We start from the raw sequence: 228,392 nt of genomic DNA on the forward strand, positions 1-228,392 counted from the left end.
GAACCGACGACCTCATGCTTGCAAAGCACGCGCTCTCCCAGCTGAGCTATGGCCCCGTACCAGAAGACGAATGCTCCGCACTCGATCAAAATGGTGGGCCTGGGAAGACTTGAACTTCCGACCTCACGCTTATCAAGCGCGCGCTCTAACCAACTGAGCTACAAGCCCCTAACACGAGGGACATGCCGGCGCGCACCCGACTTATCGCCGGTGCGTCGCACAGCGCTCAGCCCTGGCGCGTGTTCGTCCGCGAAGAAAGAGAAACGAAGACGGCGAAATCCCGCCAATGGAGCTCAACAATCCTGAAACTGTTGGCCCCTGAATGTTTCTAAAACGGTTCGATAGTGAGCGTGAGCTCGCTGAAGAACCATCCTTAGAAAGGAGGTGATCCAGCCGCAGGTTCCCCTACGGCTACCTTGTTACGACTTCACCCCAGTCGCTGACCCTACCGTGGCCGGCTGCCTCCCTTGCGGGTTAGCGCACCGTCTTCAGGTAAAACCAACTCCCATGGTGTGACGGGCGGTGTGTACAAGGCCCGGGAACGTATTCACCGTGGCGTGCTGATCCACGATTACTAGCGATTCCAACTTCATGGGCTCGAGTTGCAGAGCCCAATCCGAACTGAGACGGCTTTTTGAGATTTGCGAAGGGTCGCCCCTTAGCATCCCATTGTCACCGCCATTGTAGCACGTGTGTAGCCCAGCCCGTAAGGGCCATGAGGACTTGACGTCATCCCCACCTTCCTCGCGGCTTATCACCGGCAGTCTCCTTAGAGTGCTCAACTAAATGGTAGCAACTAAGGACGGGGGTTGCGCTCGTTGCGGGACTTAACCCAACATCTCACGACACGAGCTGACGACAGCCATGCAGCACCTGTCTCCGGTCCAGCCGAACTGAAGAACTCCGTCTCTGGAGTCCGCGACCGGGATGTCAAGGGCTGGTAAGGTTCTGCGCGTTGCGTCGAATTAAACCACATGCTCCACCGCTTGTGCGGGCCCCCGTCAATTCCTTTGAGTTTTAATCTTGCGACCGTACTCCCCAGGCGGAATGCTTAAAGCGTTAGCTGCGCCACTAGTGAGTAAACCCACTAACGGCTGGCATTCATCGTTTACGGCGTGGACTACCAGGGTATCTAATCCTGTTTGCTCCCCACGCTTTCGTGCCTCAGCGTCAGTATCGGGCCAGTGAGCCGCCTTCGCCACTGGTGTTCTTGCGAATATCTACGAATTTCACCTCTACACTCGCAGTTCCACTCACCTCTCCCGAACTCAAGATCTTCAGTATCAAAGGCAGTTCTGGAGTTGAGCTCCAGGATTTCACCCCTGACTTAAAGACCCGCCTACGCACCCTTTACGCCCAGTGATTCCGAGCAACGCTAGCCCCCTTCGTATTACCGCGGCTGCTGGCACGAAGTTAGCCGGGGCTTATTCTTGCGGTACCGTCATTATCTTCCCGCACAAAAGAGCTTTACAACCCTAGGGCCTTCATCACTCACGCGGCATGGCTGGATCAGGCTTGCGCCCATTGTCCAATATTCCCCACTGCTGCCTCCCGTAGGAGTTTGGGCCGTGTCTCAGTCCCAATGTGGCTGATCATCCTCTCAGACCAGCTACTGATCGTCGCCTTGGTGAGCCATTACCTCACCAACTAGCTAATCAGACGCGGGCCGATCTTTCGGCGATAAATCTTTCCCCGTAAGGGCTTATCCGGTATTAGCACAAGTTTCCCTGTGTTGTTCCGAACCAAAAGGTACGTTCCCACGCGTTACTCACCCGTCTGCCGCTGACATATTGCTATGCCCGCTCGACTTGCATGTGTTAAGCCTGCCGCCAGCGTTCGCTCTGAGCCAGGATCAAACTCTCAAGTTGGACTTGAACTTTGAACCGGCTGATCACAACGTTTGACGAGGTCCCACCATTCTTCGCCGACCGAAGTCTGCGAGCTGCCTACGATTCACATCGCTGGCAACGATGGTGTAACCTTTAAACGTGTACCGCCGAAGTCTTTCGTCCACCCTCAGAAAGTCAAAAGCCGAAGCCTTCAAGTATTCCGAGAGACGCAAGGACTCCGCCGTCCACGTTTCTCTTTCTTCATCTTCACTTGTCAAACAGCCCGGGATCCGATGACCCCACACCCTTAGAGGGTGGTTCTACCCTTCAGCGACGAACAGTGAACCTCAACCGATTTATGTCGGCTGCTGTGTCACTCATCGAAGTGAGGAGCATCAGTGGCGCGTTCGCTCGCCTTGGTCAGTGACCCGGCGGCGCCGCGCTCAGTGGTTGGTTTATAGTCCCCACCCCTCGGGATTGTCAACGACCATTGTCAACAAATCGTCGCACGCCGAAATCGCGTGTGCAGTGCGGAAAAATTCTCGTATTTTCTGTGGCTTAGGTCGGAGGTAAAAATTCGCAACCCAACCCGCGTTGCAAAAAACTTCAAAAAAAGTTTGTCGCCGAAGGGCTCGTGAGGCCCTCCGGAACGGGTTCCCCAGCCCTCCTGAACGGATTCCCCGGCGCTCCGGACCGGGCGGCGGCATGGACCTGCTTCAGGAAACTTTTCCATCTCAAATGCCGCACTTGAGCCACAATCCTGCGACGATCTGGCTATATGACATGCATTGAACCGCTCGAAACCTGTGGGGGCTCGGGTGGTTTTTCTGGGGGACCAGGCGATTTTCTCCAAGAACCCGTCGCCTTCTTCCCTTCGCGGCCGAGCAACATCGAGAGATCTGCACACCGTTGACGTTCGAGAGTGCGGCTAGCTAATGGCCTTCGTCTTCTCGACTTCGATGCGTGTGGCTCGCCACACTGCCGAGATTCCTCTTCAGGGGATCGAGGTGGGGACGAGGACGAGCAGAGGTCGATCGCAGTTGCTGGATTTTGGGGGGATATCGGGTTGAGCCAACGGGCGTCACGCGGAAGCGGCATTGGGCGCGAGACCGGGATGATCGATCTCGGTCACGAACCGCCGCTTTCAGTCGACGGCACCGAGGCTGCGGTGATCGATCGCCGCCGTGTCTCCGTACAATGGTTCAGCGGCACCATTCTGACTGGACTATGTGGCGCGGCCCTGATCGGCGGCGCCGTTTTTGCGTCGCTCGATGGCGAGATGACGTTTGCCAAGGTGCCGGAGCGCGTCGAAGGCGCGCTGCGCGGCGCCTTCACCGGCAATGATCGCGTCGTCAGCCTGCACAAGGGCGACCGCCTGCCGCCGCCGAGCGAATCCTCCGCCTCCCGCAGCCTGGTGCGCGTGTCGACCGTGACCCGCGTCGGCAATCGCGACGTGATGCGGGTGCGGCCCTTCATCCGGATTTCCGGCAATCTCTCGATGACCACGAGCGATCTGTCGTCCAAGATTCCAGCGTTCAACGCGCAGCGTCTGTTAACCGACGTCGGCTCCGACACGCCGGCGGCGGCCGAGGATCCGAATGCGGCCGACGCCGCCGAGCCCGACGCCGAGGTCTCGTTCGTCACCAAGGATCTCGGATCCGTGCTGCCGAAGGCCAAGCTCGCCGCCGTTGTCGCACTCGACGACGTGCTGATGCGGGTCCGCGACGCCGCCAACTGGCGCGGCTCCGGCGGTTCGGTGCGCTACGCGTCACTCGCCAATGCCGCGGCCGATGCCACCGGCGCCGGCCCCGATATCAGGATGGCCTACGCCACCGAGGGCAACACCTCCGACCCCTATGCAGGCTTCGAGACCCGCGTGGTGCCGGAGAACGTCACCCTGCTGCCGAAGACCAAGGAGCAGGTCACCGGCGGCAATCCGGTCGGTGAACGGGTTCACCTCGTCAAGAAGGGCGACAGCATCACCTCGATCCTGCGCGATCAGGGCGCAACGCCCGACGAGGCCAAGGCGATTGCGGCAACGCTCGGCCCGCGCGGCCGCGACGGCGGCCTGAAGGAAGGCCAGAAGGTGCGAATCCTGATGGCGCCGTCAGCACCGGGCGCCCGGCTGCAACCCTATCGGGTGATCGTCGCCAACGACTCCGTCGTCGAAGCCGTCGCCGCACTGTCCGATATCGGCAGATACGTTGCCGTCGACGTGCAGAGCATGAACACCACGACCGATACCGCCGACAATTCCAGCGACGATGAAGAGGATGATGGCAGCGGCGTGCGGCTCTATCAGAGCATTTACGAGACCGCCCTGCGCAACAAGGTGCCGCCGACCGTCATCGACGACATGGTCAAGATCTACTCCTATGACGTCGATTTCCAGCGCAAGGTCCAACCCGGCGACTCGTTCGACGTGTTCTATGCCGGCGAGGACGAGGGCGTCACCAGCACCGAAAAGACCGAAGTGCTCTACGCCGCGCTGACTGTCGGCGGCGAAACCAAGAAATACTACCGCTTCCAGAGCTCCGACGACGGCGTCGTCGACTACTATGACGAGACCGGCAAGAGCGCGAAGAAGTTCCTGGTCCGCAAGCCGGTCAACAACGCGATCATGCGTTCGGGCTTCGGCGGCCGCCGCCATCCGATCCTCGGCTACGTGAAGATGCACACCGGCGTCGACTGGGCCACCGCCTACGGCACGCCGATCTTCGCCTCCGGCAACGGCATGCTCGAGAAGGTCGGGTACGAGGGCGGTTACGGCAAATATATCCGCATCAAGCACTCCAATGGCTACGAGACGGCCTACGGCCATATGTCGGCCTTCGCCAAGGGCATGGAGATCGGCAAGAAGGTGCGGCAGGGCCAGGTGATCGGCTTTGTCGGCTCGACCGGCCAGTCGACCGGCCCGCACGTCCACTACGAAATCCTGGTCAACGGTCGATTCGTCGACCCGATGCGCGTGAAGCTGCCGCGCGGCCGGTCACTCGAAGGCCCGATGCTGGCGGGCTTCGAGAAGGAGCGCGACCGGATCGAAGCCCAGATGTCCAGCCGCGGCAGCTCGCGCATCGTTTCGGATGCCACCGGCAGCGCGCCGATGACGCGGTCCATCAGCAACCGCTGATGATGCAAAAGGCCGGCCCGTCCGGCCGCGCAGATCCCAGGAAACGCTGCAGGCGTAGATCAGATGCGATGCCGTTTGCAGGCCATGACGCCGCCAGTTTCAGCAAATTTCGCGCCGTGAGATGGGAACCTGAACGGCGATCATCCAGTTGATTCAGCAGTAAAACCTCCAATGGAGGGTGTCATGGAGAACTGGACGAACGCAAAGTTGTGCGACGTCGCAAACCTGATCCTCGGCACGATTCTCTTCCTCTCGCCGTGGCTGTTCAAGTTCGACGCCGGAATGGTTTCCACCAACGCCCACATCGTCGGCCTCGTGATGGCGATCCTTGCGATCGCCGCGCTCGCGGCATTCGCGGTCTGGGAGGAGTGGCTGAACCTCATCGTCGGGCTTTGGGCGATGGTCTCGCCCTGGGTCCTCGGGTTCCAGGCAATGACCACCGCGACGACCGTGCACGTGGTGATCGGCGTCGCCGTCGCGGTCCTTGCCGCGATCGAACTCTGGGCGATGTCCCAGCATCCGCCTCGGCTCACAACACACAGCTGAGGCCTTGAAACGATGCATCCCTACCCGCTGGCGCGGATCGCCGGCGGGCGGGGGTTTGGTCGTGCTCAACGAAGATATGCACAAGGATTTGCGCCATGACCCAGCTCACCCGCGACGATGTGCTGAAGGCCGTCGGCCACGCCGACGATGTCACCATCGCCAGGATCATCGCATCCGGCGCCACGATCACCGAGCTTGCCGAAGCCCAGGCCTGGCTTGCCAATGACGAGCCGCTGATGAACGCCGGCAGGCCGCTGGCCACAGGCCGCACCCGCGAGCTGGTCGATATCCTGTCCGAACTCGAACCCGCCGATGACGACGAGCCCGGTCAGCTCGGTCCACCGATCGTCCCGCAGGACTAGCCTGGACAACGAAGCCCTCCCCGCGACCGCGGGGAGGGCTTTTGCATGCGCATCAGTTCAGCTTGCGCTTCGAGACCGGGGCATCGAACTGCACGATCTCGGCGGTGTTGGGCACCTGACCGTTGAAGGTCAGCACGTTGCCCTTCTCCGAAATCACCACGCGATCGCCGTCCTTGACCTCGCCGGCGAGGATCATCTCGGCCAGCGGGTCCTGCACGCTGCGCTGGATCACCCGCTTCAGCGGGCGGGCGCCGTAAGCCGGATCCCAGCCCTTTTCCGCGAGCCAGTTCCGCGCCTTCGCGTCGAGCGTGAGCTCGATCTTGCGATCCTCGAGCAGCTTGGTCAGCCGCGCGAACTGGATCTCGACGATGCGGCCCATCTCGTTCCGCTGCAGCCGGTGGAACAGGATGATCTCGTCGATGCGGTTCAGGAATTCCGGCCTGAAATGCGCCCGCACGACGCCCATCACCTGATCGCGGACCGCCGCGGTGTCCTCGCCTTCCGGCTGATTCACCAGGAATTCCGAACCGAGGTTCGAGGTCATGATGATCAGCGTGTTGCGGAAGTCGACGGTGCGGCCCTGACCATCGGTCAGGCGGCCGTCATCGAGCACCTGCAACAACACGTTGAAGACGTCGGGATGCGCCTTCTCGATCTCGTCGAACAACACGACCTGGTAGGGCCGGCGCCGCACGGCTTCGGTCAGTGCACCACCCTCGTCGTAGCCGACATAGCCGGGAGGCGCGCCGATCAGCCGCGAGACCGAGTGCTTCTCCATGTATTCGGACATGTCGAGGCGAACCATCGCGGTCTCGTCGTTGAACAGGTCAGCGGCGAGCGCCTTGGTCAGCTCGGTCTTGCCGACGCCGGTGGGACCCAAGAACATGAACGAGCCGGTCGGCCGGTTCGGATCCTGCAGGCCCGCACGGGCACGGCGCACCGCGGTTGCCACCGCACGCACCGCTTCGGCCTGGCCGACGACGCGCTTGGCAAGTGCGTCCTCCATTTTCAGGAGCTTGTCCTTTTCGCCCTCGAGCATCTTGTCGACCGGCACGCCGGTCCAGCGCGAGACGACCTGCGCGATGTGGTTAGCGGTGACTGCCTCCTCCATCATCTCGCCGCCGTTCGGCTTGCTGCTCTCCTGCGCTTCGATATCAGCGAGCTTCCTTTCCAGCTCGGGGATCCGGCCATAGGCCAGCTCGCCCGCCTTCTGGAATTCGCCGCGACGTTGCGCATTGGCAAGCTCGACGCGGAGCGCATCGAGTTCGCTCTTCAGCTTCTGGGCGTTGGAGAGCTTGTTCTTCTCCGCGCTCCAGCGCGCCGTCAGCGCCGCCGATCTCTCCTCGAGCCCGGCGAGCTCCTTCTCCAGGGTCTGCAAGCGGCTCTTCGAGCCGGCATCGTTCTCCTTCTTCAGCGCCTCCTGCTCGATCTTCAGCCGGATGATGTCGCGATCCAGCGAATCGAGCTCTTCAGGCTTGGAATCGACCTGCATCTTCAGCCGCGCCGCCGCCTCGTCCATCAGATCGATGGCCTTGTCGGGCAGGAAGCGGTCGGTGATGTAGCGATTCGACAGCGTGGTCGCGGCCACCAACGCGGAGTCGGTGATGCGTACGCCGTGATGCTGCTCGTACTTGTCCTTCAGGCCGCGCAGGATCGAGATGGTGTCCTCGACCGTCGGTTCGCTGACATAGATCGGCTGGAACCGGCGGGCCAGCGCGGCATCCTTCTCGACATGCTTGCGGTACTCGTCGAGCGTGGTCGCACCGATACAGTGCAGCTCACCGCGCGCGAGCGCAGGCTTCAGGAGGTTGGACGCGTCCATCGCGCCGTCGGTCTTGCCGGCGCCGATCAGGGTGTGCATCTCGTCGATGAACAGGATGATGCCGCCCTCGGCGGACGAGACCTCCTGCAGGACGGACTTCAGCCGCTCCTCGAACTCGCCGCGATATTTCGCGCCGGCGATCAAGGCGCCCATGTCGAGCGACAGCAGCTTCTTATCCTTCAGGCTCTCCGGCACGTCGCCGTTGAGGATGCGTAGCGCCAAGCCCTCGACGATCGCGGTCTTGCCGACACCGGGCTCACCGATCAGGACGGGATTGTTCTTCGTCCGCCGCGACAGCACCTGGATGGTGCGGCGGATCTCCTCGTCGCGGCCGATCACCGGGTCGAGCTTGCCGTCCCGCGCGGCCTGAGTCAGGTCGCGGGCATATTTCTTCAGCGCGTCGTAGGCGTTCTCGGCGGTCGCGCTGTCAGCGGTGCGGCCCTTGCGCAGCGCTTCGATCGCCGCATTCAGGTTCTGCGCCGTGACGCCGCCCTTGCTCAGGATGGAGGCCGCCTCGCTGCCTTTCTCGAGCGTGAGCCCGAGCAGCAGCCGCTCGACGGTGACATAACTGTCGCCGGTCTTGTCGGCGGCCTTTTCCGCCGCGTCGAAGGCGCGCGCCAGCTCCGGCGACAGGTAAACCTGTCCGGCACCATTGCCCGAAACCTTCGGCAGCTTGTTCAGCGCCTCTTCGGTCGCTTTCAGGATCGCTCTGGAATTGCCGCCCGCACGGTCGATCAGACCGCCGGCGAGCCCCTCATTGTCGTCCAGCAGCACCTTCAACAGATGCAAGGGCGAGAACTGCTGGTGACCGTCGCGCATGGCGAGCGATTGGGCAGACTGGATGAATCCGCGCGAGCGCTCGGTGTACTTCTCAATGTTCATTCGTTTTCCCTCGGCCTGCCATCGTCACCCATTCAGGCATGACAACGGCATCTTCATTGGGTTTTCCGCGGGCCGCGTTGACGTTCCTCAACCAGCCTCTGGTCGTCGCCATCATTTTTCAGGCTTGCCGCAGATGTGGGCACTTGGTTCCGAAACGGAAGAGCCACGGTCTGCGATTTCACCCGATGGAGCTCAGCGCCGCACGATGGCGACAAGGTAGCGGCAGGGCTGAGCAGTTTCGTTACGGAAGACGATGTCCGATGGCGGCCCGAGCTCGACGCGGTCACCCGCAGCGAGCTCATGGCGCTCCGCCCCTTCCATCAAGGTGAGGCGGCCGCTGATGACCCAGACCACCTGACGGATCAGGTGATAGGCGCTGGCGGGAAAACCGGCTTCCTGCCCGGCAGGCAGCTCGACCTCCACCAGCTCCAGCGGATTGGCCGGATGCAGAAACACCTGCCGCCGCAGATAGGCCGCCTTCGGATCGCGCCACACCGGCTGATCCTTGGCCCGCTGCAGGCGGGAACTGTGTGAGGCAACCTCAAAAAGTGCGGCCATGGTCAGGCCATAGGCCGTGGCAATCCGCGACAGCGTCGCCGCCGTCGGGCTGGCCTCCGCCCGCTCGATCTTGCTCAGCATGGCCTTGGACACGCCGGCCCGCCCGGCGAGTTCCGCCAGCGACCAGCCGCGGCCCTCCCGTTCAGCGCGAACCCGCCGCCCGAGAGCCTCATCAGACCCGTCTTCTATAATTGACATGACGTCTTATATAGTAGACGATAGGGTCCGTTCAAGAGGTTTATCGAGGAACGACCAATGATGATCCGCCCCGCCACCGAGCAGGATATTCCTGCGATCACCGCGATCTTCAACGAGGCGGTCGCCAACTCGAACGCGATCTGGACCGAGAAGCAGGATTCCGACGCCGAGCGGCTGGCCTGGATGAAGGCCCGGCTGGCACTGGGCTACCCGGTGCTGGTCGCGGCCGAAGGGCCGGTGGTGCTCGGGTACGGCACGTTCGGCGATTTCCGGGCCTTCCCGGGTTACCGCTACAGCGTCGAGCACAGCGTCTATATCCACGCCGATCATCGCGGCCGCGGCCTTGGCCGCGTCATCGTCGACGCGCTCGTGGCCGCCGCGACGGCGCTGGGCAAGCACGTCATGATCGCCGGCATCGACGGCGGCAATCCCGCCTCGCTGCGGCTGCACGCGCAGGCCGGCTTTGTCGAGGTCGCGCGGATGCCGGAGGTCGGACGCAAGTTCGGCCGCTGGCTCGACCTCGTCTTCATGCAGCGCGTGCTGGATGCCGCAGGCGCGGCGCGGCCCGACTAGCTGCCTTCGCATCGGCGGCGGTTCTCCTCGCGCGCCAAACAGGCTAGAGCGGACGCATGGACAGCACGCACACCTCTTCCGCCCGGATCACCGGCATCTACCGCTATCCCGTCAAGGGTCTGACGCCCGAGCCCCTGCCCCGCGCCGAGCTCAAGGTCGGCGAGACGCTCCGCTCCGATCGCCGCTACGCGATCGAGAACGGCCCGAGCGGTTTCGATCCCGCGGCGCCGAAGTGGCTGGCGAAGCCGCATTTCCTGATGCTGCAACGGGACGAGTGGCTGGCGCCGCTGCGTGCCCATTTCGACGACGACAGCCACGTGCTGACCTTGCGCCGGGACGGCGCGATGGTGGCGCAGGGCGATCTCGAAACGGAAGCAGGGCGCGCGGCGATCGAGCGCTATTTCGCCGATCGTCACGCCGGCCAGATCAAGGGACCGCCCAAGGTGCTGGTGAGCCCCGGGCACAGTTTTTCCGACGTGCCGCGCAAGGTGGTCTCGATCATCAATCTGGCGAGCCTGCGGGCGATCGAGGAGATGGTGCAGGCGCCGGTCCATCCGCTGCGCTTCCGCGCCAACCTCTATGTCGAGGGCTGGCCGGCCTGGCATGAGGCCAGGCTGCTCGACCAGACCATTGCGATCGGCAGCGCACGGGCAAAAGTTGTGAAGCGGATCACACGTTGTGCAGCGGTCAATGTCGATCCCGATACCGGCGCGCGCGACCTCTCGGTCCCGAACACGCTGATGCAGCGCTTCGGCAACAACGAATGCGGCATCTACGCCGAGATCATCAGCGACGGCGGCGCGGCCGTCGGCGACACGATTGCCGCGGAACCGCACTAGGTCACGCCAGGTTCCGTATTCCTTGAAGACGGCATAAACGTGCATCGCATTGCAATGTTCGGTTGCGTGCAATAGACTTCACTCGACATTTTGAATTGCAGCAAATTTGTCGAAATTGATTGTACGGGGTTGCCATGAGCATGATCATGGTTTCGTACCGGCGGGTCGATCAGGACACAGCGGGCCGCATCGCCGACCATCTGATCGAGAAGTACGGTGAGAAATCCGTCTTCTTCGACGTCAACAGCATTCGCACCGGCGCCAACTTCGTCGACCGGATCGCCAAGGCCATCGTCGCCTGCGACATCGTCATCGCGGTGATCGGTCCGCATTGGATCGGCAAGACCGACGATGGGAAACCTGCGCGTCTGGAGGATCCCGCAGATTCCGTGCGCTTCGAGATCGAAACGGCGCTGAAGCACAACAAGACGCTGCTGCCGCTGCTGGTGAACGGCGCAACCATGCCGGAGGCCGCCGAGCTGCCGGAATCGCTTCGCTTCCTGCACTTCTGCAACGCCGCCCGGGTCGACTCGGGTCAGGATTTTCGCGTGCACATGACCCGCCTGATCGATACGATCAACGAGGTCCTGAGTGAGGCCGGGCGATCGCCGCTGCGTGAAGTTTCGCCGATCAAGCGCTACTGGAAGTACGGCGCAGGCCTCGCCGCCGCGGCATTGACGCTGGCCGTCTGGACCGTCGGGCCCGCGTTCGAACATACCGTGGCGAAGTCAGGCGGGCAGGACGATCAGACCACCGTCGGACGCGCGACGCCGCCCGCCGTTCCGGCCTCCGTCACGCAGCGCGCCAAGGCGCATGACGGCTTTCTCTTTCCTGATTCCGATCGACGATTTCTGAGTGAGGCCGATCTCAAGGACATGTCGGCGATCGAGCTGCGGATCGCACGAAACGAGATTTTCGCGCGGCATGGCCGGTTCTTCAAGGATCAGGTGCTCGCGAACTACTTCTCGCAATTCGCCTGGTATCAACCCGCTGCGGTCGAAGTCCCCCTGAGCAACCTCGAGACGACCAACGTCGACACGATCGAGGCGAAGGAGCACGAGAAGTGAGGCCAGCCGGCAGTATCGGTTGATCTCGCACCGCGTATGACCACCTCCCCCATTCTCAGGGGAGAGGTGGCCAGTCCCTGATCAATTCGTCGGCATCACATAGGCGTAGATCCGGCCGCGCGAGACCGGCACCTCGCGGACGCGGTGGCTGCTGTTGCCCGAGATCATGATCGGATTGCCCTTGGCATCGACGCCGGTGATGATCCCGACATGACCGCCGCCACGGCGGCCCATCACGGCGATGGCGCCGACCTGCGGCCCGGAGACGCGCTGGCCGTATTTGGCGAACGAGCTCGCCATGTCGGAGCCGGTGCCGCGATGGCCGGTCTGCTGCAGCACCATGTTCATGAAGCGCGCGCACCACAGGCTGGAGCGGCCGGTCGGATTGCCGCCGAGATAGCGGCGCGCCGTGTCGACGATGCCGGATGAGCCGAAGCCACCTGTCGCGCTCACGTCGGAGTTGGACGCGGCCTCAGCGCTGCCCGGTAACACGGCTGCATTGGCCTCGCCAAAGCCGCCCGCCTGCATCTGGGCGCGACGCTCGGCACGCGACAGCCGCGCTGTGTGCCGGTAGTGATGATGAGCGGAATGCCGCGTGTGATGGCCGGCATGAGCCGAATGCGCGTGACGCGAATGGTGCGGACGGGCGGACGCCGGAACGGCGGAGATCACGGCGAGCGTGAGCGAACACAGAGCCAGCGCCAAAACTCGAAGCGACCGGCGATACGCAAGCAACTGAACCATACTTCACGAGACCCTCTGAAACGCCCCCCAACTCCCCGTCGCATTCCCAAGGGAATGCGGTGGTGGTTTTGAAGATCGGGATGTGGCGAGAGGAAGATTTCATGCGGCGTTGCGAAAACGATTTCGGGGTCATTCCGCGCAAATTCCATGACGAAAATAGCCAGAACTGCCGCATTGCAGCCGCGGAAATTAATTGCAAATCTGGGGGCGGCCAACGAGAGGAGAATTTCAATGCCCCATGCCATCACGAAAGATCATGTCCGCCTGCATTTCGAAGAGGCAGGCAGTGGGACCCCGATCATCTTCCTGCACGAGTTCGCAGCTGACCACACCAACTGGGAACCGCAGATGCGCTACTTCTCGCGCGGTCACCGCTGCATCGCCTATTCCGCGCGCGGCTACACGCCGTCGGACGTGCCGCCGAGCGCCGACGTCTACACCTACGCGCATTTCTACACCGACGCGCTCGCGGTGCTCGACCATCTCGGCATCGCGAAGGCCCATTTCATCGGCCTCTCGATGGGCTCCTATTCGTCGCTGCAGGTCGCGCTCAACGCACCGGAGCGTGCGCTGTCGATGACGCTGGCCGCGGTCGGCTCGGGCTCCAGCCTCGAGAATCTCGCTGCCTTCCGCGCGCAGTGCCGCGCCAATGCCGAGCAGCTCGAGTCCATCGGCTCCGCCGAAGTCGCCAAGGTGACCCGCGAGGCACCGAGCCGGATTCCGTTCCTGGTCAAGGACCCGCGCGGCCACGCCGATTTCTACGCCGCGCTCGCGCGCCACGACGCCAAGGGCTCAGCCAACACGATGCGCAGCTTCCAGGGCGGCAGGCCCTCGATCTACACCATGACCGCGGCCATCAAGCGCGCAGCGACGCCGGCGCTGATCCTGTGCGGCGACGAGGACGACAATTGCATCGCGCCGAGCATGTTCCTGAAGCAGCATCTGCCGGCCGCCGGCCTTTCCTTCTTCCCGAAGTCCGGCCATGTGCTCAACCTCGAGGAGCCGGCGCTGTTCAACGAGATGGTCGAACGCTTCATCGCACTAGTCGAGGCCGGCCGCTGGCCGGTGCGCGATCCGCGGTCGCTGGTGGCGGCGCCGGTGTGATCGATCGCCATTGCGAGCGAAGCGAAGCAATCCATCTTCCCACACGCGGAAGCATGGATTGCTTCGTCGCTATCGCTCCTCGCAATGACGGCAACTATTTCCCTTTCTCACCCCGGCTGAGCAGGAACACGCCCTGCTCGCCGAACATGTTCCACACCCACCAGGGCAGGTTGAGCGGCACCGGGCGGCCGTAGAGATCGAGCGCCACCGCGCGCTCCATCTTGACATTGATCTGCTCGCAGAGCTCCACGAAGTCCTTGATGGTACAGAAATGGATGTTCGAGGTGTCGTACCAGCTCGCGGGCAGATTCTCGGTGCGCGGCATGTGGCCACCGATCAGGAGCTGCAGCCGCATCTTCCAGAACCCGAAATTCGGGAACGAGACGATCGCGCGATGGCCGATCCGCAGCAGATTCTCCAGCACCACCTTGGGCTGCCGCGTCGCCTGCAAGGTCTGCGACAGGATGACATAGTCGAACGCATCGTCGGGATAGTTGACGAGGTCGGTGTCGGCATCGCCCTGCACCACCGCGAGGCCCTTGGCAACGCAGCCATTGACGCCCTCGCGCGACAGCTCGATGCCGCGGCCGTCGATGCCGCGGCTCTCCAGCAGCTGCAGCAATTCGCCGTCGCCGCAGCCGACGTCGAGCACGCGCGAACCCGGCCGCACCATGTCGGCGACCAGCAGATGATCGGTACGATAGCCGCCGGTCCGCTCCGGCGCGACGCCCGGCAAGGGCAAGGTTTGCTGCATGCTCATGACTGGCCGTCGTCCTTCAGTCGGCGCGCCTTGCCCGCGGCCTGCAGGAAGGCACGGGAAATTTCGAGGAATTCCGGCACGTCGAGCAGGAATGCGTCATGGCCGCGATCGGTCTCGATCTCGGCGAACGACACCCGTGCGCTCGACGCGTTCAGCGCATGCACCAGCGCGCGCGATTCCGAGGTCGGAAACAGCCAGTCGCTGGTGAACGAAACCACGCAGAACCGCGTCTTGATGCCGGTGAACGCCTTTGCGAGCACACCATTATGGTCGGCAGCGATGTCGAAATAGTCCATCGCGCGCGTGAGGTACAGATAGCTGTTGGCGTCGAAGCGCTCGACAAAGGACGAGCCCTGGTAGCGCAGATAGCTCTCGACCTGGAAATCCGCATCGAACGAGAAGGTCGGCAGCTCGCGATCCTGCATCCGCCGTCCGAACTTGCGGTGCAGCGCGGCGTCCGAGAGATAGGTGATGTGCGCCGCCATCCGCGCCACCGCCAGTCCACGATGCGGATGGGTGTCCTCGTCGACATAGCGGCCACCGCGCCAGTCCGGATCGGCCATCACCGCCTGACGGCCGAGCTCGTGGAACGCGATGTTCTGCGCCGAGTGGCGCGTCGAGCAGGCGATCGCGAGCGTCGAGAACACGCGCTCGGGATAGGCCGCGGTCCATTGCAGCACCTGCATGCCGCCCATCGAGCCGCCGACCACGCAGAACAGCGTCGCAATGCCGAGGCGATCGATCAGCATCGCCTGCGCGCGCACCATGTCGGGGATCGTGATGATCGGGAAATCGAGCCCCCACACCTTGCCGGTCGCAGGGTTCAGCGACGCCGGCCCGGTCGAGCCCATGCAGCCGCCGATCACGTTGGAGCAGATGATGAAGTATTGTTCGGGATCGATCGGCTTGCCGGCGCCGACCATGGTGTCCCACCAGCCGGGCTTGCCGGTGACGGGATGGGTGTTGTTGACGTGCTGATCGCCGGTCAGCGCGTGGCAGATCAGGATTGCGTTGGACCTGTCAGCATTGAGCTGGCCATAGGTCTGATAGGCGATCTGGAACGGCGCGAGATCGACGCCGCAATCCAGCTTCAGCGGCTGATCCATGCCGAACTTCGCCACCAATGACGACGGATGATCCGCCTCATGGGCGCGATCATCGCTGGACATCGGCGGGCTCGGTATCGGACGCACGTTGCTCATCTAGGCGACCCTGCCTCCGCGTGGGAGGGCTCGAACAGAAATCAGGCCATAAAAAACCCGGCCTGAACAAGGTTCGGCCGGGAGCTGATCTGTCCCCGGCCTGTTTAGCGAGTTGTTTAACGTGGCTGCAAGCCGGCCGGCTCAAATGACCACGGAGTAACGCGAACCTAGTCCTCAGGCCCCCCGTCGTCAAGGCGGCCAGTGAACCTCCCCTTGCCGGGCGCCGATGGTTAACCGAATGCGCAAGGCACGCCTGCGACGTTTCTCTTTGCTTTCGCTGGCCGTCTTTCCTAATCAGGGACCCTGTCTGGCACGGCATCGGGCCGCCCGGACGACAAGGTTTGAGAGCATGTCCAACCCACCCCCGTCGCCGCCCTCGCTGCAGGAGCTGCGCAAGGAGATCGATGCGATCGACGAGCAGGTTCACCGCCTGCTGATGGCGCGCGGCGACATCATCGACCGCCTGATCCAGGTCAAGAAGACCCAGGAGGTCGGCTCGGCGTTCCGCCCGGCGCGCGAGGCCAGCATGATGCGCGAGCTGGTGCGGCGCCATCGCGGCATCCTGCCGCTCGACACCATCGAGAGCATCTGGCGCGTCATCATCTCGACCTTCACCTATGTGCAGGCGCCGTTCGCGGTGCATGCCGATGTCTCGGTCGGCGAGTCCGCGATGCGCGACTCGGCGCGGTTTCACTTCGGCTTCGTGGTGCCTTACGTGTCGCATTTCAGCGCCCAGGCCGCGGTCGAGGCGGCGGCGAAATCGAAGGGCGACCTCGCGCTGGTCTCCGCGATCGCGAGCCGCACACCGTGGTGGAATGCGCTCGAGGCCGATGGCGCGCCGAAGATCATCGCGCGGCTGCCGTTCCTCGAACGCGCCGACCATCCCGCCGCGCTGCCGGTGTTCCTGATCTCGCGGGTCGCCGACGACGCTATGGTCACGGAGGTGCAGATCTGGAGCGTGCGTGTCTCCGGCTGGAACGCCGATGTCGCCCGCGCGCTGGCCCCGCTCGCCGAGATCGTCGCGGTCCCCGACACCGCGTTCGACGGCGCGGCCTTGCTGGTCTCGGTCACCGGGCACGATTTCGAGAAGATCAAGCTCGCCTTGATCGAGGCCGGCGCCTCGGTGCGCTCTTCGGCCCTCGTCGGCAGCCACGCAACGCGCTATACGGTGCCCTCTAACGGATCGGCCAAGAGCTAGCCGTCTGTATATCCGGAGTTGATGATGTCCCGCCCCGTGCCGAATCCCGGCATCCTCGATATTGCGCCCTACACGCCCGGCAAGAGCCCGGTGCCGGAACCGGGCCGCAAGGTGTTCAAGCTGTCCGCCAACGAGACGCCATTCGGTCCGTCTCCGAAGGCGATCGCGGCCTACAAGGGCGCGGCTGACCATCTCGAGGACTATCCGGAAGGCACCTCGCGGGTGCTGCGCGAGGCCATCGGCCGTGCCTACGGGCTCGATCCCGACCGCATCATCTGCGGCGCCGGCTCCGACGAGATCCTCAATCTCCTGGCGCACACCTATCTCGCCCCCGGCGACGAGGCGATCTCGACCACCCACGGCTTCCTGGTCTACCCGATCGCCACCATGGCGAATGGCGCCAAGAACGTGATCGCGGCCGAGACCAATTTCACCGCTGACGTCGACGCCATCCTCAAGGTGGTGACGCCGCGCACGAAACTGGTCTGGCTCGCCAACCCGAACAATCCGACCGGCACCTATATCCCGTTCGACGAGGTTAAGCGACTGCGCGCCGAACTTCCGTCGCACGTGCTGCTGGTGCTCGACGCCGCCTATGCCGACTACGTCTCGCGCAACGACTACGAGCTCGGCATCGAGCTGGTCGCGACCACCGACAACACGGTGGTGACGCACACCTTCTCGAAGATCCACGGCCTTGCCGCGCTGCGGGTCGGCTGGATGTTCGGCCCGGCGCATATCGTCGATGCCTGCAACCGCATCCGCGGTCCGTTCAACGTCACGACGCCGGCGATGCTGGCGGCGGTGGCGGCGATCGAGGACTCTGCCCATGTGCAGATGTCGCGGACCCACACCGAACAGTGGCGCAACTGGCTGACCGAGGAGATCGGCAAGCTCGGGCTCAAGGTGACGCCGAGCGTCGCCAATTTCGTGCTGATCCACTTCCCGGCCGACACGGGCAGGACCGCGGCGGAAGCCGACGCCTATCTCACGCGGCGCGGCCTCGTGCTGCGCGCGCTCAACAATTACAAGCTGCCGCATGCGCTGCGCATGACCATTGGCACCGAGGAAGCCAACCGCCTCGTGGTCGAGGGCTTGCGCGACTTCCTGGCCGGAAAGTGAACACCGACGTGACCACGGCTCCGCTCTTCAACCGCATCGCCCTGATCGGCTTCGGCCTGATCGGCGGCTCGATCGCGCGCGGCGCGCGCGCGCAAGGCCTCGTCGGCGAGATCGTGACCACCGCGCGCTCTTCGAAGACGCGCGCCCGCGTCGCCGAGCTCGGCATCGTCGATCGTGTCGTCGAGACCAATATCGAGGCGGTGAAGGATGCCGATCTCGTCATTCTCTGCATTCCCGTCGGCGCCTGCGGCCCGGTCGCGGCCGAGATCGCAGCCCACCTCAAGCCCGGCGCTGTTATCTCCGACGTCGGCTCGGTGAAGGGCGCTGTCGTCAAGGACATGGCGCCGCATCTGCCTGACGGCGTGCACTTCGTGCCGGCGCATCCGGTGGCCGGCACCGAGCATTCGGGACCGGATTCCGGCTTCGCCGAGCTCTTCATCAACCGCTGGTGCATCCTGACGCCGCCCGAAGGCACCGATCCCGCGGCGACCGACCGGCTGCGCGCGTTCTGGGCCGCGCTCGGCGCCAAGGTCGAGATCATGACGCCGGATCATCATGACCTCGTGCTTGCGATCACCAGCCATCTGCCGCATCTGATCGCCTACACCATCGTCGGCACCGCCGACGAGCTGGCGCAGGTGACCGAATCCGAGGTCATCAAGTTCTCCGCCGGCGGCTTCCGCGACTTCACCCGCATCGCAGCGTCCGACCCGACGATGTGGCGCGACGTGTTCCTCGCCAACAAGGACGCCGTGCTCGAGATGCTCGGCACCTTCACCGAGGATCTGTCGAAGCTGACCCGCGCGATCCGGCGCGGCGACGGCGACGCGCTGTTCGACCACTTCACCCGCACCCGCGCCATCCGCCGCGGCATCGTCGAGATCGGCCAGGATTCGGCCGCGCCCGATTTCGGCCGGCCGCATGCGAATTTGAAGAAGTAGGCAAGCCCGCAGCTTTCTCCACTTGGTCGTCCTGGCGAAAGCCAGGACCCATTGCCACCGCATTGGGTTGTGAACGGGACCGCAGCCCAGCGTCGCACGACAACTGACACTTGGGGTAATGGGTCCTGGCTTTCGCCAGGACGACGATGAGGATGGTTCTCGCGCGATACGACGCACCGTCATTGCGCACTTCATCTCGGTGTCATCACCCGCCCGAGTCGAAGGGCTGACAGGTTTTGCTGTGTTGCCCGTCGGGTTGATGTTGTCGCACCCGATTCCTGCCGAACAGCTTCAGCGCCGCTTCTTCGCTTCTGCTCAAGGCAACGACCGAAGCAGCACTCCATCGATCTTTCCGTCGGATGCCAAGATGATCCGCCACTCCATGTCGACATTGGCGAAGCTGACGTCATAGACATCCCAACCGTCTCGCCCGACGCCCTTGAAGCGAATCGTTTGCATGCCCCCGGCCAGGTCCAGCGCGGCGATGATCGCCGGAGCCTGCTCGCGGGCCACCGCCGCCATGACGTCGCTCATGCCGGCATAGTCGACGGCACCTTGCTGGTGCTGGATGATCAGGCGGCGGATCGCCTCCTCGGTTCCCGGCGACGGCGTCTTGTCATCGATCCTCTTTGCCAGCGCGGTCGCCGCATCTTGGGCCTGCCCGTCGTCGATCCGGGTCGCGTTGTGCGTCAACCCGCCTTGATGAAGCGTCAGGGCGTTCGCGATTCCATCCGGCTCGACGGCGAAGGCAATCTGCGCCGCCGTGACCTTGAGAAAAAACGTGTGCTCGCTTTCGGGATGTATTTCCGAGGCGAACTGTCCGAGCGGCTTCGCGAACAGATGACCGCCATCGCGTGTGATCGTGACCACCTGCCCGCCGGTCTGAAACCGAAAATGACCGACGTAGCGCTCCATCACGCCGGGATCGATTTGAATCGCAGCGCGGGGCCGGGCCTGTTCGTAGCGCCGTTGCGCAACGGCATCGAAGGATGCTTCGGCCATGTTGGTCTCTTTGGCCAGCGCAATGAGGTCGGCGATCGAGAGCGACCCGCCCGCAGAAAGCTTCAAACGCGCCACATTCACCAGCGCAAGGCCCTCATCGGCGCGGTTGCGCAGTTCAAGGATCGACGATTGTTGCATGGCCAGGATTCGGTCGAGATCGATCGCGCCGCCGTCGAGAAGCTTGGCGATTTGCGCTAGGCTGAGCCCCATTCGCTTTAGCGCGAGGATCTCGTGCAGCCGGCGGATCTCCGCAGCCCCATAGAGCCGCCAACTCTTCGCCGTGCGGCGCGGCGAAATCAGGCCGCGGCTCTCATAGAGCCGAAGTCCGCGTACCGTGAGACCGATGCGAGCGGCGCACTCTGCCGCAGTCAGCAAAACGTCCCTGTCGGCTTTGTCTCTCGGCTCGTTCATCGACGGAGGCCCCTTCGCCCGTACCTTACGATGTGACCTTAGGTCCGGCTCAAGGCCTTTTTCGGCGCGGCAGGCGATAAACCGCTTGAGCCGACCCCAAGGTCATAGGTCAGAAGCGGGGCAGGAAGACCCTTCAATGCGCAAGTCGCCACAACACACGCGCGCATCAACGACGGTTCTCCAGCCTCGCCACACAACCACAACAACGGGAAACCAATCTCATGAAAAAGCTTCTGCTCGGTGCGGTCGCTGGTATCGCCTGCGCGGCTCCCGCGTTCGCGGCCGATCTTCCGGCGCGAACCTATCCGAAGGCGCCGGCCTATACGGCACCGGAGGCGGTCTATAACTGGACTGGCTTCTATATCGGCGGCCACGTTGGTGGTGCCTTCGCGGGCAACAGCAGCCTCGGCGGGGACAAGGCCCGATTCCTGGGCGGCTTGCAGGGTGGCTTCGACTACCAGTTCTCGAACTGGGTGATCGGTGCCGAGGTTCAGTTTAGCGGGCTCACCGGTAACGGTGGCAAAGGCTCGACCCTCCCGGCAGGCACCCTGGTAACAAGCAATCAGCTTGGCTCGATCACCGGCCGGCTCGGCTACGCCTGGGGCCCCGCGCTTCTCTACGCCAAGGGCGGTTACGCCGTCCGCGACAACCTCAATATCAGCGCCAGCTCCGGCGGAATTCCGGTGGTCGTTGCGACCAATGGCAGTCACCGGGGCGGCTTTACCCTCGGCGGCGGTCTCGAATACATGTTCGCGCGGAACTGGTCCGCGAAGGCCGAGTATCAGTACTACAACTTCGGCAACACCAGCTTCGCCGGCGGCCCCGCCACGATCGTCGGCGTCCGGTTCAGGGACGACGAGCATACCGTCAAGGTAGGCTTCAACTACCGCTTCGGCTGGGGTAGCTAGAGCGCTTTCGATGCCTGGCCGTCATGGCCGGGCTTAGCCGTTCGAAGAACGGCGTCGCTTCCGCTCGCCTATGCCCGGCCATCCACGTCTTTCTTCACGTTGGAAACCCAAGACGTGGATGCCGGGACAAGCCCGGGCGCATGACGATTAAGCTACCACCGCGCCGAACCTCACCGTCGCAACCGTTGATCCCGGATCGGCCCCGCCGCCGATATCGGCGCAACCTTCTGGGTCAGCCGCTGGCGGCCGACGAGGCCGGCGGTTGCCAGCATGACGTCGCCGCCGAACCACCAGGAGCCGATCACGAACTCCCAGGCGCGCGGCGGAATCTCGTCGAATACGATGCCATAGACCGACACCAGCGCAGCCAGCGCGGCGAGGAAGATGCCGCCCGCGCTCATGAGCTCGACGGCATCGATGCGCCCCGTGGCGCGCAAGGCGGGCCTTGGAATATCGATGCCGAGATAGAAGCCGACGGCACCGATCACGATCGTCGTCACGATGAAGGCAAGCGTACCGAAGAAAGCGATGTGCCCCTTCGCGAGCTGGGCGGCGACGAAGGTGCCGGCCATGGCACCGGCCATCGCCAGGCCGGTTCGCTGCAGCACATGCGCGGCGCGGCTGACCATCATCAGTTCGCGGGCGATCACGGCCCTCCCCTTGCTGCTCACGATCCTCATCTGCATGTTCCTTTCCAGCTCTACGCTCCCTCTCCCCGTTCTTACGGGGGGAGGGTTGGGGTGAGGGGCCGTCTCCGCAACAATGCTGGCTAGCGAACTCGCGGAGACTCCCCTCACCCAGATCGCATCTTCGATGCGTCGTAGCCGAAGCTCTGCTTCGGCGTTCTTAAGGACGGCCGCCGAAGGCGGCCTGCGCCTCTCCCCGCACGCGGGGCGAGGTAACCGGAGTCCTAGAACGGGTAGTAGCGGACCTGGGTCATGACGATGTGGTCGTCGGTCTTCGGCGCGCCGCCGACACCTTGGAAGGCGAAGCGCTGGTTATAGGAATACTGCACGCCGGCCTTGATCGCCCCGTAATCGCCCTTGAAGATCGTGTCGTAGAAACCGACCGTGTATTGCCTGACCTCCGAGGTGTTGCCGTTGCAGGTCGCCGCCGGCGAGTTCTCGATGTTGCATCCGAGATTGTTGTAGAGCGGATTGCCGTAGCCGAACGGCACCGTGCCGACATTGGAGAACGTCGCCTTGGTCTTCTCGAGGCCGGCATAGGCATAGAGATCGAGCGACGGCGTCGTGTGCCAGACCGTGCCGAGCAGGAACGCCGTGATCGGCAGCGGCTGGATCGAGCCGTCCTGGCGCACCGTCGCATCCGGGAACGGCGTCGCCGTGAAGCGGCCGAGCGCGCCGTGCGACGCCGAGCCCTGCAGCTCCAAGAGCTGCGGCACGATCTCCGCCGAGAAATGCCCGCCGAAGCTCACCGTGTTGACGTCGTGATTTGCGAAGTTGAAGCGATCGTAGAAATCGCGATACATCGCCCAGCCCTCGACATGCAGCTTGTAGGGCCCAAGCCGCGGATCCCACGCACCCTTCACGGTGAAATCAGGCACGTGATTGAGGCTGACATTGTTGGCGTTGTTGAAGAAGCTGCCGCCCGGCCCGGTGAGGTTGACCAGGAGGTTCGGGTTGAGCACGCCCTGTGGCCCAACCGCCGGCGTGCCGACCAGCGGGGTGTTGCCGCCGAAGAACGACGTCTGCGGATTTTCCGCCGAGACCGCGAGCTTGAACTCGGGCCCGATGTCCTGCCAGACGCGAATGCCGGGCTGCCGCGCCGCAAGGAAGCCGGGCACCGATTCGAAATCGATCACGCCGGGCGCATCGACCCCGCGCGGATCGATGCCGGACTTGCTCGGCGCATTCAGCGACCAGCTCTGACCGGCAAGCACGTGCAGGCCGAGATCGGTGCGGCTGACCTCGACGCTGGCCTGACGCAGCCGCGGGTTGAACGAGTTGGTGGCGACCGAGTTCGCGGTCTGCGCCGCGCCTTCGAAATCCATTTCGCCGTAGCCGGCGACGCGGGTGTTGGCGAAGATTTCGGCTTCCGCGAGCACCGAGAAGCGGGTCTGCCGCGCCGAGAAGCGCGACTCGCCGGTGTTGAAGTTCTTGCTCTGCGGGAACGGAATGAAGGCGTAGACCGAGCCGGTGTCGGAAGCGAGATTGCGGGTGCGATAGATGCCGGTGAGATCGACCCAGCCGCCGAAGGTGAAGGTGACGCCCTTGTAGCAGAGCTTGCCCGATGCGCAGGGATCGAACGGCACCGGCGCCTTGGCCGCCATACGCGTGTTCTGCATTGCGCTCTGTCTTGCCGCCAGCGCCTCCTCCTTGCGCGCCTGCACTTCCATTTTCTGTTCGAGCTGCTTGAGCCGCGTCTTCAGCGCCTTCAGCTCGGACGCATCGTCTTCCGCAAACGCAGAACCAGTCGACAGCAGCATGCTGCCGAGCAGAATTCCCCCGAGAATTCGCATCGCTTCTCTCCCACGCGAGGTTGTTTCCTCAGGCCAGAGAGAGCGGTATTCGAGGACTGATATTCGCGGCGGCCCGCAATATTCCGGTCACGTTTTTCTCATCGCGGCCGCGGGAATGTTTTGCCGCGACGGACGATATCGCGCGCGAGGGGTTAAGGTGTCGATGCACTGCGGAGGGTGGATTTTGCGCAGCACAATCCGCCTCTCAGCCTGCGGAGAGCGACGGCGGACATGTAACAACACCGGTCGCGAGATCGAATTGTCGTTCGGCGCCTGCTTCAGGCTGCCATGGACATTCGAAGGACGAAGGACAGCAACATGATCGGTGAAGTCATTGTGGTCGGTGACCTGAAGTTGCGGGATGACGCCTCGCTCGACGAATACAGCCGGCTGGGCGAACGCATGTACGACATCGTCAGCCGCCTTCCGGGATTCCTGTCGGTGAAATCGTTCAAGGCGGCGGATGGCGAGGAGCTCACCCTGTTTCGCTTTGCCTCGGAAGAGGCGCTTGAGACCTGGCGCCATCATCCGGAACATGTCGAAACCATGCAGCGCGGACATGCCGAATTCTACGCCAGCGGCTTCCTGCAGATCTGCAAGGTGATCCGCGAAGTCGGCCCGTTTGAGCATGCGTAACGGTGCGTAGTGCGTAGGGCGGATTAGCGTAGCGTAATCCGCCATGTTTGGTTGGCTTGCTCGGCGGGTTACGGCTTCGCCAAACCCGCCCTTCTCGGGCTGCGCCGCTCAGAACAGCGGCGGAATCTGCGCGACTTTCAGCGGTCCCAAAAACACCGCGCCATCGGCGAAGCGCAGCGGGAAGCTGCGCGCCTTCTTGCCTTCGAGCGTGGCCTCGGTGCCGAGCGAATTGATGCCGGCGGAGATGCCTGCATTGGCGTTCTGCTTGATCACCTTGCCGAGGCCGGGGATCGCGCGGTCCAGCGCGCCGAACAGATTGCTGAGGTCCTGGCTCTTCACACCAGGCGCGACGCGATCGAGCGTCGCCTGCGGCACGCCGTCCTCCAGCATCTTGTCGATGCCGAGCGCGGGAATGACGCGCTCGAGGCCGGCGACCGTCATCTGCAGTTCGCCCTCGATGCGGCCTTGCGCGTTGAGGCGGAGCGTGCCGGCCGCGACCGACAGCACGTCGCCCTGCTCGATCCGCGACTGCTGGATCTCGACGCTGCCGCCGGCCGCCTGGATCTCGCGGAAACGATCCGGCCATGGCTTCGGCGAAAAATCCTTCAGGCCGTTCAGCCGCGCATGGATGTCGGCGTTGAACGGCTGGGTGAGCAGCGGATGCACGTCCTGCAGGGTGCCGCCGGCAATCTGCAGCACGGTCTCGATCGCGGGGCTGTCCGGGGCCGAGCCGTCGACCTGCCTGCCGTGCAGCTCGATGTGATTGACGCGCATCAGCGGCGTCGGCGCGGGACCGCCGGTGCGGTCGATGGCGAGATTGTCGAACACCAGCGAGGCGCGCTGCGGCACTGCCGGCAGGCCGACCACGCTGGAGCGTCCCAGGCTCCAGTTGACTTGTAGCGTCGGCTGCGCGTTGCGCTCGGCGATCGTGGCCGGTCCCTTGAACTCGGCGATCACGAGCTTGGGATCGTAGACCTGTGCCACGACCAGGATTTCGGCCAGCCGCGCCACGAACGCCATCTGCGGCGAGGCGGTCTGCGACACCAGCATCACGCTCGGATCGGTGCAACGGACCTCGAATCGAAACGGGTACCCCGCCACCGAGCGCTTGTCGCAATCATAGACCCGGCCGGCCGTCGCCTCCTGCGCGCGCCAGGCATCGGCCTGCACGCCGACCTGCGAGGCGGCGAAGAACCAGAAGCCGCTCCACAGCACCGCGGCGATCAGGACCACGACAGGGACGGCATAGAGGCCGAAGCGCGAGCGACGGCGGGGGGCTGAGTTCAAATCGGACATGCGGCGTCCTTTGGCGGGCGAATTTGTCAAAATCGAAGCGGCAGCAGGCCGCGGGCAACCCTTACGCACCTGTTGTGCAATCCTCGCGCAACCTTTGCGTAACCCTTACGTAACCCTTGGAAACATCACGGAATCTGCTTCGCTTCGACGGCGTGTTCTGCTAGCCCATCTGCGCGATGTCAGCAATTCCTCCCCATTCCGAAACCGACGGCGACCTCTGGGTGTTCGGCTACGGCTCGCTGATGTGGAAGCCGGACTTCGAGTTCCTGGAGCAGGTGCCGGCACGGCTGATCGGCGAGCATCGCGCGCTCTGCGTCTATTCGTTCGACCACCGCGGCACGCCGGAGAAGCCGGGCCTGGTGCTCGGCCTCGACCGCGGCGGCGCCTGCCGCGGCATCGCGTTCCGCGTCGCCGCCCGCCTGCGCCACGACACCGTCGCCTATTTGCGGGCGCGCGAGCAGACCACCAACGTCTACCGCGAGGTGATGCGCTCGGTGTGGCTGGAGAATGCAGCGCGCGACCGCGTCAGTGCGCTGGCCTATGTGGTCGATCGCGGCCATGTGCAATATGCCGGGCGGCTGTCGCTTTCCGAGCAACTGCGCCTGGTGCAGCAGGGCCACGGTCGCTCCGGCAACAACCGCGATTATGTGCTCTCGACGGTCGCCGCGATCGAGAAGCAGGGCTTTCGCGATCAGCCGCTGCACCAGCTGGCGGTGATGCTGCATGACGCGGGCACGACGCTGCATCGCGATGCACGTGCGGCGGACGGGCTCGACCAGGCCTGAGTGCGGCAGCGCCATTGGCGTCGATCGCGTGCATTGAGGAACCGGTTCGCGGAATTTTGCCACGGCGCGAACAATATTGTGGTTTCAATTTCCGATCGCTGGAATGGAACGACTGGAATGCGCCCCTCATTGCTGAAGCTCGCCGCACTCGGCCTGCTGTTGCTGCTGAACACCCCGTCTTATGCCGGGCTGAGAGAGGATGGCGCGGCATGCGACGCCAAGGAGCCGCACCCGGAGCTCGCGATCCCCGCCTGCACCCGCCTGATCGCGGCCAATCCCAGGGGACGCGACCTCGCGATCACCTATTACAACCGGGCGCTCGCCTGGCATAACAAGGGCGATCTGGCGAAAGCCAAATCGGACTACGATCAGTCGATCGCGATCAATCCGTCGTTTGCGCCCTCCTACGGCCAGCGGGCCAAGGTCTATCTGCAAAACCAAGACTATGACCGCGCGCTGAGCGACTTCGATCAGGCCATCCGGCTCAAGCCTGCCGGTCCGTTCAGCGCCGGCTGGTTCAACAATCGCGCCGAGCTGTTCGTCGCCACCGGGGACTATGATCGCGCGCTGGCCGATTACGGCAAGTCCATCGAGCTCGATCCCAACTCGTGGTACGCCTATGTCAATCGCGCGCTGGTCTATGATTTCAGCGGCAAAGATCGGCTCGCGGCGCTGCATTGCCAGGATGCGATCAAGCTCGCGCCGCGCGCAGCCGGCCCCTATTATTGCCGGGCCGTGGTCGAGATCAGCGCCGGCGATCTCGACCATGCCGCACGCGATATCGAACGCGCGATCGGCATCCAGGATGGGCAAGCCGAATTCTACTCGCTGCGCGGCCTGACGCTCGCCAGCAAGGGCGAGCTCGACCAGGCGATGCGCGACTACGACCACGCCACGCAACTCAATGCACAGGGCGCGCTGAATTACGCACGCCGCGGTCTCGCCGACGAGAAGAAGGGCGATATCGACGCTGCGCGCACCGACTTCCGCCACGCGCTCGACGTCATCGGCCTCGATCAGCTCGACCGCACGCAGGGCCAGCGCATCGCCAGGGAAGGCCTGCAACGGCTGGATCAGGTCGCCACTACGGAGAAGAGCGTCGTCGCCGATCACGTCGCGACCAAACCTGACACGGTCAAGCCCGCCCCCGCGCTCGCCGCGGCCGTTCCGCTCGCGCCGATCGGCGCGGGCCCGAAGGCAACAACGACCGAACGGCGCATCGCCCTGGTCGTCGGCAACTCGAAATACCGCTCCGTCCCGGTGCTGCCGAACCCCGGCCAGGACGCCGCGGCGATCGCCGACACGTTGCGCGCGGTGGGCTTTCAGGATGTCCGCCTCGTCACCGACGCGACGCGGGACAGCCTGGTCGAGGCCCTCAAATCATTCGCCAGCGCGGCGGACGGCGCCGACTGGGCGGTGATCTACTATGCCGGCCACGGCATGGAGATGGCGGGCGAGAACTATCTGGTGCCGGTCGACGCCAAACTCGCCACCGACCGCGACGTGTCGTTCGAGGCCGTCGCCCTGACCCAGGTGATGGGCGCCACCGAAGGCGCCCGCAAGCTGCACCTCGTCATTCTCGATGCCTGCCGCGACAATCCGTTTGCCAACCAGATCAAGCGCACCGTCGCATCACGCTCGATCGGCAGGGGATTGGCCCAGGTCGAACCCGACAGCGGCACGCTGGTCGTCTACGCCGCCAAGCACGGCCAGGTCGCGCTCGACGGCGACGGCGGTCACAGCCCGTTCGTGACCGCCCTGATCAGGCGCATGCAGACCCCGCGGATCGAGATCCGCAAGCTGTTCGACCTCGTGCGCGACGACGTCATGGCGGCGACGGATCGGCGCCAGCAGCCCTTCAGCTACGGTTCGGTGCCGGGAGCTGAGGATTTCTACTTTGTCAGCGCGAGCCAGAATGCGGCGAAGTAATCCGTGTCCGCGCGGCCGAGAACGATGCGATCGAGAGTACGACCGCCGTCCGGCATTTGTTGCGGCTAGACAAATCGCGGCGGCTGTATGGCGGCGGCCTGTGACATTTAGGCTTTTGCATCGCGGCACGGACGGATAGAAGCTCATCCGCGAACATCGACACTGATGCAATGAACCTCTCCGCCCCATTCATCCGCCGGCCGGTCGGCACCACGCTGCTGTCTCTTGGACTGGTGGTGGCGGGCATCATTGCGTTCTTCAAGCTGCCGGTGTCGCCGCTGCCCGACGTCGACATCCCGACCATCATGGTGCAGGCGACCCTGCCCGGCGCCAGCCCGGCGGATGTCGCGTCCACCGTGGCGAGCCCGCTCGAGCGCCACCTCGGCCAGATCGCCAGCGTCACCGAGATGACGTCGACGTCTTCGCTCGGCTCCGCCCGCGTCACGCTGCAATTCGACATCGACCGTGACATCAACGGCGCCGCGCGCGACGTGCAGGCGGCGATCAACGCCGCGCGCGCCGACCTGCCGACCAACCTCCGCGCCAACCCCACCTACCGCAAGTTCAACCCGGCCTCGGCGCCGATCCTGATCTACACCCTGACCTCGGACACACTGACGCCGGCCGAGCTCTATGACGCCGCCTCGACCGTGCTGGCCCAGAAGCTGTCGCAGGTCGAGGGCGTCGGCGAAGTCTCGGTCGGCGGCGGCTCGCTGCCCGCGGTGCGCGTCGAGCTGATCCCGCCGGCGCTCTACAAATACGGCATCGGGCTCGAGGACGTCCGCGCAGCGCTGTCGAGCGCCAACGCGCACAGCCCGAAGGGCGGCATCGACGTCGGCGACCAGCGCTACCAGATCTACGCCAACGACCAGGCGCGGAAGGCCGCCGACTACAAGCCGCTCGTCGTCGCCTACCGCAACGGCGCGGCGGTGCGCCTGACCGATGTCGGCGACGTCATCGATTCCGTGGAGAATGTACGCACGCTCGGCCTTTCCAATGGCAAGCCGGCCGTCGTGATGATCGTGTACCGGCAATCGGGCGCCAACATCATCAAGATGGTCGATAGCGTAAAAGGGCTGATGCCGCAGCTCAGGGCCTCGGTTTCGCCCGCGATCGACATCACGCTGGCGATGGACCGCTCGAAGACGATCCGGGCCTCGCTGCACGATGTCGAGATCACGCTCCTGATCGCCGTCGCGCTGGTGATCCTGGTCGTGTTCGCCTTCCTGCGCAATGCGCGGGCGACACTGGTGCCTGTCGTGGCGGTCGGCGTGTCGCTGATCGCCACCTTTGCCGTGATGTATTTGCTGGGCTACACGCTCGACATCTTCTCGCTGATGGCGCTGACGGTGGCGACCGGCTTCGTGGTCGACGACGCCATCGTGGTGCTGGAGAACATCGCCCGTCACTTGGATGCCGGGATGTCGCGGCTGGAGGCGACGCTGGTCGGCACCCGCGAGGTCGGCTTCACCGTGCTGTCGATGAGCGTGTCGCTGATCGCGGTGTTCGTGCCGATCCTGCTGATGGGCGGCCTGGTCGGCCGCCTGTTCCGCGAATTCGCCATGACCATCACCATCGCGATCGTGATCTCGCTGGTGGTCTCGCTGACGACGACGCCGATGATGTGCGCGGTGCTGCTGCGCAAGGAGGAAGGCCAGCCGCATGGCTGGATCTACCGGATCAACGAGCGCGCCTTCGAACTGATGCTGAGCGGCTACCGTGCCACGCTCGGCCTCGCGCTGCGCCATCCGCTGCTGGTGATGCTGATCCTGGGCTGCACGCTCTATCTGAACGTCCATCTCTACACGGTGGTGCCCAAGGGCTTCGTTCCGCAACAGGATACCGGGCTGTTGATCGGCTCGATCCAGGCCGACCAGAGCACCTCGTTCCAGCTGATGCAGCAGAAGCTGACGCAGTTCATCGACATCGTGAAGTCAGATCCGGCGGTCGATACCGCGGTCGGCTTCACCGGCGGCGGCGGCGTGGGTCCGGGCGGCACCAACACCGGCACCGTGTTCGCCTCGCTGAAGCCGATGAACGAACGCAAGCTGCGCGCCGACAAGGTGATCGAGCGGCTGCGCGATCCCTTGGCAAAGGTGGCGGGCGCCACCCTGTTCCTGCAATCGATCGGCGATCTCGGCGCCGGCGGCCGCTCGGGCAACGCGGCGTATCAATACACGCTGAAGGGCTCGACCTTCGAGGAGCTGAACGAGTGGACGCCCAAGCTCGTCGCCGCACTGCAGAAGGAGCCGACGCTCGCCGACGTCAACACCGACCAGCAGAACAAGGCGCTGCAAGCCAATCTGGTCATCGACCGCGACGCCGCCTCGCGGCTCGGGATCACGGTCAGCCAGCTCGACAACACGCTCTATGACGCATTCGGGCAGCGCCAGGTCTCGACCATCTTCGTCGCGCGCAACCAGTATCACGTGATCATGGAGGTCGCGCCGCGCTTCTCGCAGGACCCGCAGACCCTGAAGGAGGTCTATATCTCGACCTCGGGCGGATCGGCGACCGGCACGCAGAGCACCAATGCGGTGGCCGGCACGGTGGCCTCGTCGTCGCAGAAGAGCTCGATCAGCTCGGTCGCCGCCAATGTGGTGCGCAATCAGGCGACCAACTCGATCGGCGCCACGGGCAAGGGCGTCGCCTCGACCGGAACCGCGGTCTCGACCAGCGCGGAGACGATGATCCCGCTGTCGAGCGTCGCCCGCTTCGAGCACGGCGAGACGCCGCTTGCGGTCAACCACCAGGATTTGCTGGTCGCCAGCACCATCTCGTTCAATTTGCCGCCGGGCGTCTCGCTCAGCACCGCGACCACCACGATCGAGAACGCGATGCACACGCTCGGCATGCCGGCGGGCATTTCCGGCGGGTTCGCGGGCTCCGCAAAGATCTTCCAGCAGGCGCTGGCGAACGAGCTGTTTCTGATTCTCGCAGCACTCGCGACGATCTACATCTCGCTAGGCATGCTCTACGAGAGCTACGTCCACCCGCTGACCATCCTCTCCACCCTGCCCTCGGCCGGCGTCGGCGCGGTGGCGGCGCTGATGCTGTCGCACACCGATTTCGACATCATCGGCATGATCGGGGTGATCCTCCTGGTCGGCATCGTCAAGAAGAACGCGATCATGATGATCGACTTTGCGCTCGACGCCGAGCGCCAGCGCGGGCTGTCGTCGCGCGATGCGATCTACGAGGCCTGCCTGATGCGCTTCCGCCCGATCATGATGACGACGCTCGCCGCGCTGTTCGGCGCGGTGCCGCTGATGATCGGCCTCGGCGAAGGCAGCGAGCTGCGCCAGCCGCTCGGCATCGCGATCTTCGGCGGACTGATCCTGAGCCAGATCCTGACGCTCTACACCACGCCGGTGGTCTATCTCTATCTCGACCGCGCCAGGCTGTGGGTCCAGCGCCGCCGCGCCGCCCGACGGGCACGGCGGGCCACGGCACGCGCGTCCTGACCAGAGCGCGCGCTCACAAATCCGAAGCGCGCGCAGAGCAGCGAGATCCGCGTTAGCCTTGCACAGCAAGCGTCGGCGATGCCTGAGCGAATGTCCGCCAAGGGCCAATAGCAGTCGTGAGCAGATGCAGCAAAACTGGCACCAAGGCTATTTCGGTGCGGACAGTCTATCAACTTCCTGTTGGAATTTCTGCAGGTCATAGCCCGCGCCTTGTAGCATCGTGCTGTTGAAACGGACCAGCGCGGCGGTTGCAATGGCCTCCTTTATCTGAGCATCGGTCGCACCAGCAGCTTTTGCCAATTTGGTGTGACCGTAAACGCAATAGACACAGGGAATCTGTGCTGCCACACCGAGGGCAATGAGTTGCTTGGTCTTCGCGTCCAAAGCCCCCTTGGGATTCATCAAGGCCAGCTGTAGGTCCCAATGCTGCTTCAGTGCCTGGTCAGGAAGTGTCTGCTTGAAATAATCAGGGGCCTCCTGCGCGCTGACGCCTGGTCCCGTTGCCAAGGCCAACAACAGCGCTAAACCAGCACTCGCTAGTAAGGTTCTCATGACTGATCTCCCTTGAGGGGACGCCGACAAAATAATCGGCGCGCAACCATGGTCTCCTGCAATGAAAGTCGCCGCATCGCCTCCCTGTGGCTCGACCACACCAGCGGCTTGCAGCTGCCTTGATTACAGCAGGGAAATGCTACCGGCGAAATATGCTCAATGGTCTATTTTGCGCAGCAGCAATTGGGCGCCGCCAATGTCTCTTGCAGGTCACAAGAGGACATCTCGGCGACCGCCTGTCAGCCTTACCTCCCAAGGCGGACGTCCCGGATTTATGAGATCAGGTTGAAGCGTCATCGTGCTTTGGCTTCTTGTCTGAGCGTGTTCTCCGCGCAGAACGCGACCAGCATCCTGATCGGCCGCGACGGCAACATCGTGCATCACGGCTTTGGGCAGCAGAGCGACATGGCACTCGGCGCCATCATCGCAGCCGAGCTGGCCGCACCGCACGGGTGATGCCGGCCCACACTGCCTGCAACCCATTCCCGCGGCTGCGTTATGACGGCGTCGCGGAATGCGTGATAGCGTTTCGCCAACCAGACCCATCGCCTTGCGGGAGGATGTCATGAAGACCTATCAGCTCTACATCGACGGCCAGTATGTCGACCCCGCCAATGGCGAATGGTTCGACAGCATCGATCCCTATCGCGGCGAGGCCTGGGCCAAAATTCCGCGCGGCTCGGCGGCCGATGCCGACAAGGCAGTGAAAGCCGCCAATGAGGCGATGTGGCGCGGCCCGTGGGCGAAGATGACGGCGTCCGCGCGCGGCAAGGTGATGCGCAAGCTCGGCGACCTCGTCGCGGCCAACGCGGAGCGTCTCGCCGAGATCGAAGTGCGCGACAACGGCAAGCTGATGGCCGAGATGCTGGGCCAGCTGCGCTACCATCCGGAATGGTGGTGGTATTTCGGCGGCCTCGTCGACAAGCTCGAGGGCGGCCTGGTACCGATCGACAAGGCGGATACCTTCGCCTACACGACGCATGAGCCGGTCGGCGTCGTCGCGGCGCTGACCGCCTGGAATTCGCCGCTGCTGTTCGTCGCCTGGAAATGCGCCGCCGCGCTCGCCGCCGGTTGCGCCGTGGTCGTGAAGCCCTCGGAATTCACCTCGGCCAGCACGCTGGAGTTCGCGGCGCTGACCAAGGAGGCCGGAATTCCCGACGGTATCTTCAACGTGGTGACCGGCTTCGGGCCCGAGGCAGGCTCCGCATTGATCTCGCACCCCGGCGTCGCAAAAATCACCTTCACGGGATCGGACGCCACCGGCGCAAAGGTCTATGAGACCGCGGCCAAGAGCCTGAAGCGGGTCTCGCTCGAGCTCGGCGGCAAGTCCCCCAACATCGTATTCGAGGATGCCGACCTGACGGCGGCTGCGGCCGGCGCGATCTCCGGCATCTTCGCCGCCACCGGCCAGACCTGCATCGCCGGATCGCGCCTGCTGGTGCAGAGCTCGATCAAGGAGACGTTCGTCGCGCGCGTGCTGGAGCTGGCGAAGTCCGCCAAGATCGGCGATCCCATGCAAGCCGACACCAATGTCGGCCCGATCACGACGCCGGCGCAGTACAAGAAGGTGCTCGACTACATCGATATCGCGAAGGCCGAAGGCGCGCGCTGCCTGCTCGGCGGCAAGCCGGCCTCCGGCGACGGCATCAAGGGCGGCCAGTTCGTCGAACCGACCATCTTCACCGACGTCGACAACACCATGCGGATCGCGCGCGAGGAGGTGTTCGGCCCGGTGCTGTCGATCATCTCCTTCGACACCGAGGAAGACGCCATCCGCATCGCCAACGACACGATCTACGGCCTTGCCGCCGGCATCTGGACCAAGGATCTGGCGCGCGCCATCCGCGTGCCGAAGCAGCTCCGCGCCGGCACCGTGTGGGTCAACACCTACCGCGCCATCAGCTACATGATGCCGTTCGGCGGCATGAAGTTCTCCGGCGTCGGTCGCGAGAGCGGCATCGACGCGGTGCGCGAATATCAGGAGACCAAGAGCGTCTGGATCTCGACCGCGACGGACGTGCCGGCGAATCCGTTCGTGATGCGGTGAAGAAGGTCCGGTATGCACCTCTCCCCGGTGGGGAGAGGCGCATCAAGCCCGCAGACTCACAAGACTGCCCACGTCACGGCGCAACCAGCGAAAGTGCCAGTAACGCCAAGATCAGGGCCGGAGGCGTTACAAGGATTCCCAGCCGGAAGAACTGCAGCGCGCTGACGTGTTCGCCTTCGCGGCGCAGCGCGATCAACCACAGGATGGTCGCAAGCGAGCCCGTGACCGACAGATTGGGTCCGAGATCGACGCCGATCAGGACGGCGCCCGTGACGTGATGCGACACCTGTGCGGCTTGCGTCGTCGTCGCCGCGATCAGCCCCATCGGCAGGTTGTTGATGAGGTTCGAGGCGATCGCCGTGATGATGCCGGCCCCCCATGCGGCTGTGTGCGGCGACAGCGCGGCGGTTCGCTTGAGCTCTTCGGCGAGCGCCGGCAGGACGCCGGTCCGGTTGAGCCCTTCGGCCAGAATGAACAACCCGGCGACGAGAGGCAGCACCGACCAGGAGATATCGCGGGCGACAGAAAGCGGCGATTTGCGGCCGAGCAGGAGAACGATCGCGGTTACTACGGCACCGCAGGCGAAGGTCGGGATTCCGAGATCAAGACCGAGAGCCGATGCGGCGAGCAGCACCACGGCTGTCGCGCCGATGCCGGCCGCCACGATCGCAGCGCTCCTCGTCAGAATGGCCGGCTCTCCGTCGCGCTCATCGACGTCGCCCAGCAGGCTCTTGCGCAAGCTGATCCGGAGCATGATGAAGGTCACTGCGATCGCCACGATCGACGGCAGCAGGAAGTAGTGCAGCCACTCCGGCAGCGTCGGCATCCGCGCGCCGAACAGGACGAGGTTGGCCGGGTTCGAGATCGGCAGCACAAAGCTGGCAGCATTGGCGATGAACGCGCAAACGAACAGATACGGCAACGGCTCGACCTTCGCGGTACGGGTCGCGGCATAGACCGCGGGCGTCAGCACGACCGCAGTGGCGTCGTTCGACAGGAAGATCGTGACCAGCGTACCGACCGCGTAGACGATCGAGAACAGCCGGGACGCCGAATTGTGCGCTTGCCTGACGGCCTGTTCGGCAAGCCAGTCGAACAGGCCCTCCTTCCGTGCGACCTCGGCCAGCAGCATCATGCCGATCAGAAAAAAATAGACGTCCGTGCCTTTCCCTGCGGCTGCGACGGCATCCCGCCATGGCAGCAGATCGAAGGCGATCAGCAAGACGGCGCCGGTCACCGCCCAGATGTATTCCGGCAGATTCCACGGACGGGCGATGACGCCCAGGGTCGCAAGACCCGCGATGCCCCAGGTCGCGGCATTGTTGGCGAACATCAGGCGACACCTGCGACGTGTGAGGCCGTCGCGCCTGATGCCCGCCCGGGCTTCGTCGCACAGGCGGGTTTCAGCAACGGAGCGAAGACACTCCACAGCGCGACCGAGACCGCGGCGAAGCCGCCGAGGATGAGAAACATCGGCCCGTAGCCGAACTCCTGCGCGATCCAGCCGCCGATCGCCGGACTGAGCGAGGCGCCGATTCCCTGCACCGTCATGACCGCGCCCTGACCGGCGTTGATCCGCCCGGTGCCGTCCAGGATCCGCGCGACGAGGCCCGGCACCGCGACGCTTTGAAGGCCCGCCCCAACCCCATCGAGAATCTGCACCGGATAGACACCCCATCTGTTCAAGAGCCAGGCCGCGATGCTACCCCGGATCGGCAAAGCCATGAACGACACCAGCAAGACCAGCCAGTAGCCTTCCTTTTCGGCCATCCGCATCGCAGCCAGCGAGGTCAGGATCATGGTGCCCTGGGCGATGACGATGGTCATGGCGACAAAGCTCGCGGGGTCGGCCTGCTTGTCGGCAACGACGGCCAATCCGTAGAGCGGAAGCATCGCGGCATTGCCGAGGTGGAAGAACAGCAGCGCTGCGGCGAGGACCAGCAGTGGCTTCGACTCGAACAGCACCTGCAGCCCGCTGGCGGGCCTGTTGTCACCGGCCTCGTGTTCGAGCCCGCGCGCTGCGTCGTCGTCGATGGACGCGCTCGGGATCAGCAGCACGGAAATGATGGAGAGGACGCCAAAGACCGCGGCGAGCCAGAACACCGCCGTGAAGCCGTACATCCAGCCGGCGAATCCGGACAGCCCGGCGCCCACCATGTTACCGGCGTGGTTGAAGGCCTGGTTGCGGCCGTTCTGCCGATTGAAGCCGGCCTGGCGGACGATGCCCAGCGTGATACCGGCGACGGCCGGGCCGATCGCGGCGCCCGCGATCGCGGTCGCGACCTGGGAGGCGGCCACCAGCCAGAACTCCTGCGACAGCAGCACGATGCCGGACGCAATGACGGTGCAGATGCCGGGGATGATGACGAACAGCTTCTTGCTGCGCGTGGCGTCGATCAGGGCCCCTGCCGGCGTCGTCATCAGCATCCCGGCGATGCCGCCCGCCGTCATCACCGTTCCGATCCAGCCGCTCTGCCAGCCATGCGCGAGCAGAAACACGCCCAGGAACGGGCCGATGCCGGCCTGCATGTCTGCCATGAAGAAGTTCAGCGCGAGCAGCGGACGCAGCGCGCCATCTCGTTTTGCGTTGTGTGTGGTCACCGGCGCTGCTCCTCAGAAACGCGAAATGAGGAAGATGCCGGCCATCATCAGAACCGCGCCGGCCGCGCGGCCTGGCGTGAGCGCGTGAACCGTCATGCCGAACCAGCCGTATTTGTCGACGAGCAGAGACATCAGGATGTTCGCGGTGATGGTGAGGCCGCCGAACGTTCCTGCACCGACCTGTCCGACGAAGAGAAGACCGGCCACGACGGCGAACGCACCGATGAGGCCGCCGAGGGGCGCCCACCAGGGCATCGCCGCGATGCTTTCGCGGGTCGGGAACGGATGCGGCTGACACATCCAGATGACAGACAGGAACGCGACCACCGGCAGGAACGAGACGATGCTCGACAGCCACGGGTTCTCCATCGAGTTGCGCAAGGCGTTGTTCATGGGTGGACCCCAGGCCTGCAGCGCGCCCGCGACGAGGATGATCGGATAAAGCCAGACGGCACCGAGATTCTGCATCGTCACCACTTCCGCCCGTTACGGTTCGGCCCCAGTTGCGTTGCGAAGAGATGGCGTTCCGGCCATGCGCCGATCGAGCCGGCATCACTTCCCGTGGAGCTGCGACCAACGCCGCTCGCGTCGCATTCGATGACGTCGCTGTCCGTTGCGCCGTTCTCGTCTGTCACGCGCACTTCGAGGCGGAACATTCCACGGCCGGCAAGGATCGGTGCCGTGAAGATGCCGCGATCGCCAGGAGACATCGGACTCCACGGACCGTCGTCGACGCGAAACGCGCCGGACGTAACAGTTGCAGCACCCCAGGCGCAGGCACGGATGAGACGCGTCGGTGCGGCCTCGGCCTCACGGAGATCGAGCCGCCGGTCCGCGGGCGACGTGATCATGACGAAGGGCCAGGGCGAATCGAGCGGCTTGAAGCGCCAGCTCACGACATCGCCGTCGAGCGCGGCGAAGCTGAAGCCGACGGGTCCCTCTTCGATCTGTCCCGTCGATCGCGTCGCGGCATAGATGGTGCGTCCGTCGTGAGCGATCTCGTTATAATGCGTGTGGCCCATGGCGACGAGACGGGCACAGCTCAGGTCGAGCAGCTGTGACAGTCGCTCGGCTTCTTCACCGAGATCGGCCGGATAGGCGTGCATGAAGACGACACAGGCTTTCCCATCGCGCTGCGCTTCGGCAAGCCGATCCTTCAGCCAGTCGAACTGTTCGGCGCCCAACCTGAAATCCGGACCGCCGGCGCCCTGCGAGACGACGTCCAGGAACAGACATAGGTGCCCTCGAATCTCCTCGGCAAAAGGCAGTTGCGGGACACCAAGTCCGCGATAGAAGCTGTCAAGCGATCGCGGCTTGAAGTCGTGATCGCCCGGAATCGCGCGCCATGGAAGACGGAGTTCGTCGAGTCCACCGCGCACCAGGCCGAACTGATCGTCGGTGCCGTCGTCGGCATTGTCGCCAGGCAGATAAACGAAATCGACGTCACCAGCGACGCTCCGGTTGAGTTCGCGCACGATGCGGATGAAGTCCTGATGGTTTTGCAATCGCTGCTCGGTCAGATGCAGGTCGCCCATCTGCACGAACCGCAACGGAATCTCTTCGCGTAAATTGGACACAACATCTCCCAATGTGTGATTGATCCGTCCGCTTGCCGGCTCCTCAATGGAGCCAGAGCCGGTTGAGTTCCGGCTCCGGCCGCCATTTCTGACGTCGGGTCGCTGCCGGGGCGAAGCCCCAAGCCTCAGGCAGCCTCGTGTCCGTTGCCGACCAGCTTGGCCTTCCGAATCCGGCCGCCCAATTCAACGTGCAGTTCGTAGGTCTCACCGTTTCGCCGGCCCTCGATTTCGAAGTGCTTGGGCTTGCGACGCGGCGCGCCGACCGGCTCGAACCCGGCCGCGCGCGCGGCCTCGATCGCCGCGGCGGGGTCCGCAGGCTCGTGATGACCATGATCGGGCTTCCTCTTGTGCTGGATCATCACGTTCTCACGGCCGCAGGCGAAACGCGTCACCTTGAGCTCGGAGGGCTTCTGTTCGCCTTCCAGCTCGACGTCGGCTCCGATCCGAAGCTTGACGAGGTCCGCTCCGTGCGGCGTGAGATCGGCAAGTACTGCACCATTCGCAGTTTGAACCACGAAGCGGTGTGCGAACACGTGCACGATCTTCCCGGATAATTTGATCTGGTCTTCGGACATTCTGGTCTCCTGATTTTCATTCATTCGTCATTCGTTCACAGCGCTTTGGGCCCCGGAGGTGGCGGCGGGGGCGGTACATCGGCCCGCGGGGGCGGAGGAGCCCCAGGCGGCGGTGGCGGTGGTGCATCCGCGCGCGGCGGCGGCGCTCCAGGAGGCGGTGGCGGCGGCGCGTCCGCCCGCGGCGGCGGAGGTGGCGCCCCTCGAGGCGGATGCGGCGGGGGACCGAAGGCTTCCGCCCTGCCGTCGGCATGCGAAACGATCTGGGCGTGGACGATCCCGCGCTCGAATATGCCCTCGACCGTCACGGTCTCGCCTTTGGTCGCCAAGCCGGCACGTTCTCCGCGCGGTCCGAGGTCGACCAGCGCCCGACCGCTGCCGTCGTCGATGATGAACTTGTTGCCGAAAATCTCGGCGACGCTGCCGCGCACCGCGGATGGACTTCCAGGCTGCAGCGCATTGATGGCGGTCGGCTGCAGCAGCATGACGCTGCGCGGTTGCCAATTCTGGGCGAGTCTCACCCCACCCGCGCCGCCGGCAGCACCGACGGCGAGTACGGCGAGTGCTGCACCTGCCAGCAGGGCTCGATGCCGCGGCTGTCGGCGCGCCGGGGGCGATGGGGCGGCATCTGGATGTGAATGGCTCTCGGTCATCGGGTGGTCCCTTTCGATTGCGATGACCGAAGCCTAGGACACCGCCCCCAATCCAGCCTGAACCGTTTCGTTCAGGTTGGGTTAAGCTCCCGGGCATAGGTCCCGTCCGAGGTGGAAGCGGCATGAAAATCCTTCTGGTGGAAGATGATCGCCTGCTCGCGCAAGAGATTGCCCGCGCCTTGCGTGAGGAAAACTTCGCGGTCGATGTGGCGGCGAACGGCGAGGACGGACAGCATCTCGGCGAGACGGAATCCTACGACGTCGCGGTGCTCGATCTGGGATTGCCCAGGGTGCCCGGGGTCGAGGTGCTACGTCGATGGCGAAAGCACGACCGGCATTTGCCGGTGCTGATCCTGACCGCGCGCGACGGCTGGACTGAAAAGGTCGAGGGCTTCAAGGCAGGAGCCGACGACTATCTGACGAAGCCGTTTCGGACCGAGGAATTGGTCATGCGCCTTCGTGCGCTGGTCCGTCGTGCCTCCGGGCATGCCGCGCCGCGCATCTCCTGCGGCCCTCTGACGTTCGAAACACAGACCGGGGTGTTCGAGTTCAACGGCCTTCCGTTGAAGCTGACTGCGCTGGAATGGCGCGTTCTGGAGTGCCTTGTCCTGCGCAAGGATACCGTGGTCGAGCGCGGCCTGTTGACGGAGAAGGTCTACGAAGGGGATATCGGGACGGACTCGAATTCGATCGAAGTGATCGTCGCCAGACTGCGCCGCAAGGTCGGGAAGACGCTGATCGAGACCGAAAGAGGCCGCGGCTACAAGCTCAACTCGGGATCTTGATGATGAGCCAGAGCACGTCGCTCGGCCGACGCCTCATGATCGGGGCCGGCATATTCATCACCGCCGCGCTCGTCGTGGCCGCGGTCCTGATCTCGTTCGTTCTGCATCGTTTCGTGCAAGGGCAGATCGATCAGAGGCTCGATGCCCAGATCCAGTTTCTGTCTTCGATGCTCGACGTCGATGGTAGCGACAATCTGCGCCTGGCAGGATCCGCCGACGGCCCGCCTTTCGATCGGCGCCGACACGGCTGGTACTGGAAGATCTCCGGACCAAAAAACGTGCTGCGGTCCCGGTCACTCGATGGCGCGGACCTGTCGCCTCCCGACATCCGTGACAGGCCCCCGCCGCCTCCGCCCCCGCCTCGTCGGGCCGACGATCCGCCTTCACGAAGCCGCCCGGCTCCGGCCGATGGCGTGGGTCCGGACGACCGCAGGCTCCACTTCCGCATCCTGAACGTGTCCGCATCCGGCGTTCCGGCTACGATCGTCGCGTCCGCGCCCAGGGATGCGGTGCTCGGACCATTGTGGGAAGCGATGCGCACATTGGCGCTGTCGCTTGCGGTGCTCGGCATCGCGTTGATCGGCGCCATGCTGATCCAGGTTCGCCTCGGACTGCGACCGCTCGAGCGACTTCGTCGCGCGGTCGCCGACGTACGATCAGGGCTTCGCGAACGTGTGCCGGATGCTCAGCCGAGCGAGGTACAGCCGCTGGCGACCGAACTCAATGCGCTGCTGGTCCAAAATGCCGCAAACCTCGATCGGGCGCGCAAGCACGTCTCCAATCTGGCGCACGGCCTGAAGACGCCTCTCGCTACGCTGGCCATTGCGCTGCAGAAGCAGACGCCGGGGTCCGATGATCTTCACGATCTCGTCGTGCTGATGGACCGCCGCATCCGCCATCATCTGGGGCGCGCCCGGTCGGCCGCACTCGGCGGTCCGGTCCGCACCAGAACGGCGGTCGCATCACGCGTCGCCGATCTTGCCCTGGTCCTCGGCAAGGTGAACGCCGATAAGTCGACAACCTTCGTCAACACCATTCCGCCCGGGCTGTCGGTGGCGTGCGAGCAGCAGGACATCGACGAGATGCTCGGAAACGTTCTGGAGAATGCGTTCTCCTGGTGCCGAAGCAAGGTTCTGGTCAGATCGAGCGAGGACGGCAGGAGCGCGGTCATCGTCGTGGAGGACGACGGACCGGGACTTTCGCCGGAGCAGATGTCGGCGGCGACACAGGCCGGCCGACGGCTCGACGAGAGCTCTCCCGGATTCGGCTTCGGGCTGTCGATCACGCGAGAGCTCGCCGAGCTTTATGCCGGCTCCCTCGCTCTGGACCGGTCCTCGCTCGGCGGGCTCCAGGTCGCGATACGCCTGCCTTCCGCCGGCATCGATTGACCAACCTCGGATATGCCCGCCGGCGCGGAGCGTCGCAGCGCGCGCCCTACCCCTTCGCCGAACCCGGCACGCCGCCGAACAATTTCGCCTGCTCGGCGCGGCCGGCGTCGACGATGCGGGTGGTGGCGGTTTCGATCGCCTCGCGCAGGCGGGTCATGAACTCCTCGCGCGGCAGGCCCGGCGGCAATGGATCGAGGAATTCGACCACCAGCGTGCCGGGATAGCGCATGAAGGTGCGGCGCGGCCAGAACAGGCCGGAATTGAGCGCGACCGGCAGGCACGGCACGCCGCTCTCGGCATAGATCTGCGCGACGCCGGCCTTGTAGTTCGGCGCGGCGCCGGGCGCGGTGCGGGTGCCTTCCGGAAAGATCACGAGCTGCCGGCCGAGCTTCACCTCGGCCGCCGCACGCTTCAGCGTCTTGATCAGCGAGCGCGGGCCGCCGCCGCGCTCGACGGAGATCATGCCGACCTTCTTGAGGTACCAACCGAACACCGGGATCATCATCAGCTCGCGCTTGAGGATGAACAGCGGATGCTCGAAGAAGCGCACCAGCGCGAACGTCTCCCAGAACGACTGGTGCTTGGAGGCGACGATCAGCGGGCCTTTTGGAATCTTCTCGACGCCGCGGAACTCGATCCGGATGTTGCAGATCACGCGCATCAGGAACAGGCTGATGTTGGCCCATGCGGCCTCGATCGCCATCATCGCGCCGCGCGGCAGCAGCAGCGCCGGCAGCGCGACGATGCAGAGCAGCACCAGCACCAGGTAGAACAGCGCGTTGAAGATCAGCGAGCGCAGGAAAATCATTTCAGTCCTTGTTTGAGCATGATCTCCGCGCAAACGCGTTCCGCGCTTGTCGCGAAGGAAAACCGCTCCGCACTCTTCCGGATCATGCCTAGTCCCTATTCGCCTGCGCCGTCGCCGGGCGGCGTGGCACGGCTGCCGGCTCGGCGAGATCGGAGGTCAGGTCGAGGCCGATATCGGCCAGCCGCACCCGCATCTCCGCGGCGACATATTTGGCGTATTCCGATAGCAAGAGGCGGAACGTTCCGCCACTCGTCCACCACGGCTCGTCGCGCCATTTGTCGCCGACCACCGCGAACGGGATCAGCGTGATATCGGGCATCGCATGTGACAGTTCCACGATCGCGCGCGGCATGTGGTAGTTCGACGTCACCACGATCAGCGACTTGAAGCCGCGCTCGTGCGCCCAGCGCCGCGTCTCCGCCGCATTGCTGCGGGTGTTCACCGCCGAGCGGTCGAGATCGACGCAGCACCGCATCAGCCCCTGGCTGTCCGGAACCGAGCGCGAAATGTCATTGGCGTCGTTGGTCGGATGCACGCCGGAAATCAGCAGGCGCTTGCCGTAGCCCGCCGCCAACAGCTCCATGGCGTCGGACACCCGCGACGAGCCGCCGGTCAGCACCACGATGCCGTCGGCATTGTGCGGCGGATCGGTCTCGACACCGCGCAATTGCGACAGGAAGCCGATGAAACCGACCGCGGCGGCAACGAAGGCAAGCGCCAGCGGCACGACGATGACGACGCGCAGCCAGCCGCGCGCCTGCGCGGCATGGCCTTTCGGCGACGTATCGTCGGGCTGCAAACTCATGTGATGCTGATATCCTTCCCCCCGCCGATTTTAGAGCATGATCCGGAAAAGTGGAAACCGGTTTTGCCCGGCCAGGGCCGTGCGGATGCGGGCGAAATCACACTCTGGCGACGACCGCGATCACGAAACCGGCCCCATGATTGCGACGCCGCGGGCCGTCAGTCGATGTCGTCGAGCGTGGCAAACAGGGTGCGCCGCGACGCCCATGCGGTGATCGCCGCGATCAGCACCGCCTGCAACGCCAGGACGAGGTAACCCGACGGACGCAGCGAGAACGTGCCGAGCAGCGCCGCGAACTGGTCGCCCACCGGCGTGCCGGAGAACCAGTTGGCGATCGACTCGGAGAAGCCGAACGCCAGCATCGCCGCGCCGCCGCCGATCAGCCCGCCCTCGAGACCGAGCCGGAGGAAATGCCGCAGGAAGCGGTTGGCGATGAAGCTGTCGCCGGCGCCGACGAAATGCAGCACCTCGACGATCGGACGGTTGGACGCCATCGCGCCGCGGGTCGCGAACGACACCGAGATGATGGTGGCGATGATCACTAGGATCAGGATGCCGACGCCGGCAAACACCGTGGCGCCGGTCATCGAGCGCATGCGCTCGATCCAGGCGCGGTGATCGTCAACGCTCGCGGTCGGCGCCACCTGCGTCACCCGCGCGCGCAACGCGGCGAGATCGAGCGTGGTGCCGGGCTGCACCCGCGCCACGATCACGCGCGGCACCGGCAGCTCGTCGATCGAAAGCCCGCTGCCGAGCCAGGGCTCCAGCAGCTTGGCGGATTCCTCCTTGCTGAACGGACGGACCTCGAGAATGCCGGACTGCGCCCGCATCGCCTCCACGGCGGCCTGCGCATCGCGATCGAGATCGCGGCCCGGCGCGGGGCGCACCTGGATGGTGATCTCGCTCGACACTTCGGACTGCCATTCGGCCGCCGACGCGCTGACCAGCAGCACGGTGCCGGTCGTCAGCGAGGCGAGGAAGGTCATGATCGCGACCACCGCGACCAGCGCGCGGCCCGAGATCGAGGCGCGCGGCACGATCGGCGACATGTTGCGCGCGGTGGCCGGGACCTGCGGGCGCTCGCGCCCGAGATCGACCAACGACACTTTCTCGTCGCCGCTCCTACTCATAGATGTGCAGCCGTCCCTGATGCAGCACCAGCCGCCGCGCCTCGTATTGATCCATCAATGTGATGTCGTGGGTCGCGATGATAACCGCGGTGCCGGATTTGTTGAGCTCGATGAACAGCCGCAACAGACGGCGCCCGAGCGTCGGGTCGACGCTGCCGGTCGGCTCGTCCGCCAACAGCAATTGCGGCCGCGAGATCACCGCGCGCGCGATCGCCGCGCGCTGCTTCTCGCCGCCCGACAGGATCGGCGGCAAGGCATCCATGCGCTCGCCGAGGCCGACCCACTTCAGGAGGTCGATCACCTCGCGGCGATAGGTCGATTCCTCGCGGCCCATCACCCGGAACGGCAGCGCGACGTTCTCGTAGGTCGTCATATGGTCGAGCAGGCGGAAATCCTGCAGCACGATGCCGATCCGCTTGCGCAGGTCGGCGACCTGGTCCTTGCTCAGCAGGGAGACGTCCTTGCCGAACAAATTGACCAGCCCGCGGGTCGGCCGCAGCGACAGGAACAGCAGCCGCAGCAGCGAGGTCTTGCCGGCGCCGGACGGCCCGGTGAGGAACTGGAACGAGTGCGCCGGGATCATGAAGGAGAGGTCGCGCAAAATCTCCGGGCCGAGCCCGTAACGCAGACCGACATTTTCGAACCGAACCAATGCGCTAGCTCCGTTCGAGAGGGCCTGTGGCCCAATACCCAGCTCCAGAGCCTTTTCCGTTCCGATGAAATCGGAACGAGGCTCTGGATTCTTGTTTGGACGCGTTTTCTTCACGCGAACCGGTACCCACTTCGCTCGAAAACGCTTTCGCGGCCCGAACACCCGCCGAGCGGCCGCGAACCGCACAGAAAGCTTGTGCGTCGATTATGGTTTCCGATTCGTTAACGGTCGCTCGGTACCATCCGGGCATACCACACGGTGGAGATTCGGCTCCATATGCATATCGTTTGCCCGCATTGTACAACATCTTACGCCATCAATCCGGCCACCCTCGGCGAGGCCGGACGCACGGTCCGTTGTTCCCGCTGCCGCGAGGTCTGGCTGGCCCGGCCGGAGGACGCGATCGGGGCGACCGCACCCAGTTTGGCCTACGAGGCCGCGGGCTCCAATCTCGCCGCCGAATGGGACGCGATGGGCCGCGAGGAGGCTGACACGACCCCGATGGTCGACAGCCCCTCGATTTCGGCCGATTTGCCCGCCGACGGGGACGCCGCCACGGAATGGCCGGCGGTGGCCGAGGCGGATGCCGCCGCCCATGCCGGTACCCAGGACGCCGCCGGAAAGCGCCGCTTCCGCCTGCCGCGGCTGCCCCGCCTGTTCCGGCTGCCCTCGCTGCCCCGGATTCCCTTCATGCCCGTGATCGGCGCCCTGCCGACCACCTGCGCCGCGATGGGCGCGCTGATCATTGCGCTGTTCGTCTGGCGCAACGACGTGGTGCGGCTGCTGCCGCAGACGGCGCTGTTCTACAAGATGGTCGGGCTCGACGTGAATTTGCGCGGCCTCGCCTTCAAGGACCTCAAGATCACCAACGAGACCGTGGACGGCAAGCCGGTGCTGGTGATCGAGGGCATGATCGTCGGCCAGACCAGGAAGCCGGTCGAACTGCCGCGGCTGCGCTTCTCGGTCCGCGACGCGCAGGGCGCCGAAATCTATGCCTGGAACGCGGTGCTGGAGCAGCCGGTGCTCAATCCCGGCGAACGCGCCTTCTTCAAGTCGCGCCTCGCCTCGCCGCCGCCCGAAGGCCGCAATATCGACGTACGCTTCTTCAACAAGCATGATCTCACCGGCGGCCGCGCCTGAGGCTAGCGGCCACCACTTTCGGAAACCGACCAATCACCATGACGCGTGTTCTGATCGCCGACGACGAAGACTCGATGCGCTCCCTGGTGGCGCGCGCCATCGCCATGGACGGCCACGAGACCGTGACCGCGCAGGACGGCGCCGAGGCGCTGGAGATGCTGACGCGCGACGAAGGCGCGTTCGACCTCCTGCTCACCGACATCCAGATGCCTGTGATGGACGGCATCGCGCTGGCGCTGACCGCGGCCCGCGACTTTCCCGCATTGAAGATCCTGCTGATGACCGGCTTCGCTCACCAGCGCGAGCGCGCCTCCGGCCTCGAGGCGATCGTGCACGACGTGGTGACCAAGCCGTTCTCGGTGGCGGATATCCGCACTGCCGTGGCGGATGCGCTGGCGGCAAGGAAGACGAGCTAGCCGTCATTGCGGGGCGGAGCAACTCGCCTCACATTCCGTGTCATGCCCCGCGAAAGCGGGGCATCCAGTACGCCGCGGCCTCTCGATTCCATCGCTGGCGCCTCTGGAATACCGGGTCGCCCGGTCGAGCCGGGCGATGACAGCGGAGGGGAATGGCGGGCTCAATAATCCTTCAGCAGCCGCTCGATGTAGTCGAGCTCGAGCTGCGGGCGTGACGGATCGGCGAGGCGGCGGCGCAGCTCTTCGAGGATGCGGCGGACGCGCTGGACGTCGATCTCGCCGGGGATCTTCACCGTGTAGTCGTCGCCGAATTCGCGGCCGTGCAGCGGCCGGCCGAGCGGGTCGGTCTGGTTGCCGCCGCTCTGCTGGCGGCCGGCACGGTTGCCGGGGCCATCGCCGGGCTGGTCGCCGTCGCCCTGCTGCATCGCGTCGGCAAGGCTCTGCGCGCCCTTGCGCAACGCATCCAGCGCGCGGCCTTGCGAATCCACCGCACCGTCGGCATTGCCCTCGCCGAGCCGTCCGGAGGCATCGCCCATCGCGGAATCGGCCTGGTCGAGCCCGTCGCCGTCGTCATCACCCTGGTCGCCGCCCTGGTCGCCCTGCTGCGCCTGATCGCCCTTCTGGCCTTGCCCCTTCTGGCCCTTCTGGCCGCGCTGCTCCGGACCCATGCCGCGCTTGGCGAGCTCCTCCTGCAGCTTCTTCAGCCGGTCGCGCAGCGCCTGCTGATCCTGCTGCAGGTCGCCCATCGACTGATCGCCCTGCTTGCCGCGCATGCGGTCGCGGCGGGAATCCTGGCCCTGCTTGAAGGTCTTGTCGCGCAACTGCTGCTGCTTGCGGATCATGTCGCCGAGCTCGTTGAGCGACTGCTGCATGTCGTCGTCGCCCTGGTTGGGCTGCGCCATCTGCAGGTTTTCTAGCATCTGCTGCATCTGTTCCAGCAACTGCCGCGCCGCATCCTTGTCGCCGGAGCGCGACAGCCGCTCCATGCGATCGAGCATGTTCTTGAGATCCTGCTGGCTCAGGACCTTGGCATTGGGATCGAGCGGGCGCGCGAGCTGCTGCGGATTGTTGCGGAACTGCTCGACCATCTGGCGCAGGAAATTGTCCAGCGCCGCACGCAGATTGTCGGTGAGCTTCTTGATCTCCTCGTCGCTCGCACCGCGCTCCAGCGCCTGCTTCAGCGCGTCCTGCGCCGCGCGCAGCGCCTTGTCGACATCACTGATGTTGCCGTCCTCGATGGTGACGGCGAGCGCCCACAGGCTGGCGACGACATCGCGCAGTTGGTCGTCGGTGCGCGCCGCCTCGAGCTGGCGGCTCACGGTGTGGAGGCCGAGGTAATAGCCGGTTTCCGGCATGAACATTTCCGGCGCGATCATCAGCGCGTCGAGCGCGGCGTAGACCTGGCCGTTCTGGTTGGCATCGAGCGCCAGGATGCGGCGCTGCTCGATCAGCGCGCGCGCCAGCGGCTTGGTGAACAGCCGCTCCGGCAGCCGCATGTTGAAGGGCTCGCTCTTGCCCTCATTGCCGGCCTCGTCCTTCGCGGTCAGCGTCAGCGTCACATCGGCGCCGGCGTAAGGGTCCTCGCTGAGGTCCTTGACGGTCTGGCCGACGCCGTTGCGGGTGCGCGCATTCGGCAGCACCAGCGGAAATTGCGGCGGCTCGAACAGCGGACGCGGCTGCGCGGCCTTGCCGTCGGCATCCTTGGCCGCATCCTTGGGCGCATCGCCCGGCCGCGCCGCGAACTGCGCGCGCGCTTCGGTCACGCCGTAATCGTCCTCGAGCCTGTAGGACATCTGCAGGGCGCCACGCGCCTGCCGCTCCGGATCCTTGGCGAGCGCAATCGACGGCGGACGGTCCGGCGTCGCGGTGAACTTCCACTGCGGCTGGCCGGCCGGGGCGCGGACATGCGCGGTGCCGTCGCCGGTAATCTTGAAATGCCGCTCATTGGTGCCCTTCGGCGCCTGCCCCTCCGGCGCGACCTCGGCGACGCCGCCGCCGACCACGACGTCGATGGTGCCGCCGCTGGAGCGCACCAAAAGCGTGCTGCCGGCCGGAACCGCAAGCGGGGTGCTGTCGGCCGCGTTGGCGTCCTTGTTGGCGTTGGACAGGATGATCGGCGGCTTGCCGGTGTAGTTCGGCGGCGTCACCCAGGCGTCGACCCGGACATTGGCCGGCGCCATGATGCCGTTCCAGTCGAACGCGGAGGCGACCCGCAGGCCACGCTCGTCACCGGCGGCGACATAGGTCGCGACCAGCATCACGATGACCAGCGCGCGCAGCGCCCAGGGGTCGTGCAGCGAGACGCGCGGCCGCGGCAGGCCGGCGCGGATGCGCTTGATCGAGGCCAGTGTGCGCTCGCGCTGCGCCTGCCACAGCGCCAGCGCGAACGGATCCTTGTTGGTGAGCGTGTCGGAGAGCGTGGTCGCGGGGCGATGGCGGACGCCGGCGCCGCGGTCGAGCCGGCCCAGGCCCTCCTCGCGGCTCGGCCAGCGGAAGCGCAGCAGCGGCGCCAGCACCGCGAGCGCGGCAATGCCGAACAGGGCGGCGCCGGCCACGCGTGCGGCAAACGGCAGCAGCAGCCACAGCCCGGCCCAGGACGCGACCAGGAACAGACCGGCGACCGTCAGGAACCGCGCCAGATGCGGCCACGCCCGCTCCCACGCAATCGCGAATTTCGCCCGCTGCAGAGCCTCGGTCAGCTTCAGTTGCGTCAGCTTCAGCCGCGCGTCCGCATCGCTGTCGTTGACGGCGCGTGACGGGTTCTCAGACGGGTCGATGTTGGCTCCGCTCAATAAGAATCTCCGGGGTAGCCGGCAGGTCAGCCTAGCACAGCGGCGGCTTTGAGGCACCCGTTCCGGGACGTAACCCACACCGGGAAATACGCATAACACGAAGGCGTGACTGCGGCGGTTCGACCCCGTAACGTCCCGGCCGAACCAACGCCTTACGCATGAGGAAACGACATGGACCAAAAAACACACGACAAGGGGCTCGAAATCCGCAAGGCGGTGCTCGGCGAGGCCTATGTCAACAATGCGCTGAAGAATTCGGACAGCTTCAACAAGCCGTTCCAGGAACTCGTCACGGAATATTGCTGGGGCGCGGTCTGGGGCCGCGAGGAATTGCCGCGCAAGACGCGCAGCATGCTCAACCTCGCCATCATCTCGATCCTGAACCGGCCGCACGAGCTGAAGGCGCACATCAAGGGCGCGCTGACCAACGGCGTGTCGCGCGACGAGATCCGCGAGATCTTCATGCAGGTCTCGATCTATGCCGGCATTCCCGCCGGCGTCGACAGCTTCCGCATCGCGCGCGAGGTGTTCGCCGAGCTCGACAACAAGGCGTGAGGCGCGGCTGCCTCCGCATCGTCGTCCCGGCGAAAGCCAGGACGACGATGAATGTGGGGCGCACGGCCCGGCACATAACGACATAGAGGACACGACCCATGGAAATCGGATTCATCGGCCTCGGGAAGATGGGCTTCCCGATGGCGCGCCGGCTGATCGAGGCCGGCCACAGGCTCACCGTGTTCGACACGAGCAAGGACGCACTCGACAGGCTGGTTGCGCTCGGCGCCGCAACGGCAACCTCACCGAAGGACATCGCCGACCGCGTCGAGACCGTGATGGCGAGCCTGCCCTCGCTGCAGGCCTCGCTCGAGGTCGCGACCGGCGCAGGCGGCGTGATCGAGGGCAAGCGCGTCAAGCGCTTCATCGATCTCTCCACCGTCGGCTCGCAGATGGCGGTGAAGATCCACGACCTGCTAGCCAAGAAGAACATCGTGCAGATCGACAGCCCGGTCTCCGGCGGCGTCTCCGGCGCCGAGAAGGGCACGCTGGCGGTGATGGTGTCGGGCCCGCGCGCCGATTTCGAGCTGGTGAAATCCGCGCTCGACGTCATCGGCAAGGTGTTCTTCATCGGCACCAAGCCGGGCTCCGGCCAGACCATGAAGCTCGCCAACAACTTCCTGTCGGCGACCGCGATGGTCGCGACCTCGGAAGCTGTCGTGATGGGCGTCAAGTCCGGGCTCGATCCGGCGGTGATGATCGACGTTATCAATGCGGGCTCGGGGCTGAACACCGCGAGCCGCGACAAGTTTCCGCGTTCGGTGCTGCCGCGCAGCTTCGACTTCGGCTTCGCCACCGGCCTGATGGTGAAGGACGTGCGGCTCGCGGTCGAGGAGATGCGCTCGCTCGGGTTGTCGATGGAAGTCGCCGAGGCGGTTGGTCGGCTCTGGGAAGTCATCATCCGCGACGAGGGACCGGAGTCGGACTTCACCGCGGCGATCAAGCCGATCGAGAAGGCCGCGGGCGTGATCGTGGGTGGTGCTAAGGGCGGCAGTCACGCCGCGAAGTAAGCGCCGTCGACAAAATAACGCTGTCGTCCCGGGCAAGCGAAGCGCGACCCGGGACCCATAACCACAGGCGTTTGTGGTTTAAGGGGCTGTGGCCCCAGATAACTGCAACGACAACAAGCGGTGGTTATGGGTCCCTGCTTTCGCAGCGACGACACCGTTAGTGAGGCGCGACACCGCCATCACAACCAGGGCGCGGGCTTGTCCATCGCGATCAGCGCGTCGACGTCGATGCGCGGGCGGACCACGGCGTACTGGTCGTCCTTGACCAGCACTTCCGGCACCAGTGCCCGCGTGTTGTAGGTGCCGGCCTGCACCGCGCCATAGGCACCGGCGGTCATGATCGCCAGGAGATCGCCGGCCTTCGGCTGCGGCAGCGAACGGTCGAGCGCGAGATAGTCGCCGGTCTCGCAGACCGGGCCGACCACGTCGGCGACCATGGTCGGTGTGCCCTGCGCAGGCTGGCGCACCGGCAGGATGTCGTGATGCGCCTCATACAGCGTCGGCCGGATCAGGTCGTTCATCGCGGCGTCGATGATCACGAAGTTCTTGGCGTCGCCCGGCTTCACATGGATCACGCGGGTGACGAGGATGCCGGCATTGCCGACGATCAGCCGGCCCGGCTCGAACATCAGCGTGCAGCCGAGATTATGCGTGACGCGCTTGACCATTGCGGCATAGGCGGCCGGCGCCGGCGGCGCGGCGCGATCCATGTAGTAGGGAATGCCGAGGCCGCCGCCGAAATCGACATGCGAGATGTCGTGGCCGTCGGCGCGCAGCGTCTGCACGAATTCGGCGAGCAGCCGAAACGCGGCCTCCAGCGGACCGAGATCGGTGATCTGGCTGCCGATATGCACATCGGTGCCGGTGACCTTGATGCCCGGCAGCTTCGCCGCGCGGGCATAGACCTCGCGGGCGCGCGCGATCGGAATGCCGAACTTGTTCTCCGACTTGCCGGTCGAGATCTTGGCGTGGGTGCCGGCATCGACGTCGGGATTGACCCGCACCGAGATGCGCGCGGTCGTCTTCATCTCGACCGCAAGGCGCGACAGCATCTCGAGCTCGGGCTCGGACTCGATATTGATGCAGAGGATGTCGGCGGCGAGCGCGGCGCGCAGCTCGCCCTCGGTCTTGCCGACGCCGGAGAACAGGATCTTCGACGGTGGGATGCCGGCCGCGAGCGCCCGCTTCAACTCACCGCCGGACACCACGTCGGCGCCGGCGCCGAGCTTGGCCAGCGTGCGCAGCACCGACTGGTTGGAGTTCGCCTTCATCGCGTAGCAGACCAGCGCCTTCTCGCCGGCAAACGCCTCGGTGAAGACGCGGTAATGCCGCTCCAGCGTCGCGGTCGAATAGCAATAGAACGGCGTGCCGACGGCCTCCGCCAGCTCAATGAGATTGACCGCCTCGGCATGCAGCACGCCGTTGCGATAGTCGAAATGGTTCATGACACGCTTTTAGATGCTAATTGCCGAGCAAGGGATCGAGCACGAACGACCGTTTATTGCCTTTCGACGCGGCCGGCGCGGCATCCGAGCCATAGGTCGGATTGAACACGCTGGGCTGTGCCGCGCGCTCGCTCTCGGTGTCGCCCGGTGCTGTGGCCGGCGCGCCGTTCGCGGTCGGCGGCAGGTCGAGCGGTCCCTTGCGGCCGCAGCCGCCGAGCGCAAGCGTTGCAGCGCCCAGCACAATGATGGCCCATCCCGAGGGGGTCAGGCGGTTCTTGCTAATCACGACGAATTCCCCAATTCGGGCGGCACCATACAAACATTGGCGTGCTCTGGCGAGAGGCGGAGCGCCATGAAATCACGGCCAAATTTTCCGGATCAGCCCAATTTTCGCTCTTTTTCCAGCCGCTTGGCCCAGGCTTTGGCCTGCGCCATCACATTCTTCGGCGCCGTGCCGCCAAACGAGGTGCGGCTCTTGACCGAGGATTCGACGCTGAGCACCTTGAGCGCCTCTGCCGTAATCTTCGGCTCGACCTCCTGCATGGCCTTCAGTGGCAGCTCGTGCAGCGCCACGCCCTGTGCCGAGGCCAGGCCGACGATGCGTCCGGTCACGTGGTGGGCCTCGCGGAACGGCATTTTCAGGGTGCGCACCAGCCAGTCGGCCAGATCGGTCGCGGTGGCATAGCCCTCGCCGGCCGCGGCCTTCATCTTGGCTTCGTCCGGCACCAGGTCCTCGACCATGCCGGTCATGGCGCGGATCGCGAGCGACAGCGCCTTGAACGCCTCCATGGCGCCCTGCTTGTCCTCCTGCATGTCCTTTTGATAGGCGAGCGGCAGGCCCTTCATCACGATCAGCAGCGCGGTCAGCGCACCGATCACGCGGCCGGTCTTGGCGCGCACGAGTTCGGCCGCGTCCGGGTTGCGCTTCTGCGGCATGATTGACGAGCCGGTGGTGAACTTGTCGCTGAGCTTGACGAGACCGACCAGCGGCGAGGTCCAGATCACGATCTCCTCGGCGAAGCGTGACATATGCACCGCGCAGATCGCCGCCGCCGACAGCGTTTCCAGCACGAAATCGCGGTCGGACACCGCGTCGAGCGAATTGGCCATCGGCCGGTCGAAGCCGAGCGCCCTGGCGGTCGCCGTGCGGTCGATCGGAAACGAGGTGCCGGCGAGCGCAGCGGCGCCGAGCGGCGATTCGTTCAGCCGCTTGCGCGCGTCGATAAAGCGGCCGCGGTCGCGGCCGGCCATCTCGACATAGGCCAGGAGGTGATGACCGAAGGTCACGGGCTGCGCGGTCTGCAGATGGGTGAAGCCCGGCATCACGGTTCCGGCATGCTCGAGCGCGCGGGCGACCAGCGCCTGCTGGAACGCGGCCAGCGCGGCTTCGGTCTCGTCGATCGTGTCGCGGACATAGAGCCGGAAATCGGTCGCGACCTGGTCGTTGCGCGAGCGCGCGGTGTGCAGCCGGCCCGCCGCGGGCCCGATCAATTCGGACAGCCGCGACTCGACATTCATATGGATGTCCTCAAGCGCGCGCTTGAAATCGAAATCACCCTTGCCGATTTCTGACAAAATCGTGTCTAGACCTTTGCCGATATTTTTCGCATCAGCTGAGGTGATGATGCCCTGCGCGGCGAGCATCGCGGCGTGGGCCTTGGACGCGGCAATGTCCTGGGCGTAAAGGTGACGGTCGACGTCGATGGAGACGTTGATTTCCTCCATGATGGCGTCGGGACGCTCCGAGAACCGGCCGCCCCACATCTTGTTGCTCATGACATCTCGCTCACGAATTTGTATTTCAGGCCGTGCTGTTTCTTTGGCCGTAGTGGCGAAACAGCATGGCGGTTCCGGACGTATTCCCGGCACTGCATAGCCATATCTGACCCAGGATGACAAACGATATGCCCGAGACGACCCCATCCGAACCGACCGCCAAGCCGACGGCCAAATGGCGCATCCCGCTGGTGATCGGCGCCGTGCTGGCCGGGGCCGTGATCGGCTATGTCGGCGTCTCCGGCCTCAGGCATCCCGCCGGCGGCGATATCGCCTGCAACAGCGCGGTGGATCTGGCCAAGAAGATCGCCCCGCTCGCCCATGGCGAGGTCGCGGCGCTGACCATGGCGACTACGCCGCTCCGGCTTCCCGACCTGACCTTCGAGGACGCCAACGGCCAGCCGAAGAAACTCTCTGACTGGCGCGGCAAGACGGTGCTGGTCAATCTGTGGGCGACCTGGTGCGTGCCCTGCCGCAAGGAAATGCCGGCGCTCGACAGCCTGCAGACCAAGCTCGGCGGCAAGGATTTCGAGGTGGTCGCGATCAATATCGACACGCGCGACCCGGACAAGCCGAAGAACTTCCTGAAGGAAGCCAATCTGACCAATCTCGGCTATTTCAGCGATCAGAAAGCCAAGGTCTTTCAGGACCTTAAGAACATAGGCAAGGCGCTGGGCATGCCGACGTCGGTGCTGATCGACGGCAAGGGCTGCGAAATCGCCAATATCGCCGGTCCCGCCGAATGGGCGAGCGACGATGCGATCAAGCTGGTGAAGGCGGCGCTAGCCCCAGCCGCGGCAGGGTTCTGATCAGGCGACGGCGTTGAGGTTGCCGCCGACGCCGGGACCGAGATTGGCGGTCGACGGCGTGCCGAGCAGGGTCTGAACCGCGAACTTTTCCGCGTCGAGGTTCTGCTTGGTCACGCGGGTCGCGATCTGACCCTGCAGGTTGCCTTGCTGCATCGACAGGATGCTCGACACCATGCTCATCATGTCCATACGCGGCACTCCCAAACTCGGCTCTTGCGTAGCGTGCGAAAGTTAATGCTTGGGTAATGGATGGCCGCGTCAGGCTGACGCATCGTCGTCCTCATGGCGCAGCAAGTCGCCGGGCTGGCACTTCAGATAGGTGCAGATCCGTTCCAGCGTATCGAACCTGACGCCCTTAACCTTGCCCTGCTTGAGCAGGGACAGATTGGCCTCGGTGATCCCGACATATTCGGCGAGCTCCTTCGATTTCACGTTGCGCTCGGCGAGCATCACGTTGAGCCGGACCCGGATCGGCATTGCAAAGGCCTCAGACGAATTGTGCGTGCTCGTCGGCGATCGCATTGGCTTCGGCCATCACCCAGGCCGTCACCGCAACCAGACCCGCGAACAGCAGCGCCAGCAGCGTGTCGGAGCCGAGCACGATGACGACGGACTTGCCCTGCGCGTAGGTTTGCCAGCTCAGCAGGATCGAGAGCAGCGCGCCGATCACCGGCTTCAGCAAGGTCGAGACCAGCATCGCGATCGCGAGGTCACGCAACCCGGCGACGTTTGCGGCCGTGAAGAAGCGGCCTGCCGCGAACGACGTGAAAGCGCGGCGCACGCGCGACAAGCCCCAGATCAGACAGGCGAGCGGCAACGCTGAGACCACGAGACCCATCAGGCGGACGAGCCAGCCGATCGGATGGAACGCAATGCCGGTCAGCCCAGCATCGCGCAGGATCGCCTCATCCGGGCTCGCCAGCCAATAGGCCAGCAATCCGACCGCGAGCACGAACGAGATGCCGGTGCACGCATAGGCGAGCACGCGGCTGACCGCGCGGATGCGTTCGAGGCGGGCCGGCCGCGCGGATGGGGAAAGCTCTGACGAGAGGGACGCGGACATGACTCAACCTCGGGATTGCTGATCTGATATTATTGTTCTACGATAATTAATATCTGCAAGTCAACATGCCTCAGGAGATGAAGTTATGCTCGTCCGTCCTGCGCACGCCATCTGCGCCGTCCTTCTCTTGACGACGGCGGCTCACGCGCAGCCCTCGACATCGCGCGGGCAGATCTCGGTCGCGCAGGTCAGGGCCATGCTGGACCAGGCCGCGGCCAATCCGACCGCGCGGCAGACGCTGACGGCCTATCTGGCCGGTACCGGCGAAACCGCCGGCTGGCTGCTCGATGCGGCACGCGGCCTGCCGCCCTGCGCGCGGCGGCTGACACTCGACGCGCAGCAGGCCCGTGAGGCGATCGCAAGCGCGGCGGCCACCGCCGCAACCGAGACACCGGCCACGCCGCTGATCATCCGCGACATGCTCAAGCGCGCGGGATGCCGCCTGACAGAATGAGGAACGGCCAATGCTTGCGCGGTCAGGCCGCGTTCGCCGCGAAGGCCGCGCCGAGGGTACGCAGCGCCTGCCGTGTCCGCGCGTCCGACAGCTTTGAGTGAAGCATGACGTCGCGCGAGGGCAATGGCGGCAGGCCAAGCCGCGGCCCGAGGTCGACGGTGTCCGCCGGCGCCACCCGGCGCGCCAGCGCGGCGACGGCGAGCCCTGCGGAAATCGCGGCGCCGATCGTCGAAAGCCCGCCACCGACGAACGCTTCGGTCCAGGCGATGCCGGCGGCGTCGAGAGTTTCAACCGCCATGGCGCGCACGCTGCAAGGCTCGGCTTGCGTCGCCAGGCGCAGCGGCTCGCCCGGTCGATGGTGAAAATCAGGCGCGGCCATCCAGCCGAAGGGTTCTTCGAACAGCACATCGCCATCGCGGCGCTTGGCGTCGTGGCGCAGCACGATCGCGGCATCGAGCCTGCCGTCGTCAAATGCGCTGAGCACCGAACGCGACGTATCGACATGCAACTGGATCACCAGTCCGGGATCGGTGGCGTTCATCCGCTTCAATAGCGAGGCCAATTCCGATCCGACGATGTGGTGGCTGATGCCGACGACCAGCCGCCGATGCTCGACCGCAAACGCCCCGATCGCCGATTGATGCGCGGCCACCAGATTGCGCGCGGCGCCGAGGAAGGCGGTGCCTTCCGCTGACAGTCGAACCAGCCGCGGCGTTCGCTCCAGCAGCCGGCGGCCGAACCCATCTTCCAGCCGCCTGATCTTCAGGCTGACCGCGGACTGCGTGGTCTCCATGGCCTGCGCCGCGCGCGTGAAGCTGCTGAGGTCGGCGACCAGGACAAAGGCCTGCACCGCCTCGACGTCGAGCGCCTTCATGGCCAGACATTTAAATTGACAATCATTGAAATGCGATATCATACCGTTTTTCAATGATCAACAAGCCCCTAGGATTGGCTGCACGCAACGATCGCCTCCAGGAGAGCCATCATCATGCCGCTGACCCGCGTCTCCCTGCGGCGGGGCAAGCCCGCCGCCTACCGCAAGGCCATTCTCGAGAGCCTCTATCGCGCCATGCGCGAAACCTTCGATGTGCCGGAAGGCGATCGCTTCATGACGATCTCCGAGCACGATGACGACGGTTTCGCCTACGGCGCGGACTATCTCGGCATCAGGCGCAGCGACGATCTGGTCATCATTCAGATCACGGTCAGCAACACCCGCCCGGTGGCGCAGAAGCAGAGGCTCTACCGACGCATCGCCGAACTGCTGACCGAGAATCCCGGCCTGCGCGCCGAGGACATCTTCATCAACCTGGTCGAGGTGCTTCCGGAAAACTGGTCGTTCGGCAACGGTGAGGCGCAGTACGTCCGATGACCGCGACACCGACCCTCTCGCCGCGCATGAGCGGCATCAAGGCATCGCCGGCGTCCGTGCTGCGCCGTCGCGCCCGTGAACTGCGCGCCGCCGGACGCGACATCATCGAGCTGTCGTCGGGCAATCTCGACTTCCCGACACCTGACCATGTGATCGCGGCGGCGCATGAAGCGGCCTTGCGCGGCGAAACCCGTTACACCGATGTCGACGGCACGCCGGAGCTAAAGCGGGCGGTGCAGGCCGCGCTGCTGCGCGACCATCGCCTCGACTATCGGCTGGATGAGATCCTCATCACCAACGGCTCGACCCAGGCGCTGTTCAACGCGCTACTCGCGACGCTGGCACCCGGCGATGATGTGATCATCCCTGCGCCGTATTGGGCGCCCTATCTCGATCAGGTGCGGCTGGCGGGCGGCACGCCGGTGGTCGTGCCGTGCGCACGGAACAATGGCTTCAAGCTGCGTGCGGAGGATTTGCAGGCGGCGATATCGGCGCGAACGCGCTGGGTCGTGATCAACAACCCGGTCAATCCTTCCGGTGCAGTCTATTCTCTGGAGGACCTAGCTGACATCGCCGCGATCCTCTTGCAGCATCCGGACATCTGGGTGCTGGCCGACGGGCTCTACGAGCACATCGTGTTCGATGGCCGAGCTGCGCCGACGCTTGCGCAGATCGAGCCGCGCCTGAAGCCGCGGACGCTGACCGTCAGCGGCCTCGCCAAGAGCTACGCCATGATGGGATGGCGCATCGGCTATGCCGCGGGACCATCGGCGCTGATCCGCGCGATGATCACGATCCAGTCGCAGACCACGTCCGGCGCCTCGTCGATCAGCCAGGCCGCCGCGGTCACGGCGCTCGAAGGCGCGCAGGATGTGCTGGCCGAGCGCGCCGCCATCCTTCGCGCGAGGCGTGACCGCTTTGCCGAACGCGTGAACGGATGCAGCGGGCTCTCCTGCACGCCGCCCGAAGGCACGTTCTATCTGCTGGTCAGTTGCGCCGGCGTGATCGGCAAGCGCGCTGCCGACGGCAAGCTGATTGCGACCGACCGCGATTTTGCGACCTACCTGCTTGAGCAAGCCGATCTGGTGGTATTTCCCGGCGAGGATCTCGGGCTGTCACCTTTTATTCGGGTCAGCTTCGCCAACCCGTCATCGATCATCGAGGAGGCCGGAAGGCGTCTGAAACGCGCTTGCGAGGCACTGCAATGACAGCGCACGGGCAGATCCAACGCCTCGCGCTGACGGCGCATCTGCTCGGACTTGGAATGGGCGTGGCGATGATTGCAGGTCTCGTGCCCGCGACGCTTGCACTGCTACGGACACTGATCTGACGAGAGCGCGTGGATTACCGCGTCGGGACCGGCTTGTCGCCGCGGTAGTCGTAGAAGCCGCGCTGGCTCTTGCGTCCGAGCCAGCCGGCCTCGACGTATTTCACCAGCAGCGGGCACGGCCGGTACTTGGAGTCGGCGAGCCCCTCATGCAGCACCTGCATGATCGACAGGCAGGTGTCGAGGCCGATGAAATCGGCGAGCTCGAGCGGGCCCATCGGGTGGTGCGCGCCGAGCTTCATCGCGGCATCGATCGCCTCGACGTTACCGACGCCTTCATACAGCGTGTAGATCGCCTCGTTGATCATCGGCAGCAGAATGCGGTTGACGATGAAGGCGGGGAAATCCTCCGACACCGCGACCTGCTTGCCGAGCTTGGCGACGAACGCCTTGGCGGTGTCGAAGGTCGTGTCGTCGGTAGCGATGCCGCGGATCAGCTCGACCAGCTCCATCGCCGGCACCGGATTCATGAAATGAATGCCGATGAATTTCTCCGGGCGGTCAGTCGAGGCGGCGAGCCTTGTGATCGAGATCGACGACGAGTTGGTCGCGACGATCGCTTCCGGCTTCAGCACCGCACAGACGTCGTGGAAGATCTTGCGCTTGGTCTCTTCCTTCTCGACCGCGGTCTCGATCACGAGATCGCAATCGGCGAGCGCATCGATCGTCTCGGCGGAGGCGATGCGGTCGAGCGCCTGCTTGCGCTCGCCCTCGCTGATCGCCTTCTTGGCGACCTGGCGGGTCAGATTGCCGTTGATGGTCGCCAGCGCCGACTTCAGCCGGTCCGCGGAGACGTCATTGAGCACCACGTCGAAACCGGCCAGCGCCGCCACATGGGCAATACCATTGCCCATCTGGCCCGAACCGATCACGCCGACCTTCTTGATTGCCACCGTCATCTTGTCATCCACCGGAACGGCGCGCATGTCGCGCCTGCCCAATTCCAACGATACCCGAAGTGAAGCCTTCCGGGTTGCCCAATCCGCCGGAAAACGTTTCCCGGGACCATGATGTGATTACGACGTAATCGCACCCGATCCATCTTCCCCGCCGGAAACGATCCTTTCGGAAAACCGTTTCCGGATCGTTGCGCCCCAAGAGTTGCGCCCCAAGAATAGTAACACCGGCCGGAGCTTACCCACCCGGCCGGTGTCTTGTCGCTTACTTTCCGAGCTTGCCGAGTGCTTCGGTGAGCTCCGGAACCGCCTGATAGAGGTCGGCGACCAGGCCGTAATCGGCGACCTGGAAGATCGGTGCGTCCTCATCCTTGTTGATGGCGACGATCACCTTGGAGTCCTTCATGCCGGCCAGATGCTGGATCGCGCCGGAGATGCCGACCGCGACATAGAGTTCCGGGGCCACCACCTTGCCGGTCTGGCCGACCTGCCAGTCGTTCGGCGCATAGCCAGCATCGACCGCGGCGCGCGAGGCGCCGACGCCGGCACCGAGCTTGTCGGCGAGCGGCTCGATGTACTTGGCGAAGTTCTCGCGGCTCTGCATGGCGCGGCCACCGGAGACGATGATCTTGGCCGAGGTCAGTTCCGGACGGTCGCTCTTGGCGACTTCCTCGCCGACGAACGTCGACAGGCCCGGATCGGCGGCGGATGCGGCGTTCTCGATCGCGGCGCTGCCGCCTTCACCGGCCGCAGCGAAGGTCGAGGTGCGGACGGTGATCACCTTCTTGGCGTCCTTCGACTTCACGGTCTGGATCGCGTTGCCGGCATAGATCGGCCGCTCATAGGTGTCGGGCGCGACCACCTTGATGATCTCCGAGACCTGCATGACGTCGAGCAGCGCTGCGACGCGCGGCATCACGTTCTTGAAGCGCGACGTCGCGGGCGCGACGAAGGCGTCATAGTTCGGGGCCAGCGCGACGATCAGCGCAGCCAGCGGCTCGGCAAGGTCGTGCTCATAGGCGGGACCTTCGGCCACCAGCACCTTGGCGACGCCGGCAAGCTTGGCGGCTGCTTCCGCCGCCGCCTTGGTGCCCTGGCCGCCACCGGCAACCAGCACATGGACGTCGCCGCCGAGCTGGCTCGCCGCCGTCAGCGCCTTGTTGGTCGAGTCCTTCAGGGTCTCGTGGTCGTGTTCAGCAATCAACAGCGTCGTCATCAGAGAACCCCGGCTTCGGTCTTGAGCTTGTTCACGAGTTCGGCGACGTCCTTGACCTTGACGCCCGCCTTGCGGCCTGCCGGTTCCGCGGTCTTCAGCACTTCCAGACGCGGCGTGAGATCGACGCCGTAATCCGACGCGCTCTTGTCGTCGATCGGCTTCTTCTTCGCCTTCATGATGTTGGGCAGCGACGCATAGCGCGGCTCGTTGAGGCGCAGGTCAGTGGTGACGATTGCCGGGCCCTTGAGCTTGATGGTCTGCAGGCCGCCGTCGACTTCACGCGTGACCTTGAAGTCGGAGCCTTCGACTTCGAGCTTGGAGGCGAAGGTCGCCTGCGACCAACCGAGCAGCGCGGCCAGCATCTGGCCGGTCTGATTGCTATCGTCGTCGATCGCCTGCTTGCCGAGGATGACGAGGCCGGGCTGCTCCGCCTCGACGACCGCCTTGAGAATCTTGGCCACCGCGAGCGGTTCGACATTGCCTTCGGCCTTGACCAGGATGCCGCGGTCGGCGCCCATCGCAAGCCCGGTGCGAATGGTCTCGGAAGCCTGCGCCGGTCCGATCGACACCACCACCACTTCGGTCGCCTTGCCGGCTTCCTTCAGCCGCAGCGCTTCCTCGACGGCGATCTCGTCGAACGGGTTCATCGACATCTTGACGTTGGCGAGCTCCACGCCCGATCCATCGCTCTTGACGCGGACCTTGACGTTGTAGTCGACGACCCGCTTTACCGGCACAAGAACCTTCATCGATCCTCTTTCGCTTTGATTTTATGGGTTTCGGTTGGCTGGCGCGGAACCTAAAGGTCCCGTACCCCCCGGTCAACGCGGCAAAGCCAAAAAACCGTCCCCCGGTTTTGAACCAGTTTAGCGGTTCTGGCCCGGCACCCACAACACGTCACCGGCCCCTTTATTGTTCTGGAAGCGGCTGGCAACGAACAGGAAATCGGACAGTCGGTTCATATACTGGATGCCAGCGGCATTGACCGTCTCGTCCGGCCGGGCTGCGAGTTCCACCATGATCCGTTCCGCGCGGCGACATATCGTCCGGGCGAGATGCAGATATGCAGAAGCCGGCGTCCCGCCGGGCAGCACGAACGAGGTCAGCGGCGCCAGCTGGTCGTTGAGGCTGTCGATGTCATGCTCGAGCCGCTCGACCTGGCTCGCCAGCATCCGCAGACGCTCAGTCTTGCCCTCGCGCTCGGGCACCGCAAGGTCGGCGCCGAGATCGAACAGATCGTTCTGGATCCGGCCGAGCATCGCATCGACCTCGGGGCTGTCGGCCAGATGCAGCCGCACCACGCCGATCGCGGCATTGGTCTCGTCGACGGTGCCATAGGCGGCAACCCGCAGATCGTATTTCGGTCGCCGCTCGCCGGAGCCGAGCGCGGTGGTGCCGTCATCGCCGGTGCGCGTGTAGATCCGATTGAGAACGACCATGGCCGTGATCCCCTAAGGTTTGCGCCTCGCGCACTTTTGCTCAAAACGCGTCTACCGCCCCATCGCCCAGACCGCGATCATCGCGATGACGATGGCGACGAACTGGAGCAGCACGCGCAGCCGCATCAGCTTCTGCGATGTGTTCGGCGAGCCGCCCTTCATCATGTTGACGAGGCCGAGCAGGAGCACCAGCGCGACGGCGCCGACGGCAACGGGAAGAATGATCGTGCTGAGGACAGATGTCATCTGCGGTACATAACACCGCAGGACGCGGACTTCCACACAGGCGGCGCATGCAACCAACTGGCTTTTCACGGCGTAATATCAGATGCTGGGTCCGTCCTCGGACCGAGCGGTTTTCGACAATGCCGGGTGGAATGTGAAGCAGCTTCGTTACGTCTACCACGTCGTGATGGATGCCTTTTACACGTTCCTCGCCGACGACGGCTGGGCGATCGCGAGCCACATCGCGCTGTCGACCCTGATGGCGCTGTTTCCGTTCCTGATCGTGCTGACGTCGGTGGCCGGCTTCTTCGGCTCCAACGAGCTTGCCGACCAGGCCGTCGGTCTGTTGCTGCAGGTCTGGCCGCAGCAGGTCGCCGAGGCGCTGTCCGGCCAGATCCACGACGTGCTGACCAACACCCGCGGCGGCATCCTGACCATCGGCGCGGTGCTCGCGGTATACTTCGCCTCCAACGGCGTCGAGGCGCTGCGGGTGGCGCTCAACCGCGCCTATGCCGTGATCGAGCCGCGGCGCTGGTACTGGCTGCGGCTGGAATCGATCGGCTACACGCTGGTCGCGGCGTTCACCTCTCTCGCGATGGCCTTCCTGATCGTGCTCGGGCCGCTGATCATCGAGGCGGCGCGGCGCTATATTCCGTTCTTCGTCGAATCGAACGAGAGCCTGCTCAACACCGCCCGTTACGGCATCACCGTGCTGGCGCTGGTCGTCGCGCTCTTCATCCTGCACGCCTGGCTGCCGGCGGGCCGCCGCGGCTTCACGCAGATCCTGCCCGGCATCATCTTCACCATAGTGGCGTCGCTGATCTCGGGCATCGGCTTCGGCATGTATCTGGCGCGCTTCGCCAACAACTACGTCACGATGTATGCGGGGCTCGCCTCGGTGGTGATCGCGCTGGTGTTCCTGTATTTCATCGCCGCGATCTTCGTGTTCGGCGGCGAGCTGAACGCGGCGATCATCAAGTCGCGGCTGCCGCACGGCGTGCCGCTTCAAGCAGCGCAGTCGCGAGCGCCCGCGGAGAAACAGGTTTGACCAGGAACGCGTCGGCGCCGGCGGCGCGCGCCGCGGCTTCGTCCTCGGCACGCCCGGAAATCCCGACGATCACGATGCGGCCGTGCGGCGGCGGCAGCGCGCGGATGCGCTTGATGGCCTCGACACCGCCGATGCCGGGCAGCACCATATCCATCAGCACGGCATCGAAGGCCCCCTGTCCGAGCCGGTCGGGCGCCCCCTCGCCCTGACCGATGAATTCGGCATGGTGGCCGAGCTCGGTCAGGATCGTGTTGAGCACGACACGGCCGAACGGATTGTCCTCGACGCTGAGCAGCCGCAGCCCCTGCGATGAAGGCACCGCCGCGCCTTCGCTCGAGGACGCACCGGCCGGTCCTGCGGCTGAAGCCAGCACCACGTTGAGCGTGAAGACGGCGCCGCCGCCCTTGCGCTGGGCCACGACGATGTCGCCGCCCATGGCGCGCGCGAGCTGCTTCACCGAGGACAGGCCGAGCCCGGCGCCGCCGAACCGCGCGGCGATCGAGACATTGGCCTGCGAGAACGGCCGGAACAGGCGCTTGACCTCCGATAGCGTCAAGCCGATGCCGCTGTCGGAGATCGCAAAGACAACCCCGATCCTGCCGTCGGCCTTTCTCTTGGCCGCCCCCTTGGCCGCGCGCGCCGGCGCGACGTGCAGCTCGATGCTGCCCTGCTCGGTGAACTTGACGGCGTTGTCGATCAGGTTCTCCAGCGCCGCGCGCAGCCGGACGGGATCGCCGACCGCAAACGCCGGCAACTTGGCGGAGATCTCGACCGAGGCCCGCAATCCCTTGGCTGCCGCGCGTCCGGCCAGCGAATCCCCGGCGTGGCGCGCCAGCGTGCGCAGGTCGAAGAAGTCCTGCCGGATCTCGAGCCCCGGCCCCTCGCTCCGGGCAGCATCGACGAACAGGGTCGCAAGGTTAGCCAGATGCTCGGCGCCGGCCTTGATGGTATCGACCCAGCGCCGCTCGCGCTCGTCGAGATCCGATGTCGCGAGCAGGTTGCTGATCGCGAGGATTCCGGTCAGCGGGGTCCGGACCTCATGGGCAAAGGCGGCAAGCGCAGTCTCGATCAGGTCGGGACCGGCCTTGCGGGAGGCCTTCGGCGCAGTTCGCTTGCGGCCCGGCTTCGCGACCGTCTTGGTGACCGTCTTGGCGACGCTGGTCTTCGACGGCTCGCCCTTGGCTCGCCGCTTGTTGCGCCCTCCGCGCGATACTTTCGCCATGATCTCCGTGACCCCGCCCCGCGGGCAGCATGGCATGCCAGGAGCGGCAGAGTCACGGCGCCCTTTGGGTTTAGCCAAGGCAAGTCAGGATGATGGTAACCAGTCCATCCACCCGCGGTATCTCACCCGCTTGCGGGAAGGGCTGTCGGACATGGCACTTGGCTGACAGCCATATGCGATAGCCTGCCGTCGCAGGGACGCGCCGTCAAAATATCGAAAACAACCCCATGCAAAGTAGCCGGCGGCTACCGGCGTTCGACACGGCAACTTGACACGTCGGGCAAATCAACGGCAGACTTCCATTATTCCGAAATCATGTGCAGCACGCTAGAGCAAGCCGACCAGGCGGCGGATATCGGCCGGGCTCGCACCCTCGGCCCGCAGCTCGCGCAGCCCGGTCGCCCGGGTCGATTTCGACAGCTTTTGGCCGGCGGTGTCCCGGATCAGCGCATGGTGACGATAGGCCGGCACGGGCACGCCAAGCAGCTCCTGCAACAGCCGATGCACGCTGGTCGACCAGAACAGGTCAACGCCCCTGACCACATCGGTGACGCCTTGCAGCGCGTCGTCAATCACGACCGAGAGATGGTAACTGGTTGGGGTCTCCTTGCGCGCCAGGATCACGTCGCCCCAGGCCTCCGGCCGGGCCGCCACGTCCCCGGTCTCGCCGGCCGGTCCCTCGCCGGCCTCCTGCCAGCGCAGGCCGCCGGCGCGCGCGCATGCCGCCGCCATGTCGAGCCGCAGCGCGAACGGCGCGCCCTGCCCGATCAGCCGGTCTCGCTGCTCGGCCGAGAGCGATTTCGCCGTTCCCGGATAGAGCGGCGCGCCATCCGGATCGCGCGGCCACGCGCTGGCGGACTCGCGGTCCGCGACCAGCCGCGCGATGTCGGCGCGGCTCTCGAAGCTCGGATAGACCAGCCGCTCGGCCGCCAGACGATCGATCGCCGCGCCATAGGCGGCAAAATGCTCCGACTGCCGCCGCACCCGGGTCTCCCAGGCGATGCCGAGCCAGGCCAGATCCTCGTAGATCGCCTGCTCGAACTCGACCCGGCAGCGCGTCGCGTCGATGTCCTCGATCCGCAGCAGGAAGCGTCCGCCCGAATCGCGCGCCAGATCGTGGTTGAGCAGCGCCGAATAGGCGTGGCCGAGATGGAGGTAGCCATTCGGACTCGGTGCGAAACGGAAAACGGGTGGCATGGCGTTCGATCGCAGGTCATTGCCGGGCTCGACCCGGCGATCCTTGTTTGGGCATGATCTTCGCGCAAACGCCTGGCGTTTGTCGCGAAGCAAAACCGGTTTCCACTTTTCCGGACCATGCGGCTGGACAAGACTCTGTTACGATAGGAGATGGATACGCGGGTCAAGCCCGCGCATGACAAGCCGAATGCAGATCCCGCAATGCTGATCCATCTCGAAACCCAGGCCGACCTTGACGAGGCGATCCAGAAGCTGGTCGACCAGGATCGCCGGCTGCGCCCGATCCTCGAACTGACCGGCATGCCGGCCATCCGGCAGCGCGAGCCGGGGTTTGCGGGGCTTGCCGCGATCGTCTGCGGCCAGCAGCTGTCGACCGCGAGTGCTGCCGCGATATGGGGCCGCGTCAGCCAGGCATTCGACCCGTTCCACCATGATGCGATCCGCAAGGCGCGGGCCGACCGGCTCGGCCGGCTCGGGCTCTCCGCGGCCAAGATCAAGACGCTGAAGCACATCGCGCGCGAGCTCGCCGAGGAGCGGCTGAACCTCGACGTGCTCGCCAACGAAGAGGCCGATGCCGCGCACAACACGCTGACCGCGCTGCCCGGGATCGGCCCGTGGACCGCCGACGTTTATCTCTTGTTCTGCCTCGGCCATGGCGATGCGTGGCCGGCCGGCGACCTCGCCGTCCAGGAAGCGGTCAAGGTCGGGCTCGGGCTGAAGGAACGGCCGACGCCGAAGCAGATGGCACCGCTTGCCGAGCCGTGGCGTCCGCTGCGCGGCGCCGCCGCGCATCTGTGGTGGGCATATTATCGCGTACTCAGGAATCGCGAAGGCGTGATCGCCGGCGCGAAGTAGGTCGTCGAGAAAACATTCCAACTGCGTGAACGCGTGTTATAGCATCAACAGACGAATACTCATTCAATTTGCCGGCCTCGCCCATTTTGCCCAGCACATCCTTCCTGCAAGGAGGACGGACCTGGTTTCACTTCGCACTCCGCTGACGCTTCTCCTGATATCCCTCGGGGCTATCGCCGCGGCGTGGTGGTGGCTGGGCATCCCGGTCAGCCTGGTGCGCGCTCCGATCGATCCGAGCGATAAAGTCCAGTGCATCTCCTACGCCCCGTTCCGCAACAATCAGACATCACTTGCTCCCGCGACGCAGGTCACACCGGAACAGATCGCGGAAGATCTCGCGCAACTCGCGAAGATATCCGACTGCATCCGCACCTATGCGACCGATCTCGGTCTCGATCAGATTCCCGGGCTCGCAGCCAAGGCGGGGCTGAAAGTCATTCAGGGCATTTTCCTCGATCGGGACCGAAAGAAGAATGCAACGCAGGTCGAAACGGCGATACGCCTCGCCAAGGAATATCCCGACACGATCATCGCGCTCGTGGTCGGCAACGAGGTTTTGCTGCGCAAGGAAATGTCGCCGTCCGACCTCGCCACCATGATCCGCTCGATCAAGGCGCAGGTTAGCGTTCCCGTCACCTATGCCGACGTCTGGGAGTTCTGGCTGAGCAATCGCGAACTTTCCGACGCCGTCGACTTCATCACGATTCACATCCTGCCGTACTGGGAGAACATCCCGATCCCCGCGGAACGTGCCGCTGCCCACGCTGACGAGATGCGCCGGCAGATCGCGGCGGTTTTTCCGGGCAAGGAAATCTTTATCGGAGAAGTAGGCTGGCCGAGCGAGGGGCGCATGCGCGAGTCTGCGCTGCCGTCACGCGTCAATCAGGCGCGGGTGGTCTCGGAAGTGCTCGACCTCGCCCGGCGTGAGCATTTCCGCGTCAACCTGTTCGAGGCGTACGATGAAGGATGGAAGCGCGAGATCGAGGGCACGGTCGGCGGCTCCTGGGGCCTGTTCGATTCCGAAGAGCGAACACTGAAGTATCCGGCTGGCCTGCCGATCAGCAATTTTCCGTTCTGGAAACTGCAAATGTGCAGCGGAATGGCGTTGGCGATCCTGGTGTTCGGCGCGGCATGGCTGACCTTGCGCCGCAAGCCGAGGGAGCCAAAGGAAGCAAGGCTCGTGTCATGGCTTGCGGTTGGACTCTCTGCGACCACAGCCGGAATCCTGTTCGGGGTCGCCGCGCAGCGACTGGTCTATGAAAGCTACGGCACCGGAGGCTGGCTTGTGTGGGGCTCGCTTCTTGTGGCGGCAACGGCCTCGCCGGTGTTCGGCGCCAACGCCCTGATGTCGGGCCGCGCACCGCCCAGCTTTGCCGAATTGCTGGGTCCGAGGGGCTACCACACTGAATCGATACTGGTGACGATGCACGGATTGGCCTTGATGGTCACCGCCGTGATCGGCACAGCGACAGCACTCGGCCTTATCTTCGACCCGCGCTTCATCGATTTTCCGTTCGCGCCCCTCACGATGGCGGCGGTGCCCTTTGCAGCCTTGACGCTGCTCAATCCTCCCGGGAAGGGAAACCGCCCTCTGGCGGAATCGATATTTGCCGGCATTTTCCTTGCAGCCGCAATCTACACAGGGCTCAACGAAGGGCCAGAGAATTGGCAGTCGCTGTGGACTTGCGCTGCCTTCATGTTGCTCGCGGTAACGTTATGGCGGGCCCGCGCCTGAAAACACAGCTAACCGCGCAGCCTGACGCGGTCCTCGCGCGCGCAATCGGTGACGAAGCCGATGACGGCGCGCAATGAGGGGAGCTCGACCAGATCGGGATGGGCGAGCAGCCAGAGATCGGAGAGGCTCGACAGCTTTTGCGGAGCGACCCGAACCAGATCGGGATAGTCGGCCCCGACCAGACAGGACAGCGCGCAAATCCCGAGCCCGGCGCGCGCCGCCGCAAGCATGTCGCCCTGCGAGGAGCAGCGCATCACCAGCGTGCCCTGCCGCGTGATGACATCGCTCCACCGCGCCAGCCGCGCATTCGAGGCCTGGTCGGCAAATCCGATCACGCTGTGCCCCCGCCACTCGTCCGGCCGCTCCGGCAGCTTGCGTCCAGCGGCATAACCGCGTGACGCGTAGAAGCCGGCGCCGAGCCGTCCGATCTTGCGCCCGATCAGGTTCTCGTCGCCGGCATCGACCGGCCGCAGCACAACGTCGGCCTCGCGACGCCGGACGCTCGCCGGAAACGGATGGGTGATGATCTCGAGCTGGATATTGGCGTGATCGTGCAGGAACGGCCCGAGGCGCGGCATCAGCCAATGCGCCGCCAGCGTCGCGCCGATCGACAGCTTCACGACGCCGCGGGCCTGCGCACCGGTGGCGGACGCTGCGGCCTCCGCGCGCAGGGCCGCAGCCGCCATCACCTCGGTGTGCTCGCGGAACTTGCGGCCATGCGATGTCAGCGACAGGCCGTCATTCGAACGGGCGAACAGGCGGGTCCCGAGCTGCTTCTCGAGCGCCGCGACGTTGCGCCCGACGGTGGGGTGGCTGATGCGCAGCCGCCGCGCCGCCCCGGCAAAGCTGCGCGTCTCAGCCACGGCGACGAACGTCTTGCAAAGCTCCCAGTCCATGCCGCCGCCCGCGCCTTTGTTCATTTCTGGCCAATCAGCTGTTCAATATTGAACGTCATGACGCAGCCGTCCAGCCTTATATTGCCGCGCCAAGGGAGCCGCCGCTCCAGCCATCACAACAAATCGCGATCCGCCCCGGCACCGGCCGGGCGGCGCGCATGGAGGATCCGAACAATGTCGCTGCCCGCCTCGCTCGCCAACCGGCTTGAACTGCCGGTCGTCGGTTCTCCGCTGTTCATCGTCTCGGGGCCCGAGCTCGTGATCGCGCAGTGCAAGGCCGGCATCGTCGGCTCATTCCCGGCACTCAACGCCCGCCCGGTCGAGAAGCTCGACGAATGGCTGACCCAGATCGAGAACGAGCTCGGCGAGTACCAGGCACAGCATCCGGAGAAGAAGGTCGCCCCTTACGCGGTCAACCAGATCTGCCACGCCTCCAACGACCGGCTGATGCACGACATGGAAACCTGCGTGAAGCACAAGGTGCCCATCATCATTACCTCGCTGCGTCCGCCGTCCGAAATCGTCGAAGCCGCGCATTCCTATGGCGGCGTGGTGTTCCACGACGTCATCAACGTGAAGCACGCCCGCAAGGCCGCCGAGCAGGGCGTCGACGGGTTGATCCTGGTCTGCGCCGGCGCGGGTGGCCATGCCGGCACGCTGTCGCCGTTCGCACTGGTGCGCGAGGTCAAGCAGTGGTTCAACGGCACCATCCTGCTGTCGGGCGCGATCTCGGACGGCTGGAGCATCGCGTCGGCGCTGGCGCTCGGCGCCGACCTCGCTTATGTGGGCACCCGCTTCATCGCGACCGAGGAAGCCAATGCCGACATCAGGTACAAGCAGGCGCTGACCGAATACGCCGCGCACGACATCGTGTATTCGAACCTGTTCACCGGCGTGCACGGCAACTATCTCGGACCGTCGATCGCAGCGGCAGGACTCGATCCGGGCAATCTGCCGGTCGCCGACAAGTCCAAGATGAATTTCGGCTCCGGCGGCAACACGAAGGCCAAGGCCTGGCGCGACATCTGGGGCTCGGGCCAGGGCATCGGCCAGATCACCGACGCCCCGCCGGTCGCCGAACTGGTGTCGCGGCTGAAGGCGGAGTTCACCGCGGCGCGTAGCGACTTCTTGCGGGCCAGTGCCTGACGCCTGCATGATCGTCTGGAGGAATCGGCCATGATCATCAGCGGCGACAGGCAGATCAGCTATAGCGACATTCACGCCCGTATCGCGCGGGCGGCGACCGGCTTCCGCGCGCTCGGCGTTCAGGGCGGCAAGCCGGTCGGCATGATGCTACGCAACGATTTCGCGCTGTTCGAGGTGGTCGCGGCCGCAGCCGCGCTCGGCAGCCCGGTGGTGCCGATCAACTGGCATCTGAAGGCCGACGAGGTCGCCTACATCTTGTCCGACAGCGGCGCCGACACGCTGGTCTGCCACGCCGATCTGCTGCCGCAGATCCGCGACGGGTTGCCGCCGGGGATCAAGCTCCTGGTGGTGACGACGCCGCCGGAGATCGCCGCAGCCTATGGCGTGGCGCCGGAACTCACGCGCGTGCCCGACGGCGTCGCCGACTGGGACCAATGGCGCGACACCCATGCGCCGCTGACCGACGCCCCACTCGGCGCCGCGCCGATGTTCTACACCTCGGGCACGACCGGACTGCCGAAGGGCGTGCGGCGCAAGCCGATGCGTCCCGAGCAGCTGCCGGCGGCGGCCCGCATCGGCGCCATCACCTACGGCGTCAAGCCTGACGAAGATCAGGTGATCCTGATGAACGGGCCGATGTACCATTCGGCGCCGCATTCCTACGGCATGCTCGCGTTCCGCAATGGCTGCAGCATCGTGCTCGAACCGCGTTTCGATCCCGAGGATCTGCTGCAACTGATCGAGCGTCACCGCGTCACCCACATGCATATGGTGCCGACCATGTTCGTGCGGCTGCTGCGCCTGCCGGAAGAGACACGGCGCCGCTACGACCTGTCGTCGCTGCGCTTCATCGTGCACGGCGCGGCGCCCTGCCCGGTCGACGTCAAGCGCGCGATGATCGAGTGGTGGGGACCGGTCATCAACGAATATCTCGGCTCGACCGAGACCGGCATCCCGGTCTGGCATTCGTCGGCCGAGGCGCTGGCCAAGCCCGGCACCGTCGGCCGCGCCATCGAGGGCGGCATCGTCAAGATCTTCCGGCCCGACGGGACGCAATGCGACGTCGACGAGCCCGGCGAGATCTTCATGCGCCAAACGTTGATCTCGGACTTCGACTATCACGGCAACGCCAAGGCACGCGCCGAGGCCGATCACGACGGCCTGATCAGCGTCGGCGATGTCGGCTATCTCGACGCTGACGGCTATCTGTTCCTGTGCGACCGCAAGCGCGATATGGTGATCTCGGGCGGCGTCAACATCTACCCCGCGGAGATCGAGAATACCCTGATCGGCATGGCAGGCGTCCGCGACTGCGCCGTATTCGGCGTGCCCGACGACGAGTATGGCGAGCGGCTGTTCGCCTGCGTCGAGCCGGAAGCGGACAGCACGCTGTCGGTCGCGGCGATCCAGGATTTCCTGCGCGGCAAGCTCGCCAATTTCAAGGTGCCGAGGGACATCCGCTTCTTGGACGCGCTGCCGCGCGAGGCCACCGGCAAGATCTTCAAGCGCAAGCTGCGCGATCTCTACCGCGAAGGGCAGCTTCGCTAACCAAGGTGACGGTGAGGCGAACGGCGTTTGAAACTTAGTTGCTGTTGCAAAAGGCCGGCGATCGACGCAACGATGCCGGCGCATCTGACGCCGGGATCATCGCCATGAACTCCACCGACTTCATCGTCATCCGCAACGACCTGCAGCAATGCAAGGTAATCGAGACGCAGCTGCCCGACGCCGCGGCGCTGCCGGCCGATGCGCTGCTGGTGAAGGTGACCCGCTTCGCCTTCACCGCCAACAACATCACCTACGCCGTGATCGGCGAGCAGCTGAAATACTGGCACCTGTTCCCGGCGCCCGACGGGTACGGCATTATCCCCGTGTGGGGCTTCGGCGAGGTGCTGGCCTCGAAGCATCCCGCGGTGGCAGCCGGCGAAACGCTGTTCGGCTATTTCCCGATGGCGACCCATCTGGTGATCGAGGCGGCCGATGTCAGCAAGCGTGGCCTGCGCGACGGCGCCGCGCACCGGCAGGAGGTCTCGCCGGTCTACAACGCCTATGCCCGCGTCTCCGGCGATCCGACCTATGCCGGCCAGCAGGGCGATTTCCGCGCATTGCTGCTGCCGTTGTTCATGCTCTCGTTCCTGGTCGACGACTTCCTGGCCGAGAACGAGTTCTACGGTGCACGCCGCGTCATCCTGTCGTCGGCCTCGAGCAAGACCGCGTTCGGGCTCGCCCATCTCCTGCACAAACGAGGTATCCGGGTGATCGGGCTGACCTCGAAGGGCAATGTCGATTTCGTCACCTCGCTCGGCTGCTACGACGAGGTCGTCACCTATGACCAGGTCACCGCGATCCCGGCGGCCGAGGCTGTGGCCTATGTCGACATGGCCGGCAACAGCGCGCTACGCGAGACGCTGCACCGGCACTTCGGTGCGCAGATGGTCTATTCGGGCCGGGTCGGGCTCACCCATCGTGCGAGCGAGCCGGACGAGCCGACGCTGCCCGGCGCCAAGCCGGTGTGGTTCTTCGCACCGGACCAGATCCGCAAGCGCGCCAAGGAATGGGGTCCCGGCGGCATCGACCAGCGTTTCGGCGCCGCATGGACGGAGCTCGTGCCGCGTCTGCCCGACTGGCTCGATGTCGTCGAGCGGCGGGGCCCGGCCGCGGTGCGCGAGGCCTATCTCGATACCCTGCAGGGCCGCGTTCCGCCGGATCAAGGCCTGATCCTGTCGCTGGCCGAATAGGCGATATCCCGTCGCGCCCTTTCTGCGGCCTCACCAATGGGTATAGGCTTGCGGGCAAGGGAACGCCGCCAAGAAAACGTCACCAAGGGCGGCCGATGACGAGAAACGCTCAATGCTCGACAAGACGGACGATATTTCGGTCGCCGCCGACAATTGGCTTGTGCAGTTCGAGGATGCGCTGGCGGGCCCCGACGATGTGCTGCTGAAGCCGCTGTTCCATCCCGAGAGCTATTGGCGCGACGTGCTGGCGCTGAGCTGGAACATCCAGACCGTCAACCGCGCCTTCGCCATCGTCGAGGAGCTGCCCGCGCATGCCCGTCGCAGCGCACCGCATGATTTCCGCATCGATGCCGAGCGCGCGCCGCCCCGCCGGGTGATGCGCGCCGGCACGAACGCGATCGAGGCGATCTTCAAGTTCGAGACCGCTGTCGGCCGCGGCTACGGCATCGTGCGGCTGATCCCTGACGCCGCCGACGGCGATCGGCTGAAGGCCTGGACGTTGCTGACCGCGCTGGAGGAACTGAAGGGATTCGAGGAGCAGCAGGGAAACACACGACCGCGTGGACAGGCCTATTCGCGCGATTTCCGCGGACCCAACTGGCTCGACCTGCGCAAGGCGGCCGCCGAATATGCCGACCACGATCCCGACGTGCTGGTGGTCGGCGGCGGACAGGCCGGGCTTGCGATCGCCGCCCGGCTGCAACAGCTCAAGATCGATGCGCTGATCGTCGACCGCGAGGCGCGCGTCGGCGACAATTGGCGCAAGCGCTACCACGCGCTCACCCTGCACAACCAGGTGCAGGTCAATCATTTGCCCTACATGCCGTTCCCGCCGAACTGGCCGACCTACATCCCGAAGGACAAGCTCGCCAACTGGTTCGAATCCTATGTCGATGCCATGGAGCTTAACTTCTGGACCGGAACGGAATTCGTCGGCGGCAGCTATGACGACGCACAGGGACGCTGGACCATCGAGCTGCGCCGCACCGACGGCACGACGCGGAAACTGCAGCCGCGCCATGTCGTGATGGCGACCGGCGTCAGCGGCATTCCGAGCGTGCCTGATATCCCCGGCTTGAAGACTTTCTCCGGCAAGGTGCTGCATTCGAGCGGCTATGAAGACGGCGAACATTGGGCAGGCAAGCGCGCGCTGGTGATCGGCACCGGTAATAGCGGCCACGACATCGCGCAGGATTTGCACTCCTCCGGCGCCGAGGTCACGTTGGTGCAGCGCTCCTCGACCCTGATCACCAATATCGAGCCCTCCGCGCAGCTGGCCTATGCCGCCTACAATGAAGGCTCGCTCGAAGACAACGATTTGATCGCGACCTCGATGCCGCTGGCGCTCGCCAAACGCAGCCACGTGCTGATGACCGAGCAGTCGAAGGAGCTCGATAGACCGCTGCTCGACGGTCTCGCGCGCAAGGGCTTCAAGCTCGATTTCGGCGACGGCGGCACGGGCTGGCAGTTCAAGTACCTGACCCGCGGCGGCGGCTATTACTTCAACGTCGGCTGCTCCGATCTCGTCGCGAGCGGCGCGATCGCCCTGAAGCAATTTGCCGACATCGAGACCTTCGTGCGCGAAGGCGCGCGGCTGAAGAGCGGCGACACGGTTGCCGCCGACCTGATCGTGCTCGCGACCGGCTACCGGCCGCAGGAAGAGCTGGTGAAGAGGCTGTTCGGCGAGGTGATGGCCGCGCGGGTCGGCCCGATCTGGGGTTTTGGCGACGGCCAGGAGCTGCGCAACATGTATACGCGCACGCCGCAGCCCGGCCTGTGGTTCATCGCCGGCAGCCTCGCGCAATGCCGCATCAACTCGCGTTATCTGGCGCTGCAGATCAAGGCGATTGAGGAAGGCCTGTTGCCGCGCGATGTCGGGCCGGTGGCGAGGCTAATGTAGTCAGCCGTCATTCCGGGGCGCGCGTAGCGCGAACCCGGAATCCATTGGGCCACAATCTCTGCGGACGAATGGATTTCGGGCCTGCGCTTCGCGCATCCCGGAATGACGAGAAGAAAGAGGACGAGCAATGCCAACCATCCTCGGCACCGGCGAGCACCGCTATCGCGTGGTGGAGAACTTCGCAAAACTCCCCGACGGCTGGAGCCTGACGGATGTCGCCTCCGTCGCGGTCGACAGCAAGGACCGTGTCTATGTGTTCAACCGCGGCGAACATCCGATGGTGGTGCTCGACCGCGAGGGAAACTTCATCCGGAGCTGGGGCGAAGGCGTGTTCGCACGCGCCCACGGCCTGCATATCGATGCCGACGACAATCTCTATTGCACCGACGACGGCGACCACACCGTGCGCAAGTGCTCGACCGACGGCAAGGTGCTGCTGACGATCGGCATCCCGAACAAGCCGGCGCCGTTCATGAGCGGCGAGCCGTTCCATCGCTGCACCCACACCGCGCTGTCGCCGAACGGCGAGATCTATGTCTCGGACGGCTATGGCAATGCCTGCGTCCACAAATACTCGCCGGACGGCAGGCTGATCAAAACCTGGGGCGAGCCCGGCACCGATCCCGGCCAGTTCAACATCGTGCACAACATCGCGACCGACGCCGACGGCTGGGTCTATGTCGCCGACCGCGAGAATCACCGTGTGCAGGTGTTCGACGGCAACGGCAGATACGAGACGCAGTGGAACAATCTGCACCGGCCCTGCGCGTTGTGCTGCTGCGGTGGCGGCAAGCAGCCGAACTTCGTGATCGGCGAGCTCGGCCCCGGCATGGCGGTCAACCGCAAGGTGCCCAATCTCGGCCCGCGGCTGTCGATCGTGGATCACACCGGCAAGCGCATCGCCCGGCTCGGCGGCGAGCACGGCCCCGGCGTCGAGACCGGCAAATTCCTGGCGCCGCACGGCATCGCGCTGGACTCGCGCGGCGACATCTATGTCGGCGAAGTCGGCGTCACCGACTGGAAGACCAGCTTTCCGGATACCGAGGTGCCGGCCGCGGTGCGCCTGACGCGGTGCCTGCAGAAGCTGGAGCGGGTGACAGTGTAGTTTTAGCGTATCGAAGCGATCCCTCTAACCCGTCACCCTGAGGCGCGAGCGGAGCGAGCCTCGAAGGGTCGACGGCCCGGCTGGTGGCCGTGCATCCTTCGAGGCTCGCTCCGCTCGCGCCTCAGGATGACGGATCAAATAGCGAGCACCACACGATGATCACGCCCGCCGCAATCAAATCTCGCCGATCACCTCGCGGCGGCGCTGCTCGGATTCTTCCGCATAGCGCCGCATCGCGTGCGCTTCGGTGAGCAGGCCGATCGGGCGCCGGTCGCCATCGTCCTCGACCACCGCGAGCGATTCCGCTTCGGCGGCGTCGAACACCGCGATCGCCTCCTGCACGTTCATGGCAGGATGCAGCACCACGTCGGCGTAGCGCAGGATGGCGGCAAGCCCCTTGTCGGCCTCGAGATCGGGCGCGTGCGCCTCCGCGACCAGCGCGAGCCCGGCATAACGTCCCTCGCCGTCGATCGCGACGACCTGGGTCTTCGAGCCGGGAGGGAATTCCTCGCGAAACGCCTCGATCGGCATCGCGGCGTTCACCGTCGTCATGTCCTGCCGCATCATCTTGCCGACCGTGAGATCGCGGATCCAGCCGATATCGGCGGCGCTGCGGATGGTCTCGCCGCGCAGATGCAGCCGCCAGGTCGCGAACGAATAGCCGAACAACTCGCGCGTGATCGTGGTCGAGATGATGACCGCGACCAGCACCGCGGTGGTGAGCCAGAGATTGCCGGTGGATTCCAGCGCGATGAACGACATCGTCAATGGACCGCCGATCACCGAGGCCGACAGCGCGCTCATGCCGATCACGGCATAGGCGTTGGGATCGAGATTGAGCCCCGGCCACACGATGTCGACGCCGGCCGCAAACAGCCGGCCGCCGAGCGCGCCCATGAACAGCGTCGCGAAGAACAATCCGCCGCGGAAGCCCGAACCGAGCGAGACGATCGAGGCCACCGCCTTCAGCGCGAACACGCCGGCGATGAAGGTGAGCGGCATCGCCACGATGCCGGCGAAGCGCAGCGCGCCATGGCCCGACGACATCACCTGCGGCGTCAGCAGCGCCATGGCGCCGACCGCAAGCCCGCCCAGCGCCGGCCGCAGCGGCGGCCAGAGCCGGGTCTTGGCGAGCAGCGTCTCGCACAGCGCCACCCCGCGCATGATCGCAATCCCGGTCAGGGCCGCGACCACGCCGAGCAGCGCGGCGATCGCAAGATCCCGCCCGAGCACGTCGCCGACGGTTCCGACGCCGACGCCGAGCGGCAGCGGCTCGAAGGCATGGGCGACGAAATAGCCGGCCACCGCCGCCACACCGACCGGGGTCAGGCTCGCCGGCGTATAGCCGCCGATCACAAGTTCGAAAGCGTAGAACGCGCCCGCCAGCGGCGCGCTGAAGGCCCCCGCGATCGCCGCCGCCGCGCCGCAGCCGACCATGATTCGCTGGTCGTTGCGGCGGAGATGAAAGCCGCGGCCCAGCGAGGCGGCCAGGCCGCTCGAAAGCTGGGTGTAGCCGGCCTCAAGCCCGACCGAGCCCCCGACGCCGCTCGACCAGATCGTCTGCAGCGCCACGATCACGCTGCCGCGGAACGACATCCGGCCGCCATAAAGCGCGTTGGCCTCGATCGGGTCGATTTCCCGGGCCGGCCGGACCCTGAGCAGCAGCAGGAACGCTACTCCAAGCACCAGCCCGCCAACCGTGGGAACCACGAGGGCGCGCACGGGATCGATGCTGGGCTGGCTCGACAGCCGATCGCCCAGCGGCAGATTGAACAGCACCGAATGCAGCACCGTGACGAGGCCGCTCATGACCGCCACCACGAGGCCGCCAATGGCGCCGATCAGCAGCGCCAGCACCACGAGGCTCGTCTCGTGCGCACGCACAAATGCGCGCAACCGGCGCGGCGCCTCGAGATAGCTTGTGGTCGTGGTCATCGGCAGGGTCCGTCACTGGCCGACAGGGCCTTGCGGCTCCCTTTACGGGCCTCGCGGGCGGGAGGCAATCGGGGCAGGAACATGGCAGGGCATGGCGGATAAGCCGCTCATTGCTCTTCACAATCCCGTCACGCTGCCTGTAGTATGTGAGTGCATGCTGCTTCGCAGCTAATGGGAGATCAGGAGCGTTATTTGAACGCACATGTCTCGCAAGGCGGTTGGCCGGTGCTGGTCTTGAATGCGGACTTCCGGCCGCTGAGTTATTACCCGCTGTCGCTCTGGTCCTGGCAGGACGCGATCAAGGCGGTGTTCCTCGATCGTGTCAACATCGTCGAATATTACGACCGAGCGGTACGAAGTCCTTCCTTCGAAATCCAGCTGCCGAGCGTCGTCTCCCTCAAATCCTTCGTCAAGCCGACCACCCACCCCGCCTTCACCCGGTTCAACGTTTTCCTTCGCGACCGATTCAGCTGCCAATATTGCCTGTCGGGCGACGACCTCACCTTCGATCACATCATTCCGCGCAGCAAGGGTGGCCAGACCACCTGGGAGAACGTCGTCGCCGCCTGCTCGCCGTGCAATCTGCGCAAGGGCAATCTGACGCCGCAACAGGCCAAGATGTTCCCGAAGCAGACGCCCTATGCACCGACCGTGCATCAGCTGCACCGCAACGGCCGGCTGTTCCCGCCGAACTATCTGCACGAGAGCTGGCTCGATTATCTCTACTGGGATACTGAGCTCGATCCGTAAGACGCGGCGGTGTCGTCTAATATTATTCGCGCGTTGTGAAGCTTCGCCCGGAGCACGATCACGTCCTCCGGATTCTGCTCGCTGCCGCGCGGCATACCGAGCTCAAGGACAGGCAATGTTGCTCGCCGGTCTGTCGACCGATCGATCCGAGAGCTTGTCGTACGAATAGCTCGGTTGGCTGGTCGGCCTGGCGGCGCAGAACACCAGACTCGGCGCGCTCACGATCCGCGCGATCGAAGACGGTTCTGGCGCGATGATTAGCTGCTTTGTCTATTATGCATCTGCGGGGGCGACTGCGCATGTTCTCAACCTCCTGTCGCTTCCCGGCCAGGAAGTCGGCGTGCTGGGGTGGGATGTTCCGCTACCTCGATAGCACCGGCCACGTCGACGCCCCTGCCGCGTGATCGCATTTGCGTGATCATCGGCAACGCTCGAAGCAATATTATTGCATCCTAATAGTTCGCATCCTATCTAATTTGCGTGCCTCCTTCGCAATCCCATATCCACGCCGAGATCGGCCGCCTGATCACCAGGCTCGCGCGGATCTGGCGGCGCGAGTCGGATCAGGCGCTGTCCGATCACGGCCTGTCCTACGCGACGGCTATACCGCTGCTGGTGCTGTCGCGGCAGGGCGAGAACGTCCGCCAGGGCGTGCTCGCCGACGAACTGGGGATCGAAGGGCCTTCACTGGTGCGGCTGATCGATCTGCTGCAGTCCGAAGGCCTGGTCGAGCGTCGCGAGGACCCAACCGATCGGCGCGCCAAGACACTGCATCTCACCGCGGCCGGCGAAGCCAAGGTCGAGGAAACCAACCGGGTGCTGCGGCGCGTGCGGGCCAGCGTGCTGAAGGATATCGGCAGCGAGGAACTTGCGATAACCTTCGAGACGCTGCAGCGCATCGAGGCGCGGGCGAGCCGCCTGCAAGACGCCAAGAGCGCTGCAGCCAAGACCGCTCTAGCCAAGACCGCTCTAGCCAAGACCGCTGCAGAGGCGAAATAGTCATGCGCGCGGAAGAGCCGTTCCTGGTCCGCCACGCGGACCTCATCTTCGCGTTGAAGACGTTCGCCGCGTCGATGCTGGCGCTTGTCATCGCATTGGCGATCGATCTGCCGCGGCCCTATTGGGCGATGGCGACGGTCTATATCACGTCGCAGCCGTTGGCCGGCGCGACCAGCTCGAAGGCGTTCTTCCGCGTGATTGGTACCCTCGTCGGCGCGAGCATGACGGTCGCCCTGGTGCCGAACCTGATCAATGCGCCGGAGCTGCTGTGCCTCGCGATCGCGCTCTGGGTCGGACTGTGCCTTTATCTGTCGTTGCTCGACGGCACGCCGCGCAGCTATGTCTTCATGCTGGGCGGATATACCGTCGCACTGATCGGCTTTCCGTCGGTCGCCGACCCGGGCAGCATCTTCGATGTTGCGCTGGCGCGGGTCGAGGAGATCTCGCTCGGCATCATCTGTGCGAGCCTGGTGTCGACCGTGGTGTTCCCGCGCAGCGTCGCGCCGGCGGTCGGCGGCCGCGTCAGGAGCTGGCTGTCGGATGCGCGCCGCCTGTCCCGCGACGTACTGCTTGATCGCGGGACCAGCGAGACGCGCCGGGCCCAACGCCTTCGCCTTGCGACCGACATCGTCGAGATCGATACGCTGGCAACCCATGTCGCCTATGACCGGCTGGCCGATGCCGGCACCGCGCGTGGCCTCGGCGAGGTCCGGCTGCGCATGCTGATGCTGCTGCCGATCATCACGTCGATCGAAGACCGGCTCGCCGCACTCGGCGAAGCGGCGCTGCCAAGGCAGCCGGAGCTGCGGCGCCTGATCGGCGATCTCGCCGCATGGATCGTGGACGACGATCGCCAGCGGCAATCCGGCAACGAGATCCGCGCTGCGATCGCCGAGCGGCAATCTGCCCTCGACGGCCTCGCGCCGCGCGAGCGCATCATCACGATCAGCCTGCTGCTCCGGCTCCGCGAGCTCGTCGACATCTCGGCCGACTGCCGCGCAATCGGCGATGCGATTGCCGCGGGCCAGGATATCTCAACCGTCCCGCTGGCGTTCCACCCGGAATCGGGCGCCGCGCCGGTCCGTCATCGCGACCACGGCATGGCGCTGTGGTCTGCCGCGGGGGCGGCGGTCGCCATCCTGATCTGCTGCGGCCTGTGGATTGCGACCGGCTGGGCCGATGGCGCCTCGGCGCCGATGATGGCCGCGGTCGCCTGCTCCTTCTTCGCCGCGCAGGACGAGCCGGCGCGCAGCATCCGGGCCTTCGGCCTGTTCTCGCTGGTCGCGATCGTCGTCGTCGCGATCTATCAATTCGCACTGGTGCCGGGCATCTCCCATGTCGAGGTTCTGATCGCCGCGCTGGCGCCGACCTTCCTGCTGTACGGCTTCCTGATCGCGCGGCCCAAAACCGCGCCGATCGGCATGGCGCTCGCCGCCAACACCGCGACGCTGCTGGCGCTGCAATCGACCTACAGCGCCGATTTTGCCGGTTTTGCCAACACGTCGGTCGCCTTCTTCCTCGGTGTCGTCATCGCCGAGATCGTGACGCGGGTCGCGCGCGGCGTCGGCGCCGAATGGATCGCCAAGCGGCTGATGACGTCGGGCTGGCAGACGCTTGCGGTCGCGGCCGAGCGGCGCGGCCACGGCGATCGCGCGCAGTTCGCCGGTCTGATGCTGCATCGGCTCGGCCTCCTGGTCCAGCGCATCGCCTTCATCTCCGAGAGCGACCGCCGCGATGCCGACAGCCTGGTCCAGCTGCGCATCGGGCTCAACATCATCGACCTCAGGCGAGCCCGTTACGGCCTCGCCGCATCGACCGTGCGCACCATCGACGACATGCTGGACGACCTCGCGGCGGCGTTTCGTGCCCATGCGGACGAGGCGTTGCCGGCCGAATTGCTGTCGCGCGTCGATGCGGCCGTGACCGCGGTCGTCAAGGATCCCAATGAACGCGCGCGGGACGATGCATTGCTCGGCCTCGTCGGCATCCGCCGCGGCCTGTTTCCGGATGCGCCTGCGTATCGATCGCAGCCGGAGGAGAGTTTTGCTGCATGAGATATGAGCTCGACATCTACGGTGTCCTGGTCCCGGCGCTGCTGCTGTGGCTGATCGTGGCCTATGCGCTGAGCGCGGGGATCAGCCGGATCATGCAGCGCTTCGGGCTCTACCGGCTGGTCTGGCATCGCGCGCTGTTCAATTTCGCCCTGTACGTATGTCTGCTGGGCGTCGTCGTCTATCTTTCGGAGTTTCTGCCATGAAAGGGAATTTCGCCTGGCTCGGCCGGGTCGCGCTGACCGCGATCGCACTCGTCGCCGCGCTCGCCGTCGGCCGCGCGCTCTGGATCTACTACATGGAGTCGCCGTGGACTCGCGACGGCAGGGTCCGCGCCGACGTGGTTCAGGTAGCTCCTGACGTCTCCGGCTTCGTCACCGACGTGCTGGTCAAGGACAATCAGCAAGTGCATCGCGGCGATATCCTGTTCCGGATCGATCGCGCCCGCTTTGCCCTGGCATTGCAGCAGGCCGACGCTGCGGTCGCCGGCCATCGCGCGACACTGGATCAAGCCGACGCCGACCTCAAACGCTACAGCGCGCTGACCACCGATGCGGTGTCGCAGCAGAAGCAGGAGCAGGTACTGGCCACCCAGCTTCAGGCCAAGGCCGCCTATGACCAGTCGGTCGCCGATCGCGCGGTGGCGCAGCTCAACCTCGATCGCAGCGAAGTCCACGCGTCGGTGAACGGCACCATCACCAATATGGACCTGCGGCCCGGCGCCTACGTCACCGCGGGCAAGGGCGTGATGGCGCTGGTCGACACCGATACGCTGCATGTCGAGGGCTATTTCGAGGAGACCAAGCTCGCGCGCATTCGCGTCGGCGACAAGGCGCAGGTCCGGCTGATGGGTGAGCCGGTCCGGCTCACCGGACATGTCGAGAGCATTGCGGCCGGCATCGCGGACCGCGACCGAACGGACGGCGCGAACCTGCTCGCTAACGTCAATCCGACCTTCAGCTGGGTCCGGCTCGCACAACGCGTTCCGGTGCGCATCGCGCTCGATCACCTGCCGGATCGCATCGCACTGGTCGCCGGGCGTTCGGCCACGGTCGAGATCATGGACCAGAGCAATTTCGGTTCTGATTGAATCAGAACCGAAACTCTAGACTCTTGTTTTGACGCGTTTTCTTCACGCGAACCGGCGTCCACTTCGCTCGAAAACGCTCTAGCTGGCCATGCGCGCTATTGCACGCCGTAGCGGGTGAAGTCGTCTCCGATGCTGCCCTGGATCGCCTTGGCCGCCGAGATGTCGGCATTGCCGCCGGCCTTGTCGCCCTGCTTCAGCTTCGCCAGCCCGCGTCCATAGAGTGCGCTTGCCAGCTTCGGATCGGTGCGTAGCGCGGAGCTATAGTCGTCGATTGCCGCGCGGAGCTCGCCGGTCTTCAGATGGATCAGGCCGCGCGAGTCGTAGGTCGCGGCGTCGGCGGATCCCGATTGCAGCGCCTTGTTGCAATCTTCCAGCGCCTCCTGCAACGAACCAAGGATAGCCCGGCTCCAGCAGCGTCCGTTCCACACGCCGTCCAGGTTCGGCTCGAGGCGAATGGCCTGATCGTAGTCCTGCCCTGCGCGGGCATATTCATTTTTCTTCAGGTAGGCACCGGCTCGGTTGGCAAAGGCTTCGCCGTAATTCGGGTTGAGCCTGATGGCCTGATCGAACGCGTCGGTCGCGCGATCGTATTCGCGCTTTCTGAAGTAAGCCACGCCGCGGTTGTTGAACGGCTTGGCGTAGGTTGGATTGAGCTCGATGGATCGATCAAAATCCGGGATGGCACGGTCATAGTCTCCCTTGGCGGCGTAGGCGTTGCCGCGGTTGTTGTAGGCGATCGCAAGGCCGGCCGGCGTCATGTCCTGACCCGCGTCGATCAGCGCCGTGCATCCTTCAATGCGCGCGTCGAGGGGCGCATGCTCTCGCCCGCTGCACAGTTCGACGTTCCGCAGATAGCTGTCCTTCGGCTTCGTCTTCTGCGCGACCGCCGGTAATGCAAAGAGCGCAACGAGAAGCGATATCAGGTTGACAATTGCGCCGGCGCTTGCACGAGATTTCATGTCGGCCCTTGCTTGCTCGAAAAGGCCCACGCTTGGCCTAGCATCCTCGGCAGATGTTCGGATTGAACTTGTGGAGGATGTTTTGCTCAGGTCGCTGCGTCGTTCGCGTCCCGGTCTTTCTGACCTTGCTCTTGCCCTCCTCGACGAGCGTAGCGAACCTCACCGTTCCATCCTCAGATATTTCGATGCGCGGCGTGGTGCCTCGAATTCCCATCGTTGCGGCAGGCGTGTCGATCTTCATGTCACCGGTCTTCGCGATATTGCCGGCAACGAAGGTGAACGTTCCATTGGCCAGCTTGAACAAGGTCGAGTTCGACTTGCCGTTCGGGTCGTATACAAATTCGGTCATCGCCATCTTGGCGTTGCTCGACAGATTGAACGAGGTGCCATCGGTGAAGTTGATCCCCACCCGTCCGTCGGCCCCGGTCTGCACCACATCGCCCAAATAGACGGGGTCGCCAACCTGCGTTTGAGGCGGTTTGTCGGGCAACCCTGCTTGAACGACGACAGCACCCGCATGCTCGATCGTGACCGAACCGGTGGCCGCCACTACTCTCCCGATGAATTTCAATGGAGAATTCTGGACTGCGGGCTGCGCCGGCTCGGTTTGCGCCTGCACCTCGCCGGGCGCGAGAGTTGCGAGCGCCAGGACGAAGCCTGCAAGCAATTGAACAAGCAAATGGATGCGCACGATCCCCTCCTTTGAGAAGATTTCGTCGTGTCGCAGCGCGATGGTAACCGGACCGTCGGGCCGAGACCGCAGGACCTTGAGTGCCAAAAGAGTTGCCGCAGACAGGCCTAAGTACCTGACGCAGTTCGACTAAAAATTAATAAGTGGACAATTTGCTTGGTAACTATACTATTAATCTTGTGGGGCTGCACGCGCGATAAAGGACAGCTGTTCTGCCATTTTCGTAAAAGCTCCGCGCAGTACTGGAATTCGATTTTCACTACCGAATTTAGTTTCAATCAGGACGTTTCGGCGGGCAAGCCTATGGCTGCTGACGCGAGGATTTTTTACCTCGCGGCGAGCCAAACCAAAAAACTCGGCAACCACGTTCCGTCTGAATTGCTCAGCAGGCGAAAAGCCAATGTCAGTTGCGTCCGGCGTCGAGTTCGGGGGCGTGTGCGTGGCCGCTTTGGGCCGGCCGCCCCGATTGATCGGCAACATTCAGACGGCGATCGGCTGCGGCACTATCAAGCGTGCGAGCGGCATCGCGGTTCGAGGCGCGATTGGCGACCCCGTTCGCGAGGGTGACGTCATCGAGGTCGCAGCCGGCGGGCGGATCGAGATACGCTTGATCGATGGCAGGGTGCTCGACCTGCCAGGCGGCACCTGCCTCAAGCTAGATGCATGCGCGCAGGACCCCAGCGACATCGCGCGACCGGGCCTGCTCGCGAAGACCAGGGGCATCTTCCGTTCCATTGGCAGTTGGCTGGCGAGGTCGGGCCCCCCGACAGCGGCCCCGTCGGTGGGCGACATTCGAGCGGGCGGCTTCGGCACGCTTTCGCTCACCGCGCTGACCTTCTCGCTCCTGAACGAGGCCCGGGCTGCGGAGCCGAACGTCACGTTCCTGGACGACGACAGCATCAGCTACAAAGACCTCCACCACGGCGTGTTTGAGCTCGTGACCAAGGAGGCGATCCCCCGGCACATCATCGTCGAGGATCCCGGCGAGACGATCATTCTGAGCAGAAAAGGGTCTTCTTTCGGCGTAAGCCATGTCACGAATTCTGCTGCGCACATGGAGGAGTTGCGGGAGGCCCAACAGGAGGCGCTTGCCAATTTCGAGAAGGGAGCAGGATCAAAAGGGTCCGGCATGCCCGCTCTCGATGGGTCGCCGTTGCTGCAACCGATCAATTTTCAGCCTGGCGCCCCGCCGCTGACGCAAGATCCGCTCGCGCCCGTGCCGGTGGTTATCTTCGCCACCATTGAGACCTTCAAGCCGCCGCCGGTGCCGCCGAGCCTGAACCTCGGAGCAGGACTGGCAGAAATCGACACGGCGAAATTTGACGACTTCAGTGCGGCGAGCGGGACCTTTTCCGCGAGCAGCAAGAACGGTGCAGTGACATTCGGTATCGGCGGCGGAACTGCCGGCAACGTGGTGCTGGGCCAGCTGACCTACGACGTGTCGAGCACTGGACAGTTTGGCACGCTCTACCTCAACAGCGCGACGGGAAACTACACATTCGTTCCGAACAATGCCGCGATCAACGCGCTGAAGGTCAACTCGAGCCAGAGTTTCGTTATCACCGTATCGGACGGCACGCTCTCGACGAGTGAGAGCTTCAACATCACCATTGTTGGTGTCGACGACGCCTCCATCATCTCCGGCGCCAAGGCTGGCGCGGTTGTGGGGGCAGTCGGCGTCAGCGGAGCCTCGCCCGGTCTGCTCATCGCGACCGGCACGCTCACCGACACCGATGTCGACGACCCCGCCAACACCTTCACCGCGGTGAACGTGCCCACGACAAGCGCGGGCGGCCATGGCACATTCACACTAACGACGGCCGGCGTGTGGACCTATACGCTCAACAACGCCGACAGCTCCGTGCAAGCCCTCCATGTCGGCGACACGCTGACCGACAGCTTCACGGTGACCACGATTGGCGGAACCCCGCAGGTGGTGACAATCACCATCCACGGCCCGCTGATCGAGGCCAGAACGGCGCCGTCGCTGACGCTGAGCGAGACGCACCTGACAGCGACGGCGCTGGACGACAACATCGCCGGCTCGGCGCCGGACGCCGCGTTGACGACGACCTCAGGCGAGTTCTCGGCGGCATTCGTTACCGAAGCGGGGCTGGCGGTCAGCTACGCGCTGACGATCACCGGCGGCAACGGTGCAGCGTCGGGGCTGATCGACTCGCACACCGGCCTCTCCGACGTGCTGGTTCTGAACGGTAACACCATCGAAGGCCATGTCGGCACAGCAAGCGGCACGCTCGCATTTACTATCACGGTCGATCCGGCCACGGGCCGCGTGACCTTCGTCGAGCACCGCGCGGTGGAACAATCGTCCGGCACCAGCCCGGACAGCGGCGAAGCGATCGCGCTAGGGACGGGCATTGTAAATCTGATCGCGACGGTGACGAGCAGCGATGGCCTGTACCAGGATATAAGCATCGATCTCGGCAAGCAGCTGACAATCACGGACGATGGCCCGCACATTGCGGCGACGGGCACAGCCCCATCGCTGACGCTGAGCGAGACGCATCTGACGGCAACGGCGCTGGACGACCACATCGCGGGCTCGGCACCGTGCGCGGCACTGACGACGATTTCGGCTGATTTCTCGACGGCATTCACTTCGGTACAAGGCGCCGATGGCGCGACGACCCACTATGCCCTGATGATCAACGGAGGTAACAGCACTCCGTCCGGTCTGACCGACTCACATACCGGCCTCGCCGACGTGCTGGTTCTGCACGGCGACACAATCGAAGGCCACGTCGGCACGGCAAGCGGGGAGCTGGCATTCACCATCGCGCTTGATTCGGCCACCGGAAGCGTCACTTTCACCGAATATCGCGCGGTGACGCATCCGTCCTGCACCAGCGCTGACGAAGCCGCGTCGCTGACCGCCGGCATCGTGAACCTGGTTGCCACCATCACGGACAAGGATGGTGACACCCAGAGCGCGTACATCGACCTCGGCAAGCAGTTGACGATCACGGACGATCACCCGACCATTTGCGGCTTCCCGGAGACCTTCGTCGCCGCTCAGGACAATCAGACTGCAACCGGCACTTACCATGTCGATTTCGGCGCGGATGGCGACGCCGCGATGCGCGTTGCTGTCTACAATGGTGCAGTCGGCTGCACGGGATACGATCTGGCCACGTCATCCCTGGGTGACGGCATCACCTCGGTGCACGTCACCGGACATGGCGATGACTACAGCTTCTACTATACGACCCATGAGGTGGGCGGCGGTGTCGAGCTCGACGCGTACTTCAGGGATTGCGATGGCACGCTGGCCGATCCGTACTTCAAGTTGCTGATCGATCCGGATGGAACCTATTGCTTTGATCTAGAGCACGCCGGGCTGTCGAAGAACGTCACCGTTAGCGGATCCGATTTCGACGCCCCGGCCTGCGGCACGCCGTCATTAACCGCTCCGGACGGACAACTGGTGATTACCGGGTCCGACTGCGCCGGCCATCCGCTCGACGTCAAAGCGTCGGAGTGCGGTATCGCGGTCGGCGACAGCGGACTGCAAATGGACCCCACTGAGCAGTTGAATCTCGCGTTCTCCGGGAAGCAGTCGCAGGTCAGTTTCGATCTCACGCAATGGCAGGGTTATGGCACCGCCGGCGTGATCCTCAAGGTTCTTGACGGCGGCGCCGACGTTCACGACTTCTGCATCGATGTTCCCAAACCGCTGTGCGGCAGTGCCAGCTTCGTGGTCCAGGAGACATCGGATGCTTCGTTGATCGACACCTATGCTTTTGATGCCACGACGACGACGTACACGCTGTACGTTGACAAGGCTTTCAATCAAGTCCAGGTCGACTACGATCGGCCGGAGGCCGGGCACCCCACCTTCGCAGTCAACAACATCAACTATACCGAGAAGACGAGTATCAATACGGATCTCCTGTTCGATGTAACTGCGGTCGACGGAGATGGCGACTCGGCTACAACCAATCTTCAGGTCGATATTCAGTGCCACACGGCGGGGATGGACGCCTTCACATTCGCGCCCAGCCCGGACAGTGCTGCTGCACCACCGGTCGGCGGCAGCACCAACGCTCCAGCCTCCGTCGTCAGCGCTACGTCAACCAGCGGCCACGAAGACGCAGCATCGTCACAGGCCATGGTGCCCTTCGTAGGGAGCGGAACGTCCGGAACCGAGCAGTCCTTTCATTTCGCGGAGCAACTTCCGAGCCATGAACAGCAGGGAGCTTCGTCCCCTGCACAATTCGATCAAGCCGCGGCGTGGTTCGGTCACCACCAGGATTTCTCCGGCTTTCGCCTGGCACAAGGGGCTGCAGATGGAGCGCCAGCAACTGGGACGGCGATCCCGGAGCACCAGCCAGAATATTCCTCGATCAACATGGACGCCGTCGTGACCCATGCGCCTCACGATCTGATCATGTAAGGGCCCTGAAGCCTGGTGAAGGTCCTGGCCCGCGTCGGATGTCGGCGCGGGCCAGGATCGTTTCTCGGGTCAGTGCCAGCCTTCGCCGGCCTTCAGCGCCGCCGAGAGGCTGCGCACCGGGCGCGTCACCAGCGGATCGAGATCGAAGCGCTTCTCGAGCAGCCGGAGGATCGACGTGGTGTCGAAGTCCTCATGCGCGACGCCCGACTTGTTGAAGCGCTTGGCGATCAGCAGTGCCGGAATGCGGGTGCCCGGACCCCACTGGTCCGCAGCACGGGCCTCGGCACCACGGCGGTTGTGCGGCGGGGGCGGAACGTGGTCCCACTGTCCACCGAACTCGTCATAGGTGATGACGATCAGCGTGTCCCTGCCATCCGGCCCTTCGACGATCGCCTTGACGAGATCGACGAGATGCTGGCTGCCTTCGGATTCACTGGTGTAGCCCGGATGCTCGTTCTCCTCGCCGATCGGCTTGATGAAGCTGACCTGCTTCAGCCGGCCGTTCTTGGCCGCCTGGATGAACTCCGCCTCGTCCTTCAGGTGATCCCTGCGGGCCTGTGTTCCTGGCGCGTAACTGGCGAAGTAGTTGAGCGCCTGATGGTGGAACTGGAAGTCCACATCCGGGCAGTTCGGGAACACCGCCGTGGAGAGATGGTTCGGATCGGTGCAGGTGGTGCCGTTGCCGTTGGTCCAGCCGGACGCGCCGACATCGCCATTGGCGTTCGACCAGCCGCCCGAATACCAGGCCCAGTCAACATGCTTGGCCGACAGCCGATCGCCGATGTTCGGCGTGTGTAGCGGCGGCAGGCGCTTGATGTCCGGAGTGCCCGGCGAATAGGGCTGATAGGTCGGCTGCGTGGTGTTGACCGCGTAGTCGCCGCAGGCGAGGCCAGCCGGCAGGCCGGTCTGGTTGCATTTCGCCGTCAGCTGCGCATCCTTCACGGTCGAGACCGGCGTATAGAGCGGCGTGCTGGTCGGCATGCCGTTGGCGTCGACGATGGAGTGGAAGTCGTTGGCGCTGCCGTCGTTCAAGGCGCCGACGAATTGCGGCGCCGCGGCCGCGACCAGGAACTGGTGGTTGAGGAACGAACCGCCGAAGGCGCCCTGGAAGAAGCTGTCGGCGATGACGTAGTTCGGCGCGCCGTGGCCGTGGAGATAGGTGTAGATGGGCAGCTTCTTGGTGTCGTAGTAGCCCATGACAAGACCCGCAGCATCGCTGCCGGTCATGTAGCGGTTCTGCCGGCCATCGTTGAGCTGGTACTGCTCGCTGTAGAAGCGATGCACAATGTCCTCGGTGCAGCCGCCGGGCGCGCCGGTGCCGTTGAGGAATCCGTGCGCCGCGAAAGACCCGAGCGGCTTCGGACAGGTGGTCGCCGAGGTCGGGATGAAGTCGTTGATCTCGAACGGCTTGTTCTTGAAGGCGCTGAGGATCGCGACCGAGCCCGTATTGTCGGTGCAGGTCGTCGGCTGCGGCGACGGTGAAGTCAGGTTGACGTCAGTCTGCAACAGACAGGCATAGACGGTCTGGTTGTCCTGCCGGACCTGCAGCGTATGGGCTTGATCGGCGTCGGAGGTACCATTGATCCGGTCACGGCCGACATCGCCCCAGTGTCCATAGAGGTTATCGAAGCTGTGGTTCTCCTGGTAGATGACGACGATGTGCTTGTATTGATGCACACCTTCATGACCGCGGTCGCGCAGGTCACGCAGCTCGTCCCTGACCTCGTGCTTGAACTCATCAATGATCTTTTCGACCAAATTCTCGGCGTTTGCCACCGGTGAGATGGCAACGGCGCCAGCAACAACTGCGAGCGCCGGAATGGCTCCCCAAAGCCGCATAGTGCTCTCCTGATTCAGAAAGAAATAGAAATGGAGTTACACGCTATGCAAAACACATTTCGCCGGGATGACCGTTTTTCGACGCGCGCACAAACGCGTGAAAAGATGCACGCGCCGATAAATCTTCGTTCTGTCAAATCGAGATCGGCCTGCGTCTCGTTGATCGATCGTCATCAAACCGCAATCAACAGTCGTCTATCCAAACAGATGGTCATTGATCCTGCCGACAGGAAACTGTCATCTCCGTGACATCTTCCAACGTACGGCAGCGCAAATGCATTGTGACAGGGGCGTTTTCTCGCAATGGTTTGGGATATTCTGGCGTCCGGTTCCGGAAAATGTCGTGCGGCATCGGCCGACCATGGCGTTCGAACCGCACGGGTCGCGTTGCTGGCAGTCGTCGTTGCGCTTCTCCCGTCGCGCGCGATGGCATTCCCGCTCGGGGGCGACCAGACCGTGCTGCCGGCCGGCACCGAGTTTTCAGAGGAAGCGCTGGCACGGCCGCGCGAAATCTTTCATTCCGAAGCGATGGGCGGGCGAAAGTCCTATCTGGTCAATCTCGGCGATCTCGCGTTCAATTCGCCTTCCATCCTGGGCGGCAAGGCCCGCCAGGCCGAGATGAGCTGCGGCACCTGTCACGTCAACGGCGCATCGAACCCGAAATTGTTCGTTCCGGGCGCATCCTCCCGCCCCGGCACCTTCGACACGACCAGCCTTGTGTTCAACGCGAAGACGTTCAACAGCATCCTCGATCCGGTCAGGATCCCGAGCCTGCGGGGCGCCCGCTTCCTCGCCCCCTACGGACATGACGGGCGCATCACCTCGCTGCGCGACTTCGTATATAATGTCATCGTCAATGAGTTTTCCGGACCGCGGCCGCGCGACGAGATTCTCGACGGCCTCGTCGCCTATATCAACGATATCGATTTCCTCCCCAATCCGAAGATGGCGCCCGGCGGCAGGCTTGCCGCGCAGGCAAGCTTGCCCGAGCGCCGCGGCGAGGCGCTGTTCTTCAAACCGTTCCCCAAGCAGGCCGAGCTGAGCTGCGCCGGCTGTCATCTTCCGGCCGGAACCTTCAACGACCAGCTGCGTCACGACGTCGGATCCGGCGGGCTGGTCAAGACCCCCACTCTGCTCAACGCCAATTTCAATGCGCCCTACTTCCACGACGGCCGCTATGACAGCTACGAACAGGTCGTCGACCATTTCGATCGCGTGTTCGACCTCGAATTGTCGACCCAGGACACGCAGGACCTCGTAGCCTATCTGAATGCGGTCGGCGACGGCGAACGCCCGTTCGACAAGGACGGCGTCGTGCTCCGGATGAAGGAAGTGCTGGAGCTCTCGAGCGTGCTCGAGGTCGCGATCCCGGCCGCCGATACCGCAGTGGTGTCACTGGCCGTGACCGGGGTCGGCGCCGAACTGCGCGAATTGACCGAGCACATCCCCGACATCAGGAACACCTCGGTCGGCGGCAAGGCCGAGCGGCTCGCTGCGCGCGCAATCCTGAAGGATCTCGTTCTGACCTTGCGCCGTATCGACCTCGAGGTCGGCGCCGGCCGGATCGACGAAGCGATGGCGGAATTCCGCAAATTTGCCCAGTTGGTGAATTTCGACGTTCCGGTCGCCCTGAAGAAGGCCGAGCCCTGGTCCCTCTTCAACAGCAACGTGCATCAGTCGCACTACACGGCGCTCGGCCGGATATTGCCGGTGACAAGCCAGCAGCCGCAGTAGCGCACGCACTCACTGCGAGGCCGGCGGCGCGACCCATACGTCGCTCTGCTGGATCCGGCGGATCAGCGCCACCGGGTCGAACTTGCGCAGACCTGCGGGAATTTCGAAGGTTTGCGCCGGCTGCGGCTCGTCGCGGATGTGATCGGCGACGATCACCGTCCCATCCGCGGTCTTGATCTGCACCGGAAACCCGCGCGCGCGGTCGACCCAGCCGGTAAAGCTCAAGCCGGACGGCGCCGCGATTCGATAGACGTCGGTGTTGCGCCCCGCGATCGCTTCCTCTCCATCGCGCTGGCAGTGCCATGTCGCGAGATCGACCGGCGCGGACAGCTGCGCCATCGCCAGCCATTGCCGGCAGGGATCGTCCGGATCGACCGGGACGAACAGCTGGGTGAGCGGGCTCGATTGCATCGCCTTCATATAGACGTGTGCGGCCGGGCGGACGAAATAGGCGGCGGGCTTAGCCGTATCGAGCAGAAAGAAGCCGTCGGGCAGCGCGGTCGAATCGATCCGCGCTTTTCCGCCCGAGACCCGCAGCGTTCCCATGGCGGTTGCCGTATCGTCCTTCCGCGCGAGGAGGTCGGCGGAAAACTGCTGCGCCGCGGCCGGCGTCGGCACGTTGGCCAGGATGGCCATCGCGACGAACAGGCAGGCCATGGCATTCCTGCTGCCCTTCCACATCTTCTTCCACATCTTCCTGCACGTCGTCTCGTCGCGCTTCATCGCGTATCCCCGGTCGATCGGCTGGCGGGCCGGCAGAACATGACAGCGCCGACCGAACCAATGGTTCGATCGGCGCCGGCCTCGGATGGACTCAAGACCTCGTCCTGGACGAGAGCTCGATCACTCGGTGTAGGACAACGTGACCGGCTTGCTGAAGTCGAACGCGTCGAACAGGTCAGACAGCGCCGGGCTGTTGGTCGGGACGTACTCGTTGTTCTTCGAGTAGGTCGGGTTCGGCAGGTTATCGCGGCTGCGGTGCGTGAGCGGCTCGAGAGCCCAGTTGCGCTCAATGAACTTCAGCAGCGAAACGTGGTCGGCATAGTTGTGGTTGACCTTGCCGCCCGTCGAATAGGGCGAGAGGATCAGGGTCGGAATACGCGGTCCGTCGCCGAAGAAGTCGATCGACTGCGTGTAGCCGGAGTCCCAGTAGCCGCCGGCTTCGTCCCAGGTGATGAAGACCGCGGTGTCGGCCTTCAGCTCCGGATTGTTGTCCAGCGCGTTGAGCACGTTCAGGACATAGGCCTCGAACAGATCAACCTTCGAGCTCTGCGGATGACCGTCGAGCAGACCGTCCGGCTTGCCGAACGATACCGCGGGTAGCGTGTTGTGCTGGATCGCCGTGATCAGATCCGCCGTGTCCTTCATGTGAGCCTGACGCACGGCCGGGTTGGCCATGATCGAGGTCGCATACTGGAACGGGTTGCAGATCTGGCAGTAGGCAACACCGAGCGCGTGCGCCGGATCGGCGACCGCGGCGGCGCCGAGGTTGGGGTTCGAGGGGTTGGCGGCAACCGCGGCGTTGGAAAGCGCCACGGCGTCGTTGAACGCACCACCATAGAACGCCCAGGTGATGTTCTTCTCGATCAGAGCGTCACCGATCGTACGAACCGACGACGGCGGGACGTTGTTGCCGCCCGCCAGCGCGCCGTTCGGCAGATAGCCCGGATTGACGTTGTTGAGCATGTAGTAGTGGTTCGGTTTGCAGTTCGGCTCCGCCGCGTACGGCAGATTGTTGAGGTAGGTGACGATCGGCTTCACGCCGGGTTGGAACACGTCCGAGCAGTTGCTCCAATTGCCGTCGACGGTGTAGCGGTTGACCGAGCCCGCGACCGGGTTCGGGTTGGCGATCAGGTTCGCCGGCGGCGTCACCGGATTGCCCTTGCCATCGCTCCAGAAGGCCGCATCGCCGGTGCCGAGCATGAAGTGGTTCGCACCGGTGCCGCCATGGAACGACTGGTGGAAGTTGTCGCTCAGCGTGAAGCGGTCGGCGAGCATCTTCAGGATCGGGGCCTGACCCTGCTGGGCATTGTAGAAGCCCATCGAGTTGGCCATGCTCTTGTTCGACGCCGAATAGGTCGCCATCACGAACGGGAACAGGTCGTTCAGGCAGCCCGAATTGTTCTTCTTGGTGGCGCTGGCGGCGCTGCAATCTTCCTGCTGCCAGTCCTGATAGAAGCGATGGGTCGAGTCGCCGGTGTAGTCGTCGTCGCTGATCTGCTCGCCCTGCAGCGGGAACGGTCCGTTCAGTCCGCCGGCGCCGGGAACGCGGGTATCAAGCACACCGGTGGGCAGGCCGCTGAAGCCGGTGGTCAGGATGTCGAGATCGGCCGGGTCCATGTCCTTTTCGACGCTGGCTTCGGCAATCGTCTTGAACGGGGGCGACGTGTCGCCCTGCGCGGTCGGCGTGCCATTGGTGTTCGGCTGCGGCATCAAATTGGTCGCGTTGTAGGGCGACTTCGCGATCGCCGGCGCGCCGATGTAGAAGGACGGCTGGCCCGCGACCGAGTACTGCTGCGCCTGCGCGAAGTTCGGTCCCGGCGTTCCATCCTCGTTGACGATGCCCTTCGACAACAGGTTGGAGATGGTCTGCCCCTTGCCCTTCGGCTTGTAGATACCGAAGGTGTGATCAAGGCCGCGGTTCTCACCGATCAGGATGATGACGTGCTTGATCGGCGAAGCGGTCTTGCCCTTGCCGCCGTGATCCTTGTCGTCATGATCGTGGTCATGCTTGACGCGATCAGCCTCCTGATGCGCCTGGTGATTGTGATGCGGACGCTTGTCCCAATCACTGTGTCCGCCCGGATAGTGAGCGGCATATGCGGCTGTTGCGACGAGCACCGTTGACGCGATGCAGAGCGCGGTGCTGGTTCGCCAGTGCTTTTTGTAGTTCAAACTCATTGTCGACCTCAGGGTGTTTGCGGTTAGCAACACACACTGCTTAGTGCGACAGTATGACGCATGGTTTTCGCTTGCGTGAAAGCGCGCGAGAAATTTCGAAACGTTCAAATATTTTCTGTGGAGACATCTGCTGCTGCACGCCGCCTCTCCACGATTCGACTCTTCAACTGAAGATCGAAAGCAGACGAAGCGCGCCACGCAGCGACGCGGATCGCAAATGCCCTACAATTCAGCTCAATCAATGCGAGATGTGCCTGGAGCGCATCACCTCGCGAAGCGCGGCGTAATGCTGATCATGCACATCTTGATTGAACAACGACCATGGCTCGGCGCTCGCCAGTAACGCAGGCACCGCTGCAGCCATCAGATTGCGATAATTCCTGAACTCGGCTGCAGCATCCGCGTTGCGACCCGCGGCAACGGCCATCTCGATGCGCCGCAACGTGAGCACGAGCTCCTTCAGCCCGCTGCGCGCAAGCACGCGCTGCTGCTCGCCGCCGGACACGCTGGTGTTCTTGCGATCGGGATATTGCTCGGTCAACTCGCGCAGCTCGCGGCCGATCGTATCGACTGCAAGCGCGACGATGTCCTTGTCGCCGGCCGGAATCGCGGTCGCGAGCACCGTCGAGAAATCGTTGATCTCCTTCAGCGTCGCACCGGCACCGTCGCGTTCATAGGGCTGCACGCCGTCGCCGACGGCCGTGAGATAGGCGACGAGGTCGCCCTTTTCCTGCGCCGAGAGGTCGAGCTGAAAGGTCCGGTCGAAATAATCGACGACCTGGTTGAAATTGTCGAAGCGGCCATCGTGGAAATACGGCGCATTGAAGTCGGCGTTGCGCAGGGTCGGCGTCTTGAACAGACCGCCCGAGCCGACGTCATGCTGCTGGTGATCGACAAAGCCGGACGATGGCACGTGGCACACCGCGCAGCTCAGCGCGGGATCGTGCGGGAACGGCTTCGCGAACAGCGCTTCGCCGCGGCGCTCCGCGTCGGTGATCTTGCCGGCCAGCCGCCCGGCGGGACCAAGGCTCGGATTGGGCAGGAAATCGATGTCGTGAAGATAGGCCACGATCGCATCGAGCGTGGCCGGCGACGGCTCGGGACCTGCGAACTCGCTGGTGATGACGTTGTGGACGAAGTCGCGCAGCGAGGCGAACCGGCCATCGGCGCCGTAGGGTGCCAGATAGCGGGCGCCGCGCAGGCTCGGAATCCGTACCGGATCGAACGAAAGGTTATTGGCCTTCGGGTTGAACAGCGCGCCGGTGGTGTCGAACGTGCCGGGCCGGCTCGACATCTTCGGCATGAAGAATTTGGTGTTGTTCGCACCATTGACGTGGCAGGTGCCGCAGCTCACACCGGCCTGCCGCGCCACCTCGCCGAGCAGCCCCGGCGAATTGAAGGCGAGATCGCCGAGATTCACCAGATACGACTTGGCTCCGGTGCGCTCGGACTGGAACACCTCACGCGGCTTGTCGAGCGCATCCTCGTTCAACTCGGTCGCAACCGGCAGCACGGTCTTGTCGCCGTCGACCGGAAACGCCGCCGCGCGCCCGAGCAGCGCAAGGGCGATGACCGCGGAAAGCAGCGCAGCCGGACGCAGGTGAAGCGATCTCATCGCGCCTGCGCCTCCAGGGTCGGGCGCTGCAGCCCGAGCTTTGCCGAGGCGCTCTGCAACGCGACGACCAGTTCCTCGCTGGTCTGGCGCAGATCGGCGATATTGACATGCGGCAGGTCGGGCGTCGCGACGATCGCCTCGAGCTGCTCGATCCGGTTCGTCACCATCTCGTCGAGCTTGCCGTCGACCGTATTGAGCGCGGCGGAGAAAATCGTGTGATAGGCGAAGTCGATGCCGGCGATGTTGTTGCGCATATCGTCCAGCGAGGTGCCGCTGATGCGCGACTCGCCGCCATCGGCTTTGCTTTCGCCGACTTCGTAAGCAAGCCGCACGGTGCCATCCAGGAGACCTTGCGGCGTCAGCTTGATATCCTTGAGCTTGCCGTGAAGATCGTTCAGGTGCTCGACCAGGCCCGTCGCATCGGTAGCGACGTCGGTACTACCCGCTCCAAACAGTTTCGCCTCGATGGCGTGAAACCCGCTGTCCGCGTTCGGCCAGGCGTCGATCTGCGCATCGAGCTCTGGGACGAAGCCTGCGGTAAACACCTCCGAGCGCTCCCAGCCGGCGCGCGCCGACAGCCAGGCCTTCCGTGCACCGGGCAAGTCCGCCGCAGCGGCGCGCTCGCGCAACGCACGTGCACCCGCCAGCGCACTGGCAACGCCCTCGATCAGATACGGCCGATAGCGCTCGGCGCCGTCCTCGAGAGCGCCCGCATTCGCGGTGCGCACGCCTGCCGACGCTGCCAGCAAAGCAAGGCACGCCGCCACTCGCATCTTGTGCATAGCCAACCCACTCGTCTGCCGCAAAGGGCTCGCGGCACGTAATCGGCCGAACTATTGTCGGTATCCTATGCGGATTTGTGACAGCGCAGACTTTTTGTCGCATCTTTTCTGCTTCGCGATCGTTGTTGACGATCACAATCCCGCAAACGCATTGCTCGATTGAAAATGCACTGTTCAACGCGCGCGAGTTGTTGCAACACAGAGTGTTCACGCGTCACACTTGTCCCGCCACCATGCCAATCGATCGCGAAGCTCTTTATTTCATTGCATCTTACGGCGCGCTTTGCGTGCTGTGCTGCACCGTCGCGCTGATCGATCTGCGCCACGGCATCATTCCCGATTGGCTGAATCTTGCGATCGCGGCACTCGGTCTTGCACATGTCGTCATCACTGAAAGCACGACAGCCGCGCTCAGTGCGATGGCGATCGCCGCTCTCGTCGGCGCCCTGTTCTTTCTGTTGCAGCGCCTCTACTTCGCCTTGCGGCACGTGGACGGCTTGGGACTGGGCGACGTCAAGTTTCTTGCCGCCGCAACGATCTGGGTCGGCGCGGCGGGAATTCCGACCTTGCTGCTGATCGCGGCGCTCGCAGCACTTGCTGTCGCCGGCAGCCTGCAACTCGCAGGACACGAGATGAAACGCCAGACGTCGATCCCGTTCGGTCCTTTTCTTGCGCTCGGACTTCTCCTGACGCCGGCCCTGCAGAGCTGGCTGGGATTGAACTAGCGCGGGATCGAGATCGCAGTCACCGCTGGATCCGCGCAGCCAACGGCCTCCGGTCGGTACTGACCGGAACGAGGCGGACATCGCCGCTCTCCTCGGTGCCCGGCTGGGGCAATGTGAGCACGGCATCATGCTCGTCTTTCTGCATCGTGACTTCGCGTCCGCTGATGGCTCGCAGCTTCCATCCCTGGAAATCGTCACCGAGCTTCAGCCGCAATGCGGTCTTGTTCGCTTGGTCGAGAAATATCCCGAAGCTTTCATCGTCTCCCGCGATCGTGCCGACCAGCGACAGCGGCGGCGGCTCGAGCGCAACCTTGCGTGGCGGCGGCGGCAACGGCTTGCTGACTTCCGGCTCTGCAACGACGGCCGGCGGCGGCCGCCGCGACGGCGAGAACACCGGGCGGTCGCGGGTGTTGGACAACGTCTTGAGCGGAATGCCCCACAGCGGATTTGCGCTGAGCGGCCGGGGCGTCGGCGCCGGCGAAGGCGCCACCCGGACCGATGTCACCGGTTCGGACGGCGGCGGTGAACTCAGCACCGGTCCGCCCAAGCGGGTATCATCGAGCATCCCGGCATCCAGCGCATCGCCGGATGGGTCAGGCACCGCAGCCGGCGCCGAATAGGCCGACACCGCCAACAGCACGATGGTTGCAGCGAAGCGTCGCATCATTTGGCCCCTCGCCATTGTCCGGATACGCCGAGCAGCACGCGCAGCTTGCCGGGATCGGCGCCCTTCGCCGCCTCGTCGGCGACGGGTTGCACGACCAATTGGTCGATGAACAGGAACGGCATGCCGGCTTCGAGATCGTAGAGCACCTGTTGCAACTGCGCCTGTTCGATCTCGCTGCTTGCGACCATGCTGATGAAGCCGGCCTTGGCCGGCGCGTTGGGAACGTCGAGCTGCGTCGACAGCACATTGCCGCCGGCCTTGATCACCGCGCCCGACACGCGCTGCAGCAGCGTGGCGCCGGCAACCGTGACGGTCGCGCCCTCGAGATAGGCGGAACCGGTCGGCATCGGGGACTGACCGGGCGCGGTATTCGCCTTGGACCGTCCCTCCAGTTGCTCCAGCATTCTGGCCGACGCCGCAACATCGCTGCGCAGGCCGATGATGTCCGAGAGCGACGAGATGACGACGAAGAGCAGCAGCACGAAGAGGCCGAGATAGCTCACGGTCGCGACCAATGGCGAAGTGCTGACGGCCGTCAGCGATCGGGATGCCGCGTTCATGAGCCGGACCCAAAGGAAGCGGATATATTGGCCTCGACATGGAACCGCTCCGCCGATTCATTCGCGGCGCGGGTCGTCGGCGCGAAGAATGTCGCGCGGGTGAATTGCGGCGACTGTTCCAGCAGGCGGATCAGGGACGGCGCATCCTGGGTCAATCCCACCACCTGCACCTTGTTGCCCTCGATCCGGAGCTCCGTCACATAGGTCGTGTCGGGCAGGACGCGCGAGATCGCTTCCAGAACCATGACGCTCGATGGCGTCGTCTGCTTGCGCTTGGCGAGCAGGCCGAGACCGGACGAGTCGCCATTAGCATCGAGACGCAGCGCGGCGCGGCGCTGCGAGATCCGGTGTTGCAAGTCCTCCTGCTCGGATTGCAGCCAGCCGCCGACATAGACGTTGAGCAGCGGGGACACCGCGGCTGCGGCCACCGTCGCGACCAGACCGATACGCAACAGGCGCGGAACCGCAGGTCCGGCAAGGCCGCGCAACGATCTGTCGAGCAGCGTCACCTGCTGCGGGGCGCCATCGCCGCCAACCGCCGGCGCCGAGACCGCAACGGTGGCGGCGCCGAGCATCCTGGCCATCCGGATCAGCGGATCGACCTTGCTCGCCGCGGTCGCACTGAACGCGACCTCGATACGGTCATTGGCGATCGGCTGCGGCGAACCCCAGCCAAAGACCGCATCGGCGGCGGTCCATGGCGTCAGCCGGTCGACCTGCGCGCGGATCATGCCATCGAGGAAGTCGCCCGCCTGGCTCGGGAAATCGAGCACGCGGCTGACGATTTGATCAGATCGCAAACGCACCTCGATGCGGCTGCCGTCGAACGCGCTCTTCCACTCTGTTGACAGCGGAGGCTGCGGCGCATCGTGATCGAGCCGGAACGAAACCGGAGCTGACGGCGAGCCATCTCTCGATGCGGTGGCGCTGGCTGTGAACGTACCGTCGGCATTTTCGTCGAGCTCGATGCTGCGCCGGCGCATGAACCTGCCCGCGACGCCGTCGACGGCGGTCGCGACCGCGCCGATCCATTGCTCGAACCATTGCCGTGCTTCGGCGAGTATTGCCATCAACCTCTCCTCCGCGGCAGAACCGTGCTTCGCGGCTCGACATCGTTCTGCCAGGACAACACACGATATGGCTCGACCTTGTCGCCGAGCGCAATCACCGCTTCAGACGTGGTGCGGTGACCGTTGCGGAACCGGATCGAGATTGCGATCCGGTAGCAAGGGCTCTGCGCGGTCGATGCCGCAGTTTGCGGGTTCGGCGCCTGCGATCCGGCGATGGGGCCGCCGTTCGGCGAGGGAGCAGGCGCGCCGAAGCTGTCCTGCTGCTTCCCCGATGCCTTATCCACGGCAAGAGCGACTTCCGGCGCGGCGATCGCCGGATCAACATCCGGACTGCCGTTGAACACCGTCACGAAAGGCAACACACGATCGACGAAGGCTTCGGGAATCCCGGCGACCAAAGCCAGCTCGTTGACATGGGTGAACAGCCCCTGCCGCGGCGAATAGCCAAGCGCGTTGTAGCGCGCGGCCTCCACATTCTCGCTGCCCGGCGAGGGCCGGGTTCGCCAGCCGACGATCCGGTCGGCGTATTCGCTGGCGGCGTCCTTCCGGGCGCCGAGTACGACAAAGAGGCCGATCAGCATTTCCTTCGACGCGTAGTTCAGGTCAACGCGGCCGGCCTCCGACGTGAAGGAAACACCGACGCTGGCGTCGTCCAGCCCGAAATGAAACCCCCCGTACTGCGGCCGCGTCTTCTCATCCGTCAGCGTCAGCTGATAGGTGGTGAGTTCGAGCCCGGCCGACACCAGCGCCTCGGTCTGCAGCGACAAGTCACTGGCCGCCAGCGCGCGCGCGGAGGCGGCAAGATAGGCCGAGAAGATGATCGCCAGCGACGACAGCGCGAGCAGGATCCAGAGCACTGCAACGATGACGAAGCCGCGATTGGCCGGCGATCGGCCGATATTGCCGGACGCACCCATCACGTCTTCCCCTGATCGGTGGCACCGTCGGAACTTTGCTTGTCGCCGCAATTGCCGTCCGGCTTGGTGCAGTCGCTCGGAATCTGGACATGGACCGGCGCGATGGTCGAAACCGACAGGACGCGCTGGCTCGCCGCGTCACGCACGGTCAACCGGATCATCGCCGGCAGCTTGTTGGCATCCTTCCACACGCTCTTCCAGGCCCGGTCGGCACCGGCATACGCGAACGACAGGCGATAGGGTGCGCGCAGCAGCACGACCGGGCTGCCGAGATGCACCTGTTCCGACAGCGACACCCCGTCGGCCAGCGGCGTGAAGCGCGCCTGCGAACGAACCGTGACGAACTCGCTGCGATCCCGGGTTTCACCAAGGTGCACCACGTCGAGCCCCGGCCCCGCATTCGGCCCCACCGACGTGCGCACGAAAGTGACCGACAATTCCGATCCGTCGAACAGCGGCTTGTGGGTATCGCGGTTGGCGGCAACGAACTCCGCCGCGGCGAGATCGGCGCCGATCCGCTCCAGCGCGATTCCGATCAATTCGCTGCGCTGGATCCGGTCGAGCCCCCGGTTCCAGCTCGGCAGCCATTGCGCCGTGATGCTGGCGAGCGCCGACAGCAACAGCCCCATCAGTGCCAGCGCGACGATGGTCTCGATCAGCGTGAAGCCGTGCTCGCCCTCTCGCTGTGTTAGCTTTGCCCGCGTCATTCCGATGACCTCGGCATCAGGCGCACGGTGCGAATGTCGGACAACGCGCCGCCGGGAGACTTGACGCGAATTCGCACCAGCTCCGGCGCCCAGGGCACGTTGCCCTCGGGCACCGTCCAGTCGCCACCGAGCGGACTGACCTCGATGGTCCAGCGGTAGCCCTCAGCCTGTCCCGTCGACGTGCCTGACTGCAATTCGGCGCGCGGTGGAATGCCGACCGTCATCAATGTGCGCACCGCCTGCATCAGCGCGACGTGCTGCTCCATGGCCCGGACGCCGCGCGTCTTGACGCCCATGACCGCGCCGATCGCAACGATCGAGACAGCCACCAGCGCCAGCGCCACCAGCACCTCGATGATGGTGAACCCCGCGTCAGCGCGGTTAGTTGGCGGCGACGTCGCGAGCAACGATTTCAACCCTTCCGGTGAGCCAGTTGACGCGGACCTCATATCCCGCATCGAGCCGCGTCAGCGCGATGGAGCCGCCGCAGGAACCGCCATTGGCGAAGAAGCGGATGGTCGACAGTGCGGCGCGGCGCTGACAACTCTGCGGCAGCACCGCATCGAACCGTACGTCATCGGGGATTCGCACCGTCATGCGCGACGCGCCGGAGTGGATCACCCGGCTCGCCGCATCGACCAGCGTCGCAACGCTGGTGCTGCGCTCGATGGCGGCATTGCGATCGGCCTTCAGCAATGTTGCGGTCTGCAACGCATAGGCCTGCAAGCGCGAGCGCGAGGTCTGGTGCGGAATGAACGGGAGCAGCACGGCCGCCAGCAGCGCGATGATGGCAAGCACGCACATCATCTCGAGCAGGGTGAAACCGCGCTGCGACGCCTCATTCATGCTCGCCATGCATCCTCATTGTTGGTCGTTGTTGGCGGCTGTCGTCTTTTCGAGCGAGATGTCGGCCGAGGTGCCGCTGCCGCCCTCCTGACCGTCAGAGCCATAGGAGACGATGTCGTAAGGTCCGTGTTCGCCGGGCGAGCGATAGAGATAGGGATGGTTCCAGGGATCGCTCGGAACGTTACCGCCCTTCAGATACGGACCATTCCAGGCGGCGACGCCCGGCGTGCGCCGGACCAGCGCGGCAAGTCCCTCCGCCGTGGACGGGAAGCGTCCGGCGTCGAGGTAGAACAGGTCGAGCGCACTAGAGAAGCTCTGCAACTGGATGCGCGCGGTCTTGACCTTGGATTCGCTGAGATAGTTGAGCACGCGCGGCCCGATCAGCCCCATGATGAGGCCGATGATCGCGATCACCACCAGCATCTCGACGAGGGTAAAGCCCTCCTGCCCCGAGCGCCTTGGCGGTTGTGAGCGCGCGGGATCGCGTCCCGCTCGCATGGAGAATGTTTCGATGATCGTGTTGCGCGATATCATGACCGATGACCCCTGCTCTAACCGACTAGCTGCGTGACCGAGAGCAGCGCCGTCATGACCGACACGATCAGCCCGCCGACGACGGTGCTGATCGTGATGATCGCCAGTGGACCGACAATGCCGACGACACGGTCCAGGCTGCGCTGCAATTTTGCTTCGTAGAATTCCGCGACCCGCCCGGCCAGCACCGGCAGCTGCCCGGTCTCTTCACCGAGCCGCAGCATGCGGACCGCCATCGGCGGCAGGCTGTCCGCCACGGCGAGCGCGTCCGACAATTTTCCGCCATGGCGGACGCGGTCGGCGGCGGCGGTCCAGTTCGCCCCGCTCCCGGTCACCGCCATGATGTCGACGAGGATGCGCAACGCGGCCGTGAGGTTGACGCCGCTGCCGAGCAGGACACCCAGATTGCGGCAGAACAGGCTCGCGCGATAGAACTGGAAGGCACTGCTGATGCCCGGCACCCGCGAGATCCCGCTGACTAGCGCGGCGCGCACGCGCGCCTGCCGCAGCAGCCACCATGCGAGCGCAATCGTGGCCGCACTGATCAGGCTCGCCGCCGTGGCATTGGCGCGCAGGAAATCCGACACCGCGATGAAGCTGGCGAGCGCCGTATCCGACTTGCCGCCGAAATCGCCGAGCACGGTCGAGAATTGCGGCAGCACGAACAGCAGGAAGAACAGCATCACGCCGGATGCCGCGACCAGCACGAAGGCCGGATACTGCATCGCGTCGGTCAGCTTGCGCCGCATCTGCTCGGAACGCGCGCGCTCGGTCCCCAGCATCTCGAGCACGGAGTCGAGCGTGCCGGAGATTTCCCCCACCCGGACCAGGGCGATGTACATCGGCTGGAACAGGGTCGGATGATCCGCCACCGCATCGGCAAAGCTCTCGCCGGTGAGCAGGGCCGCGCGGATCTTTGCCACCACCGGACGCATCCGGCCGACATCGGCATCGCCGGACAAGAGCTCCAGGGCGTCGTCGAGACGGGCGCCGGCCTTGAGCAGCAGCGCGAGATCGCGCGTGAAGGTGGTGACCTCGGCTGCACTCGGCCCGCCGAACAGGCTGCCGCCACCGGCTGCGCCGGATGCGCGCTTGTCCTCGGTGGTTTCGATCGGGAGCAGCTTGAGATATTCGATCCGCCGCGCCACCTCGGCCGCCGTCGGCGCCGAGATCGTGCCGTTCACGATCTCGCCGGCCTGGGTCAAAGCGCGATAGCGATAATTCGGCACGGCGTCACCGCACCGTTGCAACGCGGAGGATCTCGGCGGGCGAGGTCAATCCGGCGCGGCATTTGGCAACCCCGTCATCGAGCATCGTGGTCATGCCCGCCCGGATCGCCATCGTATCGATCTTCATTCCGTCGCTTCGCTCTCCGATCAGTTCGCGCAGTTCATTGGATAATTCGAGCAGCTCGAACACGCCGAGACGGCCGCGATAACCGGTCCCGCCGCAACGCTCGCAACCGCATGGCTCGTGAATGATCTCGCCTTCCCGGAATCCGAGTGCGGTGAGCCGGGGATCCTCGGTGAAATCGGCCGTTGCCAGCGGCCGCGCCGTCTTGCAGCGCTCGCACAATTGCCGGACCAGGCGCTGCGCGATCACGCCGCGCAGCACCGAACGCAGCAGATAGCCTTCGACCCCGAGGTCGAGCAGGCGCGGCACCGCGGCGGCCGCCGTCTCGGTGTGCAGCGTCGTCAGCACCAGATGCCCGGTCAGCGCCGCATGCACCGCGACATGCGCGGTCTCCGAGTCGCGGATTTCACCGACCATGATGACATCAGGGTCCTGGCGAACAAAGGACCGCAGCGCGGTGGCGAAGGTCAGGCCGATCGCCGGCTTGACCTGGGACTGGTTGACGCCGGGGATCTCGTATTCGACCGGATCCTCGATGGTCAGAATCTTGCGGCTGGGCTCATTGAGGATCGAGAGGATCGTCGCCAGCGTCGTGGTCTTGCCGCTGCCGGTCGGCCCCGTGATCACGACCATGCCGTACGGCAGCTTCAGCAGCCGCCGCAGCTTGGCTTCGTCAGACTCCGAGAATCCCAGCTTTTCGACGACCAGCAGGCCGCGATCCTTGGGCAGGATGCGGATGACGGCGGATTCGCCGTGTTGCATCGGCATGATCGCGACGCGGATATCGATGTCGGTGCGCCCGACCCGCAGCCGCGCCGCACCGTCCTGCGGCAGGCGACGCTCGGCGATATTGAGGTTGGCGATGATCTTGATGCGGGAGACCACCGCCTGTGGCAACACCCCGGACAGCGCCGCGACCGGCCGCAGCAGGCCATCGATGCGCAAGCGCACCATGAGGCCGGCGGAAAACGGCTCGATATGGATGTCGCTGGCGCGCAGCTCGACGGCCTTCTCGATCAGATCGTTGACCGCGCGCACCACCGGCGCACCGCTGGCGAGATCGCGCAGGCTCTCGATGTCGTCTTCGCGGGGCAGCGCCGCCGCCGTATCGGCGGTCTCGGTCTCCTCGGCGCTGGAAGAGTTGTTCAGCGCGATGGCGACGTCTTCCGACGAAGCCACCTTCACATTGATGCCGGCGCCAAGCACGATCTGCGCCGCCCGCAGCGTCGCCTGGTCGGTCGGGTCGACGACCGCGAGGACAGTGGTCCCATCGGCCGTTCGGCACGGATAGACCATGGTCTCGCGCAGGAAGCGCGGCGAGAACGCCCCGACCAGCGGTTCGGCCGAGGTCATCTCCTGGAGCGTCAGGCGGCCGAGCGCGAAGAAGCGCGCGGCCTCGTCGGCGAATTCGGTCGGTGCGAGGCTGGTGACCTCCCACAGCTTCAATTGCCTGGCGTCGGCGCCCTGCCCGCTCCGCTCCGCCGCTCCGTCGATCGGCGCCAAATGATTGTTCTGGCGCAGATAATCCACGAACCGAACGGACAGGTCGTTGGCCATTCTCGATATCCCGCCACACTATCCCGGATCAGTCAGTGCCATCCGCCGTCGCGTCGGCTCCCGGCAATTCTGCGGTTATCGATCCGAAGTGTGACAGCTGTGCGAAGTCACATCGTTCGCCTGGCTCAAGAAACCTTGACGTGGCATCGCGGACACGGCGGCGCGCCGGCTGCGCAGATTGGTGTGATGCGATCGTCAGGTCGCGAACGACAATCATGTAACCAATTTATTTCTGTCATGTTCGATCGCTAAGAGTCCCACCGGGGTAGGACCGATCGTCGCACGCCGTCGAGATTTCAGTTAGTCAGAGCGAAGGGCCTTCATGCAACGCGTAGGCACAGTGGGCCGCTGCCCGACGATCCGTGGCGGCCTGGCAGCCATTTTTGCCCTGACGTCGCTGGGGTTGCTGGCGTCCTGCAATTCCGCGACGGTCGGCGAGAGCGTGGACGCGTCCCAGGTCGACGTTACCGACAAGGTGCGATCGCTCGATCTCTTGCCGCGCCAGCCGCAACCGGTGAGCGGGCTGGCGGCAGCGGGCGGCAGCCAGGGCGGCGCCGTGCGCGCGGCGATGTATGAGGGAAGCGAAGTGACGGGGGTCGCCGACGCGCGGCCGCAGCCGGCCTCGAACGGCAATGGCTTCGATCTGAATTTCGAGAGCACGCCGGTTGCGACCGTCGCCAAGGTCGTGCTCGGCGACATCCTGCATGTCGGATACACAATCGACCCGCGGGTACAGGGCACGGTGAGCCTGGTGTCGGTCCGACCGGTGCCGAAATCCGACATGGTCTTCGTGCTTGAAAACGCGCTTCGCCTGAGCGGCGTGGTGCTGCTGAAGGATACCGCGGGCTATCGCCTGACGCCGCTCGGCGACGCCGTTGGCGGCGGCCGCGTCGATGCCGCGGCGGCCAATCCCGAACCCGGATTCGGCATCTCGGTGGTCCCTCTGCAATATGTGTCGGCCCAGACCCTGCTGAAGCTGACCGACAGCTTCGCCACCAGGGCGGGCTCGATCCGCGCCGACACGACGCGCAATCTGCTTCTGATCCAGGGCACCGGCGCCGAGCGTCGCACCGCGGTCGACACCGTGCTCAGCTTCGACGTCGACTGGATGCGCGGCCAATCGGTCGGCATCTTCCCGATCTCGAGCGGCTCGCCCGCGCCCGTCATCGCCGAGCTGGAGAAGATCGTCGATTCCGGCGAGAACGGCCTCAGCCAGAACGTCATCAAGTTCATGCCGATCGCACGCCTCAACGCGGTGCTGGTGGTGACCAAGAAGCCGGACATGCTGCATACGGCGGCGACATGGATCAAGCGCCTCGACCGCAACGACACCGCGCGCACCTCGGTCCATGTCTACCGCGTCAAATACGGCGATGCGCGCCAGATCGCGCGGGTTCTCACCGACATGTTCCTCGGCGGATCGTCCGGCAATTTGCTCGACAGCGCCGACAGTCAGCTCGCGCCCGGCTCCGGCACCTCGTCGACATCGAGCGTCGCCGACCGTCTGTCGGCGAACAGCAACTCGGGCCCGAACTCGGGCAGCTTTGCCTCGCGCGGCACGTCAGGGACAGGCGCAACGGGCCAGGGCCTCGGCCAGGGATTTGGCGCCGGCGGCCAAGCGAACAATCCCAATCAGGGCCAGGGCAACAATGCCGCGCTGGATAGCGGACGCGGCGCCAGCTCGGGCTCAGGCAACGGCCAGCCCGTCATGCAGGACGTGCGGATCACGCCCGATGTCGTGAACAACAATCTGCTGATCTATGCCGACCAGGCCAACTACCGCATCATCGAGGCGACGCTGCAGCAGATCGACGAGCCGCAGCTCCAGGTCGCGATCGACGCGACGATCGCCGAGGTCACGCTCAACAACACTTTGTCCTATGGTGTGCAGACCTATCTCACCAGCCGGAACCTCGGCCTGAAGCCGAACGTCGGCTCGTTCACGGGCACCCAAGCCACCACCGCGCCCGCGACCACCACGGACGCGACCACCGGGGTCGCCTCCGTCGCCGGCTCGGTCACCAATGCCTTCATCAACCGCGCCTTCCCGGGCTTCAACTTCCTGATCGGACCGGAGACGCAGCCGAGCCTGATCCTGGATGCGCTGCATGCCGTCACCAGCGTCAAGGTGCTCTCCAATCCGTCGCTGGTCGTGATCAACAACCAGGTCGCGACCTTGCAGGTCGGCGACGTCGTCCCGGTGTCGACCGGCAGCGCGACGGTGCTGACCGGGAGCAACACGGTGGTCAACACCATCGACTATCGCAACACCGGCATCATCCTGCGGGTCTCGCCGCGCGTCAGTGTGAACGGCACCGTGCGGCTCGATGTCGAGCAGGAGATCAGCAACGTTCCGCAGACCAGCGCGAACAGCCTGACCCCGACGGTGTCGGAACGGAGGGTCAAGAGCCAGATCGCGGTGGCCAATGGCCAGACCGTGCTGCTGGCGGGCCTGATCAGCGAACAGCAGAGCGGCAGCCGCAATGCGCTTCCCGTGCTTGACCAGATTCCCGGCCTCGGCGACGCCTTCGGGCATCAGAGCAACGGCACCCAGCGCACCGAGCTGATCATCTTCATTCGCCCGCAGATCATCCGCAACGGTTCCGACGCCCAGATGGTGGCCGAGGAGCTGCGATCGAAATTGCGCGGCAACATCGCAACGACATCGACCAATGCGCCGATCACCACCGCCTATCACTGAGCCGGGGCGCACGATGCGCCGCATGCGCACGCAACGGACAGCCCTTTGCGCCTCGCTTGCGGTCGCGCTTTGGGGCATGACCGCGTCCGTCGCGAGCGCCGACAGCGTCGCGCGCGGAACGGCCGCCTTCCATCGCGGCGACTATGTCAGGGCGTCCCGGGAGCTCGCGCCGGCCGCCGACCGCGACAACCCAAGGGCCCTCGGCCTGCTCGGATTCATGTATGAGCACGGCTTCGGCGTCCCGCAGGCCTATGACGCCGCCGCCGATCTCTACTATCGCGGTGCGGTGCAGGGCGACCCGTTCGCGCAAGCCATGCTCGGCCTGATGTACGACAAGGGCCACGGCCTCCCGAACGATTACGTGCTGGCCTACAAATGGCTCAATCTGGCGGCGGCCCGCACCGGCGGGCGGCAGCGCGATGCCTATCTCCGATTCCGCGACGCGGTTGCTTCAAAGCTCTCGAGGAATGAGATCGTCGCCGGTCAGCGGTTTGCGTTGGAATGGGTCCCCGGCCGGCCCGTGCCGGACGCGCACCTGACGGTCAAGTAATCACCGATCGCTATCCCAAGTCTATGCGCGCCGCGCTGGCACTTCCGGAAGCGCGCGATCGCTCTCCCGGAAGTCGTCCATTCGCGCGCATCACCTGCCGGACGAGCCCGCCGCATCGCCGAGCCCAATGACCTGGAAGGCGCTGTTCTCGTTGTAGCTCTGCTTTTCGCGCGGTTTGCGCTGCTGCTCCGGCGGATCTTGCGGTGGGCTCCCGTCGCCGCCGCCATAGCCGAGCACTTCGACGATCACGACCGACGGCTGGTCGTTGTTCTTTGGCGGTGGCGCCGCGGCCTGCTGGCTGGCGCCGGCGGTGTTTGACGCTGATGTCAGCGCCCCGACCGGCGGCCCCTGCACCGTCGGAATGCCGGTCGAGGTGCCCTGCACCTGGATGTTGGCGGCGTTGACCACCTGCAGCGCGGCAAGGTTGACGTTGCCCGAGACACGGATGCCGGCTTCGCCCGCATCGATGGTGCCAAGCGGCGCGATCAGGTCAACGTCGCTCGGCGACGTCCCCGGAATGGGGGCGAGCGTCGCGATGCCGGCACCACTGGCCGGTGCCGCCGGCGACAGTGTGATATTGCCATACGCGTCATAGCTGCGCAGCGGCGGCGTATAGATCACCGTCGTCTTCGAGCCGCGGCCGGCGTTGATGTCGCCGGTCGCCGACCACACCAGCACATTGCCGCCGAACGTGGTCATGATGCGGCTCTGGCCGAGCAGCACGCTGCCGAGCGAATACACATCGATATTGCTGTTCTGGCCTTGCGTGATCAGGCCAGCACCAGGACCTGGCGTCACGCCCTCGACCCCGATGATGGTCTGCCCGCCCGGATTGAGGATCTGAATGTCACTGCCATACTGGGTGTTGATCCCGGCGTCGCTGACCACCGGGACGGTGACGCCGTTGACGGTGGTGGAGCCCGTGACGCTGCTGAACATCGTGATCTTGCCGGAATAGGTCAGCGGATTGCCTTGCGCATCCTGATCCGGGAACAGCGTGGCGATCGCATCGCGCCCGCGTAGATAGCTGCCGTAGCGGCTGCTGGCCTTGTCGTTGTATTCGCGACCGCCGAGCGTGAGCTCCTTGTAGTAGATGTCGCGGACGAACACGCCCTGCTGCTCCACGGGCAGCGACAGGAAGAACGCCAATGCGTCGTCCTTCGTGCCGGTGAAGATGTAGGACTGGCCCTTGTAGATATAGTTCTGACCGGACGAGAAGCGCTTATGCAGCCAATTGTATAATTCGTCGGCGTAGGCCTTGGCGACCTTGCCGCTGCCGGCGAGTGGCGTGCCGTCGCCGGGAAGCTGGTTCGCGGCGTTGAAATACAGCTTGGCGAAATCGGCATAGTCAGGACCGCTGGCGCCGACACCGGCGATCGTAACGATGCCGGCACCGCCCGTGGTGTTGGACTGATTGATGATATCGCCCGCGCTGACCAGTGAGCCGTAGTAACCCTGATACAGGTTGCGGCCTGCCTGTAGCTGAAGCAGGCCGGGACCGACAACAGTGACAGATTGATAGAAGATGTCACGGCCGGCCTGCATCAGCGAAATATCGTTCGGCCCATTGTTCAGGAACACGCTGGGCACGGGACCGGTGCCGACGATGTCGCGGCCGGCGATGACTTCGAAGGGCTTGGCTGCGATATACCAGGTGCTGTGGGTCGGATAGAAATACGCGCCGCCATTCGGGCTCTCCGGCTGCGCCTGGCCGAGGGTGAGATCGACAATGTCGATACCCGCGTAGGCCAGGGCCGGCCGATCATCTCCTGCATGCAGATTGGAGATGGGCGTGTCCTCGCCGAAGGCGATTGGACTGATGGGATTGATCCGATTGGCGGCGTTCGCCCACGCGTTGCTGCTGCCGGCGCCACCGGTACCGGAGGCAAAGACGGGATTGAACGGAGTCGCCAGCGTGCTCATGTCCGCGCCCGACATCGCCACGACCTGGCTCGTCCCGAAGATTGACCCGGCCGCGAGCAGTTCAAGCTGGCCGAACGGCGACGGCATCAGTTCGATTGTCGGCACTCCGCCGCCGGCCCCAGGCTCCGTAAAGCGGATATCACCGTTGGCGGCCGCGACGATCAGCGTTCCCGGAAAGAAAGCCGTGCCGTTGAAGGAGACCCCACTCAATACGGTCGCATCGCCACCCGCCGCGTAGAGATTGATCGCGATCGTCGGCGTCCACAATGTGAAGTTCGATTGCCCACCACTGTGGAGCGTCGTAGTGCCGTCCGCGTTGCGTACCGTATACGCAATGCCGTTCAGATCGACCGACGTCGCCATGCCGGCATCGCCCGCGCCGCCGAGCACGAGGTCGCCGCGCGTGACGATGCTGACACTGCCGTCGCCCGGCATGACGAGCGGCCCCGGCGTCTTGAGCGAGCGCTTGAGGACGTTGGGATCAACGGCGCGCGGATCGTACGAAACCAGATAGGAGCCCCAGGTGTTCGGGGCCAGCGCGCCGACTGATCCGGCACTGACGGTGGTGTCGCCACGCAGGTTGGTGATCGAGCCGAAATAGTCTGGCACCTGACCCTGACCGTAAGGCGTCGTCGGCACCACAGGATTGAGTCCGCCGCCAATCTTCACGACCAGATTGCCGCCACCGGTCTCTACCAGCGTGCCATTCGCCAGAACACGGCCGGTCAAGGCGACAGCCAGGTCGAGGCCGGTCGAGCTGTTGCCCGTCACGCCGGCATTGCCACCCGCGATCACGGTGAGATTGCCGCCGCCGAGCGTGCCGATACCCTGGAAGCCGATGAGCTGCTGATTGTTACTCCATGCGCCGGTCTTCGCGAGTGAGCCGAAATTGATCCACCACGCTGCCGGATCGGCGGAGGCGCCACCGCCTTGCAGCCGCAGCCAGTTGGCGGTGAGATTGGAGTCGGCGAACCGGATGTTGTTGTCCGCGATCTGGATGTTACCGGTGATATCCCGTTGCGCGGTGAGCAGCAGGTCGCCGCCATGCTCGGGGTACCAGGCATGTGAATTGCCGCTGCTGGTGAGACCGACGAGGTCGTAGGGATTGCTGCCGTCGGCCGCCAGGATCGGCGCCGCCTGGGTGCCGGCCGTATAGACGCCATACGGCGTGGCTTCGCCGAAGCTGCCGCCGGCCAACAGGTCGAGACTGCCGGTGCCGGTGCGCAGCACGCTGAAGAACGTGCCGTTGCGCGACGCATTGTAGGCCGGATCGCTCAGCGTCAGGTTGCCGCTCCCGTTCAGCGCCTGTGTCGTTTGCAGCATGCGCTGGTCGGCGGCGGCGAGATCGGCACCCGCGACGAGGCGGATCGAAGCGGACAGCGAGCCCGGCGCAAGCATCAAGGCCGTTGCCGACGAACCCGAACCGCCGGGGACGCCGGGAGTAACCACCGCTCCAACCGTCGGCAAATGACCTATTTCGAAGAACAGCCACCCAACCCCGCCTTCCGAAGTTCCGACATCCAGGATGGTACCGGCGGGAATAGTGCTCCCTGGGCCGTATGAGTGACCAGCGGTATCGACATATGCACCGTAAGAACTCGTTAGACCCTGATAAAAATCATCATTCGGTATTGTCCAATCCGCGGTAAGTATTGCGTTGCCGGTATAACCGTAACTGGCGCTGCTCAGGCCAGTGTCGCTGGCTGACCAGAAAGAAGAAAGCGGATCTGTCGAAAGGTCGATCAGGCGATAGACCGGCGGTGTTCCTGGCGTCGACTTGAATCCATCCGAGATACTTCCCTTGACCGTCAGATTGCCGCCGGCGCGGATCACGAGCGCCATCGGTTCGCCGGCGCCGTAGCTTGCGGAGGTCGCGTCGCGATTGGCGTTCGGCCCGTAGCGGTAGCCGGCAAGATCGATATCACCTGACGTCGACAGATCGCCGCTCGATGTGATCTGGACGCCCGGCCGCAGATGGTAGGTGCTGCCGTACGCGGACAGACCCGCGACGCGCGCCGCCAAACCCGCATTGCCCAACGCGGCGTTGATGAAGGCCGTGCTTGCGATGTCGTAACCGTCGAGCGTCGCCTGGCTGATGGTGCTGCCGCCGGGCAGGCCATAGGTCCAGAACGCGTTGAGCGCGATGCTGTAGGCACCTTTGATGTTGAGCGGACCTGCTGCGTTGATCGCGATATCGCCCGAGGTCTCACCGGTGCGCTGTGCGTTCAGCACCACGTCGCCATAGGCGACGCCGTTCGGCGCGGTAAGATCCATGGTCGCGCCCGACGACAGCGTGAGCATGCCGCCCGCGGCGGTCAACTCGATGTGGCCGCGGTTCCGCGCCTCGATCGGCTGGCCGTAGCTGTCGACCTGCAGCACCGTACTGTGAACATCGAGCACGGCGCTCGGCGCCAGCGCGAGCCCATTGCCGGCCGAGAGCCGGATGGTCCCGGGTGCGGCACCGGACGCATCGATGGTGCCGACGACAGTCAGGCTGCCGTTGTCGGTGGCGACCGTGACGCTGCTGGCCTTCACGCCGTCGCCGACGACAAGATCGCCGTTCCTGATGTCGAAGCCGCGCGCATCGAAGAAGCCGCCCTGGGTCAGGAGCGCATTGAGCGCGGCGAAATCCGAACTGGACAGCCGGCTGGTGGTGACGCTGAAATCGCCGCTCGCGTAGCCATTTGTTGCCGCCCCGTTGAGCGCACCGCCGAGCGTGACCGGCCCATTCGCCGCCGCGATGCTGATCGACCCGGCACCGGCGTTGGTCGCGGAGATATCAATCACCGAACCGGCAAGCTGCGTCAGACCACCCTGCGCGCTGTTGAAGATCGCCGTGCCGCCGAACCCGTAGACGGTCGCCCGCTGGATCGCGGACGGTTGACCACTGAGATCGATGCGGCTTGCACCGTCGAGCACGATATCGCCGGTCGCATTGACAACGAGCTTGCCGCTCGGCAGCAGGATCGTGCTGTCGATCGCGACACTGCCGCCGGTCAGGTCGATCTCGGCGCCTGCCACGGTCGACTTGGCGAGGCTCGGCGCAGCGCCCGCGGGCGCAACGACGTCGAGCGCGCCGCCCGCCGAATAGGCCATGATCGACTTCTGCGCACCGGTGAGCAGCGGGGTCGTCAGCGTCAAATTGCCGCCGCTACCGCTCTGGCCGAATGCGGCGGCAGGATCCGAACTCGGTGACTGGTAGACGAATAGCTTGCTGTTGCCAGCCGAGATGATCCTTGAGTTGCCGGTGATGTTGACGTTGCTGAAGCCGTAGATCACGCGGCTTGCCGTCGAGGTATCGAGCGAGGCGAACCGGCCGAAGTCGATCTCGTTGGCGACGAGGTTGAATGTGCCGCTTCCGGTTCCGGGCCCGCCTGCGGCGATGGCCGGCGGCGTCGCACCGCTCAGGCCATTCCACGTGATCTTGTCGGCGGCGATGGTCGAGTTGTCGCCGGCCGCGCCGTAGCCATAGATCGCCGACGTGTTCAGCACCAGGTTGACACCGCTGCCGGTGGCGTCGAGGCCGGCGTTTCCGAACAGGTTGATCGAATTCGCCGCGGCAAGCGTAATGGTCTTCAACGCCGGCGCGTTGTGCAGGGGATCACCATTGACCAACGTGTTGAACAGCGTCTGATCGAACATCAATCCGGCGGGTGCGCCGGCCGCGGCCACGGTCGCGGCGTCGCCGATATTGATGGTGCCGACCGCGAGCGCGATGTTGCTCGACCCGAAATGGGCGGTCGGATCGATCGCGGAAGCGCCGTTGGTGACGAACGCCAGCGTCCCTTCGGAATAGAGCGACGAGCCGGCGCCGATCGTAATCGAACCGTTGCCGACATTCGATGGCAGGAAGTTGATGTCACCATTGGACAGCGCCAGCACAGTGAACTGGCTGACCGCATAGCTCATGCCGGTCGACACGGAATCGAACGGGACTGCGCCCTGTCCGACGGTGCTGAGCGTCACGTTGTTACCGACGCTGATATTGTTGCCGATGAGGAATATCTCCCCGGCGGAAAGGGAGACGCCATCGCGGATGAACAGATCATGACCGTAGGGTTGACTAAGGAACAGCGTGCCATTCGAGATAATGACAGTTCCGTTGATCAGGAGGCGCGGCGCTTTGAGCGCATTGAGATCGGCGGCGCCGACCGAGGGACTGGAAAATCCCTGGGTCGGCGCGTCCGCATAAACCTCGCCGACATTCAGCAGCGCCACCTGACCAGCATTAGCGCCCTGCGTGCCTTGAAACAGCGCGGTGCCGTCGAATGTGAGCGCTGGTCCGATCGGGGTGGCGTTCGGCATCTCGAATATGATCTCAAGCGTCTTGCCGTCGCTCGGCAGCAACGGACGCACGCCGCCGAATTGCGCCACGTTGGCAAGCAGGAAATCGCTGTAATTCTGCTCGTTGAATTGCGAATATTTGCGGACCGAGGTGCCCGCGGTGATCAGCGCCGTCACCGGCAGGCTACCCTTGATCGCGGTGTTGGCGATGCCGGTGGTAACCGAGGTGGCGTAGGTGCCGTTGCCGATTGTGATCGGGCTGCCGACCGGCGTCGTGGTGCTGGTGCCGAGTTCGACACGGTATGCGCCGGGCAGCAGCGCGTAGTTGGACGGCAGCAGCGTGTACGTTCCCGCCGGCAGTCCCGGGACACCGGACGGAATTGTAACCTGTTGACCAATCGCGGGATCGCCGGCGCCATTTTCGGGCGCGATCGGCGCATAGCCTGAACTGTAGCCGGGCAGGATGGCGTAGACCTTGTCGGTCGCCTTGCTGACAGGGGTCGCAGGGTTGGCGTTGATGAGCGGCGTGTTGATCACGTTGACGGAGCCGCCGCGTCCGGAGACGAAGCCCGCACCGGCGAGCGTGCCGCCACCCGACATATCGAGGATCGCGCCGCTCGCCACGTTGATCGACTGCCCGTCCAGGATGATGCCGGATTGCGGCCCGTTGTTGTTGAAGTTGGTGAGGCCGATCGTACGGATGCTGGTGCCGTTATACGTGTAGGTGACGCCGTCGATCGTGCCGCCGTACGGAATGGTCAGGCCCGCCATCGAGACGGAGGTCAGGCTGCCGGCCAGCAGGTCGACGTGCGGCGTGTACACTGGCCAGCCCAGGCCGAAGGTCAAAAGACCGAACGGCGCGCGGACGATGCCGCCCTGCTCGATCACCGGCGCCTGGAACGCGAGCTGGCCGAACACGGAGAGCGGTGCATCCGGAATCGTAGCGGTGGTGCGTCCGATGGTCAGCGTCGTCGTGGGATCGGAATTTCCACTGCCTGCGATGACGGTGGCAACGGCATTGGTCGCGGGATAAATCTGCGCGGCAAGGAGATCGAGATTGCCGCTGGTGGACAGCTGGGTCGCGACAACCCCGGGCATCGACAGGAAGCGGATGTCGCCCTGGCTGACGAGCTTCGTCGTCAGGAATCCCGGCGCGTACATGTTGTTCGGCGAACGCGCCGAGAAGCCGATGAGGCCCTGGATGTCGATCTGGTTTGCGTCGGCCTCGAACGTGGCCGTGGTCGGCAAGGCCGCACCGCCGGGATTGCGGATGCTGCCGCTGATGGTCCCATCGGGGACAACGGCCGTCGCTTCACGAAACAGGATGTAGGGGGCCGACAGCTTCACGCTGCCAGTCGTGGCTGCCATCGAGGAGTCGACCGGTCCAGTCACCGGAGCTCCCGACGCGAAGGCCGCTGCCGTCAGCGTCAAGCTCCGGCCCAACGAAAGGGACACATTGCCGGAGAACGCCATGTAGTCGCCGGACGTCAGCGTCAGGCTGTCGAACCCGCCGGCCTTGACCATGTCGGCGCTTACGGTGGTTTGGCCAAACGTCAGGTGCGACGCGGCCGTGCCCGGGGCGATATTCTCCGGCAGCGAGGAAGCCGGACGCGCCTGCACTACGGTCATCAGGCTCGGAACGACCACATTGGCCGGCGCCACCCCTTTGGGGAAGGAATTCACGTCGAAGTTCGGCGTAGTGAGCGCGATCGACAGGCTGCCGCCGGAGGCGCCGGCTCCGCCGGAGAGGGCGTGGATATCGCCGTCAAGATAGAGGCCGCTCTGCGATGACAACGTAATGGAGCCGCCATTCGTTGTGACCATCTGTGGGCGGCTTGACGAAGCCGCACCGCCCGCCGCGAGATCGATCGCGACCTGCGTGCCATCTGCGTTGAGCTCGGCGCCCGGACGCACGATCACGAAGGCACCGCCACCATTGATAGCGATGGAGCCGCCGTCCGTCGCCTTCCCGAATGGATGTCCTGATGTATCGGACGCCTGATAGACCAGGCCCGAGACATCGAGTTTGGCAGCGGCATCGACCCAGATCGAAACGCCGCGGCCGTTGCCGCTCAGGTCGAAGTTGAAGCCTGTTCGCACCGGCGAACCGTAGGCATCATTGACCAGATTGATGCTGCCGCCATGCGCGGTCAGATTGCCGAACACGCTGATCTGACCGAAGGCATCGAGCGTGATGCTCTGGCCCGGATCGACGCCGACTGAGGAGCCGTCACCAACCACGATCGCGCCGCCGCCCGCGAGCAGTCCGCCGCCCGACCTGATGAGCGATCGCAGCGTGAGGCTCGCGCCGCCGCGCTGGGTCACGGTGGCCTTGACCGGATCCGCGGTGAACAACGGCGGCGTCCACAGCGTCAGCGCCGACGACGGATCGATGCCGGCCGGTGCCGCATAGCTGCTTGCCGTGAACCGGTAGACCGGCATCGCGGCCGCAACCACAGTGTTGCTGGCGACCACAACGCCCAGCCCGCCGTTGATATCGTAGTTGGAGAAGCCGGCGGTGAAGAACGACGGATTGAGCGCAGGCGCTGGCGTAATCTGGACCGTCTGCGGCAGCACCACGCCGGCTGGAATAACGGCTCCGACCGGATAAGTCATCGGCGTGGATTGAATTGATCCTGCCGCATAGGTGACTTGATAGGGTGCGACTGGAATGCCGTTCGGGAAGACAGTGGATGGAATGGTGGTTCCCGCAGGAATGCGACCCGTGCCGCTCCAGCCAGTGATGATCGTCCCGGCCGGGAGCACACTGCCCGGGCTCCAATATTGCGTCTGGCCATTGGCGTCCCGGCTCTGCAGGCCGTCCATACCTTGCGGTATGGTCCATTCCGCACCGGTCGGCGCGGTCGGCGCGGCGGATATCGTGACGTCCGCCGGTATCGGCGTGTCGTACACCAGCGTGGTGAAGTTCAGCGTCAGCGCCGTCGGTAGCGGCTGGCCTGCGGGAACCGTGAACGATTGCTTGAGCTTCACGGCAGCGGGTGCGGGCGTGCCTGCGGGCAGCACACCACCCGCGAGTTCGGCATTGTCGCCAATCAGGATGTTGCCGGGCGTCGAGATCGTCAGCGTGCCGCCGCCGGTGACGCCCCAGGCGCGGATCGCGCCGTCGAGAACAAGATTTCCGTCGCCCGGCGTTCCGGCATTCTGCTGGGTGTGCCCCGCGAGAATTGTGACGTTGCCGCCTTTGCCGCCTTGAGTCTTGCCGTTGATGAGGACGGCGCCGCCGGAGGACACGTCGACCGTGCTGCCGGCAGCGAGCGTAACGTCCTGAGTCGAATCGAAAGTGACGTTGCCGCCGTCGAGGAAGCCGAGGCCCGACACGCTGTTCGGATTGGTCTGCGCGTTGACCCACAGGCCGCGCGTGTCGATGGTGACGCCGGACTCCAGCGTCAGCGCTGCGCCTCCCGCCGCGTTTGTCAGCGCAAACGTGCCGGTCGCGGCATTGAGGATGTTGCTCACCGTGACGCTGCCGGAGCGCGCGGTGATGTCGGCTGCGATGTCGACCGTCGGGGCGATCAGCTTGACTTGCGCGCCCGCCGAGAACTCTAGCGGTGCATTGACGGCGATCTTGTTGGATGTGTTGATGTTGAGGCCGCCGAGGCCGAAGCTGTTGAGCGTCGGCGCATCGAACCAGGCCGTGTTGACGCGACCGGCCGGCAGCGCCGAGGTCGGGTCTAGGCCGCCTGCGACCGAGGTCAGGTTACCGAACGACACGTCGGTGTTGTACGCGTTGGCGAGGCCATAGCCATTGTACTGCCCGAGCGCCAGCGTGCCGGCGAGCGGCACGGTGTTCTGCGTCAGCTTGTAGCCGTCGATGACACTGGTCGGGCGTTTGGCGATCTGGTTCTCGCCGTCGATCACATTGGCGAGGATCGTGCCCTCGAACACCGAGGTCGGGGTCGCGAGGACGAGACTGCCGGCGTCGCGGCCCACGGTGTAGCCGTTCTCCCAGCGCGAGCTGCCTTTGCCGAACGGGCTGAGATAGACCTCGACGACGTTCCAGTGCGCGTGATTGACGATGAAGCCGTTGGCCACCGCGACATAGGTCAAATTGGCCGGGGCATCGTCGGCGCTGTAGATGCGGCCGTCATTGCCGAGCAGCAGCGTCTGCCGCACATAGCCGCTCTGATACTGCACCGCTCCGCCGGAGATGTTGAAGATCGCGCCGCGCTGCGCCACCACCTCCGGCGCCGACAGGGTGATGGTGCCGCCCACCGCAGTCCATTCGCCGATCCTGTGTCCGGTGTTGTTGAGATAGCCGGAGACCTCGAGCAGCCCGCCCGCGGTGTAGTAGCGGTCCGTCGCATAGGCGCCGGTGCCGGCCGGCACCAGGGTCAGATCGCGGGCGTCGATCCACAGATTGCTGTTGGTGAGCGTGCCGTTGTCGCGGTTCTGCGGGCTGTCGCGCAGCTCGTTGCCCTGAACGTTGATCTTGATCGAATTGGCCGACACGGGCAGCACGGTGCCGGTGGTGCCGGAGACGTCGATGACCGATCCGCTTTCGGCGAACACGCGCTTACCGGCGGAGGCGGTCACCTGGCCGCCCTGCGCCATGGTCAGCGAGCCGTTCCTGAAATCGATGGTGCCGCCGGTGACGATCTCGATGCGCGACTGATCGGGCCGATCGGACAGCGTCGAGAGATTGTCGAACTGGCCGGTCGCCAGCACATTCGGCTTGGCCGAGGCGATGAGGGCATCGCGCTGCGAATTGAGCGCGGTCACGCTCGGATCGATGCCGGACACCAGCGCGGCCGCCGCATCGGTCTCCGGCAGGATCAGGCTGATGCCGTGATTGGTCAGCGTGACGCTGCCGGTCGTGTCGGACGCCGAATTGAGCAGATGGATGGTGCCGCGCTGATTGACCGACGTGGTGGAGACCAGGATGCCATCCTGGGTGACGGCATGGCCGGCGAACGTGATGTCGCCCTGCTGGGCGAGGACGAGACCTGTGTTGGTGACGGTCCCGCTGCCGCTCCCGGAATAGAGCACCGGCGCGATCTCGTTGCCGCGCGTGGTCGAGTTCTGGTTGGTGTTGGTGCCATAGCCGGCGCGCAGGATGAAATCGTCGCCGGCCGCGAACTGGGCCTGCCCCTTCGGCGTGGCGATGGCACCGGCATTGTCGACCTCGGTGCCCATCAGCAGCACGAAGCCGCCGCCCGTCGTGACCGAGGACGGCGCATTGGTGGTGATCAGCGCGCCGCTCTCGACCACAATCTTGCCACCGGCTCCGGTGAAGCTCGGCAGATAATTGGTGCCGCTCTGGGCCGAATAGAGACCGTTGGCGAGGAATTGGCTGTCGGCGATATTGGCGCTTGACGCGATCAGCGAGCCGACATTGATCTGGCTCGCGCCACCGAAAATGATGCCGTTCTGGTTGATTACCAGCACCTGCCCCGGCGCGGTGATGCGGCCGAGGATCTGGCTCGGTCCGGCATTGCCCACCACGCGATTGAGCGCGGTCCAGTTGCTGGCCTGCTGGTTGAAGTTGAGCGTGGTCTGGCTGCCGACGTTAAAGCTCTGCCAGTTGAGGATCGCCTGCGGCGCCGTCTGATTGACGGTGACCGTGGTCTGGCCACCGCTTGCGGCCTGGCTCGGCAGGGCGGCACCTTGCCAAAGGCTCGAACCGGGCACAGCGCCCGGCGCAACCTGAAGCCCGCCCGGCGCGAGGCCGTTCGGCACCGCCACCTGCGGCAACGTGGCCGATCGCTGCGAGGCGGCAGCTGCGTTGCGTGCGGCGGACTGCGCGGCCTGCAACGCCTGGATGGCCTGGGTCGCCCGCGTCAGCGCGCTCTGGCTTTGCCTCGCGACGTCAGTGGCCTGCTGGGCCGCGGCAGCTGCGGCATCGCTGGCGATCGCCGGCGCCGAGTTCGTCGTCGCGAAATTGCCGAACGGACGCGCGGATGCGCCCTCAAGCCCGCTCAGCAACAGCGCCAGCGTGCTTGTTCCCGCGAGCAGCATGGAGCGGGATGCCCATCCGATCCGCTGCCGCGACGGAAGCGGCACGACCCGACGCGGATCGAGGCGAGGATGGCGGGCAACGCACTGACGAGACGGCATAGGATGTCCCCTGGGAACAACGGACGGAAAGATGCGCAGATCGGATCCGCGCAGGTGCTCGTCACACGGCTCGACCGTATGCCAGGCTTCTCGTCTCCAAGGACGCCATTTGATCGGCGGGACCGAACAACAAAATCGCGGGCTGCATCACAATTCCAGCGCAGACATGATGCGCGCCTTCACGGCCGCCCGACATCAGCTCAGCAGCACGATGCCGCCGGGCAGATGTCGCGCTTTCGCGCCGAAGATTTGCTGGAACATGGTCAGGATGCCATCGACGTTGTCGATGCGGAACCGGCCGTTGACGAGACGGCGTTCCAATTCCGCGTTCGTCACCATGACCTTGCCCGACCGGTAACGATTGATCTCCGTCACGACGTTGCCGAGCGGAGCGTCATGAAAAATCAGCATTCCGTCGCGCCAGGCTGTCACCTCGGCGGGATCGACTGACATGGGCGCCGCGAGACCAAGCGCTGCATAGCTGACCTGTTGCCCCGCATGCAGCGCCGCGACGGAGCTGTGACGGGTGACCCGGACCTCGCCATCGAGGCACGTCACGCAGGTGCTGCGCGGCTCATGACGGACGTTGAACTGCGCCTGACGCGCGCTCATCTCGCCGTCGCCGGCCACCACGCGCACCTCGCGGCTCGCGGAGGCTGCCGCGATCACGGCTTCCCCGGTCAGGATCTCGATGCGATCCTGGCTGCTGTCGCCCGACTGAACATTGACGCTGGTTCCGGTGTTCAGCGTCACCTTGACACCGCCATCGATCGTGAGCTTGCGCTGCTCGCCGGCGGCGGTGCGATAGTCCGCCATCACATCCTGCAGCGACGGCCACAGCTGCATCGGTGGCGACACCACGAGATAGGCGGCGGCCGACGTCGCCAGCGCGCCTCCGAGCATCGCCCGCCGCGTCATGCGCGGCTGCCGCCGGACGTCCGCCAGCATGGAATCGCCGCGCCGCTTCAACAGGTTGGCGCCGGCCGGGCCGAGCTGATCCCAGAGCAGGCTGGCCTGCGCCAGCGCCTCCGAATGGGCGCTGCTCTGGCTTCCCCAATGCCGGGTTTCCTCGATGTCCCGCCGGGTAGCCTGCCCCGAACCAAGCCGCTGGACGCGCGCAAGCGCCTCGCTCTCGATCGCGGTCAGCTCCTCCGACGGTTCGTCGCTACGTGTCATCGATCGGGCGTTTCTCTTGGCAGCACGTCCATCCAAATACGCAACACTCTGACGCTCTCCTATCAGGACGTTTCCCGCGGTGCCGGACCGAAACGCCTTGTGACCTTTTTATTAAAGCGCTTGGCGCAATGCTCGAGCGCAGCTTTCAGCTCAAGCTCCACCAGACGCTGCGAAACCCCGAGACGCGCGGCGATTTCCCGGAGCGGCGTGCCCTCCAGGCGGGATGCGAGCAGGATCGTCCGGCGGCGCGGCGTGAGTTCCTCAAGCACCTGCTCCAGATGCGCAATCTGTTCCCGCGATTCGACCTCGCGTTCCGGGCCGGGCGCCGCGTCGGCGATCTCGAGCATCGGCTGCACCTCGAACCGCTTGAGGCGGCGCGTCTCCTGGCGCTCGCGACTGATCGCAAGATTGAGCGCGCTGCGCAGCAGATAGCCGATCGGGCTGTCCACCACGCCCGAGCCGTTCTTGTCGCGAAGGTGCAGCCACGTCTCGTGAAGGGTTTCGCGGGCTCTTTCGTCGCCGAGACGCCGCGCGAGGCGGCGGCGAAGCTCGTCGTAGCGCTCGACGAGCACCTGCCGAAGCGTGGTCGAAGTGGTTTCCGTCATCGCGCGACCAGTCCCGGGCGCCTTGGGTCACGCGCGGCACAGTCGCCGGTCTCGGAAGGCGGCCGCGGCGAAACCGCCATCATGACCGGCTGCGGCATGTCCGGAGGCGGCGGCCGGCCGATCACGACAGCACGCAACAGGGCGGCGATCGCCTGGTCACGCGCGCTGTCATCGGTCGAGCCGAGCAGCTGGGGCTGCAGCACCTCGCCGGCATGCCCGATCCAGAACCTGAACTTGATCCGATAGCCGCCCGGCGCGGTCAGCGCGGACCGGCAGAATGCCTCCTCGACGCTGCTCTGGACGGCCGCAAGATACGGCATGAAGCCACGCATCGACGCCGTCTGCGGCGCAGTGGCCGCAGGCACAATCGTGAAGGCGTTCGCCGCGGCATAGACTGCAACCAGACCGGTTCCCTCGAGCAGGAGCTGCAACGCCATGTCGGGCGTCATCGATCCCTTGACGGCCTGTGCGCGGCGTCCCCCAGCCAGTGTGGCGTCGTAAACGACCTGAAGACCGGTGACCGCGCTGTAGGCATCGAGCGCGGAGACCAGAGGCTGGCTGCCAATATCGAAGTCGACCGTTGCCGGCGTCCGAACTGATTCAAGGCTTGCGGCCATCGTTACCGTCTGGATATTCCCGGCAACGAGAGTGCCTATGACCAGGCCAAGAAAGCGCTGCCACATCCGATCATGCTTCGAGCGCAGCCCGATCTTCCAACCCATTGAACAAAGTGCATGAGGCGCCGCCTTGATCCTCAAGCCCAGCCGAACAGCACGATCTATCGGTGATCGATAGAGCTGTTCGTCAACCCCCGCGGCAGGCGCAACATAGAAACAGATTGTGACAATCTGCTAACAAGGGCGGAGACCTCGCGCCGGCCGCACCTTGCGCCGTCGCAGCCTGCGCCAGCCGATCACGATACCGCTGATCGAGACGATGGTGCCGACCGCCGACAGCAGCCAGACCACGACATCGCGCGCCGGCCAGATGCGCAGCAGCAGCGGGAAATCCAGGCTGTGCAGCGCGTTGAACAGCCAGCGGTAGGACCGGCGGCTGTCGTCGCTGCGATCGAGAATCTCGGCGGTGACCGGAGAGATGTGCAGCCAGATATGGGCGAGATCGTCGAAGGCGATCCGCAGCACCGGAAGCTCGCGCGCTTGGTGCAGCGTGTACCAGTAGGCGTCCGGTTCATCGAGCTGTCGCGCCGATATCATCGCAGCTTTCGGCATCGCGCGCCGGGCGGCCGCGATGATCTCGTCCTGCGAGAGCGTCACGGGCGCGCCGGTCAAGGGATCGGCGAGGCTGCGACGGCCGCCGCTAGCGTCGAGCACCATCAGGGGGTGTCCGCCGATCCAGACGAAGCGCGCCTCCACCGCCGATACCTGCGGCGGCGACTGCAAGTGAGCGACGATATCGGGCGCATCGTGGCGGCTGTAGCCAACCGCGATCTCGCGCGTGAGGCCGCGGCCGGAGAAGGCGCCGCCGGGATTGAGCGACAGCCAGCCGCTGAGCATCCAGGTGAAGACGAAGATGCCGCCGACGAGGCCGGCGATATGATGCCAGGCCATCCAGCCGCGATAGGGCGAGACGGCGCCATCAGCGTAACGGCGCGTCAGCCGCAGGCGCAGAATGCCGATCCAGAAGCCGGTGACCGCGACGACGAGGCAGGTGCCCGAGATCCACAGCACCACGTCCCGCCACACCGGACCATCCTTGCGCAGCACGGTCGGATAGATCCAGTGCGGGATTGAGCCGAGCCAGTTCCAGATACGTTCCTGCCGCGTGGTGTCGAGCGCGATCTCACCGCTGCGCGACGAGACATAAAGTTCGGTGCCATCGGCGTCGCCGAGACCGATCAAATAGAGCGGCCGCAGCGGATCGAAGCGCGCAGTGACCGACCATTGATCGCGCGTCACCGTGTCGAGCAATTGCGGACGCACCGCGTGCGGATGATGGCGTGCAATGGCCAGTGCCTGACCCGGCGTGATCCGGTCGATGACGCTGCCGTCGATCGCCGAAATGGTGACGGCGCCCCCGTTCCATCCGGTCACGCGATAGACCGGAACGTCGTCCAGCATCGAGAGCCGGAGATCGCGTGGATAATGTTCCGTGCCCGCGATCGCCATCGCACGATCAGGTGCGATCTGTACCTTGCCCCAAACGATGCCAGGGAGCGCAGAGAGGCGCTCGTCGTCAGTGAGGCGCGGAAACGCCACGTACATCATGACGAGGCCAGAGATGAACCACATCGCGAAGAAGAGACACGTCGCAATGCCGATCCAGCGATGGACGACATAAAGCCATCGCCGCGCTCGCCGGATCAGAGCGTTGCGCATGGTCAGAACTTCACGTTGACGGACAATTCGGCGGTGCGCGGCATGCCGAGCAGCCACTGCCCCGTCCCGTTCGAGGTCACCGCGTAGACCTTGTCGAACAGATTGTAGACGCGGAACGCAACCGTGGTGCGATCATCGGGCTTCCACCTGATGCCGCCATTGACCACATTGTAGCCCGGCCGCAGCTGGGTGTTGGCGAGATCAGAGTACATCGCGCCGACGATCTGCACGCCGCCATAAACCGACCAGTTCGGCGCGAAGTCCCAGGTCAGCCAGACGTTCGAGACCTGCTGCGGAACGTTGACCGGAACATTGCCGTTGTAGCTGACGACCTTGCCGCCGACCACCTGGCTGTTGTTGTCGTATCGGGCACGCAGCAGCGCAAGATTGGCGTCGACGCGCCAGCCATCGTTCAGCGCGAGCCCGATCGATCCTTCGACCCCGCGTGATGATTGTTGGCCGATCTGCAGTGCCAGGCCGGCAGTGGGATTGCTGGGATCGGGAATGGTCAGGCCGGTCTTGACGATCTCGTACCCTGCCAGCGTCCACTCGCCGCGGCCGCCCCAGAACGACTGCTTGACGCCGATCTCGGTCTGCTTGCCGGTCGCGAGCTGGAAGGTTTTCTGCGAGGTCGACAGCGAGATCAAATTGCTGACCGGATCGACGCCGACCGCGTACTGACCATAGAACGCGAGGTTCTTGATCGGCTCGTAAACCAGCCCGGTTCGCCAGCTGGTGCCCGACAGCGTCGTTTCAAAACTGTTCGCCGGCGTCTTGTAGTCGGTGCGATCGACCTCGGGACGATCGTACCGGACGCCGGTGATGAGCGACAATTGATCGGTCAGCGACAGACGATCTTCGGCAAACAGCGCGTATTGATTGACGATCGCGTTGAAGCCCGGCGTCGTCGCCGTGGTCGTCGCGAAAAACGATCCGGGATCGAACACGTAAGGATTGACCGACGACGCGCCGCCATAGGGCGAGTTGCTGGTGTGGGCGAAGTCGATCCGGTTGACGTCGAACCCGGCAACGAACTGGTTCGCAAGTCCGAAGATGTGACCGTTGAAGGTCGTATCCATCCGGTTGCCGAGCTGCTTCTGGTCGTGGAAGATCTCGATATAGCTGGAGCGGTCGATCAGCTGGGTCTTCGGGTTCCAGATGTAGTTTTCGATATCGCGCCAGTGCCGCTCGCTGGTCAGGTAATACAGCGTGTTGTTGATCTTGATGCCGTCGGCGACGTCCCACTCGGTCTTGAGCTGGGTCCAGCTGTCCTGGTAGCGGATTGCGCTGTCCAATGCGTTGTAGTTCTTGAAGCGCAGCGCGTCCTGAATCGAGCCGTTGATCAGCGGCGTGCCGAAATAGCGCGACGGGCTGCGGTCGCCATAATCCTCTGACAGCGTGAAGGCGAGGTTGTCCGATGCCTGCACCCGCACGGCGGCGGAGACCACCGCATTCGAGGTCTTGTCGCGATCGACCCAGCCGTCCGACATGTTGCCGGTGGCGTTGATGCGGTACGACACATTGGGGTTGATCGGACCGGTGCTGTCCACCGAGAGCCGCCGCGTCATATTGCTGTCGAGCGAGACCTCGGCCTCATTATAGGGCGTGCCCTGCGGCTTCTTCGGAACGACGTTGATGACGCCGCCGATCGCGCCTTCGCCGTACAGCACCGAGGCCGGGCCGCGCAGCACCTCGACCCGCTGGGTCGACCAGGTGTCGTAGGGGAACGTCAGGGTGCCCGAGCCGATATAGAAGCGTGTGCCGTCATACAGCGTCATCACCGAATTGCTGCCGGCAAAGCCGCGGGTGCTGAACGACAGGCCGCCATTGCCGGGCGCCGGCGTTGCGATGAACCCGGCCGCATTCTGCGTGACGGCATCAAGCACATTGTGCTGGCCGCGCTCGGCGATGGTTTGCGACGTGATGATCTCGACGCTGGCCGGCGTCTGCAGCGGCGTCAGGTTGAGACGACTGCCGGTGCCTCCCTGTGTGGTGGCGTTGAGCGTCGGTGATGCCGATCCCGAAGCGCCCGACGCTGCAGCACGGGGTGCGCCAGCGGTTGCCGCCGTTGCAGGTCTGGCGCGCGGCCGCGACGACGTCGCCGAGTTGCGGCTTCGCGCCGCAGGCTTGGGCTTTGCGGATGTCGAGGGTGCGACCTCGATCGGATCGAGCGTGGTGGGTGGAGATGTTTGTGCCGAACCTTCAGCCGGCAGCAGCAGCGATGACAGGGAGCAAACGAGACCGAGGCGCCAACGGCGCGCGGAGGGAGTTGACGGAGACACGGAAAGACTCGCGGTAACGTGGCACGTCACCGCGAACGCGGACTGGCGCATTGCCCCAGAGGCAGTGCTCCGATCCCACCAGGACGCCCCCGCCCGATGTGCTCGCGTGTGACCACGACTGACGGCAGGTCTCCTGGCTCACGGGTCATCGCCTGTCGACGCCTTCCCGGGCGGAGTGGCCCAGTGGCAAATTGACGAAAGGCTCGCCGTTTACAGTTGCGGGGACAGCTGCGGCATTGGGGTTACCCTCGCACCGCATTCCCTTTTGATCCCCGAAGGGAACCGTCGAGCGAAACGATAGGTGGTGCGGGATGGGCTGTCAATTCGATGCGATTGTCGCACACATGCTTTGCGGGATGATGCTGCGGCGATGACACAGCCCAGCCACATCTACTGCTGACGCGGAGCGGTAACCCGTCATCCTGAGGAGCGCGGAACGCGCGTCTCGAAGGATGCACGGCCCGGCTGGTGGCCGTCGACCCTTCGAGACGCGCTTCGCGCTCCTCAGGGTGACGGAAACGTAAGCTCACATCACCCTGCTTCGACACATCCCTGCATCACCTCATCGATCTCGGCCCGCGACAGCGCGCCCATCTCGGCGATGAACACGATTCGCGTGCGTGGCACGCCGGGCGCCGGCACGCCGCCGGCAGCCAGTGTCGCGCGTCCGCCGGCGAGTTGAAATACCGTCAGCCGTCCCGGCTGCTCCACCGTCTCGAACAATCCCTTCGCCCGCGCCAGCTTCGGCGCCAGTCTGCCGATCGCCTGCTGCAAGCGCGGCAACGCTACCTTCCGCTCCGAGGTCCAGCTCAGCGTCTCGAACCGATCGGACGTCGGCCGTCGCGGCGCGGTCTCGCGCAGCGTCGGCACATGATCGAGATCGGCCGGAAACACCAGCTCGGCCGGCACCTCGCCATGCAGGGCAGCAACGATGACCGCAGCCGGACGCATTGTCCGCACGGCATCTCGGATCGCCGCGCACGCGGCTGCATCGGCCAGATCGACTTTGCTCAGCGCCACCACATCGGCCGCGCGCAGCTGCGAGCGCAGCAGCGCATCGTTCAGCATCGCCACCGGCTGCGTCGCGTCGACCACGCACAGCACGGTCTCCAGCGGCGCCTCCTTCCAGATCACCGGATCCATCAGGTTGCGCACGATGTCGGCGGGATCGGCGATCCCGCTGGTCTCGATCACGATGAATTCGGGACGCGGATCACGCCGCAGCAAGGTTGCGAGCGTGCGCAGCAGATCGCCTTCCAGCGTGCAGCAGATGCAGCCATTGCTCAGGCTGACCACGCCGTCGCTGGCGCCGGCAATCAGCTCCGCGTCGATATTGATCGCGCCGAAATCGTTGACCACGGCCGCGATGCGCCGCCCTTGCGCATGCGCCAGCAGATGGTTGACGACCGTGGTCTTGCCCGCCCCGAGAAAACCCGCGACCAGCAGGATCGGGACCGGCATCTCAGCCCCCAGTGACCGGCCGGCGCACCGGCCGGCCCGGCCGTGCCGCGACGTCGAGCACGCCATCATTGATCAGCGGCTGACCGCTGACCACGAGATGCCGCACGCCTTCCGCCGGGCGGTTCATCGCGGAGAAGGTCGCGCGATCGCTCAGCGTCTCGAAGTCGAACACCACGACGTCAGCGTCGGCGCCCGCCTGTAGCCTGCCCTTGGCACGCATCGCCGGCGTGCTCGCGGACAGGATTTCCGCCGGGATCAGCGCGCATTTGCGGATGCCCTCGAGCAGCGACACCTTCCTGCGCTCGCGCACCCATTCGCGGATGAAGCGGGTGAAGCAGCCGGCTGAACGCGGATGCGAGGTGGCATCGTCAGGCAGCGGCCAGGCGTCGCCGGTGTAGGGGCGGCCATCCGACAGCGTCCACGGCATCGCGTCGGACGCGATCGCGCCGCCCGGATACAGCACTGCCATATCGAGCAGATCGCGATGATGCGCGTTGTTCTCGATATCGAGCACATGCCATAGCACCAGCGTCGAGGGTTCCGCGGCCTGCGCCGCCAGCAGTTCCTCCCGGCTGCCGAAGCGGTGACCGTCGGTCACGCGCTGCACCGAATCATAGCCGAGGCCGTTGCGCTCCTCGAATTTGGGATCGCTGAAGAAGGTCGCCGCCAGCACGGTCGAGCCGGTGCCGTAGGGATAGGCCTCCACCGTGATCGGCAGGCCCTGCGCCTGCGCCTTGGCGATCAGCGCAACACAGCGCTCGATGTCCGTCTTGCTCGACGAGTTAAAGTGACAGATGTGCATGTGCGCGCCGGTGGCGCCGGCATAGCCGATCAGGCGGATATAGGCCTCGGCCGCGCTCTCGGGATCGATGCGCGACATGTAGGCGACGTGGGTGAAGGTCGGCACCGCATGATCCGCGGCGAGCTGGCACACCGCGGTGAGTTCCTGCACGCCGGCGCCGGGCGCGTAGGCGTTGAGAATACCGATGCCGATGCCACCCTCATTCAGTCCGTTGGCAAGGCGCGCGAGGATGCCGCCGACCTCACCCTCGGTCGCCACGTTCTCGATCCAGCGGCGATCGCGCATCGCGGCACCGAATGATTCCAGCGAGCTTTCCGCATTCGAGCCGGTCATGGCACCGATCCGCGCGAACGCCCAGTTGGCCGCGGCGCCGTAGTTCAGCACCCGTCCCTTCTCGGCCTGACGCTTGTACCAGGATGCCACCGGCAACACGCCGGCCTCGAGGTCGAGCGATGTCGTCACCCCGTCGAACGCCTGCATGCGATCGGCCGGAATGGTCTGGCCATGCGCGTGCAGGTCGATGAAGCCGGGCGCCACCACAAGTCCGGTGGCGTCGATCTGGCGCTCGGCGCCGCCGAGGCCGGTGCCAACCGCGGCGATCTTGCCGTCGACGACGGCGACGTCGCCGATCGCATCCATCCCGCTGGCCGGATCCACCACCCGGCCGCCGCTGATCACCAAACCACCCATCTCGCCACTCCCCGCATTGTCCGACACCGACCGGTCTCTTTTCGAGCACAGAGAAGCGCATCGCACTCATCGCAGCAACCCGGCAAGGGGTCGTGGCGACATGTTCTGGCGGAATATCCGCCGCGCCGTGATGGCGATTGCAGAGAGCCCCTCCCTACGTTCCGGTTGCACGCCGCGATGGCAGGCCCCGCCAGAGATCGGTGCCGGGCTTGATGCGGCTCGCCACGAGTTTCGGCGGCGTGCGGTCCTTGGCGATCGCCGCTTCGACCGCGCGCTTGAGTCTGACGTTGTCGATCTCTGCCAGAAATCGCCGGATGACGGCATCCTGATCCGCGCCCCGACCGGAGATCGCCGCGCACAGCTCCGCGGTCGTCCTGCGGAAGAAGTGGAAGGCGTCATCGGCCGCGCCACCCAACCGGTCGACCTCGCCGGCCACGCCGAGCGCGTGCATCCGATCATCGTCGTCGAGCGTCACCGCGAAGCGCAGGACGGCAAGCTGCCAGGCACGAAGCAGCTTGCTCTCCGGTTCGGTCGCGTCCTCGCGCATCAGTCGAACACCCCGCGCGCCGATGCTCCTACGGCGGTCGAGGGAGGTCCGGCGCGGCGCGACTATCCTTGCGCGGGAATAGGTTTTCGAGGGGGGCGCGCGCCCGATCACATAGGAATCGCATAGGCGGAGCGCACAGAGTCCCAATTCGCTCAAATCCCCTCGAATTGCAGCCGCGCCAGCCGCGCGTAGAGGCCGCCCGCGGCAACCAGCTCGGCGTGAGTGCCCTGCTCGACGATCCTGCCCTGGTCCATCACCAGGATGCGGTCGCAGGACAGCACGGTGGCCAGGCGATGCGCGATGACAAGCGTGGTGCGATGGCGCATCAATTCCTCCAGCGCGGTCTGCACCAGCGTCTCGCTCTCGGCGTCGAGCGCCGAGGTCGCCTCGTCGAGCAGCAGCAGCGGCGCATCGCGCAGGATCGCGCGCGCGATCGCGATGCGCTGGCGCTGGCCGCCGGACAGCGTCACGCCGCGCTCGCCGAGCTGGGCGTCGAAGCCGCCGGGCAGCCGGCGCAGGAATTCGGTGGCATGGGCGAGATCAGCGGCGCGCTCGACCTCGGCGTCGGTGGCATCGGGCCGGCCGAACCGGATATTGTCGCGAGCGCTCGCGGCGAACACCACGGAATCCTGCGGCACCAGCGCGAGCCGCGCGCGCACGTCGGCCGGATCGGCCTGCCGGATCGGCACACCATCGAGCGAGATGGTGCCCGATTTCGGATCGTAGAAGCGCAGCAGCAGGTGGAACAGCGTGCTCTTGCCGGCGCCCGACGGGCCGACGATCGCGACCTTCTCGCCGGAGCGCACCTCCAGCGACACGCCGTCGACCGCGAGCGCGTTGGGCCGGGTCGGATAGGCGAAGCTGACATTGTCGAAGCCGACATCACCGCGCGCAGGCTGCGGCAGTGCGCGCGGCGACGCGGGAGCTGCGATCTGCGGCCTGACGCGCAAAATCTCGAACAGCCGTTCGGCGGCGCCCGATGCGGCCGAGACCTCGCCCCAGACCTCGCTGAGCTGGCCGAGGCCGCTCGCTGCGAAGGCCGTATAGAGAATGAATTGGCCGAGCCGGCCGGGGCTGATGGCGCCGATCAGCACGTCGTGCGACCCGACCCAGAGGATCACGACGACGCTGGCGAACACGATGAAGATGACGATGAGTGTCAGCATCGCGCGCGCCTTGGTCGAGCTGCGCGCGGCGTCATAGGCCTGCTCGACCTCGCGGGCAAAGCGCGCCCTGGCGAGCCGTTCGCCGGTATAGGCCTGCACGGTGCGGATCGCATTGACCAGCTCGGAGGCATAGGCGCTGGCATCGGCCAGCGTGTCCTGGGCGTTGCGCGACAATCGCCGCACCCAGCGGCCGAACGCGACCAGCGGAATCACGATCATCGGAATCGCGAGCAGAACGAAGCCCGAGAGCCGCGGGCTGGTGATCACCATCATCGCGGCGGCGCCGAAGAACAGCATCAGATTGCGCAGCGCGATCGACACCGAGGCGCCGACCGCGGATTTGATCTGCGTGGTGTCGGCGGTGAGCCGCGACACCAATTCACCTGACCGTGCGGAATCGAAGAACGCGGGCGACAGCGAAATCAGATGCGCGAACACGTCGCGCCGGAGATCGGCGACGATGCGCTCACCGATCGTCATCACGAGGTAGTAGCGCGAGGCGCTGGCACAGGCGAGCACCGCGACGACGGCGATCATCACGCTGAAATAGCTGTTGATCATCGCGATGCCTTCGGGCGTGAAGCCGAGGTCGATCATCCGCCGCACCGCGACCGGCACGATCAGCGTGGTGATCGCCGCGATCGTCAGCGAGATCAGCGCGAGGATCGCCCGTCCCTTGTAGCGCGCCACATAGGGCGCGAGCGCAAGCAGGGGCCGCAAGCGGGCACGGCTCTTCGCCGGCTCCATGATCTGGCTCTCGATGAAGGCCTCCTCATCGAGCAACGCGTCGCGCGGCGGCTCTGGGGGGCCGCGAGGGGTCTCAAGCTGTTCGGCTACACTCATTATCTAGACCGGTTCTATTGCCCCCCACATAGGCCCGCCGACCCCCGGCTGGCAAATCCGGTAAAGTCCCAATCCGGTGATGGGCTTAAGCCCTTTCTTGGCTTGTTTTGGCGGGCACCATGGGTTATAGAGCCGCCCAAATCCCGTACCTAGATGTCTTGAGACGGGCGCTGGCGCGCCGAAGGAACTGTCATGAAAGCCGATATTCATCCGAATTATCATACGATTAAGGTCGTCATGACCGACGGCACCGAGTACCTGACCCGCTCCACCTGGGGCAAGGAAGGCGACACGCTGAACCTCGACATCGACCCCAAGTCGCACCCGGCCTGGACCGGCGGTACCCAGCAGCTGATGGACCGCGGCGGCCGTGTGTCGCGCTTCCAGAAGAAGTTTTCGGGCTTCCTCAAGAAGGACTAAAGTCCGCTTCGGGATCGCCCTCGCGATCAAACGCAAAACGCCTCCGTCTCGGGGGCGTTTTTGTTTTGGGCTGCTCCGGATCGGCCGGCCGGACGGACGAGCGCGCGGCTCGCTCCGTGCGTCGTCCCTGCGAAAGCCAGGATCCATAACCACCGCATTCAGTGATGAACGGGATCGCAGCCCCCGCGCGCGCAACAATTGAGATTCGGGGTAATGAGTCCTGGCTTTCGCCAGGACGAACTGAATGTGTGGCCTGCATCCACAATCGTCGTCCCTGCGAAAGCAGGGACCCATCACCACAGAGTTGTGATGTTGAAGAAGGTTGTGGCCCCAGCATCGCGCACCAATTGCCATTTGTGGTTATGGGTCCCGGGTAAAGCCCGGGACGACACTGAGTTTGTTGCGCCACTTGTGAGCCACACATCCGCATTCTCGCGACATGAAGCGCCCGAGTTCTGCACGCGAAGGGCTTGCGCCGTCGGGCAACTCAGTGGCACGCGCGCGAGGCGGACGCCGGTAGATGGACCGCCGTGACCCTACCGATCCTGGAAGGCGAGCCGCGCGCCGAGTGCGACCAGGATACTGCCGCCGATCCGCTGCATGATCCGCTGCGACCTGCGGGAGCGCTGCAGCTTCGACATCACGGCGCTGGCGAAGAACACGCAGACGATATCGACCGCCGAGAACGTCAAATTGACTGTCGTGCCGAGCAGGAACAGCTGGGCCCAGACCGGCAGGCTAGCCGACACATCGACGAACTGCGGCAGGAACGCCAGGAAGAAGATCGCAGTTTTCGGATTGAGCACCTCGACGACGATGCTCTGCGCGAACGCGCGCTCCGCGGAAAGCGGCGCAAGCTCAGGGCGCTTTGTACTGTCGCGATCGCGAAACAGCGACAGCCCGAGCCAGACCAGATAGGCCGCACCGGCGAGCTTCATCGCTGTGAATAGCGGCGGCACCGCATGAAACAGAAGCGCTAGGCCGGCGGCCGCGGCGATGACATGAACGTAGCCGCCGAGATGCAGGCCAAGCGAGGCCATCAGCCCGGCACGTCGGCCGCCCGCCAAAGTGCGGGCCGCGGCATACAGCATGGCCGGCCCCGGAATCAGCGCGAAGGTCGCGGTCGTGATCGCAAAGGCAAGGTACAATTCCATCGACGGCTTTCGTCAGTTCGCCGGGATCATCGCCGCGACTTCGTGATCAACGGGATTGTCGCTCGCGCCTAGGCCCGCGATGATACCGGCGCGATCCTCGAGCTTGCGGTTCTGACTCATCTTCTTCTTGGCGTCGATCCGTGTGATCGGCATCCGGAAGCCGACGATGCCGCGCAGCTGCGCCTTGATGAAATCATCGGGCGCATCGCTGACCTGCCAGACTTCCTTGCGCGTACTCTCGTGCAACCGGGTCAGTCGCGTCACGACATCGAGCAGCCGGTCCGCATCCTCGAAGAACTCGGCCGCACCGTAGGCGTGCACGGCGAGGTAATTCCAGGTCGGCACCACCTTGCCGTGCTCGGCCTTGGTCACATACCAAGACGGCGTCACATAGGCGTCGGGCCCCATGAAGATCGCCATCGCCTCACCCACGGCGGGCAGCTTCCATTGCGGATTGGGCCGCGCGACGTGACCGTACAGCGTGCCGTAATCGCCCTCGTTTTCATTGAGGATCAGCGGCAGCGGCGTTCCGATCAGCCCGTCCGCGGTCGCGGTAACCAGTGTCGCGAGCTTTGAGGCCCGCATCGCGGCGTGGATCGGGCCGAGCTCATCCATCTTGAAATGCGGCGGCAGGTACATGGCAGGCCTCTTGGCAAACCTCATCGAATTGTTGCTCGCACAATAGCGCCGAAGTGGCCTATGATAAGGGCCACTTTCGATCATCATGACTGGTCCACTATGCCCCGTCTGCGCGCCACCATCAGCATCCCCTCGCTGCGGGCGGTCGACCGCGCCGCCGGACAGGTCGGACGCCAGATCGCGCGGGCGCTGCGCGCCGCCATCGCCAATGGCGAACTGAAGGCCGGCGAATATCTGCCGTCGACGCGCGCGCTGTCGACCTCGCTCGGCGTTGCGCGCGGCACGGTCACGGAGGCGTTTGAGCAGTTGCAGGCCGAGGGCTATCTGCAATCGCAGGTCGGCGCCGGCACCCGCGTCGCGGCGACGCTCGCCGAGCAAGCACGGCCGGTCGTGGTCAATCGCAGCCTGAACAAGCCCGCGCCGATCCAGCTGCCTGCGCGCGCTGCGCGACTTGCCAAGGTGGTGACGGCCTTCACGCCGATGCCGGAAGTCCCGTTTGCGATCGCAGTCCCCGGCGGCGCCGTCGCGCCCGACGACAACTGGCGCCGCCTCGGCAACCGCGTGCGCGCGTCGCGCGCGGCAGCGCCGGCAAGCTACGGCGATCCGCGCGGCCTGATGGCACTGCGGCAGGCGATCGCCGACTATGTGCGCAAATCCCGCGCAGTGCATTGCGAGCCCGGGCAGGTCGTGATCACGGCCGGCACGCAGCAGGGCCTCTATCTCGCCGGCCGCGTGCTGCTGTCGGCGGGCGACCGGGTGTGGGCCGAGGATCCCGCCTATCCCGGCATGACGGCCGTGCTCGACGATCTCGATCTCGTCACCACACGCGTTGCAGTCGATGCACAAGGCATCGACGTCGAGGCGGCGATTGCCGCATGTCCGGATGCGCGCGCGGCTTTCGTGACGCCCTCGCATCAATATCCGCTCGGCATGCCGATGAGCATGGCCCGCCGCAACGCGCTGGTGGCGTGGGCGCAGCGAAGCAATGCGTGGATCGTCGAGGACGATTACGACAGCGAGCTGCGCTATGCAGGCCATCCCTTCCCGTCGATGCAAGGCCTCGCGCCGTCGCGCGTGATCTATCTGGGCACGCTAAGCAAGGTGCTGTTTCCCTCGCTGCGGCTCGGCTACGTCGTGGCGCCGCTGCCGTTGATCGACGCCTTTGCCGGCGCGCGGGCGCTGCTCGACCGGCATTCACCGACCACCGACCAGCACGTGCTGGCGGCCTACATGAGCGAGGGGCTGTTCGAAGCGCATATCAGGCGCATCCGCGGCGTCTACGCCGCGCGCCGCGCGACGCTGATCTCGGCGCTTGCGCGTCACATGCCTGATGATTTCACGCTGCAGCCGAGCGACCAGGGCATGCATCTGTTGCTGTGGATGCCGCAAGACTTCGATGATGTGCAACTGGCGAAGGCCGCACTTGCCGACGGCATCGTCGTGCGGCCGATTTCACCGATGTACCACGCAGCAGCGCGGCCCGGCCTGATGCTCGGCTTCGGTGGATTCGAACCGGAAGAACTGGAGACGGCAGCGATACGGCTGCGGCAGATGATCGATCAGCACACACCGCGGCGGGCCAAGCCACGCCGCACCGAGGTCTCACACTGAGCTGACTGTTCGTATCTTACTGCTCGAACGCAGCCTTGAGCCGGTTGAGCTGCGGCACCAGCGGGTTGCCGATCGACGAACGATCCGGCGCCGGCGCATGAATCGTGGTGTCGAGGCGGCGGACGCGCGCCTGCAGCTCCATCGAGCGGGCGATCAGCTGCTGCAATTGCTCCGGCAACTTGGTCACCATGTCGGCCGGGCCGGGATCGGCGGCCGACAGCTTCACCTTGGTCTTCTCGCGATTGGCCTGGGTCAGCGTCATCTCGCCTTCCTTGACCGCGCGGTGCAACAGCAGCCAGGAGGCGAGCTGCATCAGCCGGGTGGTCAGGCGCATACTTTCGGTGGCATAGGTCAGGCTGACCGAACGCTCCAGCGCCTTGGCCTCGGCACGGCCGTCGCCGTCGAGATAGGCAGCGGTCTGCTCGACCAAATCCATGCCTTCCCGGAACAGCACGCCAAATGCCGCAGAATTGGTCAGCCGTTCACTGAACAGCACAAGCCCGGCTTCGTTCTGGGAACGATCCGCCATGGTTAACGCCCTCACACCATCGTAACGCCCGCTGGCATCTGACGCGCCAGCTTATGATGAACAAATCATTGCGCGGGCGCGCGGCAGAGTCCAGCCGCAACCGGATTTATGGTTTCCAACGGATAGGACGCACAAAAAAGAGCCGCCGTTTCCGGCGGCTTTTGAAGTTGATAACAGGGAGGCGTCAAACAGAGTGGACAGGAGCCACTCGGTGTCCAAACGAGGACAATGCAGTCATAATCGAGAAAGCTTAACCGATCGTAAATGAACGGATTTCTTCAGGCTTTGTTTGCCATGTCGGCCATTGACCTAGTTTGGGACAGCACCGCTGACGAGAGGTGCGAACGCGTAGCCCGGATGGAGCGAGGTCGGACGGCACTTCTTCTCCTTCCCCCTGCAAGGAGGAAGGTCGGGATGGGGCTCAGCCGCAGGCGACGCTGCAAGTGGAGAGAGCAGATCCCCACCCGCTTTGCTCTGACGAGCAAAGCGACCTCCCCTTTTCAAGGGGAGGTTTGGAGAAGCGTAGCCCGGATGGAGCGCAGCGAAATCCGGGAATGCTCCATCCGCGGATAGCGCGGCCCCGGATTGCGCTTCGCTCCATCCGGGCTACGGGACCGAATGATGTCGAAGCGCTACGACTTGAAGAACGCGTTCGCGGCGTCCTTCGACGCGCGCTTCTTCGTCATCGCCTCTTTCAGGCGATCGACTTCGGTCGTGAGCAGCGCGATACGCTCGGTCAATTCCTCGACCGACAGCAGCGAGAGTTCCTGTCCGATCTCGTGGGTGATCTTCTTCCGCGGCCGGTCCTCATCCTCAATCGGCATGTGTCCTCCCCGCGATGACGATCTGGCGCCTTGCGTCCAGAGCTGGTAATGTCCTTGTGCAGGAGAATTTTGCAGTGACTTTCGTGTGCGCGCAACATCTGAAGCGAATGCCCCGGCTCGACCGCAAGGAGTCTGACCGGACGGGATAGTGCGCCTGCGCGCCAGGCATGAGCCGCCCCCAAGCCCTTCCGATCATGCGGGAGGGCTTTTTGATTTTCGATTTGATTGCACCGGGGTCGGCATCACCAGACGCGAAAGACCCTAACCCATGAGCAAAATTCTCATCACCAGCGCCCTTCCTTATGTGAACGGCGTCAAGCATCTCGGCAATCTGATCGGCTCGCTGCTGCCCGCCGACGTCCACGCCCGCTTCCGCAGGCAGACCGGTAACGACTGCTCTTCATCTGCGCGACCGACGAGCACGGCACGCCGGCCGAACTCGGCGCCATCGAGGCCGGACAAGATATCCGGGCGTTCTGCGATGCGCAGCACATCGTCCAGGCCGACATCTACCGGCGCTTCGGTCTGTCCTTCGATCATTTCGGCCGCACCAGCGCGCCGCACAATCATGCGCTGACGCAGCATTTCTATCGCCGGCTCGATGCAGCCGGGCTGATCGAGGCGCGCAGCTCACAGCAAGTGTGGTCGCCGGCCGACCGACGCTTCCTGCCCGACCGCTACGTGCTCGGCACCTGCCCGCATTGCGGCGATGGATCGGCGCGTGGCGATCAATGCGACCATTGCGGCACGCTGCTCGACCCGCCGGACCTCATCGATCCGCGCTCGGCGCTATCGGGCGACTGCGCGCTCGAGATCCGCGACAGTCGTCATCTGTTCCTGCGCCAGTCCCAGCTGGTCGACAGCATCGGTGCATGGATCGACAGCCGCACCGGCTGGCCGCCCTTCGTGGTGTCGACCGCGAGGAGCTGGCTCAATGCCGAGCTGCGCGACCGCTGCATCACGCGCGACCTCGCCTGGGGCATCGCCGTGCCGCGCGAGGGTTTTGACGGCAAGGTGTTCTACGTCTGGTTCGATGCGCCGATCGGCTACATCGCGGCGACGCAGGAATGGGCCGCCGCTGCGCCCGGCCGCGACTGGCGAGAATGGTGGTGGCAGGCCGACGACGTCAGCTACATCCAGTTTCTCGGCAAGGACAACATCCCGTTCCACACCGTGAGTTTTCCGGCAACGCTGATCGGCTCCGGCGAGCCGTGGAAAACCGCCGATGTCATCAAGGGATTCCACTGGCTGAATTACGAGGGCGGCAAGTTCTCGACCAGCCGCAAGCGCGGCGTCTTCACCGACGCGGCGCTGGAGGAATTGCCGGCCGATCTCTGGCGCTGGTGGCTGATCGCCAACGCGCCCGAAAGCGCCGACACCGATTTTGCCGTCGCGAGATTTGTTGCCGATGTGAACAAGGATCTCGCCGATATCTTCGGCAATCTTGCCAACCGCATCATCAGCTTTGCGCACCGCGCCTTCGACGGCCGAACCCCGGATGGTGGTGTACCCGGTGAGGCCGAGCGGCAACTCGCGCTTGATCTGGAGCAGCGCATCGCAGCACTGCACCGCCATCACACGGCGCTGGAGTTTCGTGCGGCGGCAGCTGCGACCCGCGCGATCTGGGACATCGCGAATGCTTACCTGCAGCACGCAGCACCATGGACGGCGATCAAGTCCGATCCGGCACGCGCCGCGATCATCACCTGCACGGGCCTGAATCTCGTCGCGCTCTGCGCCACGCTGGCGTGGAGCATCGTGCCTGATCTCGCGGCGCGCGTGCTTGGCGCGCTCGGTCGCGACGATGTGATCCCGTCCTGGCCCAATGGCCCACTCATCCCGCTACTGGATCAAGGCGCCGGTACGCCGGTCGCAAGGCTCGGCCCGCTGGTCGAGAAAATCAGCCCCGAAAAAGCCGACCATCTGACGAGGCGGTTCGGGACTTAATGGCGTTTCGCTTCGTTGCAAAAGGCGGTATGCCACAAGCCAATCCTCTTCACTGACCAGGGACGAACCATGCCAAACCTGCCCGCGCAAATGACCGTCGTTGCCATCAGCAAGCCAGGTGGCCCGGAGGTGCTGGTGCCGGAGACCCGCGCGCTGCCGGTGCCGGGTCCCGGCGAAATCCTGGTCAAGGTCGCGGCCGCCGGCGTCAATCGCCCTGACGTCGCGCAGCGCTCCGGCTCCTATCCGCCGCCGCCCGGCGCGAGCGACCTGCCCGGCCTCGAGATCGCAGGCGAAGTGGTCGCACTCGGCGACGGCGCCAAGCACAAGATCGGCGACAAGGTGATGTCGCTCGTCGCCGGCGGCGGCTACGCGCAATATTGCATCGCGCAGGACGCGCAGGCGATGACCGTGCCGTCGCAGCTCACGATGCAGGAAGCCGGCGCTATTCCGGAAACGCTGATGACCGTCTGGCACAACGTGTTCGAGCGCGGCGCGCTCAAAGCCGGCGAGACGCTGCTGATTCACGGCGGCTCGTCGGGCATCGGCACGATGGCGATCCAGCTTGCCAAGGCGTTCGGCGCCAAGGTGATCGTCACCGTCGGCTCGCAGGACAAGGCTGACGCCTGCCTCAAGCTCGGCGCCGATCGCGCGGTCAACTACAAGACCGAGGATTTCGTCGAGGCCGTGAAGCAGGCGACCGGCGGCAACGGCGCCGATGTCATCCTCGACATGGTGGGCGGCGACTATATCGACCGGAACTATGACGCCGCTGCGGTCGAGGGCCGCATCGTCCAGATCGCGTTCCTGTCGGGAACACCGAAGGCCACAGTCAATTTCGCCAAGCTGATGGTCAAGCGGCTGCACCACACCGGCTCGACCCTGCGCCCCCGTAGTAATGCGGACAAGGCGGCAATGGTCGCGGCGATCGAGGCCAAGGTGCTGCCCTTGTTGCGCGAAGGCCGCATCAAACCGCTGATGGACAGCACATTCCCGCTGGAAAAGGCCGCCGATGCGCACCGCCGCATGGAGACCAGCGAACATATTGGCAAAATTGTGTTGGCGGTTTAACTCTCGCAGCGGAAGCAGGGGCGGAAACCCTTTGATTCCCTTCGCTTTCGTGTCATTTATCGCGCCACCTCCGGGCCGGTCGCCGGGCCCGGGCAGTTTGTCGATCGCGGAGTACTGACATTGCGTCTGATCAGGTGCCTTGCGCTGCTGGCGCTGGGCCTCATGATGTTTGCCGCTGCGCCCGACGCGTATGCGATCGACGCGGTCAGCGTGCGCAGCGATGCGCCGGCGATCGACCTTACCGCGGTTCTCGACCATCAGCGCAGCGAAACCGACCGCATCCAGGTTTCCACTGCACCTGGAACCGACGGCATCGTGCGCCGCATCGAAGTTCGCGCCCGCGAAGGCGGCCAGAACTGGGTGGTGTTCGCACTCGCCAACAACACCGACGACCAGCTCGACCGCCTGATCGTCGCGCCGCACTATCGCATCGTGTCATCCGGCCTGTTGTGGCCCGACCTCGGCCTGTCGCGCATCGCCACCATCACGCCGTCGGTCGGCGATCGTCCGGAGCGGCAGGAGAGCCCGACCGCCGACGTGTTCCGCATCACGCTCGATCCCGGCGCTGTCGTCACCTATGTCGCGGAACTGCGCACCGACAAGCTGCCGCAGCTCTATCTGTGGGAACCCGACGCCTACAAGGATAAGGTCAACTCGTTCACGCTGTACCAGGGCATCGTGATCGGCATCTCGGGCCTGCTTGCGCTCGTGCTCACGATCTTGTTTGTGGTCAAGGGCAGCATCATGTTCCCCGCCGCCGCCGCGCTGGCCTGGGCGGTGCTGGTCTATATCGGCGTCGACTTCGGCTTCTGGGGCAAGGTGCTCGACATGTCGAACAACGCCGAGCGCGTCTGGCGCGCGGCGGGCGAGGCAATCCTCGCCGCGACGTTGCTGGTGTTCCTGTTCGCCTATCTGAATTTGAGTCGCTGGCATGTGCGCTACTCGCACATCACGATCGGCTGGCTCGTCTTCCTCGGCTCGCTGGTGGCGCTGGCGCTGTTCGATCCGGCGGTTGCCTCCGGCATCGCGCGGATGTCGCTGGTGATGATCGCCTTCGCCGGCTTCGCGCTGATCGTCTACCTCTCGACCCACGGCTTCGACCGCGCGGTACTGCTGATCCCGACCTGGTTCCTGCTGGTGGTCTGGGTGGTCGCGGCCGGCATGACGGTCGCGGGTTCCGTCACCAACGACATCGTCGGCCCGGCGCTGCTCGGCGGCCTCGTGCTGATCGTGATGCTGATCGGCTTTACGGTGATGCAGCACGCCTTCGCCGGCGGCGGCGCCACCACCGGCGTCGTCTCCGATGTCGAGCGCCGCGCCTTGGCGCTGACCGGCTCCGGCGATCTGATCTGGGACTGGGACGTCTCCGCCGACAAGGTGTTCACCAGCCCGGAGACCGAGGCGCTGCTCGGCCTGAAGCGCGGCACGCTGGAGGGCCCGGCGGCGAAATGGCTCGAAGTTCTGCACCCGCTCGACCAGGACCGTTTCCGCGCCGCGCTCGACAGCGTGCTCGACCAGCGCCGCGGCCGCCTGGTGCAGGATTTCCGGCTGCGTACGCCCGACGGCCACTTCATGTGGTTCGCGCTGAAGGCGCGGCCCGTGGTCGGCTCCGACGGCGAGGTCTCGCGCGTGGTCGGCACCCTCACCGACGTCACCGAGTTCAAGAACTCCGAAGAGCGGATGCTGCATGACTCGGTGCACGACAACCTGACCGGGCTGCCGAACCGACGGCTGTTCATGGACCGCCTCGGCGCGGTGGCGAACCTCGCCAAGACGATGCCGAACCTGCGGCCGACCTTGATGGTGATCGACCTCGACCGCTTCAAGCAAGTCAACGACTCCGTCGGCATCGCGGTCGGCGATTCCATCCTGCTGACGCTGGCGCGCCGTCTGACCCGCATCCTCAAGCCGCAGGACACGCTGGCGCGCATGGCCGGCGACCAGTTCGGCCTGATCCTGCTGTCCGAGCAGGACCCGGCGCGGATCACCAATTTCGCCGAGACCATCCGCAAGACCATCCGCGCGCCGATCGCGTTCAACGACCGCGAGATCTTCCTGACTGCCTCGATCGGCCTTGCGCTGTCCGATCCGGCGGCGCCGCTGACCGACGAGATCATCAAGGACGCCGAGCTTGCGATGTATCATTCGAAGCGGATCGGCGGCGACCGCATCGATGTCTACAAGCCGGCGATGCGGGCGCGGAAGACCGACCGCCTGACCTTGGAGAGCGACCTGCGCCGCGCCATCGAGCGCCAGGAGCTCACGATCCTGTACCAGCCGATCGTGCGGCTGGAGGATCGCGCGATCGCCGGCTTCGAGGCGCTGGTGCGCTGGGACCATCCGAAGCTCGGCCGGATGTCGCCGTCGGAGTTCATCAACGTCGCCGAGGAGACCGGCCTGATCGTCGATCTCGGCATGTTCGTGATGGACCAGACCGCGCGTCAGCTCGCGGTGTGGCAGCGCGCGATGCGCGCCCGCGAGCCGATCTTCGCGTCGGTCAACGTGTCGTCGCGGCAATTGCTGCGCCACGATTTGATCCACGATATCCGCACCGTGCTGTCGCGCTCCTCGGTGGCGCGCGGCACGCTGAAGCTGGAGCTGACGGAATCGCTGGTCATGGAGAATCCGGAGCACGCCGCCCAGATGCTGGCGCGGATCCGCGAGCTCGGCACCGGCCTGTCGCTCGACGATTTCGGCACCGGACACTCCTCGCTGTCTTATCTGCAGCGCTTCCCGTTCGACACCATCAAGATCGACCAGTCCTTCGTCCGCACCACCAGCCGCGGCACCCGCCCGGTGATCCTGAAATCGATCATCGCGCTGGCGCACGATCTCGGCATGGAAGTGGTCGCGGAGGGCGCCGAGACGGACTCGGACGCCGTCGAGCTCTACCAGCTCGGCTGCGAATACGCGCAGGGCTTTGCCTTCGGCGAACCGATGGACGCCGACGCCGCCACGCGCCTCCTCACCGAGGAACGGCTGGAAGCCGCGAGCTAGCGCGGCTTCGGCATTCGCTTGAACCTGACACTCTTGCCGTCGGCCTGGCGCGTGGCGATGTAGCCGGCGTCGAGGCAGGCTTCGCGCTGCGGCATCTTCTCCTGCGGGCTGCGCAGGGTTTCCCACCACGACGCCCGGTGCGCGGCGCGCGGCAGCGCGGCATCGATGATCGCCTCGATCTCGTCGAAGGTCAGCACGAATTCGGGCAAATGCTGCTTCTTCAGATAGTCGCGCAGCGCGTCGTAGTCGTTCACAACATCCTCAATGACAATAAACCAGGGTCCGGCAACCACCCGTTAACCCATTCGGCGACCGCTGTCGCCATTTAAGGCGACAACAAGATTTTCCGTTGCATGACGGCACTTTGGAGCGGGACATGCCATTTCGACGGGGAAACGACGCAAGGCGGCGCTGGCGGCTATCGGCAAAGCTGCTGATCGCAGCGTCGATTGCGACGGTCCTCGGCTTTTCCGCGATCTGCGCCGGCGTGATGTTCGACATGCGCCGCGGCGAGGAGCAGCTGGCCCGCCGGACCCTGGAGAATCTGGCGTCAGGCATCGAGGCCGACATCAGCCGCAACATCGAGCTCTACGACCTGTCGCTGCGCGCGGTCGCCAGCAATCTGGAAATGCCGGAGATCCGCGGCGTCAGCAAGGAACTGCGCCAGCTGATCCTGTTCGATCATGCCGCGACCGCAAAGCATTTCGGCGCGATCCAGGTGTTCGACACCAAGGGCAATCTGACCATCGACGCGGCGAGCCTCGATCCGCAGCCGGAGAACCGCAGCGACGAGGAGTATTTCACGATCCAGCGCGACCATCCCGACACCGGGCTGTATGTCAGCCGGCCGATGCTGCATCGCGGCGCCTACGCCATCGTGCTGAGCCGGCGCATCACCGGTGAGGACGGCCGCTTTCTCGGCGTCGTGGTCGGCTCGATCCGCTTCAGCTACTTCCACGATCTGTTCGGGCGGCTGAACCTCACGCCGGGCGACACCATCACGGTGCTGCGCAACGACCGCACCATCATCATGCGGACACCGTTCGATCTCGACGTGATCGGCAAGAACCTCGCCGAGCAGCTGGACTGGCGATCCGAGAACCTGAAGGTGGGCGGCGCGTTCTCGGGTAAGGGCCCGGTCGACGACACGCCGCGGCTCTATGTCAGGCGCAGCAGCAGCGGGCCGCTTTACGTGGTGGTCGGCAAGCCGCTCGAAGCCGTCTTCAATCTATGGCGCACCGAGGCGATCCGGATCGGCGCGATCATGGCCTTTCTGGTGCTGTTCGTGCTCAGCGCGACGCTGGTGCTCGCCCGCGAGATCGTCCGCCGCGCCGACGCCGAGGACAAGCTCGAGGAGTTGGCGACCACCGACGCGCTCACCGGCCTGAAGAACCGGCGCAAGTTCGATGCCGAGATCGACCGCGAATGGCGTCGTGCCGGCCGCTACGGCCAGCCGGTCGCATTGCTGATGATCGATGCCGATCATTTCAAGGCCTACAACGACACCTATGGGCATCAGGCCGGCGACCAGGTGCTGGTGGGAATTGCGATCTGCATTTCGGATGCGGTGCGCCGCGCCGGCGATTGCCCGGCGCGCTTCGGCGGCGAGGAATTCGCCGTGCTGCTGCCCAACATGACCGCGCTCGAGGCCTTCAACCTGGCCGAGACCATCCGCGGCAAGGTCCAGCAATGGTGCGAGGGTGAGCTGATCACGACGGTGAGCATCGGCGCCGCCAGCATGCGGCCGCTCGCAGGCCAGCAATGGTCCGACCTGATCGAAGCCGCCGACAAGGCGCTCTACGCCGCCAAGGCCAACGGCCGCAACCAGTCGGTGCTCGCCACCGTGCCGAAGATCGCGCTGGTGGCGTGAGTTCGGCTTCTTATGTCAAAGAGCATATTCGGTGTCATCACCCGCGCATGCGGGTGATCCAGTATTCCAGAGGCGCCGGCGCTTGAGCCGAGAAGCCGCGGCGTACTGGATCGCCCGGTCAAGTGTGCGGACCGGGGACATGGGTAACACCGTTCGGAGACATGGGTAACACATCGACGGCATGGAATGGCTTGGGAGGCCGACATGCCGTGGCGCGAGGTGTCACTCATGGACCAGAGGAAAGAGTTCGTTCGATTGTTCCAGCAGCCGGATGTGAACCGGCGGGAGCTGTGCCGTCGTTTCCAGATCAGTCCGAAGACGGCTTACAAGTGGCTGGCAAGGGCGACCGCCGCAGAGGCTACGGAGAAGGATTGGGCCCGGGATCGGCCCCGGCGACCGCATGCCTCTCCGGCGCGAAGTTCGACGGCGATCGAAACGGCCGTCTTGGAGGTTCGAGATGCGCATCCCGCATGGGGGGCTCGCAAGATCCGCCATCGCCTTCAGGACCGGAAGAAAAGCCTCCCCTCGGCCTCGACGATCCACGCGATTCTGGCTCGGCATGAGCGCGTTCCACCGCCTGCCCAGCCGGCGCAATACATCCGCTTCGAGCATCCGGCTCCCAACGACGTCTGGCAGATGGACTTCAAGGGTCGCTTCCCCTTGGGCGACCGGCAGATGTGCCATCCGCTCACCATGGTCGATGATCATTCCCGTTACGCCCTGTGCTTGCAGGCCTGCACCAACGAGCAGAGTGAGACGGTCCAGCAGCATCTCGAGCAGACCTTTCGCCGCTACGGCTTGCCAAATGCGTTCCTGGTCGACAACGGCGTGCCCTGGGGCACCTGCTCCGAGGTCCGATGGACCAAACTCCGGGTCTGGCTGCTCAAGCTTGGCGTCGACGTCATCTATGCCCGTCCCTATCATCCTCAGACCAAGGGCAAGAACGAGCGCTTCCATCGCACGCTGAAGACCGAAGTCCTGTCCATGACAACGTTCAGAACCACGCGCGATCTGCAAAAGGCATTCGACCGCTGGCGGCACGTCTACAACACCGAGCGACCGCACCAATCACTGGACTACGATGTGCCCGCGAAACGGTATCGGCCAAGCCTTCGTTCGTTGCCGAACAAGTTGCCTGAGCCCGAATACGAGGAAGGGGCAATCGTGCGGAGGGCCAACCAGCTCAAGGCCAATCTCCGCTTCGGCAAGCGGCACTGGCGCGTTCCCGAAGCCTTCCGAGGCGAACTCCTGGCCATCAGGCCACTCGCCACGGACGGAACCTTCGGTGTCTACTTCGGAGCCAACCAGATCGCATCCATCGACCTACGGACCGATTCAAAATGAACCCGTTACCCATGTCTCCGAACGGTGTTACCCATGTCCCCGGTCCGCACATCAAGCCGGGCGACGACGCGTGTTGGTGGGGACGCAGTTCTGTATTCTCGCGACGTGGCTCGTCGCGGAATGCTGACCGAAACGCCGCGCCGCGCTGACGCCAGTTCAGCCGCGATGCTTCTTCTTTGGCTTCTTGCCGAACTTCGGTTTCGCGGGCGATACGTCTGGCCAGTGTCCGGCCTGGCCGGGCTTGTTCCGATTCTTCTTTTTCTTGCCGAACCCCGGCTCGCTGTCGAATTTCGGCTTCGCGCCCTTTCCGTCCCGATTGGATCGGAACGGGGCTCCGGATTCTTGCCTTGGCGCGTAGTCTTCGCGCGAACGGCCCGCGCCTTCGCTCGAAAACGCTCGCGCCTCGCGGTCCGGCTTGCCGCGTCGTCTTGCTGCCGCGTCGTCACGCGGCTCGTCGCGGCGCGGTGCGCTGTGCCCGCCGTCATCCTTGTCGCGCCAAGGATCTTGCCTGGGCTTGCGCGCCGGCTTATCCGAGGGGGCCTGCCGCTGCGGGGCGTCCGCCAGCGGCTCGATGCGGATGGTGTCTTCCTTGTCCGGACGCTTGATCTTGACGGCGAAGGACTCCGCGACCCGCGCGGCGATCTCGAACTCGGTGGTCGTATCCGAGATCTTGATGGCGCCGATGTCGTGCTTGTCGATGCCGCCGCGACGACAGATCATCGGCAACAGCCAGCGGGCCTCGGCATTCTTCCTGCGTCCGATCGAGGCGCGGAACCAGACGGTAGCCTCCTCCATGCCGTGACGCGGGGAGGCCTTGCCGGTCTTCGATCGCGGCCCGGCGGGACGATCCTCGCGGCGCGAGGTGCGCTCGCCGCGGCGATCGTCGCGGTCGCGGCTCCGGCCCTCGCCGGGATCGAGAATGTCTTCGGGCGCAGGCAGCCGCGCGCGATAAAACCGGGCCAGCGCCGCGGCGATCGCCTCCGGCGACCGTTCGGCGAGCAAGGCCTGCGCGAGCACCTGATCGTCGGAGCTCACCTCCTCGGAGAACACCGCGTCCTGCAGCAGGCGGTCATGATCGAGCTTGCGGATCTCGTCCGCCTGCGGCGCAGAACCCCAGACCACATCGATGCCGGCCAGACCCAGCAGCAATTCGGCGCGCCGCCGCCGTGCCGGCGGCACCAGCAGGATGCTGACACCCTTGCGGCCGGCGCGGCCGGTGCGGCCCGAGCGATGCTGCATGACCTCCGGATCTTTCGGCAGATCGGCATGAATGACGAGGTCGAGGCTCGGCAGGTCGATGCCGCGCGCCGCCACGTCGGTCGCGACACAAACCCTGGACCGTCCGTCGCGCAACGCCTGCAGCGCCTGGGTGCGCTCGTTCTGGGTCATTTCGCCTGACAGCGAGGCCACGGAGAACCCGCGCTCCAGCAGCGCCGCCTGCAAATGCCTGACGGCTTCTCGCGTGTTGCAAAACACCAGCGCGCTCGGCGCCTCATGGAAGCGCAGCACGTTGACGACTGCGTGCTCGACATCGTCGGCGGCCACCCGGATGGCGCGGTACTCGATATCGGCGTGGCCGCCCTCGTCGCCCGCGACCTCGATCCGGAACGCCTGTTGCTGATACTGCTTGGCCAGCGCGACGATGCCGCGCGGAAACGTCGCCGAGAACAGCAGGGTTCGGCGCGTGTCCGGCGTGGTCTCGAGGATGAATTCCATGTCCTCGCGGAAGCCGAGATTGAGCATCTCATCGGCCTCGTCGAGAACGACGACCCGCAATCCCGAAATGTCGAGACGGCCCCGCCGCAAATGGTCGCACAACCGGCCGGGCGTGCCGACCACGATGTGGGCGCCTGCGGCCAACTCGCGCTGCTCGCGGCGCGGGTCCATGCCACCGACGCAGGAAACGACGCGACCGTCCGCATGCTCATAGAGCCAGGCGAGCTCGCGCTGAACCTGCAAGGCGAGCTCCCGCGTCGGCGCGACGATCAGCGCCAGCGGTGCGGCGGCCGGCTCGAACCGCTCGGCGCCGTCGAGGAGGTCCTTTGCCATGGCCAATCCGTAGGCAACGGTCTTGCCCGACCCGGTTTGGGCCGAAACGAGAAGATCACGGTCGACGGCGTCGTCCGCGAGCACGGCGAGCTGGACAGGGGTCGGCTGTTCGTAGTTGCGCTCAGCCAAGGCGCGGGCGAGCGGCGAACTTGTGGTCGGGAAGGGCACTGGATGGAAAACCTTGATTGGTCCGGGTGCAGAACGTCGAGCAGGACGACCTGAGGCTGCGTACCCGGCAGGCGGCACAGCCGCATGACGATTTGGGCTGCTTTACGCCAAGAACAACCAAACCGCCATGCCCCCAAGGCCCCCCAAGCCGGAAAAGGTGCCGGATCAGGCCGGCTGTCCGAGCGGGGCCTGGCTGCCGGCGATCCTGTCCACCAACCCGGACAACCGCGATGGCGGCCGGCTGGCTGCGGCAATCAGGCCGCCCGCCCCGCGCAACGCGCCCGGCACGAGTTCGCAGGCCAAAAGGCGATCGCGCTGATACGGGCCGGGCATGCGGAACGCGCCGGTCTGCGCCGCCGAGAAGCCGAAGCGGTCATAATAGGCTGCATCGCCGACCAGGATGACAGCGCGGTGGCCGAGCCGCTGCGCCCGCTGCAAGGCCTGCCGCATCAGCGCGGCGCCGATGCCGAGGCATCGTGCCTCCTCCGCCACCGCGAGCGGGCCGAGCAGCAGGCAGGCGTGACCGGTGCCGGTCACGATCGGCCACAGCCGCAATGTGCCGACCAGGTGGCTGCCACGGCGCGCGACAAACGCGAGGCCGCGCGCAGGCTTGCGGCCCTCGCGCAGCCGCTCCGAGGTCTTGGCCAAGCGGCCAGGACCGAATGCAGCGTCGAGCAGACCCTCTCGCGCCGCCACGTCCGAACGGCGTTCCTGACGGATCGCAACCGGCTTGTCGTTCGGAGAACCGAATGAGGGCATCACGCGACCCTCGCCAGATAGATGAAGACCTCGTCGAGGTCGCGGCACTTGAAGCGCTCGGCGAGCTCGCCCGGACGCCCCATCGCGACGACGCGGCCGCGGCTCATGATCACGACGAAGTCGCAGAGCTGCTCGACCTCGGTCATGTTGTGCGAGGACAGCAGGATGGTGGCGCCGCGGCGCTTTTGATAGGCGCGCAGCCGGCTGCGCACCCACTCGGCACGGTCAGGGTCGAGCGATGCCGTCGGCTCGTCGAGCAGCAGCACGTCCGGGTCGTTGATCAGCGCCTTCGCGACGGCGACGCGGGTCTTCTGCCCGGCCGAGAGCCGCCCGGTGACGCGGTCGAGCACGTCGCCGAGCTCGAAATCCTCGATCAGTTCCTCGACCCGCGCCTTGAGATTGGCGACGCCATAGAGCCGTCCGAACACAGTCAGGTTCTGCCGCACGGTGAGCCGTCCCGGCAATGCGACATAGGGGCTTTCGAAGTTCATCCGGCTGAGCACCTTGTGACGCTCGGTCGCCATGTCGTGGCCGAGCACCATGGCGCGGCCGAAGCTTGGCACCACCAGGCCCATGATCATCGCGATGGTGGTGGTCTTGCCGGCGCCGTTGCCGCCGAGCAGGCCGACGGTCCAGCCCCTCGGCACGTTGAAGTTCACGTCGTCGACGGCCCAATGGGTGCGGTACTTCTTGCAGAGGTCCTCGACCGCGATGGCCGGCGCCTCATCGATACCGAGGCTGACAGGCGCATTGTCCTGCGCGGGGGTGGCGTCTGGCGACACCGGTGTCAGATGTCTGCGGGGCAAAAAGCGTTCGATGCGGCTCATGGATGTCTCCCCTTACTCGCCCATGGTGAGCAGGCCGCCCTTGTGGCGGGCGCTCTGCAACAGGGCAACGAATGTGGCGAAGCCCAAGCCGAGATAGACGGCATTGAGCGCGAGCCCTTCGATCATCAGGTCGGTGCGGAAGGTGCCGTCGAGCAGCACGGCGCGCATGCCCTCGAACACATAGGTCGGCGTCAGCGACCAGGCGACCGGATGCAGCCAGGCCGGCAGCGCCTCGACCGGATAGTAGACGCAGCATAGCGGCAGCAGCACGATCATGATCGAGTAGGCGAGGCTTTCGGCACCGAGACCCTGGCGGATCACGAGGCCGGCGACGACGAGCCCGATCGCCCAGCTGGTCAGCACGAGGTTGAGGAAGAACGCGATCAACCCCGGCCCCATCGCAAAGACATTGAAGCCAAACAGCAGCAGCGTCAGCAATGTCACCGGCAACGTGCCGATCACCAGCCGGATCAGGCTCATCAGCATCAGCGAGGCCGCAAGCTCGAACGGCTGTAGCGGGCTCATCATCAGGTTGGCGAGATTGCGCGACCAGATCTCCTCCAGGAAGGTGAAGGTGAAGCCGAGCTGGCCGCGAAACAGCACGTCCCAGAGCAGGACGGCGCCGAGCAGCAGGCCGGCGGTCGAGGCCATCGCCGACTTGCTCTGATAGAGGTAGGTGTAGAGGAAACCCCACACCAGCATCTGCATCGCCGGCCAGTAGATGATCTCGAGCAGCCGCAGCCATGACGAGCGCAGGATGTAGTAATAGCGCGCCGTCATGGCGGCGATGCGGTTCAGTGACTGTGTCATGGCATCCATCCGTGTGGCCGGCATTAGTCGATCTCGCGGCGGATCGGGCGGCGCTTGCCGACCTTGGGCGGAAACGCCAGCAGCGCGTTGGCCTGCACCCGGACCGGATGCTCGAGGCAGGCTGCGAGCAGATCCTCGAGATGCGCGACCGAGCCGTGCAGCCGTGACATCGGCGTATCCTGGCCGAGCACGACGCGCGCCTCGACGAGGTCGACGCCGCGTTGCACGATCTCGAACTGCGCCAGATGCAGATTGCAGTCGAACATCCAGCGATAGGTCGCATCCAGAATGCTGCCCGCCGGGACCTTGCGGCCGTCGCGGTTGACGAAGGCGTCGTTGAGCCGGCCGTCGATGCTGGCGATCTGCGACCAGTTGATATCAGACGGCGCAGGGTTGGCCGGCTGGGTGATGTAGTCGCCCTGCACGTAGCGGATGAACGGCATCGCCTCGTTGAGCAAATTGGTGATCACGGCGATGCCGGACTGGCCGGCAGCCTGCGGCGCCATCGTGACGGGGTCGAGCACGTCGAGATGCACGGTGTCCTCGCAGACGTGATACTGGCCGTCGGGCATCTCGAGCGCGATCCGCGTCGCCTCCTCGGAGGAATATTCGTCGAGCACGGGCACGCCGAGCTGGCGCGACCATTCCGCGCGCGCAGTGCGCGAGGAATATTCCGAATGCGTCACCGCGAGATTGAGCGAGGAACGGAACTCGTCGACATGCGGCATCAGCGCGTCGAGGCTCGACGGATAGAGCGAGAGGATCTTCGGCCCGAGATAGCGCAGATGCTGGGCGACGCGCGCCGGCGGGATCAGGTTCGAGATGAAGGCGGTCGGATAGTCGCCGCCGATCGAATCGAACCACCACGGCACGGTGTAGACATGGGCGAGCAGATCCTCGGCGCGGTAATTGCCGCCGCTCTGCATCGCGAACTGGCGGACGCCCTGGATGGTGTCGGTGATCACCGCGTCATAGTCGACACGGATCAGCAGGGTCTGGCCGGACGAGCCCGATGAGCGCGTCGGAAACAGATTCTCCGGCTTGTACTTCTTGTTGACGCACTGCTCCGGGAAGGCCGCGACCAGCTCGGGCTTGGTGATAACAGGGATCTTCTGGATGTCGTCATAGTCGCGCAGATGCTCCGGCTTGAAGCCGGCTGCATCATACTTGGCGCGGTAGACCGGAATGTCGCGGTAGGCGAGCTCGACCAGCTCCTTGATGCGGGCGAACTGCCGCGCGCGGATTTCGGACACCGGCAGATAGGGATGCCGCATGCATTCGCCGAGATAGTTCGCGGTGGCCGCGACCAGCTCGGGTGCTGCCTCGTTGGAGGGCTGAAAATCCGGGCGGGTGTGCTCGGTCTCCCAGAACTGGCGCTGCGGCGCGCCGGCCGCATCGGCGGGAACGAGGGACGCGGCGGCTTGATCATGCTCCGGCACCAGAGCAAGGCCGTCATCGGAAACACTGATCGCAAGGGAGGACGTCATTTTCAGCTCCATGATTGACGGGAAGACCGCCCGTTCATGGCGCTATCAATGGCTCGTGGCGCGCATGGCCGCCGTGACGCGCGTCACACGCGGTCGCCCCCCGCGCGCAGGCCGAGACGTAGGGCGGGTTAGCGAAGCGTAACCCGCCGCAACTCTATGCGATGGAGCAGTGGCGGGTTACGGCTTCGCCTAACCCGCCCTACAGACCCGATTGCTTCAGTCGTCTACTTGCCCCACGTCGCCTTCCTGACTCGCCCCTTGCCGCCGCATTTCTTGCAGGGCTCGGGATAAATCTTCCGTCCCGGCTCGCCCGGCTGCTTCACCTCTGGAAAGCCGGTCCCGTTGCACGCGTCACACTTTTCTTCATCGGAAACAAGGTGCTTCACCATCCACCGCCTTGGACTGAAAAATCCGGAAGCCCGCGGGCGCGGACTTCTGCCACCCGTTGGTTACGAACGGCGGCGGGTTATGGTTTCAGGCGCATGGCTGCTCTGCGCAGCAACGCAATTGAGAGATCGGGGGAACGACAACGGCACGATCGCCGTTGTCAGCTTCCACTTGACGCGACCTCACTTCGCCTTGAGCACCTTCTCCTGGCTATCGAGTGCGGTTGCCATCAGCTTCGGCAACTGCGCGGCATAGACCTCGATGAAGGTGGCATCGCCACAGGCCTCCGGATCGCGCGCGGCCTGCTCGGCGACGCGCGCGGCCTTGGCCTCGCATTTCGCGAACACGTGCCAGAACCAATCCGGGCTCTTGCCGAGCGCCGGCTTGTGCTTCTTGATGACGGCGGCGCCGACTGCGCTCATCGCGTTGACGACGCCGGCGCCCAGCGTGCTGATGGCCCGCGCGTTCAGGATATCCTCGCGCGATTGCGCGGTGGCGTTGCTCGCGGTCGTTCGTGCCTTGGCCGGCATGCTCAAGCTCCTTGTCGATCCCTGGTCGGTCCTGTGCGACGGGCAAAGCATCGGCCGGGGAAGTTGAGGAAGGCTCAAGGGGCATGGTTGAAAACCGCTATGGATTTCATTCCGGTTTTAGGCGCTTCCGAGCGATCGGCCTGGAGGCATTTCTGAGTTCCCGTTAGGCGCGCGATCCGTCAGGAGCCGTTACCTTTCGCGCCATGGCGGCGGATCAGCTGGCCGGCGACGTCGAACCGAAGCGTGCTCTGGTCTCAGCCCCTGTCCTTCATCCGACTGCGATGCGCGGCCTGCTTGGCGCGATTGCCGCAGACGGCCATGCTGCACCAGCGGCGCGCACGCGCCCGCGTGTGATCGGCAAACATCAGCGTGCAGGCCGGGCCCTCGCACGCCTTGATGTCGGAAAAGCTTTCCTCGCAGACGACCTTGGCCATCGCCTCGCCGATCGGCAGCAACAATGACTCAGCCGAGCGCCAGCGTCGCGTCTTCTCCAGCGCGAAACCGTCATGGCCGGACTCGCCATCCTCTTGGCGATGCGCCACGATCCTGCTGAAGGCAGCGTCGGTTTCGAGCAGCCGGTTCAGCGGCTCCAATTCCCTGAGCGCCCGCGGCGTCAGCGGCCGGCCCATATGCCTGCGGACGAAGCCGCGGAACCATTCGCGCAGATCGCGCGCCTGACCGGCGACGCTGTCGAGTTCGCCCGGCGCCGCGCGCGTCTTCAGCTCGTCGAGCACATCTGACGGCACAAGCTTCGCCTGTGCGAGCCAGCGCAACAGGCCGCCCCCATCGGCGATCCAGTCGACCGGCGTATCGACCGGGGTCGCGATCGAATTGATGAAATCGAGACCCAAGCTATCGGCGATGAACATCGCGGGCGGGTGGGATTGCACGGTGACGTCCTCCAGCCGGCTTCTTCGAATAACCTGCTTAAAGCCTATTGACAAGTTACGAATGTCGGATCATAAGCGCAGTAACCTGTCAAATGCTATTTTAGAGGTTACAGGCAAATCTGCCTGATGCCAGGGAGCTCAAGATGTCGAACAAGGATGTCAGCGTGGTGCTTGCCCATGGTGCATGGGCCGACGGGTCGAGCTGGGCGCGGGTGATCACGGCGCTCGACGCCGAAGGCATCACCGCAGTCGCGGCACCGCTGCCGCTGACGTCCCTCGCCGACGATGTCGCCGCATTGAACCGCACGCTTGACCGCGTCGAGGGACCGGTCGTGCTGGCAGGCCATGCCTATGCCGGTGCTGTGATCGCCGAGACCCGCTCGCCGCGCGTCAAGGCGCTGGTCTATGTCGCGGCGCTGGCGCCGGACGAGGGCGAGACGGTGGCCGAAATGTTCTATCGCGCACCGCCGCATCCGTTCGCGCCCAAGCTCGCACCTGACGCGAACGGCCTGATCTGGCTGCCCGAGCCCGCCTTCGCATCGGCCTTCGCGCAAGGCGCGCGCGCCGAGGACCTCGCGGTGCTCGCCGCCGTGCAGCGGCCGATCTCGCCAGCCTGCATCACCGTGCCGGTCGGCCGCCCGCTCTGGAAGGATGTCCCGAGCTGGTTCCTAGTCGCCGAGGAGGATCGGATGATCGCGCCCGAGACTCAGCGCAGCATGGCGGCGCGGATGAAGGCTGCCGTGCGTTCACATGCCGTCGACCACACGCCGATTGTGACGGCGCCAACGCTCGTCGCCGACATCATCCGGGAAGCGATCGGGCGCTTGTCCGGCAGACCTAGTCCTGACTTCCCAAACCTCACCACACCATCACGACCACAGGAGTGACGGATGTCTCAGGTCAAATACCGCACGGCCGATGTCGACGGCTTCAAGGTGTTCTATCGCGAGGCCGGTTCGCCCGGCGCGCCAAAACTGCTGCTGCTGCACGGCTTCCCGAGCGCGGGACATATGTTCCGCGATCTGATCCCGCTGCTCGCGGACAAGTTCCACATCGTGGCGCCCGACCTGCCTGGCTTCGGCCAGTCCGACATGCCGCCGCGCGAGACGTTCAGCTACACCTTCGACAATATCGCCGGCGTGATCGACCGCTTCACCGATGTGATCGGCTTCGACCGCTACGCGGTCTATGTGTTCGACTACGGTGCGCCGACCGGCTTCCGTCTGGCGGTGAAACATCCGGAACGGATCACCGCGATCATCTCGCAGAACGGCAACGCCTATGAGGAAGGCCTCAGCGACGGCTGGTCTCCGATCAAGGCCTATTGGCAGGATCCCTCGCCGGCGAACCGCGACGCGCTGCGCGCGCTGCTGACGCCGGACACCACGCGCTGGCAGTACACACACGGCACGTCGGATCCGCAAGCCGTGTCGCCGGACGGCCAGAACCTCGACAATTACTACATGGCCCGGCCCGGCGCCCATGACGCGCAGCTCGACCTGTTCGACGACTACAAGAGCAACGTCGCGCTCTACCCGGCCTTCCAGAACTACTTCCGCACCCATCAGCCGCCGTTCCTTGCGGTGTGGGGCAAGAACGATCCGTTCTTCCTGCCGCCGGGCGCCGAAGCATTCAAGCGCGACAATCCGAAGGCAGTGGTCAAATTCCTCGACACCGGCCATTTCGCGCTGGAAACCCATGCCGCCGAGATCGCGCAAAGCATCCGCGAGTTCCTGAGCCGCTGACGTCTGCATGATCCTTGCTTGACGCTTGACTGCACGGATTCGGCGCGGAAGCTGGACCCGATCGACATCCAAGTGAGTTCACGCAGATGCCAACCTATTGCTGCACCAGTGCGCAAGGCCGCCTCAGCGCGGAGCAGAAGGGCCGGATCGCGGGCGAGATCACCCGGATCCACGCCGAGATGACGGGCGCGCCGAGCTTTTTCGCGCAGGTGATCTTCAGCGAGGTCACGTCCGACAACTGGTTCATGGGCGGGGTCCCGGTCGCGCATGACCACATCTTCGTCTACGGCCATATCCGTTCCGGCCGCGCCGCCGTCGACAAGACGCGGATAATCCGGATGATGGCGGATGCAGTTGCTGAAGCCGCCAATGTCGACAGCAAGCGCGCGGTCTGGGTCTATCTCAAGGAGTTGCAGCCGCGGCAGATGATCGAGTTCGGCCATGTCCATCCAGTCGTGGTCAACTAATCTTCCGCAGTTCGTCAAACTAGCTCCTCGATCAACGGTGCGTTCGCGTGGCGCGACGCCGTTTCAGGCCTCGAGAGGAGTCCCATGAGAGCATTACCGGCATGGCGATGGGCGCAGTTCTGATTGGACATGCCCTCGCCGCGAACGCAACGGCGGTCGCCGCTGTCGAGCCGGTCTGGAGCACCGAGCGGATCGAACGGTTGCTGGCCGAAGTTCAACATGCCGTCCAGGCGAGATGCGCAGCGGGCCCGAAGCCGGTCACTATTTCGCGACCTTCGCCAACAGTGCCACCGTCATCCACCTCGACTATTCAGCCCTGCAATGCGGCAACCAGCCGAGGCTCTGCACCGCGTCCGGATGTCTTCATCAGACCTTCGCAAAGGTGCACGGCAGATACGTCATGACCCGGTCGCGCTACGAGTGATTGATCAAAGCCCATTGAGTGCCGCAGACTCGACTTGTAGGCTGCCGGCCCTGCGCCGACAGCGCGGGCAGCTTGCATCGCGAAGACCGCGTCCAGGGGGACGAGATGAGATTTCGGATTCTGGCCGGCGTCGCCGTCGCGGTCGCCGCCACATGCTCGGCGATCCCGATCCTGCTCGCGCGCGACGGCGCAGGGCCGCTGTCGCCGGCCGTGCTGGCCGACATCGCCCGCGTGGAAGCGGAGATCGACCGGATCGAAGGCGATACGTTGACTCGTCTGACAGCCGTTCCCGACAATCAGGTGCAGCAGATCGAGCTGCTCGGCAAGTTGCTGCTCTTCGACAAACAGCTGTCGGTGAACCGCAACGAAGCCTGCGCCTTCTGTCACATGCCGGAGGCCGGCTTCACCGGACCGATCTCGGAGATCAACCGGACCACCGGCTCCTATCCCGGCTCGGTCCGCACCCGCTTCAGCGAACGCAAGCCGCAGACCCACACCTACGCGCCGCTGGCGCCGGTCCTGCATTACAACGAAGGCCAGGGCGATCTGGTCGGCGGCAATTTCTGGGACATGCGCGCAACCGGACGGCGCCTCGGCAATCCCGCCGCCGAGCAGGCCGAAGGTCCACCGACCAATCCGGTCGAGATGGGCCTGCCCGACATCGCCTGCGCGGTGTATCGCGCCTCGCAGCGCCCCTATCGCGGCTTGTTCGAGGCCGTTTGGGGCGCACAAGCATTCGCGATCGACTGGCCGGCCGATGTCGAGGCAGTCTGCAACACGCCGGGACCACCATCCGCCGGCGATCCGCTTCCCGTGCATCTCGGCAACGTGGATCGCGGCCGCGCGGCGAGCACCTTCGACCAGATGGCACAATCGATCGCGGGCTACGAGGCTTCGCACGAGGTCACGGCGTTCTCCTCGAAATACGATGCCGCGCAGGCCGGAAAGGCCACCTTCGCGGCGCTGGAGCAGCAGGGATACGAGATCTTCCGCGGCAAGGGCCGCTGCAACGAATGTCATCGCGACGGCGGGCCCGGAGAGGATCCGCTGTTCACCGACTTCACCGCAAGCAATATCGGGACGCCGGCGAACCCGGACCTGCCTTATTATGCGGAGAGCGCGCCGGATGATCGCGGCTATGTCGCGAACAAGGATGGCGCTGCGTTCGTCGATGGCGGAGTTGGCGCCTTCCTGGCGAACGGTCATCCGCTCAGTCAACCCTCCGCAGTCGACGCGCGCTGGAAACCGCTGGCGCCGCAGACCCGCGGCCGATTCCGGGTGCCGACACTGCGTAACGTCGACAACCGGCCGTCGCCCGATTTCGTCAAGGCCTACGGCCATAACGGCTACTTCAAGAGCTTGAAAGAGATCGTCCACTTCTACAACACGCGTGACGTGCTGCCGCGTTGCGCCGTGCACGATGCGCGCGAAGGCACCGGCTGCTGGCCGGCGCCGGAGACCACCGACAACATGAACACCAGCAAGACCGGCCATCTCGGCCTCACCGACCAGGAGGAAGATGCGCTGGTCGCGTTCATGCGAACGCTGACGGACGGCTACACACCGGCGAAGAACTAGCTCGCCTGCCGCTTATGCCCCCGTGACGCGCCAGATCACGTTGCCGACATCGTCGGCCACCAGCAGCGAGCCGTCGGGGCCGAGCGCGACGCCGACCGGGCGGCCGTACGAGACCTTCTCGTCGGGCGCGAGGAAGCCGAACAGGATGTCGCGCGCCGGCCCCGAGGGACGGCCGTTCGTAAACGGCACGAACACCACCTTGTAGCCTGACAGCGTCGAGCGATTCCACGAGCCGTGCTGCCCGATCGCCATGCCATCGGGAAAACCCAGCAGCGTGCCCTGGGGCATCCAGCACAGGCCGAGCGAGGCGGTGTGGCCACCGAGCGCGTAGTCCGGCTGGATCGCCTTGGCGACCATCGCCGGATCCTGCGGCACGCGATCGTCCACCGTCTTGCCCCAGTAGCAATAGGGCCAGCCGTAGAAGCCGCCGTCGCGCACCGAGGTCAGATAGTCCGGCGGCGTCTCGTCGCCGATGCCGTCGCGCTCGTTGACGACGGTCCACAGCACATTGGTGGTCGGCTCCCAGGCGAGCCCGACCGGGTTGCGCAGGCCGCCGGCAAAGATGCGGCTGGTGCCGGCGGCGAGATCGAGCTCATAGATCGCGGCACGGCCTTCCTCGACCCTCATGCCGTTCTCGGCGATGTTGCTGAGCGAGCCGACGCCGGCATAGAGCTTCTTGCCGTCGGCGCTCGGCAGCAGGCTGCGCGTCCAGTGCCCGTCGGGCTTGAAGGTGACGAGCTTGCGTCCCTCCGCCGTGATGCGGTCCGCGCCCGCGGTGTAGGGAAACGCGACCACGCCGTCGGTGTTGCCGACATAGAAGGTGTCGCCGATCAGTGCCATGCCGAACGGCTGGCGCAATCCTTCCATGAAGGCACCGCGGCTTTCGGCGACACCGTCGCCATCGCGGTCGCGCAGCAGCGTGATGCGGTTGGCGCTGACGCCGAGGGCGGCGGCGCGGCGCATCGTCGCCTGCATCGCATAGTGGAAGACGCTGCGCGGCGTGCCAGCGATTTGCGTCGCCTCCGCGATCAGGACATCGCCGTTCGGCAGCACGTTGATCCAGCGCGGATGATCGAGCCCGGCCGCAAAGGCGTTAACCTTGAGCCCTGGCGCCGCGGTCGGAAGCTGGCCCTTGTCCCAGCCCCGTGCGGTCGGCATCTTCAGCGTCGGGATCGCGCCCTGCGACTTCGCCGCCGGGATTTGCGGCGCGCTGCCCCAGGCCGGTGCGGGCTCGGCGCCCTGCATCCGCCGCCACGCCACGGCGCCGGCCCCGATTGCCGCGACGACGCGGGCAAAAACTCCAGACGTGCTCATGAACTTCCCCTGTTGGATTCGCGCCTTGCCCGCCGGCCTCGGGCCGCAGCAGCATTCGCATAATGCCGGCCCTGATGACAGTAGTTATACGATCTTCGCATCCGCCATCGAATCGACGAGACTGGCTGTACGCTCCCTTGTCAGAGCGTTTTCCTCCCTGAGACCTTGCCCGCCCCGGTCGGCGGGCTTCCTTTTCCGCAGCGAGAGGTTCTTTCGATGCACGGCTCGACCGTGGCCGTTATAGCCGGAAAATCATAGCGGGGCAGCGGCGGATGCATTGTACCGGGCAAAGCGACACGCCGGTCTGTCAGCGCGCAAGCCCCCTCACCAAAACCTGATCCGAGGCTCGCGCAACTTCACCTTCGTGCGGTGCATGGCAGATCAGGAACGCCGCTCCATGACGATCGTTGGTCGCGACACCAGCAAGGAGTGTATGCATGCAACGGAAGACCAAGATACTGACCCTGGCCGCGGCGTCGCTGATCGCAACGACAGCAGGTGCGTTCGCGCAAGGCTACTATCCGTATGGGAACCCCGGTGCACGGTACTATGGCGGCCCGCGCTACGGCGCCCAGCCATATGTGATGCAGGATACGGCGGAACCGGGCTGGTATGGCGCGATGAACGGCACCAACCATCCGACGCCGAGCTCGAGCCACGGCGACGTGGGTCCTGAAGGGAACAACAATGGCACGCTGACCGGCGTCTACCGGCAGTGGTAGCCCACGCAAATTTGAAGGCCCGTCGCTCGACTCGAGCGATGGGCCTTTTGCCGTTCCTTACCCACCTCACTCAGCCGCCTGGACTTGCACCTCCGCCCGTGCCTCCAGCGCACGGACCAGCGGAATGACGCGGCCGCCGAAATATTCGACCTCTTCCTGGAAATGCAGGAAGCCGAGCAGCACGAGATCGACGCCAACCTGCTTCAGCGCGACGATGCGCTCGGCGACCTGCTCGGGCGTGCCGATCAGATTAGTCTTGAAGCCGTCATTGTACTGGACGAGGTCCTCGAAGCTCGATTTCGCCCAATTGCCCTGGCCTTCCGGCGAGGCCTTGCCGGCATTCTTCACTTCATGCGCGAAGGCATTGACCGCCTCCGGATCGGCCTTGACGATGATCTCGTCGAGTACGGCGCGCGCCTCGGCCTCGCTGTCGCGCGCGATCGCAAACGCGTTGACGCCGATCTTGACGGAATGATTGTTGGCGCGCGCCTTGGCGCGGATGTCCTCGACCTGCCTCCTGATCTCCTCGACCGAATTGCCGTTGGTGAAGTACCAGTCCGATACCCGCGCGGCCATGTCGCGCGCGGCACGCGAGCTGCCGCCCTGGAAGATCTCGGGCAATGGATGGGCCGGCTTCGGCTTCAGCGTGTAATCCGAGAAGCGGTAGAAGTCGCCGCGGAACGTGAAATTGTCCTGCGTCCAGATCCCGCGCAGCGCGCGGATGAATTCTTCCGAGCGGCGGTAGCGCTCATCGTGGTCGAGCCAGGGCTCGCCGATCGCGGTGAACTCGCTGCGGAACCAGCCGCTGACGATGTTGACGGCGACGCGACCTTCGGTGAACTGGCTGATGGTCGCGATCTGCTTGGCCGCCACCGCCGGATTCCATGGCCCCGGCAGCAGCGCCGCGATCACCTTCAATTTCTTCGTCGCTGCGAGCAGCGCGTGACTGAAGGCCACCGGCTCATGCTGAAACTCGGCGCCATAGCCGGCGGTGAAGCGGATCTGGCTCAGCGCATAGTCGAAGCCGCTGTCCTCCGCGATCTGCGCCAGCCGGCGGTTGTAGTCGATATCCCACCCGGTCCGCTGTTCGATCTTGCTGATGACGAGCCCGCCGGAGACGTTGGGCACCCAATAGGCGAACTTGATCTGCTCATTGCTGGCGGTCATTCGGGTTACCTCACGGAGTTGGCATATGGTGAAAGGGTGGCGCGAGCAACACGATGCATCCAAGCTGCACGGGGTCAGCGAGTTGCAACGCGGCTGGTTGAAGCCGGAGTCAGGCTTGAGTTTTCACAGGATTGGAGCGGTCACAATTCCGCGGTGCGCTGCAGATTCGTCAGCAGCAGACGATGCGACACGGTTCTCTCAGCGTGACGCGGATATTCATTTCATCGAAGAGGCTATTGCAGGTCATCAACATTCCTCTCGCAAGCACTATCGAGACGCCGCCAATAGTCTCAGACAAACCGCGAGGGAGCGAGTCCAGCCCAAACTCTTTTTCATCGAGTCCGGGAAAGCCGCATTCTGTTGTTTGCGAGAAATGCGTCGTTTGTTGCTTTGTGGCGGATTTGGTCCCGCGACGAACGGCGAAACAAGCAGCCGGGAACCGTTAGGCCCCACGCGCGGTCCGCTACGGCAAGGCGGCTCACTTCACGATCGCTCCATAGACGACGTCCAGGGCGTTCTCGCAGCGATGCTTGCGGAGTTCACCGGATGCGCCGTTGCGATCACCACGACGAGGTGATCCTGCGGACCGCGGAAGAACTGCGTGCTGTAGGCGCCGTTCAAGCGCGCCACGGTTAGTCCTTGCGGCCTATCTCGGGTTTGTCGCGCAGAACGGCGTTTAGAAGCGAGCTGTGAACTTCGATCTTTCCGTTGTAGCTGATGAAGCCGAGCTTGCGGAACTTGTTCATGAAGAAGCTAACCCTTGAACGGGTCGCACCGATCATTTCGGCGAGCGTTTCCTGGCTGATTTCGACGTCAATGGGTTGCGCGCTGGTTTCCTTGCCGAAGTTTGCCAGCAGGAGCAGCAGGCGCGCCAGGCGTTTCTCGCTGGAATTGAAAAGTTGGTCGATCAGGTCTTCTTCCATTCGGCTATTGCGCGCGAGCAGATAGGTCATGAACAATTGAGAGAACATCGGCTTGGCTTCGAGCGTTGCAATCATCGCCGTCTTCGATATTCGTGTGATGACGCAGTCCTCCATTGCCGTGGTCGTGGCAATCCGCAATGGATGACCGTTGAGGCAGCCCTCACCGAAGAATTGTCCCGGCTCCAGGATCCCGACCACGGCTTCCTTACCTTGGTCAGAGACGACTGTGAGTTTGACCTTTCCTTCTTGAATGTAGAATACCGCGTCCGCGACATCTCCCTGTGCGAACACGTTCTGGCCTTTTCCAAAGCTAGAAATCGACTTTCCGGCCCCGACCTTGGCCAAGAAGCTTTTGGGATCAAACAAGTCCTTCGAGGGCTTAACCAAAACGGCACTCTCGTTCGCTGGGCGTTAGCATTCTGTCATGCTACCAAGGTTCTGCAGGATGATCATCCACGGAAAGGCGCGCGCGGCCCGAAATTGGCGTCAAAGCGACGCGCCTGACCACCTTTGCAAGAGCCCCCTGCGATTGCGCGAGATGCGGACACGTCGAGAGGTCGCGCGTCTTTGCGCGGATTTCACCCTGCGCGGGTTGCCTGATTAGCTGCGGCGCTCCGCGGCCTTGCCGCTGCCGAGCGATTCGGCACAGGCCCTTGCGACTGCCGAGTTCGGCTCAGTGCTTCCCGGCATCGTGGCCCAACCGCCTTTTTCGACAAACCTGCCCTGGTCGAATGAGTAAGTCGCCTTCTTCATTTCGGCCAGGTTCGCCGAGGCATTGGCGGCTTGCTGGAACCTGTCAACGCAGATGGGTGTGAGAGCTGCGACGACGGCCGTCGCAGCACGGTTGCTTGCGAGGGTCTCGGCCGACCCGCCCGTCACCCAGCCACCCCAGCTGAACCCCACGATAGCCAGAGCAATTGCTCCGCCTGCAGCACCCCATAGCGCGGGCCGCATGGCAGCTTTTGTTTCCTTGGAGATTTCCATGATCTTCATCCTGACCTAGAGGTTTAGGACTGTTCGTGGAACTAAGACACGTCGGATGATCGGCGTCTGTACCAAATTGCTCATTCAGGCGCGGGCGGACCCAGATTCCTCTCCCGCGCAGTTTGGCGCGGGCGGTGCCCAAATAGTCGGTTCCGTGTTCCTTTTTGAACAGACAGAGGGAGCCGTCGCCGGTCTATTCGGCACATTGCTCGATAGACTATATTGCCGATCAGCCCGGCCCTCGCGGCCGGGCTTTTCGCTTGAAGCCGTCCTGTCCGATCAAACGGCGGAATGACACCGGCGTCCGGGCAGAGCGAGACAGTCTTCCTGCGGCGTCTGCGGGCGCAGTGGCACCCGGTTCGCGCGAAGAAAACACGTCAGACCAAAAAGCCCGGCACGATGCCACGCCGCGCTGCCCGCGACTGAGCAATATTGCTCACATGACACGAAACATGACGGTCGGCTTCGCCAGGGTCCTTTGCCCCACACGCCCGCTCATCACGCCAATCAAGGCCCCATCGCTTAAGTTCGAGCGATGGGCCTTGATGCCTTGATGAAAGAGGTCTCACACTGCGCTGACGGCTCTCACCTCACCATCGCGCCGTAGACGATGTCCTGCACGTTCTCGCGATAATATTTGCGCAGCTCGCCGGGCGCTGCGGTTCCGACCACCACGACGAGGCGCTCCTTCGGATCGCAGAAGAACTGCGTGCCGTAGGCGCCGTTCCAGGTGAACTCGCCGGGATTGCCCGGCACCGACGACAGCCCCTCGCTGGTCCGCACCGCGACCGCCAGCCCGAAGCCGAAGCCGCCGCGATGCGGCTCGACCGCGGCGACGTTGTTCTTGATCTCGGGCCCGAGATGGTTCGACGTCATGAGGCGCACCGTATTTGGGCTGAGGATGCGCTGGCCGTCGAGCTCGCCGCCATTGAGCAGCATCTGTCCGAAGCGGACATAGTCGCCGACGGTGGCGAACGAGCAGGCGCCGCCGCAATCGAACTTGGTCGGCGCGTCGAGCAGTTTGATGGCTTGCGGCTTGCCGGTGAGCGGGTCGTTGGGGAACGGATGCGCCAGACGCCCGCGCTGGGCGTCGGTCGGGTGGAACGTCGCTTCCTTCATGCCGAGCGGTTTCCAGACATGGGCCGAAAGATAGTCGCCGAGCCGCTGGCCGGAAACCTTCTCGACGACGGCGCCGAGCACGTCGATCGAGAAGCCGTATTCGAACTCGGTGCCGGGCTGATGCACCAGCGGCAGCTTGGTGATGCGGTCGATGAAGGCCGCCGTGTCGCCTTCGACCGCCGGCGCCGTGCCGTCGGGATAGAGCCGCGCCAGCGCGCTCGAGCTGTCGGGCCGGCCGCCATACATCAGGCCCGAGGTGTGGCGATAGAGATCGTGGATGAAGATCGGCCGGGCCTGCGGCTCCATCGTCAGCGAACCGTCGGCCTGCTGCACGCCCACCTTCATGTCGGCAAACCCCGGATAGAACTCGGCGACCTTGGCCTGCAGCGGCAGGCGGCCCTGCTCCATCAGCGTCAGCCCCGCGACCGCCGCCATCGGCTTGGTCATCGACGCCAGCGCGAACACCGCATCGATCGGCATCGGCGTGCCCTTGACCGGGTCGAGCTGGCCGTAGGCCTTGTAGTGCACGAGCCTGCCGTCGCGCGCGATCGCCACCACGGCACCAGGTACGCGCTTGGCCGCGATCTCGCGCGCGAAGAAGTCGTCGAGCCGCGCCAGTCCCTTGTCCGAGAAGCCGACCTGGTGCGCCGCGACTTGCGGGAGCGGCGGCGCGGCATGGGCGATGTTGAAGACAAGATTCGTGGCGGCGGCAGCCGCGGCAATGACGGTTTTTCTCATTGTTTCCTCACCGGGGACCACGGGCGATTGTTATGCAATTCGCTGCCCGCTCCGGCAGGCTTAGATGACGCCGGCTAGCGCGGCAAGGCGCGGCGCCGCGCCCTCACAATCCCAGTTCTCCCGTCGCCGGATAGACTACCGTACCATCGCCTTGCACGACGGCGCCTTCAGTGAGGCGGGCGGGCTCCTGGCGCCCCTCCCCCATGAGGTGGACGACGGTCTCGCCCGACGCAATGAGATAGTCGGCGACGATGCGGCGGTGGCAGCGCCACCACACCGCTTCCGAGCACATGATCGCGCAGCGTTGCCGGTGGCCCTCCTCGCGCAGATGCTGCAGGCTCGCGTGGAACTGCGGCGACAAGGCATAGTCGGCGTAGTTGTGAAAGCTCTCATTGCTCCAGAATCCGTTGACCGCAGGCGGCACGCTTCGCGCCTTGCCGCGCAGCCCACCGAGATCGGCCAGATGCTCATATGAAATACTCGCGGCCGCCAGCGATGCGGGCAGCGTGTCCTTGTTGAACTGCGGATTGGTACGCGACTTCGGCACTGTTCTGATGTCGACGACGCGCTCGATCCTGGCCACGGTGAGAAGGACGACGAAATCCTCGAGACTGCGATTGGAATGGCCGATCGTGAAAAGCGGAAGCGTCACGCCGCGCCCCTATCACGCGTAATGCAGCGCGCTGCCCTTGTGGGCCGCGACGTGATCGGTCTTGTCGCTCTTGATCTCGTATTGCGGATCGGCCTCCGAGGCGCGGTGCGTGTGCCCCTTGTAGTCGAAATCGCTGGTATGAACAGCGATGATGGTGCCCGAGACGCGGCCGGCTTCGGAATTCCATCTGACGTGATCGCCGACCTTGAATCGCTTGGTCATATCGCAATGTCCTTCGGGCGCGGGATTGCTTCTACGATACGGCGCCAAATCCGTCGCCGGAATCAAGATGTCCGCCGCTGCAAACCGGTTGGCCGCCGGGCAAGTTCCTGCCTTGCGTTCTGGATCGTCCGAATGCGCGGCTGGGCTGGTCAGAATTGCTACGAGGGGAATGGTGCCCAGGGACGGAATCATACGCAACCACCGACACGACGAACCGCTGTTTGTCCTGAGCATGGTGGCGTGAGTGCTTGGCATGGTGGCGGAGGTTCGCTACATCGCGAAGCCATCGCGGGAGCCCTGTTTTGCTATTGGCGGGGGAACAACCTATATGGCCTGCCGGAAGCCGCCGCTTGGTCAAACCTCTGGCTTGGTTCAAATCTGGATAGGATTTGAGCCTATCACCTTCAGCTTGTTGGCTGACGAACGACCGCTTTGCCACGCGCGGTCGTCTCCAACCGTCACCGGCGCAACTGGGGCGCAATGCGCTGCCTGCAGATCTGAACGGCCCGATGGAAGCTCGCCGCGAGAATCGACGACGACACTCGGAGCCGACCAGTTTTCGGTTGAGGCGACTTGGCTTCTTCTATCGCATCCACCCTGGGCGACGGGAACCAACCGCTCGGCAAACCTACCTAAGCGAATAGGCACCGGAAAATTTCCTCGCAGGCGCATAGGTTTTCGTATCGACGCCAACTTCCTGAACATCGAATTTGCCATAGCCAACGATGGGATGATGAGGAGCAACGCGTCCTGAGCCGCCAGAGTGCCCGGCGGCGCGAAGATAGTCGCGACAGCCGCAATCGTCCGAACGCCGAGACAAGCCCGTCGGTTTTGTCCCCACGCCTCGCACAGAGGTTCGTTCCCTGGGAGAATTAGACCGAGAAAGTCGGTCAGTGCAGAAACCAGCGCGGCCTTCGTGATCATCGATGCCTCCGTTGCAATGGCACGTCGTCGACATGGCCATTCCAAGCCGCTGGGCTTGGCTGGCGAAGATTGCGATATTGCGCCGAGAGAGATAATATGGATATTTATGGAGTATGACTTCCATTCGATGGAAGAATAGATGGACCGTTTGGAAGCGATGACGATCGTGCTGCGCACGGTCGAAAAGGGAAGTCTTACGGGGGCCGCCAAGGCGCTGAACATGCCGCTGCCGACCCTCAGCCGGAAGGTCAGCGAACTCGAAGCGTATCTCGGCACCAAGCTGCTGCAGCGTTCGACGCGCAAGCTCACCCTGACCGACGCAGGCCAGAACTATGTCGAGGCCGTCAAACGCATCATGGAAGAGATCGAGGAGGTCGAAAGAGCCGCATCCAGCGAGTACACGACCCCGCGCGGCGAGCTTGTGCTGACGGCGCCCCGACTGTTTGGGCAGATGTACATCCTGCCCATCGTCACGGACTTCCTTGCCGCCTACCCGGAGATCAACGTCCGGCTCGTCTTGTCGGACAGAAACCTGCATCTGTTCGACGACCACGTGGACATGGCCGTGCGCCTGGGCGCGTTGCCAGACAGCAGCATGATCGCGACCCGCGTTGGGTCGATGGATACGGTGGTCTGTGCTTCGCCGGACCTGCTGGCGGCGCACGGCACACCGAAACACCCCAAGGATCTTCAGACACTTCCGTGCGTGATTTTCGCCGGTCCCGCCACGACCACGTGGTCCTTCCGGGATCCGGCCTCCAAGCGTCTGTTCGACGTCGACATCGTTCCGCGCCTGTCGGTGACGTCGGCCGAGGCTGCCGTCCAGGCCGCACTCCGGCGCACCGGCCTGACTCGGGTGTACCGCTATCATTGCGCGGAGGCGCTACGCTCGAAGGCGCTCGTTCAGGTCCTGCAAAAGTTCGATGTGGAATCCATCCCCGTCCATCTCGTTCACGCGGCTCGCGGCCTGTTGCCGCTCAAGATGCGCGTCTTCCTGGACTTCGCGGCCAGCCAATTGCGCTCTGCCCTGTCGAACCTGGGGTGAGATCTCGGCGTTTCCACCGGGGCCCGCTTCTGACAATTCCGATAGTCGGCGAGCGGCCCTTAACTTCCATCCCGTGAAAGATACACTCTCGAAATCAACGGATTATTCTTTTCGGCGCAACCGCGCATTTTCTCCTCACCGAGCCACGGTGGCTCGATTGCAAAGGAGAACAATCATGGCTCGCATCGCCATTCCGGCCGTCCAGGACGCCCCGGCCAAGTCCCAGCCGATCCTCGAAAACTACGTTAAAGTTCTCGGTCTGGTGCCGAACTTTTTCGCCCTCATCTCGCAGTCGCCCGATGCCCTGAAGGCGATCGCCGACATGCATGCGACGCTCGGCAAAAGCCTTGGTCACAAGACCCGCGAACGTCTTCACATCATGACCGCCGAAGTCAACGGGTGCAGCTACTGCCTGACGGCCCACACCTACTTGGGCGGCAAGCTGAACGGCCTGACCAAGGAAGACATGGAGCTCAACCGCGAGGGTCATTCCACCGATCCGCAAGCCGACGCGGCGTTGCAGTTCGCCTACAAGGTCGCCAAGTCACGCGGCCATATCGACGACGCCGATTTCGCGGCAGTGCGTGCCGCCGGCTTCACCGATGCGCAGATCATCGACATCGTTGCCGAGACCGCCTTCAGCTTCATCACCAATCTGTTCAACAACACCTTCAAGACCGACTTCGACTCTTCGTTCCCCGAGCTCCACACCAAGAAGGCCGCCTGATCTGCGGATGGACCAACCGGCGGAATCGCGCGCCTAGCTTTACCGCCGTCTCGTTTCTGCGCCACGGGAGTGCGACGACCGCATCGGGGGTCCTCCGTCTGTCGCCCCTCCCGCGAGTGGAAGAAGCGTCGTGAAGTACACGATCGCCGCAAGCTCGCGATCGGACTGATCTCAAACCATCCGCAAAGTCATTCAGCAACAACCTTGGCCGTCGATGAGCACGGCTTTCGAGGAGACATCCCATGACCGTCGTCGTGATCCCCGTCTACAATGAAGTGACGCAGCTTGATTTCACCGCCCCACACCAATTTCTGACGATGATCCCCGACATCACGGTGGTCGTCGCGTCCATCGGCGGAACTCCGGTAACTTCCAGCGGACTCTCCTTCGACAAGCTCGCCGACCTGGAGGCCATCGAACGGTGCGACGTCATCTGCGTTCCGGGCGGCTTGGGCTGCATCGACGCAATGGAAGATTCGCGCTTCCTGAGCGCCGTGCGCCGTTTGGCTGGCACCGCCACCTATCTGACCTCCGTCTGCTCTGGATCTCTGATCCTTGGGGCTGCTGGTCTGCTCAAGGGGCGCCGCGCGGCCTCGCACTGGGCGTGGCTCGATATGCTATCGGCATTCGGCGCCACACCTGAGAAGGCGCGCGTCGTGCGCGATGAGAACATCATCACGGGCGGCGGCGTCACCGCAGGCGCGGACTTCGCCTTGACACTGATCTCCGAGTTGCGCGGCGCGGACGCGGCCCAGTGCGTCCAGCTGGCGTTGGAATATGCCCCGGCCCCTCCTTTCGACGCTGGAAACGCAGATACCGCGCCGACGCACATCCGTTACATGGTGATCGGGCAGTTGGCGGAATTGATGAAAGACACACGCCAGCGCATCGAGTCCGTCGCGAGCCGGACCGGCGAACGGTAGTCGACCCGAATGCCGCCGATCAAATCTGAATCCGGGCGGCCCACGAAGCAAGCGATCGGCGTATTCGCCGGTCGGTTGGCCCCTTGAAGGAGTAGCTCATGCCCCGACTGCGGATATCGACCCGCGACGATGCGCCGCCAGCCAGCAAGCCGATCCTGGACAGCATCTATCGAAAGCTCGGCGTCGTCCCCAATTTCTGCCGTCTGATCGGCAGCAGTCCTGCCGCACTTGGAGCGTTCGCCGCTTTTCAGGAAGGACTATCCGGGACGCTGGATGCGAAGACGCGCGAACGGATCGCCCTAGCGGTAGCCCAGGTGAACGGTTCAGACTACTGCTTATCGGCTCACAGCTATCTCGCAACCAATATCGCGAAATTATCTCCCGACGAGATCGCACTGAATCGGAAGGGCGGCTCGAAGAGCGTCAAAGCGGAAGCCGTAGTGAATTTCGCTGCTAAGGTGGCCGATCAACGCGGCCGGGTCGGCGACGACGACATCGCCGCTGTCAGGCTCGCAGGTTACGACGACGCCCAGATCGTCGAGATCGTCGCGCTGGTCGCAGAAAACATTTTCACCAACTACCTGAACGAAGTTGCCAAGACAGACATTGATTTTCCGGTCGTGCGGTCGCAACCCGGTTGAACGCACGACCGTCAAAGCGTCGCTAGAAGCATGCCGTCATGCCGGAAGTACAAGGCGATCGCCGACCCGAAGAATGCCGTCCGACGCGATCGTGACATAAATCCCGAGATCGCCATGACCAAAGTGTTCGCGCAACTCCAGCGGGACACGGATGTCTCTCTCGGCCGTATCCGGATTGACCTCCGTGGCCGGGCAACGTTTCGTCCGCCGAACGCCTCTGACGGTGACATCGCCGATCCGGAATTCGCGGTCGATCAGATCCATCTCGGACCAGGGATCGATGCCATCCACCAGCAGGTTGCCGCGAAAACGTCTCGGATCAACGGGCCTTTGAAGCCTGTTCTCCAGCTCGCGCACGGTCGAAAGATTGATCAGGGATACGGCTTCCATCAACACCGGAGAATGTACGCTGACGTCGGTGAAGCGATGACCGTTGCCCTTGACCACGCGCGGTCGACCGTTGAGATCGCCACCCATGAATTCGTCGATCGCCTTTTCCACCGTTTCTCGACCGCTTGTCGTCTCGAGACTACCCTCCGCGAGAACAGAACCCGCATGTAGCAACGAGAGGGTCGAAGTCGGAATATCGAACGCGGTTTGCAGTGCGGCCAGTCGAGCGAAGCGGGCCAGGACGGCGAATTTTGTCTTGGGAATGGGACGCGGATTTGCCTCGTCGAAATCGGTATCGGCCAAGGCAAGCGCGAACGTCCGGTCGTGGGAAAGACCACGTCCGCTGGCTACGTCGATTTCGGGCAGATCCTCGGCGAACAACCCTTTTGCAGGAAAACGACTGATACGCTTCAGCATTGGCATCCGTTGTTCTCGTTGTGGCAGGTGAGATGAAGAGCGCGCAGCAACTCGCTCGTTCCCACTTCGACAGGTCAATTCCGAGCATTCCCGAATGCTTGGAATCAAAGGCTAGATTCCGCGTTTCGCAAGGAAAGCACGGATCAGCGTCGCGGCTTCATCCACCGCTTCGTCGAGGGCGAAGTGGCCGCCGTCCAGCATGTGGACTTCCGCATCGGGTACATCACGCTTGTAGGCCTCCGCTCCGGGCAGCGCGAAGGACGGGTCGTACTTGCCCCACAAAACGAGCAACGGCGGATGGTGGCGCTTCAGCCAATCCTGCCACGACGCATAGCTCGCAACGTTGGTCTGGTAGTCGTAGAACAGATCGGACTGGATCTGACGTTGGCCCGGCTGCGCAAGGTGAGCCCCTTCCCACTCCCACGCCTCCGGATCATATCGGTCCGAATGCGGCGTCGAGCCGAGACGCCGGCCCTTCGCGCCTTCCAGCGATGTGAAGCCGGGGATGACCTTGTCTTCGTAGGCCGACCGGTCTTTCCAGAAGGCTTTGCGGATATCCCAAGCCGGTCCCAGTCCCTCATCATGCGCCACCGCGTTCTGGACGATGATCGCCTTCACGCGCTCGGGATGGGCGACGGCCAAGCGCATGCCGATCGGACCGCCATAATCGTTGTTGTACAGCACGTAACTACGCAATCCGAGTTGCTGCGTGAAGCCATCGATGATCTGCGCCAGGTGATCGAAGGTGTAGCGGAACTCAGTCGCGGGCGGCGCATCGCTCTCGCCGAAGCCCGGATAGTCCGGCGCGACGAGATGATAGCGGTCCGCCAAGAGCGGAATCAGCGTCGCGAACATCCGGGACGAGGAAGGATAGCCGTGCAGCAGCAGGATGGTCGGCGCGTCCTTCGGGCCGGCCTCGCGGTAGAAGATCTTCAGCCCGTCGACCGTCACCTTATGGTAGGTCGTCGTCGACGAGATCGACGGCACCGTTTGCGCGCCTGCCATGCCGGCGGATGAGGAAAGCGCAGTGCTCGCCGCTAGAAACGCGGTAGCGAGTATTTTCTTCATGATCGGACTCCTGCAAAGAACACCAAGGCCGGCCGTCTGGTAACGGCGACCGGCCAATGCGAGGACCGCAGTCAGGCGGCGAACACAGCCTTGATCTCGGCCGCCACCTGCGGAGCGTTCTCGTCGAGCACGAAGTGCCCGGCATCGAGCCAGACCAGCTTGGCGTCGGGCAGATCGTTGAGATACGCACGAGCGCCGGGCGGAATGAAGAACGGATCGTGCTTGCCCCAGACGATCAGCGTCTTCGGCTTGTGAGCACGAAAGGCGGCCTGCCACTCGGGATAGAGCGCGATGTTGGTCTTGTAGTTCTCCAGCAGGTCGACCTGGTAGTCCTGCACGCCGGGCCGATCGAGCAGCGCCTGATCGAGCACCCAGTTGTCCGGGTTGATCGCCTCCGGATCCTTGGCGCCAACCAGCCAGTGAAACTTGGTGCCTTCCAGGCTGACGAAGTCGCGTGCCGGCTTCTCGGTTTCCGGCGTGCGCTTCTCCCACAGGGGCAGGAGCACGCCCTTGGGAGCATCGCCGACGCCTTCCATGTAGGCGTTGGCATTCTGGATGATGAAGCCCTTCACCCGATCGGGGCGCTCCGTGAACAGGCGCAAGCCAATCGGGCCGCCGTAGTCCTGCATGTAAAGGATGTACGAATCGAGCTTCAAAACGTCGACCAACCCAGAGACGTGCGCCGCCAAGTTGTCGAAGGTGTAGGTGAATTCCTTGTTCGACGGGGCGTCGGAATGGCCGAAGCCGATGTAATCCGGAGCGACAAGGTGGAAGCGGTCAGCCAGAGCCGGCATCAGTTCCCGGAACATCTGACTGCTGGTCGGCAGACCATGAAGCAGCAAGATGGTCGGTGCCGCAGGATCGCCCGCCTCCCGGTAGAAGATCTTGCGGCCATTGACGGTTGCTGTCCGATGGAAAATTCGGGTGTTCATGGTCGTTCCTCGGCGGTTGGGACATCCTGCGGGCGGCGGCGCCGCCCGTCGTCGTGTCTATGGCCGACCTTTTGAAACCTTCCATGGATGGCCGATAGTCGATATCTTCGGGAGGAGACCTCTCGCTGGATGGAAGCCCTTGGACCGACTTGAAGCCATGACGACCCTGCTGGCAGCCGTGGAGTGCGGCAGCCTTTCCAAAGCCAGCCGGCACCTTCGGCTTCCGCTGGCCACCGTCAGCCGCAAGGTCGCCGAACTGGAAACCCACCTGAACGCGACCCTTCTGATCAGATCGGCCAAGGGCCTGGAAATGACGCCGGCCGGGCGCTCCTACGTCACGGCTGCGAAGTCGATCCTGGAGCAATTGACGGAAGCCGAACGCGCGGCCTCCGGCGAGTACACGGAGCCAAAGGGTGAGCTGGCGGTCACCGCGCCCATCATGTTCGGACGGATGCACATGCTGCCCGCGGTGACGCGTTTCCTCTCCGCGTTTCCCGAAGTCGCGGTAAACTTGGTCCTCACCGACCGGGTCACGCATTTCCTGGATGACCAGGTTGATGTCGCGCTTCGTATCGGTGAGTTGCCGGACAGCAGCTTGATCGCGACGCGCCTGGGTTCGGTCCGGCGGCTGGTATGCGCGGCTCCGGATTACATGGCCGCGAACGGCGTTCCCAAAACGCCCGACGATCTGGCGCGACACAGCGTCATTTCCTTCGACGGCGTCTCCTCGCCGACCACATGGATATTCGAGTCCGAAGGATCCGAAATCACCACGTCTTTCCGCTCGCGCCTGAGCGTGAATACGATCGACGCCGCGATTGAAGCGGGGCTAGGCGGAGCGGGTCTTATCCGCACGAACTCGTATCAGGTCGAGGACTATGTACGGAGCGGCCGGCTGGCGATCGTTCTCGATGCTTTCGAGCCTGCGCCGCGGCCCGTGCATCTCGTCTATGACAAGCAGAACCGCTTGCCGTTGAAACTGCGCGCCTTCGTCGATTTTGTGGTTCCGCGCCTGCGCGAACGGTTGGAGCACGCGGCCTTCTAGCTTGCCCGCTCTCATCACTGCGCGATGGTTTCTGCCAGAGAAGCAACCTCCAATGTCACTATGAAGCCGGCACATTCCTCCTGCGTCATAGGTGTCGGCGCGTCACTTGTGATTGCCGCGTTACCGACCGCATGACTCAAACTTCCGTCGCGCAGAGGAGGGACGTCAATGATGCCAGCAAACACGGCTGAAAGGGCCGCCGCTTTGCGCCAAGCGGTCGTTCCGTCACTGCCCGTTCTAGGAATGGGCCCTCGCCCAGTGACCGGCTCCGCCAATGCAGCGTGCTGCGATCCATCAGTCGTCGAGCGACATTGCGCTCCCAAACCGGAGCTGCATCGTACATTCTCGTAGAATATCGTAGTTTGGTGCCCAGGGGCGGGATCGAACCACCGACACTGCGATTTTCAGTCGCATGCTCTACCAACTGAGCTACCTGGGCAAACCCGCGGGGCCGAAAAGGCCGCAGCGAGCGGGCGGTTTATAGAGAGGTCGGGGCGCTGTGTCCACCCGCCTTCGCGAAACGCTTTGCCGGGCACCGCCCGCCTGGCGTTGTTTCCCCAACTTGTTGGGAAATCTTGGCTATTCGGGGTCCTCCACGTCGTCCTCGCGGCCGGGAACGACGTAGCGGCCGCTGAGCCAGCGGTTGAGGTCGACGTCGCGGCAGCGCGAGGAGCAGAACGGGAGAAAGGCCTGCTGGGCGGGCTTGCCGCAGATCGGGCAGGCGCGCGCGGTGGCCGGGGGTGTTCGGGTTTGGTCGGTCATGGCTGGGCCGGAGCTTACATCATCTGCCGCATGTTCCGCTGCGCTCCATCGCTGCTTGACGAGCCAAGGTGCCGCGTCGAACGCCGGCAGTCGCCGGCTACTGTGCATGGGGTTGTTTTCGATATTTTGGCAGCGCGCCCCTGGGAAGGGCTATCGCATCCGGCTATCGACTGCCGTCGCTACGCGAAACTGGATGCCTCACACCGCGACGGCGTTGAGCCAGCCGTGGCGGATCGGAAAGCCTTCGCCGCTAAGCAGGGTCACGGTCTCGTAGAGCGGCAGGCCGACCACGTTGGTGTAGGAGCCGACCATCTTGACCACGAAGGATCCAGCGATGCCCTGCACGGCGTAGCCGCCGGCTTTGCCGCGCCATTCGCCGGAGCCGATATAGGCCTGGATGTCGTCGTCGCTGAGCCGCTTGAAGCGCACGCGGGTTTCGACCAGGCGCTGGCGGAACGCCTCGCGCGGCGTCACCACGCAGATCGCGGTGTAGACGCGGTGGTTGCGGCCCGACAGCAGGCGCAGGCACTGCGCGGCCTCGTCGACCAGATTGGCCTTCGGCAGGATGCGGCGGCCGACCGCGACCACGGTGTCGGCGGAGATGATGAAGGAGCCGCGCAGATCGTCGTCGAGCTGCACCGACTTCAGCGCCGCGTCCGCTTTCGCACGCGCCAGGCGGTTGGCGCAGGCGCGCGGCAACTCACCCCGCCGCGGGGTCTCGTCGACATCGGCCGGACGCAGCGCGTCGGGCTCGATGCCGGCCTGGTTGAGCAGGGCCAGCCGCCGCGGCGAACCGGAAGCAAGAACGAATTTGGGACGGCCTAGCATGCGGGCTTTTGGGCTGAATCGGGGGGACGGACGCGGGCGGAACCTATCGGATGGGGCATCGATGCACAACCTTGGAACCGGCCGCGAATCGCGCTTCCCCGTGGGCGACAAGGCCCCATAAGCACAGCTGTTTGTCAGTCTGGCGACAAGGGGCCGACCTTGCGAATCGGAACACGCGGGTCCCTGCGCGGAGCCTCACAAGTTTGCCACGCCGGCCTTGGTGAAACGGCGGCGGATGCGCATCAACAGGCCGTCGCAAACCTCGCGATAGGCGGCGAGCTTCTGCTCGCGATTGCCGCTGGTGCCGGTCGGATCAGGGGTCGGCCAGTATTCGACAGCGGCGGCGAGCGTCCGGGTCAGATCCAGCGCCTTGTGGTGTGCCTCGGGCGACAGCGTGATGATGAGGTCGAAGTTCAGCCCCTCCCAGTCCTCGAGCTCCTCGAAGGTCTGCGGCTTGTGGCCGGAAATGTCCTGGCCGAACTCGGCCATCACGGCGACCGCGAACGGATCGAGTTCGCCCTTCTTCACGCCGGCGGAGCGGACATAGACGCCTTGCGGGAACATCTGCTGCAGCAGGCTTTCGGCCATCGGCGAGCGCACGGCGTTGTGGCCGCATGCGAACAGCACGGCCTGCGGGGAGCGCGCGCGCGGCGCTTCCATGCGATCAGGCTTTTTTCGACCGGGGTACGCCCCCGTCGTCTGCCGAGGCGGCGATCATCATCGGGATCATGCGCCTCTTTTCTTGGCGCATGATCTGATCCGAAAACCGGTACCCACTTTGCGCTAACGCGGCCCTCCGGGTCGGGATCATGCGCCTTCACCCTTCCAGTGCAGCACAGTGATCAGCGTGAACAGCCGCCGCGCGGTCTCGAAATCGACGCGCACCTTGCCCTTGAGCCGCTCCTGAAGCGTGCGCGAGCCCTCGTCATGGATGCCGCGGCGGCCCATGTCGATGGCCTCGATCTTGTCCGGTGTCGCGGTACGGATCGCCTGATAGTAGCTGTCGCAGATCATGAAGTAGTCCTTCACGACGCGGCGGAACGGCGTCAGCGACAAGAGATGCGCCACCACGGGCGCGCCGTCCTCTTTCCTGATATCGAACATCAGCCGGTTGCCGGTGATCGCGATATGCAGGGTATAGGGCCCCGGCCCGGCTGCGCCTTCGGGTGCGAACAGGTTTTGCTCGACCAGGTCGTAGATGGCGATCGCCCGCTCATGCTCGATGTCGGGGCCGGAACGGCCGATCGATTCCTCGTCGAGCGTCACCGCGACGATGCGATTGTTGGAATCCTCGTCGTCTGGTGGCTTGTTCATGAGAGGTTGAGGCGCAATCCGACGGAACGTGAATGGGCATCGAGACCCTCGGCCTGGCCGAGCGTCATCGCGGCGGGCCCGAGCGCACGAAGCTGATCCGGCCCGCACCGCAGGATCGAGGTTCGCTTCATGAAGTCAAGCACCCCGAGGCCCGAGGAGAACCGCGCCGAGCGCGCGGTCGGCAGCACATGGTTGGAGCCGCCGACATAGTCGCCGATCGCCTCGGGCGTATGGGGCCCGAGGAAAATCGCCCCGGCGTTGCGGACCTTTTTCGACAGGCCCTCGGCGTCCGCGGTCATGATCTCCAGGTGCTCGGCCGCGATCGCATTGGCGAGTTCGACCGCATCGTCGAGTTTTGCGACCATGATGATCGCGCCAAAGTCGTCCCACGAGGCGCGCGCGATCGCCGCACGCGGCAGCGTCGCAAGCTGCGCCTCGACCGCGCGCTCGACATCGGCCGCGAGCCGTGGGCTGTCGGTGATCAGGATCGACTGCGCGCTGACGTCATGCTCAGCCTGCGCCAGCAGATCGGCCGCGATCCAGTCCGCATTGCCGGTGTCGTCGGCAATGACCAGCACCTCGGAGGGGCCGGCGATCATGTCGATGCCGACCTTGCCGAACACCAGCCGCTTGGCGGCGGCGACATAGGCGTTGCCGGGGCCGACGATCTTGGCGACCGGCGCGATCGTCGCGGTGCCGTAGGCCAGCGCCGCCACCGCCTGGGCGCCGCCGACCCGATAGATTTCCGAGACGCCGCCCAGACCTGCTGCTGCGAGCACCAGCGGGTTGAGCTTGCCGTCCGGCGCTGGCACCACCATCACGACCCGCGGCACGCCGGCGACCCGGGCCGGCACCGCATTCATCAGCACCGAGGACGGATAGGCCGCGGTGCCGCCGGGCACGTAGAGCCCGACCGCATCGACCGCGCTCCAGCGCCAGCCGAGCTCGACCCCGGCGGCATCGGTGAAGCGCTCGTCCTTGGGCAGCTGGCGGCGGTGAAAGGTCTCGATCCGGTCGCGCGCGAATGTCAACGCCTCGACGGTCTTGGCATCGCAGGCCGCAACCGCAGCGTCGATCTCGGCGGCGGTGATGCGCAGGCCGGCGGCGTCGAGTTCGAGCCGGTCGAACTTTTTTGTCGCCTCGAGCAGCGCCGCATCGCCGCGGGCCGCCACGTCGTCGACGATGGCGCGGGTGGCGCGCTCGACGTCGGCCGATACCTCGCGCTTGGCCGCCAGGAACTCGCGGAAGCGTTGCTCGAAATCGGCGCTCTGTCGGTCCAGGCGAACGGGCATGGCGGCTTTCTGAAGAGGAATTCGGGTCCCTGCTCAATGGCGCGGCGGATAATGGCCGTCAACCCTTCAAGGGAGGTTGAAATTGCTGTCGTCCCTGCGAAAGCAGGGACGACCAAGAATCAACCCGGCCCCACCCCGAGATCGTCGGGCCCGAGATCGGTCAATTCGCACTCCAGGCACTCGACATCGAGCCGCAGCGCCGCACCCTGGCCGAACATCAGCAGCGCGCTGCCGCCCGGCGGGTCGGAGGCGTGGAATTCGATCCCGAGCAGTTCCAGGGTGGCCTCCGGGGCCTCCAGGTCGATGTTGCGCGACTTGCATGCCAGCACCCGGTCGAACCTGAGTGCGGCGATCAGCCGGCGCGAAGACGTGACACCGGCCAAGGTCTGCTCCCAGTCCAGCCGGTTCAGGCCGACCACGAGGCGTTTCTCGTCCTGGCGCCAGACGATGTCGGCGGGCTGGACGCGGGCGTCCTGTACATGGGCGGAGATCACCGCGAGGTCATCGGCATCGAGGGCGATCAGTTTCAGCGGTGCGGGTGGGGACATGACGGTGGTTATAACGCCTTCGGCCGCCGGAGATAGCACGTGGCCGAAGGAAATCCGGCTCGAGGGAACCGGCCCTGCCGCCGCCCATCAGAGGCTGTTGATGTCCTCGCTCTCCAGCACTGGCCTCGGGTAGCCGTCGCGGGCCACCTTGAGCATGGCGCGGCCGAGCTGTTCCGATGTGGTCATGTAGCTCGGGGCAACGTGGACCAGGAACGACAGCAGCGGCGAGGTCGCGACATAGATCGCCTGCACCCAGCCGGTCTTCGAGCGGACCCCGTGCAGCGGCTGGATACCGGCGGGCCGGAACATGTAGGCGGCCTTGAACGGCAGCTTGAGCAGGTCGTTCTCGGTCTTGCCCTTCACCCGCGCCCACATCAGCGGGCCTTGTTCGGTGGAATCGGTGCTGCGGCCCGTGACATAGGTGAACACCATGCCGGGATTGAGCCGCGCCAGCGTCGTCGCCGCCGCCAGCGTGATGTCGTAGGTCAGATGCCGGTAGCGCGTCTCGTCCATGCCGATCGAGGAGACGCCGAGGCAGAAGAAGCATGCGTCATGGCCGGTGAGCTGCGGCTCGATCGCGCTGTAGTCGACGAAATCGTCATGGATCAACTCGACGAGCTTTGGATCGCGCTGCCCGGTCGGGCTGCGCCCGACCGCCAGCACGCGTTCGACGCCGGGATCGAGCAGGCACTCGCGCAGCACGCCCTGCCCGACCATGCCGGTCGCGCCGAACAGGATGACTTTCATGCAATGTGCTCCTTTTCGGCGACTGCGATCCAACGGCAAGGACCGTGTCACAGGACGATATATGAGCGCGTGATCTTTCGTGAGGTGAGCACGACGGACAGGCTCCCTCACTTAGGTGTCGGTGAAGCTGCGCGATGTTGAGACGCGCAGCCTACCGCGCAGCCGCCCGTCAGCCCTTGATGAACGCCAGCAGATCCTTGTTGATCGTCTCGGCTTCGGTCGTCGGCATGCCGTGCGGAAAACCCTTGTAGGTCTTCAGCGTGCCGTTCTTCAGGAGCTTGGCCGAGAGCGGGGCGGAATCGGCATAGGGCACGATCTGGTCGTCGTCGCCATGCATCACCAGCACCGGCACATTGATTTTCTTCAGATCCTCGGTGAAGTCGGTCTGCGAGAATGCGACGATGCCGTCGTAATGCGCCTTGGCTCCGCCCATCATGCCCTGCCGCCACCAGTTCTGGATCACGGCTTCCGACGGTTTCGCGCCGGGCCGGTTGTAGCCGTAGAACGGCCCGGCCGGGAGATCGCGGTAGAACTGCGAGCGGTTGGCCGCGAGCTGCGCCTGCAGGCCGTCGAACACCGATTTCGGCAGGCCGCCGGGGTTGGCCGCGGTCTGCACCATCAACGGCGGCACCGCGCTGAGGATCGCGGCCTTTGCCACCCGGCTCTCGCCGTGGCGGGCGATGTAATGCACCACCTCGCCGCCGCCGGTGGAATGGCCGACATGGACGGCGTTCTTCAGGTCGAGATGCGCGGTGACGGTCGCGAGGTCGTCGGCGTAGTGATCCATGTCATGGCCGTCGGCGACCTGGGCGGAGCGGCCGTGGCCGCGGCGGTCATGGGCGATCACGCGAAAGCCGTGACCCACGAAGAACAACATCTGGGCGTCCCAATCGTCCGACGACAGCGGCCAGCCGTGGCTGAACACGATCGGCTGGCCCGAACCCCAATCCTTGTAGAAGATCTCGACGCCGTCTTTGGTGGTGATGGTGGGCATTGATTGCTCCTCCTGTTGCGTTGCGTCGTTCCGGGGCGACGCGCAACGTCGAACCCGGAATCTCGATCGATTGACTCTGGATTCCGGGCTCACGCTAACGCGTGCCCCGGAATGACGTGGCATGAACAGATGTGTCAGATCAGGCGAATGTAACCGGCCTGAACCGGCGCCATGCACCGATGATCACCACGGCGAAGAACACCAGCACGATGCCCTGCACCACCGCAAATACCGGCCCGGACGGCGGGTTCGGCGGCACGGCCGGCGCCAGCGCCTGCAGCGCAGGCACCTTGAGGAAGCTCTGGATGACCAGCACGAAGACGTTGAGATAGAGCGAGACCATCGCGGTCACGATATAGATCGGGCGCCAGGCGCCCTCGAGCTGCATCGCATACAACGCGATGCAGGCGATCGCGAGCAGCACCAGCGAGAGGCCGCCGATGATGTGCGACGGCAGCAGCTTCTCGGTCACCAGAGGCGGAATCACGAAGCCGGTGGCGTTGGTCAGGATGGTGAGGATGAGGAAGATCGCGGTCAGTCCGGGCATCGCGCGCGAACCGAGCAGGCCGAACATCACGATCACACCGGCGACGATTGCAATCAGGCTGATAATGACGTGCACAAGCACTAACGTCGTCATGTGGCGAACTCCCCGTTGAGACCCGCGCGCGAGGTTACGATGCGTGCGGGAAAAATGCTACATGGTTCGATGGCAGGACGGCCGACATCTCATGAAAAATTTGCCGGCGCCGGCACTTGCCGAAAAATTTCGCACCGATGCCACATGCCGCGACACGTGCGCCTCGTGAGACATTGAATCAATAATAGCGAGGGATCGGTCCGTTATGCAGGGTCTTGTGCTTCGACAGGTCGAACAGCACCTCGTCGACATAGCACCAACCCCAGCCTTCCGGCGGATCGTAACCCTCGATCACGGGATGGCCGGTGGCGTGGAAATGCGCCGTCGCGTGCCGGTTCGGCGAGTCGTCGCAGCAGCCGACATGGCCGCAAGTCCGGCAGATCCGCAAATGCAGCCAGCGGCTGCCGCTCTTCAGGCATTCCTCGCAGCCGAGCGCGCTCGGCGTGACATCCTGGATGCCGGCGATATGGGTGCAGCCTTTTGTCATTTTCTGTCCTTTTACCTGCCGCGCCTATCTGATCCGTCATCCTGAGGCGCGAGCCCTTGCGAGCCTCGAAGGATGAACGGCCCAGCTGGTGGCCGATTCATCCTTCGAGGGCCGCTGAAGAAGCGGCCACCTCAGGATGACGGGGATAGTGTCGTATCGATCATCCCTACAGCGACGGGCTGCCATCATCGGCGAGATACCCGTGCAGGGCCGCGACGACCTGCGCGCCTTCGCCGATCGCGCCGCCGACGCGCTTGACCGATCCGGAGCGGACGTCGCCGACCGCGAACACGCCGGGCACCGTGGTCTCGAGCAGCGGCACCGCCGGCGCGCCGTCGCCGTTCTGCACGCCGGTCATCACGAAGCCGCCGCGATCGACCTGCACCCCGCAGCCCTCGAGCCAGCCGGTCGCCGGATCGGCGCCGACGAACAGGAAGAGATTGCGGATGTCCATGGTGAACTCGTCGGGCGCGAGCCGGCTGCGCCAGCGCACGCGCTCCAGCGTCTCCGCGCCTTCGAGCCCGGTCACCTCGGTGTTGAACATCAACTCGATGTTCGGCGTCGCCTCGATGCGCTCGATCAAATAGCGCGACATGCTGGCCCCGAGCCCGCCGCCGCGGATCATCATGTTGACCCTGCGCGCATGCGCCGACAGGAACACCGCCGCCTGGCCTGCGGAGTTGCCGCCGCCGACCAGCACGACGTCCTGCTGGGCGCACAGCCGCGCCTCGATCGGCGAGGCCCAGTACCAGACGCCGCGGCCCTCATAATTCTCGAGATTGTCGATCGCCGGCCGGCGATAGCGCGCGCCGCTCGCGACCACCACCGACTTGGCGCGCAGCGTGTGCCCGCAGCCGGTGGCGAGCGTGAACGCGCCCGACGCCTTCGAGCAGTCGAGCGATTTGATCGAGACCGGGATCAGCATCTCGGCGCCGAATTTCTGCGCCTGGTTGAAGGCGCGCCCGGCCAGCGCCTGGCCCGAGATCCCGGTCGGGAAGCCCAGATAGTTTTCGATCCGCGCGCTGGCGCCGGCCTGGCCGCCGAAAGCACGGGAATCGAACACCGCGACCGACAGCCCCTCGGAGGCCGCATAGACCGCGGTGGCGAGCCCGGCCGGGCCGCTGCCGACCACGGCGACGTCGTAGAGCTTCTCATGTGCGCTGTTGCCGATCATGCCGAGCGCCATCGCAAGCGCGGTCTCGGACGGATTGCGCAGCACCGTGCCGTTCGGACAGACCACCAGCGGCAGCTCGGCGCGCGTCGGCGAATAGCGCGCGACGAGGTCGGCCGCATCCTTGTCGGTCTCGGGATCGAGGACGTGATGCGGCTGGCCGTTGCGCGCCAGGAAATTCTGCAGCGGTGCCATGTTGCCGACCGACGCGGAGCCGATCAGCACCGGCCCGCCGGCGCCGCCCTGGATCAGGCTGACGCGGCGCAGGATCAGCGCGCGCATGATGCGCTCGCCGAGGTCGGCCTCGGCAACCAGCAGCGCGCGCAGCCGCTCGGGCGGCAGCAACAGCGTCTCGACGGGGCCCTCGGCATGGCCGTCGACCAGCGCGGCGCGGCCTGAGAGCTGGCCGATCTCGGCAAGGAATTGCCCCGGCCCCTGGTCGATGATCGGCGTGACACGGCCGAGGCCATCGCGCTGGGAGATCGACACGCTGCCCGACAGCACCACGAACATGCCGGGCCCCGGCTTGCCGGTCTCGAACAGCGCCTCGCCGTCCTTGTACGACCGCGGCTCGCCGAAGCGGCGCATCCGCTCGATCTCGTGCGCCGTCAGGGTCGGAAAGGTCTGCTCATGGCGCGGAAAGGCGGTGGCGGTGGCGTTCAGCCGATCGATCGTCGTCTCATCCATGGCCATCTCGGCGACTCGCTTCTTGTTGCAACAAATGCCAACCGGCCGGAGTTTCGATTCTCACTAGAACCAGAACCCAGGCCCCGGCTTGTCGTTTTGCCGGATTTTCTGCACGAACTGATGTCCATCTCGCCCGAAATCGCTCTAGCGGCCCGGCTCGCTTCCGCCGCCGCCGTCTCGTGAGCCGTCTTCTGGCGAGGCGTCTTCTAGTGAGGCGTCATCTAACGAGGCTTGGGCTGGTTCGGAAGCCACATCCTCGCGACCGCGCGCCTGCGATTTTCGCCGCTTCAGATTTTCGCGCAGAGCCAGCTTGAGACGATCCTGTCGTGAATCCTTCACGCGGGCTCCGGCCTGCCCGCCGCCTCTGTCGTGCTCACCCGTCATTGCAAAACTCTCGAACCGCCGTCGCGCCTTCCGCGAAGCCGAATATAGCCAATGGCCGCCGCCCGCGCACCCTGCCCGGTCGGCCAGTTGCGCCAGGCGGCATGATTCGGCGGTTGGGCGAAATCCGGCTTCTCGGCACGATCGGAACCCAATCGGGCCGGAATCGGCCGAATTGGGCAGAATCACCGGCAAAGAATGTCAGTTTCTTCCGATTTCATCGGCAACCGGCGCGCTGTTTCGCTTGCGCCAACGGGAGGCCTGTGGCAAGAACCGCCCGCTTGGACGGGCCCGTGGGGCCGATTCAATTTTTCCCGGGCATGCTGCCGTAGCTCAGTGGTAGAGCACTCCATTGGTAATGGAGAGGTCGACAGTTCAATCCTGTCTGGCAGCACCATTCTCCCAGCGATCGCTGCCGTCATTGCGGGCACCGCCGCGTTCACCGCATCAATGCGCGAGCAGCAGACCCGCCCCGCCGATCATCAGCGCGATGTAGAACGCGAACACACTGCCGACCCATTTCCAATCGATCTGTCCGTGTTCGGGGCTCAGGCTTTCGATGATGCCGTGCATGATGTTTTCCTCCAGAAGCGTTTTCGAGCGAAGTGGGTACCGGTTCGCGTGAAGAAAGCGCGTCAAAACAAAAATCTGGAGCCCCGTTCCGATTCAATCGGAACGGAAAAGGCTCTAGAAGTCGCATGGGCGGCGTATAGCCTGCACCTCGATCACGTCATGTGACTCACTTCACACTTCAAAGTCGCGGAACGGACCCAAGAGTGACTGGCCCAGAACTGAAGAAACTGCGCGAACATCTCGGCGAGGCACTCGGCCGGAAGCTGACGGCGGCGGATATGGCGAAGCTGTGCGGGTTACCGGCGGCCGGCGGCGCCGAAAAACTCCGCAAGTGGGAGGTCACCGGCCCGACCCCGAAGGTCGCCGCCCTGCTGCGCGTGCTGGCGATGGCGAGCGAGCACTATCCGATCCTGGAGAAGTTCGACGTGTTCGATCGCCACGACGTTCCGGTTGGGGATCGCGCCGCGCGCCGCCAGGCGTTCCGCGAGCAGATGCGCGACGACGTGCGCAAGCGATTGGACTAGCAGACGGCTTGGTTAACGGAAGCGGCACATCGCGCGCGGCCTGTTAAGCCTTCCGTCATTCCCGCTTAAGCGTTCGTTAGGCACAACAAAACGTTTCACCGCAAGGCCTGCGACTTAACGCTCCAAGTCGTCTTCCGGTGACAGCATTTTATTCAAATGCGGTCTAACGCATCGCCATGGATGGCGCCATTCACGCTGCGCCTCATGACTTGTCCGGAGACTGCCCCATGAAGAAGTTCCTGCTCGCAACCGCAGCCGCAGCTGTTGCCGTCGCTGCCTTTGGCGCGACCGCCCAGGCCGCCGACCTCGGCTCCCGTGGCTATTACCAGAAGGCGCCGGCGCCTGTTTACGCCGCGCCGCTCTACAACTGGACCGGCTTCTATCTCGGCGGCCATCTCGGCGGCGTGTTCTCGCAGAACAACACGTTCAACGGCCTCGCGCTGTCGGATTCCAGCGCCCGCTTCATGGGCGGCGTCCAGGGCGGCTACGACTGGCAGCTGTCGCCGATGTGGGTGATCGGCCTCGAAGGCCAGTATTCCTGGGTCGGCGGCCATCAGCTCAACGCGATCTTCCCGGGCGGCTACGTCTACAACAACAACCAGCGCGGCATCGCGTCGATCACCGGCCGGGTCGGCTACACCTGGGGCCCGGGCCTGATCTATGTGAAGGGCGGCTATGCCTATTCCGACAACAACGAAACGGTGACGCTGGGCGGCGCGCAGGTACCCTTCGCGCTCACCGACAACCACAGCAACGGCTGGACCATCGGCGGCGGCGCCGAATACATGTTCGCGCCGAACTGGTCGGCCAAGGTCGAGTACCAGTACTACGACTTCGGTGACAGCCGCTTCACCGCACCGGGCGCGCTGGTGCCGGTCGGCAGCTTCCACAATGACGAGCACACGGTGAAGGCGGGCCTCAACTACCGCTTCAACGTCGGCAACCTCGGCGGCCCCGCTTACGGCCGCTACTGAGCTTACGCACTACAACCAAGAGTGGAAAGGCCGGCTCGCGCCGGCCTTTTTGCGTCCGATCGCGCGCATCGATTCCGCACAGCGAACCAACGCGGCGCCGATGCGCGGCCCTGAAAAATCCCGCAGATCGTCGCAATTTTCCCGATTTTGTTAACCCGCCGCATTGATACTCCCGCGCCGGGGAAACATCCAAGAGTAGTGGCCAAGGGTAAGGCCAGGGGGTACGGGGCAATGGCGTTTCGGTTCAAGCTCGGCAAACCAAATCTCAAGCGTATCCATCTGCCGCAGATGGGTGTCAGAGGCAGCCTGTTCGCGGCATTCGCCGTGATCGCAGGCATGGCGCTCGTGATCAGCGCAGGCGCCGGCATCGTGCTGCATCAGCTCGGCGGCACCATGAGCAATCTCTCTGGCCACGACATTCCGCGGCTCGCCGCGAGCCTGCAGCTTTCCGCGCAGAGCGCCTCGCTCGCAGCCCAGGGGCCCGGCCTGCTCGCCGTGCAGAGCGAGGATGCGCTGAACGATCGCACCAAGAAGGTGCAGGAGGTCGCGCAGCAAACCAACGCCAAGCTTGGCGAGATCATCGAACTCGGCGCCGACAAATCCGTCGTCAGCGCGCTGCAGGAGAACGTCAAAAACACCGACGAGGCGACCAAGAGCCTGATCTCGGCGGCGCATGAGCGGCTCGACGTCGGTGCGCTGCGCGACAAGCAGTACAACGCGCTGCGCAAGGCGCAGGGCGCCTTCGTTTCCGCTGCCGGTCCCGCGATGCTCGACGCGCAGACCCGGCTCAACGCCATTCTCGCCGCGGCCGACGTCTCCGCTGACGCTGCCACCGAGGCCGCGCGCACCGTCGGCCAGATCAGCAACGTGCTCGCCGCCGGCAATCTGATGGCTGCCGACATGACCGCGGCGCTGTCGGCCAATTCCAGCGAGACGCTCGATGCGATCGAGGCGGAGTTCAAGAAGGGCCGCGAGCGCGTCAAGTCCAACCTCGAGGACCTGCCGAACAATCCGGCGATCGTTGCGGTGCGCGACACCGCGGAGAAGCTGCTCGTGCTCGGCGAAGGCAAGACCGGCGTGTTCAAGATCCGCCAGAAGGAGCTCGATTCGATCGATTACGGCCAGACCATCCTGGAAGAGACCCGCAAGCTCAATGTCGGGCTCGGCATCAGCGTTCAGCAGCTGGTCGAGGCCGTGCAGAAGGATACCGACTCCGCGACTTTCCAGGCGCGGCAGCAGATCTCGCTCGCGACCACGGTGATGATCGGGCTCGGCGCGCTGACGCTGGTGGGCTCGTTCCTGTTCGTCTGGCTCTATGTCGGGCGCAACATCCTGCGCCGCATCCGTGGCCTGCAGCGCTCGATGCGGCTGTTGTCCGACGGCGACCTCGACACCGAGATCCCGCAGAGCCGCCAGCGCGACGAGATCGCCGTCATGGCCGACTCGTTGCAGGTATTCCGCGAGAGCATGATCGAGAGCCGCGAGCTCACCGAGAACCAGAACAAGGACCGCTCCGCCAAGGCCGAGCGCGCCTCGCGCATGGAGAAGCAGATCGCGACGTTCGAATCGACGGTCCGCACCGCGCTCGGCAGCCTGCAGGGCGCGGCGAACTCGATGCAGTCGACCGCGCAGAGCATGTCGGCGACCGCCGACCAGTCGAGCGCATTGGTCAACGCGGTCGCCTCGGCTGCCGAGGAGACCTCGGTCAACGTGCAGACGGTGTCGGCCGGCACCGAGGAACTGTCGTCGTCGATCTCCGAGATCGGCCGCCAGGTCGTCACCTCGGCGGAGATCGCCCGCAAGGCGGTCGAGGAAGCCAGCGCCACCGACACCACCATGCAGGGGCTTGCCGACAATGCCGCGCGGATCAGCGTCGTGGTCGACCTGATCCAGACCATCGCCTCGCAGACCAATCTCTTGGCGCTCAACGCCACCATCGAGGCGGCGCGCGCCGGCGAGGCCGGCCGCGGCTTTGCCGTCGTCGCTTCCGAGGTGAAGAACCTGGCGAGCCAGACCGCCAAGGCGACCGAGGAAATCCGCCAGCAGATCGTCAGCATGCAGGAGGTGACGACGACGGCGGTCACCGCGATCCGCAACATCTCGAGCACGATCGGCGAGATCAACGACGTCACCACCGCGATCGCCGCTGCTGTCGAGGAGCAGGGCGCGGCGACCCGCGAGATCGCCCGCAACATCCAGCATGCGGCGGGCGGCACCAGCGAGGTGTCGAGCAACATCGTCGGCGTCTCGACCGCCTCGGCAGAGGCCGGCGCCGCGGCCGGCGAGGTGCTCAGCGCCTCCGACGCGCTGCGCCGCGAGGCCGACGTGCTGCGCTCGGAGATCGACGGCTTCCTGTCGAACATAAGGGCGGCGTAAGCCATTGCCGTCATTCCGGGGCGATGCGACAGCATCGAACCCGGAATCTCGAGATTCCGGGTTCGCCTCTTCGAGGCGCCCCGGAATGACGGCGCGAACCAGCGCGCCGGTTGGTTTGATCCGGATTACGGAAATTCCCCGATTTCCCCCCCCATTCTCCGGACGACTATCTGATTTTTCGGCTGGCGCGGCGGCCCGGGTCCCGCTAAGTCCGTAGCATGCATACGAAGACCGACAGCCTTCCCTCCTCGGCGGAGGCATTGCGATACCCCTGGGAGAACCACCCCGGCCACGACCAGGTCGTGGAGGTGGCCCCCGGCGTGCTGTGGGCGCGGCTGAAGCTGCCGTTCCGCCTCAACCATGTGAACATCTATCTGCTCGCCGACGGCGACGGCTGGACCATGGTGGATGCCGGCTTCGGCAATGAGGAATCGATCGCGGCCTGGACCACGCTGTTCGAAGGACCGCTGAAGCACGTCAAGGTCAAGCGGCTGATCGTGACGCATTCGCATCCCGACCATGTCGGTCTCGCCGGCTGGATCACCGAGCGCTTCGACTGCCCGCTGTACATGTCGCAGGTGGAATACCTGCAATCGGTCTATCACCAGAACCGCGGCACCGAGGAACGGCGCAACGCGCAGCGGCTGTTCTTCCGCCGCCACGGCATGGACGAGGACCTGACCGAGAAGCTGCTCGGCCGCGGCCAGGACTACCTGAAGCGGGTGTCGGTGCTGCCGCCGTCCTATCACCGCCTCACCCATGGCGACGAGGTCGTGATCGGCACGCGGCGCTTCAAGGTGATCACCGGCGGCGGGCACGCGCTCGACCAGGTGATGCTGTATTGCGCGGCCGACAAGCTGTTCCTGTCCGCCGACCAGGTGCTGAGCAAGATCTCGCCCAATGTAAGCGTCTGGGCGGTCGAGCCCGAGCAGAATTCGCTCGGCGAATACCTGGCCTCGCTGGCCAGCCTGACCACCACCCTGCCCTATGACGTGATGGTGCTGCCCGGCCATGGCGTGCCGTTCTACGGGCTGAAGACCCGGATCAAGCAGCTCGCCGATCACCATGAGGAGCGCTGCCGGCTGATCGCCGAGGCCTGCCGCGAGGTGCCGCAGACCTCCAAGGAACTGGTCCCGGTGGTGTTCCACAAGCACGTGCTGGACGAGCACCAGATGGGCTTCGCCGCCGGCGAGCTGGTCGCCCATGTCAATTACATGCTGGTCGAGGGCCGTCTGACGGCCGAGATGCACGACGACGGCATGCTGCGCTTCAAGACGACCTGAGACCGACCGGGCCGTAATGCCCCGGGCAATTTGACCGAAATCAAGCCGGATAGACGGCCGCTAGGGCAATTTGCCCAACTGCGACGCATGCCCAAATGTGGGCCAATGCATGGACATTAGAGCTGGAAAAGCTCTAAGAAGAGTCAGGTTTTCCGGTCAGTTTCTGGGTTTGCCGATGAATTACAGCCAATTTTTCCAAACCGCCCTCAACCGCCTGCATGACGAGCGGCGCTACCGGGTGTTCGCCGACCTCGAACGGATCGCGGGACGCTTCCCGCACGCGACCTGGCACTCGCCGAAGGGCAGCCGCAACGTCGTGATCTGGTGCTCCAACGACTATCTCGGCATGGGCCAGCACCCCAAGGTGGTCGGCGCCATGGTCGAGACCGCGACCCGCGTCGGCACCGGCGCCGGCGGCACCCGCAACATCGCGGGCACCCATCATCCGCTGGTGCAGCTCGAGGCCGAGCTCGCCGATCTCCACGGCAAGGAAGCCTCGCTGCTGTTCACCTCGGGCTATGTCTCGAACCAGACCGGCATCTCGACGCTCGCTAAGCTCATTCCGAACTGCCTAATCCTGTCGGATGCGCTGAACCACAATTCGATGATCGAGGGCGTCCGCCAGGCCGGCTGCGACCGCCAGATCTTCCGCCACAACGACGTCGCGCATCTCGAAGAACTGCTGATTGCCGCCGGCCCCGACCGGCCGAAGCTGATCGTCTGCGAGAGCCTCTATTCGATGGACGGCGACGTCGCGCCGCTCGCGAAGATCTGCGATCTCGCCGAGAAATACGGCGCCATGACCTATGTCGACGAGGTGCATGCGGTCGGCATGTACGGCCCGCGCGGCGGCGGCATCGCCGAGCGCGACGGCGTGATGCACCGGATCGACGTGCTCGAGGGCACGCTCGCGAAGGCGTTCGGCTGCCTCGGCGGCTATATCGCGGGGCGCGCCGAGATCATCGACGCGGTGCGCTCCTACGCGCCGGGCTTCATCTTCACCACCGCGCTGCCGCCGGCGATCTGCTCGGCCGCAACCGCTGCGATCCGCCATCTGAAGACCTCGAACTGGGAGCGCGAGCGCCACCAGGACCGTGCCGCCCGCACCAAGGCGATCCTGACCGCCGCCGGCCTGCCTGTCATGTCGAGCGACACCCATATCGTGCCGCTGTTCGTCGGCGACCCCGAGAAGTGCAAGCGCGCCTCCGACCTGCTGCTCGAGGAGCACGGCATCTACATCCAGCCGATCAACTATCCGACGGTCGCCAAGGGCACCGAGCGGCTGCGCATCACGCCCTCGCCCTACCATGACGACGGCCTGATCGACGCGCTGGCCGAGGCCCTGCTCCAGGTCTGGGACCGGCTCGGCCTGACCCTGCACCAGAAGTCGCTGGCCGCCGAGTAACCCTATCCGCGTCCACCCCCGAATTTGGGCCGGCCGTGCATCGCACCGCCGGCCCTTTGCGTTATAATCCTGGCACCCGGCCCTCCCAGCGGCCGGGACAGGAGATGAGCAGCGATGCTGCACGACTGGGGCGTTATCGCCACGGCGTTCGCCTACATCGGATTGTTGTTCTTCATTGCCAGCCGCGGCGACCGCAGGTCGGCGGGTGCGCGCGGCCGTGCCAGCCAGTGGATCTATCCGCTGTCGCTGGCGATCTACTGCACCTCCTGGACCTTCTTCGGCTCGGTCGGCTTCGCCACCCGCACCAGTGTCGACTTCCTGGCGATCTATGTCGGCCCGATCGTGATGATCGGGCTCTGCACCCCGCTGCTGCGCCGCGTCATCGCGCTCGCCAAGTCGCAGAACATCACCTCGATCGCCGACTTCATCGCCGCGCGCTACGGCAAGAGCCAGGCGGTCGCGGCCACCGTGGCGCTGATCGCGATCATCGGCTCGGTGCCCTACATCGCGCTGCAGCTCAAGGCGGTGGCCTCATCGCTGGAAACCATCCTGAGCGAGGATCAGGCGTTCTCGAAAATCCCGATCATCGGCGACATCGCGCTGATGGTGACGCTGGCGATGGCGGTGTTCGCGGTGCTGTTCGGCACCCGCCACACCGACGCGACCGAGCACCAGCACGGGCTGATCCTGGCGATCGCCGCCGAATCCATCGTCAAGCTGGTCGCCTTCATCGCCGCCGGCGCCTTCGTCACCTTCTGGATGTTCTCCCCGGTCGAGCTCTACGAGCGCGCCCTGAAGACCCCGGAGGCGGTACGCGCGATCGAATATGTGCCGTCGATCGGCAACTTCCTGATCATGACGCTGCTGTCGTTCTGCGCGGTCATGCTGCTGCCGCGCCAGTTCCACGTCAGCGTGGTCGAGAATTCGACGCCCGGCGAGGTCACCCGGGCGCGCTGGCTGTTTCCGCTCTACCTCGTCGTCATCAATATCTTCGTGATTCCGATCGCGATCGCGGGCCTCGTCATCTTCCCGTTCGGCGCCGTCGACGCCGACATGTTCGTGCTGGCGCTGCCGATCGAGGGCAATTCGCAACTGCTCAGCCTCGCGGTGTTCGTCGGCGGACTTTCGGCGGCGACCGCAATGGTGATCGTCGAATGCGTCGCGCTGTCGATCATGGTCTCCAACGACATCGTGCTGCCGCTGGTGCTGCCGCGCAGCGACGATGCCCGCGCCGGTCAGAAGGACTTTGGCGACTTCCTGCTGAAGGCGCGCCGCTTCTCGATCTTTGCCATCATGGTGCTGGCGTATTTCTACTATCGCGCGCTCGGCAACACCCAGCTGGTCGCGATCGGCCTATTGTCCTTTGCCGCGATCACCCAGCTCGCGCCGGCATTTTTCGGCGGCCTGTTCTGGCGCCGCGCTACCGCACGCGGCGCCATGGCGGGCATGCTGGTCGGCTTCGCGATGTGGCTCTACACGCTGTTCATCCCGAGCTTCCTGGAAAACTCGACCACCGGCCTGATGCTGCTGCAGCATGGGCCGTTCGGGATCGAGGCGCTGCGGCCGCAGGCGCTGTTCGGCGCCGATTTACCGCCGCTGCTGCACGGCGTGCTGTGGAGCCTTGCGCTCAACATCCTCACTTACGTCGTGTTCTCGCTGGCGCGCGCGCCGTCCGCGATCGAGCTGTTGCAGGCCGACGTGTTCGTGCCCAATGCGCTGGCCCCGATCGCGCCGAGCTTCCGGCGCTGGCGCACCACGGTGACGGTGCAGGACATCGAGAGCACGGTGACGCAATATCTCGGCCCCGACCGCACCCGCGAGGCCTTCGCCTCGTTCGCCGTCGACCGCAACGTCGTGCTGCTGGCCTCGGCACCGGCCGATTTCGAGCTGCTGCAGCATGCCGAGCGCTTGATCGCGTCCTCGATCGGGGCGGCGTCCTCGCGCCTCGTGATGTCGCTGCTGCTGCAGCGGCGGACGGTGTCGGCCAAGGCCGCGCTGAAGCTGCTCGACGACTCGCACGCCGCGCTGCATTTCAACCGCGAGATCCTGCAGACCGCGCTCAATCACGTGCGTCAGGGCATCGCGGTGTTCGACGCCGATCTGCAGCTGATCTGCTCCAATCGCCAGTTCTCCGAATTGCTCGCGCTGCCGCCGCATTTGGTGCAGCTCGGCATACCCCTGCCCGAGATCCTCGAATTCATGGGCGCGATCAGTCCGCCGCCGGCTGGTGACAGTGACAACCTGCTGCAACTGCGGCTGCGCGCCTACACCACCGAGGGCGAGCCCTATCTGGAACGCTTCACCGACCGCCACCTGGTGATCGAGGTGCGCGCCAACCGCATGCCCGGTGGCGGGCTCGTCATCACCTTCTCCGACGTCACGCCGAGCTTCGAGGCCGCGGAGGCGCTGGAGCGCGCCAATGCGACGCTGGAAAAGCGGGTGCGCGACCGCACCGAGGAGCTGACGCGGCTGAACTCGGAGCTCGCGCTCGCCAAGGGCATCGCGGAAGACGCCAACGCCTCCAAGACGCGTTTCCTGGCGGCGGCCAGCCACGACATCCTGCAACCGCTCAATGCGGCGCGCCTCTATGTCACGAGCCTGGTCGAGCGCCAGAACGGCGGCGAGGATTCGCGCCTGGTCGAGAACATCGACGACTCGCTCGAGGCGATCGAGGACATCCTCGGCGCGCTGCTCGATATCTCCAGGCTCGATGCCGGCGCCATGACGCCGGCGATCACGAGCTTCCGGATGGCCGATTTGATGCGCTCGCTGGAGATCGAGTTCATGCCGATCGCGCGCGACAAGGGCCTCGATCTGCGCTTCATCGCCTGCTCGCTGCCGGTCGAATCCGACCGCTCGCTGCTGCGCCGGCTGTTGCAGAACTTCATCTCCAACGCGATCAAATATACCCCGCGCGGCCGCGTGCTGATCGGCTGCCGGCGCCGCGGCAACGCGCTCCAGATCAGCATCTTCGACACTGGCGTCGGCATCCCCGTGCAGAAGCGCGGCGAGATCTTCAAGGAATTCCATCGGCTCGAGCAGGGCGCCCGGATCGCCCGCGGCCTCGGTCTCGGCCTGTCGATCGTCGAGCGGCTGGCGCGCGTGCTCAACCACCGCATCGCGATTTCGGCCAATGTCAGCGGCGGCTCGGCGTTCTCGGTCACCGTGCCGGTCGCCACCGCCGTCAACCATACCGCGGCCGTCACCACCGCCACGCCGCTGTCGAAGACGCCGATGAGCGGCTCCCTGATCGTCTGCATCGAGAACGATCCCGCCATCCTCGACGGCATGAAGACGCTGCTGACGGCGTGGGACGCCGAGGTGATCGCGGTGCTCGATGCCGACGGCGCGATCAGCGCGATCGAGGCCGCCGGCGGCCGCGTCACCGGCGTGCTGGTCGACTATCACCTCGATCGCGGCAACGGCGTCGCTGCGATCCGCGAGATCCGCCGCCGCTTCGGCGACGGCATTCCGGCGATCCTGATCACCGCCGATCGCAGCCCCGCGGTGCGCTTGGCCGCGCGCGAGGAAAACATCGCGGTGCTGAACAAGCCGGTCAAGCCGGCCTCGCTGCGCGCCCTGCTCGGACAATGGCGCACCCAGCAGATGGTGGCGGCGGAGTAGCCTTACGACCGGCCGGCCTGACGCCTGCGCAGCGCCCGCAGGCGAAGTCCGGCCGCAACGGCGAGCATGGCCGGCACCACGAAGCTCGCCGGCACCCAGAAGGCGGCGCGCGCCATCGTCGCGTCGGCAATCGCAGCGGACAGGCCGCTGGCATTCGCGATCAGCCCCGCGATCGCCGCACCGAACGCAAAGCCCATCTGCTGGATGGTCGGGACCGACGAGGCCGCGACCACTTCGTCGCCCGCCTTGGCACTGTCCATGATGCGATGTGCGACGAGCGGCCAGCACTGGCCGATACCGGCTCCCAGCATCGCGATCGCCACGACCAGCAGGATGATCGACGCCGCGCCGTCCGGACCGAGCCACCCGATCGCGGCGAGACTCGCTGCCATGATCGCAGGACCGGTCAGCATCAGGCGGTCCGCGCGGCGGGCCGACACGCCGGCCGTCAGCAGCGAGGCGGCGCTCCAGCCCAGCGAAGCGCAGGCGACGGTGAAGCCGGCCGAGAGCGGATCGAAGCCGTGCAGTTGCTGCAGGAACATCGGCACGTAGATTTGCAACGGGCTGAAAGTGATGCAGAGCAGCAGCGCGAGCCACAGCCCGACGCCGGTGCCGGTGCGCCAGGAGAACGCGTCGCTGGGCAGTAGCCGGGGTGACGCCAGACGATCGAGCCGGAGCATCGCGACGAACGAGACGATCGCCGTGACGATCAGGCCGAGCTTCAGCAAGGACGACCCGGCAGCGGAGGTGGCCGACGTCGCGGCGATGGCAAGGCAGATCAGCGCGACACGGCCCAGCGGCAAGCGCGCCGGCGACGCGCGCTGCGCCGCCGTGACCGGCGGCAGCACGAAGAAGGCAGCGATCGCCAGCACGGCGGCCGTTGCGGCGCTGGCGACAAAGGCGCCGCGCCAGCTCGCGAAATGCGCGAACAACCCGCCGACCAGCGGGCCGATCAGCACCGACATGCTCCAGCTCGTCGACATCAGCGCGATGGTTCGCGACCACATCTGCTCGGGAAACGTGCCGCGCACCAGCACATAGGCGACGGCAGCCTCGAGGCCGCCGCCGAATCCCTGGATCAGCCGGCCGGCCACGATCCAGCCCATCGCGGGAGCGAGCGAACACAGCACGGCGCCGACGCCGAAGATCGCAACGCCCACGCAGTAGACCTGCCGGGCGCCGAGCGCGGTGGAGAGCACGCCGACGCAGCTCGCCGCGACGATCGAGGACGCCAGGTAGGCGGTAGTCGGCCAGCTCAGCATGGCGACGCCGCCGAGTTCGCCGACGATCGACGGCAGCACCGTCGTCAGCATCAGCACATTCATGGATTGCAGCAGCACACCGCCGAGCAGGATGGCCAGTGTCGAGATCCATTCGCGCTTGAGGAGCGATCGCCACCCCTCGCGGACTTCTTGTTGCTCCATGTCGGAGTTTCTCCTTCCGGACTGGCGCCAAGGCAGTTGCACGCGGCGGCGATTTCCGGTTATTTTAGATAGCATCTTGTTTCTAAAATAGGCCAATGAGTCAAGACGACGCGCGCAGCCAGGATCGCATCCTGTTCGAACTGAAGACGCGCGGCCCGCAGACGGCTGCCGGCATCGGCGCGCGCCTCGACATGACGCCTGCCGGTGCGCGCCAGCACCTGCTCAAACTCGAAGCGGTGGGCCTCGTCGAAAGCGGCGATGAACGCGAAGGGCGCGGGCGGCCGCGGAAGTATTGGCGGCTGACGGCGCGCGGCCACGCGCGCTTCCCCGACCGCCATTCCGACCTCACGCTTGATCTGCTGCGGTCGATGCATGAGGTGTTTGGCGAGCGCGGCCTGGAGACGCTGATCGCGCATCGCGAACGCGCCGGCATTGCCGACTACCGAAAGGCGGTCGGAACCGAGGGCTCACTCCGACAGCGGCTCATGGCGCTCGCACGGATCCGGAGCCGGGAAGGCTATATGGCGAGCGTGGTCAAGGACGCCGGCGGCTTCCTGCTGATCGAGAACCACTGCCCGATCTGCGCGGCGGCGGCAGCCTGTCAGGGCCTCTGCCGCTCCGAGCTTGCGGTGTTTCGCGCCGTGCTGGGCAGCGATGTCGTGGTCGAGCGCGTCGATCACATCCTGGCCGGTGCGCGGCGCTGCGCGTACCGGGTGATGCCGGCCGCGTGAGTCAGCTCGACGGCGTGCCCTGGCGCCACTGGCCGCCGGCGATCTTGGCGGCGGCGATCACGGCCTGGGTGCGGCTTTCGACGCCGAGCTTCTGCAGGATGGCCGAGACATGGGCCTTGATGGTCGCTTCCGAGACGCCGAGCTCGTAGGCGATCTGCTTGTTGAGCAGCCCCTCGGACAGCATCATCAGCACCCGCACCTGCTGCGGGGTCAGCGTCACCAGGCGGTCGCGCAGCCGCGTCATGTCGGGATCGCCGGCCGCCGACAGATCGGTGTCCGGCGGAACCCAGACGTCGCCCTCCATCACCTTCATGATGGCGTCACGCAGTGTCTCGACGCCGAAGCGCTTGGGGATGAAACCGGAGGCGCCGAAATCGAGCGAGCGGCGAATGGTTCCGGCATCGTCGCTGGCGGAAACGATGACCACAGGAATCGCCGGATACTGCGCCCGCAGATAGATCAGGCCGGAAAAGCCGCTGATCCCCGGCATGCTCAGGTCGAGCAGGATCAGATCGACCTCGGAGTCCCGCTCCAGCAGCGCGGTCAGGTCCTCGAACGATCCGGCCTCGCTGATCGTGGCCGAACTCACGACGCTGGACACCGCCTGACGCAACGCATCGCGGAACAGCGGATGGTCGTCGGCGATGACAAGATGAGTATTGGCAGCAGCAGTCATCTCAGTCCCACAAGCGGGCTTTGGCAAGCCCGCGCCGTTCGGTTGTCGCCCGCGTGGCAGTATCACGCAAGCCCTTGATAATACCAGATGCCAACGCAGTTAACCCGCCGAGCTTGTGCGCCGCAACAGACGCACGCGGGGACGTTCCATTTCATTCTACCCCTCGAAGATAAGTTCAAGCGTGCAAAAGCCAAAAGTCTTATTGGGACGGGTTTCACTGCGATGTTACCCTCGAATGAAGCCCAGGCTCATTCGAGCCTAGTCAGCCAGGCGGGGCTCGCATGGCAGCAATAATTCGGGGGGAGCAATCCAGATGTCCACAATGACTGCAACTTCGGCGCGGCCCGCCGGCATGACGAAGGATGAGCGTTTCGTCATCCTGGCGTCGTCGCTCGGCACCGTGTTCGAGTGGTACGACTTCTATCTCTACGGTTCACTGGCCGGCATCATCGGTGCGCAGTTCTTCTCCGACTATCCGCCGGCGACACGCGACATCTTCGCGTTGCTGGCCTTTGCCGCGGGCTTCCTGGTGCGTCCGTTCGGCGCCATCGTGTTCGGCCGGGTCGGCGACATCGTCGGCCGCAAATACACCTTCCTCGTCACCATCCTGATCATGGGCATGTCGACCTTCATCGTCGGCCTGTTGCCCAGCGCCAAGACCATCGGCATCGCGGCGCCGATCATCCTGATCTCGCTGCGCCTGTTGCAGGGCCTCGCGCTCGGCGGTGAGTATGGCGGTGCGGCGACCTATGTCGCCGAGCATGCGCCACAGGGCAAGCGCGGCTACTACACCTCGTTCATCCAGACCACGGCAACGCTCGGACTGTTCCTATCGCTGCTGGTGATCCTGTTCACCCGAACCTTCACCGGTGAGAAGGACTTCGCCGATTGGGGCTGGCGCATTCCGTTCCTGGTCTCGGTGCTGCTGCTCGGCATCTCGGTCTGGATCCGTCTGCGGTTGAACGAATCGCCGGTGTTCCAGCGGATGAAGGAGGAAGGCAAGACGTCCAAGGCGCCGCTGACCGAAGCCTTCGCGACCTGGAGCAACGCCAAGATCGTGATCCTCGCCTTGTTCGGCCTGACCATGGGCCAGGCAGTGATCTGGTACACGGGCCAGTTCTACGCGCTGTTCTTCCTGCAATCGATCCTCAAGGTCGACGGCTACACCGCCAACCTCCTGATCGCATGGTCGCTGTTGCTCGGCACCGGCTTCTTCCTGGTGTTCGGCGCGCTGTCGGACAAGATCGGCCGCAAGCCGATCATCCTGGCGGGCTGCCTGCTCGGCGCACTCACCTTGTTCCCGATTTTCAAGATGATCACAACCAACGCCAATCCGGCGCTGGAAAAGGCCTATGAGACGGTCAAGGTGCAGGTCGTTGCGGATCCCGCCGGCTGCGGCGATCTGTTCAATCCCGTCGGCACCCGCGTCTTCACGGCGCCTTGCGACACCGCCCGCGCTTTCCTCGCCCAGTCGTCGGTGAAGTACGCCACCGTGCCGGGCCCGGCCGGCTCGCCGGTGAAGGTCACCGTCAACGACAAGGACGTGCCGTACACGGACGCCAAGACGTCGAACCCCGCCATCACAGCGGCGGTGCAGGCGGCGGGCTATCCGAAGCCGGGTGACGCCGGCGTCGTGAAGATGTCGAACCCGTTCGACGTCTTCCGTCCGCAGGTGGCTGCGACCATCGGGCTGCTGTTCATCCTGGTGCTCTACGTCACCATGGTCTACGGCCCGATCGCCGCGATGCTGGTCGAACTGTTCCCGACCCGCATCCGCTACACCTCGATGTCGCTGCCCTATCACATCGGCAACGGCTGGTTCGGCGGCCTGCTCCCGGCGACCGCGTTCGCGATCACCGCCTCGACCGGCGATATCTACTCCGGTCTCTGGTATCCGATCATCTTCGCGGCAATCACCGTCGTGGTCGGCGCGCTGTTCATTCCGGAAACCAAGGACGTCGACATCACCAAGACCTGACCGCAGGTCCTGATCAGTCGTCATTCGCAATCAAAATGCATCGGCCGCGGAGCGATCCGCGGTCGATGTCGTTTTGGAAGCCAGGCCTTGGAAGCGAGGTCTAACCCGTCAGCGCGTGGCGCCGATGAATTGCAGCACGATCTCGCGCCGGTGCGCCCTGGCGCGATGCTCGATCAGATAGATGCCCTGCCAGGTGCCGAGCGCCATCTCGCCATCGAGCACCGGGACCTGCAGCGAGGTCGCCGTCAGCATGGTCTTGATGTGCGCCGGCATGTCATCGGGGCCTTCGGTGTCGTGACGCCAGCCGCCGTCTTCGGGCGCGGCGCGATCGAGCGCCGTCATCAGATCGACCAGCACCGTCGGATCGGCATTCTCCTGGATCGTCAGCGAGGCCGAGGTGTGACGGATGAACAGCGTCACCGCCCCCTCGCCGGCGCGCACCTCGCGCAGGAATTTCGCGACCTCGCGCGTGATGTCGGTGAAGCCGGCGCCGGACGTTTCGACCGTCAAGCGCGACGAGGCGATGCTGGTCGCTGCGACCGAGGATGGTGCCGAGCGCGACATGGTTCTCGCTGAATTCATCTGCAGTCTCTCAACTCGTCGTCCCGGCGAAGGCCGGGACCCATACCCCGCGGCCCCTCATGTTCAAAGACTCGGAGTGGATATCCTTTGTAACCAATACGCTTCGGTGGTTATGGGTCCCGGCTTTCGCCGGGACGACACCGTGGATGTTGCAAACGCCGTATCAAATCTTGCCGCCATTGACGTCGCGCTGCACGCGATTGGCCATCTCGATCAGCCGCCGCCAGGCCCGCTCCACGAACGACATCATGCGATCCATGTCGCGGTCGCTCGGCAGCGGGATCTCGATCTTGCGCTCGCCCTCGGCGACCTTCGGCTCAGCCTTCTTCAACGAATCCGATTTCGGCAACGCCTCGTCGGTCTTGGCCGATGGTGCGCGCGCGGCGAGCTCGCCTTTCAGCCTGTCATTGTCGGCCTGCAGGCGGCCGATCTCGGCATCCAGCGCTGCGCGCTCGTCGGGCACCATGTAACAGGCCCAGCCCGCGCTGGAATTGGTGCAGGTCGACACCGCACCGGTGCGGGTGTCGAGCCGCAGGAAGCCATCGCCGGCCGGTGACAACGCATAGCGGCCGTTCTCGGTATCGGGCGCGGTTTGCGCGAGCGCGGCGCCGCTTGAGATCAGGATGGCAACGATTGCGATGGACAATTTCGAGGACGACATCGCGATGGGCATGGCTTGCTCCGCCTCAACCTGATTCCTGCCCCTAGACCACAGAGCTATAGGGCTTGCGGCCTGACTTCAACGCGTCCTCGAGCAATTCGATCCGGTCCTGCCCCCAGAAGACCTCGCCATCGAGCACATAGCCGGGCGAGCCGAACACGCCGGCGTCCAATGCATTCTGGCGATTCTGCTCATAGACCGCGCTGATCGCATCGGAGCCCGAGCGCTCCACCAGCTGCCGGCCGGGCAAGCCTGCATCGTCGGCGAGCTTCACCAGCGTTGCAGCATCGGCAAGATTGAGCTCAAGCTCCCACACCGCGGGATAGGCGCGTTGCAAGAACGGCTCGGGGTCGAGGCCGGCCTCGAGCAGCGCGATCACGACGCCATCGGCAAGCCGCCCGTTGAACGGCCAATTGGCCGGCTGCAGGTGAAAATTCAGCCCGCGCTTGTCGCGCCAGCGCTGCAATTCGATCATCCGGTAGCGCTGCCGCACCGGATGGCGCTGGGCGAGCGGCAACCCGCCGGTCTCCGAGAACAAATCGACCAGCAGCACGGGCCGGTAATTTACCTTGAGATCGTAATCGTTTACGAGCCGCACGAAGGGCTTGTGACCGATATAGGCCCAGGGCGATTGCAGCGAGAAGTAGTAATCGATCTGGCGTGACATGCGGAACCCTGACTGCGTGAGAGGATAAGGACTTTCGGTGATCCCAGCAGAGCCGGAAATGCCAGGCAACATCGCTTCAAAGCATACAAGCTGTTGCACTGCGAACACTGCGTCACTCTGACCTTGAATATCTTCAAATAAATCCAGCAGAATCAAAGCAATAACTGGTTACGACGCAATCTTGACTTGATTAGACGCGGTAAGTATGGTCCGCGCGGCTTTTGACGGGGACGGGCGCAATTTCCATCATCCGCGGCTTCGGTTAGTGTTTGCAGCATGGCTGAGAACACCAACGACGGCGCAGGTGGAAGTCGCGATCAATCGCCTCCTGACGAAGCTGCGCTTTCCGCAAGGCTCGGAAGTCTCGATCATCGGTTGTCAGAAATTCGCGACAGCCGCAGGAGCAAGACTGATCAATCCGGTACTGAAAGCGGGGACAGTGCGGCCAGAGCTTCGGCGATGGCGCTCGGTTTTCGTCTTTCCTCGGAGCTGATCGCGGGCGTTGCCGTCGGAGCGGCGATTGGCTGGGGATTCGACCGTTTGCTGTCGACGTCGCCATTCGGCTTCATCGTGTTGACGCTGCTCGGCTTCGTCGCCGGCGTGTTCAACGTGGTGAGGTCCGCGGGCGTGGCCTCGGGCAAGCGCTGAGCGCTGGCGGGAAGTCACGACATTTGAAATTCGATTACCGGCACGATGGCCGGTGGACCAAGAGCCGCGCGGATGAAAATCGACCCGATCCACCAGTTCAATATCGAGCCCCTCTTCACGCTCGGCCACATCGGCAATCACACGATCGCCTTCACCAATTCGTCGCTCTACATGTTCATCGCGGTGCTGCTGATTGCACTGCTGATGCTGGCGAGCAGCCGGGATCTGGTTCCGGGACGGCTGCAGTCGGTCGCCGAGATCTCCTACGAGTTCGTCGCCAGCACGGTTCGCGGCAACGCCGGTGCGGAAGGCATGAAGTTCTTCCCGCTGATCTTCTCGCTCTTCATGTTCATCTGCGTCTCGAACCTCGTGGGCATCATCCCCTACACCTTCACGATCTCGAGCCACCTGATCGTCACCGCAGCCCTTGCACTCCTGGTGTTCTTCACCGTCCTGATCTACGGCCTCTACAAGAACGGTCTGAAATTCTTCAAGATCTTCGTCCCCTCCGGCGTTCCGCTGTACATCCTGCCGCTGGTCATGTTCATCGAGGTCCTGTCGTTCTTCCTGCGGCCGGTCTCGCACAGCGTGCGTCTGTTCGCCAACATGCTGGCCGGCCACATCGCGCTCAAGGTGTTCGCGGGCTTCGTCGCGATGCTCGGCTTCTCGCTGGGCGCACTCGGCTGGTTCGGCGGCGTGCTGCCGCTGGCGCTCACGGTCGCGCTGTACGCGCTCGAACTGCTGGTCGCGTTCCTGCAGGCCTACGTGTTCGCGATCCTGACCTGCATCTACCTCAACGACGCCATTCATCCGGGACACTAAGCGGTCCGGGGAATCTCCACCCACCAATCTGTCTATCTTTCTCAAGGAGCTACAAATGGAACCGGCAGCAGCAAAACTTATCGGCGCGGGCATCGCGTGCATCGGCATGGGCGGTGCGGGCGTCGGCGTGGGCATCATCTTCGGCAACTACCTCGCCGCTGCGGTGCGTAACCCCTCGGCCGCTCAGGGCCAGTTCGGCAACCTGATCTTCGGCTTCGCCGTGACCGAAGCGCTCGGCATCTTCTCGCTGCTGATCGCGCTGCTTCTGCTGTTCGTTCCGCTCTGAGCGGCACCCCGGTTCCGCTTTAGCGGCAACCCGGTTCCGCTCTCGCGGTAACCCGTCGCGCCGCCCAAAGGTCGTACAATGGGCGGCGCGCATGACAGCAACAGGAGAACACCGTGGCTGAGAGTCATGGCGAGGCAAAAGGCCAGAATGCCGGCGCCCACACCGAGGCCGATGGCGGACATCACGGCGGAACCTTTCCGCCGTTCGATTCCTCCAATTACGCCTCGCAGCTGGTGTCGCTGGCGATTGCATTTGTCGCGCTCTATCTGATCGTGTCGCGTATCGCCCTGCCGCGCGTCGGCGGGACGATCGATGCACGCCAGAACAAGATCGAGGGCGATCTGGCCGAAGCGCAGAAGCTGAAGGACGAGTCCGACGCGGCGCTGAAGGCCTATGAAACCGAGCTGGCGAATGCGCGCTCCAACGCGCAGGCGATCGGCAACGAGACCCGCGAGAAGCTGAACGCGGCCTCGGAAGTCGAGCGCAAGGCGCTGGAAGAGAAGCTGGCGGCCAAGCTCGCCGACGCCGAGAAGCAGATCGCAACGACCCGGACCAACGCCATGAGCAACGTCCGCGGTATCGCGGCGGATGCGGCCGGCGCCATCGTCCAGCAACTCGCCGGCGTCACGCCGGACGCGAATGCGGTCAACAGCGCCGTCGACGCGTCGCTGAAGGGATAGACGATGTTTTACGAACCGGAAACCTGGGTTGCGATCGCCTTCGTCATTCTGCTGGTCGTGTTCGGCTACCTCGGCGTCCATCGCACCCTGCTGACGGCGCTCGATCATCGTGCCGAGCGCATCAAGGCTGAGCTGGATGACGCCCGCCGTCTGAAGGACGAGGCCAACAAGCTGCTCGGCGAATACAAGGCGCGCCGCGCCAGTGCGGAGCGCGAAGCCGCCGACATCATCTCCAATGCCAAGGCCGAAGCCGAACGGATCGCGGCTGAAGCCAAGGCCAAGATGGAAGATTTTGTCGCCCGGCGGACCAAGACCGCCGAGGGCAAGATCGCCCAGGCCGAGGCCCAGGCCGTGGCCGATGTGCGCGCCGCCGCGGCCAACGCCGCCGTGACCGCCGCCTCGACCATCCTGTCGCAGTCGGTCAAGGGCTCGGTTGCCGACGACCTCGTCGGCAAGGGCATCGCCGAAGTTCGTTCCAAGCTGAACTGACGCGATCACACTTCCTTCGAAAAAGGCCGGCGCGAACTGATCGCGCCGGCCTTTTTCTTTGTTCCTGCTGTTTCTTATTCCACCGGCCCGTCACGGCCGCCGCCGCTACTTCTTCTTGTGCGGCGCGCGGGCCTTGGGCTCCGGCTTCAGCGCCTGCGGATCGAAGCCGATATAGAAGATGTAATCGTCGTTCTCCGCGGCCGACGGCGCCGGATAGACGACATCCTCGGCGACCAGGCTGAACGGCACGCTGCCGCTGTCGTCCATCTGCACCGTGGTGGTGTAGGCCTTGGTGGCGATGGTCTTCTCGCCGACGCCGCCCTTCACCACGGCGACGCGCAGCGGCACCTGGATGGTCGGCGGTGCGCCCTGGGGGCCGACAATGACCCGCCCCTGGATACCGATCTTGGCCGTGATCTGGCCGCTGTTCAGATTGCATTCCCGCGCCGTGCGCGTGATCGAGGCCAGGAACTTGACGTCGTTGCCGACCGCTTCCTTGCCGTCCACGGCCACCGAATAGGTCGAGGCCCCGGAGCGGATCTGCACCGGCGGGCAGGTCAGCCCGGCGTCGGCATCGTTGAGCGGCTGCGGCGCCGCGGGCGTCGCCGGCTTCGAATCGGACGAACCGCCGCCGAACAGGCTCTTGAAGCGGTCGCTCAGCGACTGCGCCGAGCTGGCCTTCGGCAGCAGGGTGGCACCGAGACCGATCGATACCGCCGCCGCGAGCGCGAACCTGATCACCCTGTCACACATGCGATATTCCTAAAGCCCCCAAACCGGAGTTCCCCGCTTCGCGGGCGTTATAGCAAGCCAATGGCGGCGAACCCAAGGCATGTTGAAACGGCATGTTGCAAAGGCATGTTGAAAGCATCCTGAAACGGCTCGGATGCGGCCCGCCATCGCCAATAGGCTTGGGATTCAGCCGCGGAAATCCTCATGCAGCAGGCCGAACAGCAGGTGGTCCTGCCAGATCCCGTTGATGCAGAGATAGCGCCGCGCCAGACCCTCGCGGGTGAAGCCGCACTTCTCCAGCACGCGGATCGACGACGCATTGGAGGGAATGCAGGCCGCCTCGATGCGATGCAGGTTGAGCTCGCCGAACAGCGAGGGCAGCAGCACCCGCAGCGCCGTCGTCATGTAGCCGCGATGGGCGTGCGGCAGGCCGACCCAATAGCCGATCGTGCCGGCCTGTACGATGCCGCGGCGGACATTGGCGAGCGTGATACCGCCGATCATCACCCCGTCCGATTCGCGGAAGATGATGAACGGATAGGAGCGGTCGGCGGCGATATCCTCGCTGTAGCGACGCAACCTGCGGCGGAAGCCGGCGCGGGTCAGGTCGTCGGAGGGCCAGATCGGCTCCCATGGCGTCAGATAGGCGCGGCTGAACTCGCGCAACTGAGCCCATTGCGGGAAATCCGACATTTGCGGCGCACGCAGCAAAAGCCCGTGCCCCCGCGGCATCAGTGCAGCCGGTCCACTGGACGGCAAACGAAACAGGGCCATGGCCCAACACTCCCCCGCCAAGCTGCTCCCCCTCGCCTGCTCGTGCGGGGAGAGGGTCGGGGTGAGGGGCCGTTTCCGCAAACTCGGCCTGCGGATAGCCCCCTCACCCGAAGCCTTCGGCCATAGCCGAGGCTCCGCCTCGGCGTATCTCCGTCAACGGCCGCCGGTAGGCGGCCTCTGCTCTCCCCCGCAAGCGGGGCGAGGTAAGCAGAATTCTTAGTGCAGCAGCGTCTTTGCCTTCGACTTCGTCAATCCTTCCGCAAAAGACACCGCCGTGTCCAGACCCCTGCCGCTGCCGAGTGCAACAACGGCGGGCCGGCTGCGCGACAGCAGCGCACGGGCGGCGTTGCGGCTCGATTCGACCGAGACCGCGTCGATCCGCGCCACCAGCTCTTCCACCGTCTGCGGCCGGCCATAGGCTAGCACATGGCGTGCCAGCTGCTCGGCCCGGGATGAACAGCTTTCCAGCGCCATCAACAAGCCGGCCTTCATCTGCGCCTTGGCGCGGGCGACCTCGGCCTCGGTCAGGGTTTCCACCGCGTCATTGATGACGTCGACGATGACTTCCATCATCTCCGGCGCATCGGCCGGATCGGTCCCGGTGTAGAGGCCGAAGAAGCCGGTGTCGGTGTAGGGGGCGTGGAAGGTGTAGATCGAGTAGCACAGGCCGCGCTTCTCGCGCACCTCCTGGAACAGCCGCGACGACATCCCGCCGCCCAGCGTGTTGGTGAAGACCTGCAGCGAGAACAGCGACAGGTCGGTCTGCGGCACGCCTTCGAGCGCCAGCGTCAGATGCGCCTGCTCGAGATCGCGATGCACCACCCGCGAGCCGCCCTTGCCGAACATCGCAGCCTGCGGCTTCGGCGCCGGCGTGGCGTCGAAGCTCGCGAATTTCTCGGCGACGTCCTCGACGACGCGCTTGTGATCGACCGCGCCGGCGGCGGCGACCACCATGTCCGGGGCGCGGTAATGCGTCGACAGATAGCCGCGCAGCGTGTCGCGGTTGAAGGCCTTCAGCGTCTTGGCGGTGCCGAGCAGCGAGCGCCCCATCGGCTGGTCCGGATAGCAGAGCTCGTTGAGATGCTCGAACACGACGTCGTCGGGTGTATCCTGCGCTGCGCCGATCTCCTGCACGATGACGCTCTTCTCGCGCTCCAGCTCGTCCGGCACGAAGGACGGGTTGGCGAGGATGTCGGAGAGCACGTCGAGCGCCAGCGGCACGTCGGCCTTCATCACCCGCGCGTAGTAGGCCGTGGTCTCGGTCGAGGTCCCGGCATTGAGGTCGCCGCCAACCGCCTCGATCTCCTCGACGATCTCGCGCGAGGAGCGACGCGCGGTGCCCTTGAACGCCATGTGTTCCAGGAGATGCGAGATGCCGTGCTCGTTCGGCTTCTCGTCGCGTCCGCCGACGCCGGCCCAGACCCCAAGTGCCGAGGTCTCCAGATGCGGCATGGTGTCGGTGACGACGGTCAGGCCACTCGGCAGCTTGGTGATTTCAACACTCATCAGGCAACTCCCTGCTTGGCGGCACGGCTGACCGACAGCACGAAGCGCTCGACCTCGGCGGAATCATTCTTCATGACCGTCATGTGTTCGGATTTCGTCATCAGGCTTCCGAGCCAGGCCGGCAGTTGCGGGCGCACCCCGCAGGCCGCCTCGACCGCATCGGGGAATTTGGCCGCATGCGCGGTCGACAGCACGATGTTCGGTATCTTGGAGTCCGAGGTGTCGCGATCGGCAACCGCGAGCGCGACCGCGGTGTGCGGATCGACGAGATCACCGGCCTCGCGCCAGGCGGCGCGGATCGCGGCCGCCGTCTCGGTCTCGTCGGCGCGGCCGGCATCGAAATCGCGGCGCACCGTGGCCAGGGTCGCATCCGGCAGCACGAAGCGGCCGGACTGCTTCAGCGAGGCCATCAGGCGGCGCACCTGATCGGCGTCGCGGCCACTGGCCTCGAACAATAGCCGCTCGAAATTCGAGGACACCTGGATGTCCATCGACGGCGACGCCGTGGCGTGCACCTCGCGCACCTCGTAGTTGCCGGTCTTCAGCGTGCGCGGCAGGATGTCGTTGACGTTGGCGGCAATCCGCAGCCAGCGGATCGGCAGCCCCATGCGCTTCGCCACATAGCCGGCGAAGATGTCGCCGAAATTGCCGGTCGGCACCGTGAAATCCACCGTCCGCTGCGGCGCGCCGAGCGCAACCGCCGAGGTGAAATAATAGACCACCTGCGCCACGATGCGCGCCCAGTTGATCGAGTTGACGCCCGACAGCGCCACCTGGTCGCGGAAGCGATGGTTGTTGAACATCTCCTTCACCAGCGCCTGGCAATCGTCGAACGTACCTTCGATCGCCAACGCGTGGACGTTGGCCGCACCGGTCGTCGTCATCATGCGCCGCTGCACTTCGGAGATGCGCCCGTTCGGGAACAGCACCACGAGGTCGACATTGTCGAGATTGGCAAACGCCTCGACCGCAGCGCCGCCGGTATCGCCCGAGGTTGCGACCACGATGGTGGTGCGCTGCGCGCGCTTGGCCAGCACGTGATCCATCAGCCGCGAGATCAGCTGCATCGCGACGTCCTTGAACGCCAGCGTCGGCCCATGGAACAGCTCGAGCAGGAACTGGTTCGGCCCGACCTGGTCGAGCGGCACCACGGCGGGATGGCGGAAGGTGGCATAGGCCTCGTTCGCCATGCGGCCGAGCTCGGCGTCGGAAATCTCGCCGGCGACAAACGGCCGGATGATCTCGACCGCGACCTCCCAATAGGGACAGCCGAAGAAGGCGGCGATGGTCTCGGGCGACAATTGCGGCCAGGTCTCGGGCACGTAAAGCCCGCCGTCACGGGCAAGCCCGGTCAGCATCACATCGCAGAAGCCAAGCGCCGGGGCCTCACCCCGGGTCGAAATATACCGCGTCAAACCGCCCTCCAAAGGCTTCGATTAGAGCCTTAAGCCTTTGATATCATGGATTTATCGAGTTCGCCGCATGCGACCCGATGTGGTTCACCATAGAAGATCGGACCGGCAATGGGTAGCCCGAAGCGCGCGTCTCGGGGGCGCGCGGAGTGGTGAGTGGCGTCGCCCGCGACCCACCGCCAGCGCCGCATTCACAACCGTCGTCCTGGCGAAAGCCAGGACCCATAACCACCGCATTCGGTGATGACCGGGATGGTGGCCCCAGCGTCGCGCAGCAACAAGCGGTCGGGGTAATGGTCCTGGCTTGCGCCAGGACGACGTTGAGTGTGTTGCACGATCGCGAGCAAGCCCGGTGTCATCACCCGCGTGCGCTTTCGCGGGTGATCCAGTATTCGTCCCTAACCGCTCGGCGGCGCCAGCGGCTGCACGATCTCCTGGAACGGCGGCAGCGCCTCGCAGCGCGCGGCGTGGGCCTGCAGCGCCGGATAGCGCGCATCGAACAGATGCGGATGCGCCTCGCCGGTGAAGCGCAACGCGCAAGCCACCGCGATATCGGCATGACCGATGCGATCGCCGAGCCAGTACGGCGACGGCACCGCCGCGCGCTCCTTTTCCAGCACCGCGAGCACGCCCGCAATCTGCGCCTCGCAGCGCTCGACCCACAGCTTCAACTGCTCCTTGCGCAGCACGCGCTCATAGACAAGGCTCACCGCCTTGTCGGCAAGCCCGGTCGCCAGCGCCGTGATGCGCAGATGCCTGCGCCGCTCGGGCCCCGAGCGTGCAATCATCGCCTGCTCCGGCCCGACCAGCTCGTCGAGATAATCCAGGATCGCACCGCTCTCGATCAGCGCCTCGCCATCATCGAGCACCAGCGTCGGCACCCGCCGCACCGGATTGTAGGCCGCAACCTTCTCCGCATCGCCGAAGGTCGACCACGGCTTGTGCTCGAACGGCAATCCATAGAGCCGCAACGCGATCGCGGTGCGGCGGACAAAGGGCGAGTCGTACTGGCCGATCAGGAACATCTGTCATCTCGTCGGTCATGCCCGCGGCAGGCCGTGCTTCGAAAGCAGGGCTTTCGAAGTGTGGCGGCTACGCCGGGGTCAGAGGTTGCGCTTTGCACCATGGTAGATGAGCCACACCGCATTGCAATATGGCGAGTCATTCCGGCAAAGCATTGCCTGCTGTTGATTCTGCCGACGCTACAGGTGGGTGCGGGATGATGTTTGATATTTCGCGAAGGCGGGATGCGACGCCATCGGCGCTATTCCTCAACCATGTTGGTGAGCTCACCTGACTCCATCAACAGCGCCACGGCCTGCTCCATGCTCGTCCTTGTGATGGATTGAACTATCACCAGGTTCGGCTCGAAGAACACCCTGCCGCGCTCAAGCTCGTCATTGATGGCTTGTGCAAGTCGTGCGGGGTCATAGAAGTTCAGAAGGTACCGCTTCCCCGAAGCATTGATCCGCGCCTGCGAAAACCAACCCTTTGCCTCGACTTCCCATTCGTAGTCTGCAAAGTCCGCCGGTAGTTCCAGGGAAAAGCCAGGCATATAATTCCCTCCTATCCAATCACCGGCACATGCCGCGCCGCATCGCGCGGCAGTTTGCCGTCGAGCCGGGGATCATCCGCCACCTCGATCTGCCGCTTGAACGCACGGAAGCCGGAGCGCTGGTAGAATGCGGTCGCGGAGGGATGATCGAAGGTGCAGGTGTGCACCCAGACCCGGCTGACGTCGCGCGACCAGGCGATCTCGAGCGCGCAGTTCATCAGGAAGCGTGCGGCGCCGGTGCCGATGAACTTTGCGGTGACGCCGAAATAGAGCAGCTGGCACTCACCTGGCTCGCTGAAGTCGAGTTCGAGCAGGCCTTCATCATTGCCGTCGACGACCAGCCCGTAGAGCTCGACGCCGGGCGCGTGAATCCGACCCCCGAGATCGGCGTCATCGATTCCCGTGCGGGTGAACCACAGCCACTCCTCACCGACGCGGCGGTAGAGATCGCGATACCAGTTGAGCGCAGGCGGCTCGACCTTACGCAGGCGCCACGCACCCGGCGGATCGTCGCGCCGCGGCGGCCGCTCGGTCATTTCCAGATGTGTGACGACGGCGGCGACCTTGCCGTCGGGGATGTCGGAATAGCCGTCGGGCAGCAGCATCGCGCGACCTTTGTTTCGATACGATCGGCGGGAGATATCCGCATGTCGCGGCAGATGCAATGCAACGCGGCGTAACAAAGTCACCGATTTGTCAGTCGGTGTTTTGGCGAATCAAGCGCTCGATGAAGCTGGAAGCATCATCCGCATATTCGCCGTCGTCCCGGCGAAGGCCGGGACCCATTACCCCGAATATTAGTGATGAGGCACGCTGGGGCCGCAGCGTGCAACCCAACCGAGATTTGTGGTTATGGGTCCCGGCCTTCGCCGGGACGACGCTGGAGTTTGTGGCGCAGCCAGTGAGACGAACTGCCCCCTCACCTCGGCGTCAGCGTGATCGCCTCGGCGGTTGCGGCTTCCACGGCCGGGCGGCTGTAGAGCAGCGGGACATATTGGCCGGTGGCCCAGAGCGGGGCGAGGTCGCGGTAGTGGCCGCTGAAGGGATCGCCGGATTGGCCGGGCGTATTGATGGTGCGGCTCGCATCCCAATTGCCGACATCGAGCACCATGCGGAACGAGGCGCCGGCGGTGAGATGATAGTCGGAGCGGCGATAGGTGGCGGCGCGCGGCACGTTGGCGGCGCCGCCATAGGCGAGCGGGCCGACCTGCATCTGAGCTGACGTGGCCTTGTCGGCGAGCGGCATCAGCGCGTGGTCGAACTTGGCGACATGCAGGCGCCCCCAGCGCCAGGTCGACGCATCGCCTCCGAGCTTGCCGGCGACGTCGGCAACAGCCTCACCGAGGCTGTCGCGCAGCACGCGGTCACGTCCACCGGCGGGATCGCTGCCGAGCGCGGCGTCGGGCTTTTCGAGATAATCGACGATGGCGGAGATGCTGGAGGCTTCCGGCGCGATCAGCTCGGCCGCCTTCGGCGCCGTGGTCTTGAGCAGCACCGGGCCGAGATGATTCGCGATCCAGACCTCGTAGACCGCGGCCGCAGCGCTGTCCTCAGCGTCGCGCGCATCCCACGCCTTCAGGAGATCGAGGCCCTTCTTGACGTTGGCGTCGTCGGACGACAGCGGCTTCAGCAGGGCGACGAGCCGCCGCGCCAGCATGCCTGTGTCATCGTTCTGCAACGCCATCGCGTCCGCCAGCGTCACCTTGCTGTTGGCTTGCAGCACCTCGACGATGCGCTGCCAGCGCGCGCTGTCGGACCATTCGAAGCCGACCCGGCGCTCGTTGACCGGATAATCCGCCGGCAGGTTCATTTGGTTGGCGGTGGCGATGAAGCCCTGCTTCGGCTGATACAGCTTCGGCAGTTCGTCGAGCGACAGGAAACCCTGCCATTCGTAGCGGCCGTCGCCAGGCACCGGCATCAGCCCATCGAAGCTCAAGCGGCGCGGCGTCTTGCCGGCAGCGACCCAGCCGATATTGCCTGACGTGTCGGCATAGACCTGGTTCTCCGACGGCGCGCCCCAGCGCCGCATCGCGTCGAGGAAGCCGCCCCACGTCTTCGCGGTCATGTAGTCGGAGGAGCCGAAATAGGCCGAGGTGCCCGGCTCGAACCAGATCGAGCGCACGGCGAACGCATGCTTCTTGTCGGCGTCGACAAAGATCACGGGTCCATGGCGGGTGAACTTCAGCTCGAGGTCGCGGTCGGCTTCGCCCTTCACCGCTTCCTTCTCGTGCACGATGCGCATGTCCTCCCAGCCCGTGCCGTAGCGGTACTGGTTCGGATTGTCAGGGTTGAGCTCGTAGACGTAGAGGTCTTCCTGGTCGACGTTGAAGATGGTGAGGCCGAACGCGATGGTGTCGTTGTGGCCGATCGAGATGCCCGGCAGCGCCGGCTCGCCGGCGCCGATCACCGAGATGCCGGGCGCGTTGAGGCCGATGATGTAGCGCAGCGACGGCACCGAGTGCTCACGATGCGGATCGTTGGCGAGGATCGGGCGCCCGGTCGCGGTGCGCGATGCGGCGATCACCCAGTTGTTGGAGCCGATGGTGTCGCGCTGCTGATCGGCCTCGGCCAAGAACTTGTCGGGATCGTGCGCCAGCGCGGCCTTCTGGTCCTTCTGAGCAGCGAACTTCACCGGGCGCGTGGCGAAGTCATAGGCCGCGAGCACGCCCTTCGGCACGCTGCAGGGGTCGAGCCCATCGGGCACCTTGGTGGTCCAGGTGGGCTCCAGCTTGACGCGGAAACGATCGGCATCGAGGCCGGCGGCGCAGGCGACCAGCGCGCGCTTCACCTCGGAGGCGACGTTGCGGGTCAGGCCGTGGCTGCGGACGCGCACGACATCCTCCGCCGACCATAGGTCCGGCATCGTGCCCGCGATCCTGAACTCGATCGGGAGCGGCCGCTTGCCCGCCTGGACGTCGGCGACATAGGCGTTGACGCCGGCGACGAAGGCCTCGGCATAGGTTTTCGCCTTCGGGCCATAGGCGGCCCATTCCGCGTTCATGTCGCCGCGATAGAGGAACTGACGCAGCGCCTTGTCCTGCTCGGCATAGGCGGGACCGAAATCCTTTGCCAGCTGGCCGAGCCCGCGCTTGCGCCAGAGGTCGATCTGCCAGAGCCGGTCGCGCGCGGCGTTGAAGCCCTGCAGGAAGAACAGGTCGTGTTCGTTGCCGGCATAGATGTGCGGAATGCCCCAGACGTCGACCAGGATCTGGCCCGGCGCCTTCAGCCCGGCGACGTCGGTCTTGACCTCGCGCGCCGCCACAAGCGGGCTCGGCTTCTCGCGCGCCGCGGCGGGAGCGGCGAGCATCGTGGCGCAGAGCGCGGCGGTGAGTAGTTTCGCGACGCGGTTGAGATCCGTGTTCATGTTGTTCTCCGATGGTTGTTATTTTTGGTACGAGACTTCATCCGGGTTTCTCACCCGGCGCGCTACTCCCCCTCGTCGCTCGCCAGCACGCCCTTCACCGCGCGGCCCCAGCCGGCGAGCTTGCGGTCGCGCGTCGCCTCGCTCATCGCCGGCCTGAAGCGGTGTTCGAGCCGCCAGTTGTCGGCGAATTTCGCGGGCTCCGGATAGACGCCGGCCTCGAGGCCGGCGAGATAGGCGGCGCCTAACGCCGTGGTCTCCTGGATCATCGGGCGATCGACCGGCGCGTTGAGCAGATCGGCGAGCCGCTGCATGGTCCAGTCGGATGCGGTCATGCCGCCGTCGACGCGCAGCACGGTGTTGGCGGCATTTGCCTCCGGCCAGTCGGTGCGCATCGCGGCCCACAGGTCGAAGGTCTGGTAGCAGACGCTTTCCAGGGTCGCATGCGCGAGCTCGGCCGGACCAGTGTTGCGGGTCAAGCCGAACAGCGCTCCGCGCACCCGCGGATTCCAGTAGGGTGCGCCCATGCCGACGAAGGCCGGCACGAGGTAGACGCTCTGCATCGAGTCGGATTTATCGGCCAAGGGCCCGGTCTCGGCAGCGTGCTTGATGATGCCGAGACCGTCGCGCAGCCATTGCACCGCGCTGCCGGCGACGAAGATCGAGCCCTCGAGCGCGTAGGTGCGCTGGCCGTTGAGCTGGTAGGCGATCGTGGTGAGCAGCTTGTTCTTCGACGCCACCGGCGTGGTGCCGGTGTTGAGCAGCGCGAAGCAGCCGGTGCCGTAGGTCGACTTCATCATGCCGGGCTCGAAGCAGGCCTGGCCGATGGTCGCGGCCTGCTGGTCGCCGGCAATGCCGGAGATCGCGATCGGGCCACCGAACAGATCCGCGGTGCTCTCGCCGAACCCGGCGGAGGAATCCTTCACCTCTGGCAACATCGAGCGCGGCACGCGCAACAGATTGATGAGGTCGTCGTCCCACGCCCCGGTGTGGATGTTGAACAGCAGCGTGCGCGAGGCGTTGGTGGCGTCGGTCGCATGCACCCGCCCGCCGGTGAGCCGCCACAAGAGATAGCAGTCGACGGTACCGAACAGGAGTTCGCCGCGCTCGGCGCGTTCGCGCGCGCCTGGCACGTGATCGAGGATCCAGGCCACCTTCGTCCCCGAGAAATAGGGGTCGATAATGAGACCGGTCTTGGCCGAGATCGCCGGCTCATGGCCCTCGGCCTTGAGTCTGGCGCAGATGTCGGCGGTGCGGCGGTCCTGCCAGACGATGGCGCGATGCACGGCTTGGCCGGTGGCGCGGTCCCATACCACGGTGGTCTCGCGCTGGTTGGTGATGCCGATCGCGGCGATGTCCTTCGCCTTCAGCCCGGCCTTCTCCAGCGCCTCGCGGCACACCATCACGGTCGAGGTCCAGATATCCTCCGGCTCGTGCTCGACCCAGCCGGAGGCCGGGAAATGCTGCGGAAACTCCTGCTGCGCGACCGCGGCGATGGAGATGTCGCTGCGAAACACCATGGCGCGCGACGATGTGGTGCCCTGATCGATGGCCAGCACGAAAGACATGAGCGTTTCCCTTAAGGCTTCGTAACAGGCGCCAAGGGAGCGGATTACCGCGGCGAGGTCAAGATTGCTGGTGAGTGTGGCGGGATGGTCGAGGCAAAGGCCCCGCGACAGTATCAGTCCCGTCATCCCCGCGCAAAGGCTTCGCCTTTGTCGCTGGAGGTGCGAGCCTTGCGGCGCAATTGCGCCGCTGGGCGAGCCTCGAAGGATGCACGGCCCGGCTGGTGGCCATCGACCCTTCGAGGGCCGCTGAAGAAGCGGCCACCTCAGGGTGACGGGGATAGAGCTAGTGCGAGGAGATGGAGGAAGCGCCGGTCACATCGGCCGGTAGGTCCTGACGTCGCCGGGGACGTTGACGCCGATCTTGATCGCGCCGACCGAGCGGATGATGTCGTCGCCGAGCAGCTGGGCGAAGCAGGCATAGCCCCAGTCGTTCATGTGCAGGCCGTCGGCGGTGACGAAATCGTCGATCGGGATCGCCTGCCTCTCGTGCCAGTCGCGCATCACCTCGAAGCGCGGGAAGATGCCGACATGGCGCAGCGCGGCGATGCGGCCGAGCAGCTTCACCATGCCGCGCGCGCTTTCGGGACGCTCGGTGACGCGCGGCGAATATTGCGGATCGACCAACACGACATCGGCGCCGGACGCCTGCAGCCGCGCCACGCCGTCCTCGACCTGCTTGGCGGTCTCGGTCGGATCGAGGTTGCGCAGCACCGCGTTGGTGCCGACCTGCCAGATCACCATGTCGGGGTGCACGTCGAGCACTTCGGTCTGCAGCCGCTTCATCATCTCGGGCGCATCCTCGCCGCCCTTGCCGCGATTGAGCACGCTGATGTCGGCCGACGGATACTGCCGGCGCAGCTGCGCGGCGAGCCGGCTCGGATAGGTGAATTCCGGCGCCGACGAACCGTAGCCCTGGGTCGAGGACGAGCCGAACGCGATGATGACGACCGGCTTGCCGGCGGCGAGCTTGGCTGCGACATGCGGCAGCGAGCCGGTACTGTTCGGCACGCCGGTGGGCTGATGGCAGGGCACGCGGTGGAAGATGTCGCTGGCGGATTTCGCGACCTGCTTCACCTTGTCGAGCGCCTTGGCGGCGACGCCCGGTTGCGGCTGCGGATTGGCCGCATCGGTTTCGACCGCGGCGGGCTTCGCAGCATCGGCTCTGATTGCTTCAGTCTTTGCTCCCGATGACAGCGCCGCATGCTGGTCGGCCTGGCCGGTCTGCGCGCACAACGGCACGGCCGAGAGCGGCGCGAGCAACACGAGTACCGCAACGGCGCGCAGGCTCCGCCCTGCGGCGAAACGAAAAGGGAAGGCAAAACGCATCAACTCGGCTTCCTCTAATTCTGCTGCACCGGGCCCAGATGAGCCGCATCGATCACGAATTTCGCCAGTGCGCGGCCGAGACAGGCATGAACCTTCTTGGCCAGATCGACACCGTGCGAGGTGCTGAACAGGTCAAAATATCCGGCGTCGCTCCACTGCTTCATAATCGCGAACCGGTCGAACAGCGGAACGTCGTGCTGCTGCGCCACCACCTTGATATTGTCGAGATATGGCGGCGCAGAGATCATCGTTTCCGTACGCGGGCTGTATTGCAGATTGACCAGCACCACGTCGGTCCCGGCGCCCCGCAACGCAACAACGCCATCGTTGATGGCGGTGCGAAAATCGTCAGGATCGACTGCTCGCATAGCATCGACCGTTCCGGTCTGCCAGATAACCAAAGTAGGCTTTTTTGCTTCAACAAGCTTAACAAGGGTTCCCGCGGTCTCCTCGGCGGTGCTCTTTCCCTGTAATTCTACGGATAGATCGATGGTGGCGGCCGGAAACGCCTCCTTCAGCGCCGCCTGCAGCGTGGCCGGATAGGCGCTCGCCTCGTTGCCGGGGATGGTCGAGGAGCGGCTGCCCACCACCAGCACGCTGAGCGGCTTGTTGGCCTTCACCGCGTCGGTGACCTTCGGCAGCGAACTCTCGCTTGCCAGCAGATAGGCCGGCACGTCGCAGGGCGGAGCCGGTGCCGGCTCGACGGTATCGCCGGCGCGCGCGGGCGCAGCCGCCAAACAGGCGGCCAGCAGCGTCAGGCTCAGCATCGTCCACGCGGACTTCATGCTCCCCCTCCCGCCAGATCGGCGTTGCCGCCGGCGCCTTTTTTCGAGGCGCCTTTGTCGGCGGAGTGCTTGTACCACGAAATAATCCACGCCATGCCGCACATGATGAGGATACCGCAAACGCTGATCAAGGCGTGCAGTGCGGCACCGCCAGATACTTCGGCAAGCACGAAGTGACCGGCAAAGGCGAGGAAGACCCCGAGACAGAATATCTCAAGCGAATGCTGGCCACACAGGATCAATGGTCGCAGCCAGGGTGATTTCAAGCCCGGCCAGTCCCTCGGCAGGAAGCGCACGGTGAGCGCGGCGAGCGCCAGGAAGTGCGCGAACCGCAACACGTCCAGGTCGGTCTTGTTGATCGGATACATCCATTGCTCGATCACCTTCGGCATGATGTGGCCGAGCTGCGGCACGTACCAGGTCAGCGTCACGAAGAACGCCGCGACCAGATAGACGATGCAGATCCACATCGTGATGTTCGACGACAGGATGCGCGACATCCGCCGCGCGCCGCCGAGCGCGCACCAGGCGCCGAACACGAACAGCAATTGCCAGGCGAACGGGTTGAACGCCCAGAAGCCGTTCGGATAGGCCGACAGATAAAGGTCGAACTGCCAGGTCAGCGCGTAGAGCAGGACCGACAGGCCGAGCGTGACATCGGGCTTCCACTTCATCAGCCACAGGATCAGCGGCAGGAACAGCATCAGCACGATGTAGAGCGGCAGCACGTCCATGTTCACGGGGCGGAAGCGCAGCAGCAGCGCCTGCACGATGGTGACGTCCGGCTGCTTGAGGAAGTCCATGATCCCCATCTCTTCGGTGTAGAGCGGGTTCTCGAACGAGGTCGCGACATAGGAGATCTCGGCGAGGAAGATCGTGAACAGGAAGACATGCGCGACATAGATCTGCCAGACCCGGCGCAGGATGCGCGCGGTCGCGATCACGAAGCCGCCCTCCAGCATCGCGCGGCCGTAGACGAAGGCGGCGGTGTAGCCGGAGATGAAGATGAAGATCTCGGTGGCGTCGGAGAAGCCGTAGTTGCGGATCGTCAGCCAGGTCAGGAGATTGGTCGGCAGGTGATCGATGAAGATCAGCCACAGCGCGAGCCCGCGGAACAAATCGAGCCGGAGCTCGCGCTCGCCGGTCGCCGGCAGCGAGATTGCGGGCGCCGCCGCCACGGCTTTCGCCTTGACCTCTGCATCGGCTTTGGCGTCGGCCACCGGCGAACCGGCTATGGGATCGGCAATCGAGCTCATCAAACACCGTGTCGGCTGCGGGCGTCCGCAGGTCGTGCTGAAAAGATAATATCGGTCCACAACTTGCCGACAAAGCACAGAGTGCGGCGACATGCGGCCGCGCTTTAGAGCGGAACTATGTTGAAACCACGATGAACAGGCGGCCCCCGGGACCGGCTTTTCACGGCCTGCCCGGCGATTGGTTCCGGCTGACCAATTGGCTATGATGGGCGCCTGTTTGCGCATGATCCGGCCGAAAGCGGATTTTGCGCCGAGATCATCGGATTGAGCCGTATGTACCGCGCCGTTACCCGCCAGATCGAAGTCACCGTCGAGCCGAACTTCATGCCGGAGCGCTCGTCGATCGACCGGCGCGAATATTTCTGGTCGTACAAGATCGTGATCGTCAATTCGGGCCCGGAAACGGTGCAACTGCGGACGCGGCACTGGATCATCACCGACGCCACCGGCCGCCGCCAGGAGGTGCGTGGCGAGGGCGTGGTCGGCGAGCAGCCGGTGCTCGCGCCCGGCGAGCGCTTCGAATACACCTCCGGCGTGCCGCTGCCGACCGCCTCCGGCTTCATGACCGGCAGCTACCAGATGGTCACCGAAGCCGGCGAGCGCTTCGACATCGACGTGCCGACCTTCTCGCTGGATAGCCCGAGCCCGGACGGGAAAAGGGTGCTGAATTAGCCGCGCTGTCGGTCTCGCCGCGCCCCAAGCAGTCATCGGGGATCGGGGCCGTCAAATTTCTGAATAATGGAAATAGTTCGAGTTTCCTGATTTGCCCGACGGGCGGACGCGCAGGGCCGGCCTCGGTTCCTCGTCATTTCAACGTGCCATTGCCCATTGGGGCGGCACGGCCGCCACGCGATCAATGCAATCGACCGGCCGGTGCCAGGAACCAATGGCTCGCGAGACTCTTGGCTCCCTGACACAAGCACTTTTTGGAGAAATCATATGAAGAATCTCGCGATCTATTTGGCAGCCGGCGCAAGTGCCCTCGTCATGACTGCCACAAGCACGGCTTTCGCCGCACCGCTTTCACTCGGCGCGTCGGTCGGGCCGGAGAGCAACATCCAGAACGTTCGCATGGTTTGCGATGACGCCGGCCGTTGCTGGCGCGCACGTGGCGAACGCCGCGTCATCGTCCGTGAGCCCGATGATTCATACGGATATGCACCTCGCGAGCGCTACATCGAGCGCCGTGGCTATGAGGAGCGTGGCGGCATCGGGTTCCGCGCTCCGGGCGTGAGCGTCGGAATCGGGACCGACCGCTACTGAGGAAACGCATCGGCGTCAGAACGGCCGCGGAGCAATCCGCGGCCTTTCTGTTGGAGACGCGGCATCTCGAACGGCGTGGACCTGGGTCCGCCGGCCGCCTGCCCCATCTTCACATGTGAGGGGCGCTGGCGCCTCGCATGCGCTCCAGGAGCCAGAAAGCCCCGATCGCAACGAACGAGAGCACGAAGATTGCTCCGCACGCCAGGAAAGTCTGTAGGAAGCTCGTATCCATGACATCCTCCTTTTGATCGCTTGCAAGGGTGGTGTGCGATTAACGCGCTCAATCTGCCAAATTGTCGGGCGTGATCTGATCGAACCCGACGATTTCAGAAATTCGCGGCGACCAGATCGTAAGATCCCCTGCTTCCGCGGACATAGACCCTGGCCGCAGCGGCACATATCCGATCGCGGTTGGCATCGAAGGCGTGCAGAAGGCCCGGCTCGTCGAGATAGGCATCCGATTGAAGTCGCTTCAATGCGCCTTCGGTGACGAAGAACGATGCCTCAATAGCACTGTCATATCCCCAAAACCGCACGGCGCGCCGCGTTTGGTCGTATGAACGACTATGATTTGGAAATTCAATCATGGGTAAGGCCTGTCAGGTTGTTGCCACAGCTTGTCGTGATCCGTAACACGCGCATTGAAGCGACGTGACGTCTGGTCGATCGGTTACAAGATTTGGCAGCTAAGGCTTCGCGCTTCCGCAAGGGGGATGCTGTAACAATACAGTTGCGCTGCTGATCAGGTGGCTACTCCGCTATCGAATGACAAGCCCACTCGGCACGTATCGGGGCAATCGCTCGCGTTTTTCGTGCCGGATACGTCCAGATTCGCCCGATTGCGCAGAAAACATTCGCCGAAGGGCCAGCTTATGATGGTACGGTCGGTGATGTCTTCAGCCGACCTCCGCCCAGACCCGCGTGCTGCAAGCAGCTTGGCACCGCCGCAGGACGTTGTGGCGGAAGAGAATATCAGCCTTCGGCTTCTGCTCGCGCAGGCCGCGATCGATGCCCAGAGCTTGCTGACCGCGGCCGGCATTGACGCCAAGGAGCGCGAAGCGGCCGACAAGCTGCAGAAGGTGATCCTCGAGGAGCTGCACCACCGCATCAAGAACACGATCGCAACCGTCGGTGCCATTGTCTCCCAGAGCCTGCGCAACCTGGAAGGGGTCGAACATGCGCAGCACGCCATCGATGGCCGGTTGCTGGCGCTCGGGCGGGCGCACGATCTCCTGCTGCAGGCAAGATGGAGCAGCGCGGATCTCGGCACGGTCGTCCGCGGCGCCACCGAAGCCTTCAACAATCCGGATGAGCCGAAATTCTCGATTTCGGGACCCGCTATTCGCATGACGTCGGGCGCCGTCATTGCCATCGCAATGACACTCAACGAGCTCTGCACGAACACCACGAAGTTCGGCGCCCTGTCCGCCCCACAGGGGCGGATCGACATCAGTTGGACGCTGGATCAACCAACACAGCGCTTGCATCTGACATGGACCGAGAAGAACGGTCCGGCAGTCCACCCTCCGGAACGGCGCAGTTTCGGGACCCGGTTGATCGAGACGCTCGGCAGGCAGCTGCGCGGCGACGTGCAGCTAAGCTATGAGCCGACCGGTTTCGTGTACACATTCGACGCACCATTGGCTTCTCTTACGTCGTCAACCCCATAGCCGAAGTCCCGAACGCACGCCGAAGTCTGGATATTCTCCCCCGATTGCGAATTGAGTCGACTACCGGGCGTAAGGGGTATCTACTGAGGTCATCACTGCTCCGCCGCCGGCCGATACCGGTGACTGAGAGTGCTGCAAGCTCCCGCCCGTAACCAGGAGAGCTTTATGCCGATTGCTCAACATAGCCAGCCTGAACCGCCGCCTCATGATCTGCCGGCGTTGGAAACCGTGAGGACAGGAGATGCTGCGAAGCCATTCCTGCCCGGCCTTCAGCGCGACGCGATGCTTCGCAAGGCGCGGCTGGTCGAAACCGCCTCGCACATCAATGATTGGCTGACATCTCCCGGCCTGCGAACCCCGAGCTGACTGCCGATCTTGCGGAGAAAGCCCCGGTACGGGGCCGGCTGAGGCCGCCATTCTCCGATGCAACCGGGACCTGGCCTCCGGTCGCCTCTCACCAAGCGACGGCTTCGACATTGCTTCCAACTGCGCTTCAGGAACTGGCGACCGCGGTGAACGTTGTCGCGGTGCAGATATTCACGCGCGCCATCCGATTGGCTTGTGCCCGGTGATTTGTGGCCTCGGTGCTCGTTATTCGACCCTTTGCCTCCCATATACAAATCAGTCCTCGTCAGCCATCGAGATTGGTCGGAATGCGCGGAGACCTCCAAGGAAAGGGCCCGCCATGTTCAAATCTCAGCAGTACCGCACCAAGGCAGCCGCATACGGCGAACTGATCAAGCGTTCGAGCAGTCAGGGCGAAAGCCGCAAGTTTCAAGAGCAGCAAGACCGCCTCGCTTCGCTCGCGGATAACGAGCAGGGATTGGCGGACAATTTCGACAACGCGATAAACGTTGCGGAGCAGGACCGCTCTCGCGGCGCCGCCCTTGCCACAGAAGAGGAGTACGTCCTGCGGTGTCTCGGCGCGGCCATCATCATGCAATGGAACGTCCTGCCGAAGGCGCTGCAGCGGGAAATCTTCGACACCGCCGGATCGGTCGGAAAACTGTTGGAGACGTCGGCGCTGCGCGGGCAGATCGCGCGCTTCCTGCACAAGCACAAGGATGATGCCGGCCGCGACAAAGTTCTGGAGGCGCGTCAGGACGCGAGATCGGGCGCTGCGGCTTTGTCGCGATGGGACAATGAAGGAGGTGCAGTCCCCGATGGACTGCCGATGTGAGCCAACTACGACGACAGGAGATTCACCATGTCACTTACCCAATTTGACGTCGATGACGGACAGCACAGCATGGACGGGCTGCGACTTCTCGCCCGTGATGGAAATGAACGGGTCGAGGCGTTCATCGGCCGCAAGGTGATGGACGTCTGGGCCGAGTCTGTCGAGCACCGCGGCGGACATCAAAGCCTGTTCCGCGATCAATACAACGCACTCGGCAGGCTGAACCTGGCGGCGATCGAGCGGATCGTCAGTGCGAAATACCAACGTGGTGCTGCGTTCAACCGCCAGCATCCCTATGTCGAGGTACTGTTCTCGGACATCACCGACAGCGGGGAGACCTTGAATCTGAGCGGGCTCGTGCGCGAGACCCTGCCGCCCGCGTTTCACCGGCTGAGTTGAGATCGATCCAGGAGGATTCCCATGACGACGAAGAAATCCCTGCTCTCCATTGACGAACCAGAGCTGAAGAAGCCGCTGCGCGCCGACCGGCCTCCTACCGAAGGCTTCGTGATCATTGTCGACAAACACTTCAAGTCGGAGTTCGACACCGCCGAGGCTGCTGAAACGTCTGGCCGACAACTGAAGGCGGCTTATCCGATGCTTCAGATCGAAATCTACGACGCCGCCGGCAAGACCCGCACCTTGCTGAGCTGACAGGCCTGGTTACCGGGCCTCGTGGGCGGCTTTCCGCCTACTCGACGCCGGCTTCCTGCGGCGTGAATTCGTAGACCGACGAGCAGAACTCGCAGGTCACGACCACCTTGCCGTCCTTGACCATCTCGGCGCGATCGTTCGGCGCAAAGCTCTTCAGCATCGACGACACCGCATCGCGCGAGCAGGAGCACTGCGCGCGCAGCGTTTGCGGGTTGAAGACGCGCACGCCGCGTTCGTGGAACAGGCGGTACAACAGCCGCTCGCCGGAGAGATCGGGATCGATCAGCTCGACATCCTCGACGGTGGAGATCAGCGACTGTCCCTCGACCCAGGCGTCGTCATCCGGCACGCTGTGCGTAGCCGTGCCCTCCGGCGCATCGCCGGGATGCAGATCGGCCTGCTTGGCGCGTTCGGGGGCCTTGGGCAGGAATTGCAGCAGGATGCCGCCGGCGCGCCAGTGCAGCTTGCCGCCTTCGCCGCCGCGCATCTCCTCGCCGACCGCGAGCCGCACCCGCGTCGGAATCTGCTCCGAGCGCAGGAAATATTCGTGGGCCGCCTCTTCCAGGCCGCCGCCGTCGAGCGCGACCAGGCCCTGGTAGCGGCTGGTGTTCGCGCCCTGATCGATCGTCATGGCAAGATGGCCCTTGCCGAGCAGCTCACCCGAGCTCTGCCCGTCCTTGAGGCGCGCCACATCGTAGCGCGCATAGGCACGCAGCCGGTCGGGCGCCTGGAAATCGACGATCAGGAGCGAGACCGGTCCGTCGGTCCGGGTCTGCAGGATGAAGCGGCCCTCGAACTTGACGGAGGAGCCGAGCAGCGTGGTGAGCACGATGGCCTCACCGAGCAGCTTGCCGACCGCCGGCGGATAATCGTGCTTGTGCAGGATCTCGTCGAGCGCGGGGCCGAGCCGGGTCAGCCGGCCGCGCAAGTCCAGCGCGCCGACCTCGAAGGCCAGCACGGCATCGTCGACAGGAACCGCCGAGGGCGCGCGAATGGGCGTCTCGGCCTGGATTTTGATGTCGGGGGATTGTGAAACCATGGCGCTCTATCTGGGGTCTCGGACCATGAAATAAAGGGGTTCAGCATACCGGGAATCGACGTCGTCCCTGCGAAAGCAGGGACCCATAACCACAGGATTTTGTCGCGGCACAAGACGTCTGCCCATGTGCCTTTTTCGCAGGCCGCGGCGTATGGGTCCCTGCTCCAGTGAGCAATTGCGCACAAGGCAGGGACGACGGCATTGATATCGTCGACTACGCGACCGTGTCGAAACACCAGGCCAGGATGCCCTTCTGCGCATGCAGGCGGTTTTCCGCCTCGTCGAACACCACGGATTGCGGGCCGTCGA

Annotated in this window: 201 protein-coding genes, 4 tRNA genes, 1 rRNA gene, 2 pseudogenes and 2 riboswitches (2 of these 210 only partly in view); of the genes and pseudogenes, 86 read left to right on the forward strand and 122 right to left on the reverse strand. The window is 64.9% G+C overall.

Features of this window, described 5'->3' with window-relative positions; all coding sequences use genetic code 11:
* The 3 genes from AAFG13_RS21730 to AAFG13_RS21740 form a co-directional block, all read right to left on the reverse strand.
* Positions 1-56: transfer RNA gene (locus AAFG13_RS21730), tRNA-Ala, on the reverse strand (it extends 20 nt beyond the left edge of the window).
* A gap of 35 nt (positions 57-91) precedes the next feature.
* Positions 92-168 (reverse strand) — tRNA-Ile (locus AAFG13_RS21735).
* Between the two features lie 209 nt (positions 169-377).
* Positions 378-1,868 (reverse strand): 16S ribosomal RNA (locus AAFG13_RS21740).
* A gap of 1,027 nt (positions 1,869-2,895) precedes the next feature.
* On the opposite strand from AAFG13_RS21740, the gene AAFG13_RS21745 reads away from it, so the two are divergent.
* The 3 genes from AAFG13_RS21745 to AAFG13_RS21755 all read left to right on the forward strand — a co-directional run bounded on the left by AAFG13_RS21745 (position 2,896) and on the right by AAFG13_RS21755 (position 5,867).
* Positions 2,896-4,959: a M23 family metallopeptidase gene (locus tag AAFG13_RS21745; RefSeq protein ID WP_212318184.1), complete on the forward strand. Its 2,064-nt coding sequence runs from the start codon at positions 2,896-2,898 to the stop codon at positions 4,957-4,959.
* A gap of 183 nt (positions 4,960-5,142) precedes the next feature.
* Entirely contained in the window at positions 5,143-5,505 is a 363-nt protein-coding gene (locus AAFG13_RS21750; RefSeq protein WP_342713286.1) for an SPW repeat protein, read from the forward strand.
* A 95-nt stretch (positions 5,506-5,600) separates the two neighbouring features.
* Positions 5,601-5,867 carry a hypothetical protein gene (locus AAFG13_RS21755; RefSeq protein WP_212318187.1) on the forward strand — a complete coding sequence of 89 codons (267 nt, stop codon included), beginning with the start codon at positions 5,601-5,603 and terminating at the stop codon, positions 5,865-5,867.
* A gap of 52 nt (positions 5,868-5,919) precedes the next feature.
* Here AAFG13_RS21755 and clpB read toward each other — a convergent pair whose 3' ends face one another.
* Together clpB and AAFG13_RS21765 are read right to left on the reverse strand one after the other, a co-directional pair.
* Positions 5,920-8,571, reverse strand: coding sequence for an ATP-dependent chaperone ClpB (gene clpB / locus AAFG13_RS21760; RefSeq protein WP_342713287.1), 2,652 nt, complete (start codon positions 8,569-8,571; stop codon positions 5,920-5,922).
* Between the two features lie 192 nt (positions 8,572-8,763).
* Positions 8,764-9,327, reverse strand: coding sequence for an XRE family transcriptional regulator (locus AAFG13_RS21765; protein ID WP_342713288.1), 564 nt, complete (start codon positions 9,325-9,327; stop codon positions 8,764-8,766).
* Between the two features lie 57 nt (positions 9,328-9,384).
* Here AAFG13_RS21765 and AAFG13_RS21770 point away from each other — a divergent pair, with 57 nt between their 5' ends.
* The 3 genes from AAFG13_RS21770 (at position 9,385) to AAFG13_RS21780 (ending at position 11,806) form a co-directional block, all read left to right on the forward strand.
* Positions 9,385-9,900, forward strand: a complete 516-nt coding sequence (locus tag AAFG13_RS21770; RefSeq protein ID WP_342713289.1) for an N-acetyltransferase family protein — start codon at positions 9,385-9,387, stop codon at positions 9,898-9,900.
* 56 nt (positions 9,901-9,956) lie between these two features.
* Complete coding sequence (locus AAFG13_RS21775) at positions 9,957-10,739, forward strand: MOSC domain-containing protein (protein WP_342713290.1); 783 nt, start codon at positions 9,957-9,959, stop codon at positions 10,737-10,739.
* Positions 10,740-10,873: 134 nt separating this feature from the next.
* On the forward strand, positions 10,874-11,806 hold the full coding sequence (locus AAFG13_RS21780) for a YARHG domain-containing protein (protein WP_342713291.1): 933 nt from the start codon (positions 10,874-10,876) through the stop codon (positions 11,804-11,806).
* Positions 11,807-11,887: 81 nt separating this feature from the next.
* Here AAFG13_RS21780 and AAFG13_RS21785 read toward each other — a convergent pair whose 3' ends face one another.
* Positions 11,888-12,550, reverse strand: coding sequence for a TIGR02594 family protein (locus tag AAFG13_RS21785; protein ID WP_212318199.1), 663 nt, complete (start codon positions 12,548-12,550; stop codon positions 11,888-11,890).
* A 231-nt stretch (positions 12,551-12,781) separates the two neighbouring features.
* Here AAFG13_RS21785 and AAFG13_RS21790 point away from each other — a divergent pair, with 231 nt between their 5' ends.
* Positions 12,782-13,654 (forward strand): alpha/beta hydrolase, encoded by an 873-nt coding sequence (locus AAFG13_RS21790; RefSeq protein ID WP_342713292.1) that lies wholly within the window; start codon positions 12,782-12,784, stop codon positions 13,652-13,654.
* A 94-nt stretch (positions 13,655-13,748) separates the two neighbouring features.
* Here AAFG13_RS21790 and metW read toward each other — a convergent pair whose 3' ends face one another.
* A complete protein-coding gene (metW, locus tag AAFG13_RS21795; protein WP_342713293.1) occupies positions 13,749-14,414 on the reverse strand; it encodes a methionine biosynthesis protein MetW in 666 nt (221 codons plus the stop codon).
* Complete coding sequence (locus AAFG13_RS21800; RefSeq protein ID WP_342713294.1) at positions 14,411-15,616, reverse strand: homoserine O-acetyltransferase; 1,206 nt, start codon at positions 15,614-15,616, stop codon at positions 14,411-14,413. The genes metW and AAFG13_RS21800 overlap by 4 nt, the downstream gene beginning before the upstream one ends.
* 83 nt (positions 15,617-15,699) lie before the next feature.
* Positions 15,700-15,779, reverse strand: a riboswitch (SAM riboswitch).
* 186 nt (positions 15,780-15,965) lie between these two features.
* On the opposite strand from AAFG13_RS21800, the gene AAFG13_RS21805 reads away from it, so the two are divergent.
* From AAFG13_RS21805 to AAFG13_RS21815, 3 genes are read left to right on the forward strand one after another with little or no spacing between them, the layout of a single operon-like run.
* Positions 15,966-16,814, forward strand: coding sequence for a chorismate mutase (locus AAFG13_RS21805; RefSeq protein ID WP_212318207.1), 849 nt, complete (start codon positions 15,966-15,968; stop codon positions 16,812-16,814).
* A 24-nt stretch (positions 16,815-16,838) separates the two neighbouring features.
* On the forward strand, positions 16,839-17,936 hold the full coding sequence (hisC, locus tag AAFG13_RS21810) for a histidinol-phosphate transaminase (protein WP_342713295.1): 1,098 nt from the start codon (positions 16,839-16,841) through the stop codon (positions 17,934-17,936).
* Positions 17,937-17,944: 8 nt separating this feature from the next.
* Entirely contained in the window at positions 17,945-18,877 is a 933-nt protein-coding gene (locus tag AAFG13_RS21815; RefSeq protein ID WP_212318211.1) for a prephenate/arogenate dehydrogenase family protein, read from the forward strand.
* A 315-nt stretch (positions 18,878-19,192) separates the two neighbouring features.
* Here the strand turns inward: AAFG13_RS21815 and AAFG13_RS21820 are convergent, their stop codons facing one another.
* On the reverse strand, positions 19,193-20,290 hold the full coding sequence (locus AAFG13_RS21820; protein ID WP_342713296.1) for a MerR family transcriptional regulator: 1,098 nt from the start codon (positions 20,288-20,290) through the stop codon (positions 19,193-19,195).
* Between the two features lie 221 nt (positions 20,291-20,511).
* Here AAFG13_RS21820 and AAFG13_RS21825 point away from each other — a divergent pair, with 221 nt between their 5' ends.
* Positions 20,512-21,198 carry an outer membrane beta-barrel protein gene (locus AAFG13_RS21825; protein ID WP_342713297.1) on the forward strand — a complete coding sequence of 229 codons (687 nt, stop codon included), beginning with the start codon at positions 20,512-20,514 and terminating at the stop codon, positions 21,196-21,198.
* A gap of 170 nt (positions 21,199-21,368) precedes the next feature.
* On the opposite strand, the gene AAFG13_RS21830 is transcribed toward AAFG13_RS21825, so the two are convergent.
* Together AAFG13_RS21830 and AAFG13_RS21835 are read right to left on the reverse strand one after the other, a co-directional pair.
* Positions 21,369-21,884 (reverse strand): hypothetical protein, encoded by a 516-nt coding sequence (locus AAFG13_RS21830; RefSeq protein ID WP_342713298.1) that lies wholly within the window; start codon positions 21,882-21,884, stop codon positions 21,369-21,371.
* Between the two features lie 224 nt (positions 21,885-22,108).
* On the reverse strand, positions 22,109-23,677 hold the full coding sequence (locus AAFG13_RS21835; RefSeq protein ID WP_342713299.1) for a hypothetical protein: 1,569 nt from the start codon (positions 23,675-23,677) through the stop codon (positions 22,109-22,111).
* A 318-nt stretch (positions 23,678-23,995) separates the two neighbouring features.
* Here AAFG13_RS21835 and AAFG13_RS21840 point away from each other — a divergent pair, with 318 nt between their 5' ends.
* Positions 23,996-24,313, forward strand: a complete 318-nt coding sequence (locus AAFG13_RS21840) for an antibiotic biosynthesis monooxygenase (protein ID WP_212318216.1) — start codon at positions 23,996-23,998, stop codon at positions 24,311-24,313.
* Between the two features lie 108 nt (positions 24,314-24,421).
* Here the strand turns inward: AAFG13_RS21840 and AAFG13_RS21845 are convergent, their stop codons facing one another.
* Complete coding sequence (locus AAFG13_RS21845) at positions 24,422-25,609, reverse strand: DUF2125 domain-containing protein (protein ID WP_342713300.1); 1,188 nt, start codon at positions 25,607-25,609, stop codon at positions 24,422-24,424.
* Between the two features lie 176 nt (positions 25,610-25,785).
* Here AAFG13_RS21845 and AAFG13_RS21850 point away from each other — a divergent pair, with 176 nt between their 5' ends.
* The 3 genes from AAFG13_RS21850 to AAFG13_RS21860 all read left to right on the forward strand — a co-directional run bounded on the left by AAFG13_RS21850 (position 25,786) and on the right by AAFG13_RS21860 (position 31,787).
* Positions 25,786-26,394 carry a gamma-glutamylcyclotransferase gene (locus tag AAFG13_RS21850; RefSeq protein ID WP_342713301.1) on the forward strand — a complete coding sequence of 203 codons (609 nt, stop codon included), beginning with the start codon at positions 25,786-25,788 and terminating at the stop codon, positions 26,392-26,394.
* A gap of 117 nt (positions 26,395-26,511) precedes the next feature.
* The gene (locus AAFG13_RS21855) at positions 26,512-28,323 is read left to right on the forward strand and encodes a caspase family protein (RefSeq protein ID WP_212318222.1); all 1,812 of its coding nucleotides are present in this window, start codon (positions 26,512-26,514) and stop codon (positions 28,321-28,323) included.
* A 170-nt stretch (positions 28,324-28,493) separates the two neighbouring features.
* Positions 28,494-31,787 carry an efflux RND transporter permease subunit gene (locus tag AAFG13_RS21860; RefSeq protein ID WP_212318224.1) on the forward strand — a complete coding sequence of 1,098 codons (3,294 nt, stop codon included), beginning with the start codon at positions 28,494-28,496 and terminating at the stop codon, positions 31,785-31,787.
* Between the two features lie 147 nt (positions 31,788-31,934).
* On the opposite strand, the gene AAFG13_RS21865 is transcribed toward AAFG13_RS21860, so the two are convergent.
* Entirely contained in the window at positions 31,935-32,339 is a 405-nt protein-coding gene (locus tag AAFG13_RS21865; RefSeq protein WP_342713302.1) for a carboxymuconolactone decarboxylase family protein, read from the reverse strand.
* Positions 32,340-32,681: 342 nt separating this feature from the next.
* Here AAFG13_RS21865 and AAFG13_RS21870 point away from each other — a divergent pair.
* Together AAFG13_RS21870 and AAFG13_RS21875 are read left to right on the forward strand one after the other, a co-directional pair.
* Positions 32,682-32,795: pseudogene (locus AAFG13_RS21870) on the forward strand (TlpA family protein disulfide reductase); the annotation flags it as partial.
* A gap of 109 nt (positions 32,796-32,904) precedes the next feature.
* On the forward strand, positions 32,905-34,386 hold the full coding sequence (locus AAFG13_RS21875; protein ID WP_212318230.1) for an aldehyde dehydrogenase: 1,482 nt from the start codon (positions 32,905-32,907) through the stop codon (positions 34,384-34,386).
* A 73-nt stretch (positions 34,387-34,459) separates the two neighbouring features.
* On the opposite strand, the gene AAFG13_RS21880 is transcribed toward AAFG13_RS21875, so the two are convergent.
* The 5 genes from AAFG13_RS21880 to AAFG13_RS21900 all read right to left on the reverse strand — a co-directional run bounded on the left by AAFG13_RS21880 (position 34,460) and on the right by AAFG13_RS21900 (position 39,139).
* Positions 34,460-35,719: an arsenic transporter gene (locus tag AAFG13_RS21880; protein ID WP_342713303.1), complete on the reverse strand. Its 1,260-nt coding sequence runs from the start codon at positions 35,717-35,719 to the stop codon at positions 34,460-34,462.
* The gene (locus AAFG13_RS21885) at positions 35,719-36,987 is read right to left on the reverse strand and encodes an MFS transporter (RefSeq protein WP_342713304.1); all 1,269 of its coding nucleotides are present in this window, start codon (positions 36,985-36,987) and stop codon (positions 35,719-35,721) included. Before AAFG13_RS21885 ends, AAFG13_RS21880 begins: the two co-directional genes overlap by 1 nt.
* A gap of 12 nt (positions 36,988-36,999) precedes the next feature.
* On the reverse strand, positions 37,000-37,455 hold the full coding sequence (locus tag AAFG13_RS21890; protein WP_212318415.1) for a DMT family transporter: 456 nt from the start codon (positions 37,453-37,455) through the stop codon (positions 37,000-37,002).
* 2 nt (positions 37,456-37,457) lie between these two features.
* A complete protein-coding gene (locus tag AAFG13_RS21895; protein WP_342713305.1) occupies positions 37,458-38,564 on the reverse strand; it encodes a metallophosphoesterase in 1,107 nt (368 codons plus the stop codon).
* 125 nt (positions 38,565-38,689) lie between these two features.
* The gene (locus tag AAFG13_RS21900; protein WP_342713306.1) at positions 38,690-39,139 is read right to left on the reverse strand and encodes a hypothetical protein; all 450 of its coding nucleotides are present in this window, start codon (positions 39,137-39,139) and stop codon (positions 38,690-38,692) included.
* A 266-nt stretch (positions 39,140-39,405) separates the two neighbouring features.
* On the opposite strand from AAFG13_RS21900, the gene AAFG13_RS21905 reads away from it, so the two are divergent.
* The 3 genes from AAFG13_RS21905 (at position 39,406) to AAFG13_RS21915 (ending at position 41,962) form a co-directional block, all read left to right on the forward strand.
* Complete coding sequence (locus AAFG13_RS21905) at positions 39,406-39,774, forward strand: hypothetical protein (RefSeq protein WP_342713307.1); 369 nt, start codon at positions 39,406-39,408, stop codon at positions 39,772-39,774.
* 137 nt (positions 39,775-39,911) lie between these two features.
* Complete coding sequence (locus AAFG13_RS21910; RefSeq protein ID WP_212318238.1) at positions 39,912-40,574, forward strand: response regulator transcription factor; 663 nt, start codon at positions 39,912-39,914, stop codon at positions 40,572-40,574.
* 2 nt (positions 40,575-40,576) lie between these two features.
* Positions 40,577-41,962, forward strand: a complete 1,386-nt coding sequence (locus AAFG13_RS21915) for a sensor histidine kinase (protein WP_249132577.1) — start codon at positions 40,577-40,579, stop codon at positions 41,960-41,962.
* 46 nt (positions 41,963-42,008) lie between these two features.
* Here AAFG13_RS21915 and AAFG13_RS21920 read toward each other — a convergent pair whose 3' ends face one another.
* The 4 genes from AAFG13_RS21920 to ftsE all read right to left on the reverse strand — a co-directional run bounded on the left by AAFG13_RS21920 (position 42,009) and on the right by ftsE (position 45,357).
* Positions 42,009-42,770, reverse strand: a complete 762-nt coding sequence (locus tag AAFG13_RS21920) for a lysophospholipid acyltransferase family protein (RefSeq protein ID WP_342713308.1) — start codon at positions 42,768-42,770, stop codon at positions 42,009-42,011.
* 88 nt (positions 42,771-42,858) lie between these two features.
* Positions 42,859-43,575, reverse strand: coding sequence for a YdcF family protein (locus AAFG13_RS21925; protein ID WP_212318244.1), 717 nt, complete (start codon positions 43,573-43,575; stop codon positions 42,859-42,861).
* A 158-nt stretch (positions 43,576-43,733) separates the two neighbouring features.
* The gene (locus tag AAFG13_RS21930; RefSeq protein ID WP_212318246.1) at positions 43,734-44,705 is read right to left on the reverse strand and encodes an ABC transporter permease; all 972 of its coding nucleotides are present in this window, start codon (positions 44,703-44,705) and stop codon (positions 43,734-43,736) included.
* Entirely contained in the window at positions 44,698-45,357 is a 660-nt protein-coding gene (gene ftsE, locus AAFG13_RS21935; protein ID WP_021079468.1) for a cell division ATP-binding protein FtsE, read from the reverse strand. Before ftsE ends, AAFG13_RS21930 begins: the two co-directional genes overlap by 8 nt.
* A 276-nt stretch (positions 45,358-45,633) precedes the next feature.
* Between ftsE and AAFG13_RS21940 the strand changes: the two genes are divergently transcribed.
* Positions 45,634-46,497, forward strand: coding sequence for an MJ0042-type zinc finger domain-containing protein (locus AAFG13_RS21940; RefSeq protein ID WP_212318248.1), 864 nt, complete (start codon positions 45,634-45,636; stop codon positions 46,495-46,497).
* A 38-nt stretch (positions 46,498-46,535) separates the two neighbouring features.
* A complete protein-coding gene (locus AAFG13_RS21945) occupies positions 46,536-46,913 on the forward strand; it encodes a response regulator (protein WP_342713309.1) in 378 nt (125 codons plus the stop codon).
* A 161-nt stretch (positions 46,914-47,074) separates the two neighbouring features.
* Here the strand turns inward: AAFG13_RS21945 and AAFG13_RS21950 are convergent, their stop codons facing one another.
* Positions 47,075-49,633, reverse strand: coding sequence for a TIGR02302 family protein (locus AAFG13_RS21950; RefSeq protein WP_342713372.1), 2,559 nt, complete (start codon positions 49,631-49,633; stop codon positions 47,075-47,077).
* Positions 49,634-49,876: 243 nt separating this feature from the next.
* Here AAFG13_RS21950 and AAFG13_RS21955 point away from each other — a divergent pair, with 243 nt between their 5' ends.
* On the forward strand, positions 49,877-50,260 hold the full coding sequence (locus AAFG13_RS21955) for a carboxymuconolactone decarboxylase family protein (RefSeq protein WP_342713310.1): 384 nt from the start codon (positions 49,877-49,879) through the stop codon (positions 50,258-50,260).
* Positions 50,261-50,358: 98 nt separating this feature from the next.
* Positions 50,359-51,270 (forward strand): NAD(P)-dependent oxidoreductase, encoded by a 912-nt coding sequence (locus AAFG13_RS21960; RefSeq protein ID WP_342713311.1) that lies wholly within the window; start codon positions 50,359-50,361, stop codon positions 51,268-51,270.
* Between the two features lie 179 nt (positions 51,271-51,449).
* On the opposite strand, the gene lysA is transcribed toward AAFG13_RS21960, so the two are convergent.
* From lysA to argH, 3 genes are all read right to left on the reverse strand, one after another.
* Positions 51,450-52,715: a diaminopimelate decarboxylase gene (gene lysA / locus AAFG13_RS21965; protein WP_342713312.1), complete on the reverse strand. Its 1,266-nt coding sequence runs from the start codon at positions 52,713-52,715 to the stop codon at positions 51,450-51,452.
* A gap of 16 nt (positions 52,716-52,731) precedes the next feature.
* Positions 52,732-53,001 (reverse strand): lipoprotein, encoded by a 270-nt coding sequence (locus AAFG13_RS21970; protein ID WP_342713313.1) that lies wholly within the window; start codon positions 52,999-53,001, stop codon positions 52,732-52,734.
* A 92-nt stretch (positions 53,002-53,093) separates the two neighbouring features.
* A complete protein-coding gene (gene argH / locus AAFG13_RS21975; protein ID WP_212318255.1) occupies positions 53,094-54,491 on the reverse strand; it encodes an argininosuccinate lyase in 1,398 nt (465 codons plus the stop codon).
* 128 nt (positions 54,492-54,619) lie between these two features.
* Between argH and AAFG13_RS21980 the strand changes: the two genes are divergently transcribed.
* Positions 54,620-55,300, forward strand: coding sequence for a TlpA disulfide reductase family protein (locus AAFG13_RS21980; RefSeq protein ID WP_249132578.1), 681 nt, complete (start codon positions 54,620-54,622; stop codon positions 55,298-55,300).
* On the opposite strand, the gene AAFG13_RS21985 is transcribed toward AAFG13_RS21980, so the two are convergent.
* The 3 genes from AAFG13_RS21985 to AAFG13_RS21995 form a co-directional block, all read right to left on the reverse strand.
* A complete protein-coding gene (locus tag AAFG13_RS21985) occupies positions 55,301-55,489 on the reverse strand; it encodes a putative motility protein (RefSeq protein WP_092123268.1) in 189 nt (62 codons plus the stop codon).
* A gap of 69 nt (positions 55,490-55,558) precedes the next feature.
* Positions 55,559-55,777: a helix-turn-helix transcriptional regulator gene (locus tag AAFG13_RS21990; protein WP_021079458.1), complete on the reverse strand. Its 219-nt coding sequence runs from the start codon at positions 55,775-55,777 to the stop codon at positions 55,559-55,561.
* 10 nt (positions 55,778-55,787) lie between these two features.
* Positions 55,788-56,363, reverse strand: a complete 576-nt coding sequence (locus AAFG13_RS21995; protein WP_342708183.1) for a DUF2975 domain-containing protein — start codon at positions 56,361-56,363, stop codon at positions 55,788-55,790.
* A gap of 85 nt (positions 56,364-56,448) precedes the next feature.
* Here AAFG13_RS21995 and AAFG13_RS22000 point away from each other — a divergent pair, with 85 nt between their 5' ends.
* Complete coding sequence (locus AAFG13_RS22000; RefSeq protein ID WP_342708184.1) at positions 56,449-56,817, forward strand: chlorophyllide reductase; 369 nt, start codon at positions 56,449-56,451, stop codon at positions 56,815-56,817.
* Positions 56,818-56,839: 22 nt separating this feature from the next.
* Here the strand turns inward: AAFG13_RS22000 and AAFG13_RS22005 are convergent, their stop codons facing one another.
* Entirely contained in the window at positions 56,840-57,691 is an 852-nt protein-coding gene (locus AAFG13_RS22005) for a LysR substrate-binding domain-containing protein (RefSeq protein ID WP_342708185.1), read from the reverse strand.
* A 114-nt stretch (positions 57,692-57,805) separates the two neighbouring features.
* On the opposite strand from AAFG13_RS22005, the gene AAFG13_RS22010 reads away from it, so the two are divergent.
* Genes AAFG13_RS22010 through AAFG13_RS22020 form a run of 3 tightly spaced genes read left to right on the forward strand, consistent with a single transcriptional unit; the run spans position 57,806 to position 59,519 of the window.
* Positions 57,806-58,189 (forward strand): tautomerase family protein, encoded by a 384-nt coding sequence (locus tag AAFG13_RS22010; RefSeq protein WP_212318266.1) that lies wholly within the window; start codon positions 57,806-57,808, stop codon positions 58,187-58,189.
* Positions 58,186-59,397: a pyridoxal phosphate-dependent aminotransferase gene (locus AAFG13_RS22015; protein ID WP_342708186.1), complete on the forward strand. Its 1,212-nt coding sequence runs from the start codon at positions 58,186-58,188 to the stop codon at positions 59,395-59,397. Before AAFG13_RS22010 ends, AAFG13_RS22015 begins: the two co-directional genes overlap by 4 nt.
* The gene (locus tag AAFG13_RS22020; protein ID WP_283815130.1) at positions 59,394-59,519 is read left to right on the forward strand and encodes a hypothetical protein; all 126 of its coding nucleotides are present in this window, start codon (positions 59,394-59,396) and stop codon (positions 59,517-59,519) included. The genes AAFG13_RS22015 and AAFG13_RS22020 overlap by 4 nt, the downstream gene beginning before the upstream one ends.
* A gap of 14 nt (positions 59,520-59,533) precedes the next feature.
* On the opposite strand, the gene AAFG13_RS22025 is transcribed toward AAFG13_RS22020, so the two are convergent.
* The 5 genes from AAFG13_RS22025 to AAFG13_RS22045 all read right to left on the reverse strand — a co-directional run bounded on the left by AAFG13_RS22025 (position 59,534) and on the right by AAFG13_RS22045 (position 63,313).
* Positions 59,534-60,415: a 3-hydroxybutyryl-CoA dehydrogenase gene (locus tag AAFG13_RS22025; protein ID WP_097674094.1), complete on the reverse strand. Its 882-nt coding sequence runs from the start codon at positions 60,413-60,415 to the stop codon at positions 59,534-59,536.
* 262 nt (positions 60,416-60,677) lie between these two features.
* Positions 60,678-61,628, reverse strand: a complete 951-nt coding sequence (locus AAFG13_RS22030; protein ID WP_212318268.1) for an FAD-binding protein — start codon at positions 61,626-61,628, stop codon at positions 60,678-60,680.
* On the reverse strand, positions 61,628-62,377 hold the full coding sequence (locus AAFG13_RS22035) for an electron transfer flavoprotein subunit beta/FixA family protein (protein WP_092123260.1): 750 nt from the start codon (positions 62,375-62,377) through the stop codon (positions 61,628-61,630). Before AAFG13_RS22035 ends, AAFG13_RS22030 begins: the two co-directional genes overlap by 1 nt.
* 117 nt (positions 62,378-62,494) lie before the next feature.
* Positions 62,495-63,067 (reverse strand): cob(I)yrinic acid a,c-diamide adenosyltransferase, encoded by a 573-nt coding sequence (locus AAFG13_RS22040; RefSeq protein ID WP_342708187.1) that lies wholly within the window; start codon positions 63,065-63,067, stop codon positions 62,495-62,497.
* A gap of 51 nt (positions 63,068-63,118) precedes the next feature.
* The gene (locus tag AAFG13_RS22045) at positions 63,119-63,313 is read right to left on the reverse strand and encodes a twin transmembrane helix small protein (protein ID WP_212318272.1); all 195 of its coding nucleotides are present in this window, start codon (positions 63,311-63,313) and stop codon (positions 63,119-63,121) included.
* Between the two features lie 133 nt (positions 63,314-63,446).
* Here AAFG13_RS22045 and AAFG13_RS22050 point away from each other — a divergent pair, with 133 nt between their 5' ends.
* The gene (locus tag AAFG13_RS22050) at positions 63,447-64,340 is read left to right on the forward strand and encodes a YihY/virulence factor BrkB family protein (RefSeq protein ID WP_212318274.1); all 894 of its coding nucleotides are present in this window, start codon (positions 63,447-63,449) and stop codon (positions 64,338-64,340) included.
* On the opposite strand, the gene AAFG13_RS22055 is transcribed toward AAFG13_RS22050, so the two are convergent.
* Complete coding sequence (locus AAFG13_RS22055) at positions 64,267-65,562, reverse strand: ATP-binding protein (protein WP_342708188.1); 1,296 nt, start codon at positions 65,560-65,562, stop codon at positions 64,267-64,269. The genes AAFG13_RS22050 and AAFG13_RS22055 overlap by 74 nt on opposite strands.
* 327 nt (positions 65,563-65,889) lie before the next feature.
* A complete protein-coding gene (gene gluQRS / locus AAFG13_RS22060) occupies positions 65,890-66,759 on the reverse strand; it encodes a tRNA glutamyl-Q(34) synthetase GluQRS (protein ID WP_342708189.1) in 870 nt (289 codons plus the stop codon).
* 201 nt (positions 66,760-66,960) lie between these two features.
* On the opposite strand from gluQRS, the gene AAFG13_RS22065 reads away from it, so the two are divergent.
* Both AAFG13_RS22065 and AAFG13_RS22070 read left to right on the forward strand, forming a co-directional pair.
* Positions 66,961-67,614: a DNA-3-methyladenine glycosylase 2 family protein gene (locus AAFG13_RS22065; protein ID WP_342713373.1), complete on the forward strand. Its 654-nt coding sequence runs from the start codon at positions 66,961-66,963 to the stop codon at positions 67,612-67,614.
* Positions 67,615-67,756: 142 nt separating this feature from the next.
* Positions 67,757-69,349 (forward strand): glycosyl hydrolase family 17 protein, encoded by a 1,593-nt coding sequence (locus AAFG13_RS22070; protein WP_342713374.1) that lies wholly within the window; start codon positions 67,757-67,759, stop codon positions 69,347-69,349.
* Positions 69,350-69,357: 8 nt separating this feature from the next.
* Here the strand turns inward: AAFG13_RS22070 and AAFG13_RS22075 are convergent, their stop codons facing one another.
* Positions 69,358-70,245 (reverse strand): LysR family transcriptional regulator, encoded by an 888-nt coding sequence (locus tag AAFG13_RS22075; RefSeq protein WP_342713375.1) that lies wholly within the window; start codon positions 70,243-70,245, stop codon positions 69,358-69,360.
* A gap of 174 nt (positions 70,246-70,419) precedes the next feature.
* Here AAFG13_RS22075 and AAFG13_RS22080 point away from each other — a divergent pair, with 174 nt between their 5' ends.
* The 5 genes from AAFG13_RS22080 (at position 70,420) to AAFG13_RS22100 (ending at position 77,134) form a co-directional block, all read left to right on the forward strand.
* Positions 70,420-71,391, forward strand: coding sequence for a nitronate monooxygenase family protein (locus AAFG13_RS22080; protein WP_342708190.1), 972 nt, complete (start codon positions 70,420-70,422; stop codon positions 71,389-71,391).
* Between the two features lie 30 nt (positions 71,392-71,421).
* A complete protein-coding gene (locus tag AAFG13_RS22085) occupies positions 71,422-72,939 on the forward strand; it encodes an acyl-CoA synthetase (RefSeq protein ID WP_342708191.1) in 1,518 nt (505 codons plus the stop codon).
* Between the two features lie 104 nt (positions 72,940-73,043).
* Complete coding sequence (locus tag AAFG13_RS22090; protein ID WP_342708192.1) at positions 73,044-74,129, forward strand: DUF2855 family protein; 1,086 nt, start codon at positions 73,044-73,046, stop codon at positions 74,127-74,129.
* A gap of 112 nt (positions 74,130-74,241) precedes the next feature.
* A complete protein-coding gene (locus AAFG13_RS22095; RefSeq protein ID WP_342708193.1) occupies positions 74,242-76,029 on the forward strand; it encodes an NAD(P)/FAD-dependent oxidoreductase in 1,788 nt (595 codons plus the stop codon).
* A gap of 127 nt (positions 76,030-76,156) precedes the next feature.
* Positions 76,157-77,134, forward strand: coding sequence for a peptidyl-alpha-hydroxyglycine alpha-amidating lyase family protein (locus AAFG13_RS22100; protein WP_342708194.1), 978 nt, complete (start codon positions 76,157-76,159; stop codon positions 77,132-77,134).
* Positions 77,135-77,308: 174 nt separating this feature from the next.
* On the opposite strand, the gene AAFG13_RS22105 is transcribed toward AAFG13_RS22100, so the two are convergent.
* Positions 77,309-79,069 carry a chloride channel protein gene (locus AAFG13_RS22105; RefSeq protein ID WP_212318290.1) on the reverse strand — a complete coding sequence of 587 codons (1,761 nt, stop codon included), beginning with the start codon at positions 79,067-79,069 and terminating at the stop codon, positions 77,309-77,311.
* Between the two features lie 192 nt (positions 79,070-79,261).
* Between AAFG13_RS22105 and AAFG13_RS22110 the strand changes: the two genes are divergently transcribed.
* From AAFG13_RS22110 to AAFG13_RS22130, 5 genes are all read left to right on the forward strand, one after another.
* Positions 79,262-79,819, forward strand: a complete 558-nt coding sequence (locus AAFG13_RS22110; RefSeq protein WP_016845270.1) for an HNH endonuclease — start codon at positions 79,262-79,264, stop codon at positions 79,817-79,819.
* 480 nt (positions 79,820-80,299) lie between these two features.
* The gene (locus AAFG13_RS22115; RefSeq protein ID WP_342708196.1) at positions 80,300-80,818 is read left to right on the forward strand and encodes a MarR family transcriptional regulator; all 519 of its coding nucleotides are present in this window, start codon (positions 80,300-80,302) and stop codon (positions 80,816-80,818) included.
* 2 nt (positions 80,819-80,820) lie between these two features.
* Positions 80,821-82,872, forward strand: coding sequence for an FUSC family protein (locus AAFG13_RS22120; RefSeq protein ID WP_212318294.1), 2,052 nt, complete (start codon positions 80,821-80,823; stop codon positions 82,870-82,872).
* Positions 82,869-83,075: a DUF1656 domain-containing protein gene (locus tag AAFG13_RS22125; RefSeq protein ID WP_173639069.1), complete on the forward strand. Its 207-nt coding sequence runs from the start codon at positions 82,869-82,871 to the stop codon at positions 83,073-83,075. The genes AAFG13_RS22120 and AAFG13_RS22125 overlap by 4 nt, the downstream gene beginning before the upstream one ends.
* Entirely contained in the window at positions 83,072-83,959 is an 888-nt protein-coding gene (locus tag AAFG13_RS22130; RefSeq protein WP_212318296.1) for an HlyD family secretion protein, read from the forward strand. Before AAFG13_RS22125 ends, AAFG13_RS22130 begins: the two co-directional genes overlap by 4 nt.
* Before the next feature lie 95 nt (positions 83,960-84,054).
* Here AAFG13_RS22130 and AAFG13_RS22135 read toward each other — a convergent pair whose 3' ends face one another.
* On the reverse strand, positions 84,055-84,918 hold the full coding sequence (locus tag AAFG13_RS22135) for a tetratricopeptide repeat protein (RefSeq protein ID WP_342708199.1): 864 nt from the start codon (positions 84,916-84,918) through the stop codon (positions 84,055-84,057).
* Between the two features lie 37 nt (positions 84,919-84,955).
* Entirely contained in the window at positions 84,956-85,609 is a 654-nt protein-coding gene (locus AAFG13_RS22140; RefSeq protein ID WP_342708200.1) for a FecR domain-containing protein, read from the reverse strand.
* A gap of 400 nt (positions 85,610-86,009) precedes the next feature.
* Here AAFG13_RS22140 and AAFG13_RS22145 point away from each other — a divergent pair, with 400 nt between their 5' ends.
* Positions 86,010-90,023 carry a DUF5801 repeats-in-toxin domain-containing protein gene (locus tag AAFG13_RS22145; RefSeq protein WP_342708201.1) on the forward strand — a complete coding sequence of 1,338 codons (4,014 nt, stop codon included), beginning with the start codon at positions 86,010-86,012 and terminating at the stop codon, positions 90,021-90,023.
* Positions 90,024-90,092: 69 nt separating this feature from the next.
* Here the strand turns inward: AAFG13_RS22145 and AAFG13_RS22150 are convergent, their stop codons facing one another.
* On the reverse strand, positions 90,093-91,862 hold the full coding sequence (locus AAFG13_RS22150; protein WP_342708202.1) for an alkaline phosphatase family protein: 1,770 nt from the start codon (positions 91,860-91,862) through the stop codon (positions 90,093-90,095).
* 426 nt (positions 91,863-92,288) lie between these two features.
* On the opposite strand from AAFG13_RS22150, the gene AAFG13_RS22155 reads away from it, so the two are divergent.
* On the forward strand, positions 92,289-93,596 hold the full coding sequence (locus AAFG13_RS22155) for a cytochrome c peroxidase (protein ID WP_342708203.1): 1,308 nt from the start codon (positions 92,289-92,291) through the stop codon (positions 93,594-93,596).
* A 9-nt stretch (positions 93,597-93,605) separates the two neighbouring features.
* Here AAFG13_RS22155 and AAFG13_RS22160 read toward each other — a convergent pair whose 3' ends face one another.
* The 4 genes from AAFG13_RS22160 to AAFG13_RS22175 form a co-directional block, all read right to left on the reverse strand.
* On the reverse strand, positions 93,606-94,319 hold the full coding sequence (locus tag AAFG13_RS22160; protein WP_249132581.1) for a hypothetical protein: 714 nt from the start codon (positions 94,317-94,319) through the stop codon (positions 93,606-93,608).
* 120 nt (positions 94,320-94,439) lie between these two features.
* Positions 94,440-96,497: an alkaline phosphatase family protein gene (locus AAFG13_RS22165; protein ID WP_342708204.1), complete on the reverse strand. Its 2,058-nt coding sequence runs from the start codon at positions 96,495-96,497 to the stop codon at positions 94,440-94,442.
* A gap of 238 nt (positions 96,498-96,735) precedes the next feature.
* A complete protein-coding gene (locus tag AAFG13_RS22170) occupies positions 96,736-98,112 on the reverse strand; it encodes a cytochrome c peroxidase (protein WP_342708205.1) in 1,377 nt (458 codons plus the stop codon).
* Positions 98,109-98,894: an EfeM/EfeO family lipoprotein gene (locus tag AAFG13_RS22175; protein WP_212318308.1), complete on the reverse strand. Its 786-nt coding sequence runs from the start codon at positions 98,892-98,894 to the stop codon at positions 98,109-98,111. The genes AAFG13_RS22170 and AAFG13_RS22175 overlap by 4 nt, the downstream gene beginning before the upstream one ends.
* A gap of 77 nt (positions 98,895-98,971) precedes the next feature.
* On the opposite strand from AAFG13_RS22175, the gene AAFG13_RS22180 reads away from it, so the two are divergent.
* Entirely contained in the window at positions 98,972-99,619 is a 648-nt protein-coding gene (locus AAFG13_RS22180) for an A24 family peptidase (RefSeq protein ID WP_312011693.1), read from the forward strand.
* A 19-nt stretch (positions 99,620-99,638) separates the two neighbouring features.
* Here AAFG13_RS22180 and AAFG13_RS22185 read toward each other — a convergent pair whose 3' ends face one another.
* The 10 genes from AAFG13_RS22185 to AAFG13_RS22230 are packed head-to-tail and all read right to left on the reverse strand — an operon-like array spanning position 99,639 to position 107,830.
* Entirely contained in the window at positions 99,639-100,286 is a 648-nt protein-coding gene (locus tag AAFG13_RS22185; RefSeq protein ID WP_212318310.1) for a hypothetical protein, read from the reverse strand.
* Positions 100,283-100,846 carry a type II secretion system protein GspM gene (gene gspM / locus AAFG13_RS22190; protein ID WP_342708206.1) on the reverse strand — a complete coding sequence of 188 codons (564 nt, stop codon included), beginning with the start codon at positions 100,844-100,846 and terminating at the stop codon, positions 100,283-100,285. The genes AAFG13_RS22185 and gspM overlap by 4 nt, the downstream gene beginning before the upstream one ends.
* On the reverse strand, positions 100,843-101,916 hold the full coding sequence (locus tag AAFG13_RS22195) for a PilN domain-containing protein (RefSeq protein WP_342708207.1): 1,074 nt from the start codon (positions 101,914-101,916) through the stop codon (positions 100,843-100,845). The genes gspM and AAFG13_RS22195 overlap by 4 nt, the downstream gene beginning before the upstream one ends.
* Positions 101,916-102,833, reverse strand: coding sequence for a type II secretion system minor pseudopilin GspK (locus tag AAFG13_RS22200; protein ID WP_342708208.1), 918 nt, complete (start codon positions 102,831-102,833; stop codon positions 101,916-101,918). The genes AAFG13_RS22195 and AAFG13_RS22200 overlap by 1 nt, the downstream gene beginning before the upstream one ends.
* Entirely contained in the window at positions 102,833-103,540 is a 708-nt protein-coding gene (locus AAFG13_RS22205) for a type II secretion system protein (RefSeq protein ID WP_342708209.1), read from the reverse strand. The genes AAFG13_RS22200 and AAFG13_RS22205 overlap by 1 nt, the downstream gene beginning before the upstream one ends.
* Positions 103,537-103,947 (reverse strand): prepilin-type N-terminal cleavage/methylation domain-containing protein, encoded by a 411-nt coding sequence (locus tag AAFG13_RS22210; protein WP_342708210.1) that lies wholly within the window; start codon positions 103,945-103,947, stop codon positions 103,537-103,539. Before AAFG13_RS22210 ends, AAFG13_RS22205 begins: the two co-directional genes overlap by 4 nt.
* Positions 103,922-104,386, reverse strand: coding sequence for a type II secretion system protein (locus tag AAFG13_RS22215; RefSeq protein WP_342713376.1), 465 nt, complete (start codon positions 104,384-104,386; stop codon positions 103,922-103,924). Before AAFG13_RS22215 ends, AAFG13_RS22210 begins: the two co-directional genes overlap by 26 nt.
* Before the next feature lie 15 nt (positions 104,387-104,401).
* The gene (gene gspG / locus AAFG13_RS22220; protein ID WP_212318434.1) at positions 104,402-104,884 is read right to left on the reverse strand and encodes a type II secretion system major pseudopilin GspG; all 483 of its coding nucleotides are present in this window, start codon (positions 104,882-104,884) and stop codon (positions 104,402-104,404) included.
* A 53-nt stretch (positions 104,885-104,937) separates the two neighbouring features.
* A complete protein-coding gene (locus AAFG13_RS22225; protein WP_212318320.1) occupies positions 104,938-106,149 on the reverse strand; it encodes a type II secretion system F family protein in 1,212 nt (403 codons plus the stop codon).
* Between the two features lie 4 nt (positions 106,150-106,153).
* Positions 106,154-107,830, reverse strand: coding sequence for a GspE/PulE family protein (locus tag AAFG13_RS22230; RefSeq protein ID WP_342708211.1), 1,677 nt, complete (start codon positions 107,828-107,830; stop codon positions 106,154-106,156).
* Between the two features lie 322 nt (positions 107,831-108,152).
* On the opposite strand from AAFG13_RS22230, the gene gspD reads away from it, so the two are divergent.
* Together gspD and AAFG13_RS22240 are read left to right on the forward strand one after the other, a co-directional pair.
* Positions 108,153-110,531 carry a type II secretion system secretin GspD gene (gene gspD / locus AAFG13_RS22235; RefSeq protein WP_342708212.1) on the forward strand — a complete coding sequence of 793 codons (2,379 nt, stop codon included), beginning with the start codon at positions 108,153-108,155 and terminating at the stop codon, positions 110,529-110,531.
* Between the two features lie 76 nt (positions 110,532-110,607).
* Positions 110,608-111,081 carry a tetratricopeptide repeat protein gene (locus tag AAFG13_RS22240; protein WP_212318436.1) on the forward strand — a complete coding sequence of 158 codons (474 nt, stop codon included), beginning with the start codon at positions 110,608-110,610 and terminating at the stop codon, positions 111,079-111,081.
* 90 nt (positions 111,082-111,171) lie between these two features.
* Here the strand turns inward: AAFG13_RS22240 and AAFG13_RS22245 are convergent, their stop codons facing one another.
* The 10 genes from AAFG13_RS22245 to AAFG13_RS22290 all read right to left on the reverse strand — a co-directional run bounded on the left by AAFG13_RS22245 (position 111,172) and on the right by AAFG13_RS22290 (position 135,271).
* Positions 111,172-123,264, reverse strand: a complete 12,093-nt coding sequence (locus AAFG13_RS22245; RefSeq protein WP_342708213.1) for a filamentous hemagglutinin family protein — start codon at positions 123,262-123,264, stop codon at positions 111,172-111,174.
* A 294-nt stretch (positions 123,265-123,558) separates the two neighbouring features.
* On the reverse strand, positions 123,559-124,539 hold the full coding sequence (locus tag AAFG13_RS22250) for a FecR domain-containing protein (RefSeq protein WP_342708214.1): 981 nt from the start codon (positions 124,537-124,539) through the stop codon (positions 123,559-123,561).
* A 62-nt stretch (positions 124,540-124,601) separates the two neighbouring features.
* Complete coding sequence (locus AAFG13_RS22255) at positions 124,602-125,144, reverse strand: sigma-70 family RNA polymerase sigma factor (RefSeq protein WP_212318330.1); 543 nt, start codon at positions 125,142-125,144, stop codon at positions 124,602-124,604.
* Positions 125,141-125,761 carry an STN domain-containing protein gene (locus AAFG13_RS22260; protein WP_342708215.1) on the reverse strand — a complete coding sequence of 207 codons (621 nt, stop codon included), beginning with the start codon at positions 125,759-125,761 and terminating at the stop codon, positions 125,141-125,143. The genes AAFG13_RS22255 and AAFG13_RS22260 overlap by 4 nt, the downstream gene beginning before the upstream one ends.
* 234 nt (positions 125,762-125,995) lie before the next feature.
* A complete protein-coding gene (locus AAFG13_RS22265; RefSeq protein WP_342708216.1) occupies positions 125,996-127,480 on the reverse strand; it encodes a PepSY domain-containing protein in 1,485 nt (494 codons plus the stop codon).
* A 2-nt stretch (positions 127,481-127,482) separates the two neighbouring features.
* Complete coding sequence (locus AAFG13_RS22270) at positions 127,483-129,762, reverse strand: TonB-dependent receptor (protein ID WP_342708217.1); 2,280 nt, start codon at positions 129,760-129,762, stop codon at positions 127,483-127,485.
* 105 nt (positions 129,763-129,867) lie between these two features.
* A riboswitch (cobalamin riboswitch) is annotated at positions 129,868-130,064 on the reverse strand.
* Positions 130,065-130,293: 229 nt separating this feature from the next.
* On the reverse strand, positions 130,294-131,223 hold the full coding sequence (locus AAFG13_RS22275) for a GTP-binding protein (RefSeq protein ID WP_342708218.1): 930 nt from the start codon (positions 131,221-131,223) through the stop codon (positions 130,294-130,296).
* 1 nt (position 131,224) lies between these two features.
* A complete protein-coding gene (locus AAFG13_RS22280) occupies positions 131,225-132,715 on the reverse strand; it encodes an amidohydrolase family protein (RefSeq protein ID WP_342708219.1) in 1,491 nt (496 codons plus the stop codon).
* Positions 132,716-132,869: 154 nt separating this feature from the next.
* Positions 132,870-133,262 carry a hypothetical protein gene (locus AAFG13_RS22285; RefSeq protein WP_249132585.1) on the reverse strand — a complete coding sequence of 131 codons (393 nt, stop codon included), beginning with the start codon at positions 133,260-133,262 and terminating at the stop codon, positions 132,870-132,872.
* Positions 133,263-133,414: 152 nt separating this feature from the next.
* Positions 133,415-135,271 (reverse strand): ABC transporter ATP-binding protein/permease, encoded by a 1,857-nt coding sequence (locus tag AAFG13_RS22290; RefSeq protein WP_342708220.1) that lies wholly within the window; start codon positions 135,269-135,271, stop codon positions 133,415-133,417.
* Positions 135,272-135,463: 192 nt separating this feature from the next.
* Between AAFG13_RS22290 and rpmE the strand changes: the two genes are divergently transcribed.
* A complete protein-coding gene (gene rpmE, locus AAFG13_RS22295) occupies positions 135,464-135,691 on the forward strand; it encodes a 50S ribosomal protein L31 (protein WP_016845230.1) in 228 nt (75 codons plus the stop codon).
* A 536-nt stretch (positions 135,692-136,227) separates the two neighbouring features.
* Here the strand turns inward: rpmE and AAFG13_RS22300 are convergent.
* A complete protein-coding gene (locus tag AAFG13_RS22300) occupies positions 136,228-136,845 on the reverse strand; it encodes a LysE family translocator (protein ID WP_212318346.1) in 618 nt (205 codons plus the stop codon).
* Between the two features lie 12 nt (positions 136,846-136,857).
* A complete protein-coding gene (locus AAFG13_RS22305) occupies positions 136,858-137,484 on the reverse strand; it encodes an FMN-binding negative transcriptional regulator (RefSeq protein ID WP_342708221.1) in 627 nt (208 codons plus the stop codon).
* Positions 137,485-137,583: 99 nt separating this feature from the next.
* Here AAFG13_RS22305 and AAFG13_RS22310 point away from each other — a divergent pair, with 99 nt between their 5' ends.
* Entirely contained in the window at positions 137,584-139,095 is a 1,512-nt protein-coding gene (locus AAFG13_RS22310; protein WP_342708222.1) for a PLP-dependent aminotransferase family protein, read from the forward strand.
* A 16-nt stretch (positions 139,096-139,111) separates the two neighbouring features.
* Here the strand turns inward: AAFG13_RS22310 and AAFG13_RS22315 are convergent, their stop codons facing one another.
* Together AAFG13_RS22315 and AAFG13_RS22320 are read right to left on the reverse strand one after the other, a co-directional pair.
* On the reverse strand, positions 139,112-139,624 hold the full coding sequence (locus AAFG13_RS22315) for a DUF1465 family protein (RefSeq protein ID WP_342708223.1): 513 nt from the start codon (positions 139,622-139,624) through the stop codon (positions 139,112-139,114).
* A gap of 632 nt (positions 139,625-140,256) precedes the next feature.
* Positions 140,257-140,448, reverse strand: coding sequence for a DUF1192 domain-containing protein (locus tag AAFG13_RS22320; protein WP_212318352.1), 192 nt, complete (start codon positions 140,446-140,448; stop codon positions 140,257-140,259).
* Between the two features lie 268 nt (positions 140,449-140,716).
* Between AAFG13_RS22320 and metG the strand changes: the two are divergent.
* From metG to AAFG13_RS22335, 3 genes and pseudogenes are all read left to right on the forward strand, one after another.
* Positions 140,717-142,395 (forward strand): annotated as a pseudogene (gene metG, locus AAFG13_RS22325) (methionine--tRNA ligase).
* 69 nt (positions 142,396-142,464) lie between these two features.
* Complete coding sequence (locus AAFG13_RS22330; protein WP_342708224.1) at positions 142,465-143,463, forward strand: NAD(P)H-quinone oxidoreductase; 999 nt, start codon at positions 142,465-142,467, stop codon at positions 143,461-143,463.
* Between the two features lie 120 nt (positions 143,464-143,583).
* Positions 143,584-146,460, forward strand: a complete 2,877-nt coding sequence (locus AAFG13_RS22335; protein WP_171947977.1) for an EAL domain-containing protein — start codon at positions 143,584-143,586, stop codon at positions 146,458-146,460.
* Here the strand turns inward: AAFG13_RS22335 and AAFG13_RS22340 are convergent.
* Entirely contained in the window at positions 146,457-146,714 is a 258-nt protein-coding gene (locus tag AAFG13_RS22340; protein ID WP_212318358.1) for a hypothetical protein, read from the reverse strand. The genes AAFG13_RS22335 and AAFG13_RS22340 overlap by 4 nt on opposite strands.
* 122 nt (positions 146,715-146,836) lie before the next feature.
* Between AAFG13_RS22340 and AAFG13_RS22345 the strand changes: the two genes are divergently transcribed.
* Positions 146,837-148,330 carry a sensor domain-containing diguanylate cyclase gene (locus AAFG13_RS22345; RefSeq protein WP_342708225.1) on the forward strand — a complete coding sequence of 498 codons (1,494 nt, stop codon included), beginning with the start codon at positions 146,837-146,839 and terminating at the stop codon, positions 148,328-148,330.
* Positions 148,331-148,534: 204 nt separating this feature from the next.
* Positions 148,535-149,674: an IS481 family transposase gene (locus tag AAFG13_RS22350; protein WP_342708226.1), complete on the forward strand. Its 1,140-nt coding sequence runs from the start codon at positions 148,535-148,537 to the stop codon at positions 149,672-149,674.
* Between the two features lie 156 nt (positions 149,675-149,830).
* On the opposite strand, the gene AAFG13_RS22355 is transcribed toward AAFG13_RS22350, so the two are convergent.
* The 7 genes from AAFG13_RS22355 to AAFG13_RS22385 form a co-directional block, all read right to left on the reverse strand.
* Positions 149,831-151,891, reverse strand: coding sequence for a DEAD/DEAH box helicase (locus AAFG13_RS22355; protein WP_342708227.1), 2,061 nt, complete (start codon positions 151,889-151,891; stop codon positions 149,831-149,833).
* Positions 151,892-152,056: 165 nt separating this feature from the next.
* Positions 152,057-152,650, reverse strand: a complete 594-nt coding sequence (locus AAFG13_RS22360; protein WP_342708228.1) for an N-acetyltransferase — start codon at positions 152,648-152,650, stop codon at positions 152,057-152,059.
* Complete coding sequence (locus tag AAFG13_RS22365) at positions 152,650-153,477, reverse strand: ABC transporter ATP-binding protein (RefSeq protein ID WP_342708229.1); 828 nt, start codon at positions 153,475-153,477, stop codon at positions 152,650-152,652. The genes AAFG13_RS22360 and AAFG13_RS22365 overlap by 1 nt, the downstream gene beginning before the upstream one ends.
* 12 nt (positions 153,478-153,489) lie before the next feature.
* Positions 153,490-154,287, reverse strand: coding sequence for an ABC transporter permease (locus tag AAFG13_RS22370; RefSeq protein WP_342708230.1), 798 nt, complete (start codon positions 154,285-154,287; stop codon positions 153,490-153,492).
* A gap of 23 nt (positions 154,288-154,310) precedes the next feature.
* A complete protein-coding gene (locus AAFG13_RS22375) occupies positions 154,311-155,774 on the reverse strand; it encodes a hypothetical protein (protein ID WP_342708231.1) in 1,464 nt (487 codons plus the stop codon).
* A 569-nt stretch (positions 155,775-156,343) separates the two neighbouring features.
* Entirely contained in the window at positions 156,344-156,691 is a 348-nt protein-coding gene (locus AAFG13_RS22380; protein ID WP_342708232.1) for a hypothetical protein, read from the reverse strand.
* 254 nt (positions 156,692-156,945) lie between these two features.
* Complete coding sequence (locus AAFG13_RS22385; protein ID WP_342713377.1) at positions 156,946-157,560, reverse strand: ABATE domain-containing protein; 615 nt, start codon at positions 157,558-157,560, stop codon at positions 156,946-156,948.
* A gap of 164 nt (positions 157,561-157,724) precedes the next feature.
* Between AAFG13_RS22385 and AAFG13_RS22390 the strand changes: the two genes are divergently transcribed.
* The 5 genes from AAFG13_RS22390 to AAFG13_RS22410 all read left to right on the forward strand — a co-directional run bounded on the left by AAFG13_RS22390 (position 157,725) and on the right by AAFG13_RS22410 (position 161,795).
* Entirely contained in the window at positions 157,725-158,468 is a 744-nt protein-coding gene (locus tag AAFG13_RS22390; RefSeq protein WP_342708233.1) for an alpha/beta hydrolase, read from the forward strand.
* 3 nt (positions 158,469-158,471) lie between these two features.
* Positions 158,472-159,326 (forward strand): alpha/beta hydrolase, encoded by an 855-nt coding sequence (locus AAFG13_RS22395; protein ID WP_342708234.1) that lies wholly within the window; start codon positions 158,472-158,474, stop codon positions 159,324-159,326.
* 86 nt (positions 159,327-159,412) lie between these two features.
* The gene (locus tag AAFG13_RS22400; RefSeq protein WP_342708235.1) at positions 159,413-159,793 is read left to right on the forward strand and encodes a 4-oxalocrotonate tautomerase family protein; all 381 of its coding nucleotides are present in this window, start codon (positions 159,413-159,415) and stop codon (positions 159,791-159,793) included.
* Between the two features lie 235 nt (positions 159,794-160,028).
* Entirely contained in the window at positions 160,029-160,217 is a 189-nt protein-coding gene (locus AAFG13_RS22405; RefSeq protein ID WP_212318376.1) for a hypothetical protein, read from the forward strand.
* A gap of 105 nt (positions 160,218-160,322) precedes the next feature.
* The gene (locus tag AAFG13_RS22410) at positions 160,323-161,795 is read left to right on the forward strand and encodes a cytochrome c peroxidase (protein ID WP_342708236.1); all 1,473 of its coding nucleotides are present in this window, start codon (positions 160,323-160,325) and stop codon (positions 161,793-161,795) included.
* Between the two features lie 12 nt (positions 161,796-161,807).
* Here AAFG13_RS22410 and AAFG13_RS22415 read toward each other — a convergent pair whose 3' ends face one another.
* Positions 161,808-163,109 (reverse strand): sorbosone dehydrogenase family protein, encoded by a 1,302-nt coding sequence (locus tag AAFG13_RS22415; RefSeq protein WP_342708237.1) that lies wholly within the window; start codon positions 163,107-163,109, stop codon positions 161,808-161,810.
* A gap of 437 nt (positions 163,110-163,546) precedes the next feature.
* Here AAFG13_RS22415 and AAFG13_RS22420 point away from each other — a divergent pair, with 437 nt between their 5' ends.
* A complete protein-coding gene (locus AAFG13_RS22420; protein WP_342708238.1) occupies positions 163,547-163,831 on the forward strand; it encodes a hypothetical protein in 285 nt (94 codons plus the stop codon).
* Positions 163,832-163,897: 66 nt separating this feature from the next.
* Here AAFG13_RS22420 and sfnG read toward each other — a convergent pair whose 3' ends face one another.
* From sfnG to AAFG13_RS22455, 7 genes are all read right to left on the reverse strand, one after another.
* Positions 163,898-164,998: a dimethylsulfone monooxygenase SfnG gene (gene sfnG, locus AAFG13_RS22425; RefSeq protein ID WP_342708239.1), complete on the reverse strand. Its 1,101-nt coding sequence runs from the start codon at positions 164,996-164,998 to the stop codon at positions 163,898-163,900.
* 632 nt (positions 164,999-165,630) lie between these two features.
* Positions 165,631-166,308, reverse strand: a complete 678-nt coding sequence (locus AAFG13_RS22430; RefSeq protein WP_212318388.1) for a Crp/Fnr family transcriptional regulator — start codon at positions 166,306-166,308, stop codon at positions 165,631-165,633.
* A gap of 213 nt (positions 166,309-166,521) precedes the next feature.
* Complete coding sequence (locus AAFG13_RS22435; RefSeq protein ID WP_212318390.1) at positions 166,522-166,905, reverse strand: hypothetical protein; 384 nt, start codon at positions 166,903-166,905, stop codon at positions 166,522-166,524.
* Positions 166,906-167,490: 585 nt separating this feature from the next.
* Positions 167,491-168,762 carry a serine hydrolase domain-containing protein gene (locus tag AAFG13_RS22440; protein ID WP_342708240.1) on the reverse strand — a complete coding sequence of 424 codons (1,272 nt, stop codon included), beginning with the start codon at positions 168,760-168,762 and terminating at the stop codon, positions 167,491-167,493.
* Between the two features lie 103 nt (positions 168,763-168,865).
* A complete protein-coding gene (locus AAFG13_RS22445; protein ID WP_212318394.1) occupies positions 168,866-169,414 on the reverse strand; it encodes a DUF488 domain-containing protein in 549 nt (182 codons plus the stop codon).
* 12 nt (positions 169,415-169,426) lie between these two features.
* Entirely contained in the window at positions 169,427-169,636 is a 210-nt protein-coding gene (locus tag AAFG13_RS22450) for a DUF2945 domain-containing protein (RefSeq protein ID WP_342708241.1), read from the reverse strand.
* Between the two features lie 372 nt (positions 169,637-170,008).
* Positions 170,009-170,560 (reverse strand): hypothetical protein, encoded by a 552-nt coding sequence (locus AAFG13_RS22455; RefSeq protein WP_342708242.1) that lies wholly within the window; start codon positions 170,558-170,560, stop codon positions 170,009-170,011.
* Positions 170,561-170,699: 139 nt separating this feature from the next.
* Between AAFG13_RS22455 and AAFG13_RS22460 the strand changes: the two genes are divergently transcribed.
* From AAFG13_RS22460 to AAFG13_RS22475, 4 genes are all read left to right on the forward strand, one after another.
* Positions 170,700-171,605 carry a LysR substrate-binding domain-containing protein gene (locus AAFG13_RS22460; protein WP_342708243.1) on the forward strand — a complete coding sequence of 302 codons (906 nt, stop codon included), beginning with the start codon at positions 170,700-170,702 and terminating at the stop codon, positions 171,603-171,605.
* Positions 171,606-171,780: 175 nt separating this feature from the next.
* Entirely contained in the window at positions 171,781-172,332 is a 552-nt protein-coding gene (locus AAFG13_RS22465) for a peroxidase-related enzyme (protein ID WP_342708244.1), read from the forward strand.
* Between the two features lie 242 nt (positions 172,333-172,574).
* Positions 172,575-173,255 (forward strand): DJ-1/PfpI family protein, encoded by a 681-nt coding sequence (locus tag AAFG13_RS22470; protein ID WP_342708245.1) that lies wholly within the window; start codon positions 172,575-172,577, stop codon positions 173,253-173,255.
* Positions 173,256-173,353: 98 nt separating this feature from the next.
* Entirely contained in the window at positions 173,354-173,896 is a 543-nt protein-coding gene (locus tag AAFG13_RS22475; protein WP_342708246.1) for a carboxymuconolactone decarboxylase family protein, read from the forward strand.
* 36 nt (positions 173,897-173,932) lie between these two features.
* On the opposite strand, the gene AAFG13_RS22480 is transcribed toward AAFG13_RS22475, so the two are convergent.
* From AAFG13_RS22480 to AAFG13_RS22490, 3 genes are all read right to left on the reverse strand, one after another.
* Positions 173,933-174,709, reverse strand: coding sequence for an MOSC domain-containing protein (locus AAFG13_RS22480; RefSeq protein ID WP_342708247.1), 777 nt, complete (start codon positions 174,707-174,709; stop codon positions 173,933-173,935).
* A gap of 105 nt (positions 174,710-174,814) precedes the next feature.
* The gene (locus AAFG13_RS22485; RefSeq protein ID WP_342708248.1) at positions 174,815-175,771 is read right to left on the reverse strand and encodes an alpha/beta hydrolase; all 957 of its coding nucleotides are present in this window, start codon (positions 175,769-175,771) and stop codon (positions 174,815-174,817) included.
* Positions 175,772-175,842: 71 nt separating this feature from the next.
* Positions 175,843-176,703, reverse strand: a complete 861-nt coding sequence (locus tag AAFG13_RS22490; RefSeq protein ID WP_212317207.1) for an alpha/beta fold hydrolase — start codon at positions 176,701-176,703, stop codon at positions 175,843-175,845.
* 139 nt (positions 176,704-176,842) lie between these two features.
* On the opposite strand from AAFG13_RS22490, the gene AAFG13_RS22495 reads away from it, so the two are divergent.
* Complete coding sequence (locus tag AAFG13_RS22495; RefSeq protein WP_342708249.1) at positions 176,843-177,748, forward strand: LysR family transcriptional regulator; 906 nt, start codon at positions 176,843-176,845, stop codon at positions 177,746-177,748.
* 363 nt (positions 177,749-178,111) lie between these two features.
* On the opposite strand, the gene AAFG13_RS22500 is transcribed toward AAFG13_RS22495, so the two are convergent.
* From AAFG13_RS22500 to AAFG13_RS22555, 12 genes are all read right to left on the reverse strand, one after another.
* Positions 178,112-178,187, reverse strand: a tRNA-Phe gene (locus tag AAFG13_RS22500).
* 140 nt (positions 178,188-178,327) lie between these two features.
* Positions 178,328-178,510 carry a DNA gyrase inhibitor YacG gene (gene yacG / locus AAFG13_RS22505; RefSeq protein ID WP_342708250.1) on the reverse strand — a complete coding sequence of 61 codons (183 nt, stop codon included), beginning with the start codon at positions 178,508-178,510 and terminating at the stop codon, positions 178,328-178,330.
* A gap of 198 nt (positions 178,511-178,708) precedes the next feature.
* Entirely contained in the window at positions 178,709-179,338 is a 630-nt protein-coding gene (locus AAFG13_RS22510) for a Maf-like protein (RefSeq protein WP_342708251.1), read from the reverse strand.
* Positions 179,339-179,533: 195 nt separating this feature from the next.
* Positions 179,534-179,998: a low molecular weight phosphatase family protein gene (locus tag AAFG13_RS22515; protein ID WP_212317204.1), complete on the reverse strand. Its 465-nt coding sequence runs from the start codon at positions 179,996-179,998 to the stop codon at positions 179,534-179,536.
* A gap of 147 nt (positions 179,999-180,145) precedes the next feature.
* Complete coding sequence (locus tag AAFG13_RS22520) at positions 180,146-180,652, reverse strand: UPF0262 family protein (RefSeq protein WP_092123128.1); 507 nt, start codon at positions 180,650-180,652, stop codon at positions 180,146-180,148.
* Complete coding sequence (gene hisD / locus AAFG13_RS22525; RefSeq protein WP_342708252.1) at positions 180,649-181,944, reverse strand: histidinol dehydrogenase; 1,296 nt, start codon at positions 181,942-181,944, stop codon at positions 180,649-180,651. The genes AAFG13_RS22520 and hisD overlap by 4 nt, the downstream gene beginning before the upstream one ends.
* A gap of 119 nt (positions 181,945-182,063) precedes the next feature.
* Positions 182,064-182,492: a DUF2948 family protein gene (locus AAFG13_RS22530; RefSeq protein ID WP_212317202.1), complete on the reverse strand. Its 429-nt coding sequence runs from the start codon at positions 182,490-182,492 to the stop codon at positions 182,064-182,066.
* 87 nt (positions 182,493-182,579) lie between these two features.
* Complete coding sequence (locus AAFG13_RS22535; RefSeq protein ID WP_342708253.1) at positions 182,580-183,239, reverse strand: epimerase; 660 nt, start codon at positions 183,237-183,239, stop codon at positions 182,580-182,582.
* Between the two features lie 169 nt (positions 183,240-183,408).
* Complete coding sequence (locus tag AAFG13_RS22540) at positions 183,409-184,233, reverse strand: alpha/beta hydrolase (protein WP_212317199.1); 825 nt, start codon at positions 184,231-184,233, stop codon at positions 183,409-183,411.
* Between the two features lie 139 nt (positions 184,234-184,372).
* A complete protein-coding gene (locus AAFG13_RS22545; RefSeq protein ID WP_212317197.1) occupies positions 184,373-184,873 on the reverse strand; it encodes a hypothetical protein in 501 nt (166 codons plus the stop codon).
* Between the two features lie 178 nt (positions 184,874-185,051).
* Complete coding sequence (locus AAFG13_RS22550) at positions 185,052-185,360, reverse strand: UBP-type zinc finger domain-containing protein (RefSeq protein WP_342708254.1); 309 nt, start codon at positions 185,358-185,360, stop codon at positions 185,052-185,054.
* A 166-nt stretch (positions 185,361-185,526) separates the two neighbouring features.
* Positions 185,527-187,224: an FAD-dependent oxidoreductase gene (locus AAFG13_RS22555; protein WP_342708255.1), complete on the reverse strand. Its 1,698-nt coding sequence runs from the start codon at positions 187,222-187,224 to the stop codon at positions 185,527-185,529.
* 697 nt (positions 187,225-187,921) lie between these two features.
* Here AAFG13_RS22555 and AAFG13_RS22560 point away from each other — a divergent pair.
* Positions 187,922-187,996: transfer RNA gene (locus tag AAFG13_RS22560), tRNA-Thr, on the forward strand.
* A 50-nt stretch (positions 187,997-188,046) separates the two neighbouring features.
* On the opposite strand, the gene AAFG13_RS22565 is transcribed toward AAFG13_RS22560, so the two are convergent.
* On the reverse strand, positions 188,047-188,172 hold the full coding sequence (locus AAFG13_RS22565) for a hypothetical protein (RefSeq protein ID WP_283815131.1): 126 nt from the start codon (positions 188,170-188,172) through the stop codon (positions 188,047-188,049).
* Positions 188,173-188,375: 203 nt separating this feature from the next.
* Between AAFG13_RS22565 and AAFG13_RS22570 the strand changes: the two genes are divergently transcribed.
* From AAFG13_RS22570 to AAFG13_RS22595, 6 genes are all read left to right on the forward strand, one after another.
* Complete coding sequence (locus AAFG13_RS22570) at positions 188,376-188,696, forward strand: hypothetical protein (protein WP_342708256.1); 321 nt, start codon at positions 188,376-188,378, stop codon at positions 188,694-188,696.
* A 227-nt stretch (positions 188,697-188,923) separates the two neighbouring features.
* Positions 188,924-189,670 (forward strand): outer membrane beta-barrel protein, encoded by a 747-nt coding sequence (locus tag AAFG13_RS22575; RefSeq protein ID WP_342708257.1) that lies wholly within the window; start codon positions 188,924-188,926, stop codon positions 189,668-189,670.
* A 231-nt stretch (positions 189,671-189,901) separates the two neighbouring features.
* On the forward strand, positions 189,902-192,046 hold the full coding sequence (locus tag AAFG13_RS22580) for a HAMP domain-containing methyl-accepting chemotaxis protein (RefSeq protein ID WP_342708258.1): 2,145 nt from the start codon (positions 189,902-189,904) through the stop codon (positions 192,044-192,046).
* Positions 192,047-192,264: 218 nt separating this feature from the next.
* Positions 192,265-193,329: an MBL fold metallo-hydrolase gene (locus AAFG13_RS22585; protein WP_212317191.1), complete on the forward strand. Its 1,065-nt coding sequence runs from the start codon at positions 192,265-192,267 to the stop codon at positions 193,327-193,329.
* Between the two features lie 175 nt (positions 193,330-193,504).
* Entirely contained in the window at positions 193,505-194,734 is a 1,230-nt protein-coding gene (gene hemA / locus AAFG13_RS22590) for a 5-aminolevulinate synthase (RefSeq protein WP_342708259.1), read from the forward strand.
* Between the two features lie 114 nt (positions 194,735-194,848).
* A complete protein-coding gene (locus AAFG13_RS22595) occupies positions 194,849-198,358 on the forward strand; it encodes a PAS domain-containing hybrid sensor histidine kinase/response regulator (RefSeq protein ID WP_342708260.1) in 3,510 nt (1,169 codons plus the stop codon).
* Between the two features lie 2 nt (positions 198,359-198,360).
* Here AAFG13_RS22595 and AAFG13_RS22600 read toward each other — a convergent pair whose 3' ends face one another.
* Complete coding sequence (locus tag AAFG13_RS22600; protein WP_342708261.1) at positions 198,361-199,782, reverse strand: MFS transporter; 1,422 nt, start codon at positions 199,780-199,782, stop codon at positions 198,361-198,363.
* 95 nt (positions 199,783-199,877) lie between these two features.
* Here AAFG13_RS22600 and AAFG13_RS22605 point away from each other — a divergent pair, with 95 nt between their 5' ends.
* Complete coding sequence (locus tag AAFG13_RS22605) at positions 199,878-200,513, forward strand: metalloregulator ArsR/SmtB family transcription factor (protein ID WP_342708262.1); 636 nt, start codon at positions 199,878-199,880, stop codon at positions 200,511-200,513.
* Position 200,514: 1 nt separating this feature from the next.
* Here AAFG13_RS22605 and AAFG13_RS22610 read toward each other — a convergent pair whose 3' ends face one another.
* The gene (locus AAFG13_RS22610) at positions 200,515-201,189 is read right to left on the reverse strand and encodes a response regulator transcription factor (RefSeq protein ID WP_050630075.1); all 675 of its coding nucleotides are present in this window, start codon (positions 201,187-201,189) and stop codon (positions 200,515-200,517) included.
* A gap of 313 nt (positions 201,190-201,502) precedes the next feature.
* Here AAFG13_RS22610 and AAFG13_RS22615 point away from each other — a divergent pair, with 313 nt between their 5' ends.
* On the forward strand, positions 201,503-203,167 hold the full coding sequence (locus AAFG13_RS22615; RefSeq protein WP_249132588.1) for an MFS transporter: 1,665 nt from the start codon (positions 201,503-201,505) through the stop codon (positions 203,165-203,167).
* Between the two features lie 108 nt (positions 203,168-203,275).
* On the opposite strand, the gene AAFG13_RS22620 is transcribed toward AAFG13_RS22615, so the two are convergent.
* From AAFG13_RS22620 to AAFG13_RS22630, 3 genes are all read right to left on the reverse strand, one after another.
* Positions 203,276-203,749: a secondary thiamine-phosphate synthase enzyme YjbQ gene (locus tag AAFG13_RS22620; RefSeq protein WP_342708263.1), complete on the reverse strand. Its 474-nt coding sequence runs from the start codon at positions 203,747-203,749 to the stop codon at positions 203,276-203,278.
* A 163-nt stretch (positions 203,750-203,912) separates the two neighbouring features.
* Entirely contained in the window at positions 203,913-204,422 is a 510-nt protein-coding gene (locus AAFG13_RS22625; protein ID WP_223974386.1) for a hypothetical protein, read from the reverse strand.
* A 31-nt stretch (positions 204,423-204,453) separates the two neighbouring features.
* A complete protein-coding gene (locus AAFG13_RS22630) occupies positions 204,454-205,077 on the reverse strand; it encodes a 2-hydroxychromene-2-carboxylate isomerase (protein ID WP_342708264.1) in 624 nt (207 codons plus the stop codon).
* 276 nt (positions 205,078-205,353) lie between these two features.
* Here AAFG13_RS22630 and AAFG13_RS22635 point away from each other — a divergent pair, with 276 nt between their 5' ends.
* From AAFG13_RS22635 to AAFG13_RS22655, 5 genes are all read left to right on the forward strand, one after another.
* Positions 205,354-205,725 (forward strand): AtpZ/AtpI family protein, encoded by a 372-nt coding sequence (locus AAFG13_RS22635; protein ID WP_092123093.1) that lies wholly within the window; start codon positions 205,354-205,356, stop codon positions 205,723-205,725.
* Between the two features lie 72 nt (positions 205,726-205,797).
* Entirely contained in the window at positions 205,798-206,547 is a 750-nt protein-coding gene (locus AAFG13_RS22640) for a F0F1 ATP synthase subunit A (protein ID WP_212317180.1), read from the forward strand.
* A gap of 55 nt (positions 206,548-206,602) precedes the next feature.
* Entirely contained in the window at positions 206,603-206,833 is a 231-nt protein-coding gene (locus AAFG13_RS22645; RefSeq protein ID WP_016847054.1) for a F0F1 ATP synthase subunit C, read from the forward strand.
* Between the two features lie 113 nt (positions 206,834-206,946).
* Positions 206,947-207,513 (forward strand): F0F1 ATP synthase subunit B, encoded by a 567-nt coding sequence (locus tag AAFG13_RS22650; protein WP_092123089.1) that lies wholly within the window; start codon positions 206,947-206,949, stop codon positions 207,511-207,513.
* A gap of 3 nt (positions 207,514-207,516) precedes the next feature.
* Positions 207,517-208,002, forward strand: coding sequence for an ATP F0F1 synthase subunit B (locus tag AAFG13_RS22655; RefSeq protein ID WP_092123087.1), 486 nt, complete (start codon positions 207,517-207,519; stop codon positions 208,000-208,002).
* Between the two features lie 105 nt (positions 208,003-208,107).
* Here AAFG13_RS22655 and AAFG13_RS22660 read toward each other — a convergent pair whose 3' ends face one another.
* From AAFG13_RS22660 to AAFG13_RS22715, 12 genes are all read right to left on the reverse strand, one after another.
* The gene (locus AAFG13_RS22660) at positions 208,108-208,755 is read right to left on the reverse strand and encodes a hypothetical protein (protein ID WP_212317178.1); all 648 of its coding nucleotides are present in this window, start codon (positions 208,753-208,755) and stop codon (positions 208,108-208,110) included.
* 165 nt (positions 208,756-208,920) lie between these two features.
* Positions 208,921-209,508 carry a GNAT family protein gene (locus AAFG13_RS22665; protein WP_212317176.1) on the reverse strand — a complete coding sequence of 196 codons (588 nt, stop codon included), beginning with the start codon at positions 209,506-209,508 and terminating at the stop codon, positions 208,921-208,923.
* Between the two features lie 216 nt (positions 209,509-209,724).
* A complete protein-coding gene (locus AAFG13_RS22670) occupies positions 209,725-211,014 on the reverse strand; it encodes a pitrilysin family protein (protein ID WP_342708265.1) in 1,290 nt (429 codons plus the stop codon).
* Entirely contained in the window at positions 211,014-212,429 is a 1,416-nt protein-coding gene (gene thrC, locus AAFG13_RS22675) for a threonine synthase (protein WP_342708266.1), read from the reverse strand. The genes AAFG13_RS22670 and thrC overlap by 1 nt, the downstream gene beginning before the upstream one ends.
* A gap of 395 nt (positions 212,430-212,824) precedes the next feature.
* Positions 212,825-213,451 carry a glutathione S-transferase family protein gene (locus AAFG13_RS22680; protein ID WP_212317173.1) on the reverse strand — a complete coding sequence of 209 codons (627 nt, stop codon included), beginning with the start codon at positions 213,449-213,451 and terminating at the stop codon, positions 212,825-212,827.
* A 239-nt stretch (positions 213,452-213,690) separates the two neighbouring features.
* Positions 213,691-213,981: a hypothetical protein gene (locus AAFG13_RS22685; RefSeq protein ID WP_212317171.1), complete on the reverse strand. Its 291-nt coding sequence runs from the start codon at positions 213,979-213,981 to the stop codon at positions 213,691-213,693.
* A gap of 11 nt (positions 213,982-213,992) precedes the next feature.
* Positions 213,993-214,586, reverse strand: a complete 594-nt coding sequence (locus tag AAFG13_RS22690; RefSeq protein ID WP_342708267.1) for a GNAT family N-acetyltransferase — start codon at positions 214,584-214,586, stop codon at positions 213,993-213,995.
* Positions 214,587-214,900: 314 nt separating this feature from the next.
* Positions 214,901-217,345: a penicillin acylase family protein gene (locus tag AAFG13_RS22695; protein WP_342708268.1), complete on the reverse strand. Its 2,445-nt coding sequence runs from the start codon at positions 217,343-217,345 to the stop codon at positions 214,901-214,903.
* 62 nt (positions 217,346-217,407) lie between these two features.
* Entirely contained in the window at positions 217,408-218,910 is a 1,503-nt protein-coding gene (gene glpK / locus AAFG13_RS22700) for a glycerol kinase GlpK (protein ID WP_212317165.1), read from the reverse strand.
* A 312-nt stretch (positions 218,911-219,222) separates the two neighbouring features.
* Positions 219,223-220,236, reverse strand: coding sequence for an SGNH/GDSL hydrolase family protein (locus AAFG13_RS22705; protein ID WP_249132589.1), 1,014 nt, complete (start codon positions 220,234-220,236; stop codon positions 219,223-219,225).
* 14 nt (positions 220,237-220,250) lie between these two features.
* Positions 220,251-221,021: an SGNH/GDSL hydrolase family protein gene (locus tag AAFG13_RS22710; RefSeq protein ID WP_212317164.1), complete on the reverse strand. Its 771-nt coding sequence runs from the start codon at positions 221,019-221,021 to the stop codon at positions 220,251-220,253.
* A complete protein-coding gene (locus tag AAFG13_RS22715; protein WP_092123065.1) occupies positions 221,018-222,277 on the reverse strand; it encodes an OpgC domain-containing protein in 1,260 nt (419 codons plus the stop codon). The genes AAFG13_RS22710 and AAFG13_RS22715 overlap by 4 nt, the downstream gene beginning before the upstream one ends.
* Positions 222,278-222,550: 273 nt before the next feature.
* Here AAFG13_RS22715 and apaG point away from each other — a divergent pair, with 273 nt between their 5' ends.
* A complete protein-coding gene (gene apaG, locus AAFG13_RS22720) occupies positions 222,551-222,949 on the forward strand; it encodes a Co2+/Mg2+ efflux protein ApaG (RefSeq protein ID WP_092123063.1) in 399 nt (132 codons plus the stop codon).
* Positions 222,950-223,216: 267 nt separating this feature from the next.
* Positions 223,217-223,540: a hypothetical protein gene (locus AAFG13_RS22725; RefSeq protein ID WP_212317162.1), complete on the forward strand. Its 324-nt coding sequence runs from the start codon at positions 223,217-223,219 to the stop codon at positions 223,538-223,540.
* 326 nt (positions 223,541-223,866) lie between these two features.
* Here the strand turns inward: AAFG13_RS22725 and AAFG13_RS22730 are convergent, their stop codons facing one another.
* Positions 223,867-224,127: a DUF1488 domain-containing protein gene (locus AAFG13_RS22730; protein ID WP_092123059.1), complete on the reverse strand. Its 261-nt coding sequence runs from the start codon at positions 224,125-224,127 to the stop codon at positions 223,867-223,869.
* A gap of 303 nt (positions 224,128-224,430) precedes the next feature.
* On the opposite strand from AAFG13_RS22730, the gene AAFG13_RS22735 reads away from it, so the two are divergent.
* From AAFG13_RS22735 to AAFG13_RS22755, 5 genes are all read left to right on the forward strand, one after another.
* The gene (locus tag AAFG13_RS22735; RefSeq protein WP_212317161.1) at positions 224,431-225,210 is read left to right on the forward strand and encodes a sensor histidine kinase; all 780 of its coding nucleotides are present in this window, start codon (positions 224,431-224,433) and stop codon (positions 225,208-225,210) included.
* A 129-nt stretch (positions 225,211-225,339) separates the two neighbouring features.
* Positions 225,340-225,576 carry a hypothetical protein gene (locus AAFG13_RS22740; RefSeq protein ID WP_342708269.1) on the forward strand — a complete coding sequence of 79 codons (237 nt, stop codon included), beginning with the start codon at positions 225,340-225,342 and terminating at the stop codon, positions 225,574-225,576.
* A 319-nt stretch (positions 225,577-225,895) separates the two neighbouring features.
* Positions 225,896-226,390 carry a hypothetical protein gene (locus AAFG13_RS22745; protein WP_342708270.1) on the forward strand — a complete coding sequence of 165 codons (495 nt, stop codon included), beginning with the start codon at positions 225,896-225,898 and terminating at the stop codon, positions 226,388-226,390.
* Positions 226,391-226,417: 27 nt separating this feature from the next.
* A complete protein-coding gene (locus AAFG13_RS22750; protein WP_212317160.1) occupies positions 226,418-226,789 on the forward strand; it encodes a signal transduction histidine kinase in 372 nt (123 codons plus the stop codon).
* 21 nt (positions 226,790-226,810) lie between these two features.
* The gene (locus tag AAFG13_RS22755) at positions 226,811-227,044 is read left to right on the forward strand and encodes a hypothetical protein (RefSeq protein WP_092123053.1); all 234 of its coding nucleotides are present in this window, start codon (positions 226,811-226,813) and stop codon (positions 227,042-227,044) included.
* Between the two features lie 37 nt (positions 227,045-227,081).
* Here the strand turns inward: AAFG13_RS22755 and AAFG13_RS22760 are convergent, their stop codons facing one another.
* Together AAFG13_RS22760 and argF are read right to left on the reverse strand one after the other, a co-directional pair.
* Positions 227,082-228,083 (reverse strand): Hsp33 family molecular chaperone, encoded by a 1,002-nt coding sequence (locus AAFG13_RS22760; RefSeq protein WP_176533928.1) that lies wholly within the window; start codon positions 228,081-228,083, stop codon positions 227,082-227,084.
* A 214-nt stretch (positions 228,084-228,297) separates the two neighbouring features.
* Positions 228,298-228,392: the end of an ornithine carbamoyltransferase gene (argF, locus tag AAFG13_RS22765; RefSeq protein WP_092123050.1), read on the reverse strand. It continues 832 nt past the right edge of the window; only the last 95 of its 927 coding nucleotides appear in the window; its start codon lies beyond the right edge, outside the window; the stop codon is at positions 228,298-228,300.

The organism is Bradyrhizobium sp. B124 (assembly GCF_038967635.1).
GTDB lineage: Bacteria > Pseudomonadota > Alphaproteobacteria > Rhizobiales > Xanthobacteraceae > Bradyrhizobium.

What these genes read in the sequence shown, in the direction of transcription:
- AAFG13_RS22275 (WP_342708218.1), bottom strand. Translation starts at nt 131,223, where the DNA reads ATGCCGGTCCCGATCCTGCTGGTCGCGGGTTTTCTCGGGGCGGGCAAG.
- AAFG13_RS22550 (WP_342708254.1), bottom strand. Translation starts at nt 185,360, where the DNA reads ATGACAAAAGGCTGCACCCATATCGCCGGCATCCAGGATGTCACGCCG.
- AAFG13_RS22080 (WP_342708190.1), top strand. Translation starts at nt 70,420, where the DNA reads ATGTCGCTGCCCGCCTCGCTCGCCAACCGGCTTGAACTGCCGGTCGTC.
- AAFG13_RS22565 (WP_283815131.1), bottom strand. Translation starts at nt 188,172, where the DNA reads ATGCACGGCATCATCGAAAGCCTGAGCCCCGAACACGGACAGATCGAT.
- AAFG13_RS22230 (WP_342708211.1), bottom strand. Translation starts at nt 107,830, where the DNA reads ATGGCCAACGACCTGTCCGTTCGGTTCGTGGATTATCTGCGCCAGAAC.
- gspD (WP_342708212.1), top strand. Translation starts at nt 108,153, where the DNA reads ATGCAACGCGTAGGCACAGTGGGCCGCTGCCCGACGATCCGTGGCGGC.
- AAFG13_RS21945 (WP_342713309.1), top strand. Translation starts at nt 46,536, where the DNA reads ATGACGCGTGTTCTGATCGCCGACGACGAAGACTCGATGCGCTCCCTG.
- AAFG13_RS22485 (WP_342708248.1), bottom strand. Translation starts at nt 175,771, where the DNA reads ATGAAGAAAATACTCGCTACCGCGTTTCTAGCGGCGAGCACTGCGCTT.
- AAFG13_RS21820 (WP_342713296.1), bottom strand. Translation starts at nt 20,290, where the DNA reads ATGAACGAGCCGAGAGACAAAGCCGACAGGGACGTTTTGCTGACTGCG.
- AAFG13_RS22200 (WP_342708208.1), bottom strand. Translation starts at nt 102,833, where the DNA reads ATGGGTGCGTCCGGCAATATCGGCCGATCGCCGGCCAATCGCGGCTTC.
- AAFG13_RS22370 (WP_342708230.1), bottom strand. Translation starts at nt 154,287, where the DNA reads ATGACACAGTCACTGAACCGCATCGCCGCCATGACGGCGCGCTATTAC.
- AAFG13_RS22245 (WP_342708213.1), bottom strand. Translation starts at nt 123,264, where the DNA reads ATGCTGCTCGCGGGAACAAGCACGCTGGCGCTGTTGCTGAGCGGGCTT.
- AAFG13_RS22760 (WP_176533928.1), bottom strand. Translation starts at nt 228,083, where the DNA reads ATGGTTTCACAATCCCCCGACATCAAAATCCAGGCCGAGACGCCCATT.
- AAFG13_RS22630 (WP_342708264.1), bottom strand. Translation starts at nt 205,077, where the DNA reads ATGTCACGCCAGATCGATTACTACTTCTCGCTGCAATCGCCCTGGGCC.
- AAFG13_RS22305 (WP_342708221.1), bottom strand. Translation starts at nt 137,484, where the DNA reads ATGTACCTGCCGCCGCATTTCAAGATGGATGAGCTCGGCCCGATCCAC.
- AAFG13_RS22330 (WP_342708224.1), top strand. Translation starts at nt 142,465, where the DNA reads ATGCCAAACCTGCCCGCGCAAATGACCGTCGTTGCCATCAGCAAGCCA.
- AAFG13_RS21990 (WP_021079458.1), bottom strand. Translation starts at nt 55,777, where the DNA reads ATGCCGATCCGGGTCCGGCTCAACGTGATGCTCGCCGAGCGCAACGTG.
- AAFG13_RS22255 (WP_212318330.1), bottom strand. Translation starts at nt 125,144, where the DNA reads ATGACGGAAACCACTTCGACCACGCTTCGGCAGGTGCTCGTCGAGCGC.
- AAFG13_RS22715 (WP_092123065.1), bottom strand. Translation starts at nt 222,277, where the DNA reads ATGAGCTCGATTGCCGATCCCATAGCCGGTTCGCCGGTGGCCGACGCC.
- AAFG13_RS22250 (WP_342708214.1), bottom strand. Translation starts at nt 124,539, where the DNA reads ATGACACGTAGCGACGAACCGTCGGAGGAGCTGACCGCGATCGAGAGC.
- AAFG13_RS22100 (WP_342708194.1), top strand. Translation starts at nt 76,157, where the DNA reads ATGCCAACCATCCTCGGCACCGGCGAGCACCGCTATCGCGTGGTGGAG.
- AAFG13_RS22135 (WP_342708199.1), bottom strand. Translation starts at nt 84,918, where the DNA reads ATGAAATCTCGTGCAAGCGCCGGCGCAATTGTCAACCTGATATCGCTT.
- apaG (WP_092123063.1), top strand. Translation starts at nt 222,551, where the DNA reads ATGTACCGCGCCGTTACCCGCCAGATCGAAGTCACCGTCGAGCCGAAC.
- AAFG13_RS21775 (WP_342713290.1), top strand. Translation starts at nt 9,957, where the DNA reads ATGGACAGCACGCACACCTCTTCCGCCCGGATCACCGGCATCTACCGC.
- AAFG13_RS22635 (WP_092123093.1), top strand. Translation starts at nt 205,354, where the DNA reads ATGGCTGAGAACACCAACGACGGCGCAGGTGGAAGTCGCGATCAATCG.
- AAFG13_RS21825 (WP_342713297.1), top strand. Translation starts at nt 20,512, where the DNA reads ATGAAAAAGCTTCTGCTCGGTGCGGTCGCTGGTATCGCCTGCGCGGCT.
- AAFG13_RS21805 (WP_212318207.1), top strand. Translation starts at nt 15,966, where the DNA reads ATGTCCAACCCACCCCCGTCGCCGCCCTCGCTGCAGGAGCTGCGCAAG.
- gspM (WP_342708206.1), bottom strand. Translation starts at nt 100,846, where the DNA reads ATGAACGCGGCATCCCGATCGCTGACGGCCGTCAGCACTTCGCCATTG.
- AAFG13_RS22490 (WP_212317207.1), bottom strand. Translation starts at nt 176,703, where the DNA reads ATGAACACCCGAATTTTCCATCGGACAGCAACCGTCAATGGCCGCAAG.
- clpB (WP_342713287.1), bottom strand. Translation starts at nt 8,571, where the DNA reads ATGAACATTGAGAAGTACACCGAGCGCTCGCGCGGATTCATCCAGTCT.
- AAFG13_RS22160 (WP_249132581.1), bottom strand. Translation starts at nt 94,319, where the DNA reads ATGAAGCGCGACGAGACGACGTGCAGGAAGATGTGGAAGAAGATGTGG.
- AAFG13_RS22215 (WP_342713376.1), bottom strand. Translation starts at nt 104,386, where the DNA reads ATGAATGAGGCGTCGCAGCGCGGTTTCACCCTGCTCGAGATGATGTGC.
- AAFG13_RS22585 (WP_212317191.1), top strand. Translation starts at nt 192,265, where the DNA reads ATGCATACGAAGACCGACAGCCTTCCCTCCTCGGCGGAGGCATTGCGA.
- AAFG13_RS21765 (WP_342713288.1), bottom strand. Translation starts at nt 9,327, where the DNA reads ATGTCAATTATAGAAGACGGGTCTGATGAGGCTCTCGGGCGGCGGGTT.
- gluQRS (WP_342708189.1), bottom strand. Translation starts at nt 66,759, where the DNA reads ATGCCACCCGTTTTCCGTTTCGCACCGAGTCCGAATGGCTACCTCCAT.
- AAFG13_RS21785 (WP_212318199.1), bottom strand. Translation starts at nt 12,550, where the DNA reads ATGGTTCAGTTGCTTGCGTATCGCCGGTCGCTTCGAGTTTTGGCGCTG.
- AAFG13_RS21985 (WP_092123268.1), bottom strand. Translation starts at nt 55,489, where the DNA reads ATGGACATGATGAGCATGGTGTCGAGCATCCTGTCGATGCAGCAAGGC.
- AAFG13_RS21940 (WP_212318248.1), top strand. Translation starts at nt 45,634, where the DNA reads ATGCATATCGTTTGCCCGCATTGTACAACATCTTACGCCATCAATCCG.
- AAFG13_RS22640 (WP_212317180.1), top strand. Translation starts at nt 205,798, where the DNA reads ATGAAAATCGACCCGATCCACCAGTTCAATATCGAGCCCCTCTTCACG.
- AAFG13_RS22660 (WP_212317178.1), bottom strand. Translation starts at nt 208,755, where the DNA reads ATGTGTGACAGGGTGATCAGGTTCGCGCTCGCGGCGGCGGTATCGATC.
- AAFG13_RS22365 (WP_342708229.1), bottom strand. Translation starts at nt 153,477, where the DNA reads ATGAGCCGCATCGAACGCTTTTTGCCCCGCAGACATCTGACACCGGTG.
- metW (WP_342713293.1), bottom strand. Translation starts at nt 14,414, where the DNA reads ATGAGCATGCAGCAAACCTTGCCCTTGCCGGGCGTCGCGCCGGAGCGG.
- AAFG13_RS22605 (WP_342708262.1), top strand. Translation starts at nt 199,878, where the DNA reads ATGAGTCAAGACGACGCGCGCAGCCAGGATCGCATCCTGTTCGAACTG.
- AAFG13_RS22455 (WP_342708242.1), bottom strand. Translation starts at nt 170,560, where the DNA reads ATGATCACGAAGGCCGCGCTGGTTTCTGCACTGACCGACTTTCTCGGT.
- AAFG13_RS22055 (WP_342708188.1), bottom strand. Translation starts at nt 65,562, where the DNA reads ATGGCGAAAGTATCGCGCGGAGGGCGCAACAAGCGGCGAGCCAAGGGC.
- AAFG13_RS22475 (WP_342708246.1), top strand. Translation starts at nt 173,354, where the DNA reads ATGCCCCGACTGCGGATATCGACCCGCGACGATGCGCCGCCAGCCAGC.
- sfnG (WP_342708239.1), bottom strand. Translation starts at nt 164,998, where the DNA reads ATGACCGCCAGCAATGAGCAGATCAAGTTCGCCTATTGGGTGCCCAAC.
- AAFG13_RS21755 (WP_212318187.1), top strand. Translation starts at nt 5,601, where the DNA reads ATGACCCAGCTCACCCGCGACGATGTGCTGAAGGCCGTCGGCCACGCC.
- AAFG13_RS22520 (WP_092123128.1), bottom strand. Translation starts at nt 180,652, where the DNA reads ATGAACAAGCCACCAGACGACGAGGATTCCAACAATCGCATCGTCGCG.
- AAFG13_RS22285 (WP_249132585.1), bottom strand. Translation starts at nt 133,262, where the DNA reads ATGCGCGAGGACGCGACCGAACCGGAGAGCAAGCTGCTTCGTGCCTGG.
- AAFG13_RS22440 (WP_342708240.1), bottom strand. Translation starts at nt 168,762, where the DNA reads ATGAGAAAAACCGTCATTGCCGCGGCTGCCGCCGCCACGAATCTTGTC.
- argH (WP_212318255.1), bottom strand. Translation starts at nt 54,491, where the DNA reads ATGAGCAACAAGATGTGGGGCGGCCGGTTCTCGGAGCGTCCCGACGCC.
- AAFG13_RS22435 (WP_212318390.1), bottom strand. Translation starts at nt 166,905, where the DNA reads ATGGAAATCTCCAAGGAAACAAAAGCTGCCATGCGGCCCGCGCTATGG.
- AAFG13_RS22735 (WP_212317161.1), top strand. Translation starts at nt 224,431, where the DNA reads ATGTCTTCAGCCGACCTCCGCCCAGACCCGCGTGCTGCAAGCAGCTTG.
- AAFG13_RS22615 (WP_249132588.1), top strand. Translation starts at nt 201,503, where the DNA reads ATGTCCACAATGACTGCAACTTCGGCGCGGCCCGCCGGCATGACGAAG.
- AAFG13_RS21855 (WP_212318222.1), top strand. Translation starts at nt 26,512, where the DNA reads ATGCGCCCCTCATTGCTGAAGCTCGCCGCACTCGGCCTGCTGTTGCTG.
- AAFG13_RS21840 (WP_212318216.1), top strand. Translation starts at nt 23,996, where the DNA reads ATGATCGGTGAAGTCATTGTGGTCGGTGACCTGAAGTTGCGGGATGAC.
- AAFG13_RS22265 (WP_342708216.1), bottom strand. Translation starts at nt 127,480, where the DNA reads ATGCGCAACGCTCTGATCCGGCGAGCGCGGCGATGGCTTTATGTCGTC.
- AAFG13_RS21860 (WP_212318224.1), top strand. Translation starts at nt 28,494, where the DNA reads ATGAACCTCTCCGCCCCATTCATCCGCCGGCCGGTCGGCACCACGCTG.
- AAFG13_RS22415 (WP_342708237.1), bottom strand. Translation starts at nt 163,109, where the DNA reads ATGAGCACGTCTGGAGTTTTTGCCCGCGTCGTCGCGGCAATCGGGGCC.
- AAFG13_RS22755 (WP_092123053.1), top strand. Translation starts at nt 226,811, where the DNA reads ATGACGACGAAGAAATCCCTGCTCTCCATTGACGAACCAGAGCTGAAG.
- AAFG13_RS22655 (WP_092123087.1), top strand. Translation starts at nt 207,517, where the DNA reads ATGTTTTACGAACCGGAAACCTGGGTTGCGATCGCCTTCGTCATTCTG.
- AAFG13_RS22530 (WP_212317202.1), bottom strand. Translation starts at nt 182,492, where the DNA reads ATGTCCCCACCCGCACCGCTGAAACTGATCGCCCTCGATGCCGATGAC.
- AAFG13_RS22175 (WP_212318308.1), bottom strand. Translation starts at nt 98,894, where the DNA reads ATGCACAAGATGCGAGTGGCGGCGTGCCTTGCTTTGCTGGCAGCGTCG.
- AAFG13_RS22040 (WP_342708187.1), bottom strand. Translation starts at nt 63,067, where the DNA reads ATGGTCGTTCTCAATCGGATCTACACGCGCACCGGCGATGACGGCACC.
- AAFG13_RS21910 (WP_212318238.1), top strand. Translation starts at nt 39,912, where the DNA reads ATGAAAATCCTTCTGGTGGAAGATGATCGCCTGCTCGCGCAAGAGATT.
- AAFG13_RS22420 (WP_342708238.1), top strand. Translation starts at nt 163,547, where the DNA reads ATGCAACGGAAGACCAAGATACTGACCCTGGCCGCGGCGTCGCTGATC.
- AAFG13_RS21900 (WP_342713306.1), bottom strand. Translation starts at nt 39,139, where the DNA reads ATGTCCGAAGACCAGATCAAATTATCCGGGAAGATCGTGCACGTGTTC.
- AAFG13_RS22595 (WP_342708260.1), top strand. Translation starts at nt 194,849, where the DNA reads ATGCTGCACGACTGGGGCGTTATCGCCACGGCGTTCGCCTACATCGGA.
- AAFG13_RS22310 (WP_342708222.1), top strand. Translation starts at nt 137,584, where the DNA reads ATGCCCCGTCTGCGCGCCACCATCAGCATCCCCTCGCTGCGGGCGGTC.
- AAFG13_RS22695 (WP_342708268.1), bottom strand. Translation starts at nt 217,345, where the DNA reads ATGAACACGGATCTCAACCGCGTCGCGAAACTACTCACCGCCGCGCTC.
- AAFG13_RS22315 (WP_342708223.1), bottom strand. Translation starts at nt 139,624, where the DNA reads ATGGCGGATCGTTCCCAGAACGAAGCCGGGCTTGTGCTGTTCAGTGAA.
- AAFG13_RS22540 (WP_212317199.1), bottom strand. Translation starts at nt 184,233, where the DNA reads ATGCCCACCATCACCACCAAAGACGGCGTCGAGATCTTCTACAAGGAT.
- AAFG13_RS22690 (WP_342708267.1), bottom strand. Translation starts at nt 214,586, where the DNA reads ATGCTGCTGCCCGACGGCTATTCCGACATCCCCGACGGCAAGGTCGCC.
- rpmE (WP_016845230.1), top strand. Translation starts at nt 135,464, where the DNA reads ATGAAAGCCGATATTCATCCGAATTATCATACGATTAAGGTCGTCATG.
- lysA (WP_342713312.1), bottom strand. Translation starts at nt 52,715, where the DNA reads ATGAACCATTTCGACTATCGCAACGGCGTGCTGCATGCCGAGGCGGTC.
- AAFG13_RS22545 (WP_212317197.1), bottom strand. Translation starts at nt 184,873, where the DNA reads ATGACGACGTTAGTGCTTGTGCACGTCATTATCAGCCTGATTGCAATC.
- AAFG13_RS22465 (WP_342708244.1), top strand. Translation starts at nt 171,781, where the DNA reads ATGGCTCGCATCGCCATTCCGGCCGTCCAGGACGCCCCGGCCAAGTCC.
- AAFG13_RS22075 (WP_342713375.1), bottom strand. Translation starts at nt 70,245, where the DNA reads ATGGACTGGGAGCTTTGCAAGACGTTCGTCGCCGTGGCTGAGACGCGC.
- AAFG13_RS21830 (WP_342713298.1), bottom strand. Translation starts at nt 21,884, where the DNA reads ATGCAGATGAGGATCGTGAGCAGCAAGGGGAGGGCCGTGATCGCCCGC.
- AAFG13_RS22670 (WP_342708265.1), bottom strand. Translation starts at nt 211,014, where the DNA reads ATGAGTGTTGAAATCACCAAGCTGCCGAGTGGCCTGACCGTCGTCACC.
- AAFG13_RS22090 (WP_342708192.1), top strand. Translation starts at nt 73,044, where the DNA reads ATGAACTCCACCGACTTCATCGTCATCCGCAACGACCTGCAGCAATGC.
- AAFG13_RS22405 (WP_212318376.1), top strand. Translation starts at nt 160,029, where the DNA reads ATGCGCAGCGGGCCCGAAGCCGGTCACTATTTCGCGACCTTCGCCAAC.
- AAFG13_RS22195 (WP_342708207.1), bottom strand. Translation starts at nt 101,916, where the DNA reads ATGGCAATACTCGCCGAAGCACGGCAATGGTTCGAGCAATGGATCGGC.
- AAFG13_RS22065 (WP_342713373.1), top strand. Translation starts at nt 66,961, where the DNA reads ATGCTGATCCATCTCGAAACCCAGGCCGACCTTGACGAGGCGATCCAG.
- AAFG13_RS22750 (WP_212317160.1), top strand. Translation starts at nt 226,418, where the DNA reads ATGTCACTTACCCAATTTGACGTCGATGACGGACAGCACAGCATGGAC.
- AAFG13_RS22705 (WP_249132589.1), bottom strand. Translation starts at nt 220,236, where the DNA reads ATGCGTTTTGCCTTCCCTTTTCGTTTCGCCGCAGGGCGGAGCCTGCGC.
- AAFG13_RS22035 (WP_092123260.1), bottom strand. Translation starts at nt 62,377, where the DNA reads ATGAAGGTTCTTGTGCCGGTAAAGCGGGTCGTCGACTACAACGTCAAG.
- AAFG13_RS22645 (WP_016847054.1), top strand. Translation starts at nt 206,603, where the DNA reads ATGGAACCGGCAGCAGCAAAACTTATCGGCGCGGGCATCGCGTGCATC.
- AAFG13_RS21770 (WP_342713289.1), top strand. Translation starts at nt 9,385, where the DNA reads ATGATGATCCGCCCCGCCACCGAGCAGGATATTCCTGCGATCACCGCG.
- AAFG13_RS22730 (WP_092123059.1), bottom strand. Translation starts at nt 224,127, where the DNA reads ATGATTGAATTTCCAAATCATAGTCGTTCATACGACCAAACGCGGCGC.
- AAFG13_RS22290 (WP_342708220.1), bottom strand. Translation starts at nt 135,271, where the DNA reads ATGAGTGTAGCCGAACAGCTTGAGACCCCTCGCGGCCCCCCAGAGCCG.
- AAFG13_RS22390 (WP_342708233.1), top strand. Translation starts at nt 157,725, where the DNA reads ATGTCGAACAAGGATGTCAGCGTGGTGCTTGCCCATGGTGCATGGGCC.
- AAFG13_RS22155 (WP_342708203.1), top strand. Translation starts at nt 92,289, where the DNA reads ATGGCATTCCCGCTCGGGGGCGACCAGACCGTGCTGCCGGCCGGCACC.
- AAFG13_RS21875 (WP_212318230.1), top strand. Translation starts at nt 32,905, where the DNA reads ATGAAGACCTATCAGCTCTACATCGACGGCCAGTATGTCGACCCCGCC.
- AAFG13_RS21750 (WP_342713286.1), top strand. Translation starts at nt 5,143, where the DNA reads ATGGAGAACTGGACGAACGCAAAGTTGTGCGACGTCGCAAACCTGATC.
- AAFG13_RS22105 (WP_212318290.1), bottom strand. Translation starts at nt 79,069, where the DNA reads ATGACCACGACCACAAGCTATCTCGAGGCGCCGCGCCGGTTGCGCGCA.
- AAFG13_RS22240 (WP_212318436.1), top strand. Translation starts at nt 110,608, where the DNA reads ATGACCGCGTCCGTCGCGAGCGCCGACAGCGTCGCGCGCGGAACGGCC.
- hisC (WP_342713295.1), top strand. Translation starts at nt 16,839, where the DNA reads ATGTCCCGCCCCGTGCCGAATCCCGGCATCCTCGATATTGCGCCCTAC.
- AAFG13_RS21865 (WP_342713302.1), bottom strand. Translation starts at nt 32,339, where the DNA reads ATGAGAACCTTACTAGCGAGTGCTGGTTTAGCGCTGTTGTTGGCCTTG.
- AAFG13_RS21890 (WP_212318415.1), bottom strand. Translation starts at nt 37,455, where the DNA reads ATGCAGAATCTCGGTGCCGTCTGGCTTTATCCGATCATCCTCGTCGCG.
- hisD (WP_342708252.1), bottom strand. Translation starts at nt 181,944, where the DNA reads ATGCCCGTTCGCCTGGACCGACAGAGCGCCGATTTCGAGCAACGCTTC.
- AAFG13_RS22710 (WP_212317164.1), bottom strand. Translation starts at nt 221,021, where the DNA reads ATGAAGTCCGCGTGGACGATGCTGAGCCTGACGCTGCTGGCCGCCTGT.
- AAFG13_RS22300 (WP_212318346.1), bottom strand. Translation starts at nt 136,845, where the DNA reads ATGGAATTGTACCTTGCCTTTGCGATCACGACCGCGACCTTCGCGCTG.
- AAFG13_RS22385 (WP_342713377.1), bottom strand. Translation starts at nt 157,560, where the DNA reads ATGTTCATCGCCGATAGCTTGGGTCTCGATTTCATCAATTCGATCGCG.
- AAFG13_RS21995 (WP_342708183.1), bottom strand. Translation starts at nt 56,363, where the DNA reads ATGTCCGCGTCCCTCTCGTCAGAGCTTTCCCCATCCGCGCGGCCGGCC.
- AAFG13_RS22010 (WP_212318266.1), top strand. Translation starts at nt 57,806, where the DNA reads ATGCCGCTGACCCGCGTCTCCCTGCGGCGGGGCAAGCCCGCCGCCTAC.
- AAFG13_RS22000 (WP_342708184.1), top strand. Translation starts at nt 56,449, where the DNA reads ATGCTCGTCCGTCCTGCGCACGCCATCTGCGCCGTCCTTCTCTTGACG.
- AAFG13_RS22470 (WP_342708245.1), top strand. Translation starts at nt 172,575, where the DNA reads ATGACCGTCGTCGTGATCCCCGTCTACAATGAAGTGACGCAGCTTGAT.
- AAFG13_RS22400 (WP_342708235.1), top strand. Translation starts at nt 159,413, where the DNA reads ATGCCAACCTATTGCTGCACCAGTGCGCAAGGCCGCCTCAGCGCGGAG.
- AAFG13_RS22145 (WP_342708201.1), top strand. Translation starts at nt 86,010, where the DNA reads ATGTCAGTTGCGTCCGGCGTCGAGTTCGGGGGCGTGTGCGTGGCCGCT.
- AAFG13_RS22125 (WP_173639069.1), top strand. Translation starts at nt 82,869, where the DNA reads ATGAGATATGAGCTCGACATCTACGGTGTCCTGGTCCCGGCGCTGCTG.
- AAFG13_RS22045 (WP_212318272.1), bottom strand. Translation starts at nt 63,313, where the DNA reads ATGACATCTGTCCTCAGCACGATCATTCTTCCCGTTGCCGTCGGCGCC.
- AAFG13_RS21880 (WP_342713303.1), bottom strand. Translation starts at nt 35,719, where the DNA reads ATGTTCGCCAACAATGCCGCGACCTGGGGCATCGCGGGTCTTGCGACC.
- AAFG13_RS22130 (WP_212318296.1), top strand. Translation starts at nt 83,072, where the DNA reads ATGAAAGGGAATTTCGCCTGGCTCGGCCGGGTCGCGCTGACCGCGATC.
- AAFG13_RS22480 (WP_342708247.1), bottom strand. Translation starts at nt 174,709, where the DNA reads ATGCCAATGCTGAAGCGTATCAGTCGTTTTCCTGCAAAAGGGTTGTTC.
- AAFG13_RS21920 (WP_342713308.1), bottom strand. Translation starts at nt 42,770, where the DNA reads ATGATTTTCCTGCGCTCGCTGATCTTCAACGCGCTGTTCTACCTGGTG.
- AAFG13_RS22025 (WP_097674094.1), bottom strand. Translation starts at nt 60,415, where the DNA reads ATGACGGTGGCAATCAAGAAGGTCGGCGTGATCGGTTCGGGCCAGATG.
- AAFG13_RS22555 (WP_342708255.1), bottom strand. Translation starts at nt 187,224, where the DNA reads ATGGCCATGGATGAGACGACGATCGATCGGCTGAACGCCACCGCCACC.
- AAFG13_RS22095 (WP_342708193.1), top strand. Translation starts at nt 74,242, where the DNA reads ATGCTCGACAAGACGGACGATATTTCGGTCGCCGCCGACAATTGGCTT.
- AAFG13_RS22580 (WP_342708258.1), top strand. Translation starts at nt 189,902, where the DNA reads ATGGCGTTTCGGTTCAAGCTCGGCAAACCAAATCTCAAGCGTATCCAT.
- AAFG13_RS22460 (WP_342708243.1), top strand. Translation starts at nt 170,700, where the DNA reads ATGGACCGTTTGGAAGCGATGACGATCGTGCTGCGCACGGTCGAAAAG.
- AAFG13_RS21800 (WP_342713294.1), bottom strand. Translation starts at nt 15,616, where the DNA reads ATGAGCAACGTGCGTCCGATACCGAGCCCGCCGATGTCCAGCGATGAT.
- AAFG13_RS22380 (WP_342708232.1), bottom strand. Translation starts at nt 156,691, where the DNA reads ATGCCGGCCAAGGCACGAACGACCGCGAGCAACGCCACCGCGCAATCG.
- AAFG13_RS22665 (WP_212317176.1), bottom strand. Translation starts at nt 209,508, where the DNA reads ATGGCCCTGTTTCGTTTGCCGTCCAGTGGACCGGCTGCACTGATGCCG.
- AAFG13_RS22575 (WP_342708257.1), top strand. Translation starts at nt 188,924, where the DNA reads ATGAAGAAGTTCCTGCTCGCAACCGCAGCCGCAGCTGTTGCCGTCGCT.
- AAFG13_RS21845 (WP_342713300.1), bottom strand. Translation starts at nt 25,609, where the DNA reads ATGTCCGATTTGAACTCAGCCCCCCGCCGTCGCTCGCGCTTCGGCCTC.
- AAFG13_RS22085 (WP_342708191.1), top strand. Translation starts at nt 71,422, where the DNA reads ATGATCATCAGCGGCGACAGGCAGATCAGCTATAGCGACATTCACGCC.
- AAFG13_RS22685 (WP_212317171.1), bottom strand. Translation starts at nt 213,981, where the DNA reads ATGCCTGGCTTTTCCCTGGAACTACCGGCGGACTTTGCAGACTACGAA.
- AAFG13_RS22005 (WP_342708185.1), bottom strand. Translation starts at nt 57,691, where the DNA reads ATGAAGGCGCTCGACGTCGAGGCGGTGCAGGCCTTTGTCCTGGTCGCC.
- AAFG13_RS22015 (WP_342708186.1), top strand. Translation starts at nt 58,186, where the DNA reads ATGACCGCGACACCGACCCTCTCGCCGCGCATGAGCGGCATCAAGGCA.
- AAFG13_RS21930 (WP_212318246.1), bottom strand. Translation starts at nt 44,705, where the DNA reads ATGAGTAGGAGCGGCGACGAGAAAGTGTCGTTGGTCGATCTCGGGCGC.
- AAFG13_RS22725 (WP_212317162.1), top strand. Translation starts at nt 223,217, where the DNA reads ATGAAGAATCTCGCGATCTATTTGGCAGCCGGCGCAAGTGCCCTCGTC.
- AAFG13_RS22120 (WP_212318294.1), top strand. Translation starts at nt 80,821, where the DNA reads ATGCGCGCGGAAGAGCCGTTCCTGGTCCGCCACGCGGACCTCATCTTC.
- AAFG13_RS21915 (WP_249132577.1), top strand. Translation starts at nt 40,577, where the DNA reads ATGAGCCAGAGCACGTCGCTCGGCCGACGCCTCATGATCGGGGCCGGC.
- AAFG13_RS22280 (WP_342708219.1), bottom strand. Translation starts at nt 132,715, where the DNA reads ATGGGTGGTTTGGTGATCAGCGGCGGCCGGGTGGTGGATCCGGCCAGC.
- AAFG13_RS22350 (WP_342708226.1), top strand. Translation starts at nt 148,535, where the DNA reads ATGCCGTGGCGCGAGGTGTCACTCATGGACCAGAGGAAAGAGTTCGTT.
- AAFG13_RS22375 (WP_342708231.1), bottom strand. Translation starts at nt 155,774, where the DNA reads ATGACGTCCTCCCTTGCGATCAGTGTTTCCGATGACGGCCTTGCTCTG.
- AAFG13_RS22610 (WP_050630075.1), bottom strand. Translation starts at nt 201,189, where the DNA reads ATGACTGCTGCTGCCAATACTCATCTTGTCATCGCCGACGACCATCCG.
- AAFG13_RS22320 (WP_212318352.1), bottom strand. Translation starts at nt 140,448, where the DNA reads ATGCCGATTGAGGATGAGGACCGGCCGCGGAAGAAGATCACCCACGAG.
- AAFG13_RS22745 (WP_342708270.1), top strand. Translation starts at nt 225,896, where the DNA reads ATGTTCAAATCTCAGCAGTACCGCACCAAGGCAGCCGCATACGGCGAA.
- AAFG13_RS22260 (WP_342708215.1), bottom strand. Translation starts at nt 125,761, where the DNA reads ATGGCCGCAAGCCTTGAATCAGTTCGGACGCCGGCAACGGTCGACTTC.
- AAFG13_RS22395 (WP_342708234.1), top strand. Translation starts at nt 158,472, where the DNA reads ATGTCTCAGGTCAAATACCGCACGGCCGATGTCGACGGCTTCAAGGTG.
- AAFG13_RS22020 (WP_283815130.1), top strand. Translation starts at nt 59,394, where the DNA reads ATGACAGCGCACGGGCAGATCCAACGCCTCGCGCTGACGGCGCATCTG.
- AAFG13_RS21925 (WP_212318244.1), bottom strand. Translation starts at nt 43,575, where the DNA reads ATGAGTTTGCAGCCCGACGATACGTCGCCGAAAGGCCATGCCGCGCAG.
- hemA (WP_342708259.1), top strand. Translation starts at nt 193,505, where the DNA reads ATGAATTACAGCCAATTTTTCCAAACCGCCCTCAACCGCCTGCATGAC.
- glpK (WP_212317165.1), bottom strand. Translation starts at nt 218,910, where the DNA reads ATGTCTTTCGTGCTGGCCATCGATCAGGGCACCACATCGTCGCGCGCC.
- AAFG13_RS22410 (WP_342708236.1), top strand. Translation starts at nt 160,323, where the DNA reads ATGAGATTTCGGATTCTGGCCGGCGTCGCCGTCGCGGTCGCCGCCACA.
- AAFG13_RS22515 (WP_212317204.1), bottom strand. Translation starts at nt 179,998, where the DNA reads ATGGAAGCGCCGCGCGCGCGCTCCCCGCAGGCCGTGCTGTTCGCATGC.
- AAFG13_RS21780 (WP_342713291.1), top strand. Translation starts at nt 10,874, where the DNA reads ATGAGCATGATCATGGTTTCGTACCGGCGGGTCGATCAGGACACAGCG.
- yacG (WP_342708250.1), bottom strand. Translation starts at nt 178,510, where the DNA reads ATGACCGACCAAACCCGAACACCCCCGGCCACCGCGCGCGCCTGCCCG.
- AAFG13_RS22625 (WP_223974386.1), bottom strand. Translation starts at nt 204,422, where the DNA reads ATGCCCATCGCGATGTCGTCCTCGAAATTGTCCATCGCAATCGTTGCC.
- AAFG13_RS22450 (WP_342708241.1), bottom strand. Translation starts at nt 169,636, where the DNA reads ATGACCAAGCGATTCAAGGTCGGCGATCACGTCAGATGGAATTCCGAA.
- AAFG13_RS22600 (WP_342708261.1), bottom strand. Translation starts at nt 199,782, where the DNA reads ATGGAGCAACAAGAAGTCCGCGAGGGGTGGCGATCGCTCCTCAAGCGC.
- AAFG13_RS22170 (WP_342708205.1), bottom strand. Translation starts at nt 98,112, where the DNA reads ATGAGATCGCTTCACCTGCGTCCGGCTGCGCTGCTTTCCGCGGTCATC.
- AAFG13_RS21960 (WP_342713311.1), top strand. Translation starts at nt 50,359, where the DNA reads ATGGAAATCGGATTCATCGGCCTCGGGAAGATGGGCTTCCCGATGGCG.
- AAFG13_RS22535 (WP_342708253.1), bottom strand. Translation starts at nt 183,239, where the DNA reads ATGAAAGTCATCCTGTTCGGCGCGACCGGCATGGTCGGGCAGGGCGTG.
- AAFG13_RS21850 (WP_342713301.1), top strand. Translation starts at nt 25,786, where the DNA reads ATGTCAGCAATTCCTCCCCATTCCGAAACCGACGGCGACCTCTGGGTG.
- AAFG13_RS22205 (WP_342708209.1), bottom strand. Translation starts at nt 103,540, where the DNA reads ATGACGCGGGCAAAGCTAACACAGCGAGAGGGCGAGCACGGCTTCACG.
- AAFG13_RS21955 (WP_342713310.1), top strand. Translation starts at nt 49,877, where the DNA reads ATGGACCAAAAAACACACGACAAGGGGCTCGAAATCCGCAAGGCGGTG.
- AAFG13_RS22510 (WP_342708251.1), bottom strand. Translation starts at nt 179,338, where the DNA reads ATGCTAGGCCGTCCCAAATTCGTTCTTGCTTCCGGTTCGCCGCGGCGG.
- AAFG13_RS21790 (WP_342713292.1), top strand. Translation starts at nt 12,782, where the DNA reads ATGCCCCATGCCATCACGAAAGATCATGTCCGCCTGCATTTCGAAGAG.
- AAFG13_RS22030 (WP_212318268.1), bottom strand. Translation starts at nt 61,628, where the DNA reads ATGACGACGCTGTTGATTGCTGAACACGACCACGAGACCCTGAAGGAC.
- AAFG13_RS21980 (WP_249132578.1), top strand. Translation starts at nt 54,620, where the DNA reads ATGCCCGAGACGACCCCATCCGAACCGACCGCCAAGCCGACGGCCAAA.
- AAFG13_RS22680 (WP_212317173.1), bottom strand. Translation starts at nt 213,451, where the DNA reads ATGTTCCTGATCGGCCAGTACGACTCGCCCTTTGTCCGCCGCACCGCG.
- AAFG13_RS22620 (WP_342708263.1), bottom strand. Translation starts at nt 203,749, where the DNA reads ATGAATTCAGCGAGAACCATGTCGCGCTCGGCACCATCCTCGGTCGCA.
- AAFG13_RS22360 (WP_342708228.1), bottom strand. Translation starts at nt 152,650, where the DNA reads ATGCCCTCATTCGGTTCTCCGAACGACAAGCCGGTTGCGATCCGTCAG.
- gspG (WP_212318434.1), bottom strand. Translation starts at nt 104,884, where the DNA reads ATGCGAGCGGGACGCGATCCCGCGCGCTCACAACCGCCAAGGCGCTCG.
- AAFG13_RS22165 (WP_342708204.1), bottom strand. Translation starts at nt 96,497, where the DNA reads ATGAGTTTGAACTACAAAAAGCACTGGCGAACCAGCACCGCGCTCTGC.
- AAFG13_RS22345 (WP_342708225.1), top strand. Translation starts at nt 146,837, where the DNA reads ATGCCATTTCGACGGGGAAACGACGCAAGGCGGCGCTGGCGGCTATCG.
- AAFG13_RS22185 (WP_212318310.1), bottom strand. Translation starts at nt 100,286, where the DNA reads ATGATGCGACGCTTCGCTGCAACCATCGTGCTGTTGGCGGTGTCGGCC.
- AAFG13_RS22150 (WP_342708202.1), bottom strand. Translation starts at nt 91,862, where the DNA reads ATGCGGCTTTGGGGAGCCATTCCGGCGCTCGCAGTTGTTGCTGGCGCC.
- AAFG13_RS21835 (WP_342713299.1), bottom strand. Translation starts at nt 23,677, where the DNA reads ATGCGAATTCTCGGGGGAATTCTGCTCGGCAGCATGCTGCTGTCGACT.